Here is a 191,973-nt window from a genome sequence, read left to right as displayed (position 1 = left end):
GTAAGGACATTGCGGCTCATGCTGCCACCTAAGCCCTTCCAGATAATCTATACAGACTTCCTGACTCGGAAATCTTGTAAATACTTCTCCTACATTCATTTACCTTAAATATACACATTTTTTATGTCTATTCATGGGCTATTACTCTCTAGAGGGGAATCGCACAAGGCCCACGCTTTTAAAAAACGATTAGTTAAATAAACCCAATGCTAACCATCCAACTAAAAACCCTCATCAAACCACAACCGGCAATCCTCTTCGGGTTGGCGTACCTGGTGCTGGCGCTATGGTTTATCCCCGGTTATTTTATGGGGGATGCCAACGTGGTGATGGGGGCGTTGCTGATACCCTACATCTGCACGGTAGATAAAAGCCGCCGCAGCCTGCGCTACCTGCTGCCTGCTTTGTTGGCTGCGGTGTTGGCCCTGCTGCTGCCTGTAAATACGCTGTTTTTTGTGGCTTTGCTGTTTGCGGCGCTGCTGCTCATAGAGTGCACCATCGGCAGGGTAAGCGATATATTGCTGTTCTTGTTGTTGCTGATATCGCCGGTGTTCGGGCATATCACCCGTATGGGCGAGTTCCCGGTGCGGCTTTGGCTGAGCGATAAGGTAGCCGCCGTGCTGGCCATGGGCGGGCAGCAGGCCAGCGCGGCGGGCAACCAAATTATGCTGGGCAATTACGAGTTCTCGGTAGACCCTGCCTGCGCGGGGTTGAATATGCTGGTGATGTCGGTACTGGTGTGCTTGTTTGTGTTGGCGTTTTACCAAAGGCAAAGCGGCAAGGTGCTGGCCTTTAAATGGCTGGCGCTGCTTTGCGTGGTAACGGTTGCGCTCAACATCGGGTGCAACTTCTTCCGGATACTGTTGCTGGTGATGTTCAAGATCATGCCCGGCACTTTCTTCCACGATGCGGTGGGCATAGGCTGCCTGTGCCTGTACGTGTTGCTGCCGCTGTTGCTGGGCATTAAACCTTTGCTTGTCCGTTTTGGCAAGGTTAAAGCGGATGTTCAAAATACTAAGCCATGGCCGGCGATGAGGTATCCGTTCTTGCATGCCTGCCTGCTGGCGGCAGTAATGGTGGTGGCCGTTCGGTTGGTAAAATCCGACAGCCTGGTGAGGGGCAGCAGCGCAATCAGCCTGCCCGGTTACCACAAAACGCAACTGGATGGAGGCATCTTAAAATTCGAAAATAAGGAGGCACTCATCTACCTCAAGCCAACCGCTTTCTACGCACCCGAGCACGACCCCATGATATGCTGGGTGGGCAGCGGCTACGTTTTCAAAACCATCCGGATGGAAAAGTTGAACGGCCACGATATGTACACTGCCACCCTCGTTAAAAACCATGACCGCATCTACGCCGCCTGGTGGTTTGATGATGGCCGGCTCAAAACCGTTAACCAATTTGCCTGGCGCTGGGCTGCCGCCAAAAACCAGGGGCAGTTTTATCTGGTCAACGTTAACGCTTCTTCGCCCCAAAAACTGGAGCAAAAAATAGGGGAGATGCTCGGTCAAAAGATTTTTAACAACAAAATTCCGATGAGGAAAGAATAACACAGAAAATCAAAGAAAAACACTGAAAAAACGACCCCTTTTTTCATCTATTTTAATAAAAACACGGAAATTTTAGCAACAAAAAAATCATGAAAACACTCCAAACCGCCGACTTAAACCATGCCGGCAACGACCTCAACCGCCACATCGAAGGTGTGAAAAACCCGATCAAACTGGCCCGCACCATCAACTACAATCACACCATGCGGCGGATAAAAACCTGTATGAAAGTGATGATAGCCGGGCTGTTCCTCAGCGGCATAACCGCCTTTCCAATCGAAACCGAACTGAGTATATTAGCCAACCTAAGCGGTGCTGCGCCGGAGTACATACACAGCTGGATGAACACCGTTTACGCAGCCGTAAAAGCAAGCAACCAGGCCTACCCGTTTTTGAGCTATGGCACTGATTGGCTGGCCTTTGCGCATATTATGCTGGCCGTTTTATTCGTTGGTCCGCTTAGGGACCCGGTACGGAATATATGGGTAATAAAATTCGGTATGTTTGCTTGCGTAATGATATTCCCGCTGGCATTCATCATGGGGCCTATCCGCAGCATCCCCCTGTTCTGGACACTTGTTGACTGCTCTTTCGGGGCCGTGGGTATCATCCCCCTGTATATCGCTTACGTAAGTATTAAAAAAATAGAGCACTTTAACCGCCGGGGATTGTAACATGTTCAAATTCAATAAGTACTATTTCGCGCTGGCGGTGCTGCTGTTCAATGCCGAGGTATTGATAGCCGATTTTATGCACGATGCCTTCATACGCCCCTACGGCGGCGATTTTTTGGTGGTTATACTAGTGTATTGCGCCTTTAAATCATTCATTAAAAGCGATTTATGGGTAACTGCCATTGGCGTGCTTGTTTTCTCGTATGTTGTAGAAGTTACGCAGTATTACCACCTTATTAACCATCTGGGCTGGGAAAATTCAAGCCTGGCCCGCAATATATTTGGCACCACGTTCCGCTGGGAGGACATGCTGGCTTATACGTTGGGGATGCTGTTGGTAGTAATTATAGAGCATTGGTTATCAGGGCGTAATGCTTTGCAAGGAGCGACGAAAAATGGATAATCCGAAGAAATATTTTGTAGAGCAGGGCTCTATCGTGCGCACTATCTGGAGCAAGGCCGATAATATCCTGTTCATATTTGCCGGCTCGGCAGCGGAGTTTGCCCTGAACAAGGCGGTAGACTGGCTGTACTTTACCGGCAAGCTCCCGGCAGACCCGCTGGGCAGGCTTTTCTCTACCGTGGAGTATGCCCGCGCCATCGTTTTCTCGGAATACGATGATGCGCTGGCTGCTATCGACAGGATAAATGCTATCCATCAGGGCGTAGAGAAAGCCCGCGGCGTGCAGATACCCGATTGGGCCTATCGGGATGTGCTTTTTATGCTGATAGACTACTCCATCCGTTCTTATGAGCTGTTAGACAGGCGATTATCTGACGACGAAAAAGAGGAAGTGTTCGAGGTATTTTACCGCATGGGCAAACGCATGGATTTGAAAGATATGCCGCTTGATTATAGAAACTGGGTGGTGACTCGCTACGAACACCTTGAGGCTCACCTGATTAAAAGCGATTTTACCATCGATTTATTCAAGCAATATAAAAAGCATTTGGGCGCTATCCGCTACCAGTTGCTGAAGCAGGTGCAGCTGCTAATCGTACCGCAAGTGGCTAAAAAGCTGCTGCCAATAGATAGTGTATCGTACTTAATGCCTGTTATTCAGCTATATAAACTCTCTCGTCGCTTTAAGCTCGATGGCTTGATGAAAGAAGCTATCCTACCTGCGGCATACAAGGCCCAGATAAAGGCGATGGATGTAGGCTAACGCTCAAACGGTTTACCGATACATTGGCCCTGTTTGTCGATACAAGGACAATACGCTCCATTGCAATGCGCATATTCGGATGATGGGTTCCATTGACCCGATACATCTTGACTATGGTGCAAACGAAAAGACTGCTGATGGCACTGGTGCCGGCGTTTATGGCTTTATTGGCCTGCCGGGCGTTTGGAGATAAGTTTCCGGGGATACTATTGCGTATCCCGTTAATTTTGAGTATTATAGCATCAATCGCAATCACCCGCGCGATTTGGGCAACGACTTTAAATTTTAAAGTTTCAGATGCATATCCAGGCCAGTAAAAGCAGCCGTACCGCGCAGCGCGGTCGGCTGTTTATAATCCTGCTTTTTATCTTTTTTACAGGTATTTCAAAAGCTTATGCACAGGTTGTACCTCTTGCTGCGCTTCACGTAAAAGTTACTCAAATATTGCTGTTTCGGTCTGGATATCAGGGTAATACATCGACGAATTTCGGTGATATGCTGGCATTGGGCATGCAGCAAATGAGGCGGGGAACCTACCACTTGTTGTTTTTATTTATGCTGTTGTTGCCTGCCGTATTGGTTATTTCTAACAAAAGGCATTGGAGCGGCTTTGGTGGGGTAGGGTACAGCCTGGTGCGAATAGTTAGGACAACCGGGGCGTTCGCCATAGGGCACACCATCACGCTACTCATCTGCGCTACGGGCATCATCCATTTCCCCATCCGCGTTACCGGGATGTTGATGGCCCTGGGTATTTTGCTAGCTGCAATTCATGCTTATAAACCTATTTTTGCCCGTAAAGAGGCGTACATAGCGGCAGGTTTTGGGCTTGTACACGGCATGGCCTTTGCCGAAACGCTGATAAGCCTCAACCTTGATGCCGGGCATTTGGCTCTCGGTATCGTGGCCTTTTGGTTAGGCATCGAATTGATGTTGGGCTTGATTATTGCCATAGTCACCCCCTGGCTTATTATCCTCAGCCGCATAAATCATTACAAAGGCTTACGTATTGGAGGTGCTGCGTTGGCTGCTATATCTGCAATAGGCTGGATGGCAGAACAGATAAGTAACCAACCGAATTTCATAGCCTCTGCGATGGCGACGGCAACAGTTTATGGCCCATGGCTGGTGTTGTTATTGGCTATGTACGCCATATTAGGCTTTTACATGAAAGTGGCAAGCAGCACTGCGGCATCGTCGTACAGCAAGTAGCATTCCTTTGGCGGTAATTAATCGATATTTTTCTGGGTTCTTCGTGCGATTTGAGGTATCATTGCTAAGCTTAAATCCTTGTTGTTATGAAGAAATTAATGTTGATGATGCTTGCCATAGTGGCATCTTATAGCCTGAAGGCCCAAAATATTTACCCTTACAAGCTCACCAATTGCGAGACAAGCCAATTTTGCCTCGATTGCGGCGACCAGAAGGCCGGCGTAAAATCACCGGAGTTCGAAACGCTGGTGGCCGATTTGAACAAAGCAGGCGGCTTTAGCGGCGTTGCGGGCAAGGTACTGTTCCAGGTGTTAGTAGATTCTGTGGGGCACGGCTGCGTATTAAGCCATACCGATAAATCGAACAGCAAACTGGTGCAGAGCATAGTAGCGCAGCTGAACGCTTTTACCAGCTGGATACCCGCAAAAACCGGCAATAAAACCGAAGGCCGGACATCAATGAGCCTAATTGTGGAAATTAAGGACGGCATATTATCCGCACAGGTACAACGGGTAGATATGAAAGCCTTCAGGCAATCTTTTGACAGGCCGCTGGATCCCATTATATTCAACAAAAGCTACCAGTATAGCAACGAGCACTTAAAAGACTACGCTATACAGGTTTGGAACGCCAAAAACTCGAACCTGCCCGATAATTTCATCGATTATTTAACGGTTGATAAGGACAACGCCATATGGATTTCCGTTGACCAAAGCCTTGTAAAGTTTAATGGCGCAGCCTTTACGCCTAAAGAGCAAGACATTACGCCCAAGGGTAAATATTTTAGCTACAGTGCTGTTGCATGCGATAACGATAACATGATATGGGTTGTTGCAAAAGGCGGCATATACAGTTACAGCAATGAACGATGGGCTTTGATGGATACGTTAAAAATTGGGTTTAAAGGCGCTTATAAAATCATCAATAACAAAGCCAGCGGCGAAGTGTACTTCTGTTCAGACAGCGGCCTTGGCATTTTCAAGGCCGGCAACTGGAGCTTTCTGAACCAGGCAAACGTTGCCCAATTACCATCTAATAGGGTGTACTTCGCAAAGAAAGACGCTCAGGGAAGGCTTTGGGTAGGCACCTTTGGCGGCTCGGTAATGATCGACGAAAACGGTAAAGCAACATCGTTCAATACCACCAATACCGTGTTGAAAGGCAAATGCATCACCTCGATGGATGAGGACGAGAACGGCAATATTTACCTGGGGCTTTATGAGTACGGCCCGAAGGATAAAAAAGAGCTTAACAGGGACGAGGGCATAGCCGTATACCACCCCGATGGCAGCATTAAGCAGTACACTACCGCAAACTCGGGGATGCCATTCAACGGTACTTCCACATTGTTATACGACAGGACCGAAAAGGTGCTTTGGATAGCGACTGACAAGGCAGGCCTTGTGAGGTGGGATCTTAAAAACGGATGGGAAAACTATCATAACCAAAACTCTGCTATACCAACATCTTACGTTAGCAACATGGCTTTCGATAACAACGGCGTGTTATATCTAACCACCAGGCAGGGGCTGGTAAGGGTGCAACGTAAATAGAAGCCTGTAGCATTGTTTTGATGGCGGGCAGGATATCCCAGGGAAAGGCCCTAAATACCTCCGATTTTTAAAGAAATTTAAGGGAATGCCCAAGTGTTTAAAGGAGATATTTCGCTGACCTCGGCAGGTAAAAGACACCGCTATATTTTTGATTCCAGCCTCGCCTCAAAAAAATCTCCATAAATACATACAACTTATTATAAAATAAATCGTATGTATGCATAGTAATTTGAACAGCAAAAGCAAGGCTAACCAATTCCCTCTTATTAAACCTAATAGCTTGTTAAACAGTTCATTTTGAAAAATACCTTCCCGATTCGGGATGGTGGCATTGGCGTTGAATTTCGCCGGAAAAATAAAAATCGGTGTTTAAATTGCTTAAACATGGTTTTACTTCCGGGCGCAAATTTTCGGCATTGTTTTGGATGCGCAAGTACAAATGATTTGAATATTAAATAAAAACCGACATGTTAATTGAATTTTTAGGGGTGGCATTGCTATTGGCTTTATTAGTAATACCCTTGATACCCCGTAAAGCTAAACCCAAACCTGTTACTGAATTAAAAGTAAATACAGACACAAGCGATGCAGAGTACGCCATCAATGCAAACGGCAAACTGGAACGCATACACTACCCACAGCACCATTAAGAGAGTTTAAAACACCATCGATTTGGAAATTATTAACTTAAAAAGCAAGCCGCACCGGGAAACCGGAAGCGGCTTTTTTTATCACCTTAAAACCAAAAAAGCCGCCCCATTACAGGGCAGCTTAGTTATATAGGGGTCGTATTTGTTTAGAACGTGAAGCCTACGCGTGCAAAAAAGCGGCGGCCGTTGCTACCCATCTGCACCGCATCGAAGGGGCCCGATGGCTCGTTGTTGTAAGCCCAACCTTTTGCGCCTTTTACGTAGGCCAGGTCGGGGTGAACGTTGAACACGTTGTCAGCACCGATAGAAAAACGGGTGGTTTTGCTCGCCTTGTAAGAAAAATACAAGTCGCTGGTTACCTTGCCGCTGTAGATGTACTGATCGGGCAGTTGTGCCGAGCCATCGTCTGTAGGTACGGTTGGGCTAAGGGTGCTACCATCGCCGTAGCCAAGCAAATCTATCTTGCCAAAGTAGGTAAAGCGGGTGCCCACGGTAAAGCTCTTGTGGCCGTACTCCGGGTTAAGCGTGAATTTTTGCGGCGGGGCCGATGCCAGGATGAATTTCTTCTCGCGATCGCTAAGGAAGGTAGCCTGAAGCGCAGGCGTGGTACCTAATATAGGCGGATAGTTTACTTTATCTATATCCATGCTCTGGAAGTTGCCTGCGAATAGAACCTTGAAACGGTTAGCACCTACGGTTTTGCTGTAATCTATCACGATATCCAAACCGCGGTTGGTGGTGTTAACGGCGTTGGCAAAAAACTGCGCTGCGCTTACGTTCAGGCTGTTGAGTGCGTTGGTGAACGATGGATCCAACGTGGCATCAGATGCGCTGAACTGGCCCGATAGCACCACGCGGTCGGTAACTTTAATGATATAACCATCAACCGTGAAGCTCAACTCAGGGATTGGTTTGTAGGTAAAGCCAAGGCCTGCGTTCTTAGATTTTTCTTGTTTTAAGTTAGGGATGCCTGCAGCTTTGGTTATAGGGCTGTAGTTTGGCGCAATCTTAACTTCGGATACGACAGCACCCTGCACGTTGGTAAAGGTGTTGCTGTAGTTTATCTGCTGCAGCGATGGCGCGCGGAAACCCGTACCTACCGAACCGCGGATATTGAAGTTGTCGGTTACTTTGTAGCGGGTAGCGAATTTGGTGTTGAAAGTAGAGCCGAAATCGCTGTAATGCTCGTAACGGTTAGCGAAATCGATGAGCCATTTTTTGGTTGCGTCCAACTCGAAATCAGCATAAACGCCAACCACTTTGCGGTTTGCGTTGGCCTCATCGGCAGGTTGGAAACCCGGGAAGCCCTGCGAGCCTGCGGCCTGCGCACCGGTTGCGTCGTAGTTACGGTACGAGGCATCTTCACCGGCGAAGATCTTATAGCGCTCGTAGCGGAACTCGCCACCAAAACCAAAGTTTAGGCCCGATGCTACTTTACTAAAGTGTTTGTTAATGTTTAAATTGCTGGTATTCTGCAAAAACTCCGAGCCGCCATCGTCAAAATGCGTTTTGTAGGCACCCAGCGAAGCGTTGAAAGTCTTATCGCCAAAAAAATGGAACTTGTTATTGCCCGTGTTGTTGCTCAGGTCCCAGTCCCAGCCATCGCCAACGGTACCTTTAAAGCCTGCTGCGAAGGATACGTCGGTATTATGGGTTTGGATGATGGGGTTGTAGTAAGTTTCACCATCCGGCGTGGTGAAGATGATATCGGTAGATTTGCCGTAATCTACGGGGAAACGCTCCGGCCTGCCCGATAAGTTACGGGTAAAGGCGTAAGCATCAGATGGTTTGTAGCTGTAACCGCCAAAACTGTAAAAAGTGGTTTGGGTACCTGCCAATGGTATCTCGCTGTTGAAGAATACCGTGCCGCTTGTAGAGCTACCATCGCCGTTTGCGCGGCGATAGGGGTTTATTGGTAAGGCGGCAGGGTTGCTGGTTGTAGTATCGTGCGTTTGGCGGTACGTTTTGCCGTTTTTGGCAAATTCGCCGGTGATGTTGAAGAAGCCGCCGTTGCTGCCCAGGTCGAAACCGTAATTGGCATCGATGGTAATGCCTTGCCCGTCGATGGTTTTGCCATGTGGGTAATAGCCCGAAACTACGCTTTTAGCGCTATTGAAGGCAGGGTCGTAATAACCAGAGTAGCCAACATTTGCGGTGAAAACGTTGGTGTTTTTTTTCAGCACCAGGTTAATTACGCCTGCGATTGCGTCAGAACCGTATTGGGCCGAAGCACCGTCGCGCAGGATTTCTAACCTGTCGATAGCGGCGGTGGGTATCGAGCTAAGGTCAACGCCGGAGTTGCCGCGCCCGCGCGTGCCGAATACCGAAACAAAGGCCGTTGAATGGCGGCGTTTGCCGTTTATCAGCACCAGTGTTTGGTCGGGGCCAAGGCCTCGCAGCGTACCCAGTTCTACGTGGTCGGCACCGTCAGATCCGGATTGCTTGTTGTAGTTGAAAGATGGCGCGCTGTAATTCAGTATGTCGGTCAGGTCAAGCCTGCCGGTAGAGGCTGCAGCTTTACTCACGTTAACCACGTCTACGGGTACTGCGGTTTCAAGCTTTACGCGCCCTGCGGAGCGTGTACCTATGGCCACTACCTCGTTCAGTTGTGCTATATCGCTTTCCAGTGTTATGTTGATGGTGGTTTTGCCGGCTATGGCAACTGTTTGCGTTTTATAGCCTGTGAAGCTGAACACCAGTTCGGCAGTAGGCGGGGCCGAAATAGAATAGTAACCGTCTTTATTGGTACTGGTACCGATGGTGCTGCCGCTAACCCTTACGGTTACGCCCGGCATGCTTAAATTATCGGTGGAGCCGGTAACCGTACCGGTAATTGTTATCTTTTGGGCAAGGGCAGTGCCTGTTATTAAAAATAACATCAAAATAAGGAGTAGATTTTTCTTCATAAATGCTCGGATAGGGGTAATGAGTTTGAAATTTAAACGTAAGGTAACAATAATTATACATAATTCAATATATGTGTTAATTTATTGTTGGTTTTATCATAAAAATGATGTTGTTTTATTAAGATGGTATTTTTAGGTACTTAGAAAAGCGCATTCTATTGTTTTTTTGCGCGAATTTTTGGCAATTGGCATAAAATAAATTATAAAAATGTTCTTTTGGATAGTTGGATTTTTATTGCCAAAATGATAGCCGCAACCAGTTAAAAGTATGATATTGACAATGAAGCATTTACAGCTTGCCCCATAGTATAGTTTTGATAATAGGAATAATAGTTGTAAATTTCCGCTATAAATTTCTCATTAACAGTTTATTAACACCCAATTATATAGGTTTGATAATAGGTAAAGGGGAATTTATTATTTTTGAAGTTAAAGTGCCCTTATTAATAACTATTGAAACTTCTTTACCGATGTATGTAAGGCCCCCCCTTTTTCTATCGCGGTATAAATACTACGCAAAGTTCCCTTTGGTATTTTTCGTGGCGGTTTAAGGCAAAATTTAGTTGTTTTTAGGTGTATTCTGAATAATAGTATAAGCAAATAGCACTGTTTGGGTATTCGGGAGTAATGTTGATGCCCCCACGAATGCAACGAAGATTTTGCCGCATGATGACCGATTTTATACGATGAAGAAAATTTTACTTGCCTTAATTTTACTGCTCATCGCCCGTGCCAGTTTCGCACAGGCTCCAAATATTTCATATCCGGGGCCCCAGGTTTACGTGGCTGGCCAAACCATTGCCAACTTGCCGCCATCCAATAGCGGAGGCGCTGTACCCGCAATGGTGTACAGCCAGGTAACTACTTTGGCGGGCAACGGTGCCGCGGGCTCTGCAGACGGGCTTGGTGGCCTCGCGCGCTTCAAAACACCTTACGCCATAGCCAACGATGCCGCAGGCAATATTTACGTGGTAGATTATGGCAACAACTCCATCCGTAAGGTAACTCCCGGCGGCCTGGTGAGTACCTTTATATCTACAGGCTTGCTATACCCCGGGGGTGTAGCGGTAGATGCTGCAGGGAACGTTTATATTGCCGATACGGGCAACCAGCAGATAAAAAAGGCCACCCCTGCAGGCGTGGTTACCGTTTTGGCGGGCAGCGGCTTGCAGGGCTTTGCCAACGGGCCTGCGGCCACGGCAACTTTCAAAAATCCGCAGGATGTGGCGGTTGATGCCGCGGGCAACGTTTACGTTGCTGATTTTGGCAACAACCAAATACGCAAGATAAGTGGCGGTACGGTAAGCGTATTGGCAGGAAACGGCGCAAGCGGCTTTCAGGATGGTACCTTTGCGGTAGCCAAATTTAGAACACCTTTTGGCGTAGCGGTTGATGCTGCGGGCAACGTTTACGTGGCCGACTTCGGCAATAGCGCCATCCGTAAAGTAACCCCCGGCGGTGTAGTTACTACCTTGGCCGGCGGTTTTGGGGTTGGCTCGGCAAATGGCACCGGCAATGCAGCCACTTTCAACAAACCATCAGATCTTACAGTAGATGCCAACGGATACGTTTACGTATCAGACTCCTATAACAGCCTTATCCGCAAAATAAGCCCTGCGGGCGTAGTAACTACCTTCGCCGGTAAAGACGGTTATTTTGCCAGGGTAGATGGTGTAGGTACAAATGCTGTTTTTGGCTTCCCGATAGGTATTACTATAGATGGGAACGGCAACTTATACACGGCCGATAATGGCACTAATACTATCCGTAAGGCAACCACCAATGGTTATTATATTGATAAAGCGCTGCCGGCGGGCCTCAGCTTCGACCCCACTACGGGCATTATCAGCGGTACCCCTACAGATGCGAGCCCGGCAGATACTTACACCATAAGCGCTTACAATGATAATGGCGGAAGCACCACCACCATAAGTATAGAAGTAAGGATAGCTTCTAACGATGCCAACCTTAGTGCTTTAACAGCCAGCACGGGCACCCTCACGCCTGTTTTTGCGCCAACCATAAAAAGATACATCATCAATGTGCCCAACAGCACTACCAGCATAGCGGTTACCCCAACCTTAAGCGATATAAATGCTGCCCTTAAAATAAACGGCGTAGCGCATGCCAGCGGTGCCTCGTCAGGTACTATATCTCTTGGCGTTGGTAATACCGATATTGCTATACAAGTTGTGGCCGAGAGCGATACCACCATATCCAATTACCTGGTATCGGTAGTAAGGGCGGGGGTTGCTGTTGCGCCTCCGAGTATAGCTTACACCACGCCTAATTCTTACACCGTAAACCTGCCCATACCCAACCTGGCCCCGGCTAATAGCGGTGGGGTGGTACCTAATAACCCCTACGGCGAGGTTACCACCATTACCACTGCGCTAAGCAACCCAATAGGGATAACAACCGACCCGGCAGGCAATATATACGTGGCCGATGCCAGCAACCAGATACGCAAAATAACACCGGGCGGGGCCATCAGTATATTTACCGGCGCAGCGGCCGGGCTTGATAATGTAAAAGGGCTGGCTTCTGATGCGCAAGGCAATATTTATGTGGGTGATGCCAATAACAACAAGATCCGCATCATCAGCTCATCAGGCACAGTAAATACGCTTGCAGGCCACAGCGGCGACTATGATTATAAGGACGGCATAGATACTACTGCAAGGTTTGCCAACCCTTCAGGCGTATCTGTAGATGCTTCGGGCAATGTTTACGTAGCCGATTTCGATAACAACGTGGTACGTAAAATAGGGCTCGATCAGCAGGTTTCTACGCTTGCGGGCAGCGGTTCGGTGGGATCTGTAAACGCAAACGGGGCGGCCGCAAGTTTCAATGGCTCGGTTGGCGTGGCCAGCAATGCCAGCGGGAACGTTTATGTTGCCGACAGGAGCAATAACCTTATCCGTAAAATCACCCCGACCGGCGATGTAACAACCTTTGCGGGCAGCGGGGCAGCCGGGCAAACGAACGCTACGGGCACGGCTGCGTCTTTCGACACCCCTTCGGCCATAGCTATAGATGCCGCTGGTACAGTATATGTGGCAGACGCAGCGAACAGCAAGATACGCAAAATTACCCCCGCCGGCGTAGTTACCACGCTTGCCGGTGCCGGGTTTTACGACCTTTTAGACGGCAACGGCGCTAAAGCACGGTTTAACTACCCGCTGGGCATAACAGCCGATGCATACGGGCATGTGTACGTGGCCGACTGGGGCAACAATGCGGTACGTAAAATAGAGGTTACAGGGTATGCTATCACCCCTGCCGCATTGCCGGCGGGCCTCGCGTTCGACCCATCCACAGGTATCATCAGCGGTACGCCCACAGCAATTACTGCAAAAAAAACCTATACTATAACAGCCTACAATATAGGGGGCAGCAGCAGTACTAAGGTAGATATCACCATAACCCCGCCTTCGTCAGAAGCCCGGTTAAAGTCGCTGGCGCTAAGCAGCGGTTCGCTTTCACCGAGCTTTAACGCTGCAACTATTTCCTATAACGTTACGGTTACGAAAAGCAGCCTTACTTTAACACCTACAGGATACGATTTACAAGCCACGATAAAAATAAACGGGGTGGATTCGCCGAATGGCTCCCTTTCGGCCCCAATACCTTTGAATTTAGGTGCCAATACTATTACAATAGAGTTAACCGCCCCCGATGGCGTAACCGTTAAAACCTATACGCTCAACGTAACGCGCAACCCATCGTCAACAAATGCCAATCTGTCGTCGTTAACGCCAAGCGCAGGAACACTCAGCCCCGGTTTTGCCGCAGGTACCACAAATTACACTGCTACCGTAAGCAACGCCACAACCGATATCACCATTAAACCGGTAACGGCCAATATCAATGCAACGATGCAGGTAAACGGTGTAGATGTTGCCAAAGGAGCATCATCGGCACCCATCCCATTAACTGTTGGCCTGAATACGATAACCACCATAGTTACCGCCGAAGACGGTACAAGCACCAAAACCTATACTATAAAAATAACCCGTGCACCATCAACCAACGCCGGTTTGGATGGCCTGGTTTTAAGCGATGGCATATTAACGCCTGTTTTTGCGACGGGAACGCCGGGTTACACTACATCTGTGCCCAACGCAACTGCAACTATTACTTTAACGCCAACAGTTTCTGATGCCACGGCATCCATCAAAGTAAATGGCGTAACGGTGGTAAGCGGGGCGGCATCGGGGGCGATACCATTGGTAGGAGGGCCCAATAGTATCACCACGGTGGTTACTGCCCAGGATGGCACAACCACCCAAACTTATACCGTAACAATTACCCGCGCACCATCGACGGATGATAACCTTGCCGGCATTGTTTTGAGCGCGGGTACGTTATCGCCTGTGTTTGCGCCGGGCACAACTTCGTATACTGCATCGGTAGCAAATACCATAAGCAGCATTACCGTAACGCCAACGGGTGAAGAACCCAACGCAACCATTACCGTAAACGGCATAACCGTTGCCAGTGGTGCAGCTTCGGGCGCTATACCGCTTACAGCGGGCGTAAATGCTATTACCATTGCTGTTACCGCGCAGGATGGCAGCAGCACCAAAAACTACACTATAAATGTAACACGCGGGCCATCGTCAAATGCTAACCTTTCGGGCATCAGCCTCAGCTCGGGCATCTTATCGCCGGTATTTACCCCGGGTATGCTTACGTACACCAGTACGGTAAATAGCACTGTTAGCACCATTACCCTAACGCCTGCCGCCGCCGATGCAGGTGCGACAATACAGGTAAACGGCGTTAGTGTGGCAAGCGGCACCCCTTCAGCAGGTATAAGTCTTAACCCTGGCTCTAACATAATCACCACACTAGTTACGGCAGAGGACGGGACCACTAAAACCTACACCATCAATGTAACAAGCGCGCAATCCTCAGATGCCACGCTATCCGGGTTTACCATCAGTGCGGGTAGCTTGTCGCCTGTATTTGCACCGGCGACTACAGGATACACCGCATCTGTAAGCAACGCCACCACAGGCATTAGCATAACGGCAACCTCAAACAGCGGGGTATCAACCATAACCGTCAACGGCGTTACTACGCCCAGCGGAGTATCATCGGCGATACAGCCCTTAACCGTGGGCGCAAATGTTATTACCGTAAAGGTTACTGCGGAGGATGGCGTAACCGTTAATACATATACGCTAACTGCTACCCGCGCGGCATCGGCAAATGCCAGCCTGGCAAACCTGGCCATCAGCGCGGGCACCTTAAGCCCAACTTTTGTTTCGGCAACATTAGGCTATACGGCATCTGTTGGTAACGCTACAACAACCATCACCCTAACGCCTACACTTAGCGATGCTACCGCAACGGTAACCGTTAATGGCGTTGCAACAGCCAGCGGCGCAGCATCGGCACCCGTGCCTTTGGCGGCTGGCGCTAACCCTATCGCTGTAGTTGTAACGGCGCAGGATGGCACCACCATCACTACTTATACGGTAACCATAACGCGGGCGGCATCGGCGAATGCCAACCTGGCTAACCTTACCGCAAGCAGCGGTGCTTTATCGCCTGCGTTTGCCGCAGGGACTTTATTTTACAGCGCAGGCGTGAGCAACGCTATTGCAAGCACCACTATAACACCAACGCTTAGCGATGCAACGGCCACGGTAACTGTAAACGGCACAGCGGTTGCCAGCGGCACGCCGTCGGGTGCTATTGCCCTTAATGTGGGGGCCAACAGCATTGCCGTTGTTGTTACCGCCCAGGATGGCAGTACTACCAAAACCTATACGGTTAGTATTACCAGAGCTGCTTCTTCGGATGCCACGCTGGCTGGCCTAACGGTAAGCGCAGGCACGCTATCGCCGGGCTTTACCAGCGCAAACGGGGCCTACACGCTTACGGTTGCCAATGCAGATAATGCCATCACCCTAACGCCTACGCAAAACGAAGCAAACGCCTCCATTACTGTAAACGGCACTGCGGTTGCAAGCGGCTCGGCATCTACGGCAATACCTTTGGTTGTTGGCGGCAGTACCCTAACTGTGGTAGTAACCGCGCAGGATGGCAGCACCAAAACCTACACTATAAACGTAAGTCGTCCGGCATCTGCCAATGCCGATTTGACAAACCTGACGCTGAGCACCGGCAGTTTGAACCCTTCGTTTGCCAGCGGCACCATAACCTATACGGCTTCGGTTGGGAATGCTATAACTACTATTAAGCTTACGCCAACCCTAAGCGATGCCACTGCCACGGTTACGGTAAGCGGCACTACGGTGGCAAGCGGCACCGCATCGGGCAATATTGCGCTTAACGTGGGTGCCAACGTAATCAATACCGTTGTTACTGCGCAAAACGGCAGTACTAAAACTTATAAGGTAACCGTTACCCGCGCAGCATCTGCCGATGCCACATTGAGTAACCTGGCCCTGAGCGCAGGTACTTTAAGCCCTGCTTTTGCTTCGGCTACTACAGGTTATACCGCCACGGTTGCCAATACTGCCAACTCTATAACCATAACGCCCACCGTAAACGAACCGAATGCCACCGTAACAGTTAATGGCAATACCGTTGCCAGCGGCTCCGCATCGGGGGCGATAGCTTTAACGGTAGGGGCAAATATCATTACCACTACGGTAACCGCACAGGATGGGAGCACCACCAAAACATACACCGTAACCGTTACCAGGCAGCAATCATCCGATGCCGACCTTTCTAACCTGGTGCTAAGCACCGGCTCTATATCGCCAACCTTCAACCCGGCGGTTACCAGCTATACCGATCTGGTGAGCAATGCTACCTCCACCATCACCGTAACGCCAACCAACAGTGATGCCAACGCCACCATAAAAGTGAATGGCAGCACAGTTGCGGGCGGCTCGGCTTCATCGGCCATACCTTTGGCGGTAGGGCCAAATGTGGTTACCATACAGGTAACCGCACAGGATGGTACAGTAAAAAGTTATTCGGTAACCATTACCAGGGCCGCTGCAGCGGCATCTAACGATGCTAACCTGCTATCGCTGGCCGTAAGTAAGGGCACATTGACGCCAACTTTCGCGCAGGCTACTTCATCCTATACGGTAGCCGTTGGTAACGCTACCAACAGCATACAGGTTACTGCAGCCAGTAGTGAATCGCACGCCAGCATTACCATAAACGGTACTACGGTTGCCAGCGGCACGCCTTCGGGGGCAATCAGCCTGAATGTTGGCGGCAATACCATTACCACGGTGATTACTGCGGAGGATGGTATCAGCACCAAAACTTATACCATAAACGTAACCCGCGCACCGTCGGCCAATGCCGATTTGGCGGATATCACGTTGAGTGCAGGCTCTTTGAACCCATCATTTGTGGCGGGTACGCTGAACTATACGGCCAACGTGGGCAACGCGGTTACGGCAATCAACCTTACGCCGACTACTGCGGACGCAGGCGCCACTATTAAAGTAAACGGCATAACAGTTGCCAGCGGCGCAGCATCGGCCAATATTCCATTGATAGTAGGGGCCAACCTAATTACCACTGTAGTTACCGCCCAGGATGGCACGACAACCAAAACTTATAAAGTAACGGTAACCCGGGCGCAATCGTCAAATGCCGATTTAGCTAACATCACTTTGAGCGCAGGCACGTTAAACCCCGTATTCGGCGCAGGTACAATAAGCTACACTGCCTCTGTTGGCAATGCCATTACCACCATTAAATTAACGCCAACTGTGGCCGATGCAACCGCCACTATAAAAGTGAACGGTACCACGGTTGCCAGTGGCTCAGCTTCGGGCAATATTGCACTGGTAGTGGGGGCTAATACTGTCACCACCATAGTAACGGCGCAGGATGGTACGCCTAAAACATACACCGTAACCGTTACCCGTGCGCCATCATCAAACGCTAACCTGGCCAATATTACCCTCAGCAGCGGCACGCTTAGCCCGGTATTCGCGCAAGGCACGGTAAGTTATGTTGCTTCGGTTAGCAATGCGGTCAGCTCGCTTACCTTAACGCCTACCGTGGCCGATGCAACGGCCACAGTGCAGGTGAACGGTAATGCAGTGAGCAGCGGCTCGGCATCGGGCGCTATTGCTTTAGCGGTTGGGCCAAATGTTATTACAGCCACGGTAACCGCCGAAGATGGAACGCAGAAATCTTATACGGTAACCGTAACCCGCGCCAAATCGCCAAACGCAGATTTGGCTGATTTGACTTTGAGCAGCGGCACGCTCAGTCCTGTATTTGCGGCAGGTACGGTTACATACAACGCATCGGTAGGCAACCTGATTACCAGCGTGGCGGTTACCCCAACGGTTGCCGAACCAAACGCTACTGTACAGGTTAACGGCGTAAGTGTTGCCAGCGGTGCTGCTTCGCCAGGCATCCCGCTTATTGTTGGCCCTAACAGCATCACGGTAGCGGTAACCGCGCAGGACGGTACTATCAAAAACTACACTGTAACCGTAACCCGCGCGCCATCGCCCGATGCTACTTTGAGTAACATCGCCATAAGCGCAGGTACGTTGGCTCCAACTTTTGCTTCCGCCACCACGGGCTATACGGCGTCAGTAGGCAATGCTGTAACTTCTGTTACGCTCACGCCTACGGTGAACGAACCAAACGCCACCGTTAAAGTGAACGGCACAACCCTTGCCAGTGGCAGCGCATCAGGCGCAATAAACCTGGCGGTTGGGCCAAACGTAATCACAACCACGGTAACTGCGCAGGATGGCACATCAACCCAAACTTATACGGTAACGGTTACCCGTGCGCCATCGAGCAACGCGTTCCTGAACGCACTGGGGGTAAGCACAGGCAATTATAGCCCATCGTTTGGGTCGAACATATATGGCTACACCATGCTGGTTACCAACAATGTTACCAGCATAAAACTGACGCCGGTATTGGCCGATAATACTGCAACCATAACGATAAACGGCGCGGCGGTTGCCAATGGAGCATCATCCTCGCCGATTTTCCTGGTCGTTGGCAACAACTTCATCAACACGGTAGTTACCGCGCAGGATGGCACTACTATAAAAACTTATACCATCATCGTAAATCGCGCGCTATCGTCAGAAAACGATCTGAGCAGCCTTACCATAAGCAACGGCACGCTTACGCCGGGCTTCCAATCGGGCATAAACGATTATACTGATGCAGTGGGCAATGCCGTTACCAGCGTTACCGTAACGCCAACAGTAGCCGATGTAACTGCTACGGTTAAGGTGAATAACGTAACCGTAGCAAGCGGTGCGGCATCGGCGCCAATCAACCTTACCATTGGCACCAATACTGTTACCGCTATTGTTACGGCGCAAAACGGGGCCACCAATACGTACACGGTAACCGTTACCCGTGCTGCTTCTGTTAATGCCGACCTTGCCGGGCTTACCACCAATGCTGGCCCGATAACCCCGGTTTTTGCCCCTGGCACTACAGCCTATACAGTCGCAACGGTTGCCAATACAGTGAGCACCATAAAACTAACTCCAACCACCAGCGATGCTACTGCTACCGTAACGGTTAACGGCATAACCGTAACGAGCGGCACGGCCTCGCCGGATATCCCGCTGAATGTGGGCGCCAACAACATCCCGGTAGTGGTGAAAGCTCAGGATGGCAATACCAAAACCTATACCGTGTCGCTTTCCAGGCTGCCATCGGCCAATGCCGATCTGGCGGGCGTAACCCTTAGCGCAGGCACACTAAGCCCGGCTTTTGCCGCAGGCACCACTAATTATACCACCACCATAGGCAATGCCGATGCCGGTATTACCATAACGCCCAACACCAGCGACGCTACCGCTACCGTTAAAGTAAACGGCACTACGGTTGCCTCGGGCACGACTTCCAACACCGTTCCGCTTATCGTGGGCACCAATACCATTACCATTGTGGTAACGGCGCAAAACGGTACGCAGCAAACCTATACCATCGTAGCTACCCGCGAAGCATCGGCCAACGCCGATCTGGCCAACCTGATACCCGAATCTACCGGTACGCTATCGCCAACGTTCAATCCGGCCACGCAGAGCTACCAGGTAGTAGTGATATACCAGGTTACGGGCATTAAGTTTACGCCGGTTACTGCCGATGCTACCGCAACCGTAACGGTTAACGGTACAGCAGTTGCCAGCGGCACGCAATCGGCTTCTTTGCCATTGGCATTAGGGCCAAACACCGTTACTGTAACCGTTACCGCCCAAAACGGCACCAGGAAAGATTATACCGTTGTGGTTACCAGGCTAAAATCTTCTGACAACAACCTCTCGGCACTCTCTACCAACGCGGGGCCGTTGAGCCCGGCATTTTCAGCAGGGGTGACCAGTTATTTGGTGAACGTAAGCAATGCAACCACCTCGGCTACTATTACCGCAAGCGTAAACGATCCTAACGCTACCATCGATGTTTTGGGCCAGCAATTGCCCAGCGGCACCGAATCGGCAGCTACGTCACTGGGGCTTGGCAATAACGATATCGCCGTGGCCGTAACCGCTATGGATGGTACCGTAAAAACCTACACGGTTACCATCAACAGGGCCTTATCCAGCGATGCAGCCCTGGGTGGCTTGCAGCTAAGCGCGGGTACCTTATCGCCGGCTTTCTCGGCTTCGACCAGTAACTATACGGCTACTGTACCTTACCAGGACGACGCTATAAAGATTACGCCTACGCCGGGCGACGTAAGCGCTACTATCACCGTAAACGGTACGCCGGTAGTTAATGGTTCGGCATCGCAGAATATACCGCTGGTTGTTGGGTCCAACACCATCAACGTGGTAGTTACCGCCGCCGATGGTACAACAAATATGTATTCGATTGTGGTAACGCGCGAAGTTAAACCGCCATCTACCGATGCCAGCCTTACCTCGATATTCCTTACCCAGGGAGAACTGAGTCCGGCATTCAACAGTAGTATTTATAACTACACAGCTACGGTACAAAGCAGCGTTACCAAAACCAATGTGGTGGCCATAGTAAGCGAGCCGCATGCCAAAATAAAGGTAAATGGTGTATCGGTGCCTAGCGGCTCTTCATCGGGCGATATAGTGCTGGCCGATGGTCCCAACCAGATATTTGTGGTGGTGACTGCAGAAGACGGCATAACCGTGAAACGTTACAACATCGTGGTTACCCGCGCCTCGTTCGCTACCACGCTGCCGAATGTGTTTACGCCCAATGGCGATGGTATTAATGATACCTGGGTGCTGCCTAATATAAACCTATACCCTGATTGTACGGTGAAGATTTTCAACCGTGGCGGGCAGCAGGTGTTCAATTCAGTAGGCTATGGCACCCCATGGGACGGCACCTTCAACGGCCGCACCCTGCCGCCCGATGTTTATTATTACATCATCGATCTGAAGCATAACCAGGGCATACGCACAGGCAACATTACCATTATAAGATAAAATCACAATTACCAGCCAGCCGCAAAGCCTTCGGATTTTTTCTGAAGGCTTTGTTTTTTTTGGGCGGAACAGATAAACGGGTCAGCACTAAGATAATGGGCGCCCTCTTTGCGGAGCAGAGAGGGCCGACGCCCCGTTCATACGGGGCCGTCGGGGTGAGTCAACTTGCCATGCGGTAGGAAGCGGTATCGACTTCTAAACCTTCATCGATAAAATAATGCCATTACTTAACGCCGATTTAATACCCAACCGCTATTTTTACATCAAAAAAATGAGCAACCGCAGGCAATTCATCGGCACCGGATTAACCGCTTTGGCGGGCCTTACCTTGTTACCCGCCGTTGATAGCTTTGCCATCCCGGGCAACCGGTATAAAAGCGCTGCGAAGGCAAAGCCAAGGTTACGGTTCGCGCTGGCATCTGATATACATTACGGCCAGCAGGGTACGCCTTACGCCGAAAACACCGCCAACCTCATCAAATGGCTCAATGCCGACCATGCCAAAAACCACCTGGATATGATAATAGTGAATGGCGATTTGGTGCACAACCGGCCGGATCTGCTCCCCGAGATAAAGAACAAATACCTGGATAAGTTGGATGTACCCTATCACACCATCCCCGGCAACCACGATTTTGCCGATACGGTCATCTGGAAAAATGCATTCAGCTACGAGGATAAATACACCGTTGAGCATGGCGATATAGCCTTTATTCTGGCTAATACGGCCGATACCAAAGGCAGATACGTTTGCCCCGACAATACGTTTATCAAAGCCTCGCTGGATAAATTCGCAACGAAAAAAATCATTTTCGTGGTGCTGCACATCCCGCCGGTAAAATGGGTTAAGGACGAGGGCTTTTTGGATTGCCCCGAGACCATTGAACTGCTGCACAGTTATCCTAACGTAAAGGCTGCCTTCCACGGGCACGACCATGCGCTTGATGGCGTTAGGTACACCGGCAATAAGTTCCCGCATTTTTTCGATTCGCATATCGGCGGCGACTGGGGTACCGATTATAAAGGTTATCGCATAGTGGAGATTGACGACAACTACCAAATTTTCACTTACCAGGTAAATGCCAGCCAAAACCCGGTTTTAAACAGTAATAAGCTGTAGCCTTTCTTAATTAATAAGGAAAACAAGTTTCTGTTTATTTAAATTTTAATAACAGCATTCCTCATTGTTGTTGCAAAAATTGTAACTTCCCACCGGAAACACTGCCCCGGTGTAAACAACCATTCCTCGATGGAAGAAATTGATGCCCTTAAAGCACAACTTGCCCTATCCTTACAACGCGAAAAAGATTTAGAAGAGCGCTTGCAGCATATCTCGCAGCAATCGGAGCAAAGCATCGCCAGGCTAAACATGGTGATGGAATCGGTGCATGTAGGTACCTGGGAATACAACCCGCTTACCGGCTATTTAAGCTGGTCTGACCAATGCCGCAGGATATACGGAGCCCCTGCCGATACCGAAATTACCTTTGCCGTTTTTGCCGAACACATTTTCCCCGATGACCGCGATTTTGTAAACCGCGACATACAAAAGGCCATGGACCCCGCCGGTGCAGGTGCCTATGATATCGTTTTCAGGATAGTGCGTTTCGATAACGGCGAAAGCAGGTGGATACGCTCGCAGGGTAAGGTGTATTTTAAGGGAGGCGAAGCAGTTTTCTTTATTGGTACCGTGATGGATATTACCGGCGCTAAACTTGCTCAGGAGAAGAGCGCGAGGTTGGTAGCGATAATTGAATCATCCGACGATGTTATCATCAGTAAAACCCTGGAGGGCATCATCACCAGCTGGAATCCTTCGGCAACGCGTACTTTTGGCTACACCGAAGACGAAATGATAGGGCAGCACATCCTGAAGCTCATCCCCGAAGACAGGCAGGAAGAGGAGGCTTTGATACTGAGCCGGCTTAGCAGGGGCGAGCGTGTAGAGCATTTTGAAACCAAACGCGTAACCAAAACCGGTGAACTGCTGGATATCTCGCTAACCATATCGCCCATCCTCGATGATGAGGGGAATATCATTGGCCTCTCAAAAATAGCCCGCAATATCACCGAGAAGAAGCAGGAGGAGATGCGTAAGAACGATTTTATTGCCATGGTAAGCCATGAGCTTAAAACGCCGCTAACATCCATGATGAGTTACGTGCAGGTGCTGCTGGCCAATGCCAAAAAAAACGGCGATGCATTTACCATTAATGCGCTTACCCGCGCAAACGTACAGGCCCGTAAAATGACGGTGATGATACAGGATTTCCTAAGCCTTGCCCGACTGGAAGATGGCAAGATATCCATGAACATGGAGGCGTTTGAGCTGCACCCGGTAATAGAAGAAACCGCCAACGATGCGCAGTACCTGTCATCGAACCATAAAGTGGTGCTGAAAAATTGTGAAGACGTTCAGCTTTTTGCCGATAGGGATAAGATAGGGCAGGTACTAATGAACCTGCTGAGCAATGCCATCAAATATTCGCCGAAGGGCGGCACCATCACCATAGGTTGCGAAAAGCTGCCGGGCAAGGTAAAGATATACGTAAAAGACGAAGGCGTTGGCATCAACCCCGCCGACCAGGAGCGTTTGTTCGAACGGTTCTATCGCTCGAAAAACGAACGTACAAAAACCGTGTCGGGTTTCGGTATAGGCTTGTATTTGGTATCAGAAATACTGCGTTACCACGACAGCAAAATCGAAGTAGAAAGCGAAGAGGGTGTTGGTTCGGTATTCTTCTTCAGCTTAGATATGCACTAATTTTGACAGCTATTCTGTCCAGGTTTTGTTTTGTGGAAATTCATAAAAATGCCGAAAAATCGTACTGCCCAGGCGCAATCAACATGCCGCTTTTCGCCCTTTTTACTTGCTTAAATTTCTAAAAAAAACGTAAAATAAACCGTGTTTTTCCGTGTTTTTCTTAATTTCTCGTGCCGTTTTAAGCTTTTTCTTGCAAAATGCAAAAACTGCCTTATTTGCATGGAAACAGCCTTTTTAGCTAAAAGCACGTTTTTCGGCCGCAAAAAAATTTCCAGCTTTTTCCAATAAATCGTGCAGTTTTAGCTATGGATTTCCAGGAATTTCCAGGTTGGTTTTTTGGTGGAAAAGGCAGTAGGCAAGGAGCTGTTATTCAACCCCCAGCCGTCCAATAAAAGCTTCATCGCGCAGTAATTTATCAATGGCGTGCTCCAGTTCATTTATCAGTTTATCCGTGTTCTGGAATAAAATAGGAAAGTGCTCCATTTTATTTAAGCGGTCCAAAAAGTCGTGCCGACTGTCTGAATCTGCTCTTCTCTGATTTTTTGGCAAATCGATATCTTTCTGGAAGATGCATATCCTTGGCATTGCATTATCGCCAAACAAGCTATGAGCAAGCTCAAATTCCTCTAAAGAATATTTACCTACTTTAGAGTAAAACAACATTGCAAATACATCACATTGTTCTATTTCTAGATTATAGTTATTTTGGGAACGGGTTGAGGTGCCGATATGCTTACCATCTTCCCATATCAATAGTTCAATATCAAAGCCGTCTTCTCTCCATAATTTATTTTTTCGGCCGAGTGCCTGCTCTATCTCTTTTCGTTCCTCAACAAGTTCGTTTGATGAAGCAAGGAATATATTTAATCTCTTGGTTTCGCTGGATTTTTTCCTTGTCACATTTTCTTTTAATTGAGGCGTGTGCATCCCTTTAACTCTCTCAAGTACAAAGGTGTTTTCAAGCAACTCCATCATATTTACGGACTCTACCGACTTTTCGCAATCAACATCATCTTTTCCTTTTTCTATCCGCTTATTAAGCATCTCGAAGTCAAAATAACCTTGTTTGTTTTTTCCCATTTTACAGCCCTCGCATGTGCATGGTACCTTCTCCTTGTATTTTATGCCTTTATAATCAGCATGCAATTCCCGAAAGGTTTTAAGGATAATAGTCATCATTCCTTTGCGGTTATTCCCTTGGGAACGTATATGAAAGGCATCACGCCCCTCTAATTTTATTTTGGAAACCTCTGCAAGCGCTTCGCTTTCCCATTTTAAGATTACGCCATGCCGCCAAACCAACGTGCGTTCCTCTGCTATATCCGCATGGCGCGTTATTATAAATTGAGTTAATAGAGCCTTAGGTAAAAACTCGTATTCGATATAAAGTTCCAATGATTCTTCATTTGGCCAGGAAAAATGGTTTGGCCGGGTCGTCGGTAAAAGAGGAGGGGTTACAAACTCTTCCTTACCCGGTAATTGGTAGGCCAGCTTAAATTGCATCATTAACTCCAACAATTCAGGACGCATATCCAAGTATTCGTCGGCACGCCATATGCGTTCTAAATCTTGTAGGTTGAAGAATCCGCATTGTTTTGTTGCAACAACGCTATCATCTAAAATTTTGTATACTGCTTCTGTCGCCCATTCATTTTTAAGGATGATAATCCTTTTTAAAAGGTCACTTTTTTGATAGTGCAGGCAATCGCCCACTTTATGTAAAATGGAACTCAAGACAAGGGCGCTTTCCCTTTCCGGCAGATTATTATTTTTACATATATCCAGATACTCTTTTAACGTAATGTATTGTTCATCTCTTCGCTCATTCAATACTCTGCGAATGGCAGTCCAGTTAGCCGGGAAAGGTGATTTAGAATGCGGAAGGGTTTGAGCAAGTAACTGGATATAGTCCTCAGCCAACGCAAAGTTCTGTTTTGTTTCCAAATCAACCGTAAAAACCTCTTTCAACAACCTTGGGAATTGTTTTTTCCAATATGTGTCATCAAAGCTCCCCATGCCAATGCCAGTCTTGAACTCATTCAATACTAATATTAGCGGGCTGCCCTCACCAAATAGCTCTGCGGTTTGAAACCAATCATCGAAATCGGTAGTCATATTGCCACTTTCCGCGACCATTACGTACAGGCTGCTTTCGGTGTAAAAAAGTTGATGAAGCGTTTTGTATTTATCATGCCCGGCAAAGTCCCATATATTTATTTTGAAATTCTTTCCATTAACTAAAGGAAAACCATAAGCACCAATTACAATATCAACACCTTGTGTGCGGTCGGCTTCTTTCGGCAGTTCCTTGCCTATTAAACGATTGGCAAATGATGTTTTACCAGCACGAGCATCTCCAAGTAGTATCAACTTAGCTTCGTTTAATGGTTCTTCTCCACTTTTTTTAAGTTGATTGAAATATTCGCGTATAGCGCTATCGCCTTGCTCAACAATATCGTAAGGTGGTGTGATAATAGGGTTATTGCCTATACTAACGCCACTAGCATGATATTTTATTTCCTTGCAAATGGGCTGCCCTAATTCCAATAAAAACTTCGGTATTTCAGTAAGTTTATTATTTTGTAATCTTAAAGAAATTAGGTTTGTAAGAATCTGTAAGCCTTTAATTTCTTTTAGCTCATTGTGGAGTAAACTAAGAATAGTTAACTTCGTGAGCTTTTCCAGTCCTTTTATTTCTGTAATTTTATTGAAACCCAAGTCAAGTTCGGTCAATTGTGTAAGTTCTTCCAGTCCTTTTATTTCTGTAATACCATTAATCCCTAAGTCAAGGAATGTTAATTTCCTGAGTTTTTCCAAACCCTTTATCTCTTTTAGGTCGTTGTCGCTTAAGTCAAGGCGTGTTAATTGCCTGAGTTTTTCCAAACCTTTTATTTCTTTAATTTTGTTATCATCTAAAGAAAGTTGAGTTAACTTCGTGAGTTTTTCTAAATTTTTTATTTCTGTTAGTTTATTGTAACTTAAGTGAAGTTGTGTTAACCCTGTTATTTTTTCTAACTCCTTTATTTCTGTAATTTCATTATTATCTAAATCGAGTTCAGTCAAATTTGCGAGGGTTTCTAAACCTTTTATTTCTTTTATATTATTATTATATAACCCAAGGTAGTCTAATCGTGTGAGTGTCTCTAAACCTTTTATTTCTGCAATTAGATTATGACTTAGACTAAGGAAAATTAGTTTGGTTAGTGTTCCTAAACCTGTTATTTCTTCAATTGTATTATTGGTTAAAGTAAGGGAGGTTAATTTAGTGAGTCTTTCTAAGCCTTTTATTTCGACAAGTTGGTTATAGCCGAGATTAAGGTAGGTTAACTCAGTGAGTGTTTCTAAGCCTTTTATTTCGACAAGTTGATTACTACCGAGGTTTAGATAATTTAGTTTTTTCAGGTTTTCTAACCCATTTATTTCAAAAAGTTTATTGTCATTCAGCTGAAGTATACACAATTCAGTGAGATTGTCTAAACCTTTCACCTTCGTAAGTTGATTTTGATTGAGGTTAAGTGCTATAAGTTGGGTGAGTTTAGAAATTTCTTCAGGAATTTCTAAGAGTTCTAAGCCGGCCAAATCGAGCTCAACAGCATTGCTTATTTTCGCTTCCTCTATTTTTGTTAAAGCTTCAGTTAAAGACATAGGAAAATTTGATAAGTTAGGTTTGTTAAAATTATTTAATACACGATGAGAGTTACAAAAAAGAAAATTCGAATCACGCCCTTATAAAGTTTATAATAATACTGAAAAATATGAACTTATTTCCTAGGGCTTGAATTTTGCTGACTGGGTGATAAAAGACATTGCTGAGCATAATAGGATTTAGGGCAGGTGATGGTTAACCTATCGCCTTTCCCTCAACATGTCAAGAAGTAATTCCCCCCCCATTAAAAAAGTGAAAGGCTGTCGGGCGGGCGCCCGATTCAGCCTTTCGATATATTACCATTTATTACTGAGGAGAGACATTTTAATTACCCTACAAAAACCGCACATTAAGCCCGGTTTTGCTAAGTTCCACAACGGTCCAAATCATTCTTTTTTGCTGTTATAGCTTTTGAAGTATCGATTGAAAATGATAGTTGCCGGATGCTACTTCATAAACCGCCAGCCCGTTTTCATACCGGATGAATTTTACCCCACTGGTCGCAACAACAGGTTGCCCACCTTCTTTAACACTTTGCGCACTTGCTGCCGGTAAGTAAATTGTGGCCCCTGTATTTGGGGGGATTGTCACTTTTAACGAAAATTGGTTGGTCTGCCGCTCCCAGCTGGTATAAACCATACCGCTCACGGTTTGGTAGCTTCCCTTAACCCAGGTAAGGTTACCCACAACCGCAGGCTTTATGATTATCTTTCTAAAGCCGGCGCCGCTTTCGTCAACGCCTATTCCCGCCAGGCCTTCAAAAAACCATTGGCTTATCTCGCCCGACATAAAATGGTTTTGCGACCCAAAGCTCCCCACGCCCGCATCCCATTTCTCGGTTAGTGCCGTAGCGCCCATTTTTAGCTGGTAACCATAACCGGGCCGGTCCGATTGGTTATTCATATCATAGATCACATCGGAGCTACCTTTGTCAGACAATGCTCCTAGCAAGTACCGGTAACCAACCTCGCCCGAATTAAATGAATTACCCTGTTTACGGATATCTGCAACCAGGTTTTTGATCAGTGCGTTTCTGTATTCAGGGTCGGCAATATCAAGATACAGCGGCATCGCATACGTGGTATTTGAACCTGTTGCGTAGCTATTAGTTGCTGCTTTAAAATAGGCTTTATTAAAAGCCATCCTGATGGCCTCCGCCTTTCTGGCATAGGTTTCTGCATCCTCCTTAAAGCCTAAAAGGGCAGCCATTTTCGCCATGATCTGGTTATCATAAAAATAAATGGCGGTTGCCGTAAAACTCTCGGGGGTTAGCTGCGAGCCCCATGCCGGTTTAGGCCCAATATCGTACCAATCGCCAAGGCCGGTTTGCAATATATGGTCTTTTGCAGTCGACTCCAGGAAAGCCACGTAGCGTTTCATGTTTGGAAAATAAGTGCGCATTAACGATATATCGCCCGAAAAAAGATACTGTTGCCAGGGGACGATGATAAACGAACTTCCCCATTCGGGGGAGTTTCGGAAGGCGTTGTTTGGATCGGCACTGGCGTGGAAAAATTCCGGTGCAATATTAGGTACAAGGCCACTGCTCAACTGGCTGTCGTTCATATCGTTCATCACCTTACGGAAGAGCGGTGCCATATCAAAATTGTAACGTAAGGCGGGGCCATTCAGATGGCATTCTTCCAGCCATCCTTGTTTTTCGCGGTGCGGGCAATCGGTCATAATGCTCATCATATTGCTTCGCTGCGCCCACCTTACCAGTGCATATATGCGGTTGAACAAATCGTTGGAGCAAGAGAAATTACCGATAGGTGTTGCGGAGGAATGTACTACCTCACCTTGTAGTGTCTCCATAACGGGTAGTGCATTATCGCCCGGGGCGGGATGCAATTCTACTTGTAAATAACGGCCTCCCTGGTAAAAAAACTTGGGGAACCATTTTTCGGGTTTATCAGATGCCAAAGTGTATTGCCACCAGGCCGGGCGAACACCGTCCTGCGTAACCGAACTGCGGTCAACGGTGCCATCGGGTGCCAGCAGTTCTGATGGGATAACGCGCACGAATGCGCCTTTAGCCCCCTTTACCGTAATTTTAGGCATAACGGAGGCATTCTGCCCCAGATCGTACACCCAAAGGTTGGGCCTCAGCTTTATTACTTTTACCGGGCTAAGGCTTTCTATCACTTTCACCGGCGGTGCCGCACAGGATAAGCCTTTTAATGCGCCACCGGGCGAGGGGCAAATAATAGCGTTGGCCCAGCCTGCGACTTTTTTAAAATTGGCGGTGTTCCAACCGGCGGGTTCTAAACGGGCATCGTAATCTTCGCCACCAAAAAGGTTTGAATAGGTTACCGGCCCAGGCGATACTTTCCAGGACTTATCTGTTCCGATAACCTGTACCGATCCGTCGGCGTACTCTAATTTTAGGGTGGCTATTACTTTTAATGGCCCGTAGGAGCTCAGGAATTTCACATACCGCACAGAATCGGGCGTGATGTTGTACATGCCGTTGCTCAGCATAATACCGATTGCGTTTGTGCCATTTTTTAACTGGCTGGTGATATCGTAAGTATCGTAAAGCACCGTTTTGCGATAATCAGACCATCCGGGCGAAAGTATCTGATCGCCCACCTTTTTGCCGTTAACGCTTAGTTCGTACTGGCCAAGTCCGCTGATATTAATAACCGCGCGGGTTAGGGCCGGTTTTACCGGGAACGACTTACGCAGCAACATCGACGAAAAATTGAGATCCGTACGCGCCGGTTTATTAGCGCGGTATTCTGGCAGGTCGCGTTTTAAGTTAAAATCAGTTTTTGCCGATTTGTATTCATGCGCATACTTTTCTGCACCTGCGGCCGATATCCAGTTGGCGTTCCATTCCTTATCAGTCAAAATTCCCATTACCCAAAATGCGGCTGCGCTCCAGTTGGATGCCTGGCCTTTTTCATCCCAGATACGTACTTTCCACCAATACTTTCGTCCCGATACCAGCGGCTTCCCCGAATAAGTTATTTGGGTCATTTGGTCGGATGCAATTTTGCCCGTGTTCCAAACGTCGCCTTTATCTGCTTTAAGGTTTTTTTCAGATTCGGCTACCAACAACTGATAAGCTGTTTGGCGCATTCCCCTTGCCCGGGGTGATGAGGATTTAATTATCCAGCTTAAAGCGGGTGTTTGAATATCTACACCTAAGGGATTTGCATAATGCTCACAGCTTAACGCATCGGGTATATACCTTTTTTGCTGTGCTGCAGCAGTTTGCGTTAAAGCAGCGATACACACAAAAAGTATAAATTTGAAAGCCGTTTTTGTCCTCATGGTATGCCGGGTTTGGTAACTTATATGATATTATCGCTGCTCAAAATTGTTTTTAAAAAGTGAAAGGCTGTCGGGCGGGCGCCCGATTCAGCCTTTCGATATATTACCATTTATTACTGAGGAGGGACATTTTAAGCCTTTACCAGAACCTCACATAAAGTGCGGTTAACAATAGTAAGGTTACAATGATAAGCGCAAGCGTGCTCTTGTCCACTTTGAACATGCTCTTATCAATTTCAAAAGCTTTAGGGTTAATTTTAGGCCCTGCAAAGCTTAAAGCCACCATCACGATAATGGTGAACAAAAACGACAACCCCATACAAATGAGGAACGGAATTTCCCAGGTGCCGTTTGCCCTCGGGAAAGCAGTGTACAAGAAGGTTTCGTGCCCGAACCAGGCCGGTGCATAGTTATTGAACACTACCGACATGACAAAGCTGGTGAGGATACCTGCAATAGCCGCTGCGCCAGTGGTACGTTTCCAGAAGAAACCTAAAATGAATACGGCAAATATACCCGGGCTGATAAAGCCTGTATATTTTTGGATAAAGGTAAAGCCTCCCTCGCCGCTGATACCCAAAAGATCTTTCCAGGTAAGGGCGATAGAAAGCACCATGGCACCCAAAATAACCCAGCGGCCAACATTTACCATTTTGTGTTCGCTGGCCTCTTTATCTATGTGTTTTTTGTAGATATCCAGCGTAAATATGGTAGAGATACTGTTTGCTTTACCCGCAAGCGATGCCACAATAGCAGCTGTAAGCGCAGCTACCGAAAGCCCTTTTAAGCCGGTTGGCAAAAAGCCAAGCACAGCAGAATAAGCATTGTCGGAATTGAATTTACCGCCCGACAGCATCTCCTGTTGCAAGCCGCCGTTTTTGTGAAGAACGTAGGCAGCTATACCCGGCAGTACCACGATGATAGGCATTGCCAGTTTCATTAAACCGGCAAACAGGATACCTGTACGCGCGGTTTTCAAGTCGGCACCAAGGGCGCGCTGGGTAATGTATTGGTTACAGCCCCAATAGTTAAGGTTCACTATCCATTGGCCTGCAAAATACATGGCAATGCCCGGCAGGGTAAGGTATTTATCAATATCGGCCTGCGGTGCACCTGGTTTTGGCTTGGCCAAAATCATTTTAAAGTGCTCCGGCGCATCTTTAAGCATGGCATTAAAACCTGCAATGGCATCTTTGCCGTAACCGAATTTTTCGCTCACTAATGTTAGCGCAATATAGGTAGTGGCTAAGCCGCCAATAACCAATACCAGTACTTGTATTACATCTGTAAAGCCAATAACCTTCATACCACCCAGGGTGATAAACAAAGCAAACACAGCCAGCGCAATAATGATGATGTGCATACTGTTTACATCGCCGCCAATAAGGTTATTCAGCGCCAGCGCACCAAGGTAAAGGATGGAGGTTAAGTTAACGAATACATACATAAACAGCCAGATAATGGCCATAATAAAGCTCATGGATTCGTTATACCGCTTATGCAGGAACTGCGGCATGGTGAATATCTTATTTTTAAGATACACCGGCACAAACCATACAGCAACAATAATAAGTGCGATAGCAGCTACCCATTCGTAGGCGGCCACAGCCAAACCTACGGCGAAGCCCGTACCGCTGGCCCCGATAAACTGCTCGGCAGAAATATTGGATGCGATGAGCGAGGCCCCGATGGCCCACCAGGTAAGCGATCCTTCGGCAAGGAAGAAATCCTTACTGTCTGATACGCCTTTTATTTTTTTGCGGCTGTAAACCCAGTAACCATAGCTGGATACTATGATGAAATAGACAACGAAAATGACGTAATCTATAGTAGTAAACTTGTTCATAATTTGGTTTTATTAATTGGTTTTGTAAACAGGCAGCCTGTTCCCATTCAGCTGCCTGTCTTGATAATTATTTGTAAGCTATCTCGTTCCAGCGTAATTCGTTGCGGAAATTCGCTATGGTTGTATCCTTGCCTATCCGCATAAACTCTATGCCTGCCATATCTGCAAAATCCTGCAATAGTTCGGCACTTAAGTTTTGGCTATAAGCGGTATGGTGCGCACCGCCGCCGTATATCCAGGCTGCGCAGCCGGTTTTCATATCGGGCAGGGGTTTCCAAAGCACGCGGGCCACGGGCAGTTTGGGCAGGTCATGCTCCGGCTCCACGGCCACAACTTCATTTATCAACAAACGGAAACGGTTGCCCATATCTATCAGCGATGCGTTTAGTGCGTTGCCGCCGGCCACGTTGAATACCAAACGGGCAGGATCAGCTTTGCCGCCAATGCCAAGTGGATGTACCTCTAATGCAGGTTTACCGCTGGCTAAGGACGAATCGATCTCCAGCATGTGCGAGCCTAAAACAAGCTCGTTGCTTGGGTCGAAGTGATAGGTGTAATCTTCCATAAAGGCGTTGCCACCTGCAAGGCCGCTGCCCATTACTTTGAATGCGCGTACCAGGGCGGCAGTTTTCCAGTCGCCCTCGCCTGCAAAGCCGTAACCTGCTTCCATCAAACGCTGCGAGGCTATACCCGGCAGCTGCACCATGCCGTGCAAATCTTCGAAGGTATCGCTAAAGCCTTTGAAGCCGCCATCCTGCAAGAATTTCTTTAATCCCAGTTCTATTTTGGCCGCCTCGTAAACCGATGAGTAACCCGCGCCGCCTTTTACAAGCGATGCATCCATGGTGTACAGGCTTTCGTATTCATCTGTAAGTGCAGTTACCTCTGCTTCGCTGATGCTATCGATTACAGCAACTAAATCGCCTATACCGTAGGTGTTTACCGAGAACCCGAATTTAGTTTCGGCTTCTACCTTATCACCATCGGTTACGGCCACAAAACGCATGTTATCGCCAAAGCGGGCAAATTTTGCGCCCTGCCAATCGTTCCAGCCTGCTGCGGCGCGTGCCCAGCCGTTTATCTCGTCTAGTACGCCGGTATCCTGCCAGTGGCCTACTACCACCTTACGGTTTTTGCGCAGGCGCGATACCATAAAGCCAAACTCGCGGTCGCCGTGGGCGCTTTGGTTCAGGTTCATGAAATCCATATCGATGCTGCTCCAGGGGATATCGCGGTTGTATTGAGTGTGCAGGTGCAGCATGGGTTTCTGCAATATATTCAAGCCACGTATCCACATCTTGGCTGGCGAAAAAGTATGCATCCAGGTGATGATACCGATACAGTTTGGCGCAACGTTGGCTTCCTGTAAGGTTTGGTATATCTCATCGGTGCTTTTTACCACGGGCTTGTACACTACGCGTACGGGAATCTGCCCTGCGCTGTCAAGTCCTGCGGCTATATGTTTAGAATGCTCTGCAACCTGCCTTAAGGTTTCTTCGCCGTATAAGTTTTGGCTGCCGGTAATAAACCAAACTTCAAATGTTTTTAGATCGATCATTGTTACTTTGATATGGGATTTTAGATATGGGATATGAGGTTTTCTTAATTTGTTGATGATAACCTTAGCAATGCCGCGCCGTGCAGGTTGATGGCTTGCTGGTACTTTTTCTTGAATTGGCCCTGATCCTGTTTCTTCCACAGGTCGCGTACCTTTACTTTGCCTTTGAGGCCCAGCGCGGTAAAATCTACCGCTACGCTTTTATTTACATCGCCAATGTTGAACAGTGCAACGTACAAATCTTTGCTGCCCTGCACGTGCGAGTACCAAACCATTGCGCCGTCTTTTTTATAAAGCTGTTTCGGGTTTTCGCCTTGTTGGTTGGCGCCCAATACCTCGGCATTGGTAAATAGCTTCAGTTCCAAATCGCGGTTCTCGGGCATGTTGCCGCCAATCATCAGGGGCGAGCGGTAAATGCTCCAGAAGGTCATGTGGGTGTACTGCTCGTCTTCGGTAAAGCGGCTGTAACGTTCATTGCCCACTGGGCCGCGTTTTGATAGTTTGCCTATCTGTATCATGTCTGCATCGGGCCAGTGGCCGGGGCCGCCAACGCCTTCCCAGCTTTTGGCGTAATCGAACATATGGAGTATCTCTTTCCAGTTATCCCAAAAATCGTCGGCCATGCGCCACATGTTGGCGTATTGGGTAGCATGGGCCGCCTGGGCAACCGGCGTTTCGCCCGGCGAAAGGCTCAGCACTATGGGCCTGCCGCAATTATCTATGGCTTTTTTATAACCTTCAACCTCGGCATTGCTGTATGGGCGCGAAAGGTCATCCACCTTAATAAAATCTACGCCCCAGCTTGCGTATAGTTCCAGTATAGAGTTGAGGTATTCCTGTGCGCCGGTTTTTTTCATGTCGAGGCCGTACATGTGGTTCATCCATGGGCATTTGGAATTGGTATCGGCCACCATATCTGCGGTGATGCCATTGGTGCCTTTTACTGGCGATTTGCTCCACACCGCCTGCCGTGGTATGCCACGCATTACATGTATGCCGAATTTGAGGCCCTTGCTGTGCACGTAATCCGACAGTGATTTAAATCCTTTGCCATCCAGTGCCGAAGGGAATTTATTAGGCTGAGGCAACAAACGGCCCCATTTATCCATGGTGAGCCAGGGTACATACGAGCCATCCCATAGGCGCATCTGGAAAGGGTTGCCTATGTTGCTGCCTGGAGGGTTATCGTAGCTCCAAAGAAAATCTACCACAATGTACTCCCAGCCCAAGCCCTTCAGTTTATCGGCCATGTAGTCGGTATTTGCTTTTACCTCATCTTCGTGCACAGCCGAGCCGAAGCAGTTGTAACTGTTCCAGCCCATAGGCGGCGTGGCGGCGACTTTAACTTGTGCCGATGCGCCAAAGCAAAAGGCAAGGCAGGTAATAAGTAAAACAATGGAGCGAAGTTTCATGCTATTTAATAACCCGGTATTTTGTTTAATCTCAAATCTCATATCTCACCTCTCAAATCTAGCTCTGTCCGTAATACGAATCCGGCCCGTGCTTGCGCTCGTAATGTTTTTTTACAAGGGCATCCTTAAGGCGTGGCGCGTTGGGGTTTATCTGCTCGGTAAGGTAAGCCATGTGGGCAACGGTTTCTAAAACCGCGCTGTTGTAAACGGCTTTATCGGCAGTTTTGCCCCAGGTAAAGGGGGCGTGGTTACCCACCAGTACCATTTCTACTTCTTCGTAGTCCAAATCCTGACTTTCAAAATGATTGATGATTTGGAAGCCTGTTTCATATTCGTAATTGCCCTGTATCATTTCGTCGCTCATGGGCGGCGCGCAGGGGATATCGCAGGTAAGGTGATCGGCATGGGTGGTACCGAAGATGGGTATGGCACGTTGCGATTGCGCCCAGGCCGTGCCAAAGGTGGAATGCGTATGCACTATGCCGCCAATTTTTGGCCATTTTTTATACAAAACCGCGTGCGTTTGCGTATCCGACGATGGGCGATGGCTGCCCTCTACGGTCTTTCCATCAAAATCTACAATCACCATCATGTCGGGCGTAAGCTCGTCATAAGGCACGCCGCTTGGTTTTATGGCAAAAACGCCCAACTCGCGGTCGGCCGCACTTACGTTGCCAAAGGTGAACAGCACCAGGCCAAGCTTAGGCAGCTGCATATTGGCCTCGTAAGCCTTTTGTTTAATGTGTTGGTACTGACTCATGCTTAGGCGTTCTGAAGTTCGGCAGTGTTTTTAAGCGCGGTTTGCTTCGCGATATCTTTGCCCAGCGCCTGGTATTGGCGGTAACGTTTCTCGTAAACATCGCGCAGTTGGGTATTGGGTTCGTAGCTTACATCGAAGCCCCGGCCCATGGCCTGCATGGCGGCTTCCACATCGGGGTAAATACCCGCTACCACAGCCGCAAACATGGCCGCGCCCAGCGCACAGGTGTGTTTAAATTGGTGGATGCGGATAGGCATACCTAAAATATCGGCCATCATCTGCATTACAAATGGCGACTTTTTAGCCACCCCGCCGATACCAATGATACCCTTTACCGGGATACCCTCGCTAATGAAACGTTCTACGATGCTTTTGGCACCAAAGCAGGTAGCCTCGGCCAGCGCACGGAAAACACGTGGGGCGTCGCTGCCTAAATTCAAGCCGCTGATGGCTCCCTTCAATGCCTGGTTGGCATCGGGGGTGCGGCGGCCGTTGAACCAGTCTACCGCCAATTCGTTATATTCTTCTATCGGCAACAAGGCTGCCTGTTTGCTCAATTCAGGTATAATGAGTTCTGCTAATTCTTCTTTAAGCGCTTCTGCGGTAGCAGCATCCAACAAGGGTGATTGCGACAGCAGGTTATTGATTGGCCACGAGATAAGGTTTTTGAACCATGCATAGGTATCGCCAAAGGCAGATTGACCTGCCTCTAAACCGGCCATGCCTGGTATAACCGAGCCGTTTACCTGCCCGCAGATGCCTTTTACCAATTTGCCGTCGATCTCGGCACAGGGGGCAACCAAAATATCGCAGGTAGAAGTACCCATTACCTTACTGAGGAAGTAGGGCTCTATTTGCCCGCCAACAGCACCCATATGCGCATCGAAAGCGCCGGTGCCTACAACTACATCGGTACTGAGGCCAAGGCGTTCGGCCCATTCGGCACTCAGGTTGCCTGCGGCTACATCGGCAGTGTAAGTATCTGTATAAAGTTTATCGGTAATGCCTGTCAGTAACGGATCAAGCGAGCTGAAGAAGCTATCGGGCGGCAAACCGTCGAATTCTTCGGCCCAAAGGGCTTTATGTCCGGCAGAGCAACGGCCACGTTTAATGGCCTTAACATCGGTACCGCCGGTAAGCAGGAAGGGCACCCAGTCGCAATGCTCTACCCAGGAGTGCAGAGCAGCGGCAACAGCACTATCTACACGTACTACATGCAGCAATTTGGCCCAAAACCATTCAGACGAGTAGATACCGCCAACATATTTAAGGTAGTTAGGTTCGAATTTTTCGGCATGTGCATTTATCTCATCGGCTTCGGCAATGCCGGTATGGTCTTTCCATAGAACGAACATGGCGTTGGGATTCTCGGCAAACTCCGGGCTCAGTGCCAGCGGACTGCCTGTTGCATCAACCGCAACAGGGGTAGAACCGGTGGTATCTACCGATATGCCTTTGATAGCTTTGGCTATAGCCTGGCCGCCTGCCTGTTCAATACAATCTTTAATGGTGGTTTCCAGGCCCTCTATATAATCTAAAGGGTGCTGCCTGAACTGATTTTCTGATGGCACGCAGTATTTACCATCGCGCCAGCGGGGGTAGTTGAATACAGAAGAAGCAATCTCTTGCCCGTTGGAGGCGTCAACGATTACCGAGCGAACGGAATCCGACCCATAGTCGACACCGATCACGTACTGATCTTGGCTCATATATTAGCTTTATAATTGAGTGTCTAAATAACACTTATTTTTTTACAAAAAGAAATTTTTGCAAGGAAACATAAAAAAAAATTAAAGCAGGGGATTGCGAGCCTAATTCTGTAACGAATCGGGATTGGGAATAATGTTGATAAAGGCTTGGAAATTAGCGTAATACTTTTGCATATTAAGCTGATAGTAGAACGCGCCGCGTTTTGAGCCGGCCTTATCTTTATCGGTTAGTTTGATGAGCAAACCGGTAGCCAGCACCCTTTTGCTAAAGTTGCGCTTATCTATACTGGCGTTAAAAACGCTCTCGTAGAGGTTTTGCAGCTGTGGTAAAGTAAAGCGGGAGGGGAGCAGCTCGAATAAAATAGGGTGCAGGGCGGCTTTATAGCGGATGCTTTTTTTGGCCAGCTCCACCATTTCCTGGTGATCGAAGATAAGTTTTGGGATGCGTTTAAGCGGTACCCACTCTGCGTGGAAGTCGGCACTTATCTGCTTCTCATACTTATGTATATCTATGAGGGCGAAGTAACTTACGGATACGGTGCGCTCCATCGGATCGCGGTTGGTTTCGCCGAAAGAGTACATTTGTTCGAGGTAAACGCCCTCTAATCCAGTTAGTTGCTTCAGTATGCGGTTGGCGGCCTGGTCCAGGCTTTCGGTAGCTTGTACGAAACCGCCCATCAGGCTCCATTTATCCTTTTCGGGGTTGAACGCCCTTTTGATGAGTAGCAGCTTTAGGGTTTCGCCGTCAAAACCGAAAACAATGCAATCCACCGCTACCAGGAAACGGGTTTGTTTTGAGTATTTGAGCATGCTGCTATGGATATTTTTGATGGTGTTAACCGCAAATATAGTTTATGCGGCCATATTGCAAATTATTTATTGGCCTTTGTGCTTAAAAATCCCGGTTTGTTGTAAAAAAAATGCTTTTTACCGGCGTTGTACAAGCTAAAGTACGCAAAAAATACTTTAAGTGTTTATTTTACAATTAATATGAAGTGTTTGGCTGCATGGCACGAGGCGCCTATTCCAGGTCCTCATCCTCGTCTTCTTCCTCGGGCACGTAGTTGGTGATTGCCTGCCCTATGCGGTTGGTTTCGGCATCGTTATCAAACATGGGCAATTCGGTTTCGGGGTTGAGTTTTAGCCACAGGTTTTCGGTGTCTTTCTCTATTTTGCCGAACTCGGTACCGGCTTTAAAAATGGTGTAAACGTTATCTTCTTCGGGGAAAACGGAGTAAACTACGCCGTTTACCAATACGTCGAATGGGTCTTGCATGGGTATTACCTGAATTTTAAAGCCGCAAAGTTATTAAAATAACTATTCGTGCTGCTTCAAATCAGCGTCAAATCTGCGAGTAGGCCGTCGGCACCAGCAGGGTAGAGGTTATTTTGTTTACCAGCAGAGCGTCGGCATAGTCGGGCACGGTGCTGATCTTTTTCCATTGTGCATCGTCTACAAATGCTTTCCAGTGCGCATCCTTGGCGGCCAGGTCATCGAAGGTTACCATATAAGTAAGGTTTGGCCTTAGTGGACCGATAATCGTTTCGCCCCAAAAAACGGGCTTAAAGCCCAGGCGTTTGAAGATATCTATCTCGCCCTGGTCGTTAAACATTTCTATCTTCTTTTTGCCGGCAGCTTCGCTGGCGCTTTGGTATTGGCGCAGCTCGAATATGCGCGGGGTATTTGGCGGCACGGCGATCAGCGGACTATGCTCAAAAGCTTTCATCAGCGAGCTTTCTATGCGCTCGTAAGCCGGTGCCGAGGCGGGTGCGTTGAGGTACGCGGCTCCTTTGGCCTTAAACTCGGCATCGCTGCCGATGTTATCGGCAATGTGGCTTAAGTGGCTCAGGCCGTTGTAGGTGGTGAGTACGAATATTTTGGTTTGGCCCTCGGGCTTCAGTTCGGTAAATACGCCCACGTGGTTTACGCCTATGCGGTTAAGCGCAGGGATGGCAGCATCGCGGAAGTAATCTTCCACCAGCTTTTGCTGGGCTTCGTTTTTAAGGGTATAGGTGCGCAGTTCGTAGTAATCGCCGCCTTTGAAGGGGGCGGTATCGGCATGTGCGCTTAGGGCGGTTGCAGGGATTACGGCTGCAGCTGCGCCGCTTAAAAGGGTGCTTTTCACGAATGAGCGTCTTTTCATCAATTTAAGGGATAATGGTTGTGCTAAATGTAAGATTTATTTGGGGGATTAACTACGTTGAGGGCTTCGCCATTTCGGAATTGATTGGGCAGACGGTTTGCAGTGTTTTGTAGGGCGATTTATTTTACCGCAAAGGGCACAAAGATTTGCAGTTTGACTAGCGCAAAGGGCACAAAGATTTTTTTACGTAAATGCGCTAACATTTCATAATTTACTTTTTGCGCCTTATTGCCGGTTTGCAAGGCTTTGTGCCCTTTGCGCCCTTCTTTGTGTCCTTTGCGGTTAAATCGCCACCTGATTTTCGGATTTCGGTTGTCCCCTCTCAAAAAGGGTGAAAAAGCACCTGTCGAAAGGGTGGTTCTCACCTGTTGCTCCTCGCCGTTTTTGCATTCCTTTACCTTATGCAATTCGCTTTACATTATATGAGTTTGAAAGACGCCAGGCACATCAGCTTTTACAAAGGCAGCGAAACCCATTTGGTGCCTGCGCAAAGCCATGTGGAATGGCTTAAAGGAAAGCTGAAAGTGCGTTTCATCTTTCAGAAAGACAACGACGCTACCGAGATAGACGAAATTATGGTAGATAACACCGACGGCAACGTGCGCATGGTAACCTCAAAAGGCAAAGAATTCAACGCCGGTCCGCTGTTCGATCAATTGTACGTTTGGTACGATTACATTGTGAAGCGGTAACAAGTTTTCTTGCCTCAAAATGCAAATTTTAGGATATTTGCCTGCAGGTACGCGCCGGATTTTTTTGATCCGGCCAATATTGATGCATCTTATGGCCAAGAAAAATAAAGGTAAAGTAGTCCCGTTTAAGCCGGTTGCCCTAACCGCCGAAAATTACATCAAAAACCAGGCACGCTCGCTGCCTATTCACGAATGCCTTATTACTGAAGAGTGGGAAAGCGCAGGCATGTGCAGTATAATTATAGCGCGCAAGCATGTAACGGGCAATATAACCGCAGGCATTTATCTGATTGATATGTTTTGCCTTGGGGTGAAGGATGCTGATTACCGGTTTAACATGTCGCCGTATGAATACCAGGATTTGGTTGATGCGTACCCCGGCTTTGAACAATGCGATTATAGTTTAGCCCATAATATCATTTTTGGCGCATTGGTATATGCAGAAGATTATGGCTTTAAACCGCATAAAGATTTCGCCGTAGCGAAGTTTATATTAGAAGATGACGACGACGAAAGCGTCCCCCTTATGGAACTGGAATTTGGGCTTAACGGCGAGCCTTGCTACGTTGCCGGCCCGCATGATAGCGAAACCACCATCAGAAGTATAATAGCCACCCTCAACCGCACCGCCGGCGAAGGCAATTTTAGGGTGATGCACGGGGATGATGACCTTGATGACGATGCCTGGGATGATGATGAAGACGACCTTGATGATTTCGACGACGAAAGAACAGCCGCTAATTTGCAGATACTGGACCTCATTAAAAAGACGAATGAAACCTACAACGAGTTCATAGACAGCCAACACCAGGAAGGCAGCCCGGCGGCGAAGCCGCCGATAGGCACGGGCTACGCATTAGTTGAAACTGAGGAGAGCACTTTGTACGAAACTTTTGACAATGCTGCCCAGGAAGCTGAATTCAGTTTGTTGAAGGAGTTAGTTTTTGAGGATGAAAATTATGAACACGCAATAACCGAATTATTGGCGGCCATAGAAAAATACCCGCAACGGGCGCAGTTTTATGCCCTGTTGCATTTTGCTTACACCCATAATGATCAGTTTGATGAGGGCGACGTGATTTTGGAAAAAGCATATAATATGTTTGCCGATCACCTGCCCTACCGCGTAGACTTCGCCGACACGCTTTTAGACCAGGGCCGGGAGGATGAATTCCTCGCGGTGTTCGAAAATAAAGCCGATCTGGCAGATATGTACCCCGGCAAAACGGAATTTAATATAGAGCTGGCTGCGAATTTTTACGGCGTGATGTGCCGGTATTATTCAATTATCGGCGATATCCCATCTGCAGATCGTTATATGGAAGCCCTGCTTAGTGAGGATTACAACTTGATACAAGATTACGGTACCACGCTTTTAAAAATACCGGTTTATGCCTTTTTAACTGCCAAATTCAAAGTTATGGACGGGGAGGATGGAGATCTGGATTTTTAAAGCGGGCTTTAGGTACACCCGGGTTTAAGGAGGTTTTGGTCTGTCTGTTTGCGACAAGTGCCTGCAAGTGTTCCACTTTGAATGTGGGACACTTATTTTTTAATTCACACTGATTATCAAATAGTTGCATTTTTTTATGGAACACTTTGGGACACCCCTGTTGTTTAAGTAAACCATGTAATATATTTATTATTAACCACTTAAACAAAATATACAAAAATGAGTGAAACACTTTTTTTGAGCAATTTGGGACACCTTGTGTAAAGCAACTTCAGGACTAAGCTGGGGTAAATCGGTGGAGAGAATTGGAAAAGCAAGGCAGAAGTACTTTGGTTGCGGCGGCCCCGCTATATGCTGCAAGCCGCTGGTAGAAGCGGGCTTTTCGCTGCTATCGGGTTTAGCTTAGGTAGTAGGTTTGTACTCAGCAGCGAACAATATGCTGAAAGTTAGCACATCTTCTCATTTTTTACTACTATGAAATTCGATTGATAATTTATATATTGCTCTCCACCTAAACTATTGGGATGATCATCTTTTTAATTATATGCATTGTCTTAATTATTGTAATCTTTAACAGCAATAAAAAAGGAATTGCACACCCACCTCCGCGGGTTAAACCAGTCAGACCAGCAATGATACCCGTTAATCCACAGCCTAAAATGGCATCTCAGGAATTAGCTTCAAAACACTTTGGAATAAAGTGGAGATTATTACTTGAATCTAAACCATCGCAACTCAACGTAACTAATCAGACCATTAGATACACAGTTGCACTTTGTTATGACCAATTATCACCAAAACAATTAGAACTTTTATTAGATTCCTTTATAAACCTTAAAGCACAGGAAGCCCATAACAATTTAGAAACAAAACTATCTGCAGATAGTAATGACTATTCAATGTTGCATAATGGTATTTATGGTCTTGTAATCAGCAAAAAGTTTAACGAACTTGAGATAGTGAAATTGTTAAGGCAGTTGGGCACCAATACACCGATACCATTTTCAAATACGTCTGAAAATAAACAAACCCCTCTTCAAAGCCCCAGGTCTTATGCTAATCCAATATCTACTCAGCAACCTGAGAAACGCACTGATTCATCAATTATTGAAATTTCACAACATATAACGAGAATTGATACAGAATTTAGCAATAGCTCTTTCACAGCTAGCAGCGGTACCATATATGCCGCTTACGACCCTGATGAGTATAAACTGGGTAAAAAATATAAAGCTAAACTTGGACTAAGTGCCCAGGAAGAAATTTGGTTAAATAAATTCTACGACTACAGTAACAATTTTAACTCAATTGAAGGTTGTCGTGTAGCGATTATTAAGTTATACCTGTTATCTATTAAACGAATTGTCAGAGTACTGGCGAACGAAGAATATGCCTTATCAAAGAGAATTGATGCGGTAAAAAATGCAGCCTATCGTTATCATAAATCACAACCTGGTTACTGGGATGGTTACGATTCCGCATATATAAAGGAAAACGCTGAAGGCGATTTATACCATACCCTTTACCGAAAATCAGAAGCAGCAATCAGAATAGCATGGGATCATAAAAGAAAAATATCGCCGGATTACAATTCTGGCGGTCCAGAAGCTATTAACTTGTTTAAAAAGCATTTGGATAGCATAATGGATGAGGTAATTACTTATCTATTGCCGACGGTGGGCATTCCGGATGAAGAAACTGAGTTACTATTAAACGAGGCTAATACAACTCGCTGGAAAATAAAATTTGAGCATTTAACCGACGGATATATTGGCAGCGATCATAAAGCTTTGGTGGAACAAATCCATTTATTAGCTAAGCTAAATGCTAAAAACCCATCAATTGAAAATATATACTATGAAGCTTCTAAATTCATGGTTGCTTTTGATAAAGTGGAATCTCTTAAACTTTATCTACATTATATTTATCAGGATTTATTGTCGATAAAGATTGATAACAAAGCACTTAATAAAACGATACAAAAAAAATTATTTGCAAACCAGGAGCAATTAGATAGTTTTCAAATTATTGTAAACGAGCTAAGCAAAACAAAAGGACTCGACAAGGCGCTTCTGGATGTCCTTAGTATATATAAAGCCAAACGGAAAAGTATTACGTTAAATACAGAAGCCATTAAACGTGTAGAGCAACAACATAGCGGTACAGTCGAAATATTAAATGAGTATTTAAAAGACGACGATGATGAGGCGGTTTATGAGCTTCAAAGTCCAATTGATAATAATTTCGGCAAAGTTGAAGCCTTAATGCAAACAGCTTCCGTCGCAATTTCAATTAGTACCGTTGTATCACTTAACGCAACCGAAAAAGATTGTTTAATGTTGTTTCAAGATAACGATTATTGCGTAACTGCATCTGAACTTGAAAATTTTGCAAAAAGAAATTCATTGTTCAAAAATCAATTAATCGATACGATTAATGAAAGTTGTTACGAAATGTTAGATGATGTTCTTATTGAAGAAGACGAGGACTATTATACGATAAACCCTGATTACCTTAACCGAATTATAATATAATGATTACCAACCTTAAACCCAAAGAGGCAACCGCAATAATCAATTCTTTACTTGGTGGCGTTGTCCCCAAAATAGGTGTACAACATATTACAGTCGGCAGGTCAGCCGAGGTTGACGCATTTATCTCCGCATTAGAAGATGTTAAAAACGGGCACAGTATCGTGAAATTCTGGATTGGCGAGTTTGGGTCGGGCAAGTCATTTATGTTACACTTGTTGAACACCGTGGCCTTAAAGCAAAAGTTTGTTGTGGCAAATGCAGATTTTACCCCTGATAATCGCCTCTATTCTAACGATGGCAAAGGCGTAGCTCTATATGCAGCTATTATGGATAATGTGTCTATTCAAACGAAACCTGAAGGTGGTGCTTTGCCTACTTTATTAGAAAAGTGGATAGAGCAAATAATGATTCAAACCGCACAAGCAAATCAAATTAGCTTGTCGGACATACGAAAAGAAGAGTACTTAGCGCTTATTCAAAACAATATAATGAAAACGGTCAATGAAATCACCGAAGTGGGGGGATTTGATTTTGGTTGGGTTATTATGAAATACTACGAAGGTTTTATCAAAGAAGATGAAACCCTAAGGCGTAATGCATTAAAGTGGCTTAAAGGGGAGTATAAAACTAAAACCGAAGCCAGGCAAGAGTTGGGGGTACGCGATGTGATTAATGATTTGAATTACTATGATATGCTAAAAAACTTTTGTAAGTTATTTGTTAGCATTGGTTATAGTGGTTTTATGATAAATCTTGATGAGGCTATCAATCTATATAAAATATCTACGTCGGTGATGCGCGAAAAGAATTATGAAAAGATTCTTACGATTTATAATGACTGCTTCCAGGGAAAGGTAAGCAACCTGTTTATAAATTTTGCCGGGACCAAAGAAGTTTTAGAAAATCCCAGGAGGGGCTTATTTAGCTATCAAGCATTAAAATCACGGTTGGAAACTAACAAGTTTGAAACACAGGAAATAAGAGATTTTGCCCAGCCTGTAATTCGTTTAATGCCACTCGACCATAACGAAATATTCGTATTGCTGAAAAAGCTTAAAGATGTTTTTGATTTCAATTACAAAGTTGAACTCGATGTAACTAATCAGGATATTCAACAATTTATGGAAGAACTATTTAACAAGCCCGGTGCAAATGAATTTCTAACTCCCCGCGAAGTAATAAGAGACTTCTTAAATATACTTAGTATTATACGGCAGAACCCTGGAGTTGATAAACAAAAATTGTTTGGAGATTTGGAAGTTAGAGACGAACGCCCGGATGAAACGTTGTTGGCCGATATAGAGGAGTTATAACTGTGTTTGATCAACTATCGGAACCTATACGAAAGTATATCAGAGATAAGAGATGGGAATATTTGCGCCCGATCCAATCAGCGGCAATCGATAAGATACTCAACACATCGGAAAATATTATTTTAGCTTCGAGGACTGCCTCCGGTAAAACAGAAGCAGCATTCCTACCCATTCTTTCTAAAGTCAATTTTACCGAGCACGGAGTAAAAGTGCTATATATTTCGCCACTAATAGCGTTGATTAATGATCAATTTAATCGGGTGGAAGATTTATGTGTGTATCTGGATGTGAACGTTACTAAGTGGCACGGGGAAGCGAATCGCACACTAAAAGAAAAATTAGTAAAAAATCCTTCCGGAGTAGTATTGATAACTCCCGAATCGATAGAGGCAATGTTAGCTAATGCCCCGTACAATGCCAAAACGCTCTTTTCCAGTTTGGAATATGTAGTTATAGATGAAATACATTCCTTTATAGGGAGCGACCGCGGCATTCAGTTAAAATCAGTCCTTTCTCGCTTGCAGTATTTGAATAAATCAAGGTTTTTAGTTGTTGGATTATCAGCTACAATTGGAGATTATGGGGAGGCGAAAAGGATGACAGGAGATGAGAGTAATACAAAGGTACTTCTCGATAAGACATCGAAAGAAATGGAGGCTGAGATAAAATATTTTGCCGTAGAAGGCAGGGACCTCCCATTAGAACTACTTAAAGATTTATATTTAAATACCAAGGATAGTAAAGTGCTTATTTTCCCCAATAGCAGGGGGCGTGCCGAAGAGGTTGCGGTGAAGCTGAAAAAGATATCGGACAGGGTAAATGGGCATCCTTATTATTTTTCTCATCATTCATCAATAGACAAAGAGTTAAGAGAATATATTGAGCATTTTGCTAAAAATAATGTACGTTATCCGTTTGCGATAGCTTGTACATCAACCCTTGAATTAGGCATTGATATCGGGTCTGTCGAAAAAGTAGTTCAGATTGACGCTACACACTCTATTGCATCATTGATACAACGTATTGGCCGTAGCGGCAGAAGGGATGGAGAAGTAAGTAAACTGCTTTTTTATGCTACAGATAAGTGGAGTTTGTTACAATCTTTGGCCTGCCTTTCCCTTTATAAAGAAGGATTTATTGAACCAGTATTTGCGACAGAAAAGCCTTACGATATTTTGCTGCATCAAATCTTAGGTTATGTAAAGCAGTTGTCTGGTGCAACAGTAAATGAATTATGTAAACGAATTTCGACAAACTATGCGTTTTCAAAAATCGAAGGAATAGAAACAACAGACGTTATAAATGCGCTTCTTAAAAACGATATGCTTGAGTTAATAGGAGGCGAATTAATAATAGGTGTCGAAGGTGAACGGATTGTAAATAGCAAAGACTTTTACAGCGTATTTAAAACGGAGCCGAATTATAAAGTAATTAACTATGATAAAACTATAGGAGAGATACCGTTATCTCTTCAACTCCAGGTAGACGAAAACATGTTGCTTGCTGCACGAATATGGAAAATAGTTGATGTAGACCATAAAGCGAAAAAAATCACAGTGGTTCCTGCAAAAGACGGGAAAAAACCAATTTTCTCTGGTTCGGGAGCGGACCTCCATTACAAAATTCGGGAACGCATGTTGCAGTTATTATTTGAAACAGATACAATACCAGAAGTTAATGAAACAGCTACAGAAATACTGAGGCAATTTAGAACCGAGTTTGCCGGGTATCCAATTGAGAGTTTAGAAGATGACAGGCCTGTACTAATTAAAGATGGCCACATCCAAGTCTTTAGTTTTCAGGGGACAAAGATTAACAAAAGCCTTCATTTTTTATTCGGAATATTAGGCACAGAAGATGGTTATAATGAACATGAAAGTTCCTTTACATTTAAAGGAGACTTATTTGAATTAAATGCGAACTTTCAAAAATGCATCGCGCTCATTGATGATATTGATTTTCCCCTTGAAAACGCCATTCGAACTAAGCCAACAATGATGGATTTTTCTAAATGGGGATTTTACCTTCCGGTTTCATTTCAAATCCAAGTGTTAAAACGTAAATATTTCGATTTTGATGCAACACGTGAATTTATTCAAAATGTAAACTTCATTGGTTATCAGGAAGGTTGATTTATTTCGTTAACATATTCGGCGGTGAATTCGTAAGACACCTCAACCCTAAACCCGATTGTACGGAAAGCTGCTTCTACCGGCGGCTTGGAGGGAAAGCGGGGCAGAACCCGGCCTAAGCGCTACTACCTTTGCTTTTCAAAACTTTCTCAGTAATACCCCTCCGTACTCGCCACTAAACTCAATATCTCCAATTTCGGCCCCACTTCCAGCCCGCTGGGCCATAGCTCATCGGCGAGTTTTTTGAAGGAGGCGAGCCGCTGATGCTTCTAATCCACCCCCAAACAACACAATTATCCCGTTGCGTTCCACCGCCGGTGGTCACTCTTTAGGCCATTTCCAGGCATATCCGATAATCAGGCAAGTGATAACCACCTCTACCACCCCTAAATAGGTGTAAAATAGCATCCACTTACTAATAGAGGTAGCCACAACCAGCACCATCACGAGGGTAAATAATGTGCCGGTTGCCAAATTGGCAACCCGGTTGATTTTAGGGCGGAGTATAAGTGAAAGGAATATCATCATGGGCGGCAGGGTCATCAGGATGGCATACACCAGCAGCATCACGGGCGTGGTGTGGCCGCTGCCGCTATTGCCATTCATCAGGTTTTGGATGCGGCCAGGTACAAACAGCGAAAAAAAGTCGCCGTACACATAGCAAAACATTACGCTCACCCATAAAGCGGAGAGTTTAAGCTTAATATTGATGCGGAAATTTTGTAGTTGGGGAGAATTTGCCATCTCTTTTTATTTCGTTGCTGTAAAGTTTGTTGTTTTAACTTTCACTCCCATAACCAACAGCCACAGGCAAGTGCCAATTTCGCCCAACCCGCCGGGGATGCTGATATAGCTGTCGATACCACTTTTGGCGTATGCGCCGGCAAATACCAGCTCGCCTACAAAATTTACTACATAGCCAACACAACCCGCCATCAATAGCAAGCCAAGCACCTTCGGCAAAAAACACGACCGGTACACCAGCCACCCAAATGGCAGCAGCCACAAGCCCCAAAACAGCGAGGCTACCAGGTTGCCATTGCTATAGTATTGCAATTGCAGCATCACCTGCGAGGCAAGTCCCGGCGGGGCTATGGCGTATTCCGGCTTGCTGATAAGGGTAAGCACGGCAAATTTGTTCAGCAGGTTTACAAAGGATATGGGCACGCTCAGCAGCGCGAGGGCGGCCATGGCTACCCCATGGGTTTTATTTACGGGCGACAGCAATTTATATAATACGAGGGGCAAAAACAGGAACGCCGTGTAGCAGATGCAGCCCGCCAGGATACTCAGCCGGAAAAGGGTTTCGTGGGCGGTGATATTTTGCAGGGTGAGGACCGGGTTGTGCCAATCAATCAATTTCCCGGGCACGTATAACAGGTGAAAAAGGCCGCTAAGCACCACGATAAGGTAAAGTAGGCCGGCAATCCTCGCTGTTTTTTTGTTTGGCTCCATAAGGTTGATTTTCAGATAATTTGACCCTGGCTTGCCACGATTGTTACAAAACGAAATGGATAGAAGACAATAATACTGCGCTTCCGCTTACCAAAATTGGGGCCGGAGGGTTGCTGAAAATAGGTTTCGGTAGAGGCGAGCCGGGAGTGGGTTCTGATTTTATGATCTACCTCAAAATAGAAACTGAAACGGTGGCCATAACCCCGTTTTTAAACTAATTGAATAAATATCTGGTCTATAAACAATTAAACAGTAAAAGCTATAATGCTGGCACTATAATTGGCTACCTATTGCCGATGCTATTCTACCTTGATTTATGAGCAAAAAGATATTGGTTTTAGATGATGACGATGATATTTTAGAAGTTGTTGCTTATCTGTTAACCGAAAGTGGCTACACGGTGAAAACCTTAAACCGCGGCTACAACATATTCGACCATATAAAAGATTTTACCCCCGATCTTATTTTGATGGATGTGCTGCTTGCCGATATGGATGGGCGCGCCATTTGTAAAGAAATAAAGGAAAACCCCCTTACGAAATCAATTCCGGTTATCCTCATCTCGGGCACACACGATCTTGCCGCAGTGCTCAATTTACCCGGCGCCCCAAACGATTTTATTGCAAAACCATTCGATGTCGATCAGCTTCTTGATGCCATAAAAAGGCAGTTAGGAGTGTAGCGGGGACGAAGGTATCTCCTTTCAAAAAAAATGAGGCCACCTCACGGCAGCCTCATCCCTTAAATCAATAGAAGTTCAATAGTTTATTTCTTTGCCGGCTTGGCGTTGGTATTTGCCCTGGCGTAGATGGGGAAAATAAAGCTGAAGTCGGTTTTTATGGTGTCTTTTTTGTTGTTGTAGAGGATGCTGGCGTCGCGGTGGCAGCTTATGCACGATGCATCGGCCTGCAGGAAGGTTTCCAGCGTGGTGTTGCCCAAAAAGTTTGGCGCGGTTGGCCCGGGGTTTATCTCCGATTGCTCCCACTGTGTACCAATGAGCCTGTAATTGGCCCAAACGGTGCCTTTAAGCTTGGCCTGCCATTGCTGGTTCACCAGTTCGGTATAGCGGTAAACGGGGTAAACGCGCATAGCCTGCGTACCAAACGAATCGCGCTTGCTTTGCTGACCGGGCGAACCTGTGGCATAATCGCGGGCGTAAGGCATCGTAGGCTCCCACATATACTGCTGCTTATCACCTTTGATGGTATCTGCCGGGGCGTTTGGCGTACAGTTTAGGCAATCCGGGTTGTAAAACGACCATTGCCTGTTAATCATCTGCGCCTCCTGGGCATTATCCGGCGTGTTATCAATATGCTCGAAGGTGGTCCAGATTTGGTTAACGTGCACCTTGGCCGTTTTGCGCACAATGTGCATCCCAACCATCCCCACGGTTACGTTGGTAATTAGCAGCGGCTTGTGGTTGCGGGTGTGCAGGCTATCGATAAAGATGGTGGCCTTGCGGCAATAGTAGCGACTGGTATCGTCGCCGGTGGCGGGTAGCAGGATGCGCCAGGAGGCTTTGATCTCTATCATCCCCACGTTTTTGGTGGCGGGGTTGCTCTGCGGCAGATCGATGGAGTTGTTGGTTTTGATGCCCGCGTTATAAATGCCCTGCGTGGTGGTCAGCTGGTTATCAAGGGTGAACTTGGTTTCCACCGGGTTCATTTTTATTTCGTAGAGGGCGAAGTTGAGGTTACGGTCGATAAGCGGGTGGCCATCGGCTTCCTGGAAACCGTCAAGGTCGTTAGCGTTGATGGAGGCAACGTGTGCTAAATTATGTGGTGCCTTCGAATCGAGGTAAAGGAACTTTTGCCCGCCTTTTTTAGCCTCGCCAAGGTGCAGGTTGAGCAAGGGCATACTGGTACCGAAAACCTCGGCAGGGTCCTGGTAATGTTCCCATACGCGGGGCGCGTTCACCGAATCGGTAATGGAAGTACCGATGGGGTTACCGGCGGCATTGGCGGGCCAGTTGAGCGCCATAAAAGTTTGCCAGGAGAAAATATCAAAAGGCGTTTGGTGCAGCGAATCGAGGAAGCTATCGTAGCCGAGGCCAAAGCTTTCGTTAACATCGTAAGGGATGATGGCGCAGGGGTTATCTGCCACGGTGGAGTCGCAAAAAGCGTTTGGCAGGCCGCTTGCTTTATGGCCCTGGAAATATTTGCAGGCCAGCAGCATCCCTAAAATAACAGCAACAACGAGAAATTTTTTCATAAAAAGTGAGGTTAGGTACCGGTTAATTAAATTGGCTAACAGCTTTATTATCAGTAAAATTAGTTAATTAAAAATCACAATAACAAGCACGAAACCCTTAACCTGGCGCAATAGTTTAAATAAGGGTTAAAAGCGGTTGCCCGCAGGGTAATTAAACGGCACAGCCTACAGGAATAGCCGGTAAACGGCAGGGTAATTCTACCCTTTTTTGCGGAAAAATGGGGTGGCCCTTTTTGAAAAGCAGGGGCAGAAGCGTTTGGGTTACGTTAGCCCCGCCCTGCCTGCCGGCAGGCAGGTTTTCCTCCAAGCCGCTGATAGAAGCGGGCTTTCCGTACAATCGGGTTTAGGGTTGCCCTGTCCGTCCGTTTTAGGGAGCGGAATTTTGGTGACAGCGTGAGTGCGAAGGATGCTCAGAAAAACCACTAACCACCACGTTATTGCGAGGAACGAAGACAACCGACCAAAGGGAGTTCATTAATACCTTAGCCAAAAAAATTAAAACATTAGTAATCCCCGATAGGCAGGGTGGCGAATAAGCAAAGTGGCTACCTTGCATGCGGGCCACAAGCGAGGAACTTGCGCCAATTGGGGCTAATCTTTTTTGCCGGGTCAAACCCATTGTTTTTGTACAAACAAAAAAACTCACCGGAAATCATCCGATGAGTTTCTGGCAGCATGTTACCAAATGCTTTCACATTACGTCAACCGTAAACAACGCTTAATGTAACTGGCACATTCAATGCTTTAGAGATAATGCAATGCGCCTTTGCGCCTTCGGCTATTTCGGTAAATGTTGCTTCATTTACGCCCTTAATGCTTGCTTTTACTTCTAAATGGATGCCGGTTATGCTTAATGCCTGCATGTCAAGGTCAACTATCGCGGTGGTGTAAATATCACTTGCAGTAATATTGTGGTGCGCCAATGTTGCGCTAAGGGCCATGGAAAAACAACCTGCGTGTGCGGCGGCAATCAGTTCTTCCGGGTTAGTGCCTATGCCATCGGCAAAGCGGGTTTTGAATGAATATTGAGTTTCGTTAAGCACGGTACTTTGTGTGCTGATTTCTCCTTTACCTTCTTGTAAATTACCGCTCCAATGCGCTTTTGCTGTGCGTTTCATGATATTTTGATTTATAGTTTGTGAATTGTTTTTTGAGTTTATCGATTATTATTTGCTTTCGGCAATCAGTATTGCAGCCAGCTTATCGGGCATAGATATGAATGGTGTATGGCTACTTACCAGGGTATATACTTTAGCCACCTTACCTGCTTTTACCATATATTGTTGTGCCGGGTAGCTTATTGCATTATCATTAACCGTGTGGATATAAACCTTTTTAACGCTGCCGAAATTTTTCCCGGTAAGGTGAACAGGTGTAGCCAAAGGTGCCAGCGGTTCTGGTTTAATGTTGGCGGCGATATATTCCTGAACTTGCTGAGGTGCATCGGCAGCGAAGATATCAGCTACGGCATTTTTCGCAATGATAGCTGCACCGTGGTTCTTATCAATAGTAAGGGATTTGCCGATATGAGAAGCCGGGTCTCCTTTGGCAAGCCCTAAAAGGCTGTCGCCATCGTGCGGCAACGCTGCTGCAAGGAAGATGAGCTCTTTAATTTGTGCAGGGATTTCTTCGGCTACCTGGCTGATAACCATCCCACCAAAACTGTGTCCCACCAAAACCACATTAGTGCGGGTGCCGATAGCTGCTTTTACCTGATCGACATAAGTTTGAAAGCTGATACCGGCAAACGAGGTAGTATCTTTTCCGTGGCCTGCAAGGTTAACATTGATTACCTCTTCGCCCCGGGCTTTTAACAAAGGGATAACGGCATCCCACGAAGATGCATCGGACCACGCTCCGTGGACAAGTACGATAGTTTTAGAATTTTTGTTTGTTGTTTTTTGGGCCTGAGCAGTGAAACCTAATACGCTCATTGCCATCATTATTATTGCTGTTTTCATGTTTTGTAATGCCTAATTGTTTAGGACATGACAAACATCGGGCTATGCCGCCGCAATAACTTTAACCCAGGTTAAAATCGAAAATCCTCTTAAAAAAAGTTTTTAAAGAGGATTTTAGCATTTCAGGAAATAACAGCTGGCCTTATTTCCCAACCATCCTTTTACGGATACGGCTTAGTGATGGCCCCTGGATACCCAAATAAGAGGCGATATGATAAAGTGGTACCGAATTAAAAATATTAGGATGCTTTTCCATCATCTCCCGGTAACGGTCCTCCGGCGATTTAAACAAAAATCCTTCTGTATTAACCATAACCTCATGAAAAGCAGTTTCGGCTACGATCCTTCCAAACCGTTCCCACTGGTGCGATTGCTTATAAAGTTCGTTCAGCTGATCGATATGGATATACAATATGAGCGAATCAACCATCGCTTCAGTATAATATTCGCAACCTGTTTGGCTTAAAAAGCTTTTATAGGATGTTACGAATTGGTGATCGGTAAAAAAAAGCATGTTCTTTTCTTCTCCCGTATTTGTGTTTACACGATAAATTCTGAAAACTCCGTTGATAACAAACCCAAGGTGCTTGCAAACATTTTTATACTCATTGTAAAACTCACCTTTTTTGTATCTTTTTAATTTCCAGTGAGGCAATGATAATTCAAATGCATCCGGTTTCATACCGGCAAAGCCTAAGATAGTCCGCAATAATTCTATTTCTGTTTTGTTATCCAACATGTGGTAAAAGTATATATTTTAATAACATCTTCTCCACAGGGCGAAGGTTCCAGATCTTGCCCCCAATAAAGCCAGCATTCTGCTTGCGAAAGCCATCAATAGTTTTGTTAAGTTGAAATCTTAAACGTTATAGGTGGATTTGCAAGATTTTGGAGGGTAAAGTTATTGCTTGCGACAGCGAGAGGCTGTCCGTCCGTTTCCCTACCCGGAATTATCACGGACACATCGTGAAATTTTTAAATAAATTTCTTTGAATTAAAGATTATTCTTTATATTTGTATCGAACATATCTCTTCAAGGGCTAATCACCTTTTCTATCCGTCCCCTTTTGTCGCTGATAATTCCGCACCTCTTGGCGGACGGACACACCAACCAAATCGTGCTATAGCTTTAAACGCAACCCGCGTTTACTGAAAACCTATATATTATAGGTTATTGGAGAGGTATTTTATAAAATTCTGCATTTTATTAATTACCCAATATGAGTTCAAACCAACACCAAAGCGACAGTATGCGCATCCATGCTGAACATTTACAACAACAAAGTTTACTACAACTAAGCCAACCGCAAACGCAAACCGACAGCGTGCTAACCGTAAAGCGCGCCAACCACTGGATGCAGGATGCCAAAAACGCTGCCATACCCCAAATGCTGTTTGGCAAATTTTGGCACCAGGGCGAGGTATGCATCCTGTTTGCCGATAGCAACCTGGGCAAAAGTATACTGGCAGTACAAATTGCCGATGCTATTACTAAAGGCGTGGGCGCTTATCCTTTTGATGTAGAGGCAAGCCCGCAGCAAGTTGTTTACTGCGATTTTGAATTGACCGATAAACAGTTTGAGGCACGTTATTCGCTGGATTACAGCAGCCATTACCAGTTTAACAATGGTTTTTTACGTGCCAAGATAAACCCTGATACCGAACTGCCTAACGGCTTCGACGATTTTGACGAATACCTTATTAACGACCTGGAACGCACCATTGTTGATACCGGTGCCAAAATCCTCATTATTGATAACCTTACCTACCTGCGCAACGAAACCGAGCAGGCTAAAGGTGCCTTGCCTTTGATGAAACAGCTTAAAAGCCTCAAAAACAAGTACGACCTGAGCATACTGGTACTGGCACATACACCCAAACGCGACTTATCGATGCCCATAACCCGCAACGATTTGCAGGGCAGTAAAATGCTGATGAACTTTTGCGATAGCGCCTTTACCATTGGCGAAAGCAATGCCGATAGCGCCATACGTTACCTTAAGCAAATAAAACAACGTAATACCGAGCAGGTGTATGGCGATAGCAACGTATGCCTTTGCCAGATAAGCAAACCCAGTAACTTTTTGCAATACGAATTTTTAGCCTTTAGCGAAGAGTGGAAACAGCTGGCAAAACAAAAAAGTGGTAAAGATAACGGGCTGCTAAGTAAGGTGCTGGAATACCGGGCATTGGGCTGGTCGCTGCGGGAGATAGGCAACAAGCTGGGCATTTCGCACCAAAAGGTGGATAGGATGCTGAAGAAAGCCGATAATGACAACCAATTGTAAACCGTCCGTCCGTTTAGGGGTGCGGAACTTTTTAGACGGACGGCCGCAACCCACCCACACATGTACAAATACAAATTACAACCTTACGCAGGTATGCAAAGCCGTTACCGCTGCCCCGGCTGCAACCACCGCACACGTAGTTTTAAACGCTACATTAATACCGAAACCGGCGAAGAGCTGGCACCACATGTGGGCCTGTGCGATCGTATTGATAAATGCGGCTACCACTACACGCCTAAACGGTTTTTTGAGCAGGGGAACGTGGCGGCGGTTAGCAAACGGCCCATAGGAAGGCCCAAAAAGCAGCAGCCCGAGGTAGACTACCACATACACCCCGACCTGGTGAACGCCAGTTTTACCGATTACCCTTACAATAACTTTGTGCAATACCTGGTTAGTCGCTTTGGTTTAGAGGCAACCAATAAGCTCATCGGCATGTACCGCATTGGCACCAGCGGGCACTGGTTTGGCGCAACTGTTTTTTGGCAGCTTGATACCCATGGCCATGTGCGTACAGGCAAAATAATGCTATACGATAAACACAGCGGCAAGCGCGTAAAACAACCCTTTAACCACATTACCTGGGCGCACAGCCTGCTGCTGAAAACCGCCCCTGCCGATACCGCCTTTACACTAAACCAATGCCTGTTTGGCGAGCACCTGCTGCTTACCGCGCCATACAAACCCGTAGCTATAGTAGAGAGCGAGAAAACCGCCATTATAGCCGCCGCCATGATGCCCGCCTTCATCTGGCTAAGCTGCGGCAGTCTGGAAGGCCTGAACCTTCAGAAGTGCAAAATATTGCAAAACAGGCAAGTAATGCTGTTCCCCGATGTAAACGCCATAAAAAAGTGGCAGCAAAAAGCCGCCGAGCTAAGCCGTCAAATGCCCGGCACCCGCTTTGTGGTATCAGATTACCTGGAGAAACTGGCTACAGATCAGGATAGAAAGGTTGGGGTGGATATTGGCGATGTGGTGTATGGGTAAAGTGTCCGTGGGTGGAAGGGGTGGGGAGCGGACGGACGGGGGGATGTACCCTAATTGGATGAAAACGAAGGAATTGAACTGTTAATAAACTTAATTGTATTGTAATAAATTTGCGATTATACTTGTAAAAGTCAAATGATTATTTACTTTTGAACTTAACTTATAAGTGAAGCAGGAAATAACTATTATTTTATTTGAGGAATATAAGGACGTTAATTTTTATAGCATTGTTATAGGAAGTAACGAAGACTGTGAAATGGAGTCTTATCTTAAATATCTACAATCACAAAATAAGAACAAGGATGCAGTTCAAATAGTAAATCTGTTAACCAAAATTGGCCAAAATGGTGCTCAAGAACGATATTTCAGGTATGAAGGCAAACGTCACGATCATGTTTGTGCTTTACCCGGGCATTACTTATTCGATACAAAGTGTCGACTTTATTGCTTGCGCTATGGCGATTTAATATTAGTGCTGGGCAACGGCGGTATAAAAAAAACCAAAACATATCAAGAAGACCCTCATTTAAATACCTGTGTTACCACGCTGCAAAATATCGATGTCAAGATACAAGAGTTGATCAAGTCAGGCGATATTGAAATTAGCGGTAAAACAATTTCTGGCAAATTGAGCTTCTTCATTTAACAACAAACAACAAAGTATGCTAAAGAATCCTTTAATGGAACAACTGAGAGCTCAAATTAGCTCAGAGGATAAAGCACTTATGGATGAATCATTTGCTTTGGCAGATAGAATTCACTTTCTTTTAAAAAAACATGGAATAACTCAGCGTCAGTTAGCTGAAAAACTGGGAAAAAGAGAATCAGAAATAAGTAAGTGGTTGAGTGGAGGACATAACTTCACATCCCAAACTCTTATAAAAATAGGACTTGCCATCGGCGAGAGGATATATCACATACCTAATACATCTGTTGATGTGCAACAAGCAAAAATGTATGATGGGTTACTTGCCACATCTTTTGTAAGGCTTTTATATCGGCAACACAAGTTAATGGCCCATAACTTAAAATATCAAAATTTTGTTTCCCCAGAGATATCAGAGCTGGAAGTTAATTCAGTTGGCGTAATATGTGCTCGTTCCAAACAGGCAGATAACAGTTTTATCAAAGCTAATATTAAACCTGAGGATTTTAAAAATATTGAACGCGTTAAAGTAAGCTAACTTTCAAATGCCTAAAAAGAAACCAATAAAGATTGATATTTCTAAATTAGAGGTCATAGAAATATTTCCAAAAATTCAAGTAATAAACAACCTTCCTGAGCTGATTGATTCGGAGGATACTCGAATTAATTACGGCATTCAACTTAATCCACTATATAATTTAGAAGCTAATGCTATAAAAATAGAACTTAGCGTTACTATGGATGTTGAAACAGAGTCGGAAACTCATTTCAAAGTAGGTGAATTTTCATACGATTTCATTTACGAATACCACGACTTATTGGATATCGCGGATTCAGATGGTGATATATCGTCTGAGATATTCTTAACATGCTCAAATATCAGTTATTCCACCTTAAGAGGAATAATTCATGCAAAATCTGCAACTACATGCTTGCAAAAAGCGTTACTACCAATAGTAACTGGTTCTGAATTAATGAAAGGCATTCTTTAAGTTTTACCAACGCACTTCAGAAACGTCCTTGCTTTCATTGTGTCCCCAAAAATTCCGCTCCCTAAAATGGACGGACAGGGCAACCCTAAACCCGGGTGTACGGAAAGCCCGCTTCTACCGGCGGCTTGGAGGAAACACGGGGCTATCGGTACCAAAGCACCACAACCCCTGCTTTTCAAAACCTTTCAATACTCAAAAAACAGGCTTACATCCGTATCCGGTGGCGTATGCCCAAGGGTGCGGCACATGTTGAGCAGCTGCCCTTTGTGGTGGTGCTCGTGGGTAAATGTGTGGGTAAACAGTTCGGCGGGGGTGGCGGTTAGGGCGCCGCAGGCATCGTGTACGCCGCTGATGGGTACCTGCATGGCATCGCCGGTTTGGGTAAGGAATTGGTGCACCAGCTCATCTATCTGCCGGTAAAGCGTGCGCAGGGTAGGTATAGTTGGCGTTTCGGGCATGGCGATACTGCCATCGGGCAGTTTTAGCGCGAAGGAGCCCAGCCAGTTGATGGTGCATGCCGCCGAATGCTGCATTAGCCCGGCTATAGTGCGCATGCTATAGGCGGCAATCGGCGTGTTTATGCCTTCTTCGCCAACTTCGGCCTCCAAAAAATCAAACAGAACGGCCCTGCTTTTTTGGAGCAGGCTGTATTGCAGTAAAAAGGCTTCCTTCATTTTTTGATGGGGTGTTTAGTAATAGGTTTCTGTACTCGCCACCAAACTTAGTATCTCCAGCTTGGGCTCCACTTCCAATCCGCTGGCCCGAAGTTCGTCGGCAAATTTTTTGAAGGAGGCTAGTTCCTGTAACACCTGGTGGGCTTCCTCGCTCTCCAGCTGGTCGAAGTGCATAAAGGTTTTGCCATCGGGCAGTAGCCATGCCCCGTATTTGATGCCGGGGTGGTTCAGGGCCTTCAGCTCGGCCACTACGGCGGCTATGTTCTGCTGATTTATCGGCGCATATTCGGCGCGGGTGGTGTATTGTACGCGTACTACTTTCATATGGGTAAATGGTTTATGCAAGTTAATTAATCCTGCCACGGTGGGCAAGGGGCAAATGCGCCACAATGCTGCGCGTATTGCGGCTGCCTTTGAGGATTCGGGACTTTTGAACTCGTTTCTTATCGCTTGCAGATTTGACTCACCCCGACTTCGCTATCGCTGGTCGACCCTCTCTACTTCGTAAAGAGGGTGAAGAAAAGGGAGTGAAGAGAAAAAAATAACCCCAATTTCTCCCCTTCTTTGCGCAGCAGAGAGGGGGAGGGGGGTGAGTCGACTCCTGACGAAGACTTGCCGCCATTAACGCCCTTATCTTACGTAAACTTATTATATTTAGCCATTGGGCGTGCAGGGTATAGCCCACAGAACAAATGCCGCAATTTAATGTTAAACATTGCATCTCACGATACTAAAGCCCCCGCCGTTATCTATGCGTTATAAACAATTACTGTCAATTGTTTTCCTGCTGGCAGCAGCATCGCCTGCCTTTGCCCAAAAACCAGTGGAGGCCGATAGCATTACTGTGATAGCCAACGCCAAATTCGATAAAGCGGGCCTGTTCAAAAGAGCCATACTGGGTACCAATTACCGCAAGGTGTGGGCGCAGCCTATCAAGGTGCCCATCTTCCACCTCGATAAAGAAAAAGGCGGCCTCAAAATAACCGGCACGGGCGGCGGTAACCAAACTACGTCGCTGCAATTGCAGGATTCCAGCGGTCGCGAATGGGTGTTGCGTTCGGTAAATAAAACCACCTCGCGCGATCAGCCCAAGATATTCAAGAACACCATGGTGGAGGATTTGATGCTGGATGCCGGTTCTATCGGTCACCCTTACTCTGCGCTGGCCGTACCGCCCCTGGCCGATGCGCTGGGTCTGCAGCATACCAACCCCGTGATTGTGTATCTTGGCAACGACGCTGCTTTGGGCAAATACCGCGACGAGTTTGCCAACCACCTGTACCTTTTTGAGGAACGCGGCCCTGCCGATGGCGCTAAGGATATCAAAACCGAGAGCCTGCAGGATAAGATGGAACAGGACAACGACAAAAAAGCCGATGCCAAGCTGATACTGCGAGCCCGCATCTTCGATTTTATTATGGGCGATTGGGACCGCCACGGCGGCCAATGGAAATGGACCCGTGGCAGCGATTCTACCAAAAACATCTACGAGCCTTTCCCCAAGGATAGGGATAAGGTGTTTTACACCACAGGCGGGGCGGTATTCTCGGTAATGTCGATAGCCAGGCCCAACCTGCAGGCCTATACCGACCATATCCGGCGGGTAGATCTGTGGAACTACAACACCGTAAGCTTCGATCTGTACTTCCTTAACCAGCTGAATGAAAAGGATTGGGAGGAGGAAATTGCCTACGTGCAGAGCCACCTTACCGATGAGCTGATGGAGCGGGCCTTGAGGTTGATGCCACCCAACGTGTACGCAGTATCGGCACCGGCCATTTTCAAAACCTTTAAACGCAGGCGCGACCATATCCGCAAATATGCCATGAAGTATTACCGTTTCCTGGCGCAGCGGGTGGATGTAGCGGGGTCTGACAAGAACGAGAAGTTCACCATCACACGCCAGCCCGATGGCGACGTGCAGCTCACCATCAATAAATTCAAGAAAGACAGCCTGGGCAAGGTAATATACCAGCGCACCTTTAAACATAAAGACACCAGGGATTTGCGTGTGTACGGGTTGGAAGGGAAGAATACCTTCGAGGTTATCGGCAGCAATACATCGCCCATCACTGTGCGCATGATAGGCGGCCACGATGAGGATACCTATGTGATAGACTCGGCCCAAAGCCGCAAAAACCTCTACCTGTACGACCGAAGCGACCAGCAGAACAACCTGCCCCCGGCATCCTCTGCGCACCTTAAATTGAAGGAAGATACCACCATAAACCAATACATACGGCCCGAGAACAAGTACAACACCGTTATCCCCATCATCTCCTTAGGTTACAGCACCGAGGATGGGCTGCAGTTTGTGGGCGGTGCCAACTATGTGCGCTACAGTTTCCAAAAGCAGCCGTACTCCAGCTTACAGCATTTATCCGTAAACTATACCTTCCAAAAGCAATCGTACATCATTAATTACAGCGGCATTTTTAAGAAGCGGGTATGGGATAACGATTTGCTGGTAAACATTACCGAGCGCGGCCCGCGCAACACCAACAACTTCTTCGGGCTGGGCAACGTGGGCGAATTCGACAAAGCTGGCGGCAAGGAATTTTACTACTACCGCAACCGGTACGATTTTGCCGTGGCCGATATACGCCTGGCGCACCACTACAACCACTGGCAACTGAGCGGCGGCTCGGTAACGCAGTTCTACACCGCATCTGAAAACCATAACAACGACCACTTTTTTAACCAATACAACCAGCTTCACCCCGATGCGCAGGTGTTTAAAGCCAAACTATACACCGGCATTATTGGAGGTGCGGTATATGATACCCGCAACAATATTAGGTTTACCAGTCGCGGCGTAGTTTGGCGCACTACCGTCACCGGCCTTACAGGATTGAATACCAGCGGGCATACCTCGGGTTCGGTGCTGTCTACCTTCAGCTTTTTCGTACCCTTGATAGATTCTACCATCGTGTTCGCCAACCGCACCGGCGCAGGTGCAATAGCTGGTAAGGGCGATTTTTTCCAGATGATGAACCTGGGCGGGCTTACTATGCGCGGCTACCATACCAGCCGCTTTATAGGCAATACCATGGTTTACAACAATATGGAGCTGCGCGCCAAGCTGTTCGATTTTAATGCATATATATTAGCTTCCTCCTTTGGCGTGGTCGGCTTCAACGATACCGGCCGCGTGTGGCTGAAGGGTGAAAAATCGGACACGGTGCATGATACTTACGGCGGCGGCATTTTTCTCACGCCATACAACGCTTTTTTATTTGAAGCCGTGCTGGGCAAAAGCCCCGAGGGGACGCTGGTTTATCTCACGGCGGGTTTTAGGTTTTAGGAGGGGGATAATAACAAAAACGTCATCCTGAACTTGTTTCAGGCCCCCACGGGACAGGTCAACGGCATGCAAAGCGGGTTAGTTTAGTGGCGACTTTTATGATGGGGTGTTGAAATAAATTCAACATGACGTTTGGTTTTAGTGATTCGAACACCTCTTTCTATCCAATTCGTAAAAAATTATAATTAATTTTTATCTTCGTTTGCCTTTGCCCCCGGCATTAACCTATAAAGTGATTTATGCTGTTCAATTCGTTACATTTTGTCGTTTTCTTCCTCATCGTAACGCCGCTCTACTTTATCCTTGCCCATAAATTCCGGTGGATAATGTTGCTGATAGCCAGCTGCTATTTCTACATGACGTTCATCCCCATCTACATCCTTATCCTCATCTTTACCATCATCGTAGATTATTTTGCGGGGATACTGATAGAGAAATCGGAGGGGCGCGAAAGGAAATTCTACCTCATTATATCGCTGGTAGCCAATATAGGTGTGCTGGCGTTCTTCAAATACTTCAACTTCCTTAACGAGAACCTCACCCTGCTCATGAGCCAGTTTGGCTTGAGCAATGCGGTGCCTTACTTAAAGTTCATACTGCCTGTGGGCCTCAGTTTCCACACCTTCCAGGCCATGAGTTATACCATCGAGGTGTACCGCGGCAACCAGGCCGCAGAAAAGCATTTCGGCATTTACTCGCTGTATGTGATGTTCTACCCGCAGCTGGTAGCCGGCCCTATAGAACGGCCGCAGAACCTGCTGCACCAGTTTTACGAGAAGCACCCGCTCACCTACGAGAATTTCTCCATCGGCTTCAAGATGATTTTATGGGGATTCTTCCAGAAACTGGTGGTGGCCGATAGGCTGTCGATATTCGTATCGGCGGTGTACCAAAACCCGGGGGCTTACAGCTCTTCGATGCTGCTGGTGGCTATCCTATTCTTCGCTTTCCAGATATACGCCGATTTTGCCGGCTACTCCAACATTGCGCTTGGTACGGCGCGCATCATGGGCTTTAAACTCATGACCAACTTCAACACGCCCTTCTTCGCTACCAGCGTTACTGAATACTGGCGCCGCTGGCATATATCGCTCAACACCTGGTTTAGTGACTATCTGTTCACCCCACTCATGATTGCCAACCGTGATTGGGGCAAAGCGGCCGTTATATTCGCGCTAATGGTAACTTTCGGCCTTAGTGGCCTCTGGCACGGCGCGGGGTGGACTTACATTATGTATGGCCTGCTGCATGGCGTAGCGGTTAGCTATGAGTTCCTCACCAAAAAGTTCCGCAAGAAGCTATCCAAGTCTATACCACCAGTTATTTACAACAACGTAAGTATGCTGCTGGTGTTTACCTACGTATGCCTTACCTGGGTGTTCTTCAGGGCGCAAAGCTGGGGCGATGCCATTACGGTACTCAAAAGGCTGTTCGCTTTCCAGGGGAGCTTTTTCGTGTTCGATAATAATTTAGGGGTGATTATTTACTCGCTGGTGGCTATCGCGATTTTGCTGGCGCACGATTTAAGCGTACACCTAAACCATGGCAAAAGCTACTTTTTATACCATAAATCGGCAGCGGTGCGCATGGCTACATATTGTTTCATATTGGTTACCATCGTGCTTATCGGCGTATTTGATGGCGGGCAGTTTATCTATTTCAAATTCTAAGCATGGCCGATTATAAACTCATACTCAAGCGTTTTGCCATACTGGCGGCAGTGATGTTCCTGTTAGATTGGGGCGTAGGCGCTGTGCTCAGGCATTTTTACTTTACAAAAAAAAACGGTGCCGATTACCGCACCAACAACGTTATCAACAAAACAAAGGCCGATGTGCTGATATTCGGCTCATCAAAAGCCGTTTACCATTACGATACCAAAATCATCGGCGATAGCCTGCATATGTCGGTTTATAACGCCGGCAGGGATTTGAGCTACATCTACTACCATTACGCCCTGTTGGAGGCGGTCCTCAAGCGCTACAGCCCCAAACTGGTGGTGCTGGATACCCGCGCCAACGAGTTCCAGCAATTTAAGTACAACGAAGACCGCGACCGCATCAACGTATTGCTGCCTTACTACGATAGCCACCCCGAACTGCGCGAAGTTTGCCTGCTGCGCGGCCCCTTCGAACGGTATAAGCTGCTATCAAAAATGTACCCCTACAACTCGCTCATCTTAAACGAACTGGTAGAGCTGCTGCCAATAGCCCGGTATAAAAAGGACGATTCTCAGGATGGCTACATAGCCAAATACGGGCAATTTAAAGGTGGCCTGCAACCCTATACCGTTAACGATGCCGTAGACAGTACCGCTGCTCTTTACTACAAAAAATTCGTGGAGCTGTGCAAAGCCAGGAACGTGCCGCTGGTGGTGGTGTATTCGCCCATCTATCAGGATATTAACAGCGCCGCTAACCGCAACGTGCAGTACGTAATGCAGGTTTGTAAGGATAATAACGTGCCCGTACTAAACTATCTGCGTGATACTACCTTTGCCAGTAAGCCCCAATACTTTTACGATGCCTTGCACTTAAACAGGGAGGGCTCGGTGGTGTATAGCAGCATTATTGGCGAGAAGCTGAAGCAGCTATCTACTCATAAATAAAGCTTATTATTGCAGCATGAAGGATTTTGCCAACCTGAAACGCAACCTTAAGAAAGATGCCTCGGCCCTGAAACCCATCAAAGTGGCCCTGCTGGGCGATACTGCTACCCAGTTCCTGTCGGTAGCTATCCGGGGTGCGGGGTACGAACATGGCTACGATTTACAGCTTTGGGAGGCCGACTTTAACCAGGTAGAACGCCAGGTATTCGACTCGGCATCCGAACTGCACGAGTATGTTGCCGAGGTAATCGTCATCTTTCAATCCTCGCATAAACTGCTGGGCAAATACAATAAATATAAAGGCAATCCTGCCACCTTCGCTGCGGAGGAACTCAACGGCATCAAAGCCATATACGATACTCTCGCCTCCGTAAATCCAAAGGCCAAGGTTATTTACTATAACTACGCCGAGATTGACGACAGCGTTTTCGGTAACTATGCCAATAAGGTGCCGGCTTCGTTCCTGTTCCAGTTGCGAAAATTGAATGTGCTGCTGATGGAATACGCCGCGGAGGTGCCCAACCTCCATATTTGCGATATTTCCGCAGTGCAGAACCAGGTGGGCAAGGCAGTGTTTTTCCAGCCATCGGTATATATCAACTCCGAGATGGTGCTGAGCATCGAAGTGCTGCCCGCCATCGCCTACAAAACGTTAGGCATCGTCAGCGCATTGCAAGGCAAGTTCAACAAATGCCTGATCCTCGATCTGGATAACACCACCTGGGGCGGCATCATCGGCGACGATGGCATCGAGAATATACAGATAGGCGCTTTGGGTATAGGCAAGGCCTTTTCCGAATTCCAGTACTGGGTAAAAAAACTCAAGAACCGGGGCATCATCATAGCCGTGTGCAGCAAGAATACCGAAAGCATCGCGATGGAGCCTTTCGAAAAACATCCGGATATGGTGTTGAAGCTGGATGACATCGCCGTTTTCGTGGCCAATTGGGAAAACAAGGTAGATAACATCCGCAAGATACAGGGCATCCTCAACATCGGTTTCGATTCGATGGTTTTCCTGGATGATAACCCTTTCGAGCGCAATATGGTACGCGAGGGCATCCCACAATTAACCGTGCCCGAACTGCCCGAGGACCCTGCCGAATACCTCGAATATCTGTACCCACTAAACCTGTTCGAAACCGTTTCTTTCACCAATGATGATGCCGAACGCACTAAACAATACCAGGTAGAGGCGCAGCGCGCTACGCTCTTCGAAAAATTCACCAACGAGGATGATTTTTTGCAGAACCTGGCAATGGTAAGCGTGGTAGAGCCTTTTACCAGGTTCAACACCCCAAGGGTGGCACAGCTTTCGCAGCGCAGCAACCAATTCAACCTGCGCACGGTACGCTATACCGAGGCCGATTTGGAGGCCCTGGCCGCATCGGCAGATTACCACACCTTTTCCTTTGCGCTGGAAGATAAATTCGGCAACAACGGCCTTATCTGCGTGCTGATACTGCAGGAGCAAAGCCCCGATGTGCTGTTCATTGATACCTGGCTGATGAGCTGCCGCGTGCTTAAACGCGGCATGGAAAATTTCACGCTGAACACCATCGTTAATTTTGCGCAGGAAAAAGGCTATAAATACCTCAAAGGCGAGTATATTGCCACTGCAAAAAACGGCATGGTGGCAGCGCATTACAGCAAGCTGGGCTTCGAGCCGGATGGCGCGTATTGGCTGCTCAACCTTGCAGAATATCAACCCCAAAAAGCATTCATCGATAAAAAATGACACCCGTGGAAAGACAACAGATTATAGCCCAGGTAACCGATATATTTAAAGACGTATTGGATAACGACGACATTACCCTAACCGATGCCACCACCGCAAAGGAAGTTGAAGATTGGGACTCGCTCAACCATATCCAGCTGGTAGTAGCCATAGAAAAGCACTTCAAGATACGCTTCACCGCCAAAGAGATACACAGCTGGCAAAACGTAGGGGAGTTGGTGGATAGCCTCCAAAGCAAGCTTTAACGGGCTTCTCCATTATCGCTTCACCACATCGTCATTGCGAGCGATAGCGTGGCAACCATCGGCATGCAGAGCCCCTTTGCAGGTCCGCCCTGCCTATGAGATTGCCACAGCTCGCCAGCACACTTGCCCTCTGCCAGAGCTTCGCAATGACATGGTTTATGAATAGCTTATCGCCATCAATACACCCCGTTATAAAAACTCTTTTTAAATTTCGCCTGCATTATGGCGTGCATGAACAGCTCTATGCCGATGTATATCAAGCCGAACATCCACCAATTAGCAAAGCCCCCTGATCCACCTGTAAACGACCTGTAAATAAAACCGGCGATAAAAAACAGCGGGATGGCACATACGAACCAATAGACAATCCGCTCCGTGTACAGCAGGGGCATGTTTTTTGGCAGGGCAAACTTCAGGTAGTTAATAAACAGCAGCTCCAACCAGTGCCCCACAAAAACAATGCTGAAAATCATCAGCCAAATCATTTCGAACTGGCTTAGTTTACTTTTTTGGCCCTGCGGGAATAGCCGTAAAAAATATATAAGAGCGGCAATTATGGTAGCGGTAATAAGCGTACGGATAAGGGTACGCACAACCGCTTCCGGAAATTTCTGGGGAGCTTCCATCAGTTTTGCTTAATTGAGATTTGTGTTAGGTAACTAATTTTACCACACCAAGTTAAGTAATACTAATGAAACAATAAAAGCAAATTGATTTTGATTTAAGTCGCCTGTTATAGCCAAACTATTTTTAAGATGCCCCCGCACCTGCCTAATAATGCGGCAGCTCCCTACCATCCAACGCTGCGCGGATAAGCTTCGCAGCATAAGCGTTATCCTGTTCAGCAGTTGTTTTGAATACCATCCCGCCCCGCCAATACTCGGGTGCTTCGGCATGGATGCCCGTTAGCAGCACAAAACCTTTTCCGTATTTTCCTTCTGCAACGGCAGGTGTACCATCGGGGTACTTTGCCACCACCGTGCCCCAGCCGGCAAGCTGCGGGCCATCTTCCCAGTATTGCTCCAGCGTTGCGCCGTCTGCGCTGCTGATAGGCACCGCTGCTTTACGTATGCCCTGGTTTTCGACAGCATAAAACCCGAATGTTGTGCCAGATGTAAGATTGAAGCCGTTATAATAGGCCGACTTCCCCGCCAGGAAAGCCCCTGCACATATGCCGTGGTAATTTAAGCCATGCTGCACCGCGTAGCGGATATTTGCGCCTGTAGCGGTATCCAGGCTTTTGCCCATGGTAATAAAATTGCCTCCCGGCATAATCAGCAAGCGGTATTTGGCCAGTTGTTGCCGGCTCAAGCGGTTCAGTTCCGCAGAATTTACTGTTGCGTAACCAATGGATTCTTGATCAAGGATAGTTTTGATGGCGGCAACATCGTTAACAGAAACGCCGTTGCCGTTGAATAACAGTATAGGGGTCGGGCTGGTATGCCTGCTGCAACCGGTATAAACCATTGCGATGAGGACAAAAATTGCGGCGGCAGATAGTACTTTTAGCCTGCTGTAAACCTTATGCAAAAACGAAAAGCTCATTTAACACGGATTTAGGATGGAATGTACGAAAAGGTTGCGGATTTCCAACGTCTTTCGGGGGGACAACCAATCTCCGATAATAGCTGCAGCTTTGCATGGTGGCTATCTTGCGTGCGGGCCACAAGTTGGAGACAATGCGGCAGCGAGGACTTAACAAAGATGCCTCTCTGTGGCAGGGGTAGCGAAATCATTTAGAACCGTCAACTAGGCCCCGCTCCCCACCAGCTACTCCCCATTAAGCTAACTTTACATATTCTGGACCGGAAAGAGCCGTAAATGTGCGATAATGATACGTAATTTGCTATAATAAATTATAGCTGGTACCTCTACCAACGCCTTCTTTCTCAATCATTTTCTTTTCAACTAAATCATTTAAGGCGCGTTTGGTAGAGGAAATATTCAAACCCAGTTTTGAGTTAATCTCTCCAGACCGAATACCCGGATGATTACCAATTAATAAAAGGATTGCACGTTCCCGTCTACTTAATTGTTGTTCTGCACCATGCGTTTGTAGTTTCTGCATAAGCGAAACATGCACTGTTTTAAGGCAGTTTAAAAAAAACAGCACCCATTCAGTTACATCTTCATTGGGGCGGTTCGCCTGACAGCTTCTGAGGACGCGATAATATTCATTTTTCTGATGCTCGATTTCATGCTCAAGGCTCACGTACTGAATCCAGTGATAATTATGTTTACGTAAGAGCAATGTCGCCAATAGACGGCTTAACCTACCATTGCCATCCTGAAAAGGATGAATGCTTACAAATTCATAACTGAATAACGCACACTTTACTAATGGGTGGATTTCCGCATCTGTATCATACCAAGATATCATGGCACGCATTGCATCTTCTGTTGCAAAACCGGGGCTTGTTGTTTTGAATATAATTTGAGATGTTCCATCCGGCATTTGAGCTTCTACCGAATTGCTTTGCTGTTTATAATCGCCTTTATGCCATTGGTCTTTAGTACTATAACGCATAAGCTGATTGTGTAAACCTTTTATTCCATTTTCACTGATTTGTATATCTTGATACGCCTCACCAATAATGTCCAGTACTTCAAAGTAACCTACAACCTCCTGCTTGTCTCGTTCTTCTAACTTCGATATGTCGAGATTCTTTAAAAGCACATCTACTTCTTCATTACTCAACTTCGAGCCTTCAATACGTGTCGATGCGCCAACACTTCTCACCGTCGCAATCGATTTTAACTCTTTTAAGCTTTGTCCCTCTCGTCGCTCTATAGATTGCCATTCGGCATCGAAACGGTCTATATCACTAATAAGTGCTATTAATTCCCAATCAAGACAAATTCTTAAAGTGTGTACATCAACGAAACTCATATACAAATATATAAAAAAGCGACAGGATGGGCCGTAAAGAGCCGCAAAGAACTATAAGTGATCCGTAAGCTTGCAGAATATAAATCCCCAGCCTACTCCACCACCAGCAACAATCCCTTACCCTTTGCCACCGGTATCTCTCCATCGACGGGGAATATATTGGCCTGCTGGAAGTTTTTGATGGGTTGCGCGGTTATTTTGGCCTTTGTGGGGTCGATGCCGAGGGCTTTCCAGTCGATGGTGAGTTTGATGCTGGTCTCGGTATCGGCCCAGCTGGCTATGGCTACGAGGGCTTTCTTGTCTTTTTTGTACACGGTTGCCAGTACTTTGGGGTTGTTGGTTTTTACGGGACTGTTAGGTACCCAGTAGCCTATCATCTTGCTGCCCTGCATGCCAAATTGGTCCCAGGCTTGCCAGATGGGGCGCGGGTCGGCGTTATCGCTCCAGGGCATGCGGTTGGTCATGCCGAATACCATGCCGCGCCATGGGTTGCCGCCGTCCTGCAGCATTTCGCCCATCAGGCCGAAGGGGATGCCCGATACCTCGGTGAGGAAGAAATCGGGGGAGTTCTTTTCGTAATCGAAGTACTCGCCAAACCACAGCCGGTTAAGGTAAGGGAAGTGCTCCATATACAGGTTGGCGCTGTTGTTAAAGCCGTCGCTTTTGTTGTATTGGTTGGCGCTGTGGAGGTCGATAATGCCGGGGTGCCCATCCTGCGTAAGCACACGTTTAATACGTTTCATGGTGATGCGGTCGAAAGCCACATCGTCCAGGTAAATCCCGTCGATACCCACGTTTTGCACCAGCCAGTTCATGCCCTCTACATAATAGTTGTGCCAGCGGCTCATGCCGCTGTTTACGATGGCGGCATCCTTAATTTCGGGTACGTACCAGGCGGCAATGTAATCATCGCCCAGGTGTTCCTGTAGCCAGGAGTAGCCGCCGCCTTTGCCCGGCGAGTAGATCTCGTGACCAAGGCTGCGCATCGGGAAGGTTTCGTAGGCGCTGTTGCTCAGCTCGCGTACGGTGTTGTAGATCTTCACCTTGAGGCCCAGCTTGTGTGCCGAATCGATATAACGCTTCATGGCATTGTGGGCGATGAAGGGGTAATTGATGGTAGGGTTGACGGGCGTAGCGTGGTGTATGTTCACCACGGTTGCGCCGGTAGCTTTGATGCTATCCAGGTTGTTGTACTTGTGGTAAAAACGCGTGCTCCACTGGAAATCGGTATTGATGGGGTGGAAGGGGGTGATGAGCAACGTGAAGTTGTAGTACAGCACATCGCCTTTCTTCATGGTACGCGGCCCGCTGTAATTGTCGGCCAGGATGTTTTTTCCTTTCCGTTTGATGTTGATGCCGCCCTTGCCCTCGTTACCCCAGCTGGTAGGTAACAAAAGCGGTTTTTGCAGGTAGAAGTTAGTGTTGAGGGGGCGCACGTAATGCTGATCGCGCAGGGAGTATTGCAGGCCCGCGTTCACTTCGCCAATCCAGGCGCCGTCCTGGTTCTTTTTGGCCACGTCCCATTTCCAGTTGAGCGTATCGGGGCGCAGGCCTCCTTTTTGGTTCAGGCCCATGAGGTATTTGGCTGCAGCGGTATCAAAGGGGATGTGGAGTTTGATATCGTCGAGGGAGATATCCTGTTTTGCGGTAAACCTCACGAAATAGTTCATGTAGCCGTCGAATTCGACGCTTCCGTTAACCTCCATGTCCAGCACATCTGAAGTATCGATTGCATCCCATTTTACCATACCAGGCTTATTATCGTAATCGAAAGAAAAGCCGTTCCGATATTTTTTCCTTGCTACTATATCGCCGGTTTTGGCGCTAAAGACATCCACATCGCCTGTATAGCCCTTAAAAATAACATCCTTATGCGTAGCTGCATTGATAATATGAAAATGGATGCCCTCGCCCAAAATATTCTTAGCTACATCGGTAGTACTGGTCATTTCCGGCGTGAAGAACGTTTGTATTTGTTTGGGAAACCCATTGTCGCCAAGTATCACTTTACGTCCCAGCAGGCTGATGGTTTTATCGTCAACTGTTAGGGGGATGTAGGGTTTTATCACATCATTTTGCTGCGCGAGGGTGGAGTTTAGCCATGTGAGGCGGGTTTGCAGCTCGGGGTGATTAACGCCGCCGTTGAGGGCGGTTTGCTTTTTTACGGTGATGCTTAGCATTACGGTAGTGGCAGGGGCGCCATCGGCTGTAACGGTAGCTTTGCCGCTGTAAACGCCGGCTGTTGTTGTAGCGGGTACATCAAGCAGGCACCACAGGGCCTGAATATCGCCTTTGGCAACATCAACGGTCTTATCGAGGTAGGTGCCATCATAGGCGGTTCCCTGGGTATTAAGGCAGCGCATACCCAATCCGTATATGGGGTGGCCTTTCGCATCTTTCAGGTCCGTAAAAGTAACCCGCACATTCTTCAAATCCTGAGTAGCGGCATATACCCCCAATTGGAAACTATAATTCTCGCCCCTTGCTGCCGAGCCGCTGAACGTGGGTGTCAGGCTTCTTTTAACCCAGCGTTGAGGCAGGTAATGCGTCATTTTGATGGGGTGCTGCCTGTCCTCGGTGAAAACAAGGTAGGGCTTGCGGCTTTTGTTTAAGGCTGCAACTTCTGCCTTGGTAGCAATTACCTCCATAGGGTAAAAGCTGTTCATTGCGTTTACAGCTTCGAGGTAGAGCAGCGTGGCAGGAGCAGCCTTAGCCGTTTTTGCCAGCCAGGCGGTCGATGCCGTATTTTGCTGCGGCAGGTAAACCGCTTTAGGGTAATTGCTGCGGGCAGTTACCTTGTAAGGCATGTAATAAACATAGTATTTGCCCGCACCGGAGGTAGGCTCGAACCAGATGGTGCCACTCTCCTGCGAGATAGCATCTGCCTTTACGTTGAGTATGCGTTTATTGGTTTTAGCATCTACCACGATGATTTGCTTGTTTGTAGGGGCATCGTGCCTGCGCCAGGGGATAAATACTTTGCTTGCGGGCGCGGCTACTGTCACGTTCACCACTGCGCGGTGATTGCCTAATGAATCGGGGTCCCAACTGTTGTTGCCGTTAACGTATTTTACGGTTTGTGCAGATGCGATGTTGCAGGCTATTAACAACATGCAGCAAAAGGCGAGGGCTTTTATCAGGCGATTCATATGGCGCGGGCTTTGGGTAGCGTTTACCTGCCCAAATTAACAAAAAAAGCCGCCCATTTCCGTGGCGGCTCTTCTTATCTTTTATCGAAGCTTAAAATCTGGAAAGATTATATCGCGCTTACTTGTTTGCCTGCTGCAGCAATAACTTTGTTTTGGTGAAGGTTCAATACTGCAAGGTCATTGGTGGCAACGTTCTGGGCTGCATCGCGGTTAAGGTAAAGCTCTTCGGTGCTGCCTTTGATATCGGCTTTAGCGTTGTTCTTAACTGCTACGGTAAGCTTAAATGCATTTACGGTAATTTGTGCCTGGGCATTGTTGTGTAAATCGATGCTGAAATCGATTTTAGACAGCGTGCCGAATGATACGATCTGCGCATTGTCGAACAACGATACCGAACGCAGGTCGGTAGCTTTTACCCATATTACCAGTTTCTCGTCGTTATAAGAAGAGATGCGCAATGCGCCGCCTTTGTTTTGGATAAGCGCGTTCTCAGCGTAGTACTTGTTGTAAACTTTTATCACATCGGCAGGGGCATCGCTCACAAATAGCTGCACGTTGCCGTGTACTTCAATGCTGCTGATGGTGCCAACATCTTCTAATATAGTAAAGGCATCGTCTTTTATGGTATTGGCGTAAACTGGTGCGGTGGTGCTTAAGGCAATAATTGAAATTGCGGTTAAGAATAGGTTTTTCATTTTCATCGTCATGTTATTTTATGGTTTTGCGTCGAATCGTATCACTCTCTTTTCGGATACGACTGAATTATCGGGCTCTTTTACCCTTTACTTGGGCTTGTGTTTCTATGCCTTTTAATTCGCTGCAAAGGTGAGGTTTATTTTGATGGGCAGGGTCATCTTAGTGTAATAAATACACTATTTAAAAATGTTGCAAAAAAGAGCCATTTTAATGATTTTTATACTTGTTTTGAGGTGTTTATGATCCCTTTAATTGCAGGTTTTGCATTTTTTGGCACGCGGGCGAAAGGACATTTGGCTGCTTGCTCAAAATTTGGCGGCGTAAAACGGGGATGGCGGTGAGATTTTTTGCGAAGAGTATAGGCGTTTACGTGCTGTTCGTCGGTAAATGTTGTTATGGACTTTTTCAACTGAAAAAAATGTTACGATAATTTTAGGGTTTGATGCCGATGATATATCTTTAAGGCTTAACAGAACTAACCCTTATTGCATGAAAAAACTTTACGCCCTCATCGTTTTCTTAGGCCTCTATGCGCACGCTGCACTGGCGCAGGATAGCACGGCTATTAAGATGGCTGCTTTCGAAAAACAATTTACCTACAAGCACGGCACCATCAAAGTTGGCGATGGCATTGCTACGGTAACCATCCCCAAAGGCTTCAAGTACCTCGATTCGGTACAGGCCGCTAAAGTACTTACCGATGTTTGGGGCAATCCCAAAACGCCGACCCTGGGCTTCATCATGCCCGAAGAAAACGGCATCCTCAGCGGCGGCTACGTCTTCAACATCCAGTACGATGCCATCGGTTACGTAAAAGACGATGATGCCAAAGACGTAGACTACGACGATATGCTCACCAAGCTGCAAACCGAAACCAAAGAAGAGAACCCCGAGCGCGAGAAAGCCGGCTTCCCGCCCATTACCATCATAGGCTGGGCCGCCAAACCTTACTACGATGGCGATAAGCATATACTGCATTGGGCCAAGGAGGTGAAATTCGGTACCGATAGCGTGAATACCCTCAACTACAACGTACGCGTGCTGGGCCGCAAAGGCGTGTTGATATTGAATGCTATTGCCACCATGAACGAGCTTGCAGCCGTAAAAACCGGCGTGCCGCAGGTGCTTACCATGGTTGAGTTTACCGATGGCAACAAATACACCAACTTCGACTCGAGCATAGACAATGTTGCCGCATGGACCATAGGTGGCCTGGTGGCCGGCAAGATACTGGCCAAAGTGGGCTTTTTTGCCCTCGCGCTTAAGTTTTGGAAGCTGATAGCCATTGGCTTTGTTGCAGCGGGCAGCGCCATCAAAAAATTCTTTACCGGCAGAAGCAGCAAAGAACCTATTACGCCTGCTGCCGAGGACGAAAAGGAGCCGATAGCTGCCTTTGATGAACTGGCCGAGGGAACCAAAGAGGAAGAAGCTAAAGCTGAGGAAGAGCCGCCGACTACAGGAACCGGCCCGGAAGGGACGGATAAACCGCATCAATCATAAGATGGCCTGGCCATATGCCCCGGGGCCTGCTCAAAAGCAGGCCCTTTTTTTTCGCCAGGTTGCAGCTTGTTTAACCGCGTGCATCGTAACGATTTGCTTACGCGATGCCAAACTTAAATAGGGTGCGGGCTGTTCTCAAAACTAAAGCCTATTTTTAGGCAATTAAACGCATCTCTCCATATTAAACACCGTACTATGTTATCAACATCCTGCAAGAAGATTATTTTTAGTCTCGGGCTTATATCAACCGTGATTACGGCCTGTGCCCAGCAAAACGATGGCGACCCGGTAGAAACCAAATCGCCCAACAGCGGCTACCAGTCGGCTTTTAAAGGGCAAACGCGTATAGCGGGCGTTAAAACCAGGGCTGCTGTATCGGCAACCGTTATCTCTACCGATTTGAAAAGTCCGTTTGGCCTGCGCGTACTGCCTGATGGGCGTTTCCTTATCACTGAGAAGGGCGGTACCATGCGCATACTGAAAGCTAACGGGCAGGCCGATAAAACTATAACAGGCTTACCTGCCGTCGTATTTCAGGGTCAGGGTGGTTTGCTGGATGTAAACCTCGACGCTGCCTTCGCCAGCAACCGCATGTTGTACTGGGATTATGCCGAAGCCGGCACCGATGGCTACGCGCTGGCCATTGCCAAAGGCAAATTATCGGCCGACGAAACCAAAATAGAGAACATACAAGTGATATACCGTGCCCGCCCGGCTTACAGCGGTACGCTGCAATACGGCTCGCGCATTTTGTTTGATAAGCAGGGCAATTTGTTCGTAAGCACCGGCGAGCGTTCGGGCGCAGATATCCGTATGAAAGCGCAGGACCTTGGCGCAAGCATAGGCAAGGTGATACACATTACCAAAGAAGGCAAGCCCGTAGCGGGCGGTCCGTTCGCGGGCAAGGCAGGTGCGCTGCCCGAGATTTTTGCTTACGGTTTCCGCAACCCCGAGGGGATGGACTGGAACCCTGTGACCGGCGAACTTTGGGAAGCTGAATTCGGCCCGCGCGGTGGCGACGAGATCAATATCATCCGTGCAGGCAAAAACTATGGCTGGCCTGTAATTACCTATGGCATTGAGTACGGCGGCAGCAAAGTTGGCGAGGGCATACAGCAAAAAGAGGGCATGACACAGCCGGTTTACTATTGGGACCCCAGTATATCGCCGGCAGGCATTACCTTTTATACCGGCAGCGCAATCCCTGAGTGGAAGAACAACCTGTTCGTAGGCGGCCTGGGCGGCTCGCATATAGCCAGGGTGGTTATCGTAAACGATAAAGTGGTGGGCGAAGAACGTTTGTTTAAAGATAAAGGCGAACGCTGGCGCGCCCTGGTTACCGGTAAAGACGGCAACCTGTACGGTGTAACTGACAGCGGCAAGCTGTACCGGATAGGGAAGTAGGGATTAGTTCATAGTTGATGGTTTATAGTTCATTGCAGAAGCTACTATAAACCATCAACGATTACCTATGAACCATTATCTATGAACTATCAACCATGAACTATATGAAATACTTATCGATATTACTGCTGCTTTCTACCAGCTTCGCTTTCGGGCAAAACCATAAAGCCGAGATTGCGGCTTATCGCCAAAAGTATATGGCCGATTTTTTGGAGGATAAAAGCTCGCCCCTAAAAAAGGAGGACCTGCAATACCTGCGTTTTTATGATGCAGATAGCACTTATAAAGTAGTAGCTAAGGCGCAACTGGTGGCCAACCCGGCCACGTTCGTGATACCCGCTTTTGCCGGCGCAGGCAGCGAATACGTAAAGTATGCAGTATTGAATATGACGGTGCACGGCAAACCTGTTACGCTTTCGGTTTACCGCAGCCCGGCTCTGGCTAAAATTCCTGCCTACGCCGATTACCTGTTCCTGCCCTTTACCGATGGCACCAACGGCCACGACACCTATGGCGGCGGCCGATACATCGACCTGCGCGAGGGCGATTTTAAAAACGGCACGGTTGTCATCGATTTTAATAAGGCATACAACCCTTACTGTGCCTTTGCCGGCGGCTACTCATGCCCCAAACCGCCCGACGAAAATCAGTTGCAGGTAGCCATTGCCGCAGGCGAAAAGAAGTACGCTAAAGAGGTTGGGCATTGAGTTGAAGTGTAGTTTTAAAGAAAAGCTTAATCGTTTTAGCAAAAAGTTTTGCAATCACTCAGGTTTTTGTAATTTCAGCATTTAAATAGCCGGGCAATGCCTCCCGGCTATTCATTATGCTACCCATGTCCTTCAAAAAAACCTGCTTTTTTATGGCGTTTTTGGCTATCGCTGCCAACCAAACCCAGGCCCAAACCATTAAGGCCCGCAAGCCATCGCCATACTTTTCAAACAGCTTCAAAGCACTGCAGACTGGTTTTGCAACCATCCCCGATTCGGTGCAGACAAGCGTGTATTGGTATTGGATATCGGGTAATATCTCCAAGGAAGGCGTTATAAAAGATTTGGAGGCCATGAAGAAAGTCGGCATCAACCGGGCCTTCATCGGCAACATCGGGCTCGACAACGTGCCCGACGGCAAAGTGAAGATGTTTTCAAACGAGTGGTGGGATATCCTGCACACGGCTCTCAAAACAGCTACGCGGCTCAATATCCAGATCGGTATATTCAACAGCCCGGGCTGGAGCCAATCCGGCGGGCCATGGGTTAAGCCGCAGCAGGCAATGCGCTATTTAACTTCATCGCAGTTAATGGTAAAAGGGCCGGTATTGCTGAAGCAGAAGTTGGTAAAACCCAAGGATGATTTCCAGGACGTGAAGGTAATAGCCTACCCCGTAGCCGCCGATTATGCGGCAGATATAACTGCCTTAATACCACAAACGGCATCCACCCCCGCTGTAGATTCCCTGAGCAATTTATTCGACGATAACGAACATACGGGCATCAGGCTTAAAGCGGGCATCAAATTTTCGGTAGATGTGAATGTAGAGACGGCTTACACTCTTCGAAGTGTGATAATAAACACCAGCCAGCAGCCGGTGTATCTGATAGGCGATGTGCAGGCCAAAACCAACGGCGGCTACGTAACCCTAAAGCATTTCGAGATAGACCGTACCAACCCCGAACTCAACACCGGGTTTACCCCATACGGCCCCGCAACCATTTGGGTACCTACAACTACGGCAACCAATTTCAGGGTAGTGTTTACCCGGGTGTCGGGCAATTCGGGGCTAATGGGATTGAAATTATCGGCAGTGCCGGTGGTAGATAGTTACCTCGAGAAAACGCTGGCCAAAATGTGGCCCACGCCGCACCCGTTCTGGACGGCCTACCAATGGCCCTTACAGCCGAGCGACCCAAACAAATATGCCATCGACCCTAACAAGGTACAGGATATATCTGCCGACATGACCGCAGATGGTACGTTTAGCTGGCAGGTGCCTGCCGGCAATTGGATAATAGAGCGCACAGGGATGGCACCCACTACCGTTACCAATTCGCCGTCGCCGCCCGAAGGCCGGGGACTGGAGGTAGACAAGATGAGCACGCAGCACGTTACGGCCCACTTCAACGCCTTTATGGGCGAGATATTGAAACGCATCCCCGCGCAGGACCGAAAAACCTGGAAAGTGGTGGTGGAGGATAGCTACGAAACCGGCAGCCAGAACTGGACGGATAACCTAATTGCCGAGTTTAAACAAGCCTACAATTACGACCCAACGCCCTATCTCCCCGTGTTGCAGGGCAAAGTGATTGGCAATATAGATATGGCCGACCGTTTTCTTTGGGACCTGAGACGGCTGATTGCCGATGATGTCTCTTACAAATACGTGGGCGGCCTGCGCCGAATAAGCCATAAGAACGGCCTGACCACCTGGCTGGAGAATTATGGGCATTGGGGTTACCCCGGCGAGTTTTTGCAGTACGGAGGGCAATCTGACGAGATAGGGGGTGAGTTTTGGAGCGAAGGCGACCTTGGCGATATAGAAAACCGCGCAGCATCCTCATCGGCGCATATTTATGGCAAGATTAAAGTATCTGCCGAATCTTTCACCGCGGCGGGTGCCCCCTTTGGGCGTTACCCGGCTTTATTCAAAAAACGCGGTGACCGCTTTTTTACCGAGGGAATAAACAACACTTTGCTGCACGTATATATATCGCAGCCCGCAGATGCCTTGCCGGGTTTAACGGCCTGGTTCGGGGTGGAGTTCAACAGGCTGAACACCTGGTTTTTTGATATGGATGTGCTGCTGCAGTACTTAAAACGTTGCAACATGATGCTCCAGCAAGGCCAATATGTAGCCGATGCCGCGTACTTTATTGGCGAGGATGCCCCCAAGATGACGGGGGTAACAGACCCGGCATTGCCCAAAGGCTACTCTTTCGATTACATCAACGGCGAAGTGATAAAGCAAAAGCTTACCGTAAAAAATGGCAGGCTCACCTTGCCTAACGGCATCAGCTACGGCATTTTGGTTTTGCCCAAACTGGAAACCATGCGCCCGGAACTATTGGCCAAAATAAAAGAACTGGTGCAGCAGGGCGCAGTAGTGTTGGGGCCGAAGCCTTCGAGGTCGCCCAGCTTAAAAGGTTACCCGGCAGCAGATAAGCTGGTGCAAACCATGGCAGGCGAGCTTTGGGGTAAAGTGGATGGCATTACTACCAAGGTTAACCATTACGGCAAAGGCATGGTAATGAGTGGGATGGATATGCAGCAGGCCTTGGATATGATTAAAGTAATCCCCGATTTTAAGGCGATGGGCAGCGACGAGGTTTTGTTTATCCACCGACGGCTGAAAGAGGGCGATTTGTATTTCGTATCTAATCAAAAAGATGCACCCGTAAAAATAGGGGCGGAGTTCCGCATCACAGGTAAAACGCCCGAACTGTGGGATGCTACATCCGGCGCCATGCGCAGCCTGCCGGCCTATCATCAAACCGGGGCGACAACCCTTGTGCCTCTACAACTGGCCCCGCTGGAGAGTGCGTTCATCATCTTCAGGAAAGCAGGTGCGCAAGGTGATACCACCAGGCAGAATTACCCCAAACCGCTAAATACGATCAGCATCACCCAAACCTGGATGGTAAGTTTCGATAAAAACATGCGCGGCCCTGCAAAGCCCGTAAAGTTTGGTACTTTAACAGACTGGGCTAAAAACGCCAACGATAGCATCAAATACTATTCGGGAACGGCCTACTACCGTACAACTTTCGATGCCGGCAAAATACAGCAGGGGAGCAATTACATCATCGATCTGGGCTTAGCCAGGTCCATAGCCAAAGTGTTTGTAAACGGCGTAGAATTAGGCGGCGCATGGACCCCACCCTACCGGGTAGATATAACCCGCGCCATAAAACCCGGACTGAATAAACTCGAGATAAAAGTAGTGAACAACTGGGTAAACCGGCTGATAGGCGATGCGCAGATGCCCGTGGGTACACGACCAACATCTGTACTGTTCGGCCCGGGCGCGCATGATGGTTTGCAACAATCGGGCTTATTGGGGCCGGTTAAGATTGAGGTGATTAAGTATTAGGAAAAGCATAAATCCGTAAAAAAGCCATTAAACTGGATATTCCGGAGGCCTTCACCATGTAATTCTGTAGGATGTAGAGCAGCTATTTGCGTAATCATTTTCAACAACGGCAGTTAAAAATCAAAGAGTCTTCAGGACTTTGTTCAAGTGCCGCCGGACGGCAACACTCTCGCTCTTTGATTTACTCAACGGCGAGACACAACAGTTCTTTTTTGTATGAATCGCATAAGGGTATCTTTGTATGCCGCTCCAAGTGGAAGGGAACGGCGATCAGGCATGACCACCATATTGCCCTCTACACTTTGTAACAGATCGAGATTGATCACATAGGATTTATGAGTCCGCAGAAAGCGGTCGTCTGGCAAAGCCTCAGCAATTTCTTTCATGGTCAGGTAGGTAACGTGTTTACCTGAGGCGATGGTGTGTATGACAACATAGTTTTTCAATCCTTCTATGTATATGATATCCGGGTAATTTATTTTGATGAGCTTGTTCTTTACACCGGGATTGATGAAAAAATGGTCATGGGAAACAGTTAGTTCCGGGCCTTTTTGTTCAAGCATCAAGTTGACCTTTTGAACAGTCCTCATGAATTTGGCAAATGAAACAGGTTTTAGCAGGAAATCATAAACATTTGTATCGAAGGCGTCGAGCGCATAACCGGAGTGTGCGGTCACATAAATAACACCCACATTCGCTGGTATTAACCGGGCAAGTTCAAGGCCGGTAAGTTCAGGCATATCGATATCCAGGAACACCAGGTCTGGAGCGGGGCCGTTAAGTATTACTTGCAAGGCGGCCGTAGCACTGTTGAACGTATGCAATAGATTTAGCATTCCCGATTTATTGATATAATCGGATAATGTGTCCGTTGCATAAGATTCGTCGTCGACGATGATACAATTGATCATTTGAATATTATTGTTAATTGAAGTTGGTAATGTTTTTCGGTATCTCTGATATCCAGAACATAATTATCCTTATAGTGAAGCTCGAGCCGCTTTACCACATTTGACATCCCTGTGCCCGAACTGATGATATTCTGCCGCTCGTTCTTTTGATTGCGGATCAACAACTTCAGTTGCCCTTCCCCCACAAACAAGTCAATAACCGCGGCCTCTTCCGGATTGACCAGTTCGCCATATTTAAAGACATTCTCAATGATGGTCATCAATAGTAGCGGGGGTATCTTCGCATCGGCAGCATTTCCGGAGACCCGGAGTTCCAGCTTCAGGCGATGGCCGAACCTATACTGGTTGATCGTCACGTAATTCCTAATATGCTCGATCTCCGATAAGGCCGTCACTTCCTGGTCTAATTGTGAATTACTAAAAGAATAGTGCATCATATCGGCCAGCAAAGTAACCGTCTCGCCTGCTGTCGCAGATACTTTGTAGACCTGGTTATGAATGAACCCCAAAACATTGAACAGAAAGTGCGGATCTATCTGGGCTTTCAAATAACTGTTCTCGGCGATCAGGAGTTGTCTTTCAACAGTCTCTTTTTGAATGAGGTCTTCCAGGCGCTGTTTCTCCAGCCCGGCTATCACGCGCGCCTGTTGGATGCCAGATAAGGCAAACCAATAGCCGGTGCTTATACCAATGAAATAAATAAAACGCCATAAGCTTTGTATAAAAAACGTTTCGTATCCGGGCATGTTCGCTTCAACATAGATACCATAATATAGCAAACACGCGTAAAGTACTTTTTTTAATAACATGTAGACAATAAACTCCAGCAAAACCAATACGATCACCAGCACCACTGAACTTTTGCTTCTACTGCGCGCGCGCTGCAAAACCAGGTAAGTATTGGCATAGAACAGGCCGATGTTAAGCATGTAATGGCCTGCGTAGTCAAAGAACGATGAAAGTTTTCCTCCAAAACTATATGCGACGAGAACCTCATAACTTATAAACAGCGCCCAAGATACCACATGCAGTTGTGGGTTGCTTAATTTGAACGAAATCTTCTTATAGACCATGGTAAGCTAAAATAGCGTTTTTGCCCTGAGTATAGCGAGTTTCGTGTAGTTTAATTCCACGCCTCCATTAGTGCTGATAACTTGAACGAAAACTATCACCTATGAAAGTTAAAACAGCGCTGAAACTGAATGTAAGGCGTATCGCTTCTTTCAAAAGACCGGCACGCCCCCTTAATTTAGGGAAACAGACCCGATCACAACCACGACAGTGACGGTAACACACATCACTATTTGCAATAAGTGACCTCAACAGGGGGCGGCCGGCGGGCGCCTCCTGTTCTTCGTGTTTTGAAAATGCGATATGATTTCATCGTTACAAAATGGCAGTTGGTGTAACAAAATTTCAATTGAAGTACACCTCCTTTAACTTGGCCCCTATACCGCATGCTTACGGTAACCGCTAACGGACGTGAAAAATTTCAGTTGCCGGGAGAAGAGTTATATAAGGTCTCGTAAAACAATAAACAGCTATGAAAATCAAATCAACGATATTACTATTTGCCATTGTACAGTTATTCTCTTTGCGGGCGTCAGCGCAGAACAATAGGCCGACGGCCATTAGCGGCAAGATCAATCATGGCGGACAGCAAATGCTCATGCTTTCATCGGATACTTATATCCCGAACAGTAAAAAGACAATGGCTGATTCGGTGAAATTAGAAGGAGGCGAATTTTCCTTTAATACCAAAGCGCTCCCGGCAGGCCTCTACAGTGTTTTTCTAAAAGGCAATGATCGTTTTATTGTTGTGTTTCTTGATGGAAGCCCCATCAATTTGACCGGGGACGCCGCCGCACTGAACGCTGCAGTGATCACCGGGTCCCGCGAACTTGACATCCGGAACAAATTCCGAAGTGTATTACGCCCCCTAAAAGACCGGGAAGAGGAACTATTTACCAGACTGATGGCAATGAACAGTGCCGGTAAGGCAGATTCGGTAAAATTGATGAAAGGTAAACTTGACACTTTACAGAAAAAGATCTTTAGGAATGTGGACAGCCTGATAAAAACGTACCCGGACTCTTATGCGGCACTTGAAGCATATACTCAATATGACAAACGTATCTACAGTGACGAGGCCGTTCTTAGCAACCTGGATAAAATGCCGTTGCGCTACAAAGCGATGGATAAATACGCCGAACTTAAAAACACGATCGTAGCGAGAAATACCTTTGTGCCGGGGAACGCTTTCAAGAACTTTGCACTATCAGACATAAATGGCAAAGTGGTCTCGACCGCTTTGCACAAAAATTATCTGATCGTTGACTTTTGGGCCAGCTGGTGTGTTCCGTGCAGGAATCAAACGCCTACATTAAAAAAGTTATATCGCGCTTTTCGAACCAAGGGCCTTCAGATCATATCTGTATCCGTAGACGAAAAAAAAGAGGCCTGGAAAAAAGCAGTAGCGGACGACGGCATGTCCTGGACTCAACTGATATCCATTAAAGGGCAGGATCCAGCACTTAAAGCATATGCCATCAACGACATACCCTTATCCTACATAGTTGATGAAAAAGGGATGATAGTGGCGAAGAACCTTACCGGACGAGAACTGGAACAAAAGATTGCGCAATTATATGAAGGCCGTTAGCGTAGAACCCCAACTAATGCTGAGCAGAAGCTAACTTCTACTTAGGGAAATCCTGAAAATAAATTTGGTGTTTAGCTGATATAGCTATTTTTGAAGTGCCCAGAACGAGATTCGAACCTGTCTGTCGACAGGCAGGCTCGTACATCCTTACGAATGCCACCCCCTTCAAGATGGTTTTAAGTGTGCCCAGAACGAGATTCGAACCTGTCTGCCGACAGGCAGGCTCGTACATCCTTACGAATGCCACCCCCCCCCTTCAAGATGGTTTTAAGTGTGCCCAGAACGAGATTCGAACCTGTCTGCCGCCAGGCAGGCTCGTACATCCTTACGAATGCCACCCCCTCAAGATGGTTTTAAGAGGCATTATTATCAGTAGATAATCGTTTTTTTAAATAAGCTTTCCCCACGCCCGACTTTAGGTATTTTTCGCGCTGCCTTGCTTCAGTTCGCGTCGGATACTCCTCCAATAAAATTGTCTTGAATGGTTTATAAGGCTTCGTCGTTTTATTGTAGCCATTATTATGGTCGGAAATCCTTCGTTCGATATCCGAAGATAGGCCGACATAAATATAGTTCCTGCTTAAGCTGCTAATCGCATACACGAAAAACATGATAGAAAAGATTTTTTGAAGTGCCCAGAAAAAGATTCGAACCTGTCTGCCGCCAGGCAGACTCGTACATCCTTACGAATGCCACCCCCTTCAAGATGGTTTTAAGTGTGCCCAGAACGAGATTCGAACCTGTCTGCCGACAGGCAGGCTCGTACATCCTTACGAATGCCACCCCCCTTCAAGATGGTTTTAAGTGTGCCCAGAACGAGATTCGAACTCGTACATCCTTACGAATGCCACCCCCTCAAGATGGTGCGTCTACCAATTTCGCCACCTGGGCCTATAATCAAACAAAAAGTCTCAAGTATAAAGCTAAGCCTACTTCAGACTCAAAACTCCAGACTTAAGACTTCTAATAATGGATGTGCCCGAAGAGAGACTCGAACTCTCAAGAGACAATTCTCAACGGCTTCTGAGACCGCAACGTTTACCAATTTCGCCATCCGGGCATTATAGAACGATTTTCCCTTTAATATTTGCTGGCTTGCGGCCATACAGCTATTGCGGGCTGCAAATATAATGCTTTAGCGCATCCAAATAAAAATAAATGCAAAATAAGCTGCGTTTTGCATTTACGGCTGTAAAAGCTACCTTCGGCATAACCAATTATATAATTCAATGATCAGGAAAACTTGTGTGGCGTTGCTGCTTATGCTTGCATGCGCGTTTACGGCATCCGCCCAAAAGGCCGATGCCATCTTAGGCAAATGGATAAACCCCAGCGGCGAGGGGCAGGTGCTTATTTTTAAAAAAGGCGATAAGTACTACGGCAAGCTGGCCTGGATGAAAGAACCCAACGATGCCAACGGCAACCCAAAACTTGATGCGCTTAACCCCGATAAGGCCCTGCAATCGCGCCCCAAGCTGGGCATCGAGTTGTTGAAGGATTTTACTTTCGACGGCGACGACGTGTATGAAGACGGCACCATCTACGATCCCAAATCGGGCAAAACCTACAGCTGTAAAATGACGCTGAAAGGCGATATTCTCAAAATTCGTGGCTATATTGGCATATCCTTATTTGGGAGGAGCGAAAACTGGGCACGTGTAAAATGAAACTGAAAACCATTATCTGCGCCGTATTGCCGGCATTGCTGTTCATCGGCACAAATTTAAAAGCACAAACTATTAAGCTGGTGCATGATGGCACCCGCGTTAGTATGCGAGGCTTATCTGTGGTAAACGATAGCACTGCCTGGGTAAGCGGCAGCGGTGGTAATGTGGGTATTAGTAACGATGGTGGTAAAACTTGGGCTTTTCAGCAGCTGAAAGGCTACGAGAAGTTCGACTTTAGGGATGTGGAAGCCTTCTCTGCCAAAGAGGCTGTAATCATGAGTTCGGGGACGCCTGCAGTGATATTGAAAACCACCGATGGCGGCGCCACCTGGCAGGAAAAATACCGTAAAACCGATAGCGTATATTTTTTAGATGCCATGGATTTTGCAGATAAAAAGCATGGCTTTATTATGGGCGACCCGATAAACGGCAAGTTTTTATTGCTGGAAACCAAAGATGGCGGCGAAACCTGGAACGAAATGGCCACTGCCCCTGCTGCTTTAAAAGGTGAAGCGGCCTTTGCGGCAAGCGGCACCTGTCTGCGGGTAAGTAAAGAAGGTATTGCTTTGGTCACCGGCGGCACAGCAAGCCGCCTGCTTACTTACAGTTTTAAGGACCGGCGTGAGTGGGTTGCCACCGACCTGAAAGTGTTGCACGGGCAACAGAGCCAGGGTGCCTTTTCACTGGCAACAGTTCAAGGCACGGTGATTGTTGGCGGTGACTATTCAAAACCAACAAGAGCCGATTCTATAGCTGAGTATTATGGAACGAATATTGGTTATATTGGGCCGGAATGGAAACTTGCAGCCGCGCATCCTGTAGGTTTCCAATCATCAGTAGAGTATTTAAAATACGATACGTTTATTTCCACGGGCACACCCGGAAGTTGTATTACCACTAATAGTGGTAGATCCTGGATTAAAATAGACGACAAAAGTTACAACGTTTGCCGTAAGGCAAAGAAGGGAACCCTGGTGTTATTTGCAGGCGACAGGGGTAAAATAGGAATTTACACCCCTTAATAACTGATAATGAAAGCCTTATTTTTTACTTGAAAATAATTTTAAAATACACTTGCAGGCAATATAAAATCGGCGTATATTTGCACCACTTTAAACGGAAGCGCTGGCAGCAGCGAAACAAGTTGAAAAGGATGATTCCGTAGCTCAGCTGGTAGAGCATAACACTTTTAATGTTGGGGTCCTGGGTTCGAATCCCAGCGGGATCACAAGACCACCCAACAGGTCGACGTTTATAGCTAAAAGGCGCATGAAAATGCGCCTTTTCTGTTTAAAATGTTTTTTTAGCCATACCTAAAAAAGATAAACAGGTCATTTCAACTTATGGTGCTGTGTTTTGATTTCAAATGATAAAAAAGTTTTTTGATCTAACCGAACGAGTGCTGGTCCAGATCATTTCAACTTATGGTGCTGTGTTTTGATTTCAAATGATAAAAATGCTTTTTGATCTAACCCGAACGAGTGCTGGTTCTATATGCTTATTTTAAGATCGCTGTATTTAAAATAACCAATGTTCATGTTACATGAACATTGGTTATTTCTGAACAAATATTTGCATTTAAACATAATGTTCATTATTTTTGATTGTTCATGTTTATTGAACACCATTGAAAAATGAACATAAAAGAAAGAAATTTACTTTATCAAGCCACGGACAAGCTACAAGAACTAACTGGCGCCACAATGCGCGATCTGAGCGTAAGGGCTAAAGATAATTATGCTGAGCGTGACGGCACCATTGCCCTGACCTTCGGCGGAATCACCGTGGAATTTTATGTAGAGATCAAAAACGAAGTGCGTGGCAACACCATACCTGTGGTACAGACCCCAAACTTTTACAGAAGACGGGATACCCTGCTGATCTGCGGGTATATCACCAAACCCATGAAAGATGAGCTGCGACACCGTCAGATTAATTACCTGGAATTGGCCGGAAATTGTTATATCCAGACCGAGGGCATCTATATTTATATCAACGACCAGCAAGTCACCGAAACCCGCACCGCACCGCAGGGCAAACTCTGGAAAACAGCCGGTATTAAATTCCTGTTTGCCCTGCTCAACGACCCCAAACTTCTAAGACAGCCTTACCGTACAGTCGCTGACCGGGCAGATATTGCGCTGGGCAATGTCGGTGCGCTGATGGACGAAATGGGTCGTGAAGGCTATTTAAAAGAAGGGCTAAATAAAACCGTATTCATTGAGCGCCGGGAAGAATTGTTTGGCCGTTGGGCCGAAGCTTATCGCAATATCCTCCGCCCGAAGATCACCGCGGGCACTTATCGATTTGTCGATAAAAGCCTTACCGATCACTGGAAAGAACTGCAACCAAAAACATTTCACTGGGGCGGGGAAAATGCCGGAGCACTGCTGACCGGCTATCTGAGGCCGGAAAAATTCACCATATACGCAATAAACTTCCGACAGGAAGTTATGAAGGAACTAAAATTGTTACCCGATCCGGAGGGGCCGGTGGAAATTCTGCATCAGTTCTGGAAAGACATCCAGGAAGAAACGCAAGTTACTGTCCCGCCTTTGCTGGCTTATGCCGACCTGGCCACCAGCCTCGACAGCAGGAACCGCGAAACCGCTGAAAGATTAAAAAAACAATACTTAGATTAACATGCTGACCCAACCATTATTAAACATGCTGGCTGGCATAGAAAAGGTATTTGGTGAATTGGACATCGACTTTTATCTGGTAGGTGCCGTTGCCCGTGATATCCAATTTTCACTAAAAGACGAAAATATACGCGCACGGGCGACGGAAGACGTTGACATTGCTGTAATGGTGAGCGACCAAGCGCAGTACACGGCCATAAAAAAAGCATTGATCGCTTCCGGTGACTTTACTGCCCAAGAAACCGAAGCTATTAAACTATATTATCAGAATGCTATTGAAATTGACCTACTACCCTTTGGCGATATCGAAAATGAACAGCGTGAGATCAAATTGACCGACCCCATGTTTATCCTGAATATGCCGGGCTTCAGCGAGGTGTTTCCCTATGCCGAAGCTGTACAGCTCAGCGAAGAACTGAATATACGGGTCTGCACTTTGGAAGGCATAATTCTTCTCAAACTGATCGCCAATAACGACAGGCCAGGCCGCACCAAGGACATCACGGATATCGAGCACATTATCGCCAATTACTTTGATATCTCAGACGTGGATATTTATAGCGACCATTTCGAGGTCATGGACTATTATGACACGAAGGATCGTGAATATATTCCATTAGTCTGCGCCCGGGTCATCGGCCGAAAGATCGGGCAGCTCCTGCAGGAATCACCTGAATTACATGAACGGATAGCCCGAATACTAACAGGCCGCCCGACTACTTTATGGAACGCCATCCTTGATGGACTGAATGATAATTGAATTACTACTCAAGCTCAATTTATATGAAATTTTGACGCTGAACACAAATCTGAGTTTATATGCAATTGCATATAAAAATGCCACTTTAGATATATTTATATGCAATTACATATAATTTGAATCATCCAAGCCGGAGCGTTTAAAGATTTTCACAGGGATCATGGGTCGTAATTCAGCAGGTTCACTTTCAAAAACGACAAAAAAATACAATCATTAAAAATGGGCATTTACTTATAAATAATTGAATATTAAACTATTACATTAAAATCAAGGCATCAATTTATCGGATATTAGAGCACCAAAATTCAGTACTTTTTCATCTGTCAATGCCCAAAACAGTGCCCTTATTTCAAAAAACACTTTTAACACTTATGTAAGTGTCTGTTTAATAATTACTTATATAATCGCCCGAATAAATGATTTTTCGTTCCAGCGGGATCACAAAGACCACCCAACAGGTCGCAAATTCAAACAAAAAGAGCTTCTTGCAAAAGAAGCTCCTTTTTGTTTGAAAAGGTTTTTTTGGCCATCCTGCCAAAAAATAAACAACTCAGGGAGTAATACAAACATTCAACATTATTCATGCTGCAGTATAATTACTTCAATTGCACTTTAAATACGTAAACAGGTATTTCATCGGGCAACACAGATGGCACACTACAGTTTAATCCGTTTTTATTTTGGTTCCATTTAACCGCAGTTTTTGCCCCAAGCAAGGTTACTTTGGCCACCGTAAACTTATCAGCACTAATACTTTTGATATTTATAGCCGGTTGCTTCCAGCTACGTGCAAAAACGTAGATCACTTTCCCTTTTGCCGCAAAATAAATGTCGGGCAGTATTGCTTTAGAAGTGGCATCATTATCAACATCTATTTTTATTGCGCTTGAACTAAGTGTAACCTCAGATACCTGTTCTCCGGCAACCATCCATGGCTTTGTGCCGTAAATTGCTTCACTGTTTATATTCATCCACTTCCCAACAGCTTTTAATCTTTCAATTGCCTGTGGAGGAAAAGTTCCATCACCCTTGGGGCCAATATTCAATAAAAGGTTCCCACCCTTACAAACAACCTCAACCAGTTGCCTCACAATAAGCTCGGGACTTTTCCATTCCGTATCATGCTTATTATAACCCCAACCCTTACTCATGGTAATGCAAGACTCCCATGGTTGATTATCTGTTTTATCTGTGATCTGCTGCTCGGATACTTTAAAATCGCCCCACCCGTTGCCCACACGGTTGTTTACTATACAATTTGGCTGTAACGATTTGACCATTGCATACAACTCTTCACTTTGAGGCTTGCTTATCCGTTCGGGTGTATCAAACCAAATAACACTAACAGGGCCATATTCAGAAAGTAATTGCTTTACCTGAGGTTTTACTTTTCTTTCAAAGTATTTCGAAAAATCTTTTGCATCTTCATTTGGATAATCAACCACATTACTTCTGCCTCCCTTTGTTGGCCAATCGGTAGCTACATTCGGATCCTCCCAATCTCTTCCCAAAGAATAATAAAAACCTAACTTCATCCCGTATGCTTTACAAGAATCGGCAAGCTCTTTAAGAGGATCTCGTTTAAAAGGGGTTTGTTTTACAATATTATAATCGTTTGTATGGGAGTTAAACATGGCAAAGCCATCGTGATGTTTGGATGTAATAATTATGTATTTCATTCCGGCCTGCTTAGCTGCTTTTACCCATTTACCGGCATCAAATGAGGTTGGGTTAAAGTCTTTAGCCAAACTGCCATATTCTTTCAGCGAAAGTTTTTCATAGATCATAAAATGCTCATTGCCTTTATACGGCTTGTCTTTCCAATCGCCTGCTGCCTGCGAGTATAAACCCCAGTGCAAAAAAAGCCCAAACTTTGCATCGCGCCATTGTTGCATTTGGGCATCTGTAGTAGCAATAGGTGTTTGCGCATTGCCAATAGAGCAAAATGCAATTAAACAAATTGTAATACCAATTAAAACTTTAAACCTTAAATGTTTCCTTCTCATTTTTTATTTAATACTGAATTATATTTAACCTGATCGTTTTCAAAATCATATGCTACCGGGTTCTTTATTTAATTATATTTTCCTTTTACTCCGCTTATACAGGTTCGCAGGTAAATTGAATACTAATAGAATTATAAATGTCTCACTGATAATACGGGAAATAGAAGAAAAAGAAGGGGGAGATAAATGTTGGGTTTCACAGAGATCTGTTTTTAATTGTAAATATAACACTTTCTCGGCTGAGAAAAAAGCGCCTCCAGACGCGGCAGATCCTAAAGCACAGGAATGGGAAAACCTGGCGTGGAAATTTCAAGAGCCATTGCCCTGGGCTAAAGAAGGTGAAAAATGGATAACAATGGACAAGATATTTCAGCTATCATAATATGAAGATCTTAACCTGCGTAAAACCTCGGCAACTGGAATATGGTACAGCTAAACTAATTAATATAAAGCGGGAAAATGCAGACACACTCGCTGTTATGCGGCAATAACAATGGTTGTGCAAACCAATTTTAAAACCTTGATGCAAGGTTATGGAAAAAACAATACATTCGGGTTTTTATACCGGTTTAAAGTTCCTAATCGCATTTTTTTGCTATTACCACATTGTGGAACGCGTTAAAAGTATAATCCGGACGCTTTGTATATTGCTACCATGCATAACGTGCGCCCAATTCCGGTAAATGAAATTTTAAACGCTACAAATAGGGATGTTTTCAAGCAAAATTCTGGATATCAACCTTAAAGCTGGCCCCTGTTAGATTATCAATATCAACGTTGCTTAGATGACACCATTAATTAACACTACACTATGATTATAAAGACCAAATTTCCTAAAGTTGTAAAACGTATATTTTTTCTCATTGCGTTGATCAACTGTTCATTTTGCGTTTACGCAGCAGATAATGTCTACAATGTTAAAAATTACGGTGCCAAAGGCGACGGAAAATCGATGGACGCACCTGGTATTAATAAAGCCATTGAAGCTGCTGCTGCCAACGGAGGTGGGACGGTATTAGTACCGGCAGGCAATTATCTGTGCGGTTCAATTCGCCTTAAAAGCAATATTAATTTATTAATAGACCAAGGTGCTACAATTATTGCAGCAACTATTGCCGAAGGAGGTATTTACGACGAACCCGAAGTACCTGAAAACGATAAATATCAGGATTTTGGGCATAGCCATTGGCATAATAGTTTAATATGGGGTGAAGATCTGGAAAATGTGTCGATAACCGGTACCGGCATAATTCATGGTAAAGGCCTTGTTCGATACAACGAAAAGGGCGATAAAAGGGGAAATAAGTCTATCGCATTAAAACGCTGCAAAAATGTTTTACTGCGCGATTTTACAATTTATGAAGGCGGTTGGTTTGGCATACTGGCAACTGGCGTTGACAACTTTACCCTTGATAACCTTAAAATCGACACCAACCGCGATGGAATTGACATAGATTGCTGCCACTATGTTACGGTTTCCAACTGCAGGGTTAATTCACCAAATGATGATGGCATTTGTTTAAAAAGCAGCTTTGCGCTAAATCAACTTCGCACAACGGAAAATGTTACTATCACTAATTGCATTGTAAGCGGCTACAACATGGGCTCCGTGTTAGACGGTACTTATAAAAGGATGCCGCCATCAGATAATTTTGATCGTGGACCTTTTGGCCGGATCAAGTTTGGAACAGAATCGAATGGCGGGTTTAAGAATATTACTATTTCAAACTGCGTATTTGACTACTGCCGCGGTTTAGCAATAGAAACAACTGATGGGGCTTCAATTGAGGGTGTAACAGTAAATAATATTACCATGAGGGATATTGTTAACTCCCCCATCTATTTGCGGATCGGAGGCAGAATGCGAGCGCCTGAAGGCACCCTCCCTGGTCAGTTGAAACGAGTTAATATTGGAAACATAGTAGCCTACAACGTCGACCCAAGACAAGCTTCAATTATTAGTGGAATTCCATCAGCTTACATTGATGATGTTAGTCTGCATGATATCCGTATATACACTACAGGCGGCGGAACGCTGGCGCAGTCTAAGAGAGATATGCCAGAAGTTATTACAGACTATCCTGAACCTGAACGACATGGCATAACGCCTTCTTATGGTTTTTATGTGAGACATGTAAAAAACATTAACATGCACAACATTAAAGTAATGTCTTTAACAGCCGACCACCGCCCTGTATTTTTCTTTGATGACGTAATTGGTGTGCAAGCTAGTAATCTTGGTATAGCAAAGCCGACAGGAGAACCCCGGATAACGTTTAAAAATGTTGAGAACATCAGTTTGAACACGGTTACCGAATTAAAGAACACTACAATTACGAAATCTGCAACTACAGAGTTAAAGTAATAATAACGTTATGAATAGGCCATGTTACCAACGTTACGTGGCCTATTTGTTGGTAAGCACAAGTAATCTATAAGGAATGTTTTGCCCCCCGATTACGTATACAGGCGATAAAAGCTAATCGGATATATATAACAATTGCGAGCAACATCCTACCGCCTATCAGGCTGGTTGACCATGAGCGCACATTGATGTATTGGCAAATTGGGCAGCGCATTTTCGAAGAAGAGCAGCAAGGGAAAGACCGGGCTGATTATGGTAATTACCTAACTAAATTCATTGCTGATCAATTAGAGCCGGAATATGGTAGCGGATTCTCGAAACGGCAGATAGAGTTATTTCGCCAGTTTTACCGCACATTCCCAATTGCGAATACACTGTATTCGCAATTGAGTTGGAGTCAAAGGCCAATTTACAAACGGCCGTTAGCATCTCAATTAGGTAAGCTTCCTTACCATCTCAATGTGTTCTATCCCGTCTTCATCATAGGTTTCGCCATCGGTAGCAAAGCCCAGCGAACGGTAAAACGGCAGCGCATAGGTTTGCGCGCCAATGCGGATATCCTGCGGGCCAAAAAGGTCTTTACAGCCTTGTATGGCAAGTTCCATCACCTTTCGGCCCAGCCCGCTGCCCCTAAAAGCAGGCGAAGTAATTACCCGCCCGATTGCTGGTTCTGCATACGATAAACCGGCAGGCACCAACCGGCAATACGCGGCAAGCTGGCCGTGGGCATACAACAACAGGTGATGGCATTGCTGGTCCTTATCGTCCTGGTCTAAAAACACACAGTTCTGTTCTACTACGAATACCTCGCTACGCAGGCGCAGTAGTTGGTATAGTTCATCTACGGTGAGTTGGGCGAAGGGGAGGAGTTTATGGGTGAGGTGCATGGGGATAGATTATCCAGCAAAATTAATTTGATAAATTGATTTGAAGGCGGCGAACGAAGATATTTTATCAGCGCATTCCAATTTTACGACTTCGCCCCAAATTTTCTATAAAATAAAATTGGAAAAACATGTCCCATGCATGGAAATTCAATGAGTGAATAAGTGGTATCTGTACACTTATTAATACTGGCCCTGCCTGAGGTATTTTATTGCCCTTAATTGAATTCGCGGACATAGTTAAGCCACGCAACATAATGGTAACAAAAATTATATTAAGTGTTTATATTACAATTAAAATAAATTTTTCATATTTGGGACTAATTAACCAAAGTTAAGGTGCCCTATGCGCCTTGCCAATTATAAACAATTGCGTACGCTCCTATAATGCTGCGCATGCTACAATAACCTATATGATGAATTTAAGGAATTCCGCACTCATTTTAGCCGGGCTTGCAACATGCATAGCTGTTAGCTGTACCGGTCCGCAATCTGCCGATAAATCGGCCAAAGACACAACTACGGCAACGCTTAGCGTCGACACCGCAAGTTTCGATACCACCATCAACAGCAAAAGCGTAAAACTGTACAAATTGGTCAACAAAAATGGCGCAAGCGTTAGCATAACCAATTACGGTGGCCGCGTTGTTCGTTTATTGGTGCCTGATAAAAGCGGCAAGCTTACCGATGTAGTATTAGGCTATCGGAACTTAAAGGACTATCAAAAAAAGGGTGAGCCATACTTTGGTGCTATCATCGGCAGGTATGGCAACCGCATTGCCAATGGCAAGTTCACGGTTGCTGGCAAAGCTTACCAGGCCGATCTGAACGATGGCGTGAACACGCTGCATGGCGGTTCTAAAGGCTTCTTCGGGCAGGTATTCACGGCTTCTCAAAACGGTCAAACGCTTACTCTGGAGTACACCTCGGCCGATGGCGAAGGTGGTTACCCGGGCACCGTATCGGTAAACGTGGTGTACACCCTTACCGATGATAACGCCCTCGAAATTGCTTATACCGCGAAAACAGATAAAGAAACGATACTGAACCTGACCAACCACGCCTATTTTAATTTAAACGGCGCGGGCGACAGCACCATACTGGATAACGTACTGCAGATAAATGCCGATGCGTTTACGCCGGTGAATAAAACGCTGATCCCAACAGGGGAGCTGAAACCCGTTAAAGGCACGCCCTTCGATTTCCTTACTGCAAAAACTATCGGCAAGGATATTAACGTAACCGACGAGCAATTGGCCAACGGCAAAGGTTATGACCATAACTTCGTGCTCAATAAAGGCAATGCAACCACGCCGGTTGCAACGGTATCCAGCACAAAAACCGGCATTGCCATGGAGGTTTACACAACCGAACCCGGCCTGCAGTTTTACAGCGGTAACTTCTTAACCGGCGAAACGCATGATGGCAAAGGCGGTGCAGCATATCCTCACCGTTCAGCATTTTGCCTGGAAACCCAGCATTTCCCCGATTCGCCTAACCAGCCTACTTTCCCAAGCACGCTGTTAAAACCGGGCCAAACGTATCAAACAAAAACTACCTACAAATTCCTGGTAAAATAAGCTTATAGCGGCGTATAGATATGCTACAATAGATGAGAGATATGAAACGGTTTTGCTTATTCTTCTTGCTTATCCCCGCCTTGCTGAAGGCGCAGACCAGCGCTACACTGCAGGAGTTCCCTTTGCGGGATGTGAAACTTTTGCCGGGAATTTTCAAAGAACAGGAGCTGACCGACCTTAACTACGTCTTGAAATTGAACCCCGACAAACTCCTGGCTCCCTTCAGGCGCGAGGCGGGCCTTCCTAAAAAGTCGGAAAGTTATGGCAACTGGGAAAGCTCCGGGTTGGATGGGCATATCGCCGGGCATTATCTCTCTGCATTGGCCATGCTATACGCCAATACCAACGATAAGCGAATATTAGAACGTTTAAATTACACCATTGCCGAATTGAAGCTTTGCCAGGATAAAAACGGCGATGGTTACCTGGGTGGTGTACCCGGCAGCCACCAGCTGTGGGTAGATGTACACAAAGGGAATTTCGAAACATTTAATAAAAAGTGGGTGCCTTTCTACAATATCCACAAGATGTTTGCAGGCTTGCGCGATGCCTATTTGTACGACGGTAACCAAACCGCAAAGGCAATGCTCATCAAATTTGCCGATTGGTTTACGGGCATCTCATCGGTATTAACGCCCGAGCAAATGCAGCGATTGCTGCAAAACGAACATGGCGGCGTTAACGAAGTGCTTGCCGATGTTTACAGCATAACCGGAGATAAGAAGTACCTTGATGCGGCGTACGCCTTTTCGCAGCAGGCCATTTTACAACCGCTTGAAGATGGTAAGGATAAGCTGGATAACTTACACGCCAACACGCAAATACCAAAAATTATCGGTTTTAAACGCATTGCCGACTTAGGCAAAGATACCAGCTATAACAACGCCGCGAAATTCTTTTGGCAAACGGTGGTGAACCACCGCTCGGTTGCTACAGGAGGCAATAGCGTGCGCGAGCATTTCAACCCCGCGGCAGATTTCTCTACTATGATATCGAGCGTGGAGGGCCCCGAAACCTGCAATACCTACAACATGCTTAAACTTACCGAGCAGTTGTATTTATCAGACCCTAAGGGCCTTTATATGGATTACTACGAACGGGCCCTGTACAACCATATCCTCACCACGCAACGGCCGGGGCAGGGGGGCTTTGTATATTTTACGCCCATGCGACCGGGGCATTACCGTGTTTATTCTCAGCCCGAAACCAGCATGTGGTGCTGCGTAGGCTCGGGTATGGAGAACCACGCTAAGTATGAGAAGATGATTTACAGCCATTCGGCCAATGCGCTGTTCGTGAATCTCTTTATCCCTTCTCAGTTGAAATGGAAAGAGAAAGGCCTGACCTTAACGCAGGCAACTGCTTTCCCCGAAAATAATACCACACGGCTAAAGATCGATAACCTTGTAAAAAGCAATTTCACGCTGAATATCAGGTATCCGGCCTGGGTAAAACCGGGTAGCTTAAGCATCACCATAAATGGCGTTAAGCAATTGGTTAAGCCAACGGCTTCGTCCTATATAGCGTTAAACAGGAAATGGCGCAAAGGCGACGTGGTAGCGGTAACCTTGCCCATGCAAACAACTACTGAAAGGCTTCCGGATGGTTCTAATTACGAGGCTGTGCTGCGCGGGCCCATTGTGCTGGCCGCCGTAGTTGATACCGCCAACGAACAGGGACTTAATGCAGATGATAGCCGTATGGGGCATTCGGCGCGGGGCGAGCTATACAAAATAACGGATATGCCGGCTTTTGTGAGCGATGCCAACAACGATGCTTCGATGATACAGCGCGATAATAGCGCGCCCTTAACGTTTACTGCCCAGGATTTGATTTATCAGCCCAGGTACAAGAATTTAAAACTGGTACCCTTTTATAAAATACACAACGCCCGCTATGTAGTGTACTGGCGTAAAGAATCTGCAAATGGTTTCGCCGCTTTGCAGCAAAAAATGGCCGATGAGGATACCCGGATAGCAAACCTGATGGCCAAAACGATCGACGTGGTTAGCCCTGGCGAACAGCAGCCCGAATCTGACCATTTCATGGAGAGTGAACGCACTTTTAGCGGTGTAACTTTTAACCGCCATTGGCGCGCTGCGGGCGGATGGTTCAGCTATTTGCTTACCGATAAAAATCACGAAGGCAAAAAACTGAGCATCACCTATTACGGCAACGAATGGAACCACCGGTTCACTATCATGATCAACGACCGCGAAGTGGCAAAGGTGGACCTGAAGAACGCCAAACCCGATGAGTTCTTTACCGAAGAATATGCCTTACCCGCTGATATCAAATACACCGATAATCAATCCTTCAGGGTAAAGATCGTAGCCGAAAACGGCGCGGTGGCAGGCCCGGTTTACGAAGTTAGGTTGTTGAAAGAGTAAGGTTAAATCTACGTAGCTGTTTCGGAGCGGGTCATTAGTGGGCAAAACCAAATCCCGCAAATGTTTACCTTTGCGGCTCTTATGATTTCGCTGGCAAATTTTTCTTACATCATTGAAGTCCTGGGAACGGTGGCGTTCGCCATGTCGGGCGTGTACGCTGCTTTAGCAAAAAAGCTGGATATCTTCGGCGTGCTGGTGATTGCCTTCGTAACGGCCCTTGGCGGCGGTACGGTAAGGGATGTGCTGATCGGCGCCACGCCGGTAGCCTGGCTTAAAGATACGCACACACTGCTCATTATTTTGGCCACGGTGGCCGTTGCGTTGCAGTTCAGGAAATGGATGGGCAATTTCCAGCGTACCCTGATGGTGCTGGATGCCTTGGGCCTGGGGCTGTTTACGGTTATCGGCATTCATAAGGGCCTTACATTGGGCTTTAGCCCGGGTGTGTGCATTGCGCTTGGGACCATAACAGGCTGTTTCGGCGGCGTGGTGCGGGACATCATGCTGAACCATATCCCCGCACTTTTCCACGTGAAAGAGCTTTATGCAACAACCTGCATTGCCGGCGGCCTGGTGTACTTTGCGCTAAGAGGCTGGCTGGGCGAAGAACCCGCCCAGGGGATTGCCGTAGCGACGATTAGTACGCTGCGGATTATCTCCTATCTCAGGAAATGGTATCTGCCGCCGTTATGATTTATCTTAGGTGTAAAAAACGTCAGATTCAATTGGCGATACTAATAGAACCCTGAATAATCCGGTTTATAATTAACTTAACCCCATGGACGATTCGCTTGCACTATTGCTTATTTACCTGGTTTTTGCCGGGATTTCTTTTGGCGTTTACAAGCTTTTAGGTAACAGTAAAATGCTTGTGGCCCTAATCTCTGCGTGGGCTTACCTCATTGGTATATATTTTTATTTTGAGCTGATAAACAAACTGCACCAATATTTAAGGGATAGCGAAATGATGAATATTGATTTTGGGCACGCAAGTATTGGTTTAGTGCTTTTAATGTTTTTTTGTTACGTTAACGCTATTGGCTTAATTATTTTTTCTATTTATAAACGGAATAAAACCAATTACAGCAATTAACAAAAGTCAGGTAATCATTTACAGATATGGCTGCTATGCCTTCTTTACCTCCGCTAGCGCACGCATGTGCCCAAACGCAAAGTAGCCACCATGAAAACATTCTGCCTTTGATGGTCTTGTGACCAACAAACCGGATGCCGTTAATTTGTATTTAAATGCAAGGTTAATATTCGGTTAATGAAGGACCCTAGTTTGTCGTTAGTGACAACACCAACGAGCGCAAAACTCATCTCGTTCTCTGAAACTGAAGTCTTTTAAAATACTTTTAGTTAATACTTGATGTAATAATTTTTTTCTACTACGCAGATAGGTTGCGCATTAAACAATTTCCTTTGTAGAATTAAAATTATGAGTATGGACGAAATGGCATCAAAGTTATATAGCCTGATTGAAGAAATGGCTACGTATGGAAAAAAATATGTAGATCTAAGTGGCGAGATAATTAAAGCGGATAACCAAAATATGTATACGATGGATTTGTTGTCAACAGCAATCGCTAACAGAGCAATCCAATTAATCAATGGATTTCATCTGTTAATTAAGGATGAAAATTACTTGTGTGCAATTCCATTAATTAGATTACAATTGGATAATGCACTTCGATTCTACGCTTTTTTTCTTGTTAAAAGCAGGGATAATTTATTCAGCCATTTTATAGAAGGAAAACCTATCAATAGGTATAGGGATATTAAGAATAATCTTTTGACAGACAATTATTTAGCAATAAATCTCGACAAGTTGTTCAATGGAGTATTGGAAACTTACAAAAATACTTCCGGTCATATCCATTTAAGCGATCAGCATTTGTTCGCGACAAAGGAACTTCGCACTGATAAGTCAAAACCGATTAGAGTAGCTGTTGGCCCAAAAACAGATTCATTTTCGTTAGAACTCAAAATGAATTTTGCTTCGGCAATGAATGAAGTTAGCGATCTCGTGCTAATACTTTTAAATCAATGGAAACTTGAAAAGGAGAGCAAATCCCAACAATGTATAATAAATGATGGAAAGGATTCGATAGGCTTTAATACTCTGCTGATATGAAAAAGGGAAAGATTAATATTACTGAAGTAAAAGTCATGGAGCAGCTTTATGGACTCCTCGAAAAGGAAGCGTTATTGTTGACGAGAAATCATCAAATAGTTGATGTACTGGTAGACTATAGAAATCAAACGGAAAATACGGAGGAAAAGCAATTAGCTCAGTGGGAGTTGGAAGCTTTTCTATTCGGCTTTCACGGTGTCGAACCGTTTGTTTATAGTACTTCCTCCGGCGCCGAGCCAGGCATATTCAGTGAGTTTCCTGAGTTGGATAATTTCCAGTCGAAAGCTTTTGAATATTTGCAGAGCCGGTGCAGCGAGGCTATCAATCCCGTTTTATCGGCTCGTTATCATCACCTAATCTGGCGTGGCCCTAAAGGCGTGAAAAATAAGGGTTTTGCAACTCGTGCTATTGAGGGCTACATGTTTCAAATTCCGCTTTATCTGCAACAATTTGACATTGATGCTGATGACCACAATCTTTTACAAATAAGTCAATTACTTGATAGGCTGATTTCCCTTTGCGCGGAAACTAAGTTTAAGGTAGATGAACTTAAAGTATTGATATCCGATACCTTGTATAAAACACCCATAATCCCTTTTTACATCAAAGACTCACTATTGGGGACCATGCTAGAGACTAAAGCTTTATTTAAACCAGCAGACTTCAATGGCGCATTGCAGATTTTTGAAACCGAAATAGCGAATCAGGCCAATAAAAAAGATAAATTTTTATGGACACATGGTTATTTTGAGAATGCGATAAAGCTGGCTATAAGGCTGGGCACTGACGTGAAAATCTGGCATGAGGGATTAGGTGATACGCATATATACATCGCGGACGGCGAAACTAAGCCCGAACGTAATTGGTTGAAAGCAAAAGCTCTCAGCTCAGCGATAGCAGCTTACAGAAATGCAGGTCACACGGAAAAACGAAAACAGGCCGAGCAAGCATTGTTTGAACTGAAACCGGAAATCAAGCTTACTAAAGTTCAGATATCTGCGGGCGAAGAGGAAGTTAAGCAATATGAGGTATTGCGGAAGCATGTCGAAAGCGAATGCAAAAAATTATTGCGACGAACTCCTGATGAAATTTATGCAAGTTTGATCGAAGGCTGGTTTTTCCCCAATGCTTCAAATATTTCCAAAAAGGTCAACGGGATTAAATTCACTTTCGAATTCTTTACTATGGTTCAATTTGACAATAACAAAAATATCAGAACCAATCACGACGACTCAGTTGAAGATAAAAAATTTCATGAGGCTTACAGCAAATATCTTCAGTACTACACTTTGCAATATCTTCACAACGTTTTTGTTCCGGGTATTAAATCGGGCCAGCTAAATTATCGTAACTTCTTAGGGTTCTTAAAAAATCATACTTGGTTGGGTGAGCCTTACATCGAAACAGATTTGTCTGGTGATAATATATCGTTTAATTGGATTTCAATGCTGGCGCCCGCCATTGTTGAATATTTTGTACAAGTTCAATGTTGGGTTTGGGGTGCAGGGTATACTCCAAGCTTTATGCTTTCAATCGATAGTTTAACTTTGAAAATTGAGGGGTTGCTCCGAAATTTTGCAGAACGTTTAAATATTTCCACGACAGTTGCCGGTAAGAAGGGGACTCAGGAAGCCTACTTACATAATGTTTTGGATGACGAACGTATGCAAGCGTATTTTGACAAGGAAGATGTTCGGTTTTTCAAATTTCTTTTCGCGAACGAAGGTGGTATAAACCTACGTAACAATGTAGCGCACTGCCTTTATAACGTCACCGATTATTCGCTTGATAAAATGCATTTACTCATTGCGGCGCTTATTCGTATAGCGAAATATCAGGTTCTAAAGGAGCAATAATTAATTTTGATAGGGGAAGATTTATAAATATCCAGATCTGAAAATGCATTTGGAAGCAGGGTCTGTTTTAGCGTCGACTTCCCTGCCCCATTACTTCCGGTAATGATAAACAACTGGGGTTTATCCTGCGAGGGCATACTTCTTTCTCACCGCATCCGACTCCTTGCGGTTGAGGGCTTTTACCAAAACACGGGGGATTTCTATATTGCGCTTGTCTAATTGTTCGATACAGATACGGCCATCGGGATATTCATAATAAGCCTGGTCTTCAGGCAAAGTATCGTCAAAAATTAAAAAAGCATAACCTTTTTTCAAGTCTTCCTCGCGTAACCGTGTTATCACAGATCGTAAACTGGCTACCTTAGCTTCATAAAGCTTTGCAACCGTTTGGTAGTTAGATGCGTCGAGCGGCGCAATTGATTGCGTAAAAAGAGATAATTGACTGTTGGAGGATTTGTTCGACATGCTCACAAAATTACTAGTCTGAGTAGATAATTACTAAGATACAAATGTATGAAGCAATATACCAGACAAAAAGCTATTTTTTATGCCTTTGTTGCCCTTATACCCCACAAAACCTGATCACATCCCACCCGCAACACAATCCTATCGCCAAAATTAAAAGGCCACTCACCTCGCGTGAATGGCCTTTTGCAATTCAATTAACTGATCTTATAATTCGACAAACGATTATAACTAAGTAACAAACCTAGCGGTAATATATCAGCCTTAATGTGCCATATTCACCAAAACTACCTGTACAAAAAATGCCGGCTTTTTTAGGGCCGGCATTTTTAATTGAGGGGGTTTGCGTTTAGTAATGATCATCCGCATCAAAACGGGTGCGCGCATAGCCACCTATTTTGTGTACGGTGCCTGGTACCGGGTCGTCATCAAACTGTATCTCCATGTAAATAGAGTCGGTTTTGGTTTTTGTGCCCGGTGCAGTAGCCGCCTTTGGCAAAATTTTACCGTTTAAGATGGTGAATTTACTGTCGTAATCCTGGTTGGCAATGTTGGTGCCCGAAAATGTACGGCTGTTTACATCCACAGCTACCTTACCCTTTATTTGCCAGAAGGGTTTCCCCGTAGCCGAAGTAAAACCATCATCAACCCACATACTGTCGGCTTTGTTTGAAGCAGTGTTGTAGGTAGATATGGTGTAGTAGCTATCGTCGAACGTACCGGTAGGGTCGGCACCGCCATCTAGTTTTACCCAAAATTCGCCGGACAGGTTTTGAACCGCCGTGCCGCCTATTTTTTCATCCTTTTGGCAGGAGTTTAAGGTTACTACGCCAAGCGCAGCAGCCAGCAGGCAAAATATCGTATTTTTCTTTTTCATTTCAATTGCATTAAATTTTATTAAACGTTCTTACCGAAGCACCATAACCAGGATTCACGATGACCATTTTATAGCTGCTAAGCGTACCGCCTGCACCGGCAACAGTAGATTCTGAAGAAGAGCTGGTAGAACTACCGTCGCTTGCATTTTGCTGCGGAATAAATATGGTGCTGCCGGTTGGGTTAAAAACAATCACCGTAAGATCGGTACCCGGCGCGCCGCCCGGGTTAAATACCGAGTAAACGCCTGGTGCCAGTTTGGTCCACTCGGCTACCGAGCCGTTGGTGTTACGGGCGTAATTGCCCGAGTAGTCGTTACCCTGTGCACTTGCATCTGTTGAATAAACAATTACGTGCCTGCTTGCGGTTGCTGAAAAACCATCGGAATTTGTTGCCGTATAGGTTACGGTATAAACACCAGCTGTATTTACATCTACGGTGGTTGCGGTTACCGGTACATCGGCGTCGCCTGCTTTGGCAGTTGCGCCCGGATCGGTAAAAGTACCGCCTTTAGTAACCAGCATATAATCGTCTCCGGCAAGGGTGATGGTTGGATAAGTAGTGATCTTGGAGCCGCCAACGTAGCCCTCCTTGTAATTAAATGATTCTTTTTGACAAGAGAAGAGTAAAACCCCTGCCAGCATCATCACCATATAACTTAAATATTTTTTCATGATCTTGATAGTTAATGTTAATTGTTTGGTAATCCCCACCATACGGGTGTGGTAATGGGCACTTCGGCAGGGGTGTTTGCGTTCCTGCTTCTTTCAGAATCCGGGTAAACCAGGCGTTTTGGAAACTTGCCACCCGTTACACCGTTTTTAGAGTAAACCCATTGCCCGGCAACGTAACCGGCATCTAACGAATAAACGGGGCTGTGTTCCGGGTAACCGGTACGCTCCTGGTCAAAAAATCCTTCGATGGTATGCGAATTTGGATACGATGCCCATTTTTGGTAAATGATAGCGCGTAAGTTGGCCTGCAGCGTACCGTTGGGGTAGGTGTAAGCAGCGCCGGTTGGGGCGGTTAAACCATACTGGGCAAAAGCTGCCTGTACGCCTGCGTTGAACAGCGATGCTGCGCTTCCGCCTACATTGTAGCGTGCAGCCGCTTCCGCCTGTAAAAAGTATGATTCTGCAGTGGTAAGGAAGTAAACCGGATCTGTTGCCGCAAATTTAGGCGCGGTAGCACTGTAATAACCCGGCTGGGCAGATTGCGGTGCATTGTAGTAGCCCTGGTCGATAGCGGTTGGCGATGCGGTGCCGAAATAATTGGTAACGCGCGGGTCGTCATTTGCGGTTAACCAGCTGGTGAAGGTTTTGCTGGCACGCAGATCGTTTGCACCCAGGTTAAACACGGTGTAAGCATAGATAGGGTTACGTTGATCTGTTGCATCGGTAAAAACATTTACGCCGGCATTGGTATCCAAAAAGTCGGCCTGCGCTGCGTATAAAGCCCTTACGCCTGCTTCAGCATCCTGCGGATGGGTGTTAACCATTCGCAAATACATTTTCAGTTTAAGCGTATTGGCAAATTTGCGCCAGTTATCCATATTGCCGCCAAATAAAAAATCGGCTTTGGCATCGTTTGCAATCAGGGTAACGTTGTATTTGGTAGCCAGTGCTGCATCTATCTCGGCCAGTAAGCCTTTATAAATGGTAAAGCCGTCGTCGAATTTGGGCTGCAGATTCGCCGCTCCCTGGAAGGCTTCGGTATAAGGCACCTGGTCGTACAAGTCTACCAAAACCTCGTAGGTGTAGGCCTTCATAACCGTTGCCATCAGGTAAAAAGGAAACTGACCGGCATCTTTGGCTTTGCTGATAGCGAGCTGATAATCGGGCAGTGCGCCACTGAATAAGCCATTGTACGTGCCGTTAAAATCCTGGCGTTGCAGGTTATACGAATCGATGGTTTTAAACTGGTTGGCAGCCGGCGACTGTGTCCAATACTGCGACCATATACCGCCGATAATATCCAGTTCGCCGCCAATATTGCCTGCTGTTGATAAAACTGCCGAAGGGAACAATACCTGTGGGGTGGCTTTATCTATAGATGGGTTATTAGGGCTAACATTGATATCATTGATCTTACTACAGCCGAAGGTAAGCGAGGCGGCAGTAATGGCGACTAATGTTTTTAATTTGATATGATTGATCTTCATGATGATGCTTTATTTAAAATGTAACCTTAAGTGAAGCGCCATAGTACCTTAATGGTGGCGCGGTCCTGAATTCACCGTATTCACTGGCAAGGTCGGTGCCGTAGTTAGACACTTCCGGATCCACTACGTGGTTACCGGCAGGCAACCAGGTAAACAGGTTACGGCCATATATACCAATAGAAGCTTTTGATGCGCCTATTTTTGATGCCAGCGTTTTAGGGAGCATATAGTTTAACGTAACCTCCCTCAGTTTAATAAAACTCCTGTCGAGGATGTCTCTTGACCATGCCTGCGCTTTGTTAGAGGTGGTGTAGTAATAATCATCGGTATTGGCTTCTGTTATTGGGGTGGTATTTTCTACGTAGGTAACCTTGCCGCTGCCATCAGTAACCGCCTGTACCGAGTTAGGTACGATGAAAGGGTTACGATCATTGTAGGTAGTTTTCGGATCGGCGCCAACAAAGTTCAGCAGATCGGCCGTGCCCGAATAGAATTTGCCGCCTTTATCCCATTCAAATGTAAAGCCTAATAAAAAGTTCTTTACGCGGATGCTGTTGCTCAGGCCCATCACAAAATCGTGCTGGAAGTTGCCGTATGTGCCGTTTTCTGCAGCAGCAATAGGGTAGCCCTGGCCATCTACCACAATGTGCCCCTGCGGATCGTATTGCGGAACCGGCGCCTGTAATAAACCTAAAGGCTGGCCTTTAACCGCAACAAACTGGCCACCGTAACCATCTGAGTTTAGGATAACTTTATCCAAACCATCTGGCAGGCTAGTTACAATGCTGCGGTTTTTAGAGAAGGTGTAAGAAAGATCCCAGCTTATATCCGTTGTTTTTACCGGGCTTGCGTTAAATGCGATCTCGATACCACGGTTACGAACCGAACCAAAATTTACCAGTTCGGAAGTATAGCCCGTACCCGGTGCAATAGGTACAGCAAGTATCTGGTCCTGGCGGGTACGCTGATAAACGGTCACATCTAAACCAAGGCGGTCGTTCAGGAACCTGAATTCGCCACCCAGTTCAAACTCTTTAACACGCTCGGGGCGTAAATTTGGGTTGAGCAGCGTATTGCTGATAGAGAAACCCGGTACGCCCTGGAAAGGGAACGCCAGGTTACCAAAGCCTAAACCTACGTTGGTAGCCGTTAAAATGTTGTTGATGTTGTAGGGATCGGTGTCGCTACCGGTTTCGCCATAGCTACCCCTTAATTTGATGTAGCTTACAGCCGAGTTCTTGATATCAAGTGCCTGGGACAGGATATAAGAAATATTTGCTGCCGGGTAAAAGTAGCTGTTGTTACCCGTAGCCAGTGTAGATGTAATATCATTACGGCCGGTTAAGGTTAAGTACAGGTAATCGCTGTAACCCACGGTACCCTGCGCGTAAAAACCCACTAAACGACGGTGGCTCTCGGCCTCTGCGCTGGTTGGCTTATTTACACTGTTTGAGAGCTGGAAGAAGCCCGGAATAGCCAAACCTTCAATAGAAGTACTTAAGGTACGTGCACCACGGTCGTTGTAGTTGGCACCTATAAGTCCGTTAAAATCAAATTTTGAGTTGAATCTCTTTACGAAGATACCCTGTAATTTAGTGTCGTATTCATAGGTCTGGAAGTTGTCTTCCTCTACGCTGCCAACATCAGGTTTTCTCGATTGCCCCTCTGTGTTTGCGCCGCCAACCCAGCTGCCCGGCGTAGGTGTATTGGTATTATACCAAATACGTGCCGATGAATTATTTACATCAGCGCTTTGCTGTAACTGTAAAGTAAACCATGGCGTAAACTTGTAATTTAAGTTCACGTTGCCGTACACGCGATCGCTTTTAGATTTGCTTCCGTTCTCGTTTAAGTTGTAATACGGGTTTTCTGCATACGGGGTGTAATAGTTATCTACGTTGAAATACATGTTCTTGTAATCGCGCAGATCTTTAATGGGGATATCGCCCGGTATTTGTAAAACGTTTTCGTAAAAAGTTGTACCTACACCGGTTGGGCCCTGGCCTGTGGCCACAAAGTTGCCGTTTTTGGCAACGTAGTTTAACGATGCATCGGCCGAGAAGTTTTTGTAGGTAGTTGTTCCCCTTAACGAGAAGTTGTTCCTTTTGTAGATATCTGCATCGCCCGGCAAAATGCCATTGCTGTAGATGTTGTTGTAAGAAATAAGGTAGGTAGAAGCATCTGTACCACCGCTAACGGTTAGGTTGTTGTTAAGTTCTACGCCGGTATCAAAAGAATTCCTTACGTTGCCATCTATAAAAGAAAAAGGCTTTAACAGTTGCGTATTATCAACAATAGCTCCCCATGGGCGTAGCTGCCCATCGTACTTAGGGCCCCAGTTGCCGTTTTCGCCCAATACAAAATGAGCATCCCAGCCCTGGCCAAAAGTTTCCTGCGGCTTGTAAACAAAAGCCACATCGGTAAGGGTGGTACCGGTAGAAAAGTCTATCACCGGCTTGCCCGATTTTCCTTTTTTAGTAGTGATGATAACCACACCGTTAGATCCGCGCGAACCGTAGATAGCGCTCGCTGCCGATCCTTTCAGGAAGCTGATATTATCGATCAGGTTAGGGTCGATATCGTTTGCGCCGTTACCAAAGTCGAAGTTATCGCTCGAGCCGCTACGCGCATTGCTCAGGGGCACACCATCAATAATATATAATGGTTGGTTGTTACCGCCGATAGAAGTGTAGCCGCGCAGGATAACCTTGGTAGAGCCGCCCGAACTACCGGAAACATTGGAAATGTTAACACCGGCAATTTTAGCCTGTAAACCGCCTAAAGGGTTTATAGCTGCCGAGCGGTTAATTTCGTCGCTCTTTACGGTTGTTTGTGCGTAACCCAGCGTTTTTTTCGCTTTGTTAATACCTAAACCGGTTACTACCACTTCGCCCAGCTGTTTGCTGTTTAAAGTAAGTACCACGTTAATAACGTTGCCCTTTACCACAACGGATTGGGTATCGTAACCTAAAAAGGAAAACAGAAGTACGTCGCCATCCGCGGCTTTAATGGTGTACTTACCATCAACACCGGTTTGGGTACCGATGGTTGTTCCTTTAACGGAAACAGACACAGCCGGTATGGTTGTGCCGTCCTCCCTGGCGGTGACCGTACCGGTAACGGTGCGGCTTTGTGCAAATATTTGTGTTGTATAAAACAATAAACACAAACATCCGAGTAGAAGTTTTTTCATCTAATTAATGTTTTATGATAAATGTGAAAGCAGGTGCCAGTTATTGGCATCAGCCATGAATTGGCAATTATAGACTTTGCCAAATGCCGGCAATGTGCCGAAATCACCATTTGCACCGTCTCGCAAGGCGCGGAACGGTAACAATGCTGTTATGTAGAAATTGCGGTTGCTTCGATATCAGGCAGATTGCCGGTACGCCATTGGCGTAGTATTCATCTTCTTTTTAAACAGGCGGATAAACGAACTCGGGTTTTCAAATCCAACGGTATTTACGATCTCATTAACGGGGCATTCGGTTTGTTTAAGCATCAGCCGCGCTTTATGAAGCCGTATATCGGTAAGGTATTGGTGAGGGGTTTGGCCAAATGCCTGCTTAAAAGTGCGTAGTAAATGATTAACCGATAAGCAGGAATTATCGGCAAGTTGCTCTAAATGGATGGGGCGGTCAAAATTACTATACAGGTATTCGCGGGCCAGGTTAAGGCGACGGATCATTTCTATACGGGTGCTGCGGTTCAGAATGTGCAGTTGCTCCGCCTTTTGATAGATCTGCCGGTTGTACAAACTGTGGTAGGTAATTAAGCAATGATGTAAATATTCGTTAATCAGCAACTCATTATCCAGCCCTTCGTCCAGGTGGTTTTTCAAATGCAAAACCGTGAGCTTCAGATCGCCATTAAAGGGATAAAGTGTTTCACCTAATTCGGGCAGCGTGCCGTTGTTTTGCTGCACATCCAGCAACTGCCTGGAATTTAGCCGTACGCTTCTGTTAAAATCAGCAACAAATTTTTCGTCGAAACTGATAGCGAACGATCTCGCCGGTATTTCAGAACCGGAGCAGCTTGCGTATTGCGTTCCCTTATTCAGCACCAGCATCGAATCGCTGTCCAAAAGCAGGCTGCGGTGGCCAATACTGCATTTTTCGTTACCGGTAAATACACAGCGCATGGTAAGGTCAGCTGCTAACTGCTTGTCGGTACCAATGTAAAATGTTTTGTGCGCTATCTTATTGTTGTTTCTAAGTACCTTTAAGTAATCCATATCCACCGTTTTTAGTTAGCACTGTAATCGCGTTCTTCTATCAATACCCAGCGGTTACCCGATGGGTCATTAAAGGCTGCGGCAATTCCTGCCACCGTGTATTCAGGTTCGCTCAGGAACTGTATGCCGATGTTTTTTAACTCGAAATGGTCCTTTAAAAAATCCTGCGTATTGAGTACAACGGTGCTGCCAGCGATGCTATGGCCATCGCCTTCTATCACAATAAGTTCGGGACCTGCGTTGTCCCGGGTAAGTATAACACAGTCCCGCTGGCTCAACGTCTTTGTCCGTTTTAAAATCCGGAAGCCAAGTTTATTTGTACAAAAGTCTATTTCGCTGCTCATGCTGTCTGCATAAAGCGTAACGTATTTTAGTTCCATTCTTTGATCATTAAATTGAAAAGGGGGCTAGCCGTAGGGGACTATATCCCTTGGGCTTTAAAATTCAAATTCAAAATCGGCGTAACACAGATATTTACAATGGGTTATGCATCAATTAGTTTAGGATCAGTAAATTTATTTTCAGTTAAATTAATTTCGGGGTGCAAAGATTAATAACTTTCCAATCCATTAAAAGCAGAATTGTGTTAATTATTGCTTAATAATTGATTGTATCCAATATTTTACAGCACATTTAGCATGGTAGCTTAGCGCGCAGGCAGGGTGCCGCAGAGACGGTAAGAGGAGGACGTATTACCGCTGATGCTGAGAAAAAGCGCATAGCATGGAGACTCTTTATCACCCTCTGAATCAGGCTGGAATTTCCTGGAAAATCACAGCCGAAATATGTTCAATTATTGGAAAAAACTGGAAATCCTTTTGCAGGCGTTTAGCTTATACAAGCCATTTTTATGCATAAAAGGCGTTTTTTTCAGTTTACCTAAAAAATATCCGACACCAATGAAAAACGCAGAAAAGCACCGAAAAACGCAGATTTTTTAAGGTTTTTTACGGAGTTTGTGGCAAGTGCCCGGGCGATTATCTTCGCGTTTACCCCATCCGGGCCGGTATCATTTTACAGATTTACCCCCGATTTTCTATAAAATAAAGTTGGACAAACGTGCCCGCCCGCGCTCGCCTTCCCACCAAAATTTTTGCGCCGTTTGGCAAGTAATGCTATCTTAGAGCAATCGAGAGAGCAGGCCGCGGCTAAAACCAATGAACAAATTACCTACCATAAAAGAAATCGCAAAGCGGCTTAATGTATCGGTATCTACGGTATCGCGGGCACTGCGCGATCATCCCAGCATCGGCCTGGTGACCACCATGCGGGTGCAAAAGGTGGCCAAAGAGATTGGTTACGAGGTAAATCGCTCCGCCATTTACTTCAAAGAACGCAAAACGTATTCTATAGGAGTGGTATTGCCCAGTCTGTCGGAACCGTTCTTTTCCGCCGCGCTTACCGGGGTGGAGGATGCTGCTGAGGCTAATAACTATAACGTAATCATCGGGCAGTCGCTGGAGAATTTCGAGCGCGAGAAGCGGATAGTGGAGAACATGAAAGACCATAGGGTAGATGGCATCCTGGTTTCGCTAACCAAAGAAACCTCCACTTACGATCATTTCGACAACCTCAAAAAGTACAATATCCCCGTAGTTTTTTTTGATCGCGTGCCCAATAAACGCGATATCAATTACGTGGCATGCAATCTGCATTCGGGTATGTTGCAGGCTATCAGTAAGTTGGTTAGCATGGGGCACAAGCGCATCGGGCTTATCAACGGCCCTGCCAAGCTCGCCGCAACCCGGCAGCGATTGCAGATATACGCCAGTTGCCTCAAAGAAAACCAGCTGGTGCTTGAGCAGGATATCATCGTATCTACCGACTTATCTAAAGCAGGCAACCTGAAGGCTATCCATAAACTCATCGCGCTGGACGAATCGCCCACGGCGGTTATCGTATTCAATGATTACGTTTTGCTGGATTGTATTGCCGCCGTTAAAGCCGCCGGCCTTGCGGTAAACAGCGATATCAGTTTCGTGAGTTTTGCCAACCTCCCAATCTGGGAATACATGGACAGCCTGCCGCTGGCCTCCATAGAACAGTTTGCTTACCGCCAGTCGACGATGGCGGCAGAGTTCCTTTTCAAGCTCATCAACAACGCTGCAATCCCCGGCGCAGCCGAGCTCCCTTTGCTGCAACACATCATCGATTCGGAGATGGTGCTGTATCATTCTGCCAAATAAATCGTTGCCCAATCCCTCTTTTTGCAGGTTAATATTGCCGTCGAGACGCTTTTACGCAATAATTGTTGGTGTTTTGGACAGGCGCATGCATTTTACGCAAACGGTTGCGTGAAAATTACACAAACGTTTGCGTAAACCTGCGCAAACGGTTGCGCCCATGCGCAGGCCCCCGGCCCACGGGAGGCACCCATACGTTAACAGTTTTTTTACCCCAACTTTACAAATACCAATCACTGTATTAATTATTTAAACAAACTCACGAGATATGATCAGAAAACTATTACTCATTTGTTGTTGTATCTTTTTGGGCACCCTGGGCAGCTTTGCCCAGGGCCAGAAAGTTACCGGCCGGGTTACGGCCTCGCGGGATGGATTGCCCATGCCAGGCGTAAACGTGTCTGTTAAAGGCGGGGGCAGCGGCACCGTTACCAACGTAAACGGTGAGTTTACGATAGGTGTGCCAAACGGCTCATCAACCTTGCTGGTTAGCTTTGTGGGCTATCTGCCCAAACAGGTAAATGTTACCGCAGGGCAAACCAACGTTGCCATTACGCTTGACGAAGACGTGCAGGTACTTAACGATGTTGTTGTAGTAGGTTACAGCAGCAAAAAGCGGGACGAGCTTACCAGTGCCGTTACCGTGGTATCGGCCAATAAGCTAAAAGATGTTACCGCAAACAACATAGGCACCATGCTGCAGGGCAAGGTTGCCGGTTTGCAGGTGGTGAACAGCTCCGGCGCGCCGGGCTCTGCGCCCGAGATTAGGCTGCGCGGCGTATCATCGGTAAACGCCAACCAAAGCCCGCTGTTTGTGGTAGATGGCATCATAGGGGGGAACTACGACCCTAACGATGTGGAAAGCATCACCGTATTGAAGGATGCAGCTTCTACCGCGCTTTACGGTTCGCAAGCTAATGCGGGCGTTATCATCGTAACTACCAAAAAGGCTAAACAGGGCGAGACGAAGTTCGAAGCCAAGGTATCAACCGGTTTCCGCACGGCCGATTTCGGCAAGCTGGATTTGATGAACAGTAACGAGCTTTACGATTACCAAAAAGAATTTTACCGCGACTACATCGTGGGCGCTACCGACAACTCTTATAAGATAGACCTTATTAAGTTCTACTCGGAAAGGCCGCAATCGCTGCGCAACCAGGACTACGACTGGGCGGGCGAATCGTTTAAGTCGGCACCGATATATAATTTCTACCTATCCGCCTCGGGCCGTACCGAAAAGAACGACTATTATGTAGGTGCGTCATACTATAAAGAGAAAGGTACTTTCTTGAATACCGATTTCCAGCGCATCAACCTGCGCGCGAATTCTACCTACCATTTCTCGAAAAAGTTGGATATCACCAACAATATCAACCTCAGTGGCGCTATGGGCAAAAGCTACGATTATATGGATGTGTATTACTCGTTCCTTAACCTGCCCTGGGATAACCCTTACGATGCCGCCGGCAACCCTATTTATGTAGACGGCAACTCAACGTTCAAATGGTGGTCGCGCGATAAGATAAACCCTATCAATACCGTACAGAACTCCGAACACAGCTATAAAGGTTTCGACGTTAACTACGACCTCGGCATCAATTACCGCATTACCAACTGGCTTACCTTCGCCAGCACCAACAGGGTGGCGGCAGGTTTCAACAAAGGCGTAAACTTCGTATCGCCGGTGGCTGCGGGTACTTACCACGGCACAGGCTATATCGACGAATCGAACACGCTTAACTACGGCATCGTATCTAACCAGTTGCTTAAGTTCGATTTCCGCCTGGGCGACCATGCCATCAGCGGCTTCGCCGGCGCAGCTTTCGAGGGCGGGCAAACCGAATACTCGGGCGCATCGGGCAAGGGCCTGCCGGAGGGCCTGAGGGTGCTCAACGTAGTATCCAATAACCAACTGGTAAACGGCTCCAACAACAAAGCATACCTGCAATCACTGCTGTCGCAGCTTAACTATGGTTATAAGGATAAGTACTTCCTGTCGGCTTCGTTCAGGTACGATGGTTCATCGGCCTTTGCGCCAAGCAAACAGTATGGTTCGTTCCCATCGGTATCAGCCGCATGGCTGGCCAGCAAGGAAGATTTCCTGGCCGATAACAGCATCATCAGCAACCTTAAATTAAGGGCCAGCTATGGTGTAACCGGTACGCAGGATATCGGCTCTTCGCGCTACCTGGGGCTATACTCACTTACCACGCAGTACAACTCGCTGGTTGGCGCCGTACCTTACCAACTGGCCAGCCCAACCCTTACCTGGGAGAGCAAGCACCAGATAAACGTAGGTGCCGATATAGGCCTGTTTAAACGCGTTAACCTTACGGTAGATGTGTACCGCAACAATACCAAGAACCTGTTGCTGCAGGTATCGCAGCCGCTATCGGTTGGCTTCGAAACCAAGTGGGAGAATGCGGGTAACGTGATCAACAAGGGTATCGAGGTAGGCATCAGCTCTGCCAATATCCAGACTAAAGATTTTGAGTGGAACACCGATTTTACTATCAACTTCAACAGCAACAAGCTTTACGGCCTGCCGGCTAATATCGTGAAAACCGGCTCGTGGAGCATATCGCAGATATACCGCAACGGCGGCAACCTGTATGAGTTTTATATGCCTAAATGGTTGGGCGTAGATGCGCAGACAGGCGCGCCGGTTTGGGAAAAACTGATATACAATGCCGAAGGCAAAGCCGTGGCCAGCGAAAAAACATCTGATTATTCGCAAGCCACTACGCAGGAAGTAGGCTCGGCCCTGCCAAAATTCCAGGGAGGGTTCAACAACAGCTGGCGCTACAAAAACTTTGGCCTGCGCGTAAGCACTTACTTCAATTACGGCAACAAAGTGTTCAGCAACAACCTGCGTTTTATGATGAACGATGGCCACGAACCATACTACAACCAGATAAAACTGCCCGCTGGTTCCAAGATTTGGAGCGGCCCGGGCGATACCCAAGCCATCGAACCGAGTCCGCAAAATTCGGCCAACTCTACCGAAACATCTACCCGTTACCTTAAAAACGGCAGCTATTTTACCATCAGGAACATTGCTTTGAACTACACGCTGCCAAAGACTTGGGCTAAAAGCATCAATATGGATGGCATAACCGTTGGCCTTACGGCCGATAACGTGGCTACTTTCTCCAACTTTTTGGGGCAGGATCCGCAAACCACCATACAGCCGGGCAGCTTTGCTACCCCGGGCGTGTCAGATTTCAAGTATCCTAACAACCGCCAGTATCTGTTCACCGTTAACTTTAACTTTTAAACAGACTGCTTAGCACGTAACAATATGAAAACAAAGATAACCACGCTGATCACCATAGCCCTCATAGCGGCAACCAGCTGTAAGAAATTAGAGGTTGCCCCCAGCGATGCCATAAGCACCGGCACCCTGGTAACCACTACCGATGGGCTCACCAATGCCCTTAACGGCGCTTACGCCCTGCTTAAAGACCATATCGAATTCAACGGTACGGTTGACCAGAATAACATGTACTTGCGCCAGTTTTACCACCTGAGCGATTTTGCGAGTGACGATATCGTTTGCGGCCAGGTAACTACCGACCCATTGTACTACAGCTTTACGCTGGGCCATTCGCCTGCGCAGGGCAATACGCGCTACTTCTGGTACGTATCGTACAAAATCATCACCGGCGTAAATACCGTGATAGATGCGGTAGAAAAATCGGGCAAAACAGATGCGGCAACCAACCAGTTGCTTGGTGAATGCTACTTTTTGCGCGCGTTTTGCCACTTTAACCTGGTAAGGCTATTCGGTAAACCCTATAGTGTAGACCCTACCGCCCCCGGCGTAATACTGCGTACCAACTTAACCGACGAATCGCAAAAGGCACGCTCTACCGTAAAAGAAGTTTACGATGCGGTTACTGCCGATGCCGAGAAAGCCGCCGGACTGATGACCCAGCCACGCGGCGTTCAATACGCATCGCAGGAAGCTGCATGGGCATTGCTTGCCCGCGTAAACATCTACAAGGAAGATAACGCCAAAGCTTTGGAGTACGCCAATAAAGTAATCAACTCGGGCAAGTTCCAGTTGGCTACGAAAACTACTTACCCAAGCCTGTTTGCCAATGCTAAAACCAGTCCGGAGGTAATCTTCTGCGTAGCCTTTACGCAGACAGATGACTACGGCAAATTCGGCTCTATCGCATCCATGATTTACTCAGACGGTAACTCTGGCTGGGGAGAGGAATATGTTTCCTCTTCGCTGCGCGATTTAATGTCGGCCCACCCCGAGGATGTGCGCTGGTCGTACATATCGCCTTCAAAAGATGCCGGTGGCGTGGTTCAGAAAAAGAACGGCGTAGAAATGTACTACATCACCAAGTTCTCCTTCCAGGATGGCAGGCCCAACTTGAGCTCGCCTATTATGTTCAGGCTGGCCGAAATGTACCTCATCAAGGCAGAATCTGAAGCCAAAACCGGCGCTACCGCAGCAGCATTGGACGATGTGGACATGATACGCAAGAACCGCGGCCTGGAAGGTGCATTGTACAACAAAGTATTGCCCGGCGGTAAAACCGCGCTGGATGTGGTACTGGACGAGAAACGTATTGAGATGGCTTTTGAAGGCCAGCGTACTTACGATGTGTACCGCAACAAACGCTCGCTCGATAAAACTTATTGGGGCTACCATATTGCCGGCTTAAAAGAAACCGATATCGACCTGAGCAAAAAGCCAACGGGCTATGCCAACCTTACCGTGCCTTACACCAACGCCAGGATAATTTATTACCTGCCGGTAGATGAGATATTGAGCAACCCTAAAGCCACGCAAAATCCATAAATTACGATAACAGGAATCAAAAAATATATACTGAAATGAAAAGTATCAAAACGCATTTATGCCTGATGTGCCTCGCCCTGGCAGGTACATTCATAAGCTCCTGTAAAAAGGATAATTACGTACCGCAAACCGACCTGGCTTACGACGTAACGGTTGATGGCAGCACGGCCACCTTTAAAGTAACCACCACCGGCGTAAGCAATTATAAATGGGATTTTGGCGACGGCACCACCTCTACAGATGCCAGCCCAACCCACACTTACCCTGGCAAAGGCAAATACGTGCCTACGCTCACCGCATCGGTAAACGGCAAAACGGCAGAATCGTCTACCGTGCTGCGTATTGCCAAAACATCGCCGGTGAAGATTGATGACGGCACCCTGGCCGATTGGGCCACGGTAACCAAGTTCGTTGTGCCGCTGGGTAGCAAAAAAGGCATCTTCCAGAATGTGAAGTTCGATTACGATGGCAACTATATTTACCTGTACGGCGAAATGGCTGGTCAAAAAGCCGATGCCAACATCTTCGACATCTACATGGATTCTGACAACGATGCCGGTACGGGTCTGCTTACCGGCACATTCACCGGCGGCGGCTACGATATACTGCTCGAAGGCCAATTGCTTACCTCGGGCGTTGATATATTTTACCATACCGGTGCGCAAACCGCGTTTTCGTTCGATCAGCAGTCGATAGCCGAAGCCTATACTGTGGGCACGGTAAAAGACGAGGGTGGCTCGGTGAAGTTTGAGGTGCGCATTGCGCGTGGCAAGCTGAAAGGCCTCACCGGCTCGGGCTTGCGTATCGCTTTACAGGCTATTAAAAACGACTGGAGCGTAGTGCTTGGCGATGCGCCTGACGAAGGTGGCGACAGCTACTTTCTGGATATGAGCGAATAAGCAAGCAGGCAAAAAAGAGATATACACCCGGCACCCAAAGAATGACCACCAACGCAATTGCTGATAAAGCGGCGAACGGCCGCCTTGCATCCCTTGATGTGATGCGCGGCTGCATCATGATACTGCTCTGCGGCGAAAGCTGCGCGGTTTACGAAGCGATAAAGCACGTAAACCCCGCGCAGCCTGCCACAGGCCTTATCGACCAGTTTTTCCATCACCCATGGCATGGCCTGCGTTTTTGGGATCTGGTACAACCTGCGTTTATGTTTATGGCAGGTGCCGCTATGTATATCTCTTATAGCCGCAAGGCGCAAAAGGGTATCAGCGCGGGCAGTAATTTAAAGCATATGTTGCTGCGCTGCCTGCGCCTGTTCATCTGCGGCGTGGCATTGCATTGCGTTTATGCCGGCCGCCCGGTGTGGGAGCTTTGGAACGTGCTTACGCAGCTAGCATTCACCACGCTGCTGGCCTACCTTATTATCAACCGTTCTTTTGCGTTCCAGGCTGGTTTTTCGGTGGCGTTGTTAGTCCTTACCGAGGTGCTTTATCGCACCATATTGATGCCTGGCTTTGACCAGCCCTTCGTGGAGGGGCACAACTTCGGCTCGTATATGGATACCTTGCTGATGGGCAAGATAAACACCGATGGTTGGGTGGCCATCAACTGCATACCTACGGCGGCGCATACCATTTGGGGTGTACTGGCGGGAAAGCTGCTGATATCGGTCCAAACGCCGGCTTACAAGATAAAAGCACTGGTTATCGCGGGGCTGCTTTGCCTCGCCATCGGCTTCGGGTTGGATTTGGCGGGCATAACGCCTATCATCAAACGCATCAGTACCAGCTCGTTCGCATTTGCTTCGGGCGGTTGGGTGCTGCTGATGCTGGCCGCAACCTACTGGCTGGTAGATGTGAAACAATACAAACGCTACGCCTGGGTAGCCACCGTAATGGGCATGAACGCCATCTTCATCTACCTGTTTTTCGAAACGGTGGGTGTGCAGTGGGTTAACCATGCGGTGAGCATATTCAGCGGGCAAATGCTTAGTCTGTTCTTCGGCCTGCCTGCGGGCATAGCGGCGGTGGTATCTGCTTTGGCTACATTGCTGGCCGAGTGGGGCCTGTGTTACTGGCTATATAAACGTGGCATTTTTTTCAAACTTTAAAAATATTCAGATAATGATAAAACAACTCACACGATATGGTATGGCTTTGATTGCAATGGCAACGTTGCTGGCGCCATCGTGCAAAGATACCGACCCCGGCCTGGTAAAGGTGGAGAAGATAAACGTTACTTATGCCGAAAGCACCGAGGATTTCCCCAACCCCGAGCGCGGCTTCTACCGCTATTCTGAAACGCATTCCAGCAGTTATACGCTGTTGAACGTGGATGAATTGAAGGGCTACCGCTCGCTGGAATCTATCGAAACGGCTAATTATAAAGTGTTGAGCACGCTGGTGTTCCGCTACTACGTGCTGGATGATGTGCTGAGTAAACCCATCGCCGCATCGTTCCTGGATAATCTGGCCAAGGATTTTGCCATTGCCCGTGCGGCAGGCGTAAAGCTTATCCCGCGCTTTGTTTATACCACTACGGCCAAACCCGGCGGCTGCGCAGAAGGCTTTATTTGTCCGCTTTACGGCGATGCGCCAAAAACCATTATCCTTAACCACATTGCGCAACTGAAACCTGTCTTGCAGGCCAATGCGGATGTTATTGCCGCAGTGCAATTGGGTTTCATTGGCGTTTGGGGCGAGCAATACTATTCAGATTTCTTTGGCGATGCTTCGTCCAACGCAACGCAGGGCAAGCTTTTAGATGCCAACTGGCGCGATAGGATAGAGGTAATAAAAGCCATGCTGGATGCCGTGCCCGCCGATAGGATGTTGCAGGTGCGCTACCCGCAGATAAAGCAGCGCTTCATCTTCGGCGTAAACGCGTTGATTACTTCCCCGGCGCTTACCGAGAGCCAGGCCTTCAACCAATCGGATATTGCACGCCTGGCCTATCACAACGATTGCCTTTTGGCCAGCAGTAACGATTTTGGCACTTACGAAGATTACGGCAACAGCTCCAGTCCGCGCAATTCTGATGGCGGGGTGTTGAAAACATTGAAAGATTACTTTAAAGCCGATAGCAAATTTGTGGCCGTAGGCGGCGAAACCTGTTCAGACGGGTACAGCCCAACCAACGATTGCGAACCCGGCGGCCAGGTACAGGCCGAATTAGCCGCACTGCACTACAGCTTCATCAATGCACACTACAATACCGAGGTTACCAACGATTGGCAGGACGGCGGCTGTATGGACAACGTAAAACGCAACCTGGGCTACCGCTTTGTGCTGAAAAGCGCTGTGCTGCCCGATAACGTGGTACACGGTACCAAAATGGAGCTAACGCTGAATATCACCAACAAAGGCTACGCGTCGCCGTATAACAAGCGTACAGCTAAATTGCTGTTGCGTAATAAGGCAACCGGCGATATCAAATCGTTTGACCTCGCTTCCGATGTGCGCAAATGGTACAGTGGCGACAACAAGATTATCGAAAGCATAGAAATACCTGCCGATATGGCCGCAGGCGATTACGAAATGTTGCTAAGCCTGCCCGATGCTTATAGCAGCATCGCCGCCCGCCCCGAGTACAGCATCCGTCTGGCAAATACCGATGTTTGGGAGGCTGCAACCGGCTACAACAAGCTGAACCACACCGTAAAAGTTAACTGATAGCGCCCTGAGATGATAAGTGTTTTAAGAAAGCGATTCTTCCTGATATTGGCGTGTTGCCTTGTGGCCGTACAACTTCATGCCCAAACCACCATCCTGATAAAAGATGGCGAAAAATGGTTTGGCGGTGCGGTGAACGATGCCCACCTGATGCCCTTTAAAGATGGTTATAGCCTGAATATGTTTGGCGATACCCGCGGCAACCAGGCCGCACCCTTGCTGGTATCTACCAAAGGCCGTTTTATATGGAGCGAGGAGCCATTCAAGTTCAGCTTCAGCGCAGGTAAGTTGGTAATAAGCGATGCCAAAGCCGCGCTGGTTATCTATTCAACGGCAATCAACCTTCGCGGTGCTGCGGCCCGTGCCGCCCAACGGTTTTTCCCAGCCAAAGGGACATTGCCCGATACATTACTGTTCACCCGCCCGCAGTACAACACCTGGATAGAGCTTACCTACAACCAAAACCAGGCCGATGTATTGAAATATGCGCGGGCCATAGTAGATAACGGTTTCCCGCCCGGCGTGTTGATGATTGACGACAACTGGGCCGATTATTATGGCCGCTTCGATTTCAGGAAGGACCGCTTTAGCAACGCCACCGCTATGGTAGATACCCTGCACAGCCTGGGCTTTAAGGTTATGCTTTGGATAAGCCCTTTCGTATCCCCGGATACCGAAGTTTTCAGGGAATTGCTGGACAAAAAACTATTGCTGATGAGCAACGGCGGCAACGCAGCCATCACCCGCGATAAGGCCGTTAACCCCGCCATCATTCCCTGGTGGAACGGCTATAGCGCGGTGCTCGATTTTACCAATCCCGAAGCCCGCCAATGGTTTACCGGCAGATTGGCTTATATGCAGCAAACTTATCATTTAGATGGTTTTAAGCTGGATGCCGGCGATGCCGATTTCTACCCGCCCGATGCCTTATCCTTTGCGCCCGCATCGCCGAACGAGCAAAGCAGGCTATGGGGCGAGATTGGCCTCTCTTTCCCGCTGAACGAGTACCGCGCCATGTGGAAGATGGGCGGCGAGCCGCTGGTAGAACGCCTGCGCGACAAACAGCACACCTGGGTAGATTTGCAGAAGCTCATCCCGCACATAACCACCGCCGGCTTGCTGGGCTATCAGTTCACCTGCCCCGATATGATTGGCGGCGGCGAGTTCGGTTCCTTCCGCGATGGTGGCAAGTTGGATGAAGAGCTCATCGTGCGCTCGGCCCAATGCTCTGCCCTGATGCCGATGATGCAATTCTCGGTTGCGCCATGGCGGGTATTGAGCAAACAGAACCTCGATATCGTAAAGCAAGCCGTAGCACTGAGGCAAAAGTACGTGCCCTACATATTGCAGCTGGCCAAACAGGCAGCCACTACGGGTGCACCCATCGTGCGCAGCATGGAATATGAGTTCCCCGGTCAGGGTTTTGTTGATGTGAAAGGGCAGTTTATGCTCGGCAGCAAGTACCTGGTTGCCCCGGCGCTGTCTAAAGACGGGCAAAAAATAATTAAGCTGCCCAAAGGCATGTGGAAAGACGATAAGGGAACTATATTTAAAGGTCCGTTAACATTAACGCAACAGGTTGGCCTCGAGCGCCTGCCTGTTTACCAATTAATAAACAAAAAATAACCGGCAGGCTTAGGCTATCCGGATATCATTATAGAAACAAAAATTGCCAAAGGAGGGCTTGCCCCTTTTGGCTGGCAAAAAACACCATACATAAGTGCAAATTGTTAACCAAATAGCAGAGGTAGTGGCCAACTTCAATTGTTCGGCCCTGGTAGATTCGGCCCGTAACTATGGGTCGGGGCATATCAACGATACCTTTTTCCTCAAAAACGCCACATCTACAGGGCCCGATTACCTGTTGCAGCGCATCAATCACCACATCTTTACCAATGTAGAGAAGCTCACCGATAACATGCGCAAGGTAACCGGGCACTTAAAGGACAAGCTGGCCCAAAGCGGCTTGGGCGACCCGATGAAAGAGGTAATGACATTAATCCCCGCCACCGATGGCCGTTTCTTTTACCAGGACAGCACCGGCGATTATTGGCGCATGTTTTACTTTTTAGGCGATACCAAAAGCTATGATATAGTATCTACGCCAACGCAGGCCTACGAGGGCGGCAAGGCCTTCGGCAAGTTCCAGTATATGCTATCGGATATTGCGCCGGGCGAGATATTTGAGGTGATACCCAATTTCCACAACATACAATATCGCTTGCAGCAATTAAGCGAAGCCCTTGCCAATGATGCAGCGGGACGCGTATCGTCTGTTGCTGCGGAGCTGGATATCGTGGCAAAGTACGCCGAATCGATGCAGTACTTTCAACAGCCCGGGCAGGTGGCCGCATTGCCAAAGCGCGTAATCCACAACGATACCAAATTCAATAATGTGCTGCTGGACAGCAACGATAAGGCCCAATGCGTTATCGATCTGGAGACCGTGATGGACGGCTACGTAGCCTATGATTTTGGCGATGCCATACGCACCATTATTAATACCAGTACCGAAGACGAAGCAGACCTGGATAAAATACAGCTGAATATGCCTTTGTTCGAGGCTTACGTAAAGGGTTATCTGAAAGAAGCATCGAAGTTTTTGACCGACGCAGAGGTTGATTCGCTGATGAAAGGTGCTTTGCTGCTGCCCTTTATGCAGGCCGTACGTTTCTTTACCGACCATATCAATGGTGATGTTTACTTCAAAACCAAATTCCCCGGGCATAACCTGCAGCGCGCCAGGGCACAGTTCAGGCTTTTTCAGTTACTTAATGATAAGGCAAGCGAAATGCACCACATGATATTAACCGAAATAGAAAGCTTAAGCCCCGCAAAAAACTGATGGATACGCTGGTAGATATATCGATACCCTGGCTTGCCGACTTAGATGCAGCATCGCCGGATGTGTTGTCGGCACACCTGGATGAGGTGGAGCGCCACAGTATTGCCCATTTGCCATGGGGCGCATCGGGTAGCACGCCCAAAACCTCGTTTGCCATAGCGCACGATAATGAGAACATCTTCCTGAAGTTTTACGTGCAGGAGCAACATTTAAAGGCGGTTTACACGGGCTATAACGACCCCGTTTATGAGGATAGCTGCGTGGAGTTTTTCATCGCCTTTGAAGATGACAGCCGGCATTACAACCTCGAATTCAACTGTATAGGCACCAGCATGATGCAGTATGGCGAAGGCCGCGATAACCGTGCTTTTATCCCTGTGGATGTGCTCAAATCCATCCGCTCGCAGGCCATCATCAAAAACAACCCCGGCGAAGATGCTTATTGGGAGCTTACCCTCAGCATCCCGGCATCGGTTTTTATTTATCATCCCGGCTTGTCGCTTTGCAGCATACAGCCGCGGGTAAACTTCTACAAATGCGGCGACGGGCTGCCACAGCCCCACTTCATGTGTTGGAGCAGGGTGGAAGCACCCGAGCCTGATTTCCACCAGAGCGCTTTTTTCAAGGCGGTGTCATTCGGTAAATGCCCTACATCTTAATCCAACAAATCCATGCAAACAACTACTTCAACCAGCATACAAAAGAAACCGGGGCTTAGCCCGATAGTCATTATCGGCATACTGTTTTTTATATTCGGGTTTATCACCTGGCTCAACTCGGTCCTGATACCATACCTAAAACTGGCCTGCGAGCTCAGCAACGCCGAAGCTTACCTGGTTACCACCGCTTTTTATATCTCGTACTTCGTTATGGCTATCCCTTCGGGGCGCATCCTCAAAGCTATCGGCTACAAAAATGGCATGCCTGTGGGGCTTGCCGTAATAGCTATAGGCGCGTTGATATTTATACCGGCGGCACTCAGCCGTTTTTATGGCTTGTTTTTGTTCGGTCTGTTCGTACAGGGCTCGGGGCTGGCTTTGCTGCAAACGGCATCAAACCCTTACATCACCATATTGGGCCCGCCCGAGAGTGCTGCGCAGCGTATCAGCATCATGGGCATCTGCAATAAGGTGGCCGGTGCGCTTGCCCCGGTTATACTGGGCGCGGTAGCCCTTAAAGATGCCGACGGCTTAAAAGCCAGGATAGCAGGCATGGCCACAGCCGCCAAAAATGCCGAGCTGGATCAGTTGGCACAAAGGGTGATCATCCCATATATCATCATATTCGTGGTGCTGATCATACTTGCAGTAATCATCTATCGCTCCGGCTTGCCCGAGGTAGATACCGACCAGGAAGACGAAAGCACCGCCGTGAGCAACTCGGGTAAAACCAGCATTATGCAGTTTCCGCACCTGTTGCTGGGCGTGGTTACGCTTTTCTTCTACGTGGGGGTAGAGGTTATAGCAGGCGATACCATCATCAATTATGGCAATAGCCAGGCTATCCCGCTGGAAACCGCCAAATTCTTCACCAGTTGTACGCTGGCCTGCATGCTTGTAGGCTACATCGTGGGCATATTGTGCATCCCCAAATACTTCAGCCAGGAAACGGCCATGAAGCTATCTGCCGGGCTGGGCCTGCTGCTTTCGGTAGCCGTAATATTAACGCATGGCTATGTATCGGTGTTATGCGTGGCTTTGCTGGGTTTGGCCAATTCGTTGGTGTGGCCGTCCATTTGGCCCATGGCGCTTGCGGGTTTGGGCCGGTTTACCAAAATCGGTTCCTCGCTGCTTATCATGGGTATTGCAGGCGGTGCCATAGTGCCGCTGGGCTACGGTGCCCTGGCCGATTGGCTGGGCAGTACCCATGCTTATATCATCCTGATACCATCATATCTTATTATATTGTACTACAGTTTTTGGGGCCACAAACTCAGGAAACCCGTGGTACGCTTACTGGACAATTACAATCATCAATTAAACTAAAATTATATGGATCGTAGAGATTTTGTTAAGAGCAGTGCCACGGGCATAGCGGGTTTAACAATTTTACCTTCGGGTATTTTATTTGGCAAAAACGCCGACAAAGTAAGGCTGGGTTATATAGGCGTTGGCCTGCGTGGCCGCAACCACATAGGTGAGGGGCTGCTGCGCGATGATGTAGAGATAGTAGCCATTTGCGATATACAGGAAAGCTCGCTCAAATACTGCCGTGCGCAGTTCGTAAAAGCAGGCAAAAAACTCCCTGCCGAGTACACCGGCGGCCTTGATGCTTATAAAAAACTACTGGAACGCAAAGATATCGACGGCGTTATCATAGCCACGCCATGGCAGTTCCATAAAGACCAGGCCATAGATGCCATGCGCGCCGGTAAATACGTGGGTTGCGAGGTAATTGCCGGTATAACCGAAAAAGACCACTGGGATATATTGAAGGCCCACGAAGAAACCAAAATGCCGTATATGACGCTGGAGAACGTATGCTACCGCCGCGATGTAATGGCAGTTTTGAACATGGTGCGCCAGAATATGTTTGGCGAGATAGTACACCTGGAAGGCGGCTACCAGCACGATTTGCGGGGTATATTGTTCAACGATGGCAAAAGCTTCAACGGCAAGGGCGGCGAGTTTGGCCCCAACACCATGGGCGAGGCGCAATGGCGCACGCAATGGAACATAGACCGCGATGGCGATATTTACCCCACCCACGGTGCCGGCCCGGTAATGAATTATGTAGATATAAACCGCGGCAACCGCTTTACCAACCTGGTATCGTTCTCCTCTAAATCACGAGGGTTGAATACGTATATCGATAAGGTTTCACCGGGGAACAAAAATGCCAAAATCAACTTCAAGAACGGCGACGTTACCACCACCATGATCAATTGCGCCAACGGCGAAACCGTAATGCTAAGCCACGATACGCACCTGCCAAGGCCGTATTCGCTGGGCTTTAGGGTGCAGGGCACCGAGGGCTTATGGATGGATGTGAACAACGCCATCTATATCGACGGCAAATCGGCCAAGGACGATTTGTGGGACAGGGCCGACACCTGGCTGGAGAAATACGACCACCCGCTTTGGAAAAAGAACGAGCACCTGGCAGAAGGCGCTGGCCACGGCGGCATGGACTGGTTCGTGTTCAATGCCTTTGTAGAATCGGTGAAGCAAAAGAAGCAAACGCCCATAGACGTGTACGATTCGCTAACCATGAGCGTGATTACGCCACTGTCAGAAAAATCGCTGAAAGAAGGCAATGCACCGCAGAAGTTCCCTGATTTTACGCGTGGCAAATGGAAGGATCGTAAAAATACTTTTGCCCTGGACGATAGCGGATTCTAAAAAAACAGACAGACATGAAGACCAAAATATTGGTAACCGGTGGACTTGGTTATATAGGTTCCCACACGGTAGTGGAATTGCTATGCGCCGGCTACGAGCCCGTAATCGTAGATAACCTGAGCAATTCGCGCATTGGGATACTGGACCAGATAGAGAAAATAAGCGGCGTAAGGCCGGCTTTCCACTACATCGACCTCTGCAACGAAGGGCAACTGGCCCAACTGATTGCCGATAACGAAGATATAGCCGGTGTTATCCATTTCGCGGCCCACAAAGCGGTTGGCGAATCGGTTGCAGAGCCGCTGAAGTATTACCGCAATAATTTCGATTCGCTGCTCAATGTGCTGAAGGTATTCGAGGGCAGGCGGCTCAACCTGGTGTTTTCATCATCCTGCACCGTTTACGGCCAGCCCGATGAATTGCCCGTGAACGAAGCCGCGCCGGTAAAAAAGGCCGAATCGCCCTATGGCAATACCAAACAGGTAGCCGAAGAAATGTTGCAGGATATTGCCGCTGCGGATAGCCTCAAACGTATCATCTCACTGCGGTACTTTAACCCGGTAGGCGCGCACGCTTCGGCATTGATAGGCGAGCTGCCATCGGGCGTGCCCCAAAACCTGGTACCATACGTTACCCAAAGCGCAGCCGGCAAACGCGGCCCTATCACGGTGTTCGGCGATGATTACGATACGCCCGACGGCAGCTGCATCCGCGATTACATACACGTGGTTGACCTTGCAGCTGCCCATATCGCTGCCCTTAAGCTGCTCGAGAAACAGGAGGGCGCTTCCAACTACGATGTATTCAATATAGGCACCGGCACCGGCTACACGGTATTGGAACTGATACGTGCCTTTGAAGAAAATACCGGGGTAAAGCTCAATTACCGCATTGGCCCGCGCCGCGCCGGCGATATTGTAAAAGTGTGGGGCGATGTGCGTAAATCTGCGCAGCAACTGGGCTGGCAGGCCAAACATGGCATAGCCGAAATGATGCGCTCTGCCTGGGCCTGGGAACAATATTTACAAACCAACGATATAAAATAATATGCTGCTGAACCTGCTCGAAGAAACACGCTACGAGAAAATACCCGTTAAGATATACGATAACGATGCCCTTGCCAGTAGTGATGTGGCGGCGCGAATCGCAACCATCATCAGGCAAAAACAAGCCGAAGGCAAGCAGGCCGTGCTTGGCCTCGCCACAGGCATATCGCCCGTAAAAGTGTACCGCGAACTGATCCGCCTGCACCGCGAAGAAGGCCTTAGCTTTAAAGATGTAGTAACCTTTAACCTGGACGAATATTACCCCATACAGCCCGATGCAGGGCAAAGCTACGTGCGGTTTATGAAAGAACAACTGTTCGATCATGTAGACATCGAGATGGGCAACGTCAACATCCCCGATGGCACCCTTGCCGAGAAAGATGTCCCCGCCTTTTGCCTCGCCTACGAGCAAAAGATAAACAGCTACGGCGGCATCGATGTGCAGCTATTGGGCATCGGTCGCACCGGGCATATCGGCTTTAACGAGCCCGGCTCGGCACCCAACTCGGGCACCCGGCTGGTCACCCTTAATGAGCTTACCCGCCGCGATGCCTCTAAAGATTTCGGCGGCAAAGAAAACGTGCCCACCAAAGCCATTACCATGGGCATAGGCACCATTTACAAGGCAAGGGAAATTATCCTGCTGGCCTGGAGCGGCAAAAAGGCGGCCATCATACGCAAGGCGGTGGAGGGCGAGCAAACGGCTGATGTCCCCGCCACTTACCTGCAAGGCTCTGCCAATGTACAATTCGTAACAGATACCGAGGCCGCTGCCGCCCTTACCCGTTTTGATACCCCTTGGCTGGTGAAGGATTGCGTGTGGAGCGATGCACTCATCAAAAAAGCGGTGATATGGCTGGCCGGGCAGGTAGACAAGCCCATCCTGAAACTTACCGAAGCTGATTACAACAACAATGGCATGGCGCAGCTGGCCACGGCCTTTGGTCCGGTTTATAATATCAATATCAGCATATTCAACCAGTTGCAGCATACCATTACGGGCTGGCCCGGTGGCAAGCCCGGTGCCGACGATAGCCAGCGGCCCGAACGTGCAGAACCTGCGGTAAAGCGGTCGATTGTATTCTCGCCCCACCCTGATGATGACGTGATATCTATGGGTGGTACCTTCATACGGCTGGCCGACCAGGGGCACGAGGTGCACGTAGCCTATCAAACATCGGGCAATACGGCCGTTTGGGACGAGGAGGTGCTGCGCTACATTGAATTTGCCATGGATTTTGCCCGCTCGCAAGGGCAGGATGCCGCTTACCTGGCGGCCTTGTACAGCAGCATGTCGGGCTTCTTCAAGAGCAAGCAGCCTAATCAAAGCGATACCGAAGCTATACGCACCGTGAAGGGCCTGGTGCGCAAAGGCGAGGCTATCGCCGGTGCACGGCTTGCCGGCCTGTCCGACGAGCGCATCCACTTTATGGACCTGCCTTTTTACGACCGTAGCAAATTCGACAAAAACGTATCATACGAAGACGACATCAACCAAACCATGCAGTTGCTGCGCGAGGTAAAGCCGCAGCAGATATTCACCGCCGGCGATTTTGCCGACCCGCACGGCACGCATAAAGTATGCTTCGAGATTCTCCTCGAGGCTTTCAACCGGCTGCGCGGCATGGGCGAAACATGGACCGGAGATTGCTGGATATGGCTTTACCGGGGCGCCTGGCATGAGTTTGAGATACACGAGATAGAGATGGCTGTGCCGCTGTCGCCGCAGGAGGTGATACGCAAGCGGCTGGCGATATTCAAACACCAATCGCAAAAGGACGTGCCGGTATTCCCCGGCGACGACGCCCGCGAATTTTGGGTAAGGGCCGAGCAGCGCACCCAGGAAACCGCCCGCATGTACAACAAACTCGGCCTGGCCGAATATGAAGCCATCGAAGCGTTTGTGCGATGGAAATTTAATGATTAACACCTACAACAACGTGGTTTGCTTAAGCTAAAGTTGCGCCATAGGTGCAAAATGTCGGTAGAAAACAAATAGCAAATATCTTAGCGTGCCGTTAGGTACGCAACATCGCAAGTTTCGTACCTAACGGCACGATTTTGTTTGGCACATTGATATGCTACCGACATTGAACCCCTATGGGGTTCCTTAAATAAGACATTATAAGAGGGCAGAGGGGGAGGGGTTTATGGTCAATCGCTTTCGACTAAACCCCTCCCCGCCTTTACGCTCAGGCAACCGCACCCCTCCCGTTGGGAGGGTGTTTTAATCCAAAAACTACACAGCCGGTGGCTTTTTGGTAAACGATATTAACACCTACAAACAAAAACACACATGACACTTATCAAATCAATATCAGGCATCAGAGGAACCATTGGCGGCACAGCAGGCGAGGGCCTTACGCCGCTGGATATCGTAAAATTTACTTCGGCCTTTGGCAGTTGGGCGGTAAAGCGCTCGGGCATCAAAAAAATAGTGTTGGGCCGCGATGCGCGTATCTCGGGCCAGATGGCCAATAACCTGGTAATCGGAACACTACAAGGCTTGGGCATCGACGTAATAGACCTTGGTTTATCCACCACACCAACGGTAGAGGTAGCCGTGCCCGATGAACGGGCAGCGGGCGGCATTATCCTCACCGCAAGCCATAACCCCAAAGAATGGAATGCGCTTAAACTGCTGAACGCCAAAGGCGAGTTTATTAGCGATGCCGACGGCAAAGAAGTACTGGAAATAGCCGAAGCCAGCGACTTTATTTATGCTGATGTGGACGACCTCGGTACCGTAACCGCCGACGATAGCTACCTGCAGAAACATATTGATAAGATACTGGCCTTACCACTGGTAGATAAAGAAGCCATCGCGAAGGCCGGGTTCAGCATCGCGATAGATTGCGTAAACTCCACGGGCGGCATCTTTGTGCCCGCTTTGCTGAAGGCCTTAGGCGTGGATACCATCCACGAGTTGTACTGCGAACCCAACGGCCATTTCCCCCATAACCCCGAGCCGTTGCCCGAGAACCTGGTGGCCCTATCGGAAGAAGTGCTGAAGACGAAAGCCCACCTGGGCATAGCGGTAGACCCTGATGTAGACCGGCTTTGCTTTGTGTGCGAAGATGGCAGCATGTTCGGCGAGGAATACACGCTGGTAGCTGTGGCCGATTATGTGTTGCAGCACACCAAAGGCAGCGCGGTATCAAACCTGTCCAGCACCCGCGCCCTGCGTGATGTTACCGAACAGGCCGGCGGCGAATACCATGCCGCAGCCGTAGGCGAGGTAAACGTTGTGAATAAAATGAAAGAAGTTGGTGCCGTTATTGGCGGCGAAGGCAACGGCGGAGTAATTTATCCCGAACTGCATTACGGCCGCGACGCGTTGGCGGGCATAGCCCTGTTCCTTACGCATCTGGCCAAATCAGGTAAGACTATATCCGCATTGCGCGCTACTTACCCCAGCTACCATATTTCCAAAAACAAAATTACGCTAACCCCGGAGATGGATATCGACGGTCTGCTGCTGCAGATAAAGGAACAATATATGCACCAGCCCTACAGCACCATCGATGGCCTGAAGATAGAGTTTGGCAAAGCCTGGCTGCACCTGCGCAAATCGAACACCGAGCCTATCATCCGTATCTATTCCGAAGCATCAACAGCCCAAGAAGCCGACCGCCTTGCCTTGGAGATGATAGGAACGGTGAACAGAATAATCGCCGGCCAGGTGCTTTAATAGCCTATTGTAGGCAATTTGCAGTAAATGAGAAGATTAGGTGTTCACGCAGCCGCGTGAACACCGTGAACGATTCGTAATTTACTTATAATCAATATTTTATTAATTATGCAATGGTGTCAATATGGTGTCACCAACAGAGCTGATTTTGTGTATTATATTTGAGCAAAATCATTGCATCTCATGCTTTGCCCAGTCAAGCGTCCACGCTTGACTGAAACACATTTTGTAGCGTCCACGCTCCCGCAACAATAAAAAATTAAGCGTGGACGCTTACAAATTATATTATTCAAGCGTGGACGCTTGAACAGGCGATATTATTTATAGAATGCAATAGCAGTACTCTTGAGGGGTTTATGGTCAATCGCTTTCGACCAGACCCCTCCCTGCCTTTGCGCACAGGCAGCCGCACCCCTCCCGTTGGGAGGGAGTTATTTCAGCTGGCAAGGCAGTCTAATAACCACCTTGCGATATAGGCTCAGCAACCATCGTATTACCCGCAAGGTCATAATAACTGCACAGCATGCTTCGGGTATCAACCACCCATTTAAACACACCTGCATCGGCCACCAGTTGGCAAAAGGTCATGAAATCGCTTTTGCCTTGCTGGTGGTCGGCTATAATTTGGCGTACTGTTGCGGGCGAAGCATCGGTAGGGATGGTTTTGTCGGGATAAATTGGGTCGCTGCTGATGTGAAGCCATCTGCGCCATGGTATGTGGTTTGCCCGGTTGTAACCTTAAACTCGTAGTACTGCAGGCCCATTTGTTTAATTTCCTGTACGTAGGCGGGGAAATCGGCACCGGTTTTTACTTTGGCGTGTGCCGCTTTTAGTTGTGGTAATGTGAACATCGTTTTGATTATTTGATGCTCAAAGGTAGTCCGATGGCTACGACGCGGTTTTTGTACCGGGCGGCCTGGCACCTGTGGTTGATATGCCCGAGAACCCAACCGTACAGAAAATATTAGCTGAAATGTATGAAAAGGGCGGATAGTTCAACTATGTATGGTAGCCTTAAACATTCTTTCGAGCATGAAACAGTTAACCATGTGCAAAAAGAATACGTAAGAGGCGATATACACACCAATACTATCGAGGGTTTCTTTAGCATCCTTAAAAGAGGCATATATGGTATTTATCACCAAGTAAGCCCTAAGCACTTGGACCGCTATTGCCACGAGTTTGGCTACCGTTACAATACACGCACCATCAAAGATGTAGCGCGTTTTGAAGATGCTATAAAAAACGTAAACGGTGTACGTTTAACTTATAACGATTTAATCAAATAATAATGGGAGAAGAAAAGAAACCAAAGGTAAAGCGCAAGGTCAGGGCAGAGAAGTACGAAGAAAAAGTAACGTTCCAAGGGACGTTAGAGCAGATGATAAATATAGCTGTTAATACCAAAATCCCTCAGCAGAAGCCCCAAAACGATGTCGGTAAACAAAAATGACAAAAAAATGAATAATTTATAATCATTCTAAATAAATAGCATGCATTAGAAATAACGCGGTTTAAGGCGATTTAAGACACGGTTATGCGTGCGTATATACCGATATGCAAATGCAAAAATTAACCATCTTAAGCGATATAATTGCTTCTATTGACAATGGCAGGTATAAATGCTTTTAAAAAAGCAAAAAATATTTTTTTTATTCTTTTCTATCATAAATTATTGCTTGGTGTACACCCTTTGTTAGTAAAAACAATTGTTTAAATTTGTCTATTAAGCTAATAAAGCTTACGGAAAAGCATTAAACCTTAAGCATCATAAAAAAATTATTATGGAAACTACATATGCCAAAGTTCAATTTTACCGATGGTAAGACTTGACCCTCATCGATGGTGATATTAAACCATTACCTATTTAAATAATCTATTATATATTACTGAAATTATTGCTAAAAGATTGGGAAATCATAAAGCAATATTAAAACCCAAGGAGGTTATATTTATGTCACACACAGCAGAATTACCACAAAGCAACCATTTAGGTTTTATCGGTGATTATTTCTTGTTCCCTAATGGTTACAAGGCTGTTAGCAATTACAAGAAGGTTATCGAAATAACCACAGATGAAAACAGTTTAAAAGAGTCAAAAAAAATCATAACGCTTTTAAAGAAAGAGGTACAAGATTTACCTATTAAAAAAGAAAATTTAAATTTAGCCGAATTAGCTAAACAAGCTGAATGTGCTAAAAACAATCAACATCAGATCAATAAGATGTTTTCTATAATTGAAAACCTATTTATGTCTGAAGATGAAGTGAAAATAGACGATGCAGTAATGTTAAATTTTCTTGCCCATATGAAAGAAGCAAAAGAGTTAATTGATTATATATCGGATTACATTACACTTGTTTTTGACGTAAACAAAGCCGAAACTGATTTAGAAAGCAAAGGTAAAGCTTATTCTTTAGATGAATTTTTAGAACAAATATCGCCCAAGGCGGCTTAATTACCTATGTATAAGCTTTTCGTAAACCCTGATTTATTTGAACATATTAAAAAGTTAGGCGAAGATTTCCCAAGTATTATTAATAAAATAAAAATTTTATCTGAAAACCCGAATAGCATCGCAAGCAATACAGAGATGGAGGTTTTTTGTAAATACTATGTAAATGCTGGCCGCCATGCTATTTTATTCGACACCAATGACTCAGAAGAAATAGTTTATATTAAATATATTTTACTCCGAGCGAGACTCTATAAAATACTAAGTGGAAAACTAAAAGCCCCTACAAGTTAGGGGCTTTTTTATAATACAATTTTTTTTCAACTTGACATTATGTAACAGCATGCTTTACATTTGCTTCGTTCCATCTGGTATATAGTTGCCGCCATCCTTGTAAATTTAGCGTAAAATATAGAAAGATGAAAAGCGAACAATCAGTTGTCTTACTGGCCAAATGGCAAGTTAAAGAAGGAGGGTTGGATGATGTGCTCAACCTGCTGCCGCAATTAGCAGAAAAAAGCCGGGAAGAAGAAGGCAACCTGTACTACAAGGTAAACCAAAGCCAGGCAGATGCCAACACTATTAAATTTATATTATTTGAAGCTTATGAGAGCGAGGCGGCAGTAGCCGTACACCGGGCTTCGGAACATTTTCAAACGATAGTGCTGGGCCGGATTGTGCCGATGCTGGAGGCGCGCGAAGTAACGTTGGCTACGCCACTGGTTTAATAAATGCTTGTTTATGAAAAGGCTGCCTTGTTTTGCGACAGAGCGGCCTTTTATTTGTAAGCAGGTTTATAATTCCATCCCCTGGCTTGCCGAGTAGTATTTCAGTTCGATGATATCGTTGGGGATGGGTTTGGTGTTCCATTTTTTGTGGAGTACCAGCGCTGCGCCAAGGGCCGAGGCCTGTGCCATAGAGGCCGCAAAAACTTCGATATGCGGGAAAGCCAGGGCCAGCAGGTTCATAAATATGCTGTTTTTGCTAAAGCCCCCATCTACGAATATCCTTTTCGCAGGCGCATCGGTAAACACCAGCGTAGTAGCATACACCTGCGCCCTTACCAAATCGGCAACCAGTTGGTGGTAGGCTTCGGCTTCGTTTGCAAATATTGATAGGTCGCGCTCCGCGAAGCTGGTATCGATTTCTGTTTTTGATTTTAAACGACTGATTATCTCCCTGTCAAATGGCATAGATTTGAAGATGAGTGCATCTATATCAAAATGTTCTGCTATGCGTTTTACCTGCTGTTCGTGCTCGAAGCCCGAGAAAAGCCGGGAAGCCATTACCGGTTTGCCCTGGTAATCGAGGTAGCTGAGGCAATCTTCCTTAAGCATTTCGGCAGTTAATGGTGCATGGTTGAAAGGGTTCAGGCTGATGCACCAGGTGCCGGTAGATATCAGTACGAATGGCTCGGTAAAGTTTACCAGGTAGGGGATAAGCGCGGCCGAGCTATCGTGCAGGCCGGTACCAATGGCATAATTGCTGCCCGGCGACAGGGCAGGGTACGTCTTATTGGTAGCCTCGATAGGCGCAAGCTTGGCTATGATGCCTTCCTGTTGCACCCATTCGTGGTAGCGGTCCTGACCAAAATCCCAAAGGGCGGTATGGCAGCCTATGCTGGTCAAATCGCTGCAGTATTCGCCGGTGAGCAAAAAGCTGAGGTATTGCGGCAGGTGAAGGGCGTATTTGATATCCTCGTACATGCCGGGCTGCTCGTTCCTCAAACGGTACAATTGCAGCCCCGAGTTAAGGTTGCCCAAGGGAGGTGAGGCGGTTTGCACGCTGAATGGCTCTTCGCCGCCATATTTGGCGTAAAGCTTACTGTCCAGTCCGTCGGGGTAAGGCTTCAGGTAATTATACAAAGGGCATTTGGGCAGGCCGTCTTGCCCAATCATCACAAAGCTTGCCCCGTATGCCGAAAAATTGATGGCTTTTACCACAAACTCCTTCTGCCTGAATATCTCGGTGAGGGAATCGAATAGCGACAGTCGCAGGCTCTCGATATTTTCGCAGGGGAAACCGTCCTCGTCTGCCGTTTCGGTAAAACGGGCCGTGCGCTCGAACACGATGCGGTAATCCTCGTCGAAAAGGAATAGCTTCTTATTGGTTTTCCCAACATCAAATACGGCTATAACCGGCGTTGCGCTCATATGCTATTGGGTTTTATAAGCCGGTAGCAACCGTTTTTAAGCCACGTTGACTAATCAGTTGTTCCCTTACTTTTAGCTTCCTGAAAGTAGCTAATGGATCCAGCGACCCGCCGTTTGCAAGGGACGCTTCGGCTATCAATGGCCTTACGTCGGTACGGTAAGCGGCCTGCAATATCTCTTGTGCCAGTGCCACGTCGTTGTTTTGCTGTGCGGCTTGCAGGGCAGCTTTATCAACCAATAAAGCCTGTGCATAGGCAATCTTGATAGCCTGTACCGATTGCAGCAGATCCTCTATCGGGTCCTTCACGTTGTGCGATGCATCTATCATCCAGCCAATGCCGGTTGCGTGGTCCATGCCCCTGGCATCAAGGCCCTCTACCAGTTCGTTGAATATCAGGAACAGTTGGTAAGGGTTTATGCTGCCCACGGTAAGGTCGTCGTCGCCGTATTTAGAATCGTTGAAATGGAACCCGGCCAGTTTGCCTTCCATCAGTAGGATAGATACGATTTGCTCTATATTGGTGCCCTGCAGGTGGTGGCCTAAATCTACCAAAGTGCTTGCCTTCGGCCCCAGTTTGGATGCCAGCAGGTACGACTGCCCCCAATCGCCAATAGTGGTGGAGTAGAAGTTTGGCTCGTAGGGCTTGTATTCTACCCATACTTTCCAGTCATCGGGCAGGCCGGCATAAATCTGCTGCAGGCTCTCCAGTGTGTTTTGGAACGCGCCCCTGAAGTTGAGTTGCCCCGGGAAGTTGGATCCGTCAGACAGCCAAACCGATAAGGCTTTCGACCCCAGTTCCACACCGTATTTTACCACCTGCAGGTTATGCTCCACGGCTTGTTGTCGTACGGCTTTATCTACATGATGCAGCGATCCGAATTTATAGCTGTGCTGCTGCGCAGCCTGATCCTGGAAGGTGTTGGAGTTTACGGCATCGAAATGCAGGCCCAATTGCGCGGCAAGGGCTTTTATGGCGGCTGCGTTATCCGGGATATCCCAGGGGATATGCAGGGAGATGGAATTGCTCGATTTGTTGAGGGCGTGTATCAGGCCCACGTCTTCCAGTTTTTCTTCCAGGCTGCGTGGCTCGCCGCCCCCGCTGAACCTGCCGAAGCGCGTACCGCCCGTGCCCAATGCCCAGCTGGGTATGGCCACGTTGAAAGCCTTCAATTTGCTTAATACGCTATCAAGCCCATCGATATCGGCGGCAATGTGCTCAAAATTACGCCTGTGTTTTTTTAATAATTGATGGTTATGCTCATCAATTAAATGCTTCTCTAATTGCATTTTTGGTTTATTTTATAATCAAAGCGGATGGTCAGTCCGCTTTGCTTTGTGTGTATATTATCTTACGAAACCTGCAGCCACGCCGCCGTCTACATTCAGCACGTTGCCGGTAGATTTGCTCAGCAAGCCGCCAACAAAGGCGAAGCAGGCATTGGCGATATCATCCGGCAGGATGGCCTCGTTCAGCAAGGTACGTTTTGCGTAGTAAGCAGGCAATTCTTCAACGGTAACACCATAGGCTTTAGCGCGGCCCTCGGCCCATCCGCCGGCCCAAATGTTGCTATCGCTGATTACCGCATCGGGGTTCACCACGTTTACACGTATCTTATCGGGACCAAGCTCGGCCGCGTTCAGCCTGCTTAGGTGCAGCTGGGCAGCTTTCGCGCTGCCGTAACCCGCGTTGTTGGGGCCGCTTACCAGCGCGTTCTTGCTTACGATATTGATAACGTCGCCGCCGTTGCCTTGTTTTTTCATGATGGCCACAGCCGCCTGGGTTACAAAGAACTGGCCCTTTACAAGCACATCGTACAGGATGTCCCAATCTTTTTCCTGGTGCCCTTCTATGCTTTTGGAGATAGAGAGGCCCGCGTTGTTCACGATTAAGTCAACCCCGCCGAAAGCCAGCGTGGCATCGGCAAATGCCGAATCAATTTGCTCCTGTTTGGTTACATCTAACAAGGTAGTGGTATAGCTGTCCTTACCGAATTTGGCTTTAAATTCTTCGCCCGCGCCGGCAAGGCGTTCGGCGTTCATATCATTCAGCACCACAACGGCACCTTCTTCTACGAATTTTTTGGCGATGGCTTTGCCTATGCCGCCTGCGCTGCCGGTGATGAGCGCAACCCTGCCCGATAAGGCTTTGGGCTTGGGCATGCGCTGCAGTTTAGCTTCTTCCAGCAACCAGTATTCGATATCGAATGCTTCCTGGCGGGGCAGGGAGGTGTATTCGGATATCGCCTCGGCGCCTTTCATTACATTGATGGCGTTGATGTAGAACTCGGCGGCTACCCTTGCGGTTTGCTTGTCTTTTGCAAAGGTGAACATCCCTATGCCCGGGTACAGTATAACCACGGGGTTTGCATCACGTATGGCGGGGCTGTTGGCATGCTTGCAGGTGTTATAATATTCGCCGTACATGGCGCGGTAGGCTTCGAATGCCGGGGTAAGTTTTGCTTTGATAGCGGCAACGTCGGCCAAGTCCTCCGCTGCATCCAAATCCAAAACCAGTGGACTGATCTTGGTGCGCAGGAAGTGGTCGGGGCAGCTGGTGCCCATTGGGGCAAGCCTTTCCAAATCGTTCGAGTTGATGTACTCCAGCACGCGGGCATCATCGGTAAAATGACCGATCATTTTAGTGTTTGATGAGCAGAAACCGCGCAGCACGGGTGCCAGGGCCACAGCCTGTTTCTTGCGGTTTTCTTCAGTAGCGCTCTCCAGTTTTTGGCCGCCGAATACGGGGGCTTTTTTGCCATAGTTCTGTTCCAGGTATTCGGCGCATTGCTCAATTACTTCCAGCGTATTCATATAGCTTTCGTAAGCGGTATCGCCCCAGGTAAACAAACCGTGCGAACCCAGCATAATGCCGCGTATGCCTGGGTTATTATCCAGGCATTGCTTCAGCTGCAGGCCGAGGTCGAAACCCGGGCGTTGCCAGCCCACCCAGCCTATGGTGCCGCCGAATAGTTCTTTGGTTATCTGCTCGCCATCCTTCGCGGCTGCTATGGCAATGGCGGCATCGGGGTGCAGGTGGTCGATATGTTTGAAGGGCAAAAAGCCGTGCAATGGTGTATCTATAGATGGTGCTTTAGAGGCTAAATCGAATATGCTGTGGTTGAAAAGCTCCACCATCTCATCCTCATAATCGATGCCGCGGTACACGTTGGTAAGGCTGCGCAGCCTGTCTACATACAAAGCTGCAAGCCCGCTTTTTTTGAGCGTGCCGATATCTCCGCCCGAGCCTTTTATCCACATAACTTCCACATCCTGACCGGTTAATGGGTCTTTGGCGGTGGCTTTGCAGGAGGTATTACCGCCGCCGTAGTTGGTGAGGCGCAAATCGGCACCCAGCAAGTTAGAGCGGTATATCAGCAGGGCAACTTCATCGCCGGCAAGCGCGGCGGCTTTTTCATCGTCCCACAGGTAGCTTACGTGCTTGAATTGTGTTGTATTAGCAGACATTGTATATTGATTTTTTTGGATTATTAATGTTTGGGCAGGTTTATTTACCGCAACAATATTAAGTTTAACGGTTTATTCAACTGTCCTTAACTGTCTTATTGGAGGGAGGGCGATGCTTATAAATTTCCAGGTTTTATTTTATAGAAATGTTAGAAAATCAGTTGTAATTGACCCATCCGGGAAAGGTTTATATGCCGGTTTTGCCCCGCCGCCACCGTCGTAAATTTGTTAAAAAATTGCAAAAAAAACCGCTTTTTTCCGTGTTTTTCGGAGCTTTTTCGGTGTTTTTCGTGCTTTTTATGGCCTTTTCTTTGAAAATCCAAAAACGGCCAAATTTGCATGGAATGGCTGTTTTTGGCAAAATCCGGCGTTTATGGACCGAAAAAAATTTCCAACTTTTTCCAGCTTTTGCGCGGATTTCAGCTATAGATTTCCAGGAAATTCCAGCTTTGTTTTCTGTGGAAAGCGCGTTATTACACCACACCCCATCCCCTCAAATATTTTCCATTTTTTCTTTTAATTGCTAATATTTTTAGCATAACTTTACATCCCCCAACCAGGTAGCGGATGCAGGCAACTAAAACAGATATCATCAGTAAGCTGCGCAAAGATATTTTGCAATGGGAGGGTTATAAGCCGCCCCCACCCGGCACGCATGGGCTGATGGGGTTGGGAGAGGTAGAGGCGGCGTTCCCCAACGGGGTGTTCCCGGTGGGTACGGTGCATGAAATGGTTTGCGGCAATACCGGGCAGGCCGCAGCATGCGGCGGCTTTGTTACGGGCCTGTTATCGGTACTGATGCAGCATGGCGGGGCCTGCCTGTGGGCCGGCCTCTCGGGCAATTTGTTCCCACCTGCCCTCAAAGCTTTTGGGGTAGAGCCCGAGAAGGTCATCTTCGTGCATTTGGCGCAGGATAAAGATGTGCTGTGGGTAATGGAAGAAGCGCTGAAGTGCGAGGGCCTGTCGGCTGTGGTGGGCGAGGTAAGGGAGATAGATTTCAAGCAATCGAGGCGCTTGCAGCTGGCCGTAGAGCAAAGCCGGGTTACGGGTTTTGTATTGCGCAACCAAAGCCGTAAAATGAGCAGTACGGCCTGTGCCGCCCGATGGCAGATAAGGCCCCTGCCCAGCGAACCGCACGATGGCTTGCCGGGCCTGGGCTACCCGCGCTGGCAGGTAGATTTGCTTAAGGTACGTAACGGGCAGCCCGGTAGCTGGGTAATGGAATGGGCCGATGGCCGCTTCTTAGTTGCCGAAAAGCCGGCATTGGAGCAACAAGTATTAATGATGGGATAGTGAGATGGAAAAACGTTATATGGCCATATGGTTTCGCCATTTGCTAACAGATTGGCTGGCACTGCGCCGGCCCGAGCTGAAGGAGCAGCCTTTTGTGATAGCCGCCCCCGAGCGTAATCGAATGACCATTACCGCCGCCAGCCCCATTGCCGAAGCCGAGGGCATTCATACCGGCATGGCTGTGGCCGATGCTAAAGCCTGCTCGGCAGGCTTGCAGGTGATAGACGAGGTTGCGGGCAAGGCCGCAAAATTACTGCGGCAATTGGGCCTATACTGCATCCGGTACAGCCCCATCGTAGCGGTAGACCTGCCCGATGGCTTGCTGCTGGATATATCGGGCTGCGCGCACCTGTGGGGCGGCGAGCGCGAGTATCTTAAAGAGATAGTGAATAAATTAAGAGCCAGCGGTTACGATGCGCGGGCCGCCATTGCCGATACGGCAGGTGCCGCCTGGGCGGTATCGCGCTTCGGCAAAACCACGCCTATTATAGCCCCGGGCAAACATGCCGATGCCTTACTGGCCTTGCCGCCTGCCGCCTTGCAGCTGGATAGCGCCAATCTGCAAAAACTGCAGAAGCTGGGCTTTTACCAATGCCGTATGCTGATGGAAATGCCACGCGCGGTTTTGCGCAGGCGTTTCGGCGAGGCTTTTATGCTGAAGATGGAGCAGGCATTAGGCATACAGTTGGAAGTTATTAAGCCATTGCTTGTGCCGGTGCCTTACCAGGAACGCCTGCCCTGCCTGGAGCCCGTGAAGACGGCCAAAGCCATAGAGATTGCCATAGAAAATTTGCTACAAATATTGTGCGGCAAGCTGAAAGCCGATGGCAAGGGCGTGCGCAAAGCCGTACTGAAATGCTACCGCATAGATGGCAAAATGGTGAAGGCCGCCATCAGCACCAACCGGGCCAGCTACAGCGTAAGCCACCTGCAAAAGCTATTCGGCTTGCAGATAGATAAGATAGAGCCGGCCCTGGGCATAGAATTGTTCATAATGGAAGTGCCCCGGGCCGAGGAGGTGGACCAGGTGCAGGAATCGTTATGGGCGGCAAACCCCGGCCTGCAGGATACCTCGCTGGCCGAATTACTAGACCGGTTGGCGGGCAAGGTTGGCCCGGCTGCCATAAAGCGTTACCTGCCCGTTGAGCAGCACTGGCCCGAACGCTCGGTAAAGCTGGCAGAATCGCTTACGGAAAAGCCCACTACTGCCTGGCGTACCGATAGGCCCCGGCCCCTGCGCTTATTGCCCCAACCCGAGCCTGTTGAGGTAATGGCCGTACTGCCCGATTATCCGCCCAAAGTATTCACCTACAAAGGCAAGCGCCACGTGGTAGATAAAGCCGATGGCCCCGAACGCATAGAACGCGAATGGTGGCGCGATGAAGGCGAACACCGGGATTATTATGCGGTAGAAGATACGCTGGGGCAGCGTTACTGGCTGTTCAGGCTGGGGCATTACGATGCCGCCCCAAGGTGGTTTATACATGGTTATTTCGCTTAGCTATGGCATACGCAGAATTACAGGCAACCAGCAATTTCAGCTTCCTGCGGGGAGGCTCGCACCCGGCCGAACTGGTGGAGCAAGCTAAGGTTTACGGTTATACAGCCATCGCCATAACCGATCGTAACACCTTATCGGGCATAGTGCGGGCGCACATGGCCGCAAAAAAAGCCGAAATGCGGTTTATCCCCGCCTGCCGGCTGGATTTGCTTGATAGCCCCGGCCTGCTGGCCTACCCAACCGATAGGGATGCCTACGGCAGGCTTTCGGCATTGCTTACCATGGGCAACCTGCGCGCCGATAAAGGCGACTGCCATTTATACAAACAGGATGTTTACGCGCACAAGGAAGGCATCAAATTCATCGTAGTCCCGCCCGATGCGTTAGGCAAAAATTTTGATTACGACGATGCCTTTAAACTTGCCCTTGCCGAATATAAAAAGCATCTCGGTACAGAACTGTACGTAGCCGCCACCCGCTCATACAATGGCGACGATGCCAAACGCCTGCACCGCCTGGCTCAATTGGGCGTGCCCATGGCCGCCGTTGGCGATATACACTACCACGAACCCGGCCGGCGGGAATTGCAGGATGTACTCACCTGCATACGCGAAAAATGCACCATCCACACCGCAGGGTTCAGACTGCACCAGAACGCCGAGCGTTTTATGAAACCGGTTGATGAGTTGCAGCGGCTGTTCCGGGCATACCCTGAAGCGATAGAAAACGCCCTCCAAATTGCGGAGGCCTGCAATTTCTCGCTGGATACCCTCAAATACATCGAACCGGAGGAAGCCATAGTGAATGGGCAAACCCCGCAGCAGCGTTTGCGGCAGCTTACGCTGGAGGGGGCAGGGCAGCGCTATGGCGTGATCCCCGCGAAGGTTTCTGAACAGATAGATTTTGAACTGGACTTCATTGAGCGGCGCAAGCTGGCACCTTATTTTTTGCGGGTGTATAAGTACACGCAAAAGGCCGAAGAACTGGGCATACTGCACCAGGGGCGGGGTTCGGCCGCCAACTCTACGGTTTGCTATTGCCTGGACATTACAGCGGTAGACCCCATGAAATCACGGCTGCTGTTCTCGCGTTTCATGTCTGACGCGCGCGACGAATGGCCCGATATCGACGTGGATTTCGAGCATGAGCGGCGCGAAGAAATCATCCAGTTCATCTACGAAGATTACGGCCGCGACCGCGCCGCCATCGTGGCCACCGTAACCCAGGAACGGCACCGCGGCGCCATACGCGATGTTGGCAAGGCCATGGGCCTGTCTGATGATACTATCAAACGCATCGGCGCAACCATATGGGATTTCAGCGAGGAAGGGTTCGACGAAAAACGCCTGCGCGAACAGGGGCTTAACCCGCAAGAGCCGCTCATCTATAAAGTGCTGGAACTTACCACCCAACTGATGGGTTTCCCCCGGCAGTTGGGCCAGCATACGGGCGGCTTTGTGATTACCGATGGCAAAATATCAGACCTATGTCCTTTGATGAACGCACGTATGGAAAATCGCACCCAGGTAGAATGGAACAAAGACGATTTGGAGGACCTGCAGATACTGAAGGTAGACGTGTTGGGCCTGGGCATGCTCACCATGATACGCAAGGCTTTCGACCTGGTGCTGAAGCATTACGGAAAAAAACTGACGCTGGCCAACATCCCGCAGGATGATGACCTGGTTTATGATATGATTTGCCGCGCCGATACCATTGGGGTTTTCCAGATTGAGAGCCGCGCGCAGATGTCGATGCTGCCGCGCTTAAAGCCTCGGTGCTTTTATGATCTGGTGATTGAAGTAGCCATTGTTAGGCCCGGCCCCATACAAGGCGACATGGTGCACCCTTATCTTCGCCGCCGCGATGGGATAGATAAGGTAGAATACCCCTCCAAAGAATTGAAGGAGATTTTGGGGCGAACGCTTGGTGTGCCGCTTTTTCAGGAGCAGGCCATGGAGATTGCCATCGTTGCTGCAGGTTTTACCCCTGCAGAGGCCGACCAGTTGCGCCGTAGCATGGCCACTTTTAAAGCAAAAGGATTGGTGAGCGATTTCCGTAAGAAACTGGTGGATGGGATGATGGCAAAAGGTTATGAAGAGGATTTTGCAGGGAGGATATTCAGGCAGTTGGAGGGTTTTGGTAGTTATGGTTTCCCCGAGAGCCACGCTGCATCTTTTGCCTTGCTGGTGTATGTATCATCTTGGCTGAAGTATTATTACCCCGATGTTTTTTGCGCGGCCTTGCTAAACAGCCAGCCTATGGGCTTTTACCAACCCGCCCAGATCGTGCGCGATGCGCAGGAGCATAAGGTAATTGTATTGCCTGTAGATGTAAATTATTCTGAATGGGATAATACGCTGGAACGGCAGCAGGAGAGCGGGGGATTTACCGTGAGGCTGGGGTTCAGGCAGGCCAAGGGCCTGCGGGAGGACGATATGCAGGCGCTGGTAGCCATGCGGCGGAATGGCTATAAGCATATAGACGAGTTGCGGGCCGCAGGCGTACCGGAGGCCGCGCTGGAGAAACTGGCCGATGCCGATGCCTTCCGCTCTTTAGGTGCAGATCGCCGCCGGGCTTTGTGGGAAGTAAGCGCCCTTGGCGATAGGCCCATCGGCTTGTTCGACGGGCAGCTATCAGAAACCTTGCACGAACTGCAGGTGCAGCTGCCCCAGGTTACTGAAGGCGAGCACGTGGTGCAGGATTACGCGTCTACCGGCTTATCGCTCAAAAACCATCCCGTTGCATTGGTAAGGGCAAGGCTTGCCGCGCTACGCAATATAAAAGTATGCGATATTGCTAAGCGTAAAGATGGGGATGTGGTGGCTATTGCCGGCCTTATTACGGTAAGGCAAAGGCCGGGTACCGCCAAAGGCGTTTTGTTTATGACGCTGGAAGACGAAACAGGATCGGCCAACCTGGTGGTGTGGGAAATGCTGTTCGATAAATACCGTAAGGAAATCATCCAGTCGCGCTTGCTGATGGTAGAGGGCAAATTGCAGATCGCTAACGGCGTGACGCACCTGGTAGTGCACCGTTGCTATAACCTCACGGCCCTGCTCACGGCATTGACGGATATCCACCAGGATAACCTGCCCCTGCCATCGCGCGCCCGCGCCGATGAAACCACCTCGCCGGCTGCGGATCCCCGGGCCTTCCATAAAGGGCGGAATTTTAGGTAGGGGGGAGGGGCATGCGTCTGAGGCGCAAGTCGTCTCCCCCGTATGTGTGTGGCTGCCGATCATCCCGCCGGCAATACTTCAGGCAGGCTATTTGCGTTGTTATATCCTATCGTATCCCCGGTTAAAAATATTTTATTTATTTAATTTTTTTTGGGAAAATCCATTACCTTAGAAATCTAAACTTTAATCATAATCGTTTAAAAAACAGTCGATAGACCCCCTTCTGATATCCGGTTATCCCGATTAAAGCATTCTGTTTAATAAAAAAATAATTATACCTGTTACTATGGCGATCAATTTACAAAAAGGGCAAAAAATTGACATTGGCTTATCTAAAATAAGCGTTGGCCTGGGCTGGAACCCTAACGAGGGTACAGGCTTCGCGTTCGATTTGGATGCTTCTGCCTTTATGATAGACGATAAACGGCTGATACCGGCCGAAGAGTTTTTTGTGTTTTACGGCAATGCCGACTCGCCCGACGGGGCCCTGCACCACTCGGGCGACGACCCTACCGGCGGAAACAGCGATGGCGGCGACGACGAAAGCATCTCGGTAGATCTGGCTAAGGTAGATGCCCGGATAAACGAGATATTATTCGTAGTTACTATACACGAAGCTACCGAACGCAGGCAGAACTACGGGCAGGTGAGGGATTCGTATATCCGAATAGTAGATGAAGCCAATGGTACCGAAATTGCCAAATACGAACTGGGCGAAGATTTTTCTATAGAAACCGGGGTAGAATTCGGCAGGTTATACAAGCGCGCCGGCAGTTGGAAATTCGAAGCATCGGGCATAGGGTATAAAAAGGACCTCGCCTATTTCCTGGGCAAGTATTTCAACGGCCAAATTATCAAATAAACCTCTGGCCCCGGGTCAAAAGGGCTTATCATGCAACCATAAAAAACCTAAACACATGGCTATAAATTTGCAAAAAGGGCAGACGATAGATCTGCGGAAAAACGACAAAGGTGGGGACATCGACCTTTCGACCGTAACTATCGGCCTGGGCTGGGACGTAAGGCAAAAAGAAATCGGGTTTTTCGGGAAGTTATTCGGCAACGATAAACAGGAAGAGTATGACCTGGATGCGATTGCCTTTTTGCTGGATGCTAACGGCAAGGTGGCAGATATGGGCCGCAAGGTAACAACCAACGCCGGGCGCCAGATAAACCTTTACGAGGGCGATATTATCTTCTTCAACTCCATGCGCCACCCATCGGGGCATATTTGGCTCACCGGCGATAACCGCACAGGAGCGGGCGATGGCGACGACGAGCAAATCATCGTGAAGCTTAACGATCTTAGCCCCAAATACGATAGGATACTTTTTTTGGTAACCATATACCAGGGCAAGACCAATAACCAGCACTTTGGTATGGTAGATAATGCTTTTATAAGAGCGGTTGATAACAAAGGCATCGAAATTGCCAAATACAGCCTGTCGGGCGATGCCACCTATAACGGCATGTGCGCCATGACCTTTGCCGAACTTTATCGCAAAGACGGGTACTGGAAATTCCGCGCCATAGGCGAACCGCACAGTACCGATAATTTTGTTGAATTGCTTAAGCGCTACCTTTAATACCTGCACAACCATACCTAAAAAAGATTGATACCATGAGGAAACTACCCGTGTACCTGTTGCTTGATACCTCCGGATCGATGACCGGCGAACCCATCGAGGCCGTAAAAAACGGCGTCCAGGTGATGATTGGCTCGCTTCGCCAAAACCCGCAGGCTATAGAAACTGCTTTCATCAGCGTTATTACCTTTGATAGTACGGCAAGGCAGGTTGTGCCTTTAACCGATCTGGCGGCTTTCCAAATGGTTGATATAAAAGCCAGCGGCACCACTGCTTTGGGTGCCGCCTTAGATCTGGTAAGCAACTGCATAGATAAAGAGGTAGCCAAAACCACGCCCGAGCAAAAGGGCGATTGGAAACCCCTGGTGTTCATCATGACGGATGGCAACCCTACAGATAACTGGCAAAGCGGCCTGGCAAACTTCAAAAAGCACAAAGTGGCGTTTACCATAGCCTGCGCTGCCGGCCCCGCTGCCGATACCAGCATATTGAAAAAAATTACCGATAATGTGGTGGGCCTGGATACGGCCGACAGCCAGAGCATAGGCAAGTTTTTTACCTGGGTAACCGCCTCTATAGGCGTAAGCTCGGTAAAAGTAGAAGACTCGGGCAAAGAAGTAACCGGGCTTAACGAATTGCCCCCGCCACCATCAGAACTTACCATTATAGTTTAAACAAACCTGCTGATTGCCGGGTTAATTTGATGCCATGAGAAGATTACCCGTATTTTTTTTATTGGATACCTCCGGATCCATGTTCGGCGAGCCGATAGAGGCCCTGAACAACGCCTTGAGCGGTATGATAAGCAGCTTGCGCACAGATCCGCAGGCGGTAGATTCGTTGTGGATAAGCATCATCACCTTCGATAGGGACGTGCAGGAGGTAGTACCCCTTACCGAGCTGGTGAATTTTCAGCTGCCCGAGATAGTTTGCCCCCGTAGCGGGCCAACCCATACCGGCCAGGCCCTGGAGATGCTTTACCAAAAAGTGCAGGCCAGCGTGCACAAAGGCACCGCCGACCGCAAAGGCGATTGGAAGCCGCTGCTGTTTCTGTTTACGGATGGCAAACCTTCGGATCTGCAGTTGTACCACCAAATGATACCCAAGATACAATCGCTCAACTTTGGGGCCATAGTAGCCTGTGCGGCGGGCCCATCGGCAAGCGACGTGCTATTGAAGGAACTAACGCCCAGCGTGGTGCATTTAGATAATGCCGATAGCAACACGCTTACCCAATTCTTCAGATGGGTATCTGATACTATAGAGCAAGGAAATAAAAGCATGGGTACTGCCGAGGGGGTGAGCCTGCCGCCGCCGCCGTCAGAAATCCACCTTATCGTGTAAGCCGATGGATGTAAAATTGATAGGGCACGACCTTAAATGCCTGCATGTAGTGCTTGATAAAGGCGAGAAGTTTTTTCTGGAGCGGGGCGCAATCATCTATTACGAAGAAGGGATAACCACTACGCTGAACATGATGGGCAGCGGCGTTGGCGGGGTAATAAGGCGCACCCTATCCGGCGAGAGCCTGTTTATGGTAGAGCTTGCCAACCATGCGCCGGTGCCCAAAAAAGTGGCGCTGGCAGGCAAGGTGGGTCTGCTGCCAATCAATTTAAAAACAATGCCTCAGGGCATCGTTTGCAAGGCCGGTGCCTATGTTGCATCGTCGGGCAAGGTGGATATCGATTTCAAGTTCAATATCACATCGTTCATAGGCGGCTCGGGGCCGCTGATGCAGAAGCTTACAGGCTATTGTACGGTTTTTTTGGATGCCATCGGCAGCCCCATAACCCTCGACCTTAAAGCAGGCGAAACCATATATGCCGACGAGAAAAGCTTCATAGCGATGGGCGCGGAGATGCAAAACCAGTTATCGCCGCATTTCTCGGGCACCAACCTGCTTGGCGGCGAGGGGCTTTCGATGATGCGGATTACAGGGCCCGGCACGGTTTATATCAGTTCGGTAAATTTTAGATAAGCAAAAACATACAGCAATGAGACGTTTACCCGTATTTTTTTTGATCGATGTTTCCGAATCGATGGTTGGGGAGCCTATCCAAATGGTAGAAGAAGGCCTGAGCGAAATTATACAGTCCCTTAAGGCCGATCCATACGCCATGGAAACGGCCTGGGTATCTATCATCGTATTTGCAGGCGAGGCCAAAACCATAGTGCCTTTGCAGGAAATAGTAAGTTTTTATCCGCCCAAATTCCCTATTGGTAGCGGTACCTCCCTAAGCAAAGGGATGGGGCAGTTGATGTTCGAATTGCGGAAGAATATCGTAAAAACCACCTTCGAGCAAAAAGGCGATTGGAAACCGCTGGTATTTTTATTTACCGACGGCGTACCCACGGAAGACAGCTCGAAAGCCATTGCCGAGTGGAGGGCCAATTGGAAAGCAACCGCCAACCTGGTCGCGATATCTATAGGCGACGAAACAGACAACAACCTGCTTGCCCAGCTTACCGACAATGTGCTATCGTTTAAGAACACCAGCGGCAAGGCCTACAAGCAGTTTTTTAAATGGATAACAGATTCTATCAAAACAACCAGCGAGAGCGTAGAGAACAACGGCTCGGGCTTTGAGCTTGCCGGGGTGGATGGCGATGTAGTGAGCACTATAGACCTGACCAAAAAGCAACCGGCCCCGCGCCATACCGATAGCAATTTTGCCGTGTTGCCCGCAAAGTGCAGCAACACCAAACGGCCTTACCTCATTAAATATAAGCGCAACCTGCGCGAGAGCGGGCTGGAAGGCCTGGGCCTGGCTACCTTGCGTTACAAACTGGTGGGCGCTTACCAGGTTGACAGCAGTTACGAGGAATTATCAGACGGGCAAGGAAACGTAGCCAAAATAAACAGCAGCGAACTGGAGGGCTACCCTTACTGCCCCAGTTGCGGCGACCCTTATGGCATTGCCATGTGCATGTGCGGCAAAATACATTGCATAGGCGAGCAGGAATACAATACCTGCCCATGGTGCAACGTGCAGGCATCTTACACCGCCGGAGACGGAGATTTTGATATGGGGAGGGCACAAGGCTAAATCATATGACAGACGCAGCCGATTACCTGAGGAAATTATTCAAGAACAATAACATTGCGGTAAACGCTAACCGCGTGGATCATTTCGCCAGGTTTAGCGAAGCGGAAGCCAGCAAGCACGCGGTAACCCAAATAGTCGAAATCCAAAGAAAGCTTATGAAAGATTGGAACATGGTGAACCGGATAAATGATATTAAGGAGCAAGCCCTTTCTATCCCCAACGCAACGGTGCATAAACCATACAGTGCAGTGCTGGATTTGAATGCGCTGAACTGGAAAGATATAACCCACCTATCTTTAGAACACAACGATTTAGGTTTGGAGTACGATGAGGCCACCAACACCATACATGGCTTGCCTGCCAAAAGCGGCGACTTTAAGATTTTGCTGAAATTTGAGTTGCAGGGCCAGGATGAAAGCGCGAGCCCCAACTATAAAAAGATTTCGCTGGTTATCAACCCGGATCCGCGGTCGCTGTGGAAGAATATCGACAGCAATCGGGCCGACCCTTACTGGAAGGAAGATAATGTGGACATTGCTGCCGTATTAGGTGCCAAACGCCTGGTGGCCGCATCAAAGCGGGGGCGGTCTCACGCTACCGTAGGCTCCTTTAGGGATGATGATTTTGCTTTTAAATATTTCGGGGAGAGTGGTTGGTCGTTAGTTGCGGTTGCAGATGGTGCCGGCAGCGCGCGCTTATCCAGGTACGGCTCTTTAATTGCCTGCAGCGAAGCCGTAAATTACTTTAGCGAGGCAGTAGATAAGGCCGAATTTGCGGAATTAGATACCCTGATTGCCGAGTATAACAACAACAAAAACGATGCCGGGGTAGAGCAGGTGCTAAGCAAGCGTTCCTGCGAGCAGCTCGGTGCCGCCGCATGGCACATCCATAAGAAGTTGGAGGATGCGGCACTTGCGAACGACGCACCGCTTAAAGATCTGCATACCACGCTTATTTTTACCTTGTTCAAAAAATACGACTTCGGCTTCGCAATATTAACCTTCGGCGTGGGCGATTGCCCCATCGGCCTTATCGGCAAGGGCGGCTCATCGGCCACGTTGATGAACTGGCTGGACGTTGGCGAGTATGGCGGCGGCACCCGGTTCATGACCATGCCCGAAGTATTCGCCAGCGACAAGTTCTACACACGGTTCGGTTTTAAGCTTGTAGAGGATTTTGAATACTTGTTTATGATGACCGATGGCATTTACGACCCCAAATTCGTGGTAGAAGCAAACCTGGAGAGGCAGGAGTGCTGGGACGCTTTCATTGCCGATTTGCGGGGCAATAACCCGGGGGGCGATAAGGTGGGCTTTGAGGATGGCAACGCTGATGTATCGGCGCAGTTGGCTTCGTGGATGGATTTTTGGAGCCCCGGCAATCATGACGACAGGACGTTGGTAATTATTTATTAGGCAGCATGAGCAAGATCATCACCGTAAAATCTGTAATAACCCCCGGCAAAACCTACGAGTTCGTGCAAACAGACGAGCCGATGCGAGGAGCGATAAAAGACGTTTACTTTAGCCCGGATCGCAGCTACGTGGTTGCTTTTTACCGTACGCCGCAGGATTTTAACTCGAAAGAACGGTTGCGCAAGATAGTTACCAAATACTACGATAATTTTTTCAACCAGGAAGGCGGGGCTTATTATAAGGAGCTGTATTGCTGGCCTACCGACATGATCGAACTGGATAATAAATTAGGTTTGATTGCCCCCACCTACAACAAGAATTTCTTTTTTAAGAAAGGCTACGCCAACAGCGATTTGATAGTAGGTAAGGAAAAGGAGGGTAAATGGTTCGTATCCCCGAAGTTCCGCAATAAGGATTTTTCGCTGCGGCTGGATAATTCTGAATTAGGCAACTGGCTAAGCTATTTCCAGATATGCATCAACATTGCCCGCGGGGTAAAAAGGCTGCATTCGGCCGGGCTGGCGCACTCAGATCTTTCGTACAAGAACGTGCTGGTAGATCCGGTCAGCAAATCGGCAGCTATTATAGACATTGATGGGCTTGTCGTGCCTGGGCTTTTCCCGCCAGACGTAATAGGTACAGCAGATTTTATCGCCCCGGAAGTGTTGGCCACCAAGCATTTGGATATAAAGGACCCCGATAGGAAATTGCCGAACCGATTGACCGATCTGCATGCCCTCAGCGTAATGATTTATATGTACCTGCTGTACCGGCATCCCCTAAAGGGCGGTAAAGTGCACGCGCTGGAAACCGAAAAAGACGATTTGCTATCCATGGGTGAGAAAGCTATGTTTATCGAGCACCCAACCGATGCAACGAATCGGCCTAACCTCAAGAATGGCAACCCCAAGGAGCTGCCCTGGGCCGACGTGCAGAAAATGCCTTACAAAATAACCGGGCCATACCTTTCGGTATTGTTCGAGAAAGCGTTTATAGATGGCCTGCACCACCCCACGCACCGCCCAACTGCCGATGCCTGGGAAAACGCATTGCTCAAGACCACCGATTTGGTGCAGCCTTGCCTGAATATGGCCTGTCCCCAAAAGTGGTATGTTTTTGATAATACCTACAAACCGGTATGCCCGTTTTGCGGCACGCCGCATAAAGGCACTTTGCCGGTGCTCGATTTTTATTACCAGTTTAAGCCTAACGTTTGGAAGCCCGAAAACCACCGGCTGATGGTGTATAAGGACCAATACCTGTTCCAGTGGCATGCCAACCGTAACGTGATACGCAGCGGCAGGCTTACCGCCGAAGAGAAAGTGCCGGTAGGGTATTTTAGCTACCACCAGGGTCGCTGGGTGCTGGTGAACCAAAAGCTGGACTCAATGAAAGATATTACCAACAACAAACCCATCCCGATAGGTACGATGGTAGACATTACGAACGGCAAGCAGTTGCTGTTATCCAACGAAGAAGGCGGCCGGCTGGTTATGATTACGTTGGTAAATTAAATGATGGCGGCATCGCAGCGCTCCAAACGCTTTGCCGGATGCTAATTCCTCGCCTTGATTAACCCGTCCATACAGGAGGTATCATCGGGCTTAATAATAAGCGCCTGCTCAAAGTAGGTGCGTGCTGCGGCTTTGTTGCCTGCCATCAGGTAGGCCCAGCCCAGCATCTGATTGCCATCGTAATCAAAAGGATAAAGGCTTACCACTTTCAAAAAATATTTGCTGGCGGCATCGTACTGTTTGCGGTTATAAAATATAATGCCTGCCCAGTAATTGGCTTGCGTGTTTTGGGGGTCTATTTTTAAAATGGCGGCGTACTGGGCAAGTACTTTATCCCAACTGGCTAATAAGGAGAGCGGTTTGATATACCCGAATTTCGCCTCGATGGAATTGGGTTTAATGCGTACAGCTTTGGCGTAATAATTTTCAGATGCGCTGTAGTTTTTGCTGAGGAAATACAGCCAGCCCAGGCGCAGGTTGCTTTCGTAATCGCCATCGCTGTAAAAGGGTTTGATATCGTTTATGGCTTCGGCATAATCTTTTTTGGCTTCTTCGGCATAGCTGCTTTTGTAGGCGCGCTGCAAAGCGGCCTCAGATTGTGCCCTGGCTTCTGCCATCGCCAGCAGGCAAATAATTACGCAAAGTAACTTTTTCAAAACTTCCATGTAAGGCCCCCGGTTACCGAATGTAGGTTATAATTATTGTTGCGGTAATAATCGTTTTTTTGCTCAAACGTATAATTCACGTATAAAAGTATATGATTGCTCAATTGATAATATCCCGTACCGCCCGTTTTAAATTTAATAATATCTATGGCATTATAAACATACAAACCATCGGTATCTAAATAATTATCCAAAGTACCCAGGGTGGCGTTCCCCTCCAGCCAAAAATGGTTGAATATTTTAGCGCCGAGTGTTTGGCTGAAAGCGAAATTACCGGTACCCTGCTGTAGCAGGCTGGCCCGCGAAATAGTGTAGAAATTGAGGTTCCCGGCAGGATAAAAGCTTACCTGCGCGTTGTATTGCTGTACATTGGTGGCGCCTATGGTGCCCGTGCTGGCATCGGCCTGTAGTACCGAGTAGGCCGACGAATACCTTACCCCGGCAATGCCTATGCTGTTGTTGAAAGCGCTGTTGCTGTATTTAGTATTGAGGTAGTGGTACGCACCAAAAATAGCCAGCTTGTTGCTGAGAGCGTAATTCAGCTTGCCGTAGTATTCAAATTGCTTTACGGGGTTACTCAACAGCCTGTTTTGATTGAGGAAGGTAATGCCCTGACCGAAATGGATGAAAGATTGGTCGAGGCTGAGTTTGTAACCCAGTTGCGTGGCCAGGCCAATGCGGGTGTAATGGCCATTTCCCCTGAAATAGTTGCTGGAGGAGCGGAAGCCATGCTCTGCGGTGATGCTGAGCACTTTAACTGCCGATGGTTTGGCGCTAAAGGTAGTATCGTTTATAACGGCCAGGTGATAGGCGGACATATCATCGCGGTTGAGATAGAGGTTGCAAAGGTAGGCGTAGTAGTTTGCCGCCTGGTTGTGTGCATCGAGCTTCAATATCTGCTGATATTGGTTCAATGCAGCCCCATAGTTGCCGGTAATGAACCGCGCGTAAGCGATACGCAGCCTAAGCAGCGGGAAATCGGTATGGTTATTTACAGCTGATTCGCCATAGCTGATGAGCTGTGGCCAGTTGCCCGCCAAATAAAGCGCATAGCTGGTGCTGTCGGCCTTTTGATAGTTATCCGTTTGGGCCTTAGCCATGCAGCAGGTCATGGCCAGCACGATAATAAGTAAGTACTTTATGCTTTCCATACTGCCTCCGTTTTTTTGCCCGATACATCGATAGTAAAACCGGTAATCTGATTGCCGCTAACCCTTATCTCTGCCTGCATAAATTGTTTTTTGCCACCCGGTATTTTGTTGGTGCCGGTGGAGGTAACGATTATATCGTTGCAGGTTTGCTTTGCCCTGCTCTGGTAATTGCGCCTGATGAAACGGTAAAATGGCGACACCAAATCGTGCAGCCATAGCCCGGCTTTGCTGCCTGCAATATTAACAGGAAAAACATCTTGTGCCTTTACCGCGGCATCGGTAGAAAAGATAACCTTAAACGCAGCCAGTTGGAAGTGATAGAGCAACGAGGCCCTGCCGCCGTAAAAGGCGGTAAAATAAAAGGCGGTATCGTTACTGATGAAGTAAGCAATATCGCCGCTTTGGTGGTCGTAAATATAGGTTTGATTCAGCGTATCGGTAAACACTTCCCAGGTTTCGGTTAGGTTGCCCAATGCTACTTTGGCCACATAGCCCGGTTGGAAGGCGAAAGCCTGTCTCAGCGCAGATGAAGTATCGATATTGCTCAGGCTATCGCCATCAGCAGGGGTTTGGAAGCTATTGAATGCGGGGCCGCTATCTGCGTCCTGCAGGTAGTAAGCAAAAGGATAGGCGATGGTTTTAGAACCCACATAAGGCGTTGCCTGCATCTGGAAATGCAGGTGCGGCTCGGGCGAGCGGCCGCTGTTGCCGCAAAGGGCCAGTATATCGCCGCGTTTCACCACATCGCCGGGCTTTACCTTGGCTGAGCCTTGTTTAAGGTGCGATACTTTGCTGTAGAGGCCTGGTGCATGTTTCATAACAATTGTATTGCCCCAGTTCTCGAGGACGTTTATCACGCCAATGGGGTTGTCGTCGATATGGTTTATTACGGTTTCTACCAGGCCATCGGCGCAGGCCAAAACGGGTTTGTTGTAACAATAAAAATCTGGGAGTGCTTCGCCGGGTAGTTTAAAAGTTTGGCCGTCGTCATCGGTAATCACGAAATCCAGCGCCTGCCCCCATTCGGCTTTATGGGTAATGCCGCCCTCGTAGCCCTGCGAAACCGTCCAGTTGCCCATAAATGGTAGCGAGAGGTTAAGGTAGCTGAGGTTGTGCAAACGTTCTTGTCCGTTAAGGTATTGGTAAAGGTTGGCCTCGGGCGAATAGTTCTGATAGGCAACCAGCTGTAGTTTTCCCGGTTGCTGCCTCAGGTTCAAGAAATAAAGTATGCTGATGACGATGATGCAGAACGGCAGCGAAAGGATGGGCAGGTGCCAGGCATCCAACAGTACCGTGAACGCGCCGGTAAGCAGATAAGCCAGGGGGATGATGGCGATGCCCAGCAGGTACGAGCGCAACGACGGCACGGTGAAAAAGCCGCTCAACGCCATAGAGGCCATCATGAAATTAACGCCGAGGTGGTAGTGGCCCAAGCCATCCGGATAGATATGCGCCACGGAATTAAGCAGGCAAGCCGATATAAAACCAAGCACCAGCAAGCTAAAACTGATGCGCGAATGGATGAATACCCCCACGCTGATAACCAGCCCGGCAAAAACGCTATCCTGAAACAAAATGGCACTTACCGCCCTAAAGAATAGCCTCACATAAAACGGCAGCGGTATGGCATTCAACGCGGTAAATAGCTGGTAATGATTGGTGTTCTCCGCCGCCGAAAGTTCGTTAAGCAGGTAGCTCTCTTTGGGTAAAAGATGCAATTGCGCGTAACCGTTGGCAGCCAGCAGTACCAACCAAAATACGATGACGAAGGGCAGCGACAAAGCCGGCAGACCGCGCTTTGCCAATATGGTAGTGAGGCTAACGGTAAGCACTACCGTGAGGATGGTAGCCACCACCAGCCATAAGCAAAAAGCCGTATTGAAATGAAAGAAACTGCCAAAACCGATGCCTAATAAGATGGAATTGAACGAGTAAAGGCCCGATTGGATGGTATCGGCCCGGTGGCCGGATAATTTTAGCAGGCCCAAAGAGAAACAGGCAGCAAACAGGCCTGCGCAGCCCGCCAATGGGTCGAAAAAAGAAACCGCCAGCAATAAAACCGCCAACAGATTATCCTGCGAAAAAAACACAATGGAATAGCTGTTAAGCAATGCCTGTATAAATAAGAGTGTTTGTTTCTTCACAGTTTGTTTCTATGTGTTATTCAGTGTTTCTTGTCGCTCGCATATTTGATTCACCCTCTCTGCTTCGCAAAGAGGGTGAGGAAAGAAGCAAAATAGCCCCAACTTCTCCCCTTCTTTGCGCAGCAGAGAGGGGGCGGGGGGGGAGTCGACTCGCGACGCGGATGTTATCTTCATATTCCCCTCTTGAGAGGGGGCGCGGTGGACTGTGTGATGGGAGGGGTGTGTTCGCCACCATGCAATGGCGCCATGCATCGCGCAGAAACACACCCCTCCACCCCTCTCAAGAGGGGAATCGCACATCCCCCGCGCTTTAAAAAATTCAAACCCATCGCTACAGTCGTTCATTTATCCCTACTTTTACCTCCCTGCAAATACTCCGGCAGCACCTCCGGCATCTCCAAATATTCCAGCGTTTCGGCTTTGCGGATGAGGTGCGGCTGCCGCTGCTCGTCAATTAACACAACGGCGGGGCGCATAGTAATGAACTGCATCCATTGCGTCATGTTATAAGCGCCTACTTTATGCACTACCAGGTGGTCGCCGGGTTCCAGCGCAGGCAGGTTCACGCTCTCGCGCAACATATCTATATTCATGCAAAGCGGACCGTAAAGCACTACGTTATCGGTATGCTGCGAGGCCTCCTGCGCGGGGCTTATCTTATGGTCGTACCAGAGGGAGGTAAACAGCGTATTCACGCCAAAATCTACGATTACCGACCGGCGGCCATCGCTTAATCGTTTATTGGCGATAACGCTGCCCAGCAGGTAGCCGGCGTCATCTATCAAAACACGGCCGCTTTCCAGTATCAATAAAGGCAATTCTTCGTGCTTAAAACCTGCTTCCAGCAGGGTAGTGGTTATGGCTTCGGCAAAATTGTCGACCGATGGCACCGTGTCCACACCCGGCAAATAAGCGCCCTTAAGGGTATTGGTAGACGGGAAGCCGCCCCCTAAATCGAGGTATTCGATTGGGTTGTTCAGCACGGTTTTACAGCGGATGGCCAATTCGCTCATCTTGGCGGCGGCGATGCCATAGGCGGCCGTGGATAGCATGAAGGTGCCGATATGGCAATGCAGGCCCACCAGCTGCATTTTGCCCGAAGCTACTATTTTGCTGATAGCGCTCCAGGCCTCACCGTTTTCGTAATTAAAGCCAAACCTGTCCCAAATGGGGTAAACGCCGGTGTCCATATTTACGCGGATAGCTACGCACGGCTTTTTGCCCGATTCCTCGCATAGCGAGATGATCGTGTAAAGCTCGTCGAAATGGTCGATATGGATGAGGGAATTGTTTTGGATGGCCAGCAGCAGGTCTTCGTTGGTTTTCTGCGGACCGTTGAAGATGATATGTTCGCCGGCTACGCCGTTATTTAATGCCTTACGGTATTCGAATCCCGATACCACCTCGGCCCAACTGCCCTCCTGGTGGAAGATATTGCAAACTGCATTGAGGTAATTGGTTTTATAGCTCCAGGCAAACTGCACTTTTGGGTACCGGGTGTTGAATGCCCGCAGGGCCGCGCGGTAGTTGCGGCGTATTTGTTTTTCGGATAATACGAACAGGGGCGAACCGTACCCGGCCACGAGGCTTTTGATAGCAACGCCGTCGATATCGGTAACCGCAGTAGCTTCGTTCTGCGTGCCGAATTTGTTCATCAACCCGGTGTTCATCTTTTTGATGAAGGGGCGTTCGTATTTTAGTTTCTGCGTCATTTGTTCTTTCTCTTTTTTCTGAACCTTGATGTACTTGATTTTGGGATTTCCTCGATGCTTTGCTCAAGTAATCCTTTAATCCTTAAATCATGGTCATAATTCACCAAAGGCCGAAAATTGCTGGAACTCGCTCACGTCGGCAATATGGTCGAGCGCGTAGCGGATGAACATTTTGCCGACCTGGTAATCTGTAAACGGTTCGACTTGCTCGCCCATGGCCATTTTGGCTAAAGCTACCGGCTGATTTTGCCCGGCGGCGGCCGTTAAATATATCCATGCCGGGAAACGCGGGTTTATCTCCATAATGAATAATTCGCCCATTTTATCCTGCATCAATTCTAATTCGAAACCGCCATGCCATTTGGTTGCGGCGGTAAATTGCTGCGCAATTGCGAGCAACTTATCGTCGGCTATTGTAATTCCCGCCCAGGCCTTGCCCTTATCGGTAATGTACAATTTGCGCATGGGGACGATACTTAAGGCATTACCCTTGCCATCACCAAGGCCGGCTACGTTAATTTCGGTACCCTTTACGAACTGCTGCACGATAATAGGCGTGCCCCATTTGGCGCTGAGGCGGTAAAAAGCTTGCTGTGCCTGGTGGGCCGTGTGGACAACCTCCGCCTCGTAAAATTTCCCTTTTACCACCAGCGGGTAGCTTAACTCGTCGGCAGTAACTTGTAATTCATCTACAGCGGTGATGCTGGCCGTTTTCGGCACGCTGAAACCATGTTGTTTGCCAAAGGCAGCGAGGTTGGGCTTACTGCATGCTGCTAACTGTTTATGCGTAGGCAGTACGGTGCGGATGCCTGCCTTTTGCAATTCAGCACTTATCTTGATGGAATTATGAAGCTCTGCATCAAAATTTGGGATGATGAGGCCCATGCCTTCCTTGGCTTGTATGTGTAGCAATCGTTGCAATAATGCGTCAGAGCCTGCCGAAGGGTAGGGTATGAGATAGGTTTTATCAACCAGGTTATGCAGGTAAATGCCGGGTTCCAACGATTCGTATGCGAGTCCTATAATGCGCACATCGGGGAAGCCCTCTCGTAATGCCCGTATCACTGAAAGCCCAGGACCGGGGTTTTCTATTGCGTTTAAGCCGGTAACGCCAATTACCAATGGGGTATCTGTAGTGCCTGCCATGTTACCGTGCCTCCAAAAGGTTGGCATCTTTTAGCTGTTGAATCCAATCTTCCCAGTCGCGTTCAAGTGCTTTTGCCTCAACGTCGTAAATGTCCAGCAACTGCAGTTTGATGTCGGCATCGGTTTGGCCGGCTTTCATCATCGCCAGTATAGCAGCGGCAATGGGGTTGCTGGTGTACGAATCGCCGGTGGCGGGGTTAAAAATAAACCCGTTATCGCTGGTGGCTATATTGGTTTTGAGTTTCACGTAAAAAATATAATCAAATATACTGGTTAATTGGTTTTTTGTCTGAACCGCTGATTCGTTTGATTAAATGATGACGCTGATAATTAGGTTATGATTTATCAATAAGCATCAGCGTAATCCTCAAATCATTAAAATCAGCGGTTCAGTGCCTCTCCAAATTGCGGATAAGGGCCGGTAATTTATTACTAAATATCAGTAATAAGGCAGCTGCCAGCGTCAAAATTAATTCGGGGATACCTAAACCATACATCCTTATCAGTTTTATGTATAAAGATGGTGTGGAACGGGCCGAAACCCGCTAATGTGTCGGCAAACGGGTTTAATGTGTAGATGAACGGGTCAGAAGTTTTTTGCCCAGCCGCGTACCGATTCGGCATAACTCTCGCCGATGGGCAATTCTATGTCGGCCAGTTTCAGCTTACGGTTGTGGATTGATTTTACCTTGCTTGTGGCGATGATATAGCTCCGGTGGATGCGCTTGAATTTATCCTCGGGGAGTTTTTCCAGTGCTTTTTTTAAGGACATCAGCGTAAGTACAGGCTTGGGTTGCCCGCTCAGGTGTATCTTTACGTAATCTTCCATGCTCTCCAGATACGCAATCTCGGCTATGTTTATCTTCACCATGCGGTATTCTGAGTACACGTAAAAGCTTTCTTCGGTGGCCCCGGGCTTGGTATTGTTTTTATAGTTGTAAAACTCCAATGCCTTTTCTACTGCCTTTGTAAAGCGGCTGATGTCTATAGGTTTCAGCAGGTAATCCAATGCCTCCAGCTCAAAGCCCTCGAAAGCGAAGTTTTTGTAAGCGGTAGTGAAAATGATGATGGGTTTGCTGGCCAGCGAGCGCACCAAATCGATGCCGGTAATGTCGGGCATGTTGATGTCTACGAAAAGCAGGTCAACAGGATTGTTCTTAAGGTATTCGGCTCCGCTGATGGCATCTTCGAACGAGCGCGCCAGCTGCAGGTAGGGGAAACGGGAGATGTACTCTTCTACCAAACTGAGCGCCAGCGGCTCATCATCTATGGCAACGCATTTTAACTTCGTCATGCTATAATCTTAACTCATTAATATCAGTTTCACCTTAAAAGTGCCATCGTTTTCCTGTATATCCAGGATATGTTTTTCGGGGTACAAGTGCGATAGCCTTTGTTTGGTATTGGCAATGCCTATGCCTGTACGCTCGGGCAATACCGAGGTGCGCTCAAAAACGGTGTTTTCACATTCGAAAGTAATGGTGTTGCCGTCTACAGTAATTTTCACCTGAATGGTGCTTTCGGTTTGCTTGCTTACGCCGTATTTAAAAGTGTTCTCCACGAACGACATCATAATCAACGGCGCGATTCTTTGGTTGCGTACCTCGCCCTCGACATTGAAATCTACGTTGGTTTTTCGGCCCAGCCTAAGCCTTTGCAGGTCTACATAATTCCTGATGCAATCGAGGTCCTGCGGCAGGGGCACAAAATCCTGTGTTACGTCATCGGTTACGTAGCGCATAATGTTAGAGAGCTTCATGATGCTTTCTGAAGTATGCGGGCTGTTCATCATCGATAAGGTATAGATGTTGTTGAGCGTGTTGAATAAAAAATGGGGGTTTATCTGGGCTTTAAGGAAGGAGAGCTCGGCGTTTACCTTTTCAGCCTCGGCTTTTATTACCTTTTGCTCGGTTGTTTGCCATTGCTCCACTGTACGCATAGATAGCCCAAGGGCGATGATAATGCCGAAAAGGAAAAGGCTCACGATATCTGTAGAACTGGAGTGCTGCCATATGGTTGCCGCTGGTTTGGGTTTTGCCTGTGGCGCCTGCATACGCAGATCCTGGTGTGGCAGCGGGCCAAAGGGCAGCGATTTGTTGCCCGGGCCGCGCATCAGGCTATCATTGCTGCGCGTTGTGGCCGCCTTTAGCGAGTCGGTAGCTTGCTGGCGGGCGGCAGCTTCCATTTGTTCCTGAAAACGTGGGTTATGCACCAATAGTTTATCGAATGGCTGCAAAAAAAACACGCAGCCAAAGAGCATTGCAACGCCTGCGCCGTACATCCAGTAGTTTTTTTTCAGGAAGTAACGGGGGATGAGGTGCCAGAGATTGAAGTAGAAAAGGGTGAGGTACGTGAGGCAAAAAAGCCAGTAAAATGGCGAGGAGAGCAATATCCAGGCCCCGCTTTCTTTGCTGCCCGTGCTTAAAAACAACACCGGGAACACCAGGAACAGCAGCCAGCCGGTAACGTGTATAAGTATGTTGTTTAATTTAAAACGCAGCATCTAAGTTTGGTGTATCCCTGTTTTGCCAATAAGCCAATTCCCGAAATTAAGGAATAATGTTAAATGATTTACAAAGATGCACATCGGTTTGCCCCGCTTGGGCAGCAATCGGCTAAACGGGGGATATGTGTCGATTAATTGGGGGAGAGATTGGAGGTCGAAGGTTAGAGATCAGTTGGTTTTGAAGTATGAGGAAGTGGCTTTTTATCGGGTGCCACAAACTGACTTTTCGCCTCATCGGAGTAGAGGACTTCATCCGAATAATACGCCGCCAAAAACTTTTTAGAGATGCCTAAGCCAGCATTGGCCGCTACAAACTCCTGCCAGGTTTTGGTTGGCTCCTGCTGCATCAATATAGCAATGCTGCGGGCGAACACCACAGTTATGGTATGATGATACTTGGTGCCGCCTGCGTATTTGGCATCGATGCCTTTAATGGCCGCGCAAATATGCTGCAGCGCGGTATCGTTATCAAAATCGTTTAAATAAAGCCATGCCATGCGGATATGCGCCTCGTGCGTAAACCATTCGGGATTGATAGTGACGGTTTCTATTTGGCGGATAAATTCCTGATTGTCGAGTTCTGCGTGCTGCATCATTGTTGGTTTTTAGGCATGCAAATTTAAGATAGGCGAGACTTATTAACTAATTTAATTAGAATTAGTTAGTGCATGAATTTTGCTGCATTAATGCTATTTTATACATGTAATGCAGCAAAATTCATACATTACTTATAATTTATTTGTTTGATAAAAAATGTGTACATTTGTATGAAAAATGCTGCATTAAGGCGTATTTTTGTACTTAATGAATGAAAATTCATACATTAACTGGTATTCTACAAGTGATAAATCACTTTTGGAAACCATTGGGCAATTTTTGCAAATGTCCCGCTTAAAACAAAATAAAACCCAAAAGCAGGTAGCCGAAGCTGCCGGGGTAAGCCGTTCTACCGTAAGCCTGTTAGAAAAGGGTGCTGGTGGCACGCTGCTTTCGTTATTACAAGTGTTGCGCGTATTAGAGCAGTTACCGGTATTGAGCAATTTTTTGGTAGAGGAAAAGGTTAGTCCGCTTTTGCTGGCTAAGCTGGATCAGCAAAAAAGACGACGGGCGCGTAACAAGGATGGGGATAACGATACCCCAACAATAAACTGGTAATGATAAACAACGCATTCATCACCCTTTGGGGCGAGCGCGTGGGCGCCATAGCCTGGCATGCCGATAAAGGTATTGCCGATTTTGAGTTTGAGCCATCTTTCCTCAAAAAGGAGCTGGATGTTGCACCGTTTAAGATGCCCTTAAGCCGTGCTGCCGGTAATATATTTTCTTTCCCCGAATTGCGGGATAGCCAAACATTTAAAGGCCTGCCTGGCCTGCTGGCCGATGTGCTGCCCGATAAGTACGGTAATACCCTGATAAATGCCTGGCTGGCAAGGGCAGGGCGGCCGGCGGATAGCATGAACCCGGTAGAAATGCTTTGCTTTATTGGGCAACGCGGCATGGGTGCCCTGGAGTTTGAACCTGTAATGCCGAAGGGAAAAGACACATCCACCAAACTGGAGATTGCCCGCTTAGTAGAGGCGGCAGAAGAAATACTATCGGGCAGGCAAAACTTCCATGCCGATTTATCTGCCGATGAGGAAAAAGGGCTGCTGGATATTTTGAAGATAGGTACATCAGCGGGTGGGGCCCGCGCCAAGGCCGTAATTGCTTATAATGCAAAAACGGGGGAGGTGCGTAGCGGGCAAGCCGATGCCCCTGCCGGGTTTAGCCAATGGCTGATAAAATTCGATGGCGTGCACGATGCGCAGTTTGGCAGTTCGCGCGATTACGGAAGGGTAGAAATGGCTTACCACCTGATGGCTGTGGCCTGCGGGATTGAAATGGCCGAGTGCCGCCTGCTGGAAGAGCATGGTCGGGCGCATTTTATGACTAAACGCTTCGACAGGGTAGACGGACAAGGCAAACTGCACGTGCAAACTTTTTGCGCAATACAGCATTTCGATTTTAATAATGTGGGCCTGTATAGCTATGAGCAGCTTTTTCAAACCATGCGTATGCTGCGGCTGGATTACCCGCAAGCCGAGCAAATGTACCGCCGTATGGTATTCAATGTGCTGGCCCGCAATTGCGACGACCATACCAAAAATTTTGCTTTTATGATGGGTAGGGATGGCATTTGGAAACTTGCCCCAGCCTATGATGTTTGCCATGCCTATCGCCCGGGCAGCCCATGGGTAAGCCAGCAATCCTTAAGTCTGAACGGCAAAAGGCAAGGCTTTACCCGCGAGGACTTGCTGGAGGTGGCCAAGCAGATGAACATTAAGAAAGCAAGCAGTATTATTGGCCAGGTACAAGATGCGCTTGCCAAATTGCCGGAATATGCAGGTGAGTGTAAAGTGGATGATGTATTGCAGAAGGCGATTGCAGAAACGTTTGTGATTGTCTGAACCGGAACCGTTGATTTAATTGATTACGTTGGTTTCGCAGATATTTGGCTTTCCATCATTTAAGTTGGAGAGTGCCCATGTTCATGGAATCAACGCTATCATTTAATCAATAAAATCAGCGGTCCGGTTCAGATAAGTTTATTGCTCAGAGCTATTTTCACCAGCGCTGCGGTATTCTTCACCTTGTATTTTGAGAGCATATTTTTGCGGCGTAACCCTAGCGATGGATTTTAAATCAATCGCTATGATTACGTAAAGGCGACTAATACTTTTTTGATTTAATATCGTCCACCTCGTGCTGTAAGAGGGCAACTTGCCCTTCGAGTACCTTTAAACGAATCTCATTTACACGATTTTGGGCTTCCTGTGTTGTCCGGACATCTCGGATATCTCCCTTAAGCTCAAAGTAGGTAGTCATCACGGATACAACTATACTGGCGGTGCTAACGATAGTTACCACGATGTTTTTAATTGTAATGCCTTTTAGTTCGCGGTGTTCGAAAGTTGTCATAATTATAGTTTTAAAAAGAGTTCTCGTTCTTGTTTTCGGCGATTGGTGAGCGGTTTATACCTCACTTTTTTACCGGTAGTCTGGTCCGTTATTTTATCCCAAAGCAAAAACTGGTCGGCCGCACCGGCGTAATTTAGCTGGTTAAGCTTTTTCAGTAAGGTAGACCGCTCCAGCGCGCCGGTACCTTCATTATAAGCGAAAGATACCAGGGCGTTGAATTGGTTTTGGTTTAGAGCGATTTTCACTAATTGGTTAACAGCATCGGTGTAAGTTCTTAGGGTATTTGCCAACAATGCAGATGCTTCTGCTTCGCCGGGAAGTTTATCGCCCGGTTTTATGGTTTTGCCATCATGATACCTGGTTGAGCCGTAACCAATGGTCCATACGCCTGCAACATCGCGGTAGGCGTTTAATCGCAGTCCTTCAAAGGTTTTGATAAGGGCAACACCCTGGTTATTTAGTTTCATCATGAGTCGGCGGGGTTAAAGGTTCAGATTGCTTCACAGCAAATTGTGCCGCGATGGCAATGGTAGAGCCAACGGATATCAGGATTGTACACAAGTTATGGGGAATGCCGTGTACTTGAGTAAGCGAAGTGCCCAGCCCGGTTAATCCGATGCCAAAAAGTTGCGCACGTTTAAAAAAAGTGGGCGTATCGCTGAGGATGCGCTGCAGGGGGGTGAGGGGTTTTTGCATGGGGAAGAAGGCTTATAAATTTGGTGGACTTGGGTTTTTAAGTGTTGGTAATAATAGAAAAATTACAATCTTTGGTATTCTAAGCAGGATAATGAAAAACGCAATTGTAACACTTGCCGTAGGTGAAAAGCACAAATCTTTATTTGAGAAACATTGCAGGTCCAATTGGCAAGAGTATTGCGATAAATGTGGGTATGACTTAATAGTTATTACAGAGGCTTTTGACTCATCTGATAGGGCCAGAGCAAGGTCGATTTCCTGGCAAAAATTATTGATACTTTCTCAAAAGTGGGCAACTAATTATCAACAGATAATTTGGATTGATAGTGATGTAATTATCAATCCTAATGTAGCTTTTGATATAATTAAAAAAGTACCTATTGAAACCGTAGGAGGCGTTGATCAGTATGCTATACCAACCAAAGAGATTTTCGATATCTCACTAAGCCGGCTATATAACGACTGGACTAGAAGTGGTGTAGCATATTTGGATAATAGGACACCTGAGAGTTATTACCTTAACAGAGGAATTCCTGGACACGGACTACAGCATGTAATGCAAGGCGGAATATTCGTATGCTCTCCACTACATCATAAAGAATTGTTTGAGAGAATCTACTATAATTACGAAGATTCGAGCGGAGGAGGGAATTTTGAAAATCCCGCGCTATCGTATGAATTGGTAAAGGAGGATTTAGTAACATGGCTTCCATCGCAATTCAATTTTTGTGTAATTAATATAATTTCTGCGTTTTATCCAGAGTTATTTGGGACGAAGCCGGGCTTTTTTAAAAGTTGTTTATCCAAAGTGGTACGAAAAATATTTTCAATTGAATTTAAACAAAAGCCTAACAAGGCAGAATTAATTTGTTTGAAAAATATATATGATTTATCGGCTTTTATGCACTTTGCCAGTTGCATTAATTTAATGCCTCATGTCGGGGATTTTATTAAATGCTGATTATTGTGACTAGAAGGTCACCAGAACAAAGAGTTTGCCGTTCGCTTAAAAACTCGCCTGCTATTTAGCACGTGATGGGCGTTTTGACAGAAGAAACAATCGCAGATTCGGACTCGGTATTAAAACCTTTCTTAAGTGATCTGCAATTTAAGTTAATATCTAAATCCGCAATATGAAGTTCATTGAGACTATCCCTAAGGCAAAAAACCAGGCCATAGCTTGGATAACTAACCTTCGGGTGTTGGCTACGTTTGCAGTAATTGTTTTGCATACTGGCGTACCTCTGCTGTCCCAGTATAATAGGTTATCATTGAGTGATTGTATGGCCGGATATACCTATAATGCTATAACTAGATTTGCAGTGCCCGTATTTTTGATGATAACTGGCGCTCTATTACTTGGTCGGGAGTATGAGTCAACCGATTTCCTGAAGAAAAGAATGAGTCGGCTGGTTCCCGCGTTCTTGTTCTGGAGCTTGGTGTATATAATATATCAATGGCATGAGGGAGCTACTTATTTTAATTCTGATATCCGGGGCAATATCGAGCAAATTCTGCGCCGGCTGAAAAGTGGCACCTTCTACCACCTTTGGTATGTGTACATGCTCATAGGCTTATACCTAATAATTCCTATTATCAGCAAATTTGTTCGAAATGCATCGGAGAAAGAACTGCTTTATTTTTTAGCGATTTGGTTGATAACTATAATTTTAAGCGAACCTTATTTTAACCGGTTGAACGGAACGATTGAATTGAGATATTTTAGCGGCTATATTGGCTATTTGGTTTTAGGCTATTACCTTGCTAATAAACAATTCAAAGCTCATGGATTAATAGCCTTTGCAACATTTTTATTTATCTGCTTTACGATGGTTATCACCCTCGGCACTTATTATCTTATGGTAACCACAAAAGAGTTAAGCACGGTATTTTATGAACCTCTCGGCTTATGTGCTTTGATCCTCTCCGCTAGTGCGTTTTTTATTGCGAAAAACATTGTGGTCCGATTAAGTTTCCGAATCACCATAATATTTGAAAATGTCAGTAAATACACCCTTGGCATTTATTTCATTCACGCCTTAATCCTGAACGTTTTGGCGGTAAATAACATTACCTACGCTATTTTTAATCCCTGGCTCAGCATTCCAGTTATTGCCTTGTTATGCTTCGTGATATCGTGGATGCTGATTTATGTGATGAGCAAATTGCCGGTGTTGAAATATTTAGTTGGTTAACAAGTCTCATTTACTTTTGTCAAGGCGTGTCATTTACCAAGGCAGCCAAAACATCTCGCCAAATCATATAGCCGTTGCCATTAAGGTGTAAGCTGTCTCCGCTATCATAAGCTGGGTTTAATCCCTTACCTCTAACTAAAAGGTGATAGACATCGACATAAATAATATCATCGTACCTGCAAATCGCTTTTAATTGTTCATTTACTTGTACTACCTTACCTAATACCGAGATTTTTCCGTTATAAATGTTCCAATTGGTAGGAAATAGGCTTTGTACATAAATTTTTGTCTTAGGAGAATTTGATTTAATGGTTTTAATCATGAACGAAATATCGTTGGTAACGTCAAGAACTGAAGCGCCGCTAAGTAAATCATTAATGCCAATTTGAATAAATACTTTCTTTGGTCTATACTGACATAATTCATTTATGACAGCTATTACCGCTTTTGTTCCAGTAAATATTATGCCACGATTTTTTACGTTCGGATTTTTTAATGCCTCCGCCAATTCGAAATTTTGAGTGTGACTATCACCCAAGAAGACAATTGAGTTGCTATCCACTTGTAATTCAGTAAATTCGGTCGTTCTTATACTGTGAAAAATATTTTGCGTTAGCTCGGATTTTACTTCTTCATGCTGAGAATTGTAAAAGTCAATTTTCCTGTAGATATATATTATCGCCAGAGGGATTGTTATTACGTTAAGTAAAATAGAAATCAAAAATCTGTTTTTCATTCATCAAATATCAAGAAAAACACATTCAAAAAGAGGCAAGAATAATTTATTTGCTAATAGAAATATCAGAGTTTATTATTCTCAGGTCAGAGAGATTTGCTTAAAAGTTCCCCATCCGAGATAGAATCCACCTCGTACGTAACTAGCACTTGTCGAAAAGTTTACCAGTTGTTGAGTTCCAAGCCCCCCAATTGCATTTGTTTTGTGGGTTATCAGAACGCCATTCGTAGGGAAGTCCGTATGTTGCACATACTCCATTGTGATGCCTAATAAATAATTATTAAAGTCATCAGCAGGCATATTGGTACGATCGCCTCTGTCGTGAAATGGATTGGATAAACTGGCCATATTGCCGTTTAGCTTCTGGATGGCCTGCAATATGGTATCTGCATTTGTAATCGTGCCCGGGCCCGATGTATAACCTGTTAAGACAGTGGAAAGTGGCGAGCCAACGGAGATTTGTTGCCAGGCACCAAAACCAGTGGAAGGCCAACCGACTCTAAGGTAGATAACGGGATCCCCATAGTAATTTGTTAACATTTGGGTAGCAACACCACTATTGGCCGATGTTTTATGGGTTATCAAAATTCCAACTATCGGGAAATCACTGTTAACCCATTCGCAAGTTAGCCCATTGGGGTAGCTTGCAATGCTATCATTCGTACTGGTACTGCTGCTGCCCCGATCCGTTATCCCCGTTGCCGGCGTTATCCAATGAGTATCGTTGTTGGTGTTTGAATTTTTGGCTAAAATTTGCCCGCTTGTGCCACCGGTTGGTACGCCTGGCCCTTGTGCGCCTGTAGCGCCGGTTGCTCCGGTGGGGCCGGTAGATCCTGTTGGGCCTGTGGCACCGGTTGCGCCCGTAGTTCCTTGCGGCCCCTGCGCACCTTGCGGCCCTGTTGCACCATCATCGCCTTTTTCTCCCTGCTCACCAACTATAGATACCCCGTCGCCCCAGGTACCACTGGTTTTTGGGCCAAAAATGGTTAAGGCATTGGTATTGATATAAAAATCACCATCCGCGCCATCGGTTGAGTTGGAGGGGTTTGCCGTGCCATTGAGCACGCTTCTCCCGGCCGGGCCGGTATCGCCGGTGTCGCCCTTTTCGCCGCGCGGGCCTTGCGGGCCGGTTTGCATAGAAAATACCTGCGACCAGCTTCCTTCGCTTTTTAAATAGAAAATACCTGTAAGGGTGTTAATATATGTGTCGTTGTTTTTGCCTGTGTTTGACGCTGGCAGACCTGCGCCGTATAAGATAGTGCCGTCTGCTCCATTTGTTTCGGGCAGCGTGTAAACGATTGACCACGTGCCTGATATTTTTTGGGCAAATTGTGCGGTGTTGGTTTTCAGGAACACGTCGCCATTTTTACCGGCGTTGTTTTGCGGCAACGCCGTGCCGAAGGTTATGGATGCGCCGGACGAAAAGTTGGCGGCAAGATATTGCAGTAATGTGCTTATAGAGAATTGATAATCGACACCATTATTTACTAAAATAGAGATATCGTTTGCGCCAATGCTGGTGAGTACAGGTAGTTCGCTTATTTTTTTATCCGTTGCCATAATTTAAGAATTCGTTGGTGAATTGATGTGCGCTGTAATTATCAGTCGGGTAATTAAAATCCGACCTGTCTACCCCCCGGATGCGCGGACCGGGCTGCCTTGCGCTTTTGTTTTTTTGATTGTAATGCCATGCCGGGAAATCTTCCCGATGGTCTATTAAAAACCGTTCGGCCTCATTGGCATAAGCGTTGGCCGTACTCCGTTGTTGTTGCACCAGTTTTGCCAAATCTTTGGAGGGTAGGGTATTGGCGTTTTCGTGTTTTTTGATGACCGGGCCCGTGGCCGAATAGTGCACGGCATCTGCCTCTATAAACCTTGCGAAAGCGAAATAGGCCAGTACGGGTTGCAAGCCCTGGTGTAATACAATATAACCTTGCTCATCCAGGTATTCGCTGCCATTTAACAGGTCCTTATAGTGTTGAGGGGCATCGTCTTTAAGCGTACCCTCTGCATCGAGGTGCTTTACCAGGTCGTAATACAATGCATAGCCTAAAAAGGGTTTCAGGTCGAGTTCCTGCGCTTTTTGGATGAAGGTTTTCATCCGCTCGGGTTTTACGTTGGCAGCAATGTCTTCGTATCGCTGCAGGGTGGCGGGGATAATGAGGTTTAGCATGGCGAAGCCCCCCGATCTCCGCCAGCCGGCAGAGGTGTAATTGAATTGTAATTCATGTTATTTAAGATTGTAATTAATATTTCCCCCTTCAGGGGGCTGTTCGGTCTTTAATTCGTTTCTTGCCGCGAGCATATTGACTCACCCCGGCCAAGCTATCGCTGGCCGACCCTTTCTTCGCAAGCGAAAAGAGGGAGAGAAGGGCAAGTAGCCCCAATTTTTCTTTTTATTGTGTTGCAGAGAAGGAATTACCTGGCTTTTTTAACCCTCTTTACGAAGTAGAGGGGGGCGACGCACGATAGTGCCGTCGGGGTGAGTCAACTCGTGACGCGACAAGTATAACGCTACCCACACATGGCTTCTGCTTCGGCTTGTTTAAAGCCGTAGGCATAAACTAATGCCGCTATTTTGTTTTCGGGAGGGATTGCAGATTGCAGCAGTTGATTTACAGCCGCACCTGCTTTCAGGCCGATATTGTCGTCAGATACATTTGCGGGTACAGGCACTATGCGCCAGTTGTTCGACGGATTGATTGCCAGGTAATAGTGGCTAAACACCTCTTCCAGGGTTTCGCTTAGTTCCTGCCTGTCGGCGGCGGTGTTATCATTAAATTCGCTGATAGCCTGTTTCTTTTCGCTGCCATTGCTTAAGCCCGATGATTTCTCCGGATTGATGAGCTCTTTAGGTACCGAAAAGCCTTTGATGATCCTGGCTTCTACCGAGCGTTCGGTACTTTCGAAAAGCTTATCGTTGTTCTGTATAACGTAAGGCTGAAACTCGGGTTTGGCGCTCTCGTCTTCGTATTCAATCACGATAATTTTTTGCGCACTCTTCGCGCCCTGGAAGGTGCCTAAATCCTTCTCCAACTGCGATGGCGTGTTTTTGCTGCTGCCATTATCTACACTATTATCAGCCTCCTCGCGGCGCGATTGCATGAACAGCATGGTTGAGGGCAAAAAACCGGTGGTTACTTCGCGGTTGTTAAAAATTTTGATACCGGCTTCGGTCTCGAAATCCTCCCAAACACTATCGGCCTCTATCAAAGGGTAATCGTCTACCTCTGGGTTGAAATAGTAGAGTTGGCCCTTATATTTATCCCATCCGCCGGCTGCTTTTACCTGGAGTTTTATTGCCTCTTCGTTTGGGTCGTACTTATCCAGGAAGGTAATCTTGCTGCGCATGATGTTCTTCCAGGTTTTGCGGCCCCAATCGTTGTAGATGGCAAACTTGCCGGCAGTATCGGCGTTGTCTCCATCGCCCATGCGTACGTCTTCGAATTTCACATAGTTTACCGAAGCGATTTTGAAGTTGGCGTTGTAGTTTACATGGATGGCAAAGCCGCTGAAAAGGGCCTTATCTGTAGCGATGGCTTTTAATAATTTAGAAAGCGTCAGCCCTTTATCATTGAGTGCTGTTTTGCCAGGCGCGGCTTCTTCCAATCCGTTGCCGGCGATGAATTTCGACCGCTTGTTCCAGCAATCTTTAGCGGTGGGCGATTGTGCCACAAGCTCCAGCATGCGCTGCGGATAAGCGTTATCCATATCGTAATTGAGGATGCCGAAAGTTTGGTTGGGCCTTACCTGGATGCGCCTTTCTATTTGTGGTAAGTAGGTTTTCATATTATTTTTGATTACACCGATTTAAGCGATTACACCGATTTTTGATTTACACTGATAGACTTGCAAGCGTAATTCGCTTTCGCTTAGCCCTACGCTTTGGGTTTTTTGCTTCTCTCGGACTTTCAGACTTTCCATCTTGAAGGCTTTCGACAAACAGGCCTGCTATATGCGGGTATTTTTGCAGATACCATTCGGCTTCTTCATCCGTAAGGTTAGCGTTGTTATGGACTGCCGGCGAGCCTGGTGCAAACTGGTGATTGCCCGGTTTTAAAATGTATTTTTTCATAGATGGGTCATTGAGTCATTGTTTTGCTTCATTGAGTCATTGCTTCGCTTCATTGGGTCATTGCTTTGCAGTCTTTAGATACCGGTAACTTAATAAATGACTCAATGACCCAATGATTAATGATTTTCTAAGCCGCCAGTGCTTCCAAAGCGGCAAGGATGCTTGCGTAAGTTGCCGAGCCGCTGGTTGGCGCTATGGATACTGCGCGCGGAGGGTAAGGCTCTTTCAACTTATCGGGGTTGGTGAGTTTGATTTTATAGCCACCATCCAGGGTTTCGTCGGCTGCGTTGCGTTCGGCTTCGGTTACGATGAGGCCATTTACAGCGCCGAACAGCTCGATGGCCGAATCGCTGTCTTTGTAGTTGTTTACCGCAATCGCGCGTACACGGCCGTAGCCCATGGCCATTAGTTGCGCTTTTACATCTACCGATAGGCCGGCAATATTGAAGTCTATTTCTTCGGTGTAGCGCGGGCCGACCTGTGTTTTAGCCAGCTTGCTCATGGTATTGAAGCTGTTGTTGGTGCCCTCAAATTTGTAAACTTTGGCGCTGCCTACTGCGGTAAGGCCAGTGATGATGAGCGGATTTGTAGAATCGTAAGTTAGGGTGATATCATCCTGGTTGAAGATATACACCACATCCTCTATACCCGAAGTAATTGGCTCGCTTGCGCTAAGGCCGAAACCGGCGTTAATTTTATTGTAGATTGACATTGTTTAGTTGTTAGCCCCTCTAAATCTCCCCCGGTAGGGGAGACTTAAAAAGGAATGTTTAAGAATTGTTTATTAAAGCCCTCCCTTCCGGGGAGGGTTTGGGTGGGGCTGCTTAAGCGCTCAGATAAAACAGTTCGTTTGCGAATTTGAAGTTTACTGCCGCTTTCATGCGGGCTTTCATGCGTACTACGTTATCGTTGGTGTAGGGCTTCATGTAAACGGTTGATAGTTCGGAAGCATCGCCCAGAAGATCTACCCCCAGGAACAGGTTTGATGACCGGGCACCCAGTATGGTGTTTGCCTGCCAATGGTTCATAATCTGTAGCGGCAGGCCCAGGTAATCCATCTTTTTCATATCGGTAAAAGCGTTGATCACGTTAAGCGCTTTGTTGGCTTGTGCCTGTGCGTAGGCATAACCGATGTGTAAAGGGATTTGCAGGTTAAAATCTTCCTGGATGCGGTCGGCGGGATCAAGTTGAGCGTAAACGCTACCCAATACCTGCAACACGTTGCTTACGTTGATGTAGTTTACGGTAGCCGCAGTTGCCGCGTTGATGAACGTTGCCGGTTTACGGCTGTTTACCTCGTTGTAATTGCGTACCAGTTTAAAGGTAGTGGCACTTTGAATCTGGATAAAGTACGATTGTTTTTGTATGGCAATACCGCCGGTGCTGTTTGTTGTATCGCGGATAGTGCCGGTAACACCGGTTATGGTTACTACGTCGCCGTCGGCAAGGGTGCCGGTATCTGCCACATTTACAATGCCATTTGCGTCGATAGCAGTAGCAGCCATTGATGTAGATGGTTTTGCGAGGCCAACTTTGTACACGCCCGATGCTGCTGCGATGCTTGGCAATAAGCCCGGGAACGCAGCGGTGAAAGAGGCTTCTTTGGTGGATGATTTACCCAACCAATACAAACGCTCGTTAGCAATTTGAATTTTGGTGAGGTAGCGCTGCACCATAAAATCGCTCAGGTCTACCACGCCTTCATAATCCTGGAACGAACCGGGTTTAAGGCTTTGGCCTTCCCATGATTGGATTAGTTTATCCCATTGTTCTTGTTTCATAAATTCGTAAACCACCGGGTCCAGGTAGCTTTCGGTTTGTAGGGTGGTGGTGCCCTGATCGGTAAATATGCCGCTTGGGTCTTGCAGTACCACATCGTCGTCTACATCAAGTATTACTTTGCGTGCCTTTACGTCGTTGATAACGGTGAGTAGCCCGCGCTTTACCGAGTCGGCCTCCAGCAGCGTGCTTGCCATAAATCCTGCCAGCGCTTCGCCGGCATAGGTGTTGTTTGTAAATGTGAATTGAGCCATTTCTTATTGTTTGTTGTAATGTTTTAAAGTTGAAAGGTTTGAATGTTGGCTGAGGTGTTGTAAAGGGTTGCGGTTATGTTGTAGCTTAACGTTACAACATTTCAACCTTACAACATTTCAACGTTCTACTTCGCCACTGCCCTCCTTACTGCGTTTTGGGCCAGGGGGCTTTGTGGAGCAAAAAAGGGTTGGGTTTCGGTTTTAGCCTTGGCGCTACGTTTCGATCCTTCGGGCGTGAAGTCTGATTTTATCTCGTTCTTTATTTCTTCCCGTGTTTGCTTAAGGCGGATGCCGGCTTCTTCCAGTGCTGCCTTTGCCTCGTTTAACAAGGCATTCTGTGCGTGGAGGCGGGCTTTTACCTGCAAAAGGCGGTTTTGTATCTCGGCAGGTTTTTTGGGCATTTTTAGTTTTTCGGCAGGCTGGCTTTCTTCGTCGTCGGCTGTTTCTTCAGCTTCGGTGCCGGCCAGTTTTTCTACTTTACCTTCTTTAACTGCTAGTTGCTGCCCTTCGGGGGTTGTGTAGGTGTCGGTAATGGCGGGCGTACTCATGTCTTCGTCCTGGTAAACTTCTGTTCCTTCGCAAAGCTCGCCGCTGTGATGCAAGGTGCCTTTGTCGGTAATGGTGTGTTTGTTTACCACTTTCTTAAAAAAGTTCATGATTTTGTCTAAAACCGACGTGGTTTTTTCAATCAATTCTCTGTTGTCCATATCTGTGTTGTTTTGTTTGTTTAAGATTTTGTTCACGCAGCGCTGGTAAACGGCTGGTGCGGTGTCGGTATATTTTTTTATCAGCGCGCTGTTGATGATGGTATCCGTATAATCCTCTATGGCATCTACGAAGCCAAGGTTCAGGGCCTGGTCGGCGGTCATCCAGGTAACGGCGTTTATCAGGCTATTAACCGTAACACCATCCAGCCCCGATTTGTCTATGTATATCTGCGCCAGGCGCGATTGCACTACGTTCAGCATCTGTACATCTTTCAAAAGCTCATCGGCATTGCCGCCACTGCCCACCATAGGCTTGTGTATCATGAGTAGGGCGTATTTGCTCATCACAATTTTATTGCCCGCCATGGCCACCACAGATGCTGCCGACGCTGCCAGCGCATCTATATAAGTGGTTACGTTGCCAGGGTACTTTTTCAGTAGATCATATATGGCTATGGCATCGAAAGCCGAACCGCCAACTGAGCTGATGTGTACCTCAACGTCTGCGCCGGCAGCTGCATCGAGTTGTGTTTTTATGAATGCGGACGAGAGGCTCCCCGAGCCAATGCAATCCGTTTCGGTATCGTATAAGTATATTTTCATGTTGTTTATTTAGATGATTTCACTGATTTAGATGATTTCACCGATTTTTTGATGGCCTGGAAGAAGGGCTGAACCTTGATTTTCTTGATTTACCCGATTGCTTGATTAAAGGATGTTAATCCTGCTTGTGTTTGATATGCTGATTGGCATAGTTATCTGAACCTTGATTCTTAGGATTTATTGATGGCCTTGAATTGAATCTTTTAATCCTTAAATCAGGTAAATCAAGGTTCAGACAATGGAACTATACAAATATCGGGACTTATTTCTGTTGTAGTGGTGACAGTGTTTTGTCAGTAAGTGAATTTATCTGAACCATGATTCGTAGGATTTCCCTGATGGCCTTGATTGGAATCCTTTAATCTTCTAATCAGGTAAATCAAGGTTCAGACAATCGAACAATACAAATATCGGAACTTTAATTCAACGTGGTGGTGACAAGGTTTTGTCAGTCATCAAAAAATCGTGTTAATCTTTTAATCCCTAAATCGTGTCCTCGAAGCTATTCAATGCCCGCCATATAGTGCGCTCGTCTTTACGGAATTTTGCTTCGGCTTCCAGCACTGCCTGGTTTTTGGTGAGGCCGCGTACCTGCATCTGTGCGTGCACCCAAAGGTAAATTTCGCGGTAGCTGAATATTTTACTGGTGATAAAGCCAGCCTTATACATGGCCGAAAACGTGCCGTTATCGAATAATGTGTTTGCTGTTTGGATGTTCATGAGCCCCTCCTGTCTCCGCTGGCTAGCGGAGATGCTTTTGATTATTGAAATGGTTATTTATTTGAGATTTTGTTCCCCCTTCAGGGGGCTAGGGGGCTTCGCCTTAAAGATTCACCCGGTTTACTGTTTGGGCCAGTATATTCTGCTGATTGTTTACATCCTTCACATCCACGTAAATAGGAGGGAAGTTGTTGATCATTTGGTAGGCGAGGGTGTTGGCCAGGTCCTTTACATCGTTCATGGGTTGGTTGTAGTAGCGGTTGGCGTTGCCGCCATCGGTAAATATACCGCCTACGGCGTAGCCTTTGCCCATATTGGGTATCGAGAAGTCGCGACCGCCGTGTGCTACGTTGATAGCGCTGACCAGGTTGCGCGCCCATGGGTTGCGCATGGCTTCAGACACCACTACCGCTTCGCCGCTGCGCAGGTAGGCGTTGGTATTATCGGTACGACTATAGCCCGGGAGCAGCGCGCCGCGACCGTCGGAAAAGTACTGCCCGCCTGCTGCGAAGCCGGGCTTTTGCTTGATGATAGATGCCAGCGACGAAGCACCTACTGCAGCAACAATTGCCGTTTCGGCTATTGCTTTTGGCACACCTATGAACGGGATGCCGCCATCAGCCGCCCAGATACCCATGATAGAACGTTTGGTATCGATAATTACCTGCCCGGCTGCCGCCGCCTGGTGCGCTTTAAATGCTATGCGCGATGCTATAGTGTTTTTGCCAAATATGCCCATTGTGGCGTTTGACAGTGCTTCGGTGGTTTTGAGGTATTTTTTTTGATTTTCGGCTTCAGCATCCAACCGGGCTTTATTTAGTTGCTGTTGTTTTTTATCAAAGTCTGTTTTTACTTTTGCAAGGGCTGTTTCCTTTTTTCCCGCTGCATCAACAGCTTGTTGCCTTTCCAGGTCCAATAACTGTTGTCGCTGCTGAAACTCCGTTTTCCAATCCCCGCTGTCGTGAGATGTATCTATCTTATTGTTTAATTTGTCTTTTTGTTCTTCGAGCTGTTTTTCTAATCTTTCTTTAACAAAACTTTCGTCAAGCTTCTTTTTATCCTGATTATACTTCGCATCAATTTGCAGCTTAATTGAGTTAGCTTTATCAATGAGGGCTATTTCGCTATTTAGTGCCGTTTGTAATGCCTGCGCATCTTTTGCCCGGCCCTGCCTGTTCAAATCATCTATGCGCGTCTGTACCGCTGCCTTATCTGCTTCGGCCTGCTGCACGGTTTTATTAATTTCGGCAGATTTAGCTTCATACTCGTCTTTTAATTGCTGCAGCGCAATCTCTTGTGCATTCTTTCCGTATTCGCGCGCTGCTTTATCAAGTTGTTGCTGATACTCATCCAGCTTTTGTAAATCCTGGTCTCTAAAATTTTTTGTGATAGCGGCTAAGGTAGCTGCCCGTTCTTTTTCTAATTGTTCGAGTGTTTTTTTGTTGCCTTTATAACGCAGCTGTAATTCGTCAAAGTGTTTATTTACATCCTCAATCTGTTTAGCATAGCTGCTTAATAACAATTGCGCCTGCCTATCCTTAGAGGCCAGCAATTCATTGTTTGCATCGGCAATAATATCAGCCCTTTTAGGCCCTGTGTAGGGTTGTTTAATGTCGGGTGTTACATCATAACCTGATAGTATTTTTTGTGTTGCTTTTATGCGCGCTATAATTGGTATCGATTTGCTTTTAAAATCCTTTGAACCCGCATCCAGGGCTTTTAGTTCTGCATTTTGCCCTGCCAGCACTTGTTCCCAATAAGCCTTTCCGCTTAGCTTTACCGGCACCGTTACCCTTGGTGCCAAAGCTTTAAGCTGATTTTCTACTATTTTGTTAATGTCTTTTATCCGCTTGTTTATATCCGCTTCCTGGTCTAAAACTACCTGGTAAGCCTTCTCGGCATTGGCTGCTTTGTCAACTTCTCGAGTAATGTCCTTGCCAGTTCCCATGGTGATTGTTTCGTTCTCTATGCCAAATCCTGGGTCTTTCAATCTGCCCCGCCGATACTTTTCTACATCTTTTTTGGCATCATTTAAACCCTTAGCCATGTCCATTTTCTCTTTTAATAAGTCGGCCATTTTTAGTTGTGCTGAATCTTCAATAGCCTTGCGTTTTAGGGCTTTTGTGTACTCATCTACCGCTACTGTACCTGCCTTGGTATTGATATTTGCAAGCGTTAATGATTTCAGGTGTTCGGGCGATAAATCGTTTAACTTCTTTATTGCTTCGATGCGGGTATCCTGTGCCACGTTATTGTTTTTGGCCACCGCCAACAATATTTCAAATTCGGCCCGTTGTTTAGATACATTTTGAGTATAAGTTAGTAAAACATCATTGTAATCTTTTAGCGCCTGCGCTGCAGCCCGTGCTTTCGACGATTCGAACAGGTTGCCTATAAACGATAACACTTTTGGCCCATAGGTGGTGATAAGGGTAATACCTACCGATAAGGCGTTGTTCCATGAGAAAAGGGCGCTGCCTAACTCCAGTAAAACGCTTTTTGGTTTTTGCCCTGAGGCAGCCAACTCCTTATTTTGCTTATTTAGTTGCGCCATGGCCTCTACAACCTCGGGCAGTTTTTCTGCAATTCCCTTAAAGCCTGCCTCTATCCCCTCAGAAAATTCGGGCAGTTTGCTGTTTACGCCGCTGAGGGAACTTTTTAGTTTATCAATGGCGTCTGAATACTCTTTAACGGCTTTGATGTCATCACCGGTAATTGCGGTTTTATTTGTATCGCTCATGTTTATATGTTTGTAATGCCATTTGGCATAGTTGGTTAACGTGCATTAATATTTCTGAAAGGTTGTTAAAATTTAATTGATTCTTTTTTTGACGCAATAGGCCAGGGGATGTAAATCAAGCTATCTGCAAGCGTGTAACCCTTGGGCAAAGGTTCGGGTAACGTATCCAACACGGCGTTATTTAGCTTTATAACGTAAAACAAGCCGGTTACATCTTTCTCGTCGAGGTCTTTCGTAGCCAGTAAATGTTGCGACAAAAAGACCCCTATCAAGCCGGATTTTTGTTGACGTAATTTTTGAAATGAAATTAAAACGTGAACGTTACACACATAAGGTTTAGATCCGGGGTTTAAATATGATTTTGCCTTTGCTGTTTCATCTGCAAAAAGGTACATAGCATCTATCTCTTTCTCTGTTAAAGGCCTTACCAGCCGGTATATGCTTGTGCCGTGGCTTTTTCTATCGATTAATTTTTCATCCAGATACACTTTATCGCCTGGTTTAAAACCGGCAAACAGATATTTATAGTATTGGACAAATACATAGCCATAATTATTTACTACAAAGATTGTAATAGCAATAGCGCAAGCAGTAAAAGCTAGAATTACTTTTTTCCTGGTGAATGTTCCGTTTTTTTGTGATTGTTCAATTGGCTTAGGCATGGTGTTTTGTATTTAAAATATAAATGCTAATTTTATTGGTAAATTTACGATTGAAAAGTGTTAAAACCAAACTAAGCAGACATTTTTTAATCAACAAATTGCGTGTGGAGGGTCCGCTACCCCAGTTTCACCAACTCCACTTTTACCGGCTGGCCTTTGCGCCAGCTGTCTATTTTGTTGATGTAGTAGTAGGCGCTGTCCTGCTCCAGGTATATTGGGATAAGCAAATCCAGCTCCAGTATATCGCGCGGGTTCAGCATAAAGTAGCGTACCACCTTTTTGGTTTGCTGTAGTATCTTCTCCAGTTCGGGATAGTAAGCCTTGCGGAGGTCTTCCCAAAGCAGGCTGTATTCCTCGCCGGATTTGTAGAAATAGGGCACCGATATGTAGTCGTTCACATATTTATCGTTGGCAGGGTTGCCATCCGTAAATTTGATTGTTTTGCCGCCGTAGTTACGCAAGTCTATCTTTTTATCTATCAGTAGCCTTGGCGATACGCCAATACTGAAATCGTTATCTGTGCTGCCATCTTCTATCATTTTTATCAGCGCGATGCTGTTGCCAATGTAAGGGCGGTTAAGGGTAGGGGCAAACTGGCTCTCGAATAAATCTGCGCTGGCCGGCAGGGTTTTATCCTTCACGTTTATCTGGCTATCGGCGAAGCCTTTAGGCAGCGCGGCATCGTCTTCCTTGTATTTCAGATAATTCACTTGTGCGTAGTTGCCCAATTGAAATGTGATGCTCTTGCCATGGTCCAGGCATTTGCGGCTCCAGTTTTTGGCTATGGGGATGTTGCCGACGATATCTTTAAACGAGGCAAAGTTGATACTGCGTGTGTTGCTGTCTGTTTGGCAAACAACGCCGAAACGTTGCAGCACATCTTTAAGCAGGTCTTTCTGGGCAATATCGGGGAAGATGCGTTCGCATTGCACGTCCTGCCCGTATAAAACCTGCTCACTGGTAGGCTTTATTTCAAAGGTGGCCCCGGCGTATATGGTAAACATTGAAGGTCGTTTCTTAAAGAACTCGTACCTGATGCTTATCTGGTCGCCAACATTCATAGCTGTTTGGGCAGATACGATGATGTTCTCCGGTTCGATATATCCCAACAACCCAACGCCGAACAACCCACCGCCCGACGTACCGGGTACCCGCGTAAAGCTGCTAAGGTCAAGTGTGTGCTCAACCAATATATCATCCACCGTTGTTTGCCTGTGTATGGATATTTTCATGTAAGAACCATCTGTAGAATCGGGCTTTCCCTGAAACTTCATCTTAGGGATGGTTACTTTGATATTTACATTGCTTATCCGTTTTGAGGTAAAGGTATCGTTGCTGTATTGGTGAGCATCATCGTTGTTGATGATGCTGAAAGGGATAATCCCCTTGTTCCCTGCAGATGTAAGATGATAGACGCTGAAATCCATCCCGGTGGTGGCCATCAGGCCGGTAGGGTTGGGGCGGTTTTGGTAATCGGTACCGTGGTTAAAGGCATCGTTGCTAAACTGAGCAATGAGCAGCGGATAAAGCGGGTTGCTTAACAACGAACCGGTTGCCTTATAGCCTACCGAAGCCACCATCAAATCGATAGCGGTTTTGATGAAGAAACCGGGCCTAAGGTTGCGCACGTTTACCTCATTGCTGCCGACGGCGTTGTACACCAGGTTGCCGTAATCTACCACGGGCCATATCCAGCCGCTGGTATGCGATTGCGATGCGGCTACACTATCCACGTTCCAGGTATGCTGGTAGGGCTCGAAAGGGTGATTCAGGCCATATGGCGTTGCTTCATCGCCCATTTCGTAAAGCTTACCGCTCAGGGCATCAAAGAAATCCACGTTGCCGCTAAGTACGGTAAGGGAAGCGTTATCGTCTTCCACTCCGTTCAGCACGGCTATGCCGTTGGGAATGATCTCCAACCCGTCCTGAACAATTTTCGCTTCGTAATTATCATAAGGTTGCTGCGTAGAAAAAGCAATATCATCGGGGAAGCCGAGTATTTGCCGGTTGCGTTGCGTTAATGGCAGCTTAAACTGGTTGCTGGTGTTGCCCTGTTGGTTCTTCACCTCGGCCAGGTTATTTATCTGGAAGGTGAGGGCGATTGGGCTATCGTCGGCCAGGTCGGCCAGCTGGTTATTGATGTATAGTTGCATTTGGTTGAGAATTGTTGGAAAGTTGTAAGGTTGGAAAGTTTTAAGGTTTTAAGATTGGAAAGGCATTGTAACATTTCAACTTTAAAACTTTCCAACCTTTCAACCACTTACTGCGTTTGTATATTAATTGCCGGCATGTTGAACGTTACGCTGAAAGGCGCCTGGCCGTTGCGGGTTTCGTATTCGCTGTAGGTGGCGGTGTTGATGACTACGGTTTGCCACTTCACCGGGTTTTTGTTTACCAGTAGTTGCACCTTGGGCGAGTATTTGATGCTCTGCAGGCCTTTTATATCGGCTACCGACAGATCCTCGGCTACAACTTTCATCTTTTGCCCGGCGGTTTTGCTTATCACGTCTTCTATGCCTTGCTGGTTTTCCCAGTCGGTAACGTAGTTTTTAATAATTACGGCGTTCTGTACATCAAGGCTTATTTCCTGGTTAAAAACAAAGCGGTAGTAGTTCCAGCTGCCGCTGAGGCCTATCCAGCGCAGGTAAACCGAGTTATCGTCGATGGCATCATCTACCCGTAGGGTTTGGGTTTGATTGAGGGCATGCACGCCATCATTATCGGCGTACTTCAACGTTATATTGATGTAATAAACCTCATCAGCGAACCGGCCGCTTAATAGTAACCTGTTTAGCCCAGGTTGCCCGTTCACGGGGATAATACCGCTGTTTTGCCTGGTGGTGATCAGTTTGCTTCCGTCGGAATTAAGTATGCCGCCGCCATCCTCAGTTAACAGGTAACCCGTTTGTGGTCCGCCTGGTAGGGGCATGCGGTTAATATCAAGCAGGGTGTACTCGCAATACACGTCGAGCCCTTCCATTTCCTCGCTATAAATGAAGCCTATATCGAAGGGATAGCCGTTGCTGTAGGCCGGTTCGGCAAAATCGCATATCCATTTTGCAGCGGGCAGGCCGTCGGCAAGGTTGGCAAAGGGCACATATGCCGCCAGGTTGCCGCCGTAGCGTTCTCCTAATTGCTTGGCGGCATATAGCACGTGAAAATTATGGCCAATGGGTATAAATGCCGATTGCTTGCTTACGCCATCCTCGTCCCATTCCTCGGCGTAGGCAATCTGGTAGCTTGCGCTCAGGTTATCGTCCCAATAAGTGTTCTGCGCGTAATTGCTGGCATCTTGTGCGTGCAGCAGGCTCTGGGCAAAATTGGAGATGTCGGCTTTCACCAATCCGTTGCTATCCGGCCGGTTGGTTGATGTAATGGTTTTTGCCGTGCCGGTTTGTTTATCGGTATAGGTTATTTGCGTAAGCACTTTGTAATAGGGCCGCATCTTGTTGATATTGATGAAGCCGACTGCGTTGCCCGCAAACGTTGTGCGGATGGTGAGGTAGGCATTACCTACAACTTTTTCTACCTCATAAACGCCCACGTAGGGTGCGGCGTTTACATAAACCTTATCGCCGGGCAATAATGTTGGTTTGCCCGATACCGGGTTAAGCACGGTATTCACTTGTAAAGTGACGTAGCCCGATGTGCTATCGGGGCTTGCGGCGATGATACCGAAATCCTTACGCTGGTAGGTAAACACGATAGGGTTGAAGGCCGCGTTCCAATGAGAGGTATTGCCATCGGGCAGCGTTGCCGATGGGCCCGACACCAGCAGGCTGCTTAATGTAGGCAGCAATACGCTCAACTCGGCGTAGCAGCCGTTGCTATCGCGCACGTAAACGGTTTTTACGCCTCCGTTAAGACCGGTAAAAACGGGCGATTGCTGGAACGTTATATTATCCAGGCTGTATTGGATGCCGCCATAACTGCTTGTTGCATGCGCGGTTATTTGCCCGTCGTTCGCCCCGGTAGCGGTTTCAGGTTTGGTTATGCTGATGGAGCTGATGGCCAGGTCGCAGCCGCTAACTATAGGGTCGGTATCCCCCGTGCCGGGTACTAACTCCAGTACGCTGAAGTCGATGTAAAAATGGTAGGTTTCCTCGCCCAGGAAATTGTATCGCCTATCGCTGAAGGTTCCGGAGTAAATCATTTTGCTTTGCCCGGAAATGATGACCTCCTGCTGGCTTATGCTGCCGTTGTCATCTATACGGTAAGTTACTTTGCAATTGTTGCCATTGGCCGGCTCGTTGGTTACGGTATCGATGATGGAGATGTAAATGTCGCCGCGGTCGGTCTCGCCGCCGTTTTGGTCGGGGTAGGTTGATACCAGGTTGAGGTAGTCTATTTTTGCTATTAAGCTCATTTTATTGTTTTTGATTTCACAGATTTTAATGATTACACCGATTTGTTAAGAAGTGGCGGCTAAAACGCGTCGTAATACATGGTATTGAGGGTGATGGTGAGGCCTACACCGGTAGTGTTGGTATCGTACTTATTATAGACAGGCAGGCATTTGGCCTTCTCGCCGGCTTTTATGCGGAAGTAGCGGCCCTCGCCATCGCGGTATTTGGCGGCTTTTACCATAAACTGGTTGGCCATTTGCAGGGCTTGCTGCACATAGGTTTCGTTTTCGGCGGTGTATTGGCCAAACTCGGTCTTGTATAAAAACTCCAGGTAAAGGGTAAAAACATTGTCTACCGAGCCATTCACCTGCGGCGATACCACAATGGGCTGCAGCGGGTAAAGCATTACGCAGGGGAAAGCGGCATCATCGGCCAGGGTGTTCAGTTCTTTTTCGGTGCCGTACAAAAAGCCCGGCGTGCCCGTGAGTATTTGGGTGATGGATTGGATTTGGTTGCGCATGGGTTAGTAGGAGCCCCCCGGCCCCCTGAAGGGGGAGCTTTTGATTTTATCCCCCCCGGCCCGCTGAATGGGGAGTGAGGGTTCACAGGGATTTTATGTTAATAGAAGTGTTATCGGTCGATATGCTATTCAAAAGTTCCCCCTTCAGGGGGTTAGGGGGCTCGCCAGCTCTGCATATCTTTTTTGGTATTCCGCCTCGGTTTTGTTGAGGAGCAGCTTGGTGAGGATGCGTTCGTAGGGGATAGCCAGGATAAGGTTCCATTTGGTAATATCGCCTCCGGCAAGGGAGTTTACGGTATTGATATACCTAAACTTTTCGAAAGCGTGTATGCCAGCCCTTTTTTCAAGAGCTGTAGCAGCTGATGCCAAAAGCCTGTTTTCGGCTTCGATAAGTTGGGAAAGTTCATAAAAAAATGCTTTGCGATGGGCAGCGCCTCCGTTACCCATAGTTTTTTGATGACATCAGTAAAACTCGCGGCAGCGTATTCATCATAGGTGTTACCTGTGGCCCGGCAATAAAAATAATAAGCGAGTACTTTGCAGCATGCTGTAAGCGAGGGGTTAAAGTATTCCTGCCAGTTTTCTTCGCCATACTTTTTGATGTGGGCGGCAATCTCATCGGCTATCACATCTCTTGCTGCCATAAAGGCCCCTGCCGGCTCTACCGAAAGATTTTTGAGCACATCCAGCTTTACCTGTTTTTCGCCTACTTCCAGCGTAACGGTTTTAGGCACGGCATCGCTATCGTACAAGTATTTTATCTGCTGCGACAGGTTAAGCACCGCATCGGCAAAATCCATAAAATCATCTGCGTTGCTTACGTTTTGCAGCTCGGTGGCCGGAACCCCCGATAGAATGCTGATGGCATCCAGATCCTTAAGGTCGGGGGCTTCCTGCAATTGCATCATTTGTCCTAAGGTTACTTCGCTTAGTTGCTGCGGCATGCTGATTAGTAGCTTGCCTTGGGTTGTTTTGAGTGTTTTTTGTATCATATTATTGTTTTCACTGATTTCACCGATTTATTTGATTTCACCGATTTTGTTGTGTTTGATTTTTTGCATATTGTTGTTTTATGGCGCTCAAGAGAGCTTCGCCGTTTCACCGATTGCACAGATTGCCATCGCCGTTAAGCCATCCCAATATGTTCTTCAAAAACTCCCCCTTCAGGGGGCGGGGGGCTTATGCCATGCCGATAAGCTCGTCGAAAACTCCTCCGTTGGCTAACGGAGGCTGGGGGGCTGGCAGTGTACTTTTTAGCGTTTTGGGCGCTTCTATCTTTAGTTTGTTAAGGGCAACGTAGCGCAGTGGGTCTATCAGATGGTTGCAGGCATCTATGGGTTGGTTGGTGGTTTTGCCGGTCCTGTTTACCTTCCATTTGTATTTGCCCAGCTCTTTGCGCAGGTTTACGCTGGCACGGGTTACGTTTATCTTAAAGCGTTTTAGTATGTCTATAGAGTGGACGATGCTGTCCGCACCCTTTTTTGCGGGCGTAATGTACCAGCCCATCCGTTTAAGTTCTTCAATCGTTTTCGGCTCCGCGCTATCGGCAATTATCTCGGTGTTTTTGCTGATACCCGCGGCTTTGAGGCGTTTGGCTAAATCGGTATTGGTGAGGCCGGTTTCATACAATACCTCATCTACCCAAAGTTCGCCGTTTTGGCGATACACCAGCAGGCAACCCGTTTCATCGTTGGTAAAACCAAAATCGAGCCCGGCAGCCAGTAGTTTGGCATCTGGGGGAATGCCTTCGCATACGAACCAGTTGTTGAATACCAGCCCTTTAATTTTGCCGGTAAGGCCCCTTGCGTAAACCTTCCATAATTCCAGGTCGACGTTTTTAAGTGCTTCTATTTTTTTATGGATGTGTTCGTCGGCAAATGGGTTGTGCCGGTGGTCTGATATGATCAGCTGCACGCCTTCGCGGCCTATCAGGTTTTCGTGCACCCAGAACTCGTGGTTGGGGTTATAATCGATATAAACGCGTTTGCTGGTGCGCAGGGCCAATTCGCTATACACATCCCATTTGATGCCATTGGCTTCGTTTACGAAGAGGTAATCTCTCTTGCCCGATTTGGCATCCTGCGCGTCGCTGTAGCTTTTGAACTCAATGATACTCTGGTTGTGGAACTCGAAAATACTGTCTGTTTTGTTATAGTTTTTTACGCTGCGCATAAACACTTTGGATGTTTTATGGATTTTGATGGCATCGCGGAGCGCGCCGGCTTTTAAATTGGGCATATCCTGGCCTACTACCGTTATAACAAGCGTTTCGGCGGCAGCCAGCACAAACAATATCTGTATAATAGAATACGTTTTGCCGGAGCTTGTGCCGCCCTGGTTTACGATTACGTGCGCCGCCGAATCGTAGTTATGCTTAAATACGGCGGTAGTTTTCATTTTGGGGTATTTACTGGCTGGCATGTTTGGGTGGTTTTTTGGTTATACGATTACGTCCTTTTCGCTGCCCGAAACTTTGGGGCCGGCCTCGACTATTTCTACCCGTATTTTTTTCGGCGGTGCGCTTTGCGGCGCATTGGCGGTATCAGCCCAGCCCATGCAGCGCAGGGCGAACATGGCACCGGTAGGAGCAGGCAGGTGTAGCTTCTTCTCGTACTCGGCTTCTACGCGTAGGCGTGCCGTACGCAAGATTTTTTTGTGCTTGCCTTTTTGCTCGTAAGCCACGAAATCGTCCATACTAGCAAAGCCGATAAAAAGGGCCAGGCCGGTGAGCAGGGCCGGTTCGGGAGGCCTGTGCTTGTTGGCCTGATTGTTTGTGGCGGCTTCGTTGTTTTGGGTTTGGGCTGTCTTTGCAGCCTCGGGGTAATCGTCGCCTTTAATATGGCGGAAATAGCCCTCGATACGACCGACAAGATCGCTGGCGTTTGATAAGAATAGCATGGGGTGTTGATTTATGATTAAAATGCCGGTTGGCATACTTTATATACAAATGTAAGGAAAATTATTTATAATTGCTAATAATTTTAGAAATAAAATTTGTTTTGCTAAAAAAATCATAAATTAAAATTAAAAAATAATTTCCTTTTAAATAGAAAATATTTACATTTGTGTATGGAGGATAAAGAAAACAAAACCAGGCAGGCCGGTGCGCGTAAAAACCAGGCACCTGCGCGGCCATATGCCAATTTTGATACACCGGTATCTATGGTGCACGAGCTAATAGTGCCTTACGAAACCTTCTTTAAATCTCCGCTGGCCAAGTTAGGCGCTATAAAAGAGGGGCTACAACCCGGTGCCTTAACCACATTGTTGCAGGTTACCGGCGTTACCCAAATAGATATTGCCAAATGGCTTGATATTACCGAGCCAACACTGCGCAAGCATATACAAAGCAGCAAAGGCCTAAACCCCGGCCTCAGCGAGCACATTATACAGCTATTAGAGCTTTTTGATAAGGGGCTTGATACTTTTGGCTCGCTTGATGAATTTAAAAGCTGGCTGCGCCATTACAACATTGGTATTGATGCTACCCCTTTTGATATGCTGGATACCATCACCGGCATCAGCATTGTAATGAGCGAGCTAATCCGTATAGATTATGGGGTTACCGCTTAATTGTTGAAAGGTTGGAAGGTTGTTTTTTTTTTGAAAGGTTTAAAAGTTGGAAGGTTGTAAAGTTATAACCGTTGTTTGGATTGATCTGAAGAGCAAAGCATCTCTGCAAGTTAGCCCCTGTAACCATCTCAACCCCTAACCTTTCCAATCTTCCAACATTTCAACCTTCTTTCAACATTTCAACCTTCCACCTTTTCAACCTTCCAACAACTCAAATGAACACCTACCGCATAGGCCAAACCAAATACGCTGCCGATCGTAAAGGCTCAGGCATCGACGGGCGCTGGAACTCGCGGGGCCGGTATGTAATTTATACAGGCGGCTCGCTGGCATTATCATGCCTCGAAAAATTGGCACATACCGCAGGCACCTCCTTGTACACCGGGGATTTTTCGGTCACGATGTTTAACGTGCCGGCCAAATTAGCTATTAAAGAAATAAGCCTGGAGCAATTAACCCGGCTAAGCCCCGACTGGCAAAAAGTATTAAATTATCCCATTACCCAAATGCTGGGCGATACCTGGCTGCAAAAGATGGAAACGGCGGTGCTGAAAGTGCCCTCCGCCATTATAGATTTGGAGTACAACTACCTGTTTAACCCCGCTCACCCCGATTTTGAAAAGGTCAAAATTACCGCCATTAAAAAGTTTTCGTTTGACGAACGGCTGCGTGCCTAAAGGCTTTTAAGTGGCGAATGCCGGCTGGTGGCCATGTAAATAGCTACCAGCTAAAACAGTTGATTTACAAACAAAATTATTGTAAAAAACACACGTAATCAGGCAAACCTTTTGTGGCCCAAACACGTACTATATAATAGTTAAAAAGTGTTAAGCTTTTTTTGTGCGAGCGAGATTCGCTAGGGACTTTACAGAAATATTTTTTACTTTTGGGCCATCAATTTACCTATGCATCCAAAACGGTTTACTAACTGGTACGTTTCGTTCGTTTTGCTCCTTGCGCTAATGGCATCTGCGTGCCAGAAAGACCAGGGCGATAAAGCTGTGGACCAGAAAAAAGCCGTAGCCGCCGCCGATAGCGCCCTCGCCGCAACCCCCGCCACCAACTTTTTGGCAGCAAGCGGTACCTTGACTTTCGATTTACAGGATTCTACCTACACTTTCGACGCTGCAAAAGATTCTATAGCATTCGTAAACATCAGCGTTGGCGATAACCGTTACTTTGGCATAACGGCCATAAATAAGGCCCACACCATGAGTTTTGCCATCAGCAGTAAAGGCACTGCCGCTGCTTCAATTACCAAAGGGGTAGAGGGTAGCCAACTGTTGCTTCGCCCCGATGCACTGCACATCAAACAATACAGCCTTACCCAGTTTACCGAGCCTGGTGATGCCGGGGTTATAGATTTGTTGCATTACAGGCAGGATAGCGTGCTGGCCACAGGTACTTTCTTTACTTTTTTAGCGCATGACGATAAAGCCGATTCGCCTTTTTACCGGGTGGAGGGTACTTTTAACCTCAAGCTTAAATAGAAGCTGAACACCGCCGAATTTTTATTGTAATTTATTGGAAATGACAATACGTCATATTGACACGTTATTGTAAAAAACAGGTTACCACTCTATTTAAGCAATCGTTGACTTTAAAAAATGGCCTTTTTTTCGTACATTTGCAGAAAATAAAGGAGATTAATGAAAGTATTTATTGGCGGCCTTCCACTAGAAGTGAACGAGGCTGAATTAAATGCGGTTTTTGAAGATTTTGGGCCGGTTAAGTCCCTCAGGATCGTAAAAGATCGTGAAACAAAAGAGAGCAGGGGTTTTGGGTTTGTTGAAATGGTGAACGAAGATGAAGCTAAAGAAGCTATAAGATGCATGAACGGGCAAAGCTATTACGGCAAACGCATTACTGTTAACATAGCCGAGGATAAAGGTCCTGGCTTTAACGGTGGCGGCGGTGGCCGCGGCGGGTTTAGCCGCAATTAAGCACCCCTACAATATTTTCTTTTGAGAAGCCGGCATCGCCCGGCTTTTTTTGTGTGCGCCCGGCACGGGCGCAAGCTATAGGGTGAGAGTCCCGAACGCGCCTTGATAGTGGGAAGCGTTAACCAAAAGCAAGGGTGTCGTGGGTGACTGCGAATCTGAAGGAAGCTGGCGGTAAATCTCTGGCCTGACG

154 protein-coding genes, 3 tRNA genes and 1 pseudogene are annotated in these 191,973 nt (G+C 47.3%); 84 read left to right on the top strand and 74 right to left on the bottom strand.

Annotated elements, in window-relative coordinates; translation table 11 throughout:
• Nucleotides 1-206 precede the first annotated feature (206 nt).
• The 7 genes from xrtN (at nucleotide 207) to AC1DYT_RS20460 (ending at nucleotide 6,808) form a co-directional block, all read left to right on the top strand.
• A complete protein-coding gene (gene xrtN / locus AC1DYT_RS20490) occupies nucleotides 207-1,553 on the top strand; it encodes an exosortase N (RefSeq protein WP_477471383.1) in 1,347 nt (448 codons plus the stop codon).
• Between the two features lie 89 nt (nucleotides 1,554-1,642).
• Nucleotides 1,643-2,227, top strand: coding sequence for a hypothetical protein (locus AC1DYT_RS20485; RefSeq protein ID WP_477471382.1), 585 nt, complete (start codon nucleotides 1,643-1,645; stop codon nucleotides 2,225-2,227).
• Between the two features lies 1 nt (nucleotide 2,228).
• Complete coding sequence (locus AC1DYT_RS20480) at nucleotides 2,229-2,630, top strand: ribosomal maturation YjgA family protein (protein ID WP_477471381.1); 402 nt, start codon at nucleotides 2,229-2,231, stop codon at nucleotides 2,628-2,630.
• Nucleotides 2,623-3,393, top strand: coding sequence for an oxygenase MpaB family protein (locus AC1DYT_RS20475; protein WP_477471380.1), 771 nt, complete (start codon nucleotides 2,623-2,625; stop codon nucleotides 3,391-3,393). The genes AC1DYT_RS20480 and AC1DYT_RS20475 overlap by 8 nt, the downstream gene beginning before the upstream one ends.
• A gap of 297 nt (nucleotides 3,394-3,690) precedes the next feature.
• A complete protein-coding gene (locus tag AC1DYT_RS20470; RefSeq protein ID WP_477471379.1) occupies nucleotides 3,691-4,605 on the top strand; it encodes a HupE/UreJ family protein in 915 nt (304 codons plus the stop codon).
• Nucleotides 4,606-4,691: 86 nt separating this feature from the next.
• Nucleotides 4,692-6,158 (top strand): ligand-binding sensor domain-containing protein, encoded by a 1,467-nt coding sequence (locus AC1DYT_RS20465; RefSeq protein WP_477471378.1) that lies wholly within the window; start codon nucleotides 4,692-4,694, stop codon nucleotides 6,156-6,158.
• A gap of 467 nt (nucleotides 6,159-6,625) precedes the next feature.
• Nucleotides 6,626-6,808: a hypothetical protein gene (locus AC1DYT_RS20460; protein WP_477460064.1), complete on the top strand. Its 183-nt coding sequence runs from the start codon at nucleotides 6,626-6,628 to the stop codon at nucleotides 6,806-6,808.
• Between the two features lie 146 nt (nucleotides 6,809-6,954).
• Here AC1DYT_RS20460 and AC1DYT_RS20455 read toward each other — a convergent pair whose 3' ends face one another.
• Nucleotides 6,955-9,714 carry a TonB-dependent receptor gene (locus AC1DYT_RS20455; protein ID WP_477471377.1) on the bottom strand — a complete coding sequence of 920 codons (2,760 nt, stop codon included), beginning with the start codon at nucleotides 9,712-9,714 and terminating at the stop codon, nucleotides 6,955-6,957.
• A gap of 686 nt (nucleotides 9,715-10,400) precedes the next feature.
• Here AC1DYT_RS20455 and AC1DYT_RS20450 point away from each other — a divergent pair.
• From AC1DYT_RS20450 to AC1DYT_RS20440, 3 genes are all read left to right on the top strand, one after another.
• Nucleotides 10,401-21,119 (top strand): cadherin-like beta sandwich domain-containing protein, encoded by a 10,719-nt coding sequence (locus tag AC1DYT_RS20450; RefSeq protein ID WP_477471376.1) that lies wholly within the window; start codon nucleotides 10,401-10,403, stop codon nucleotides 21,117-21,119.
• A gap of 217 nt (nucleotides 21,120-21,336) precedes the next feature.
• Complete coding sequence (locus AC1DYT_RS20445) at nucleotides 21,337-22,239, top strand: metallophosphoesterase family protein (RefSeq protein WP_477471375.1); 903 nt, start codon at nucleotides 21,337-21,339, stop codon at nucleotides 22,237-22,239.
• A gap of 129 nt (nucleotides 22,240-22,368) precedes the next feature.
• Nucleotides 22,369-23,883 (top strand): PAS domain S-box protein, encoded by a 1,515-nt coding sequence (locus tag AC1DYT_RS20440; protein WP_477471374.1) that lies wholly within the window; start codon nucleotides 22,369-22,371, stop codon nucleotides 23,881-23,883.
• A 366-nt stretch (nucleotides 23,884-24,249) separates the two neighbouring features.
• Here the strand turns inward: AC1DYT_RS20440 and AC1DYT_RS20435 are convergent, their stop codons facing one another.
• From AC1DYT_RS20435 to AC1DYT_RS20385, 11 genes are all read right to left on the bottom strand, one after another.
• Nucleotides 24,250-27,528 (bottom strand): leucine-rich repeat domain-containing protein, encoded by a 3,279-nt coding sequence (locus tag AC1DYT_RS20435; RefSeq protein WP_477471373.1) that lies wholly within the window; start codon nucleotides 27,526-27,528, stop codon nucleotides 24,250-24,252.
• Nucleotides 27,529-27,931: 403 nt separating this feature from the next.
• Complete coding sequence (locus AC1DYT_RS20430) at nucleotides 27,932-30,808, bottom strand: family 78 glycoside hydrolase catalytic domain (RefSeq protein WP_477471372.1); 2,877 nt, start codon at nucleotides 30,806-30,808, stop codon at nucleotides 27,932-27,934.
• Nucleotides 30,809-30,947: 139 nt separating this feature from the next.
• A complete protein-coding gene (locus tag AC1DYT_RS20425) occupies nucleotides 30,948-32,654 on the bottom strand; it encodes a sodium:solute symporter family transporter (RefSeq protein ID WP_477460056.1) in 1,707 nt (568 codons plus the stop codon).
• 67 nt (nucleotides 32,655-32,721) lie between these two features.
• Nucleotides 32,722-34,212 (bottom strand): L-arabinose isomerase, encoded by a 1,491-nt coding sequence (gene araA, locus AC1DYT_RS20420; protein ID WP_477471371.1) that lies wholly within the window; start codon nucleotides 34,210-34,212, stop codon nucleotides 32,722-32,724.
• A 44-nt stretch (nucleotides 34,213-34,256) separates the two neighbouring features.
• Nucleotides 34,257-35,624 (bottom strand): glycoside hydrolase family 27 protein, encoded by a 1,368-nt coding sequence (locus AC1DYT_RS20415; protein WP_477471370.1) that lies wholly within the window; start codon nucleotides 35,622-35,624, stop codon nucleotides 34,257-34,259.
• A 58-nt stretch (nucleotides 35,625-35,682) separates the two neighbouring features.
• Nucleotides 35,683-36,384 carry an L-ribulose-5-phosphate 4-epimerase gene (locus AC1DYT_RS20410; protein WP_477471369.1) on the bottom strand — a complete coding sequence of 234 codons (702 nt, stop codon included), beginning with the start codon at nucleotides 36,382-36,384 and terminating at the stop codon, nucleotides 35,683-35,685.
• Nucleotides 36,385-36,386: 2 nt separating this feature from the next.
• Entirely contained in the window at nucleotides 36,387-38,093 is a 1,707-nt protein-coding gene (locus tag AC1DYT_RS20405; protein WP_477471368.1) for a ribulokinase, read from the bottom strand.
• A gap of 102 nt (nucleotides 38,094-38,195) precedes the next feature.
• On the bottom strand, nucleotides 38,196-38,903 hold the full coding sequence (locus AC1DYT_RS20400; protein WP_477471367.1) for an NUDIX hydrolase: 708 nt from the start codon (nucleotides 38,901-38,903) through the stop codon (nucleotides 38,196-38,198).
• A gap of 211 nt (nucleotides 38,904-39,114) precedes the next feature.
• Entirely contained in the window at nucleotides 39,115-39,369 is a 255-nt protein-coding gene (locus AC1DYT_RS20395; RefSeq protein ID WP_477460050.1) for a hypothetical protein, read from the bottom strand.
• A 67-nt stretch (nucleotides 39,370-39,436) separates the two neighbouring features.
• Nucleotides 39,437-40,237 carry an NIPSNAP family protein gene (locus AC1DYT_RS20390; RefSeq protein WP_477471366.1) on the bottom strand — a complete coding sequence of 267 codons (801 nt, stop codon included), beginning with the start codon at nucleotides 40,235-40,237 and terminating at the stop codon, nucleotides 39,437-39,439.
• Between the two features lie 119 nt (nucleotides 40,238-40,356).
• Nucleotides 40,357-40,644, bottom strand: a complete 288-nt coding sequence (locus AC1DYT_RS20385; RefSeq protein ID WP_477471365.1) for a hypothetical protein — start codon at nucleotides 40,642-40,644, stop codon at nucleotides 40,357-40,359.
• A gap of 15 nt (nucleotides 40,645-40,659) precedes the next feature.
• Between AC1DYT_RS20385 and AC1DYT_RS20380 the strand changes: the two genes are divergently transcribed.
• From AC1DYT_RS20380 to AC1DYT_RS20360, 5 genes are all read left to right on the top strand, one after another.
• Nucleotides 40,660-40,929: a hypothetical protein gene (locus AC1DYT_RS20380; RefSeq protein WP_477471364.1), complete on the top strand. Its 270-nt coding sequence runs from the start codon at nucleotides 40,660-40,662 to the stop codon at nucleotides 40,927-40,929.
• 91 nt (nucleotides 40,930-41,020) lie between these two features.
• Nucleotides 41,021-42,382: a tetratricopeptide repeat protein gene (locus AC1DYT_RS20375; RefSeq protein WP_477471363.1), complete on the top strand. Its 1,362-nt coding sequence runs from the start codon at nucleotides 41,021-41,023 to the stop codon at nucleotides 42,380-42,382.
• A gap of 524 nt (nucleotides 42,383-42,906) precedes the next feature.
• Nucleotides 42,907-44,916 (top strand): tellurite resistance TerB C-terminal domain-containing protein, encoded by a 2,010-nt coding sequence (locus AC1DYT_RS20370; protein ID WP_477471362.1) that lies wholly within the window; start codon nucleotides 42,907-42,909, stop codon nucleotides 44,914-44,916.
• Nucleotides 44,916-46,229 (top strand): ATP-binding protein, encoded by a 1,314-nt coding sequence (locus AC1DYT_RS20365; protein WP_477471361.1) that lies wholly within the window; start codon nucleotides 44,916-44,918, stop codon nucleotides 46,227-46,229. The genes AC1DYT_RS20370 and AC1DYT_RS20365 overlap by 1 nt, the downstream gene beginning before the upstream one ends.
• A gap of 2 nt (nucleotides 46,230-46,231) precedes the next feature.
• Nucleotides 46,232-48,361 (top strand): DEAD/DEAH box helicase, encoded by a 2,130-nt coding sequence (locus tag AC1DYT_RS20360; RefSeq protein ID WP_477471360.1) that lies wholly within the window; start codon nucleotides 46,232-46,234, stop codon nucleotides 48,359-48,361.
• Between the two features lie 321 nt (nucleotides 48,362-48,682).
• On the opposite strand, the gene AC1DYT_RS20355 is transcribed toward AC1DYT_RS20360, so the two are convergent.
• Together AC1DYT_RS20355 and AC1DYT_RS20350 are read right to left on the bottom strand one after the other, a co-directional pair.
• Nucleotides 48,683-49,105: a DUF6326 family protein gene (locus AC1DYT_RS20355; RefSeq protein WP_477471359.1), complete on the bottom strand. Its 423-nt coding sequence runs from the start codon at nucleotides 49,103-49,105 to the stop codon at nucleotides 48,683-48,685.
• 6 nt (nucleotides 49,106-49,111) lie between these two features.
• Nucleotides 49,112-49,816, bottom strand: coding sequence for a DUF4386 domain-containing protein (locus AC1DYT_RS20350; RefSeq protein ID WP_477471358.1), 705 nt, complete (start codon nucleotides 49,814-49,816; stop codon nucleotides 49,112-49,114).
• Between the two features lie 316 nt (nucleotides 49,817-50,132).
• Between AC1DYT_RS20350 and AC1DYT_RS20345 the strand changes: the two genes are divergently transcribed.
• Nucleotides 50,133-50,498, top strand: coding sequence for a response regulator (locus AC1DYT_RS20345; RefSeq protein ID WP_477471357.1), 366 nt, complete (start codon nucleotides 50,133-50,135; stop codon nucleotides 50,496-50,498).
• A gap of 83 nt (nucleotides 50,499-50,581) precedes the next feature.
• Here the strand turns inward: AC1DYT_RS20345 and AC1DYT_RS20340 are convergent, their stop codons facing one another.
• From AC1DYT_RS20340 to AC1DYT_RS20320, 5 genes are all read right to left on the bottom strand, one after another.
• Nucleotides 50,582-52,027, bottom strand: a complete 1,446-nt coding sequence (locus AC1DYT_RS20340) for a hypothetical protein (RefSeq protein ID WP_477471356.1) — start codon at nucleotides 52,025-52,027, stop codon at nucleotides 50,582-50,584.
• Nucleotides 52,028-52,178: 151 nt separating this feature from the next.
• Nucleotides 52,179-52,364 carry a hypothetical protein gene (locus tag AC1DYT_RS20335; RefSeq protein WP_477471355.1) on the bottom strand — a complete coding sequence of 62 codons (186 nt, stop codon included), beginning with the start codon at nucleotides 52,362-52,364 and terminating at the stop codon, nucleotides 52,179-52,181.
• Between the two features lie 364 nt (nucleotides 52,365-52,728).
• Nucleotides 52,729-53,145 carry an OsmC family protein gene (locus tag AC1DYT_RS20330; protein ID WP_477471354.1) on the bottom strand — a complete coding sequence of 139 codons (417 nt, stop codon included), beginning with the start codon at nucleotides 53,143-53,145 and terminating at the stop codon, nucleotides 52,729-52,731.
• A gap of 48 nt (nucleotides 53,146-53,193) precedes the next feature.
• A complete protein-coding gene (locus tag AC1DYT_RS20325; protein ID WP_477471353.1) occupies nucleotides 53,194-53,988 on the bottom strand; it encodes an alpha/beta fold hydrolase in 795 nt (264 codons plus the stop codon).
• A 142-nt stretch (nucleotides 53,989-54,130) separates the two neighbouring features.
• The gene (locus tag AC1DYT_RS20320) at nucleotides 54,131-54,727 is read right to left on the bottom strand and encodes a Crp/Fnr family transcriptional regulator (protein ID WP_477460033.1); all 597 of its coding nucleotides are present in this window, start codon (nucleotides 54,725-54,727) and stop codon (nucleotides 54,131-54,133) included.
• A gap of 481 nt (nucleotides 54,728-55,208) precedes the next feature.
• Between AC1DYT_RS20320 and AC1DYT_RS20315 the strand changes: the two genes are divergently transcribed.
• The 5 genes from AC1DYT_RS20315 to AC1DYT_RS20295 all read left to right on the top strand — a co-directional run bounded on the left by AC1DYT_RS20315 (nucleotide 55,209) and on the right by AC1DYT_RS20295 (nucleotide 58,901).
• Complete coding sequence (locus AC1DYT_RS20315; RefSeq protein ID WP_477471352.1) at nucleotides 55,209-56,276, top strand: AAA family ATPase; 1,068 nt, start codon at nucleotides 55,209-55,211, stop codon at nucleotides 56,274-56,276.
• Nucleotides 56,277-56,336: 60 nt separating this feature from the next.
• The gene (locus AC1DYT_RS20310) at nucleotides 56,337-57,263 is read left to right on the top strand and encodes a DUF6371 domain-containing protein (protein WP_477471351.1); all 927 of its coding nucleotides are present in this window, start codon (nucleotides 56,337-56,339) and stop codon (nucleotides 57,261-57,263) included.
• Nucleotides 57,264-57,429: 166 nt separating this feature from the next.
• Nucleotides 57,430-57,909: a hypothetical protein gene (locus AC1DYT_RS20305; RefSeq protein WP_477471350.1), complete on the top strand. Its 480-nt coding sequence runs from the start codon at nucleotides 57,430-57,432 to the stop codon at nucleotides 57,907-57,909.
• A gap of 16 nt (nucleotides 57,910-57,925) precedes the next feature.
• Entirely contained in the window at nucleotides 57,926-58,447 is a 522-nt protein-coding gene (locus AC1DYT_RS20300) for a helix-turn-helix domain-containing protein (protein ID WP_477471349.1), read from the top strand.
• A 7-nt stretch (nucleotides 58,448-58,454) separates the two neighbouring features.
• Nucleotides 58,455-58,901, top strand: a complete 447-nt coding sequence (locus tag AC1DYT_RS20295) for a hypothetical protein (protein WP_477471348.1) — start codon at nucleotides 58,455-58,457, stop codon at nucleotides 58,899-58,901.
• Between the two features lie 185 nt (nucleotides 58,902-59,086).
• Here AC1DYT_RS20295 and AC1DYT_RS20290 read toward each other — a convergent pair whose 3' ends face one another.
• On the bottom strand, nucleotides 59,087-59,575 hold the full coding sequence (locus tag AC1DYT_RS20290) for a DinB family protein (protein ID WP_477471347.1): 489 nt from the start codon (nucleotides 59,573-59,575) through the stop codon (nucleotides 59,087-59,089).
• Between the two features lie 15 nt (nucleotides 59,576-59,590).
• Nucleotides 59,591-59,899, bottom strand: a complete 309-nt coding sequence (locus AC1DYT_RS20285; RefSeq protein ID WP_477471346.1) for a hypothetical protein — start codon at nucleotides 59,897-59,899, stop codon at nucleotides 59,591-59,593.
• Between the two features lie 427 nt (nucleotides 59,900-60,326).
• On the opposite strand from AC1DYT_RS20285, the gene AC1DYT_RS20280 reads away from it, so the two are divergent.
• The 5 genes from AC1DYT_RS20280 (at nucleotide 60,327) to AC1DYT_RS20260 (ending at nucleotide 67,470) form a co-directional block, all read left to right on the top strand.
• Nucleotides 60,327-62,879: a BamA/TamA family outer membrane protein gene (locus AC1DYT_RS20280; RefSeq protein WP_477471345.1), complete on the top strand. Its 2,553-nt coding sequence runs from the start codon at nucleotides 60,327-60,329 to the stop codon at nucleotides 62,877-62,879.
• Between the two features lie 239 nt (nucleotides 62,880-63,118).
• Nucleotides 63,119-64,549: an MBOAT family O-acyltransferase gene (locus tag AC1DYT_RS20275; protein WP_477471344.1), complete on the top strand. Its 1,431-nt coding sequence runs from the start codon at nucleotides 63,119-63,121 to the stop codon at nucleotides 64,547-64,549.
• 2 nt (nucleotides 64,550-64,551) lie between these two features.
• Nucleotides 64,552-65,487, top strand: coding sequence for an SGNH/GDSL hydrolase family protein (locus AC1DYT_RS20270; RefSeq protein WP_477471343.1), 936 nt, complete (start codon nucleotides 64,552-64,554; stop codon nucleotides 65,485-65,487).
• 16 nt (nucleotides 65,488-65,503) lie between these two features.
• Nucleotides 65,504-67,225: an HAD-IIIC family phosphatase gene (locus AC1DYT_RS20265; RefSeq protein WP_477471342.1), complete on the top strand. Its 1,722-nt coding sequence runs from the start codon at nucleotides 65,504-65,506 to the stop codon at nucleotides 67,223-67,225.
• Between the two features lie 5 nt (nucleotides 67,226-67,230).
• Nucleotides 67,231-67,470, top strand: a complete 240-nt coding sequence (locus AC1DYT_RS20260; RefSeq protein ID WP_477471341.1) for an acyl carrier protein — start codon at nucleotides 67,231-67,233, stop codon at nucleotides 67,468-67,470.
• 176 nt (nucleotides 67,471-67,646) lie between these two features.
• On the opposite strand, the gene AC1DYT_RS20255 is transcribed toward AC1DYT_RS20260, so the two are convergent.
• The 5 genes from AC1DYT_RS20255 to AC1DYT_RS20235 form a co-directional block, all read right to left on the bottom strand.
• The gene (locus tag AC1DYT_RS20255) at nucleotides 67,647-68,096 is read right to left on the bottom strand and encodes a hypothetical protein (protein ID WP_477471340.1); all 450 of its coding nucleotides are present in this window, start codon (nucleotides 68,094-68,096) and stop codon (nucleotides 67,647-67,649) included.
• Between the two features lie 145 nt (nucleotides 68,097-68,241).
• Complete coding sequence (locus AC1DYT_RS20250; protein ID WP_477471339.1) at nucleotides 68,242-69,015, bottom strand: BPL-N domain-containing protein; 774 nt, start codon at nucleotides 69,013-69,015, stop codon at nucleotides 68,242-68,244.
• 301 nt (nucleotides 69,016-69,316) lie between these two features.
• On the bottom strand, nucleotides 69,317-70,360 hold the full coding sequence (locus AC1DYT_RS20245) for a Fic family protein (protein ID WP_477471338.1): 1,044 nt from the start codon (nucleotides 70,358-70,360) through the stop codon (nucleotides 69,317-69,319).
• A 92-nt stretch (nucleotides 70,361-70,452) separates the two neighbouring features.
• Complete coding sequence (locus AC1DYT_RS20240) at nucleotides 70,453-73,509, bottom strand: glycoside hydrolase domain-containing protein (protein WP_477471337.1); 3,057 nt, start codon at nucleotides 73,507-73,509, stop codon at nucleotides 70,453-70,455.
• Nucleotides 73,510-73,616: 107 nt separating this feature from the next.
• A complete protein-coding gene (locus AC1DYT_RS20235; RefSeq protein WP_477471336.1) occupies nucleotides 73,617-74,210 on the bottom strand; it encodes a GIN domain-containing protein in 594 nt (197 codons plus the stop codon).
• A 484-nt stretch (nucleotides 74,211-74,694) separates the two neighbouring features.
• Here AC1DYT_RS20235 and AC1DYT_RS20230 point away from each other — a divergent pair, with 484 nt between their 5' ends.
• From AC1DYT_RS20230 to AC1DYT_RS20215, 4 genes are all read left to right on the top strand, one after another.
• Nucleotides 74,695-75,705 (top strand): DUF2167 domain-containing protein, encoded by a 1,011-nt coding sequence (locus AC1DYT_RS20230; protein ID WP_477471335.1) that lies wholly within the window; start codon nucleotides 74,695-74,697, stop codon nucleotides 75,703-75,705.
• A gap of 195 nt (nucleotides 75,706-75,900) precedes the next feature.
• Nucleotides 75,901-77,109, top strand: a complete 1,209-nt coding sequence (locus AC1DYT_RS20225; protein ID WP_477471334.1) for a PQQ-dependent sugar dehydrogenase — start codon at nucleotides 75,901-75,903, stop codon at nucleotides 77,107-77,109.
• 104 nt (nucleotides 77,110-77,213) lie between these two features.
• A complete protein-coding gene (locus AC1DYT_RS20220) occupies nucleotides 77,214-77,816 on the top strand; it encodes a DUF1684 domain-containing protein (RefSeq protein ID WP_477471333.1) in 603 nt (200 codons plus the stop codon).
• Between the two features lie 125 nt (nucleotides 77,817-77,941).
• Entirely contained in the window at nucleotides 77,942-81,193 is a 3,252-nt protein-coding gene (locus tag AC1DYT_RS20215; protein WP_477471332.1) for a glycosyl hydrolase, read from the top strand.
• 185 nt (nucleotides 81,194-81,378) lie between these two features.
• Here the strand turns inward: AC1DYT_RS20215 and AC1DYT_RS20210 are convergent, their stop codons facing one another.
• Both AC1DYT_RS20210 and AC1DYT_RS20205 read right to left on the bottom strand, forming a co-directional pair.
• The gene (locus tag AC1DYT_RS20210) at nucleotides 81,379-82,104 is read right to left on the bottom strand and encodes a LytR/AlgR family response regulator transcription factor (RefSeq protein ID WP_477471331.1); all 726 of its coding nucleotides are present in this window, start codon (nucleotides 82,102-82,104) and stop codon (nucleotides 81,379-81,381) included.
• Complete coding sequence (locus AC1DYT_RS20205; protein WP_477471330.1) at nucleotides 82,101-83,177, bottom strand: sensor histidine kinase; 1,077 nt, start codon at nucleotides 83,175-83,177, stop codon at nucleotides 82,101-82,103. Before AC1DYT_RS20205 ends, AC1DYT_RS20210 begins: the two co-directional genes overlap by 4 nt.
• A 470-nt stretch (nucleotides 83,178-83,647) precedes the next feature.
• On the opposite strand from AC1DYT_RS20205, the gene AC1DYT_RS20200 reads away from it, so the two are divergent.
• Nucleotides 83,648-84,766 carry a redoxin domain-containing protein gene (locus AC1DYT_RS20200; protein ID WP_477471329.1) on the top strand — a complete coding sequence of 373 codons (1,119 nt, stop codon included), beginning with the start codon at nucleotides 83,648-83,650 and terminating at the stop codon, nucleotides 84,764-84,766.
• Nucleotides 84,767-85,119: 353 nt separating this feature from the next.
• Here AC1DYT_RS20200 and AC1DYT_RS20195 read toward each other — a convergent pair whose 3' ends face one another.
• From AC1DYT_RS20195 to AC1DYT_RS20185, 3 genes are all read right to left on the bottom strand, one after another.
• Entirely contained in the window at nucleotides 85,120-85,377 is a 258-nt protein-coding gene (locus AC1DYT_RS20195) for a GIY-YIG nuclease family protein (RefSeq protein ID WP_477471328.1), read from the bottom strand.
• Between the two features lie 196 nt (nucleotides 85,378-85,573).
• Nucleotides 85,574-85,657: transfer RNA gene (locus AC1DYT_RS20190), tRNA-Leu, on the bottom strand.
• An 85-nt stretch (nucleotides 85,658-85,742) separates the two neighbouring features.
• Nucleotides 85,743-85,826: transfer RNA gene (locus tag AC1DYT_RS20185), tRNA-Leu, on the bottom strand.
• 169 nt (nucleotides 85,827-85,995) lie between these two features.
• Between AC1DYT_RS20185 and AC1DYT_RS20180 the strand changes: the two genes are divergently transcribed.
• The 5 genes from AC1DYT_RS20180 to AC1DYT_RS20160 all read left to right on the top strand — a co-directional run bounded on the left by AC1DYT_RS20180 (nucleotide 85,996) and on the right by AC1DYT_RS20160 (nucleotide 89,835).
• Entirely contained in the window at nucleotides 85,996-86,433 is a 438-nt protein-coding gene (locus AC1DYT_RS20180) for a DUF2147 domain-containing protein (protein WP_477471327.1), read from the top strand.
• Complete coding sequence (locus AC1DYT_RS20175; protein ID WP_477471326.1) at nucleotides 86,430-87,455, top strand: WD40/YVTN/BNR-like repeat-containing protein; 1,026 nt, start codon at nucleotides 86,430-86,432, stop codon at nucleotides 87,453-87,455. The genes AC1DYT_RS20180 and AC1DYT_RS20175 overlap by 4 nt, the downstream gene beginning before the upstream one ends.
• A gap of 133 nt (nucleotides 87,456-87,588) precedes the next feature.
• Nucleotides 87,589-87,661 (top strand) — tRNA-Lys (locus tag AC1DYT_RS20170).
• Nucleotides 87,662-88,067: 406 nt separating this feature from the next.
• Complete coding sequence (locus AC1DYT_RS20165; protein WP_477471325.1) at nucleotides 88,068-89,075, top strand: type IV toxin-antitoxin system AbiEi family antitoxin; 1,008 nt, start codon at nucleotides 88,068-88,070, stop codon at nucleotides 89,073-89,075.
• 1 nt (nucleotide 89,076) lies between these two features.
• Entirely contained in the window at nucleotides 89,077-89,835 is a 759-nt protein-coding gene (locus AC1DYT_RS20160; protein ID WP_477471324.1) for a nucleotidyl transferase AbiEii/AbiGii toxin family protein, read from the top strand.
• A 596-nt stretch (nucleotides 89,836-90,431) separates the two neighbouring features.
• Here AC1DYT_RS20160 and AC1DYT_RS20155 read toward each other — a convergent pair.
• A complete protein-coding gene (locus AC1DYT_RS20155) occupies nucleotides 90,432-91,841 on the bottom strand; it encodes an alpha-L-fucosidase (protein WP_477471323.1) in 1,410 nt (469 codons plus the stop codon).
• 115 nt (nucleotides 91,842-91,956) lie between these two features.
• On the opposite strand from AC1DYT_RS20155, the gene AC1DYT_RS20150 reads away from it, so the two are divergent.
• The 3 genes and pseudogenes from AC1DYT_RS20150 to AC1DYT_RS20140 form a co-directional block, all read left to right on the top strand.
• Complete coding sequence (locus AC1DYT_RS20150; protein ID WP_477471322.1) at nucleotides 91,957-92,223, top strand: L-rhamnose mutarotase; 267 nt, start codon at nucleotides 91,957-91,959, stop codon at nucleotides 92,221-92,223.
• A 429-nt stretch (nucleotides 92,224-92,652) separates the two neighbouring features.
• Nucleotides 92,653-94,206 (top strand): rhamnogalacturonidase, encoded by a 1,554-nt coding sequence (locus tag AC1DYT_RS20145; RefSeq protein WP_477471321.1) that lies wholly within the window; start codon nucleotides 92,653-92,655, stop codon nucleotides 94,204-94,206.
• 65 nt (nucleotides 94,207-94,271) lie between these two features.
• Nucleotides 94,272-94,595: pseudogene (locus AC1DYT_RS20140) on the top strand (DUF1016 N-terminal domain-containing protein); the annotation flags it as partial.
• Between the two features lie 45 nt (nucleotides 94,596-94,640).
• Here AC1DYT_RS20140 and AC1DYT_RS20135 read toward each other — a convergent pair.
• Nucleotides 94,641-95,093 carry a GNAT family N-acetyltransferase gene (locus AC1DYT_RS20135; RefSeq protein ID WP_477471320.1) on the bottom strand — a complete coding sequence of 151 codons (453 nt, stop codon included), beginning with the start codon at nucleotides 95,091-95,093 and terminating at the stop codon, nucleotides 94,641-94,643.
• Nucleotides 95,094-95,503: 410 nt separating this feature from the next.
• Between AC1DYT_RS20135 and AC1DYT_RS20130 the strand changes: the two genes are divergently transcribed.
• From AC1DYT_RS20130 to AC1DYT_RS20105, 6 genes are all read left to right on the top strand, one after another.
• Entirely contained in the window at nucleotides 95,504-96,670 is a 1,167-nt protein-coding gene (locus AC1DYT_RS20130) for an aldose epimerase family protein (protein WP_477471319.1), read from the top strand.
• Nucleotides 96,671-96,711: 41 nt separating this feature from the next.
• Entirely contained in the window at nucleotides 96,712-99,060 is a 2,349-nt protein-coding gene (locus tag AC1DYT_RS20125) for a beta-L-arabinofuranosidase domain-containing protein (RefSeq protein WP_477471318.1), read from the top strand.
• Nucleotides 99,061-99,141: 81 nt separating this feature from the next.
• A complete protein-coding gene (locus AC1DYT_RS20120) occupies nucleotides 99,142-99,753 on the top strand; it encodes a trimeric intracellular cation channel family protein (RefSeq protein WP_477471317.1) in 612 nt (203 codons plus the stop codon).
• An 85-nt stretch (nucleotides 99,754-99,838) separates the two neighbouring features.
• Nucleotides 99,839-100,153 carry a hypothetical protein gene (locus AC1DYT_RS20115; protein WP_477471316.1) on the top strand — a complete coding sequence of 105 codons (315 nt, stop codon included), beginning with the start codon at nucleotides 99,839-99,841 and terminating at the stop codon, nucleotides 100,151-100,153.
• A gap of 348 nt (nucleotides 100,154-100,501) precedes the next feature.
• Nucleotides 100,502-101,197 carry a hypothetical protein gene (locus tag AC1DYT_RS20110; RefSeq protein ID WP_477471315.1) on the top strand — a complete coding sequence of 232 codons (696 nt, stop codon included), beginning with the start codon at nucleotides 100,502-100,504 and terminating at the stop codon, nucleotides 101,195-101,197.
• The gene (locus AC1DYT_RS20105; RefSeq protein WP_477471314.1) at nucleotides 101,194-103,053 is read left to right on the top strand and encodes a DUF4209 domain-containing protein; all 1,860 of its coding nucleotides are present in this window, start codon (nucleotides 101,194-101,196) and stop codon (nucleotides 103,051-103,053) included. Before AC1DYT_RS20110 ends, AC1DYT_RS20105 begins: the two co-directional genes overlap by 4 nt.
• 120 nt (nucleotides 103,054-103,173) lie before the next feature.
• Here the strand turns inward: AC1DYT_RS20105 and AC1DYT_RS20100 are convergent, their stop codons facing one another.
• The 7 genes from AC1DYT_RS20100 to AC1DYT_RS20070 all read right to left on the bottom strand — a co-directional run bounded on the left by AC1DYT_RS20100 (nucleotide 103,174) and on the right by AC1DYT_RS20070 (nucleotide 111,169).
• Nucleotides 103,174-103,518 (bottom strand): RNA-binding protein, encoded by a 345-nt coding sequence (locus AC1DYT_RS20100; protein ID WP_477471313.1) that lies wholly within the window; start codon nucleotides 103,516-103,518, stop codon nucleotides 103,174-103,176.
• A 349-nt stretch (nucleotides 103,519-103,867) separates the two neighbouring features.
• Complete coding sequence (locus tag AC1DYT_RS20095) at nucleotides 103,868-104,395, bottom strand: lipid-binding protein (protein ID WP_477471312.1); 528 nt, start codon at nucleotides 104,393-104,395, stop codon at nucleotides 103,868-103,870.
• Nucleotides 104,396-104,405: 10 nt separating this feature from the next.
• Nucleotides 104,406-105,068, bottom strand: coding sequence for a DUF5011 domain-containing protein (locus AC1DYT_RS20090; protein ID WP_477471311.1), 663 nt, complete (start codon nucleotides 105,066-105,068; stop codon nucleotides 104,406-104,408).
• A 17-nt stretch (nucleotides 105,069-105,085) separates the two neighbouring features.
• Nucleotides 105,086-106,555 carry a SusD/RagB family nutrient-binding outer membrane lipoprotein gene (locus AC1DYT_RS20085; protein ID WP_477471310.1) on the bottom strand — a complete coding sequence of 490 codons (1,470 nt, stop codon included), beginning with the start codon at nucleotides 106,553-106,555 and terminating at the stop codon, nucleotides 105,086-105,088.
• A 13-nt stretch (nucleotides 106,556-106,568) separates the two neighbouring features.
• Entirely contained in the window at nucleotides 106,569-109,748 is a 3,180-nt protein-coding gene (locus tag AC1DYT_RS20080; protein ID WP_477471309.1) for a SusC/RagA family TonB-linked outer membrane protein, read from the bottom strand.
• A gap of 177 nt (nucleotides 109,749-109,925) precedes the next feature.
• Nucleotides 109,926-110,789 carry a helix-turn-helix domain-containing protein gene (locus AC1DYT_RS20075; protein ID WP_477471308.1) on the bottom strand — a complete coding sequence of 288 codons (864 nt, stop codon included), beginning with the start codon at nucleotides 110,787-110,789 and terminating at the stop codon, nucleotides 109,926-109,928.
• A gap of 11 nt (nucleotides 110,790-110,800) precedes the next feature.
• The gene (locus AC1DYT_RS20070; RefSeq protein WP_477471307.1) at nucleotides 110,801-111,169 is read right to left on the bottom strand and encodes a VOC family protein; all 369 of its coding nucleotides are present in this window, start codon (nucleotides 111,167-111,169) and stop codon (nucleotides 110,801-110,803) included.
• Nucleotides 111,170-111,946: 777 nt separating this feature from the next.
• Here AC1DYT_RS20070 and AC1DYT_RS20065 point away from each other — a divergent pair.
• From AC1DYT_RS20065 to glmM, 14 genes are all read left to right on the top strand, one after another.
• Complete coding sequence (locus tag AC1DYT_RS20065) at nucleotides 111,947-112,975, top strand: LacI family DNA-binding transcriptional regulator (RefSeq protein ID WP_477471306.1); 1,029 nt, start codon at nucleotides 111,947-111,949, stop codon at nucleotides 112,973-112,975.
• A gap of 265 nt (nucleotides 112,976-113,240) precedes the next feature.
• Complete coding sequence (locus AC1DYT_RS20060) at nucleotides 113,241-116,249, top strand: SusC/RagA family TonB-linked outer membrane protein (RefSeq protein ID WP_477471305.1); 3,009 nt, start codon at nucleotides 113,241-113,243, stop codon at nucleotides 116,247-116,249.
• Between the two features lie 24 nt (nucleotides 116,250-116,273).
• A complete protein-coding gene (locus AC1DYT_RS20055; protein WP_477471304.1) occupies nucleotides 116,274-117,791 on the top strand; it encodes a RagB/SusD family nutrient uptake outer membrane protein in 1,518 nt (505 codons plus the stop codon).
• A 35-nt stretch (nucleotides 117,792-117,826) separates the two neighbouring features.
• Nucleotides 117,827-118,690 (top strand): PKD domain-containing protein, encoded by an 864-nt coding sequence (locus AC1DYT_RS20050; protein WP_477471303.1) that lies wholly within the window; start codon nucleotides 117,827-117,829, stop codon nucleotides 118,688-118,690.
• Between the two features lie 41 nt (nucleotides 118,691-118,731).
• Complete coding sequence (locus AC1DYT_RS20045; protein ID WP_477471302.1) at nucleotides 118,732-119,856, top strand: acyltransferase family protein; 1,125 nt, start codon at nucleotides 118,732-118,734, stop codon at nucleotides 119,854-119,856.
• A gap of 13 nt (nucleotides 119,857-119,869) precedes the next feature.
• On the top strand, nucleotides 119,870-121,417 hold the full coding sequence (locus AC1DYT_RS20040) for a DUF4832 domain-containing protein (protein ID WP_477471301.1): 1,548 nt from the start codon (nucleotides 119,870-119,872) through the stop codon (nucleotides 121,415-121,417).
• Between the two features lie 63 nt (nucleotides 121,418-121,480).
• Nucleotides 121,481-123,043, top strand: a complete 1,563-nt coding sequence (locus AC1DYT_RS20035; RefSeq protein WP_477471300.1) for a glycoside hydrolase family 31 protein — start codon at nucleotides 121,481-121,483, stop codon at nucleotides 123,041-123,043.
• A 94-nt stretch (nucleotides 123,044-123,137) separates the two neighbouring features.
• Nucleotides 123,138-124,262: a phosphotransferase enzyme family protein gene (locus tag AC1DYT_RS20030; protein WP_477471299.1), complete on the top strand. Its 1,125-nt coding sequence runs from the start codon at nucleotides 123,138-123,140 to the stop codon at nucleotides 124,260-124,262.
• A complete protein-coding gene (locus AC1DYT_RS20025; RefSeq protein WP_477471298.1) occupies nucleotides 124,262-124,921 on the top strand; it encodes a carbohydrate-binding family 9-like protein in 660 nt (219 codons plus the stop codon). The genes AC1DYT_RS20030 and AC1DYT_RS20025 overlap by 1 nt, the downstream gene beginning before the upstream one ends.
• A gap of 12 nt (nucleotides 124,922-124,933) precedes the next feature.
• The gene (locus AC1DYT_RS20020) at nucleotides 124,934-126,247 is read left to right on the top strand and encodes a sugar MFS transporter (RefSeq protein WP_477471297.1); all 1,314 of its coding nucleotides are present in this window, start codon (nucleotides 124,934-124,936) and stop codon (nucleotides 126,245-126,247) included.
• 6 nt (nucleotides 126,248-126,253) lie between these two features.
• Nucleotides 126,254-127,603 (top strand): Gfo/Idh/MocA family protein, encoded by a 1,350-nt coding sequence (locus tag AC1DYT_RS20015; RefSeq protein WP_477471296.1) that lies wholly within the window; start codon nucleotides 126,254-126,256, stop codon nucleotides 127,601-127,603.
• Between the two features lie 14 nt (nucleotides 127,604-127,617).
• Nucleotides 127,618-128,649 (top strand): UDP-glucose 4-epimerase GalE, encoded by a 1,032-nt coding sequence (gene galE, locus AC1DYT_RS20010; protein ID WP_477471295.1) that lies wholly within the window; start codon nucleotides 127,618-127,620, stop codon nucleotides 128,647-128,649.
• Between the two features lies 1 nt (nucleotide 128,650).
• Nucleotides 128,651-130,576 carry a glucosamine-6-phosphate deaminase gene (locus tag AC1DYT_RS20005; protein ID WP_477471294.1) on the top strand — a complete coding sequence of 642 codons (1,926 nt, stop codon included), beginning with the start codon at nucleotides 128,651-128,653 and terminating at the stop codon, nucleotides 130,574-130,576.
• Between the two features lie 369 nt (nucleotides 130,577-130,945).
• Nucleotides 130,946-132,340, top strand: a complete 1,395-nt coding sequence (gene glmM / locus AC1DYT_RS20000) for a phosphoglucosamine mutase (protein ID WP_477471293.1) — start codon at nucleotides 130,946-130,948, stop codon at nucleotides 132,338-132,340.
• Nucleotides 132,341-132,793: 453 nt separating this feature from the next.
• Here glmM and AC1DYT_RS19995 read toward each other — a convergent pair whose 3' ends face one another.
• Nucleotides 132,794-133,000, bottom strand: a complete 207-nt coding sequence (locus tag AC1DYT_RS19995) for a DUF1398 family protein (RefSeq protein ID WP_477471384.1) — start codon at nucleotides 132,998-133,000, stop codon at nucleotides 132,794-132,796.
• Nucleotides 132,958-133,191 carry a DUF1398 family protein gene (locus AC1DYT_RS19990; protein WP_477471292.1) on the bottom strand — a complete coding sequence of 78 codons (234 nt, stop codon included), beginning with the start codon at nucleotides 133,189-133,191 and terminating at the stop codon, nucleotides 132,958-132,960. Before AC1DYT_RS19990 ends, AC1DYT_RS19995 begins: the two co-directional genes overlap by 43 nt.
• A gap of 126 nt (nucleotides 133,192-133,317) precedes the next feature.
• Here AC1DYT_RS19990 and AC1DYT_RS19985 point away from each other — a divergent pair, with 126 nt between their 5' ends.
• The 5 genes from AC1DYT_RS19985 to AC1DYT_RS19965 all read left to right on the top strand — a co-directional run bounded on the left by AC1DYT_RS19985 (nucleotide 133,318) and on the right by AC1DYT_RS19965 (nucleotide 135,523).
• Nucleotides 133,318-133,629: a transposase gene (locus AC1DYT_RS19985; protein ID WP_477471291.1), complete on the top strand. Its 312-nt coding sequence runs from the start codon at nucleotides 133,318-133,320 to the stop codon at nucleotides 133,627-133,629.
• Nucleotides 133,630-133,631: 2 nt separating this feature from the next.
• On the top strand, nucleotides 133,632-133,793 hold the full coding sequence (locus tag AC1DYT_RS19980; protein WP_477471290.1) for a hypothetical protein: 162 nt from the start codon (nucleotides 133,632-133,634) through the stop codon (nucleotides 133,791-133,793).
• Between the two features lie 501 nt (nucleotides 133,794-134,294).
• Nucleotides 134,295-134,798, top strand: a complete 504-nt coding sequence (locus AC1DYT_RS19975) for a hypothetical protein (RefSeq protein ID WP_477471289.1) — start codon at nucleotides 134,295-134,297, stop codon at nucleotides 134,796-134,798.
• Nucleotides 134,799-134,804: 6 nt separating this feature from the next.
• A complete protein-coding gene (locus AC1DYT_RS19970) occupies nucleotides 134,805-135,089 on the top strand; it encodes a hypothetical protein (RefSeq protein ID WP_477471288.1) in 285 nt (94 codons plus the stop codon).
• Between the two features lie 125 nt (nucleotides 135,090-135,214).
• Nucleotides 135,215-135,523: a putative quinol monooxygenase gene (locus AC1DYT_RS19965; RefSeq protein ID WP_477471287.1), complete on the top strand. Its 309-nt coding sequence runs from the start codon at nucleotides 135,215-135,217 to the stop codon at nucleotides 135,521-135,523.
• A gap of 66 nt (nucleotides 135,524-135,589) precedes the next feature.
• Here AC1DYT_RS19965 and AC1DYT_RS19960 read toward each other — a convergent pair whose 3' ends face one another.
• Genes AC1DYT_RS19960 through AC1DYT_RS19950 form a run of 3 tightly spaced genes read right to left on the bottom strand, consistent with a single transcriptional unit; the run spans nucleotide 135,590 to nucleotide 140,414 of the window.
• Nucleotides 135,590-136,948 (bottom strand): FGGY-family carbohydrate kinase, encoded by a 1,359-nt coding sequence (locus AC1DYT_RS19960; RefSeq protein WP_477471286.1) that lies wholly within the window; start codon nucleotides 136,946-136,948, stop codon nucleotides 135,590-135,592.
• Nucleotides 136,949-136,961: 13 nt separating this feature from the next.
• Entirely contained in the window at nucleotides 136,962-138,236 is a 1,275-nt protein-coding gene (locus AC1DYT_RS19955; RefSeq protein ID WP_477471285.1) for a sugar isomerase, read from the bottom strand.
• A 57-nt stretch (nucleotides 138,237-138,293) separates the two neighbouring features.
• Nucleotides 138,294-140,414: a bifunctional aldolase/short-chain dehydrogenase gene (locus tag AC1DYT_RS19950; RefSeq protein ID WP_477471284.1), complete on the bottom strand. Its 2,121-nt coding sequence runs from the start codon at nucleotides 140,412-140,414 to the stop codon at nucleotides 138,294-138,296.
• 167 nt (nucleotides 140,415-140,581) lie between these two features.
• Here AC1DYT_RS19950 and AC1DYT_RS19945 point away from each other — a divergent pair, with 167 nt between their 5' ends.
• The 12 genes from AC1DYT_RS19945 (at nucleotide 140,582) to AC1DYT_RS19890 (ending at nucleotide 153,952) form a co-directional block, all read left to right on the top strand.
• Nucleotides 140,582-140,941, top strand: coding sequence for a hypothetical protein (locus AC1DYT_RS19945; protein ID WP_477471283.1), 360 nt, complete (start codon nucleotides 140,582-140,584; stop codon nucleotides 140,939-140,941).
• 40 nt (nucleotides 140,942-140,981) lie between these two features.
• Complete coding sequence (locus AC1DYT_RS19940; RefSeq protein ID WP_477471282.1) at nucleotides 140,982-141,707, top strand: ImuA family protein; 726 nt, start codon at nucleotides 140,982-140,984, stop codon at nucleotides 141,705-141,707.
• 4 nt (nucleotides 141,708-141,711) lie between these two features.
• Entirely contained in the window at nucleotides 141,712-143,208 is a 1,497-nt protein-coding gene (locus tag AC1DYT_RS19935) for a Y-family DNA polymerase (protein WP_477471281.1), read from the top strand.
• A gap of 2 nt (nucleotides 143,209-143,210) precedes the next feature.
• Nucleotides 143,211-146,390, top strand: coding sequence for an error-prone DNA polymerase (locus tag AC1DYT_RS19930; RefSeq protein WP_477471280.1), 3,180 nt, complete (start codon nucleotides 143,211-143,213; stop codon nucleotides 146,388-146,390).
• A 286-nt stretch (nucleotides 146,391-146,676) separates the two neighbouring features.
• Nucleotides 146,677-147,252, top strand: coding sequence for a TerD family protein (locus AC1DYT_RS19925; RefSeq protein WP_477471279.1), 576 nt, complete (start codon nucleotides 146,677-146,679; stop codon nucleotides 147,250-147,252).
• 55 nt (nucleotides 147,253-147,307) lie between these two features.
• A complete protein-coding gene (locus AC1DYT_RS19920; RefSeq protein ID WP_477471278.1) occupies nucleotides 147,308-147,976 on the top strand; it encodes a TerD family protein in 669 nt (222 codons plus the stop codon).
• 35 nt (nucleotides 147,977-148,011) lie between these two features.
• Nucleotides 148,012-148,650, top strand: a complete 639-nt coding sequence (locus AC1DYT_RS19915; protein ID WP_477471277.1) for a vWA domain-containing protein — start codon at nucleotides 148,012-148,014, stop codon at nucleotides 148,648-148,650.
• A 34-nt stretch (nucleotides 148,651-148,684) separates the two neighbouring features.
• On the top strand, nucleotides 148,685-149,320 hold the full coding sequence (locus AC1DYT_RS19910; protein WP_477471276.1) for a vWA domain-containing protein: 636 nt from the start codon (nucleotides 148,685-148,687) through the stop codon (nucleotides 149,318-149,320).
• A 4-nt stretch (nucleotides 149,321-149,324) separates the two neighbouring features.
• The gene (locus AC1DYT_RS19905) at nucleotides 149,325-149,954 is read left to right on the top strand and encodes an AIM24 family protein (protein WP_477471275.1); all 630 of its coding nucleotides are present in this window, start codon (nucleotides 149,325-149,327) and stop codon (nucleotides 149,952-149,954) included.
• Between the two features lie 16 nt (nucleotides 149,955-149,970).
• Nucleotides 149,971-151,023 carry a TerY-C metal binding domain-containing protein gene (locus AC1DYT_RS19900; RefSeq protein WP_477471274.1) on the top strand — a complete coding sequence of 351 codons (1,053 nt, stop codon included), beginning with the start codon at nucleotides 149,971-149,973 and terminating at the stop codon, nucleotides 151,021-151,023.
• 5 nt (nucleotides 151,024-151,028) lie between these two features.
• Nucleotides 151,029-152,438 (top strand): PP2C family serine/threonine-protein phosphatase, encoded by a 1,410-nt coding sequence (locus AC1DYT_RS19895; protein WP_477471273.1) that lies wholly within the window; start codon nucleotides 151,029-151,031, stop codon nucleotides 152,436-152,438.
• A gap of 5 nt (nucleotides 152,439-152,443) precedes the next feature.
• The gene (locus AC1DYT_RS19890) at nucleotides 152,444-153,952 is read left to right on the top strand and encodes a protein kinase domain-containing protein (RefSeq protein ID WP_477471272.1); all 1,509 of its coding nucleotides are present in this window, start codon (nucleotides 152,444-152,446) and stop codon (nucleotides 153,950-153,952) included.
• 41 nt (nucleotides 153,953-153,993) lie between these two features.
• Here the strand turns inward: AC1DYT_RS19890 and AC1DYT_RS19885 are convergent, their stop codons facing one another.
• From AC1DYT_RS19885 to AC1DYT_RS19845, 9 genes are all read right to left on the bottom strand, one after another.
• Nucleotides 153,994-154,608, bottom strand: a complete 615-nt coding sequence (locus AC1DYT_RS19885) for a tetratricopeptide repeat protein (RefSeq protein ID WP_477471271.1) — start codon at nucleotides 154,606-154,608, stop codon at nucleotides 153,994-153,996.
• Nucleotides 154,605-155,768: a tetratricopeptide repeat protein gene (locus AC1DYT_RS19880; RefSeq protein WP_477471270.1), complete on the bottom strand. Its 1,164-nt coding sequence runs from the start codon at nucleotides 155,766-155,768 to the stop codon at nucleotides 154,605-154,607. Before AC1DYT_RS19880 ends, AC1DYT_RS19885 begins: the two co-directional genes overlap by 4 nt.
• Nucleotides 155,756-157,912 (bottom strand): urea transporter, encoded by a 2,157-nt coding sequence (locus tag AC1DYT_RS19875; protein ID WP_477471269.1) that lies wholly within the window; start codon nucleotides 157,910-157,912, stop codon nucleotides 155,756-155,758. The genes AC1DYT_RS19880 and AC1DYT_RS19875 overlap by 13 nt, the downstream gene beginning before the upstream one ends.
• Before the next feature lie 341 nt (nucleotides 157,913-158,253).
• On the bottom strand, nucleotides 158,254-159,624 hold the full coding sequence (locus tag AC1DYT_RS19870; protein WP_477471268.1) for a hypothetical protein: 1,371 nt from the start codon (nucleotides 159,622-159,624) through the stop codon (nucleotides 158,254-158,256).
• Nucleotides 159,625-159,717: 93 nt separating this feature from the next.
• On the bottom strand, nucleotides 159,718-160,770 hold the full coding sequence (locus AC1DYT_RS19865) for an ATP-grasp domain-containing protein (RefSeq protein WP_477471267.1): 1,053 nt from the start codon (nucleotides 160,768-160,770) through the stop codon (nucleotides 159,718-159,720).
• A gap of 1 nt (nucleotide 160,771) precedes the next feature.
• Nucleotides 160,772-161,017, bottom strand: a complete 246-nt coding sequence (locus AC1DYT_RS19860) for a PqqD family protein (RefSeq protein WP_477459783.1) — start codon at nucleotides 161,015-161,017, stop codon at nucleotides 160,772-160,774.
• Between the two features lie 339 nt (nucleotides 161,018-161,356).
• Nucleotides 161,357-162,064: a LytR/AlgR family response regulator transcription factor gene (locus tag AC1DYT_RS19855; RefSeq protein WP_477471266.1), complete on the bottom strand. Its 708-nt coding sequence runs from the start codon at nucleotides 162,062-162,064 to the stop codon at nucleotides 161,357-161,359.
• A 9-nt stretch (nucleotides 162,065-162,073) separates the two neighbouring features.
• Complete coding sequence (locus AC1DYT_RS19850; protein ID WP_477471265.1) at nucleotides 162,074-163,273, bottom strand: sensor histidine kinase; 1,200 nt, start codon at nucleotides 163,271-163,273, stop codon at nucleotides 162,074-162,076.
• Nucleotides 163,274-163,437: 164 nt separating this feature from the next.
• Nucleotides 163,438-163,872 carry a hypothetical protein gene (locus AC1DYT_RS19845; RefSeq protein ID WP_477471264.1) on the bottom strand — a complete coding sequence of 145 codons (435 nt, stop codon included), beginning with the start codon at nucleotides 163,870-163,872 and terminating at the stop codon, nucleotides 163,438-163,440.
• Nucleotides 163,873-164,080: 208 nt separating this feature from the next.
• Between AC1DYT_RS19845 and AC1DYT_RS19840 the strand changes: the two genes are divergently transcribed.
• Together AC1DYT_RS19840 and AC1DYT_RS19835 are read left to right on the top strand one after the other, a co-directional pair.
• Nucleotides 164,081-164,431: a helix-turn-helix domain-containing protein gene (locus tag AC1DYT_RS19840; protein WP_477471263.1), complete on the top strand. Its 351-nt coding sequence runs from the start codon at nucleotides 164,081-164,083 to the stop codon at nucleotides 164,429-164,431.
• Complete coding sequence (locus AC1DYT_RS19835) at nucleotides 164,431-165,723, top strand: type II toxin-antitoxin system HipA family toxin (RefSeq protein ID WP_477471262.1); 1,293 nt, start codon at nucleotides 164,431-164,433, stop codon at nucleotides 165,721-165,723. Before AC1DYT_RS19840 ends, AC1DYT_RS19835 begins: the two co-directional genes overlap by 1 nt.
• Nucleotides 165,724-165,985: 262 nt before the next feature.
• Here the strand turns inward: AC1DYT_RS19835 and AC1DYT_RS19830 are convergent, their stop codons facing one another.
• Genes AC1DYT_RS19830 through AC1DYT_RS19820 form a run of 3 tightly spaced genes read right to left on the bottom strand, consistent with a single transcriptional unit; the run spans nucleotide 165,986 to nucleotide 166,930 of the window.
• Nucleotides 165,986-166,234 carry a hypothetical protein gene (locus AC1DYT_RS19830; protein ID WP_477471261.1) on the bottom strand — a complete coding sequence of 83 codons (249 nt, stop codon included), beginning with the start codon at nucleotides 166,232-166,234 and terminating at the stop codon, nucleotides 165,986-165,988.
• Nucleotides 166,235-166,236: 2 nt separating this feature from the next.
• Nucleotides 166,237-166,704: a lysozyme gene (locus tag AC1DYT_RS19825; protein WP_477471260.1), complete on the bottom strand. Its 468-nt coding sequence runs from the start codon at nucleotides 166,702-166,704 to the stop codon at nucleotides 166,237-166,239.
• Nucleotides 166,688-166,930: a hypothetical protein gene (locus AC1DYT_RS19820; protein ID WP_477471259.1), complete on the bottom strand. Its 243-nt coding sequence runs from the start codon at nucleotides 166,928-166,930 to the stop codon at nucleotides 166,688-166,690. The genes AC1DYT_RS19825 and AC1DYT_RS19820 overlap by 17 nt, the downstream gene beginning before the upstream one ends.
• Here AC1DYT_RS19820 and AC1DYT_RS19815 point away from each other — a divergent pair.
• Nucleotides 166,929-167,891, top strand: a complete 963-nt coding sequence (locus AC1DYT_RS19815) for a hypothetical protein (RefSeq protein ID WP_477471258.1) — start codon at nucleotides 166,929-166,931, stop codon at nucleotides 167,889-167,891. The genes AC1DYT_RS19820 and AC1DYT_RS19815 overlap by 2 nt on opposite strands.
• Before the next feature lie 172 nt (nucleotides 167,892-168,063).
• Nucleotides 168,064-169,125 carry an acyltransferase gene (locus tag AC1DYT_RS19810; RefSeq protein ID WP_477471257.1) on the top strand — a complete coding sequence of 354 codons (1,062 nt, stop codon included), beginning with the start codon at nucleotides 168,064-168,066 and terminating at the stop codon, nucleotides 169,123-169,125.
• A gap of 19 nt (nucleotides 169,126-169,144) precedes the next feature.
• Here the strand turns inward: AC1DYT_RS19810 and AC1DYT_RS19805 are convergent, their stop codons facing one another.
• From AC1DYT_RS19805 to AC1DYT_RS19725, 17 genes are all read right to left on the bottom strand, one after another.
• Complete coding sequence (locus AC1DYT_RS19805) at nucleotides 169,145-169,861, bottom strand: GDSL-type esterase/lipase family protein (RefSeq protein WP_477471256.1); 717 nt, start codon at nucleotides 169,859-169,861, stop codon at nucleotides 169,145-169,147.
• An 81-nt stretch (nucleotides 169,862-169,942) separates the two neighbouring features.
• Complete coding sequence (locus tag AC1DYT_RS19800) at nucleotides 169,943-171,421, bottom strand: hypothetical protein (protein WP_477471255.1); 1,479 nt, start codon at nucleotides 171,419-171,421, stop codon at nucleotides 169,943-169,945.
• Nucleotides 171,408-172,034, bottom strand: a complete 627-nt coding sequence (locus AC1DYT_RS19795) for a DUF6712 family protein (protein ID WP_477471254.1) — start codon at nucleotides 172,032-172,034, stop codon at nucleotides 171,408-171,410. Before AC1DYT_RS19795 ends, AC1DYT_RS19800 begins: the two co-directional genes overlap by 14 nt.
• 341 nt (nucleotides 172,035-172,375) lie before the next feature.
• Nucleotides 172,376-173,650 carry a hypothetical protein gene (locus AC1DYT_RS19790; protein WP_477471253.1) on the bottom strand — a complete coding sequence of 425 codons (1,275 nt, stop codon included), beginning with the start codon at nucleotides 173,648-173,650 and terminating at the stop codon, nucleotides 172,376-172,378.
• Between the two features lie 46 nt (nucleotides 173,651-173,696).
• Nucleotides 173,697-173,936 (bottom strand): hypothetical protein, encoded by a 240-nt coding sequence (locus AC1DYT_RS19785; protein WP_477471252.1) that lies wholly within the window; start codon nucleotides 173,934-173,936, stop codon nucleotides 173,697-173,699.
• Between the two features lie 127 nt (nucleotides 173,937-174,063).
• On the bottom strand, nucleotides 174,064-174,648 hold the full coding sequence (locus tag AC1DYT_RS19780; RefSeq protein ID WP_477471251.1) for a hypothetical protein: 585 nt from the start codon (nucleotides 174,646-174,648) through the stop codon (nucleotides 174,064-174,066).
• A 112-nt stretch (nucleotides 174,649-174,760) separates the two neighbouring features.
• The gene (locus tag AC1DYT_RS19775; protein WP_477471250.1) at nucleotides 174,761-175,969 is read right to left on the bottom strand and encodes a hypothetical protein; all 1,209 of its coding nucleotides are present in this window, start codon (nucleotides 175,967-175,969) and stop codon (nucleotides 174,761-174,763) included.
• Between the two features lie 125 nt (nucleotides 175,970-176,094).
• On the bottom strand, nucleotides 176,095-177,279 hold the full coding sequence (locus AC1DYT_RS19770; RefSeq protein ID WP_477471249.1) for a head maturation protease, ClpP-related: 1,185 nt from the start codon (nucleotides 177,277-177,279) through the stop codon (nucleotides 176,095-176,097).
• 483 nt (nucleotides 177,280-177,762) lie between these two features.
• Entirely contained in the window at nucleotides 177,763-177,999 is a 237-nt protein-coding gene (locus AC1DYT_RS19765; protein ID WP_477471248.1) for a hypothetical protein, read from the bottom strand.
• Nucleotides 178,000-178,102: 103 nt separating this feature from the next.
• Nucleotides 178,103-180,739 carry a coiled-coil domain-containing protein gene (locus AC1DYT_RS19760; protein ID WP_477471247.1) on the bottom strand — a complete coding sequence of 879 codons (2,637 nt, stop codon included), beginning with the start codon at nucleotides 180,737-180,739 and terminating at the stop codon, nucleotides 178,103-178,105.
• 65 nt (nucleotides 180,740-180,804) lie between these two features.
• Entirely contained in the window at nucleotides 180,805-181,401 is a 597-nt protein-coding gene (locus tag AC1DYT_RS19755; RefSeq protein ID WP_477471246.1) for a hypothetical protein, read from the bottom strand.
• 116 nt (nucleotides 181,402-181,517) lie between these two features.
• On the bottom strand, nucleotides 181,518-183,554 hold the full coding sequence (locus AC1DYT_RS19750) for a hypothetical protein (protein WP_477471245.1): 2,037 nt from the start codon (nucleotides 183,552-183,554) through the stop codon (nucleotides 181,518-181,520).
• A 107-nt stretch (nucleotides 183,555-183,661) separates the two neighbouring features.
• Nucleotides 183,662-185,767, bottom strand: a complete 2,106-nt coding sequence (locus AC1DYT_RS19745) for a hypothetical protein (RefSeq protein WP_477471244.1) — start codon at nucleotides 185,765-185,767, stop codon at nucleotides 183,662-183,664.
• 59 nt (nucleotides 185,768-185,826) lie between these two features.
• Nucleotides 185,827-186,267, bottom strand: coding sequence for a hypothetical protein (locus AC1DYT_RS19740; protein WP_477471243.1), 441 nt, complete (start codon nucleotides 186,265-186,267; stop codon nucleotides 185,827-185,829).
• A 290-nt stretch (nucleotides 186,268-186,557) separates the two neighbouring features.
• The gene (locus AC1DYT_RS19735; protein ID WP_477471242.1) at nucleotides 186,558-187,259 is read right to left on the bottom strand and encodes a hypothetical protein; all 702 of its coding nucleotides are present in this window, start codon (nucleotides 187,257-187,259) and stop codon (nucleotides 186,558-186,560) included.
• Between the two features lie 187 nt (nucleotides 187,260-187,446).
• Nucleotides 187,447-188,688, bottom strand: a complete 1,242-nt coding sequence (locus AC1DYT_RS19730) for a PBSX family phage terminase large subunit (protein ID WP_477471241.1) — start codon at nucleotides 188,686-188,688, stop codon at nucleotides 187,447-187,449.
• Between the two features lie 18 nt (nucleotides 188,689-188,706).
• A complete protein-coding gene (locus tag AC1DYT_RS19725) occupies nucleotides 188,707-189,165 on the bottom strand; it encodes a hypothetical protein (protein WP_477471240.1) in 459 nt (152 codons plus the stop codon).
• 171 nt (nucleotides 189,166-189,336) lie between these two features.
• Between AC1DYT_RS19725 and AC1DYT_RS19720 the strand changes: the two genes are divergently transcribed.
• The 4 genes from AC1DYT_RS19720 (at nucleotide 189,337) to AC1DYT_RS19705 (ending at nucleotide 191,783) form a co-directional block, all read left to right on the top strand.
• On the top strand, nucleotides 189,337-189,840 hold the full coding sequence (locus AC1DYT_RS19720) for an antitoxin Xre/MbcA/ParS toxin-binding domain-containing protein (RefSeq protein WP_477471239.1): 504 nt from the start codon (nucleotides 189,337-189,339) through the stop codon (nucleotides 189,838-189,840).
• A 215-nt stretch (nucleotides 189,841-190,055) separates the two neighbouring features.
• Nucleotides 190,056-190,517: an RES family NAD+ phosphorylase gene (locus tag AC1DYT_RS19715; protein ID WP_477471238.1), complete on the top strand. Its 462-nt coding sequence runs from the start codon at nucleotides 190,056-190,058 to the stop codon at nucleotides 190,515-190,517.
• A 285-nt stretch (nucleotides 190,518-190,802) separates the two neighbouring features.
• Nucleotides 190,803-191,330, top strand: coding sequence for a hypothetical protein (locus AC1DYT_RS19710; protein ID WP_477471237.1), 528 nt, complete (start codon nucleotides 190,803-190,805; stop codon nucleotides 191,328-191,330).
• A gap of 159 nt (nucleotides 191,331-191,489) precedes the next feature.
• Nucleotides 191,490-191,783: an RNA recognition motif domain-containing protein gene (locus AC1DYT_RS19705; protein WP_477459807.1), complete on the top strand. Its 294-nt coding sequence runs from the start codon at nucleotides 191,490-191,492 to the stop codon at nucleotides 191,781-191,783.
• Nucleotides 191,784-191,973 lie beyond the last annotated feature (190 nt).

Source organism: Mucilaginibacter sp. P1_D10 (assembly GCF_056406215.1).
This window is presented reverse-complemented; position numbering and strand designations above follow the sequence as displayed.

Bases quoted from the DNA above. Each gene is read 5' to 3' on its own strand.
- AC1DYT_RS20210 (WP_477471331.1), bottom strand. From the start codon at position 82,104: ATGATCAATTGTATCATCGTCGACGACGAATCTTATGCAACGGACACA.
- AC1DYT_RS19755 (WP_477471246.1), bottom strand. From the start codon at position 181,401: ATGCCTAAGCCAATTGAACAATCACAAAAAAACGGAACATTCACCAGG.
- AC1DYT_RS19935 (WP_477471281.1), top strand. From the start codon at position 141,712: ATGGAAAAACGTTATATGGCCATATGGTTTCGCCATTTGCTAACAGAT.
- AC1DYT_RS20215 (WP_477471332.1), top strand. From the start codon at position 77,942: ATGTCCTTCAAAAAAACCTGCTTTTTTATGGCGTTTTTGGCTATCGCT.
- AC1DYT_RS19855 (WP_477471266.1), bottom strand. From the start codon at position 162,064: ATGACGAAGTTAAAATGCGTTGCCATAGATGATGAGCCGCTGGCGCTC.
- AC1DYT_RS20070 (WP_477471307.1), bottom strand. From the start codon at position 111,169: ATGGAACTAAAATACGTTACGCTTTATGCAGACAGCATGAGCAGCGAA.
- AC1DYT_RS20480 (WP_477471381.1), top strand. From the start codon at position 2,229: ATGTTCAAATTCAATAAGTACTATTTCGCGCTGGCGGTGCTGCTGTTC.
- AC1DYT_RS20315 (WP_477471352.1), top strand. From the start codon at position 55,209: ATGAGTTCAAACCAACACCAAAGCGACAGTATGCGCATCCATGCTGAA.
- AC1DYT_RS19940 (WP_477471282.1), top strand. From the start codon at position 140,982: ATGCAGGCAACTAAAACAGATATCATCAGTAAGCTGCGCAAAGATATT.
- AC1DYT_RS20235 (WP_477471336.1), bottom strand. From the start codon at position 74,210: ATGAAAATGAAAAACCTATTCTTAACCGCAATTTCAATTATTGCCTTA.
- AC1DYT_RS20050 (WP_477471303.1), top strand. From the start codon at position 117,827: ATGAAAAGTATCAAAACGCATTTATGCCTGATGTGCCTCGCCCTGGCA.
- AC1DYT_RS19980 (WP_477471290.1), top strand. From the start codon at position 133,632: ATGGGAGAAGAAAAGAAACCAAAGGTAAAGCGCAAGGTCAGGGCAGAG.
- AC1DYT_RS20145 (WP_477471321.1), top strand. From the start codon at position 92,653: ATGATTATAAAGACCAAATTTCCTAAAGTTGTAAAACGTATATTTTTT.
- AC1DYT_RS19750 (WP_477471245.1), bottom strand. From the start codon at position 183,554: ATGCAACTATACATCAATAACCAGCTGGCCGACCTGGCCGACGATAGC.
- AC1DYT_RS20110 (WP_477471315.1), top strand. From the start codon at position 100,502: ATGAGTATGGACGAAATGGCATCAAAGTTATATAGCCTGATTGAAGAA.
- AC1DYT_RS20090 (WP_477471311.1), bottom strand. From the start codon at position 105,068: ATGAAAAAATATTTAAGTTATATGGTGATGATGCTGGCAGGGGTTTTA.
- AC1DYT_RS20450 (WP_477471376.1), top strand. From the start codon at position 10,401: ATGAAGAAAATTTTACTTGCCTTAATTTTACTGCTCATCGCCCGTGCC.
- AC1DYT_RS20460 (WP_477460064.1), top strand. From the start codon at position 6,626: ATGTTAATTGAATTTTTAGGGGTGGCATTGCTATTGGCTTTATTAGTA.
- AC1DYT_RS20475 (WP_477471380.1), top strand. From the start codon at position 2,623: ATGGATAATCCGAAGAAATATTTTGTAGAGCAGGGCTCTATCGTGCGC.
- AC1DYT_RS20375 (WP_477471363.1), top strand. From the start codon at position 41,021: ATGGCCAAGAAAAATAAAGGTAAAGTAGTCCCGTTTAAGCCGGTTGCC.
- AC1DYT_RS19865 (WP_477471267.1), bottom strand. From the start codon at position 160,770: ATGGCAGGCACTACAGATACCCCATTGGTAATTGGCGTTACCGGCTTA.
- AC1DYT_RS19780 (WP_477471251.1), bottom strand. From the start codon at position 174,648: ATGTCAATCTACAATAAAATTAACGCCGGTTTCGGCCTTAGCGCAAGC.
- AC1DYT_RS20455 (WP_477471377.1), bottom strand. From the start codon at position 9,714: ATGAAGAAAAATCTACTCCTTATTTTGATGTTATTTTTAATAACAGGC.
- xrtN (WP_477471383.1), top strand. From the start codon at position 207: ATGCTAACCATCCAACTAAAAACCCTCATCAAACCACAACCGGCAATC.
- AC1DYT_RS19890 (WP_477471272.1), top strand. From the start codon at position 152,444: ATGAGCAAGATCATCACCGTAAAATCTGTAATAACCCCCGGCAAAACC.
- AC1DYT_RS19955 (WP_477471285.1), bottom strand. From the start codon at position 138,236: ATGCAATTAGAGAAGCATTTAATTGATGAGCATAACCATCAATTATTA.
- AC1DYT_RS20410 (WP_477471369.1), bottom strand. From the start codon at position 36,384: ATGAGTCAGTACCAACACATTAAACAAAAGGCTTACGAGGCCAATATG.
- AC1DYT_RS19905 (WP_477471275.1), top strand. From the start codon at position 149,325: ATGGATGTAAAATTGATAGGGCACGACCTTAAATGCCTGCATGTAGTG.
- AC1DYT_RS20265 (WP_477471342.1), top strand. From the start codon at position 65,504: ATGAAGGATTTTGCCAACCTGAAACGCAACCTTAAGAAAGATGCCTCG.
- AC1DYT_RS20365 (WP_477471361.1), top strand. From the start codon at position 44,916: ATGATTACCAACCTTAAACCCAAAGAGGCAACCGCAATAATCAATTCT.
- AC1DYT_RS19970 (WP_477471288.1), top strand. From the start codon at position 134,805: ATGTATAAGCTTTTCGTAAACCCTGATTTATTTGAACATATTAAAAAG.
- AC1DYT_RS20230 (WP_477471335.1), top strand. From the start codon at position 74,695: ATGAAAAAACTTTACGCCCTCATCGTTTTCTTAGGCCTCTATGCGCAC.
- AC1DYT_RS20445 (WP_477471375.1), top strand. From the start codon at position 21,337: ATGCCATTACTTAACGCCGATTTAATACCCAACCGCTATTTTTACATC.
- AC1DYT_RS20345 (WP_477471357.1), top strand. From the start codon at position 50,133: ATGAGCAAAAAGATATTGGTTTTAGATGATGACGATGATATTTTAGAA.
- AC1DYT_RS20025 (WP_477471298.1), top strand. From the start codon at position 124,262: ATGGATACGCTGGTAGATATATCGATACCCTGGCTTGCCGACTTAGAT.
- AC1DYT_RS20430 (WP_477471372.1), bottom strand. From the start codon at position 30,808: ATGAGGACAAAAACGGCTTTCAAATTTATACTTTTTGTGTGTATCGCT.
- AC1DYT_RS20275 (WP_477471344.1), top strand. From the start codon at position 63,119: ATGCTGTTCAATTCGTTACATTTTGTCGTTTTCTTCCTCATCGTAACG.
- AC1DYT_RS20435 (WP_477471373.1), bottom strand. From the start codon at position 27,528: ATGTCTTTAACTGAAGCTTTAACAAAAATAGAGGAAGCGAAAATAAGC.
- AC1DYT_RS19975 (WP_477471289.1), top strand. From the start codon at position 134,295: ATGTCACACACAGCAGAATTACCACAAAGCAACCATTTAGGTTTTATC.
- AC1DYT_RS20350 (WP_477471358.1), bottom strand. From the start codon at position 49,816: ATGGAGCCAAACAAAAAAACAGCGAGGATTGCCGGCCTACTTTACCTT.
- AC1DYT_RS20380 (WP_477471364.1), top strand. From the start codon at position 40,660: ATGAGTTTGAAAGACGCCAGGCACATCAGCTTTTACAAAGGCAGCGAA.
- AC1DYT_RS20240 (WP_477471337.1), bottom strand. From the start codon at position 73,509: ATGAATCGCCTGATAAAAGCCCTCGCCTTTTGCTGCATGTTGTTAATA.
- AC1DYT_RS19850 (WP_477471265.1), bottom strand. From the start codon at position 163,273: ATGCTGCGTTTTAAATTAAACAACATACTTATACACGTTACCGGCTGG.
- glmM (WP_477471293.1), top strand. From the start codon at position 130,946: ATGACACTTATCAAATCAATATCAGGCATCAGAGGAACCATTGGCGGC.
- AC1DYT_RS20255 (WP_477471340.1), bottom strand. From the start codon at position 68,096: ATGGAAGCTCCCCAGAAATTTCCGGAAGCGGTTGTGCGTACCCTTATC.
- AC1DYT_RS20425 (WP_477460056.1), bottom strand. From the start codon at position 32,654: ATGAACAAGTTTACTACTATAGATTACGTCATTTTCGTTGTCTATTTC.
- AC1DYT_RS19770 (WP_477471249.1), bottom strand. From the start codon at position 177,279: ATGAAAATATACTTATACGATACCGAAACGGATTGCATTGGCTCGGGG.
- AC1DYT_RS19725 (WP_477471240.1), bottom strand. From the start codon at position 189,165: ATGCTATTCTTATCAAACGCCAGCGATCTTGTCGGTCGTATCGAGGGC.
- AC1DYT_RS20250 (WP_477471339.1), bottom strand. From the start codon at position 69,015: ATGAGCTTTTCGTTTTTGCATAAGGTTTACAGCAGGCTAAAAGTACTA.
- AC1DYT_RS20130 (WP_477471319.1), top strand. From the start codon at position 95,504: ATGATGAATTTAAGGAATTCCGCACTCATTTTAGCCGGGCTTGCAACA.
- AC1DYT_RS20320 (WP_477460033.1), bottom strand. From the start codon at position 54,727: ATGTTGGATAACAAAACAGAAATAGAATTATTGCGGACTATCTTAGGC.
- AC1DYT_RS19815 (WP_477471258.1), top strand. From the start codon at position 166,929: ATGGGGAAGAAGGCTTATAAATTTGGTGGACTTGGGTTTTTAAGTGTT.
- AC1DYT_RS20195 (WP_477471328.1), bottom strand. From the start codon at position 85,377: ATGTTTTTCGTGTATGCGATTAGCAGCTTAAGCAGGAACTATATTTAT.
- AC1DYT_RS19900 (WP_477471274.1), top strand. From the start codon at position 149,971: ATGAGACGTTTACCCGTATTTTTTTTGATCGATGTTTCCGAATCGATG.
- AC1DYT_RS20175 (WP_477471326.1), top strand. From the start codon at position 86,430: ATGAAACTGAAAACCATTATCTGCGCCGTATTGCCGGCATTGCTGTTC.
- AC1DYT_RS20160 (WP_477471324.1), top strand. From the start codon at position 89,077: ATGCTGACCCAACCATTATTAAACATGCTGGCTGGCATAGAAAAGGTA.
- AC1DYT_RS19840 (WP_477471263.1), top strand. From the start codon at position 164,081: ATGAATGAAAATTCATACATTAACTGGTATTCTACAAGTGATAAATCA.
- AC1DYT_RS20105 (WP_477471314.1), top strand. From the start codon at position 101,194: ATGAAAAAGGGAAAGATTAATATTACTGAAGTAAAAGTCATGGAGCAG.
- araA (WP_477471371.1), bottom strand. From the start codon at position 34,212: ATGATCGATCTAAAAACATTTGAAGTTTGGTTTATTACCGGCAGCCAA.
- AC1DYT_RS20165 (WP_477471325.1), top strand. From the start codon at position 88,068: ATGAACATAAAAGAAAGAAATTTACTTTATCAAGCCACGGACAAGCTA.
- AC1DYT_RS19950 (WP_477471284.1), bottom strand. From the start codon at position 140,414: ATGTCTGCTAATACAACACAATTCAAGCACGTAAGCTACCTGTGGGAC.
- AC1DYT_RS19835 (WP_477471262.1), top strand. From the start codon at position 164,431: ATGATAAACAACGCATTCATCACCCTTTGGGGCGAGCGCGTGGGCGCC.
- AC1DYT_RS20330 (WP_477471354.1), bottom strand. From the start codon at position 53,145: ATGAAACGCACAGCAAAAGCGCATTGGAGCGGTAATTTACAAGAAGGT.
- AC1DYT_RS19985 (WP_477471291.1), top strand. From the start codon at position 133,318: ATGAAAAGGGCGGATAGTTCAACTATGTATGGTAGCCTTAAACATTCT.
- AC1DYT_RS19765 (WP_477471248.1), bottom strand. From the start codon at position 177,999: ATGAACATCCAAACAGCAAACACATTATTCGATAACGGCACGTTTTCG.
- AC1DYT_RS19720 (WP_477471239.1), top strand. From the start codon at position 189,337: ATGGAGGATAAAGAAAACAAAACCAGGCAGGCCGGTGCGCGTAAAAAC.
- AC1DYT_RS20340 (WP_477471356.1), bottom strand. From the start codon at position 52,027: ATGAAAAAATTTCTCGTTGTTGCTGTTATTTTAGGGATGCTGCTGGCC.
- AC1DYT_RS20390 (WP_477471366.1), bottom strand. From the start codon at position 40,237: ATGAAAAGACGCTCATTCGTGAAAAGCACCCTTTTAAGCGGCGCAGCT.
- AC1DYT_RS20225 (WP_477471334.1), top strand. From the start codon at position 75,901: ATGTTATCAACATCCTGCAAGAAGATTATTTTTAGTCTCGGGCTTATA.
- AC1DYT_RS20135 (WP_477471320.1), bottom strand. From the start codon at position 95,093: ATGCACCTCACCCATAAACTCCTCCCCTTCGCCCAACTCACCGTAGAT.
- AC1DYT_RS20300 (WP_477471349.1), top strand. From the start codon at position 57,926: ATGCTAAAGAATCCTTTAATGGAACAACTGAGAGCTCAAATTAGCTCA.
- AC1DYT_RS19740 (WP_477471243.1), bottom strand. From the start codon at position 186,267: ATGCGCAACCAAATCCAATCCATCACCCAAATACTCACGGGCACGCCG.
- AC1DYT_RS19705 (WP_477459807.1), top strand. From the start codon at position 191,490: ATGAAAGTATTTATTGGCGGCCTTCCACTAGAAGTGAACGAGGCTGAA.
- AC1DYT_RS19915 (WP_477471277.1), top strand. From the start codon at position 148,012: ATGAGGAAACTACCCGTGTACCTGTTGCTTGATACCTCCGGATCGATG.
- AC1DYT_RS20055 (WP_477471304.1), top strand. From the start codon at position 116,274: ATGAAAACAAAGATAACCACGCTGATCACCATAGCCCTCATAGCGGCA.
- AC1DYT_RS20180 (WP_477471327.1), top strand. From the start codon at position 85,996: ATGATCAGGAAAACTTGTGTGGCGTTGCTGCTTATGCTTGCATGCGCG.
- AC1DYT_RS19925 (WP_477471279.1), top strand. From the start codon at position 146,677: ATGGCGATCAATTTACAAAAAGGGCAAAAAATTGACATTGGCTTATCT.
- AC1DYT_RS20285 (WP_477471346.1), bottom strand. From the start codon at position 59,899: ATGAAAGTAGTACGCGTACAATACACCACCCGCGCCGAATATGCGCCG.
- AC1DYT_RS19760 (WP_477471247.1), bottom strand. From the start codon at position 180,739: ATGAGCGATACAAATAAAACCGCAATTACCGGTGATGACATCAAAGCC.
- AC1DYT_RS19805 (WP_477471256.1), bottom strand. From the start codon at position 169,861: ATGAAAAACAGATTTTTGATTTCTATTTTACTTAACGTAATAACAATC.
- AC1DYT_RS20080 (WP_477471309.1), bottom strand. From the start codon at position 109,748: ATGAAAAAACTTCTACTCGGATGTTTGTGTTTATTGTTTTATACAACA.
- AC1DYT_RS20205 (WP_477471330.1), bottom strand. From the start codon at position 83,177: ATGGTCTATAAGAAGATTTCGTTCAAATTAAGCAACCCACAACTGCAT.
- AC1DYT_RS20020 (WP_477471297.1), top strand. From the start codon at position 124,934: ATGCAAACAACTACTTCAACCAGCATACAAAAGAAACCGGGGCTTAGC.
- AC1DYT_RS19825 (WP_477471260.1), bottom strand. From the start codon at position 166,704: ATGATGAAACTAAATAACCAGGGTGTTGCCCTTATCAAAACCTTTGAA.
- AC1DYT_RS20220 (WP_477471333.1), top strand. From the start codon at position 77,214: ATGAAATACTTATCGATATTACTGCTGCTTTCTACCAGCTTCGCTTTC.
- galE (WP_477471295.1), top strand. From the start codon at position 127,618: ATGAAGACCAAAATATTGGTAACCGGTGGACTTGGTTATATAGGTTCC.
- AC1DYT_RS19810 (WP_477471257.1), top strand. From the start codon at position 168,064: ATGAAGTTCATTGAGACTATCCCTAAGGCAAAAAACCAGGCCATAGCT.
- AC1DYT_RS19730 (WP_477471241.1), bottom strand. From the start codon at position 188,688: ATGCCAGCCAGTAAATACCCCAAAATGAAAACTACCGCCGTATTTAAG.
- AC1DYT_RS20100 (WP_477471313.1), bottom strand. From the start codon at position 103,518: ATGTCGAACAAATCCTCCAACAGTCAATTATCTCTTTTTACGCAATCA.
- AC1DYT_RS19895 (WP_477471273.1), top strand. From the start codon at position 151,029: ATGACAGACGCAGCCGATTACCTGAGGAAATTATTCAAGAACAATAAC.
- AC1DYT_RS19710 (WP_477471237.1), top strand. From the start codon at position 190,803: ATGGCATCTGCGTGCCAGAAAGACCAGGGCGATAAAGCTGTGGACCAG.
- AC1DYT_RS20060 (WP_477471305.1), top strand. From the start codon at position 113,241: ATGATCAGAAAACTATTACTCATTTGTTGTTGTATCTTTTTGGGCACC.
- AC1DYT_RS19965 (WP_477471287.1), top strand. From the start codon at position 135,215: ATGAAAAGCGAACAATCAGTTGTCTTACTGGCCAAATGGCAAGTTAAA.
- AC1DYT_RS19795 (WP_477471254.1), bottom strand. From the start codon at position 172,034: ATGCTAAACCTCATTATCCCCGCCACCCTGCAGCGATACGAAGACATT.
- AC1DYT_RS19920 (WP_477471278.1), top strand. From the start codon at position 147,308: ATGGCTATAAATTTGCAAAAAGGGCAGACGATAGATCTGCGGAAAAAC.
- AC1DYT_RS20470 (WP_477471379.1), top strand. From the start codon at position 3,691: ATGCATATCCAGGCCAGTAAAAGCAGCCGTACCGCGCAGCGCGGTCGG.
- AC1DYT_RS20370 (WP_477471362.1), top strand. From the start codon at position 42,907: ATGATCATCTTTTTAATTATATGCATTGTCTTAATTATTGTAATCTTT.
- AC1DYT_RS20310 (WP_477471351.1), top strand. From the start codon at position 56,337: ATGTACAAATACAAATTACAACCTTACGCAGGTATGCAAAGCCGTTAC.
- AC1DYT_RS20270 (WP_477471343.1), top strand. From the start codon at position 64,552: ATGGCCGATTATAAACTCATACTCAAGCGTTTTGCCATACTGGCGGCA.
- AC1DYT_RS19715 (WP_477471238.1), top strand. From the start codon at position 190,056: ATGAACACCTACCGCATAGGCCAAACCAAATACGCTGCCGATCGTAAA.
- AC1DYT_RS20280 (WP_477471345.1), top strand. From the start codon at position 60,327: ATGCGTTATAAACAATTACTGTCAATTGTTTTCCTGCTGGCAGCAGCA.
- AC1DYT_RS20415 (WP_477471370.1), bottom strand. From the start codon at position 35,624: ATGAAACTTCGCTCCATTGTTTTACTTATTACCTGCCTTGCCTTTTGC.
- AC1DYT_RS20400 (WP_477471367.1), bottom strand. From the start codon at position 38,903: ATGCTCAAATACTCAAAACAAACCCGTTTCCTGGTAGCGGTGGATTGC.
- AC1DYT_RS19880 (WP_477471270.1), bottom strand. From the start codon at position 155,768: ATGGAAAGCATAAAGTACTTACTTATTATCGTGCTGGCCATGACCTGC.
- AC1DYT_RS20440 (WP_477471374.1), top strand. From the start codon at position 22,369: ATGGAAGAAATTGATGCCCTTAAAGCACAACTTGCCCTATCCTTACAA.
- AC1DYT_RS20245 (WP_477471338.1), bottom strand. From the start codon at position 70,360: ATGAGTTTCGTTGATGTACACACTTTAAGAATTTGTCTTGATTGGGAA.
- AC1DYT_RS19960 (WP_477471286.1), bottom strand. From the start codon at position 136,948: ATGAGCGCAACGCCGGTTATAGCCGTATTTGATGTTGGGAAAACCAAT.
- AC1DYT_RS19845 (WP_477471264.1), bottom strand. From the start codon at position 163,872: ATGATGCAGCACGCAGAACTCGACAATCAGGAATTTATCCGCCAAATA.
- AC1DYT_RS20295 (WP_477471348.1), top strand. From the start codon at position 58,455: ATGCCTAAAAAGAAACCAATAAAGATTGATATTTCTAAATTAGAGGTC.
- AC1DYT_RS20395 (WP_477460050.1), bottom strand. From the start codon at position 39,369: ATGCAAGACCCATTCGACGTATTGGTAAACGGCGTAGTTTACTCCGTT.
- AC1DYT_RS20045 (WP_477471302.1), top strand. From the start codon at position 118,732: ATGACCACCAACGCAATTGCTGATAAAGCGGCGAACGGCCGCCTTGCA.
- AC1DYT_RS20095 (WP_477471312.1), bottom strand. From the start codon at position 104,395: ATGAAAAAGAAAAATACGATATTTTGCCTGCTGGCTGCTGCGCTTGGC.
- AC1DYT_RS20355 (WP_477471359.1), bottom strand. From the start codon at position 49,105: ATGGCAAATTCTCCCCAACTACAAAATTTCCGCATCAATATTAAGCTT.
- AC1DYT_RS20200 (WP_477471329.1), top strand. From the start codon at position 83,648: ATGAAAATCAAATCAACGATATTACTATTTGCCATTGTACAGTTATTC.
- AC1DYT_RS19745 (WP_477471244.1), bottom strand. From the start codon at position 185,767: ATGAGCTTAATAGCAAAAATAGACTACCTCAACCTGGTATCAACCTAC.
- AC1DYT_RS19785 (WP_477471252.1), bottom strand. From the start codon at position 173,936: ATGAAAAAATACATTTTAAAACCGGGCAATCACCAGTTTGCACCAGGC.
- AC1DYT_RS20065 (WP_477471306.1), top strand. From the start codon at position 111,947: ATGAACAAATTACCTACCATAAAAGAAATCGCAAAGCGGCTTAATGTA.
- AC1DYT_RS20290 (WP_477471347.1), bottom strand. From the start codon at position 59,575: ATGAAGGAAGCCTTTTTACTGCAATACAGCCTGCTCCAAAAAAGCAGG.
- AC1DYT_RS20115 (WP_477471316.1), top strand. From the start codon at position 99,839: ATGGACGATTCGCTTGCACTATTGCTTATTTACCTGGTTTTTGCCGGG.
- AC1DYT_RS19820 (WP_477471259.1), bottom strand. From the start codon at position 166,930: ATGCAAAAACCCCTCACCCCCCTGCAGCGCATCCTCAGCGATACGCCC.
- AC1DYT_RS20120 (WP_477471317.1), top strand. From the start codon at position 99,142: ATGATTTCGCTGGCAAATTTTTCTTACATCATTGAAGTCCTGGGAACG.
- AC1DYT_RS19775 (WP_477471250.1), bottom strand. From the start codon at position 175,969: ATGGCTCAATTCACATTTACAAACAACACCTATGCCGGCGAAGCGCTG.
- AC1DYT_RS19800 (WP_477471255.1), bottom strand. From the start codon at position 171,421: ATGGCAACGGATAAAAAAATAAGCGAACTACCTGTACTCACCAGCATT.
- AC1DYT_RS20005 (WP_477471294.1), top strand. From the start codon at position 128,651: ATGCTGCTGAACCTGCTCGAAGAAACACGCTACGAGAAAATACCCGTT.
- AC1DYT_RS20075 (WP_477471308.1), bottom strand. From the start codon at position 110,789: ATGGATTACTTAAAGGTACTTAGAAACAACAATAAGATAGCGCACAAA.
- AC1DYT_RS20155 (WP_477471323.1), bottom strand. From the start codon at position 91,841: ATGAGAAGGAAACATTTAAGGTTTAAAGTTTTAATTGGTATTACAATT.
- AC1DYT_RS19990 (WP_477471292.1), bottom strand. From the start codon at position 133,191: ATGTTCACATTACCACAACTAAAAGCGGCACACGCCAAAGTAAAAACC.
- AC1DYT_RS20325 (WP_477471353.1), bottom strand. From the start codon at position 53,988: ATGAAAACAGCAATAATAATGATGGCAATGAGCGTATTAGGTTTCACT.
- AC1DYT_RS20040 (WP_477471301.1), top strand. From the start codon at position 119,870: ATGATAAAACAACTCACACGATATGGTATGGCTTTGATTGCAATGGCA.
- AC1DYT_RS20405 (WP_477471368.1), bottom strand. From the start codon at position 38,093: ATGAGCCAAGATCAGTACGTGATCGGTGTCGACTATGGGTCGGATTCC.
- AC1DYT_RS19735 (WP_477471242.1), bottom strand. From the start codon at position 187,259: ATGATACAAAAAACACTCAAAACAACCCAAGGCAAGCTACTAATCAGC.
- AC1DYT_RS20015 (WP_477471296.1), top strand. From the start codon at position 126,254: ATGGATCGTAGAGATTTTGTTAAGAGCAGTGCCACGGGCATAGCGGGT.
- AC1DYT_RS19790 (WP_477471253.1), bottom strand. From the start codon at position 173,650: ATGAAAACCTACTTACCACAAATAGAAAGGCGCATCCAGGTAAGGCCC.
- AC1DYT_RS19830 (WP_477471261.1), bottom strand. From the start codon at position 166,234: ATGACAACTTTCGAACACCGCGAACTAAAAGGCATTACAATTAAAAAC.
- AC1DYT_RS20085 (WP_477471310.1), bottom strand. From the start codon at position 106,555: ATGAAGATCAATCATATCAAATTAAAAACATTAGTCGCCATTACTGCC.
- AC1DYT_RS20485 (WP_477471382.1), top strand. From the start codon at position 1,643: ATGAAAACACTCCAAACCGCCGACTTAAACCATGCCGGCAACGACCTC.
- AC1DYT_RS19870 (WP_477471268.1), bottom strand. From the start codon at position 159,624: ATGACGCAGAAACTAAAATACGAACGCCCCTTCATCAAAAAGATGAAC.
- AC1DYT_RS19930 (WP_477471280.1), top strand. From the start codon at position 143,211: ATGGCATACGCAGAATTACAGGCAACCAGCAATTTCAGCTTCCTGCGG.
- AC1DYT_RS20125 (WP_477471318.1), top strand. From the start codon at position 96,712: ATGAAACGGTTTTGCTTATTCTTCTTGCTTATCCCCGCCTTGCTGAAG.
- AC1DYT_RS19910 (WP_477471276.1), top strand. From the start codon at position 148,685: ATGAGAAGATTACCCGTATTTTTTTTATTGGATACCTCCGGATCCATG.
- AC1DYT_RS20465 (WP_477471378.1), top strand. From the start codon at position 4,692: ATGAAGAAATTAATGTTGATGATGCTTGCCATAGTGGCATCTTATAGC.